Origin of the sequence: Azospirillum thiophilum (assembly GCF_001305595.1) — a bacterium.
Lineage (GTDB): Bacteria > Pseudomonadota > Alphaproteobacteria > Azospirillales > Azospirillaceae > Azospirillum > Azospirillum thiophilum.
This window is the reverse complement of the sequence record NZ_CP012404.1, coordinates 341329-569892: the sequence shown is the minus strand read 5'-3', so window position 1 is coordinate 569892 and position 228564 is coordinate 341329. Positions and strand designations below refer to the sequence as shown.

197 protein-coding genes, 3 tRNA genes, 5 pseudogenes, 1 riboswitch and 1 other annotated feature (2 of these 207 cut by a window edge) are annotated in these 228564 nt (G+C 68.6%); of the genes and pseudogenes, 103 read left to right on the top strand and 102 right to left on the bottom strand.

The features are described 5' to 3' along the window. The 3 genes in view from bluB to cobA are tightly spaced (at most 22 nt apart) and all read right to left on the bottom strand, a layout consistent with a single transcriptional unit that may run on beyond the window. Positions 1 to 296 carry the beginning of a 5,6-dimethylbenzimidazole synthase gene (gene bluB / locus AL072_RS25370; RefSeq protein ID WP_045583864.1) on the bottom strand. 373 nt of this gene lie to the left of the window's left edge, so 296 of the gene's 669 nt are visible here — the first part of the coding sequence; the start codon lies at positions 294 to 296; its stop codon lies beyond the left edge, outside the window. Beyond that, on the bottom strand, positions 293 to 1615 hold the full coding sequence (locus tag AL072_RS25365) for a cobyrinic acid a,c-diamide synthase CobB (protein WP_245636977.1): 1323 nt from the start codon (positions 1613 to 1615) through the stop codon (positions 293 to 295). The genes bluB and AL072_RS25365 overlap by 4 nt, the downstream gene beginning before the upstream one ends. A 22-nt stretch (positions 1616 to 1637) precedes the next feature. Then, positions 1638 to 2438, bottom strand: a complete 801-nt coding sequence (cobA, locus tag AL072_RS25360) for a uroporphyrinogen-III C-methyltransferase (RefSeq protein WP_045584035.1) — start codon at positions 2436 to 2438, stop codon at positions 1638 to 1640. On the opposite strand from cobA, the gene AL072_RS25355 reads away from it, so the two are divergent. Next, the gene (locus AL072_RS25355) at positions 2437 to 3621 is read left to right on the top strand and encodes a cobalt-precorrin-5B (C(1))-methyltransferase (protein WP_082109139.1); all 1185 of its coding nucleotides are present in this window, start codon (positions 2437 to 2439) and stop codon (positions 3619 to 3621) included. The genes cobA and AL072_RS25355 overlap by 2 nt on opposite strands. Here AL072_RS25355 and cobM read toward each other — a convergent pair. The 3 genes from cobM to AL072_RS25340 are packed head-to-tail and all read right to left on the bottom strand — an operon-like array spanning position 3600 to position 6027. Further along, positions 3600 to 4361 carry a precorrin-4 C(11)-methyltransferase gene (gene cobM / locus AL072_RS25350; protein WP_045583866.1) on the bottom strand — a complete coding sequence of 254 codons (762 nt, stop codon included), beginning with the start codon at positions 4359 to 4361 and terminating at the stop codon, positions 3600 to 3602. The two genes, AL072_RS25355 and cobM, sit on opposite strands and share 22 nt — an antisense overlap. Continuing rightward, positions 4358 to 4807: a cobalamin biosynthesis protein gene (locus tag AL072_RS25345; RefSeq protein WP_245636976.1), complete on the bottom strand. Its 450-nt coding sequence runs from the start codon at positions 4805 to 4807 to the stop codon at positions 4358 to 4360. The genes cobM and AL072_RS25345 overlap by 4 nt, the downstream gene beginning before the upstream one ends. Further along, positions 4804 to 6027, bottom strand: a complete 1224-nt coding sequence (locus AL072_RS25340; RefSeq protein WP_045583868.1) for a bifunctional cobalt-precorrin-7 (C(5))-methyltransferase/cobalt-precorrin-6B (C(15))-methyltransferase — start codon at positions 6025 to 6027, stop codon at positions 4804 to 4806. Before AL072_RS25340 ends, AL072_RS25345 begins: the two co-directional genes overlap by 4 nt. 43 nt (positions 6028 to 6070) lie before the next feature. Here AL072_RS25340 and AL072_RS25335 point away from each other — a divergent pair, with 43 nt between their 5' ends. Then, complete coding sequence (locus AL072_RS25335) at positions 6071 to 6811, top strand: cobalt-precorrin-6A reductase (protein ID WP_200909913.1); 741 nt, start codon at positions 6071 to 6073, stop codon at positions 6809 to 6811. Between the two features lie 188 nt (positions 6812 to 6999). On the opposite strand, the gene cobJ is transcribed toward AL072_RS25335, so the two are convergent. The 8 genes from cobJ to AL072_RS25295 form a co-directional block, all read right to left on the bottom strand. Next, complete coding sequence (cobJ, locus tag AL072_RS25330) at positions 7000 to 7773, bottom strand: precorrin-3B C(17)-methyltransferase (RefSeq protein WP_045583870.1); 774 nt, start codon at positions 7771 to 7773, stop codon at positions 7000 to 7002. Beyond that, positions 7770 to 8525, bottom strand: a complete 756-nt coding sequence (locus tag AL072_RS25325) for a precorrin-2 C(20)-methyltransferase (RefSeq protein ID WP_045583871.1) — start codon at positions 8523 to 8525, stop codon at positions 7770 to 7772. Before AL072_RS25325 ends, cobJ begins: the two co-directional genes overlap by 4 nt. Then, positions 8522 to 9160: a precorrin-8X methylmutase gene (locus AL072_RS25320; RefSeq protein ID WP_045583872.1), complete on the bottom strand. Its 639-nt coding sequence runs from the start codon at positions 9158 to 9160 to the stop codon at positions 8522 to 8524. Before AL072_RS25320 ends, AL072_RS25325 begins: the two co-directional genes overlap by 4 nt. After that, positions 9153 to 10499, bottom strand: a complete 1347-nt coding sequence (cobG, locus tag AL072_RS25315) for a precorrin-3B synthase (protein ID WP_045583873.1) — start codon at positions 10497 to 10499, stop codon at positions 9153 to 9155. Before cobG ends, AL072_RS25320 begins: the two co-directional genes overlap by 8 nt. Continuing rightward, positions 10496 to 13888 (bottom strand): cobaltochelatase subunit CobN, encoded by a 3393-nt coding sequence (gene cobN / locus AL072_RS25310; RefSeq protein WP_045583874.1) that lies wholly within the window; start codon positions 13886 to 13888, stop codon positions 10496 to 10498. The genes cobG and cobN overlap by 4 nt, the downstream gene beginning before the upstream one ends. A gap of 141 nt (positions 13889 to 14029) precedes the next feature. Then, complete coding sequence (cobW, locus tag AL072_RS25305) at positions 14030 to 15103, bottom strand: cobalamin biosynthesis protein CobW (RefSeq protein WP_045583875.1); 1074 nt, start codon at positions 15101 to 15103, stop codon at positions 14030 to 14032. 12 nt (positions 15104 to 15115) lie between these two features. Continuing rightward, positions 15116 to 15883 carry a CbtA family protein gene (locus AL072_RS25300; protein ID WP_045583876.1) on the bottom strand — a complete coding sequence of 256 codons (768 nt, stop codon included), beginning with the start codon at positions 15881 to 15883 and terminating at the stop codon, positions 15116 to 15118. Positions 15884 to 15892: 9 nt separating this feature from the next. Further along, positions 15893 to 16081, bottom strand: coding sequence for a CbtB domain-containing protein (locus AL072_RS25295; RefSeq protein ID WP_045583877.1), 189 nt, complete (start codon positions 16079 to 16081; stop codon positions 15893 to 15895). A gap of 43 nt (positions 16082 to 16124) precedes the next feature. Then, a riboswitch (cobalamin riboswitch) is annotated at positions 16125 to 16344 on the bottom strand. 339 nt (positions 16345 to 16683) lie between these two features. On the opposite strand from AL072_RS25295, the gene AL072_RS25290 reads away from it, so the two are divergent. The 8 genes from AL072_RS25290 (at position 16684) to AL072_RS25255 (ending at position 25290) form a co-directional block, all read left to right on the top strand. Then, on the top strand, positions 16684 to 17451 hold the full coding sequence (locus AL072_RS25290; protein ID WP_045583878.1) for an ABC transporter ATP-binding protein: 768 nt from the start codon (positions 16684 to 16686) through the stop codon (positions 17449 to 17451). Then, the gene (locus AL072_RS25285; RefSeq protein ID WP_045583879.1) at positions 17444 to 18181 is read left to right on the top strand and encodes an ABC transporter ATP-binding protein; all 738 of its coding nucleotides are present in this window, start codon (positions 17444 to 17446) and stop codon (positions 18179 to 18181) included. The genes AL072_RS25290 and AL072_RS25285 overlap by 8 nt, the downstream gene beginning before the upstream one ends. 181 nt (positions 18182 to 18362) lie before the next feature. After that, positions 18363 to 19583, top strand: coding sequence for an ABC transporter substrate-binding protein (locus AL072_RS25280; RefSeq protein WP_045583880.1), 1221 nt, complete (start codon positions 18363 to 18365; stop codon positions 19581 to 19583). Between the two features lie 150 nt (positions 19584 to 19733). Further along, the gene (locus tag AL072_RS25275; RefSeq protein WP_045583881.1) at positions 19734 to 20621 is read left to right on the top strand and encodes a branched-chain amino acid ABC transporter permease; all 888 of its coding nucleotides are present in this window, start codon (positions 19734 to 19736) and stop codon (positions 20619 to 20621) included. A 48-nt stretch (positions 20622 to 20669) separates the two neighbouring features. After that, positions 20670 to 21605 (top strand): branched-chain amino acid ABC transporter permease, encoded by a 936-nt coding sequence (locus tag AL072_RS25270; protein WP_045584037.1) that lies wholly within the window; start codon positions 20670 to 20672, stop codon positions 21603 to 21605. Positions 21606 to 21976: 371 nt separating this feature from the next. Beyond that, positions 21977 to 23389 (top strand): sigma-54 interaction domain-containing protein, encoded by a 1413-nt coding sequence (locus AL072_RS25265; RefSeq protein WP_045583882.1) that lies wholly within the window; start codon positions 21977 to 21979, stop codon positions 23387 to 23389. 102 nt (positions 23390 to 23491) lie between these two features. After that, positions 23492 to 24307: an IclR family transcriptional regulator gene (locus AL072_RS25260; RefSeq protein ID WP_045583883.1), complete on the top strand. Its 816-nt coding sequence runs from the start codon at positions 23492 to 23494 to the stop codon at positions 24305 to 24307. A gap of 320 nt (positions 24308 to 24627) precedes the next feature. After that, positions 24628 to 25290 carry a DedA family protein gene (locus AL072_RS25255; protein ID WP_045583884.1) on the top strand — a complete coding sequence of 221 codons (663 nt, stop codon included), beginning with the start codon at positions 24628 to 24630 and terminating at the stop codon, positions 25288 to 25290. A gap of 19 nt (positions 25291 to 25309) precedes the next feature. Here the strand turns inward: AL072_RS25255 and AL072_RS25250 are convergent, their stop codons facing one another. Then, positions 25310 to 25948 carry a LysE family translocator gene (locus AL072_RS25250; RefSeq protein ID WP_245636975.1) on the bottom strand — a complete coding sequence of 213 codons (639 nt, stop codon included), beginning with the start codon at positions 25946 to 25948 and terminating at the stop codon, positions 25310 to 25312. Positions 25949 to 26191: 243 nt separating this feature from the next. Here AL072_RS25250 and AL072_RS34535 point away from each other — a divergent pair, with 243 nt between their 5' ends. Together AL072_RS34535 and AL072_RS34530 are read left to right on the top strand one after the other, a co-directional pair. After that, complete coding sequence (locus AL072_RS34535; protein ID WP_045583886.1) at positions 26192 to 27169, top strand: BMP family lipoprotein; 978 nt, start codon at positions 26192 to 26194, stop codon at positions 27167 to 27169. Between the two features lie 12 nt (positions 27170 to 27181). Continuing rightward, positions 27182 to 28729: an ABC transporter ATP-binding protein gene (locus AL072_RS34530; protein ID WP_045583887.1), complete on the top strand. Its 1548-nt coding sequence runs from the start codon at positions 27182 to 27184 to the stop codon at positions 28727 to 28729. A 14-nt stretch (positions 28730 to 28743) separates the two neighbouring features. Here AL072_RS34530 and AL072_RS25235 read toward each other — a convergent pair whose 3' ends face one another. Continuing rightward, positions 28744 to 29475 (bottom strand): SDR family NAD(P)-dependent oxidoreductase, encoded by a 732-nt coding sequence (locus AL072_RS25235; protein ID WP_045583888.1) that lies wholly within the window; start codon positions 29473 to 29475, stop codon positions 28744 to 28746. A 134-nt stretch (positions 29476 to 29609) separates the two neighbouring features. Between AL072_RS25235 and AL072_RS25230 the strand changes: the two genes are divergently transcribed. Further along, on the top strand, positions 29610 to 30533 hold the full coding sequence (locus tag AL072_RS25230; RefSeq protein WP_045583889.1) for a LysR family transcriptional regulator: 924 nt from the start codon (positions 29610 to 29612) through the stop codon (positions 30531 to 30533). Positions 30534 to 30573: 40 nt separating this feature from the next. Here AL072_RS25230 and AL072_RS25225 read toward each other — a convergent pair whose 3' ends face one another. After that, positions 30574 to 31002 (bottom strand): VOC family protein, encoded by a 429-nt coding sequence (locus AL072_RS25225; RefSeq protein ID WP_045583890.1) that lies wholly within the window; start codon positions 31000 to 31002, stop codon positions 30574 to 30576. Between the two features lie 143 nt (positions 31003 to 31145). Between AL072_RS25225 and AL072_RS25220 the strand changes: the two genes are divergently transcribed. Then, entirely contained in the window at positions 31146 to 32030 is an 885-nt protein-coding gene (locus tag AL072_RS25220) for a LysR substrate-binding domain-containing protein (protein ID WP_045583891.1), read from the top strand. A gap of 13 nt (positions 32031 to 32043) precedes the next feature. On the opposite strand, the gene pcp is transcribed toward AL072_RS25220, so the two are convergent. The 4 genes from pcp to rpoH form a co-directional block, all read right to left on the bottom strand. Continuing rightward, on the bottom strand, positions 32044 to 32691 hold the full coding sequence (pcp, locus tag AL072_RS25215; RefSeq protein WP_045584038.1) for a pyroglutamyl-peptidase I: 648 nt from the start codon (positions 32689 to 32691) through the stop codon (positions 32044 to 32046). Positions 32692 to 32704: 13 nt separating this feature from the next. Beyond that, entirely contained in the window at positions 32705 to 34132 is a 1428-nt protein-coding gene (locus AL072_RS25210) for a tetratricopeptide repeat-containing glycosyltransferase family protein (protein WP_052710196.1), read from the bottom strand. An 11-nt stretch (positions 34133 to 34143) separates the two neighbouring features. After that, positions 34144 to 34362 carry a hypothetical protein gene (locus AL072_RS25205; RefSeq protein WP_045583892.1) on the bottom strand — a complete coding sequence of 73 codons (219 nt, stop codon included), beginning with the start codon at positions 34360 to 34362 and terminating at the stop codon, positions 34144 to 34146. Positions 34363 to 34494: 132 nt separating this feature from the next. Next, a complete protein-coding gene (gene rpoH / locus AL072_RS25200; RefSeq protein WP_045583893.1) occupies positions 34495 to 35373 on the bottom strand; it encodes an RNA polymerase sigma factor RpoH in 879 nt (292 codons plus the stop codon). A gap of 254 nt (positions 35374 to 35627) precedes the next feature. Here rpoH and AL072_RS25195 point away from each other — a divergent pair, with 254 nt between their 5' ends. After that, positions 35628 to 36041 carry a NifB/NifX family molybdenum-iron cluster-binding protein gene (locus AL072_RS25195; protein ID WP_045583894.1) on the top strand — a complete coding sequence of 138 codons (414 nt, stop codon included), beginning with the start codon at positions 35628 to 35630 and terminating at the stop codon, positions 36039 to 36041. Positions 36042 to 36148: 107 nt separating this feature from the next. Beyond that, positions 36149 to 36337: a hypothetical protein gene (locus AL072_RS25190; RefSeq protein WP_060721746.1), complete on the top strand. Its 189-nt coding sequence runs from the start codon at positions 36149 to 36151 to the stop codon at positions 36335 to 36337. A 6-nt stretch (positions 36338 to 36343) separates the two neighbouring features. Here the strand turns inward: AL072_RS25190 and AL072_RS25185 are convergent, their stop codons facing one another. Then, complete coding sequence (locus AL072_RS25185; RefSeq protein WP_045583895.1) at positions 36344 to 37048, bottom strand: sensor histidine kinase; 705 nt, start codon at positions 37046 to 37048, stop codon at positions 36344 to 36346. A gap of 261 nt (positions 37049 to 37309) precedes the next feature. Between AL072_RS25185 and AL072_RS25180 the strand changes: the two genes are divergently transcribed. Further along, positions 37310 to 38362 (top strand): esterase-like activity of phytase family protein, encoded by a 1053-nt coding sequence (locus AL072_RS25180; RefSeq protein ID WP_045583896.1) that lies wholly within the window; start codon positions 37310 to 37312, stop codon positions 38360 to 38362. A gap of 125 nt (positions 38363 to 38487) precedes the next feature. Then, a complete protein-coding gene (locus AL072_RS25175) occupies positions 38488 to 39417 on the top strand; it encodes a DMT family transporter (protein ID WP_045583897.1) in 930 nt (309 codons plus the stop codon). Positions 39418 to 39455: 38 nt separating this feature from the next. Here AL072_RS25175 and AL072_RS25170 read toward each other — a convergent pair whose 3' ends face one another. The 3 genes from AL072_RS25170 to AL072_RS25160 all read right to left on the bottom strand — a co-directional run bounded on the left by AL072_RS25170 (position 39456) and on the right by AL072_RS25160 (position 44537). Further along, positions 39456 to 41552, bottom strand: a complete 2097-nt coding sequence (locus AL072_RS25170; protein WP_045583898.1) for a putative bifunctional diguanylate cyclase/phosphodiesterase — start codon at positions 41550 to 41552, stop codon at positions 39456 to 39458. Between the two features lie 365 nt (positions 41553 to 41917). Further along, the gene (locus AL072_RS25165) at positions 41918 to 42553 is read right to left on the bottom strand and encodes a LysE family translocator (protein ID WP_045583899.1); all 636 of its coding nucleotides are present in this window, start codon (positions 42551 to 42553) and stop codon (positions 41918 to 41920) included. Between the two features lie 118 nt (positions 42554 to 42671). Continuing rightward, complete coding sequence (locus AL072_RS25160) at positions 42672 to 44537, bottom strand: hypothetical protein (RefSeq protein WP_245636974.1); 1866 nt, start codon at positions 44535 to 44537, stop codon at positions 42672 to 42674. Positions 44538 to 44927: 390 nt separating this feature from the next. Here AL072_RS25160 and AL072_RS25155 point away from each other — a divergent pair, with 390 nt between their 5' ends. Further along, the gene (locus AL072_RS25155; protein WP_045583900.1) at positions 44928 to 45683 is read left to right on the top strand and encodes a DUF1194 domain-containing protein; all 756 of its coding nucleotides are present in this window, start codon (positions 44928 to 44930) and stop codon (positions 45681 to 45683) included. Positions 45684 to 45745: 62 nt separating this feature from the next. Here AL072_RS25155 and AL072_RS25150 read toward each other — a convergent pair whose 3' ends face one another. Then, positions 45746 to 45934, bottom strand: a complete 189-nt coding sequence (locus tag AL072_RS25150) for a hypothetical protein (protein ID WP_052710197.1) — start codon at positions 45932 to 45934, stop codon at positions 45746 to 45748. On the opposite strand from AL072_RS25150, the gene AL072_RS25145 reads away from it, so the two are divergent. The 4 genes from AL072_RS25145 (at position 45933) to eat (ending at position 49872) form a co-directional block, all read left to right on the top strand. After that, the gene (locus AL072_RS25145) at positions 45933 to 46118 is read left to right on the top strand and encodes a hypothetical protein (protein ID WP_052710198.1); all 186 of its coding nucleotides are present in this window, start codon (positions 45933 to 45935) and stop codon (positions 46116 to 46118) included. The two genes, AL072_RS25150 and AL072_RS25145, sit on opposite strands and share 2 nt — an antisense overlap. Positions 46119 to 46217: 99 nt before the next feature. Further along, positions 46218 to 47612, top strand: coding sequence for an ethanolamine ammonia-lyase subunit EutB (locus tag AL072_RS25140; protein WP_045583902.1), 1395 nt, complete (start codon positions 46218 to 46220; stop codon positions 47610 to 47612). Beyond that, positions 47609 to 48409: an ethanolamine ammonia-lyase subunit EutC gene (gene eutC, locus AL072_RS25135; protein ID WP_045583903.1), complete on the top strand. Its 801-nt coding sequence runs from the start codon at positions 47609 to 47611 to the stop codon at positions 48407 to 48409. The genes AL072_RS25140 and eutC overlap by 4 nt, the downstream gene beginning before the upstream one ends. A 50-nt stretch (positions 48410 to 48459) precedes the next feature. Next, positions 48460 to 49872, top strand: a complete 1413-nt coding sequence (gene eat, locus AL072_RS25130; RefSeq protein ID WP_045583904.1) for an ethanolamine permease — start codon at positions 48460 to 48462, stop codon at positions 49870 to 49872. Between the two features lie 90 nt (positions 49873 to 49962). On the opposite strand, the gene AL072_RS25125 is transcribed toward eat, so the two are convergent. The 3 genes from AL072_RS25125 to AL072_RS25115 form a co-directional block, all read right to left on the bottom strand. Then, positions 49963 to 51189, bottom strand: a complete 1227-nt coding sequence (locus tag AL072_RS25125; RefSeq protein WP_045583905.1) for a polyhydroxyalkanoate depolymerase — start codon at positions 51187 to 51189, stop codon at positions 49963 to 49965. A 231-nt stretch (positions 51190 to 51420) separates the two neighbouring features. Continuing rightward, positions 51421 to 52230 (bottom strand): endonuclease/exonuclease/phosphatase family protein, encoded by an 810-nt coding sequence (locus AL072_RS25120; protein WP_052710199.1) that lies wholly within the window; start codon positions 52228 to 52230, stop codon positions 51421 to 51423. Further along, positions 52227 to 54539 (bottom strand): VTT domain-containing protein, encoded by a 2313-nt coding sequence (locus AL072_RS25115; RefSeq protein ID WP_045583906.1) that lies wholly within the window; start codon positions 54537 to 54539, stop codon positions 52227 to 52229. The genes AL072_RS25120 and AL072_RS25115 overlap by 4 nt, the downstream gene beginning before the upstream one ends. A 219-nt stretch (positions 54540 to 54758) precedes the next feature. Between AL072_RS25115 and AL072_RS25110 the strand changes: the two genes are divergently transcribed. Genes AL072_RS25110 through AL072_RS25100 form a run of 3 tightly spaced genes read left to right on the top strand, consistent with a single transcriptional unit; the run spans position 54759 to position 58078 of the window. Next, on the top strand, positions 54759 to 55523 hold the full coding sequence (locus tag AL072_RS25110) for an ABC transporter permease subunit (protein WP_045583907.1): 765 nt from the start codon (positions 54759 to 54761) through the stop codon (positions 55521 to 55523). Between the two features lie 36 nt (positions 55524 to 55559). Continuing rightward, positions 55560 to 56402: an ABC transporter permease subunit gene (locus AL072_RS25105; protein ID WP_045583908.1), complete on the top strand. Its 843-nt coding sequence runs from the start codon at positions 55560 to 55562 to the stop codon at positions 56400 to 56402. Continuing rightward, the gene (locus tag AL072_RS25100; protein ID WP_045583909.1) at positions 56399 to 58078 is read left to right on the top strand and encodes an oligopeptide/dipeptide ABC transporter ATP-binding protein; all 1680 of its coding nucleotides are present in this window, start codon (positions 56399 to 56401) and stop codon (positions 58076 to 58078) included. Before AL072_RS25105 ends, AL072_RS25100 begins: the two co-directional genes overlap by 4 nt. Before the next feature lie 124 nt (positions 58079 to 58202). On the opposite strand, the gene AL072_RS36045 is transcribed toward AL072_RS25100, so the two are convergent. Both AL072_RS36045 and AL072_RS25090 read right to left on the bottom strand, forming a co-directional pair. Beyond that, positions 58203 to 58826 carry a cold-shock protein gene (locus AL072_RS36045; RefSeq protein ID WP_082109142.1) on the bottom strand — a complete coding sequence of 208 codons (624 nt, stop codon included), beginning with the start codon at positions 58824 to 58826 and terminating at the stop codon, positions 58203 to 58205. A 239-nt stretch (positions 58827 to 59065) separates the two neighbouring features. After that, positions 59066 to 59572: a YchJ family protein gene (locus tag AL072_RS25090; RefSeq protein WP_045583910.1), complete on the bottom strand. Its 507-nt coding sequence runs from the start codon at positions 59570 to 59572 to the stop codon at positions 59066 to 59068. A gap of 235 nt (positions 59573 to 59807) precedes the next feature. Between AL072_RS25090 and AL072_RS25085 the strand changes: the two genes are divergently transcribed. The 4 genes from AL072_RS25085 (at position 59808) to lhpI (ending at position 63048) form a co-directional block, all read left to right on the top strand. Further along, the gene (locus tag AL072_RS25085; protein WP_045583911.1) at positions 59808 to 60461 is read left to right on the top strand and encodes a ribonuclease HII; all 654 of its coding nucleotides are present in this window, start codon (positions 59808 to 59810) and stop codon (positions 60459 to 60461) included. A gap of 89 nt (positions 60462 to 60550) precedes the next feature. Next, a complete protein-coding gene (locus AL072_RS25080; RefSeq protein WP_045583912.1) occupies positions 60551 to 61633 on the top strand; it encodes a site-specific DNA-methyltransferase in 1083 nt (360 codons plus the stop codon). A gap of 88 nt (positions 61634 to 61721) precedes the next feature. Next, positions 61722 to 62105 carry a dihydroneopterin aldolase gene (locus AL072_RS25075; RefSeq protein ID WP_045583913.1) on the top strand — a complete coding sequence of 128 codons (384 nt, stop codon included), beginning with the start codon at positions 61722 to 61724 and terminating at the stop codon, positions 62103 to 62105. A gap of 37 nt (positions 62106 to 62142) precedes the next feature. Further along, a complete protein-coding gene (lhpI, locus tag AL072_RS25070; RefSeq protein ID WP_045583914.1) occupies positions 62143 to 63048 on the top strand; it encodes a bifunctional Delta(1)-pyrroline-2-carboxylate/Delta(1)-piperideine-2-carboxylate reductase in 906 nt (301 codons plus the stop codon). Between the two features lie 160 nt (positions 63049 to 63208). Here the strand turns inward: lhpI and AL072_RS25065 are convergent, their stop codons facing one another. After that, on the bottom strand, positions 63209 to 63787 hold the full coding sequence (locus AL072_RS25065) for a hypothetical protein (RefSeq protein ID WP_245636973.1): 579 nt from the start codon (positions 63785 to 63787) through the stop codon (positions 63209 to 63211). 166 nt (positions 63788 to 63953) lie between these two features. Next, positions 63954 to 65135, bottom strand: a complete 1182-nt coding sequence (locus tag AL072_RS25060; RefSeq protein WP_082109143.1) for a hypothetical protein — start codon at positions 65133 to 65135, stop codon at positions 63954 to 63956. Positions 65136 to 65440: 305 nt separating this feature from the next. Here AL072_RS25060 and AL072_RS25055 point away from each other — a divergent pair. The 3 genes from AL072_RS25055 to AL072_RS25045 all read left to right on the top strand — a co-directional run bounded on the left by AL072_RS25055 (position 65441) and on the right by AL072_RS25045 (position 66519). Further along, positions 65441 to 65516, top strand: a tRNA-Asn gene (locus AL072_RS25055). Positions 65517 to 65520: 4 nt separating this feature from the next. After that, a tRNA-Asp gene (locus AL072_RS25050) sits at positions 65521 to 65597 on the top strand. Between the two features lie 175 nt (positions 65598 to 65772). Next, positions 65773 to 66519, top strand: a complete 747-nt coding sequence (locus AL072_RS25045; protein ID WP_045583916.1) for a glucose 1-dehydrogenase — start codon at positions 65773 to 65775, stop codon at positions 66517 to 66519. Between the two features lie 76 nt (positions 66520 to 66595). On the opposite strand, the gene AL072_RS25040 is transcribed toward AL072_RS25045, so the two are convergent. Together AL072_RS25040 and AL072_RS25035 are read right to left on the bottom strand one after the other, a co-directional pair. Next, entirely contained in the window at positions 66596 to 67243 is a 648-nt protein-coding gene (locus AL072_RS25040; RefSeq protein WP_052710200.1) for a DUF3306 domain-containing protein, read from the bottom strand. Then, on the bottom strand, positions 67236 to 67787 hold the full coding sequence (locus tag AL072_RS25035) for a DUF3305 domain-containing protein (protein ID WP_045583917.1): 552 nt from the start codon (positions 67785 to 67787) through the stop codon (positions 67236 to 67238). Before AL072_RS25035 ends, AL072_RS25040 begins: the two co-directional genes overlap by 8 nt. Positions 67788 to 67922: 135 nt before the next feature. Between AL072_RS25035 and AL072_RS25030 the strand changes: the two genes are divergently transcribed. Next, complete coding sequence (locus AL072_RS25030) at positions 67923 to 68387, top strand: hypothetical protein (protein ID WP_045583918.1); 465 nt, start codon at positions 67923 to 67925, stop codon at positions 68385 to 68387. A gap of 9 nt (positions 68388 to 68396) precedes the next feature. Here the strand turns inward: AL072_RS25030 and AL072_RS25025 are convergent, their stop codons facing one another. The 3 genes from AL072_RS25025 to AL072_RS25010 form a co-directional block, all read right to left on the bottom strand. Continuing rightward, on the bottom strand, positions 68397 to 69155 hold the full coding sequence (locus AL072_RS25025; RefSeq protein WP_052710201.1) for a phytochelatin synthase family protein: 759 nt from the start codon (positions 69153 to 69155) through the stop codon (positions 68397 to 68399). A gap of 272 nt (positions 69156 to 69427) precedes the next feature. Then, a complete protein-coding gene (locus AL072_RS25020) occupies positions 69428 to 72574 on the bottom strand; it encodes a carbohydrate-binding domain-containing protein (RefSeq protein ID WP_045583919.1) in 3147 nt (1048 codons plus the stop codon). A gap of 543 nt (positions 72575 to 73117) precedes the next feature. Then, complete coding sequence (locus AL072_RS25010) at positions 73118 to 74461, bottom strand: ISNCY family transposase (protein WP_045583921.1); 1344 nt, start codon at positions 74459 to 74461, stop codon at positions 73118 to 73120. A gap of 255 nt (positions 74462 to 74716) precedes the next feature. Between AL072_RS25010 and AL072_RS25005 the strand changes: the two genes are divergently transcribed. Next, positions 74717 to 78442: a tetratricopeptide repeat protein gene (locus AL072_RS25005; protein ID WP_045583922.1), complete on the top strand. Its 3726-nt coding sequence runs from the start codon at positions 74717 to 74719 to the stop codon at positions 78440 to 78442. An 89-nt stretch (positions 78443 to 78531) separates the two neighbouring features. Continuing rightward, positions 78532 to 79731 carry an IS256 family transposase gene (locus AL072_RS25000; protein WP_045580661.1) on the top strand — a complete coding sequence of 400 codons (1200 nt, stop codon included), beginning with the start codon at positions 78532 to 78534 and terminating at the stop codon, positions 79729 to 79731. 439 nt (positions 79732 to 80170) lie between these two features. Here AL072_RS25000 and AL072_RS24990 read toward each other — a convergent pair whose 3' ends face one another. After that, positions 80171 to 81370: an IS256 family transposase gene (locus AL072_RS24990; RefSeq protein WP_045582226.1), complete on the bottom strand. Its 1200-nt coding sequence runs from the start codon at positions 81368 to 81370 to the stop codon at positions 80171 to 80173. Positions 81371 to 81428: 58 nt separating this feature from the next. Here AL072_RS24990 and AL072_RS34525 point away from each other — a divergent pair, with 58 nt between their 5' ends. Next, a complete protein-coding gene (locus AL072_RS34525) occupies positions 81429 to 81623 on the top strand; it encodes a hypothetical protein (protein WP_144428373.1) in 195 nt (64 codons plus the stop codon). Between the two features lie 226 nt (positions 81624 to 81849). Further along, on the top strand, positions 81850 to 82026 hold the full coding sequence (locus AL072_RS24985; protein ID WP_045583924.1) for a CsbD family protein: 177 nt from the start codon (positions 81850 to 81852) through the stop codon (positions 82024 to 82026). Positions 82027 to 82100: 74 nt separating this feature from the next. Here the strand turns inward: AL072_RS24985 and AL072_RS24980 are convergent, their stop codons facing one another. Beyond that, a complete protein-coding gene (locus AL072_RS24980) occupies positions 82101 to 82361 on the bottom strand; it encodes a plasmid pRiA4b ORF-3 family protein (protein ID WP_063840372.1) in 261 nt (86 codons plus the stop codon). 86 nt (positions 82362 to 82447) lie between these two features. Here AL072_RS24980 and AL072_RS24975 point away from each other — a divergent pair. Then, a pseudogene (locus tag AL072_RS24975) lies at positions 82448 to 82585 on the top strand (IS5/IS1182 family transposase); the annotation flags it as partial. A 3-nt stretch (positions 82586 to 82588) separates the two neighbouring features. On the opposite strand, the gene AL072_RS24970 reads toward AL072_RS24975, so the two are convergent. Both AL072_RS24970 and AL072_RS24965 read right to left on the bottom strand, forming a co-directional pair. Beyond that, positions 82589 to 84481, bottom strand: coding sequence for a sensor histidine kinase (locus AL072_RS24970; RefSeq protein ID WP_045583925.1), 1893 nt, complete (start codon positions 84479 to 84481; stop codon positions 82589 to 82591). Positions 84482 to 84485: 4 nt separating this feature from the next. Further along, positions 84486 to 85175, bottom strand: coding sequence for a response regulator (locus tag AL072_RS24965; RefSeq protein ID WP_045584046.1), 690 nt, complete (start codon positions 85173 to 85175; stop codon positions 84486 to 84488). Between the two features lie 507 nt (positions 85176 to 85682). Here AL072_RS24965 and AL072_RS24960 point away from each other — a divergent pair. Both AL072_RS24960 and AL072_RS24955 read left to right on the top strand, forming a co-directional pair. Next, positions 85683 to 93722, top strand: coding sequence for a beta strand repeat-containing protein (locus tag AL072_RS24960; RefSeq protein ID WP_060721745.1), 8040 nt, complete (start codon positions 85683 to 85685; stop codon positions 93720 to 93722). A gap of 21 nt (positions 93723 to 93743) precedes the next feature. After that, positions 93744 to 95651, top strand: coding sequence for a ShlB/FhaC/HecB family hemolysin secretion/activation protein (locus tag AL072_RS24955; protein WP_052710150.1), 1908 nt, complete (start codon positions 93744 to 93746; stop codon positions 95649 to 95651). 54 nt (positions 95652 to 95705) lie between these two features. Here AL072_RS24955 and AL072_RS33770 read toward each other — a convergent pair. Both AL072_RS33770 and AL072_RS24950 read right to left on the bottom strand, forming a co-directional pair. Then, positions 95706 to 95948, bottom strand: a pseudogene (locus AL072_RS33770) (ISKra4-like element ISAzba1 family transposase); the annotation flags it as partial. Between the two features lie 105 nt (positions 95949 to 96053). Next, positions 96054 to 96797 (bottom strand): recombinase family protein, encoded by a 744-nt coding sequence (locus tag AL072_RS24950; protein ID WP_245636972.1) that lies wholly within the window; start codon positions 96795 to 96797, stop codon positions 96054 to 96056. A 33-nt stretch (positions 96798 to 96830) separates the two neighbouring features. Between AL072_RS24950 and AL072_RS24945 the strand changes: the two genes are divergently transcribed. Beyond that, complete coding sequence (locus AL072_RS24945) at positions 96831 to 99773, top strand: Tn3 family transposase (RefSeq protein WP_045583455.1); 2943 nt, start codon at positions 96831 to 96833, stop codon at positions 99771 to 99773. Here AL072_RS24945 and AL072_RS24940 read toward each other — a convergent pair. After that, a complete protein-coding gene (locus AL072_RS24940; RefSeq protein WP_045583456.1) occupies positions 99670 to 100143 on the bottom strand; it encodes a DUF2254 family protein in 474 nt (157 codons plus the stop codon). The two genes, AL072_RS24945 and AL072_RS24940, sit on opposite strands and share 104 nt — an antisense overlap. A 139-nt stretch (positions 100144 to 100282) precedes the next feature. Between AL072_RS24940 and AL072_RS24935 the strand changes: the two genes are divergently transcribed. Continuing rightward, entirely contained in the window at positions 100283 to 100924 is a 642-nt protein-coding gene (locus AL072_RS24935) for an AI-2E family transporter (protein ID WP_052710151.1), read from the top strand. A gap of 762 nt (positions 100925 to 101686) precedes the next feature. Here the strand turns inward: AL072_RS24935 and AL072_RS24925 are convergent. Beyond that, positions 101687 to 102917 (bottom strand): annotated as a pseudogene (locus AL072_RS24925) (IS3 family transposase). Next, positions 102517 to 102633, bottom strand: a sequence feature (AL1L pseudoknot). It overlaps the preceding pseudogene by 117 nt. Positions 102918 to 103264: 347 nt before the next feature. On the opposite strand from AL072_RS24925, the gene AL072_RS24915 reads away from it, so the two are divergent. Next, on the top strand, positions 103265 to 103951 hold the full coding sequence (locus AL072_RS24915; protein WP_045583459.1) for an alpha/beta fold hydrolase: 687 nt from the start codon (positions 103265 to 103267) through the stop codon (positions 103949 to 103951). Here AL072_RS24915 and AL072_RS24910 read toward each other — a convergent pair. Continuing rightward, positions 103948 to 104703, bottom strand: a complete 756-nt coding sequence (locus tag AL072_RS24910; RefSeq protein ID WP_045583460.1) for a helix-turn-helix domain-containing protein — start codon at positions 104701 to 104703, stop codon at positions 103948 to 103950. The two genes, AL072_RS24915 and AL072_RS24910, sit on opposite strands and share 4 nt — an antisense overlap. Positions 104704 to 104903: 200 nt before the next feature. Here AL072_RS24910 and yddG point away from each other — a divergent pair, with 200 nt between their 5' ends. Continuing rightward, positions 104904 to 105821 carry an aromatic amino acid exporter YddG gene (gene yddG / locus AL072_RS24905; protein ID WP_045583461.1) on the top strand — a complete coding sequence of 306 codons (918 nt, stop codon included), beginning with the start codon at positions 104904 to 104906 and terminating at the stop codon, positions 105819 to 105821. A gap of 1 nt (position 105822) precedes the next feature. Here yddG and AL072_RS24900 read toward each other — a convergent pair whose 3' ends face one another. Next, positions 105823 to 107199: a nucleobase:cation symporter-2 family protein gene (locus tag AL072_RS24900; RefSeq protein WP_045583930.1), complete on the bottom strand. Its 1377-nt coding sequence runs from the start codon at positions 107197 to 107199 to the stop codon at positions 105823 to 105825. A 279-nt stretch (positions 107200 to 107478) separates the two neighbouring features. Here AL072_RS24900 and AL072_RS24895 point away from each other — a divergent pair, with 279 nt between their 5' ends. Continuing rightward, the gene (locus AL072_RS24895; protein ID WP_045583462.1) at positions 107479 to 107817 is read left to right on the top strand and encodes a hypothetical protein; all 339 of its coding nucleotides are present in this window, start codon (positions 107479 to 107481) and stop codon (positions 107815 to 107817) included. 1 nt (position 107818) lies between these two features. Then, the gene (locus AL072_RS24890; RefSeq protein ID WP_045583463.1) at positions 107819 to 109165 is read left to right on the top strand and encodes a GH1 family beta-glucosidase; all 1347 of its coding nucleotides are present in this window, start codon (positions 107819 to 107821) and stop codon (positions 109163 to 109165) included. Positions 109166 to 109179: 14 nt separating this feature from the next. Here AL072_RS24890 and AL072_RS24885 read toward each other — a convergent pair whose 3' ends face one another. The 4 genes from AL072_RS24885 to AL072_RS24870 are packed head-to-tail and all read right to left on the bottom strand — an operon-like array spanning position 109180 to position 116185. Beyond that, positions 109180 to 109722 (bottom strand): cyclic nucleotide-binding domain-containing protein, encoded by a 543-nt coding sequence (locus AL072_RS24885; protein ID WP_045583464.1) that lies wholly within the window; start codon positions 109720 to 109722, stop codon positions 109180 to 109182. A gap of 19 nt (positions 109723 to 109741) precedes the next feature. Beyond that, positions 109742 to 112678: an NHLP bacteriocin export ABC transporter permease/ATPase subunit gene (locus tag AL072_RS24880; protein WP_045583465.1), complete on the bottom strand. Its 2937-nt coding sequence runs from the start codon at positions 112676 to 112678 to the stop codon at positions 109742 to 109744. Between the two features lie 4 nt (positions 112679 to 112682). Then, positions 112683 to 114893 carry an NHLP family bacteriocin export ABC transporter peptidase/permease/ATPase subunit gene (locus tag AL072_RS24875; protein ID WP_045583466.1) on the bottom strand — a complete coding sequence of 737 codons (2211 nt, stop codon included), beginning with the start codon at positions 114891 to 114893 and terminating at the stop codon, positions 112683 to 112685. An 11-nt stretch (positions 114894 to 114904) separates the two neighbouring features. Next, positions 114905 to 116185, bottom strand: a complete 1281-nt coding sequence (locus AL072_RS24870) for an NHLP bacteriocin system secretion protein (protein ID WP_045583467.1) — start codon at positions 116183 to 116185, stop codon at positions 114905 to 114907. 295 nt (positions 116186 to 116480) lie between these two features. Here AL072_RS24870 and AL072_RS24865 point away from each other — a divergent pair, with 295 nt between their 5' ends. Then, entirely contained in the window at positions 116481 to 117233 is a 753-nt protein-coding gene (locus AL072_RS24865; protein ID WP_045583931.1) for a GntR family transcriptional regulator, read from the top strand. A gap of 31 nt (positions 117234 to 117264) precedes the next feature. Here the strand turns inward: AL072_RS24865 and AL072_RS24860 are convergent, their stop codons facing one another. Further along, entirely contained in the window at positions 117265 to 117711 is a 447-nt protein-coding gene (locus AL072_RS24860) for a methylglyoxal synthase (protein ID WP_045583468.1), read from the bottom strand. A 302-nt stretch (positions 117712 to 118013) separates the two neighbouring features. Here AL072_RS24860 and kduI point away from each other — a divergent pair, with 302 nt between their 5' ends. The 3 genes from kduI (at position 118014) to AL072_RS24845 (ending at position 120126) form a co-directional block, all read left to right on the top strand. After that, positions 118014 to 118850 (top strand): 5-dehydro-4-deoxy-D-glucuronate isomerase, encoded by an 837-nt coding sequence (kduI, locus tag AL072_RS24855; protein ID WP_045583469.1) that lies wholly within the window; start codon positions 118014 to 118016, stop codon positions 118848 to 118850. Positions 118851 to 118909: 59 nt separating this feature from the next. Next, positions 118910 to 119668, top strand: coding sequence for a 2-dehydro-3-deoxy-D-gluconate 5-dehydrogenase KduD (gene kduD / locus AL072_RS24850; RefSeq protein WP_045583470.1), 759 nt, complete (start codon positions 118910 to 118912; stop codon positions 119666 to 119668). Positions 119669 to 119739: 71 nt separating this feature from the next. Next, positions 119740 to 120126, top strand: a complete 387-nt coding sequence (locus AL072_RS24845) for a cupin domain-containing protein (RefSeq protein WP_045583471.1) — start codon at positions 119740 to 119742, stop codon at positions 120124 to 120126. On the opposite strand, the gene AL072_RS24840 is transcribed toward AL072_RS24845, so the two are convergent. Next, the gene (locus tag AL072_RS24840) at positions 120096 to 120878 is read right to left on the bottom strand and encodes a GntR family transcriptional regulator (RefSeq protein ID WP_045583472.1); all 783 of its coding nucleotides are present in this window, start codon (positions 120876 to 120878) and stop codon (positions 120096 to 120098) included. The two genes, AL072_RS24845 and AL072_RS24840, sit on opposite strands and share 31 nt — an antisense overlap. 299 nt (positions 120879 to 121177) lie before the next feature. Between AL072_RS24840 and uxaC the strand changes: the two genes are divergently transcribed. From uxaC to AL072_RS24820, 4 genes are all read left to right on the top strand, one after another. Next, positions 121178 to 122578 carry a glucuronate isomerase gene (uxaC, locus tag AL072_RS24835; protein ID WP_045583473.1) on the top strand — a complete coding sequence of 467 codons (1401 nt, stop codon included), beginning with the start codon at positions 121178 to 121180 and terminating at the stop codon, positions 122576 to 122578. Between the two features lie 193 nt (positions 122579 to 122771). Then, a complete protein-coding gene (locus AL072_RS24830) occupies positions 122772 to 124295 on the top strand; it encodes a UxaA family hydrolase (RefSeq protein WP_045583474.1) in 1524 nt (507 codons plus the stop codon). A gap of 44 nt (positions 124296 to 124339) precedes the next feature. Continuing rightward, entirely contained in the window at positions 124340 to 125326 is a 987-nt protein-coding gene (locus tag AL072_RS24825) for a DMT family transporter (RefSeq protein WP_052710152.1), read from the top strand. Between the two features lie 41 nt (positions 125327 to 125367). Continuing rightward, complete coding sequence (locus tag AL072_RS24820; protein ID WP_045583475.1) at positions 125368 to 126288, top strand: sugar kinase; 921 nt, start codon at positions 125368 to 125370, stop codon at positions 126286 to 126288. A gap of 21 nt (positions 126289 to 126309) precedes the next feature. Here AL072_RS24820 and AL072_RS24815 read toward each other — a convergent pair whose 3' ends face one another. After that, on the bottom strand, positions 126310 to 126861 hold the full coding sequence (locus AL072_RS24815) for a TetR/AcrR family transcriptional regulator (protein WP_045583476.1): 552 nt from the start codon (positions 126859 to 126861) through the stop codon (positions 126310 to 126312). 125 nt (positions 126862 to 126986) lie between these two features. Between AL072_RS24815 and bdcA the strand changes: the two genes are divergently transcribed. Beyond that, positions 126987 to 127700 carry an SDR family oxidoreductase gene (gene bdcA, locus AL072_RS24810; RefSeq protein ID WP_045583477.1) on the top strand — a complete coding sequence of 238 codons (714 nt, stop codon included), beginning with the start codon at positions 126987 to 126989 and terminating at the stop codon, positions 127698 to 127700. A gap of 15 nt (positions 127701 to 127715) precedes the next feature. Here bdcA and ogt read toward each other — a convergent pair whose 3' ends face one another. Beyond that, on the bottom strand, positions 127716 to 128264 hold the full coding sequence (gene ogt / locus AL072_RS24805) for a methylated-DNA--[protein]-cysteine S-methyltransferase (protein ID WP_045583478.1): 549 nt from the start codon (positions 128262 to 128264) through the stop codon (positions 127716 to 127718). 344 nt (positions 128265 to 128608) lie between these two features. Between ogt and AL072_RS24800 the strand changes: the two genes are divergently transcribed. From AL072_RS24800 to hydA, 5 genes are read left to right on the top strand one after another with little or no spacing between them, the layout of a single operon-like run. Then, positions 128609 to 129931 carry an NAD(P)-dependent oxidoreductase gene (locus AL072_RS24800; RefSeq protein ID WP_045583479.1) on the top strand — a complete coding sequence of 441 codons (1323 nt, stop codon included), beginning with the start codon at positions 128609 to 128611 and terminating at the stop codon, positions 129929 to 129931. 17 nt (positions 129932 to 129948) lie between these two features. Beyond that, positions 129949 to 131247, top strand: a complete 1299-nt coding sequence (preA, locus tag AL072_RS24795) for an NAD-dependent dihydropyrimidine dehydrogenase subunit PreA (RefSeq protein WP_045583480.1) — start codon at positions 129949 to 129951, stop codon at positions 131245 to 131247. A 22-nt stretch (positions 131248 to 131269) separates the two neighbouring features. Further along, the gene (locus AL072_RS24790) at positions 131270 to 132550 is read left to right on the top strand and encodes a Zn-dependent hydrolase (RefSeq protein WP_045583481.1); all 1281 of its coding nucleotides are present in this window, start codon (positions 131270 to 131272) and stop codon (positions 132548 to 132550) included. A 19-nt stretch (positions 132551 to 132569) separates the two neighbouring features. After that, positions 132570 to 133313 (top strand): TetR/AcrR family transcriptional regulator, encoded by a 744-nt coding sequence (locus AL072_RS24785; RefSeq protein WP_045583482.1) that lies wholly within the window; start codon positions 132570 to 132572, stop codon positions 133311 to 133313. 14 nt (positions 133314 to 133327) lie between these two features. Further along, a complete protein-coding gene (hydA, locus tag AL072_RS24780; RefSeq protein ID WP_045583483.1) occupies positions 133328 to 134770 on the top strand; it encodes a dihydropyrimidinase in 1443 nt (480 codons plus the stop codon). Positions 134771 to 134820: 50 nt separating this feature from the next. On the opposite strand, the gene AL072_RS24775 is transcribed toward hydA, so the two are convergent. From AL072_RS24775 to AL072_RS24740, 8 genes are all read right to left on the bottom strand, one after another. Beyond that, entirely contained in the window at positions 134821 to 136965 is a 2145-nt protein-coding gene (locus AL072_RS24775; protein WP_045583484.1) for a DUF4347 domain-containing protein, read from the bottom strand. Between the two features lie 380 nt (positions 136966 to 137345). Beyond that, on the bottom strand, positions 137346 to 138629 hold the full coding sequence (locus AL072_RS24770) for a TRAP transporter large permease (protein WP_045583485.1): 1284 nt from the start codon (positions 138627 to 138629) through the stop codon (positions 137346 to 137348). Beyond that, complete coding sequence (locus AL072_RS24765) at positions 138620 to 139159, bottom strand: TRAP transporter small permease (protein ID WP_045583486.1); 540 nt, start codon at positions 139157 to 139159, stop codon at positions 138620 to 138622. Before AL072_RS24765 ends, AL072_RS24770 begins: the two co-directional genes overlap by 10 nt. Positions 139160 to 139223: 64 nt before the next feature. Further along, positions 139224 to 140228 (bottom strand): TRAP transporter substrate-binding protein, encoded by a 1005-nt coding sequence (locus tag AL072_RS24760; protein WP_052710154.1) that lies wholly within the window; start codon positions 140226 to 140228, stop codon positions 139224 to 139226. Positions 140229 to 140712: 484 nt separating this feature from the next. Next, complete coding sequence (locus AL072_RS24755) at positions 140713 to 141351, bottom strand: TerC family protein (RefSeq protein ID WP_045583487.1); 639 nt, start codon at positions 141349 to 141351, stop codon at positions 140713 to 140715. Positions 141352 to 141669: 318 nt separating this feature from the next. Further along, a complete protein-coding gene (locus tag AL072_RS24750; protein ID WP_045583488.1) occupies positions 141670 to 142725 on the bottom strand; it encodes a Gfo/Idh/MocA family protein in 1056 nt (351 codons plus the stop codon). Further along, positions 142725 to 143528: a GntR family transcriptional regulator gene (locus AL072_RS24745; RefSeq protein WP_045583489.1), complete on the bottom strand. Its 804-nt coding sequence runs from the start codon at positions 143526 to 143528 to the stop codon at positions 142725 to 142727. The genes AL072_RS24750 and AL072_RS24745 overlap by 1 nt, the downstream gene beginning before the upstream one ends. Before the next feature lie 146 nt (positions 143529 to 143674). Then, positions 143675 to 145720, bottom strand: a complete 2046-nt coding sequence (locus tag AL072_RS24740; protein ID WP_045583490.1) for an NADPH-dependent 2,4-dienoyl-CoA reductase — start codon at positions 145718 to 145720, stop codon at positions 143675 to 143677. Between the two features lie 304 nt (positions 145721 to 146024). Here AL072_RS24740 and hyi point away from each other — a divergent pair, with 304 nt between their 5' ends. The 5 genes from hyi (at position 146025) to AL072_RS24715 (ending at position 150933) form a co-directional block, all read left to right on the top strand. Then, entirely contained in the window at positions 146025 to 146819 is a 795-nt protein-coding gene (hyi, locus tag AL072_RS24735) for a hydroxypyruvate isomerase (protein WP_045583491.1), read from the top strand. Positions 146820 to 146855: 36 nt separating this feature from the next. Continuing rightward, positions 146856 to 147740: a 2-hydroxy-3-oxopropionate reductase gene (locus tag AL072_RS24730; RefSeq protein ID WP_045583492.1), complete on the top strand. Its 885-nt coding sequence runs from the start codon at positions 146856 to 146858 to the stop codon at positions 147738 to 147740. Between the two features lie 232 nt (positions 147741 to 147972). After that, complete coding sequence (locus AL072_RS24725; RefSeq protein ID WP_052710155.1) at positions 147973 to 149247, top strand: glycerate kinase type-2 family protein; 1275 nt, start codon at positions 147973 to 147975, stop codon at positions 149245 to 149247. Positions 149248 to 149335: 88 nt separating this feature from the next. After that, complete coding sequence (locus AL072_RS24720) at positions 149336 to 150334, top strand: aldo/keto reductase (RefSeq protein ID WP_045583493.1); 999 nt, start codon at positions 149336 to 149338, stop codon at positions 150332 to 150334. Positions 150335 to 150345: 11 nt separating this feature from the next. After that, entirely contained in the window at positions 150346 to 150933 is a 588-nt protein-coding gene (locus tag AL072_RS24715) for a TetR/AcrR family transcriptional regulator (protein WP_045583494.1), read from the top strand. Here the strand turns inward: AL072_RS24715 and AL072_RS24710 are convergent. Beyond that, positions 150905 to 151705: a cyclic nucleotide-binding domain-containing protein gene (locus AL072_RS24710; protein WP_045583495.1), complete on the bottom strand. Its 801-nt coding sequence runs from the start codon at positions 151703 to 151705 to the stop codon at positions 150905 to 150907. The genes AL072_RS24715 and AL072_RS24710 overlap by 29 nt on opposite strands. Positions 151706 to 151784: 79 nt before the next feature. Beyond that, a complete protein-coding gene (locus AL072_RS24705) occupies positions 151785 to 152414 on the bottom strand; it encodes a TlpA family protein disulfide reductase (RefSeq protein WP_245636971.1) in 630 nt (209 codons plus the stop codon). 89 nt (positions 152415 to 152503) lie between these two features. Here AL072_RS24705 and argH point away from each other — a divergent pair, with 89 nt between their 5' ends. From argH to AL072_RS24685, 4 genes are all read left to right on the top strand, one after another. Then, entirely contained in the window at positions 152504 to 153934 is a 1431-nt protein-coding gene (gene argH / locus AL072_RS24700) for an argininosuccinate lyase (RefSeq protein ID WP_045583497.1), read from the top strand. Next, the gene (locus AL072_RS24695) at positions 153931 to 154128 is read left to right on the top strand and encodes a hypothetical protein (RefSeq protein ID WP_045583498.1); all 198 of its coding nucleotides are present in this window, start codon (positions 153931 to 153933) and stop codon (positions 154126 to 154128) included. The genes argH and AL072_RS24695 overlap by 4 nt, the downstream gene beginning before the upstream one ends. Positions 154129 to 154175: 47 nt before the next feature. Beyond that, complete coding sequence (lysA, locus tag AL072_RS24690) at positions 154176 to 155435, top strand: diaminopimelate decarboxylase (protein WP_045583935.1); 1260 nt, start codon at positions 154176 to 154178, stop codon at positions 155433 to 155435. Between the two features lie 234 nt (positions 155436 to 155669). Further along, entirely contained in the window at positions 155670 to 157451 is a 1782-nt protein-coding gene (locus AL072_RS24685) for an ATP-binding protein (protein WP_200909912.1), read from the top strand. A gap of 135 nt (positions 157452 to 157586) precedes the next feature. Here AL072_RS24685 and AL072_RS24680 read toward each other — a convergent pair whose 3' ends face one another. Further along, positions 157587 to 158012 carry a tellurite resistance TerB family protein gene (locus tag AL072_RS24680; RefSeq protein ID WP_045583500.1) on the bottom strand — a complete coding sequence of 142 codons (426 nt, stop codon included), beginning with the start codon at positions 158010 to 158012 and terminating at the stop codon, positions 157587 to 157589. Between the two features lie 267 nt (positions 158013 to 158279). Here AL072_RS24680 and AL072_RS24675 point away from each other — a divergent pair, with 267 nt between their 5' ends. After that, positions 158280 to 160970 (top strand): response regulator, encoded by a 2691-nt coding sequence (locus tag AL072_RS24675; RefSeq protein ID WP_245636970.1) that lies wholly within the window; start codon positions 158280 to 158282, stop codon positions 160968 to 160970. Positions 160971 to 161039: 69 nt separating this feature from the next. On the opposite strand, the gene AL072_RS24670 is transcribed toward AL072_RS24675, so the two are convergent. From AL072_RS24670 to AL072_RS24660, 3 genes are all read right to left on the bottom strand, one after another. Further along, positions 161040 to 161354 carry a hypothetical protein gene (locus AL072_RS24670; protein WP_045583501.1) on the bottom strand — a complete coding sequence of 105 codons (315 nt, stop codon included), beginning with the start codon at positions 161352 to 161354 and terminating at the stop codon, positions 161040 to 161042. Positions 161355 to 161543: 189 nt separating this feature from the next. After that, positions 161544 to 162557 carry an inorganic phosphate transporter gene (locus AL072_RS24665; protein WP_045583502.1) on the bottom strand — a complete coding sequence of 338 codons (1014 nt, stop codon included), beginning with the start codon at positions 162555 to 162557 and terminating at the stop codon, positions 161544 to 161546. Between the two features lie 10 nt (positions 162558 to 162567). After that, complete coding sequence (locus tag AL072_RS24660; RefSeq protein WP_052710157.1) at positions 162568 to 163212, bottom strand: DUF47 domain-containing protein; 645 nt, start codon at positions 163210 to 163212, stop codon at positions 162568 to 162570. A gap of 305 nt (positions 163213 to 163517) precedes the next feature. On the opposite strand from AL072_RS24660, the gene AL072_RS24655 reads away from it, so the two are divergent. The 3 genes from AL072_RS24655 to AL072_RS24645 all read left to right on the top strand — a co-directional run bounded on the left by AL072_RS24655 (position 163518) and on the right by AL072_RS24645 (position 165004). Beyond that, complete coding sequence (locus AL072_RS24655; RefSeq protein ID WP_245636969.1) at positions 163518 to 164021, top strand: hypothetical protein; 504 nt, start codon at positions 163518 to 163520, stop codon at positions 164019 to 164021. 349 nt (positions 164022 to 164370) lie between these two features. Next, entirely contained in the window at positions 164371 to 164619 is a 249-nt protein-coding gene (locus AL072_RS24650) for a hypothetical protein (protein ID WP_045583504.1), read from the top strand. 94 nt (positions 164620 to 164713) lie between these two features. After that, positions 164714 to 165004: a hypothetical protein gene (locus tag AL072_RS24645; protein ID WP_045583505.1), complete on the top strand. Its 291-nt coding sequence runs from the start codon at positions 164714 to 164716 to the stop codon at positions 165002 to 165004. Positions 165005 to 165143: 139 nt separating this feature from the next. Here the strand turns inward: AL072_RS24645 and AL072_RS24640 are convergent, their stop codons facing one another. Then, positions 165144 to 165392 (bottom strand): hypothetical protein, encoded by a 249-nt coding sequence (locus tag AL072_RS24640; protein WP_045583506.1) that lies wholly within the window; start codon positions 165390 to 165392, stop codon positions 165144 to 165146. Between the two features lie 535 nt (positions 165393 to 165927). Here AL072_RS24640 and AL072_RS24635 point away from each other — a divergent pair. Beyond that, positions 165928 to 169575 carry a hybrid sensor histidine kinase/response regulator gene (locus tag AL072_RS24635; RefSeq protein ID WP_045583507.1) on the top strand — a complete coding sequence of 1216 codons (3648 nt, stop codon included), beginning with the start codon at positions 165928 to 165930 and terminating at the stop codon, positions 169573 to 169575. Positions 169576 to 169627: 52 nt separating this feature from the next. Continuing rightward, on the top strand, positions 169628 to 170308 hold the full coding sequence (locus AL072_RS24630; RefSeq protein ID WP_045583508.1) for a LuxR C-terminal-related transcriptional regulator: 681 nt from the start codon (positions 169628 to 169630) through the stop codon (positions 170306 to 170308). A gap of 164 nt (positions 170309 to 170472) precedes the next feature. On the opposite strand, the gene AL072_RS24625 is transcribed toward AL072_RS24630, so the two are convergent. Then, positions 170473 to 171141: a LysE family translocator gene (locus AL072_RS24625; RefSeq protein ID WP_045583509.1), complete on the bottom strand. Its 669-nt coding sequence runs from the start codon at positions 171139 to 171141 to the stop codon at positions 170473 to 170475. A 136-nt stretch (positions 171142 to 171277) separates the two neighbouring features. On the opposite strand from AL072_RS24625, the gene AL072_RS24620 reads away from it, so the two are divergent. Both AL072_RS24620 and AL072_RS24615 read left to right on the top strand, forming a co-directional pair. Continuing rightward, positions 171278 to 171775, top strand: a complete 498-nt coding sequence (locus AL072_RS24620; protein ID WP_045583510.1) for an Lrp/AsnC family transcriptional regulator — start codon at positions 171278 to 171280, stop codon at positions 171773 to 171775. Positions 171776 to 171892: 117 nt separating this feature from the next. Next, complete coding sequence (locus tag AL072_RS24615; RefSeq protein ID WP_045583511.1) at positions 171893 to 173080, top strand: DNA polymerase IV; 1188 nt, start codon at positions 171893 to 171895, stop codon at positions 173078 to 173080. A gap of 7 nt (positions 173081 to 173087) precedes the next feature. Here the strand turns inward: AL072_RS24615 and AL072_RS24610 are convergent, their stop codons facing one another. Next, positions 173088 to 173567, bottom strand: coding sequence for an Lrp/AsnC family transcriptional regulator (locus AL072_RS24610; RefSeq protein WP_045583512.1), 480 nt, complete (start codon positions 173565 to 173567; stop codon positions 173088 to 173090). Positions 173568 to 173771: 204 nt separating this feature from the next. Between AL072_RS24610 and ald the strand changes: the two genes are divergently transcribed. From ald to AL072_RS36350, 11 genes are all read left to right on the top strand, one after another. Further along, entirely contained in the window at positions 173772 to 174896 is a 1125-nt protein-coding gene (gene ald / locus AL072_RS24605; RefSeq protein ID WP_045583513.1) for an alanine dehydrogenase, read from the top strand. 736 nt (positions 174897 to 175632) lie between these two features. Then, the gene (locus AL072_RS24600) at positions 175633 to 176538 is read left to right on the top strand and encodes a branched-chain amino acid ABC transporter permease (protein ID WP_045583514.1); all 906 of its coding nucleotides are present in this window, start codon (positions 175633 to 175635) and stop codon (positions 176536 to 176538) included. A gap of 255 nt (positions 176539 to 176793) precedes the next feature. Continuing rightward, on the top strand, positions 176794 to 178035 hold the full coding sequence (gene livM / locus AL072_RS24595) for a high-affinity branched-chain amino acid ABC transporter permease LivM (protein WP_281178695.1): 1242 nt from the start codon (positions 176794 to 176796) through the stop codon (positions 178033 to 178035). Then, the gene (locus AL072_RS24590) at positions 178032 to 178955 is read left to right on the top strand and encodes an ABC transporter ATP-binding protein (RefSeq protein WP_045583516.1); all 924 of its coding nucleotides are present in this window, start codon (positions 178032 to 178034) and stop codon (positions 178953 to 178955) included. Before livM ends, AL072_RS24590 begins: the two co-directional genes overlap by 4 nt. 3 nt (positions 178956 to 178958) lie before the next feature. Continuing rightward, positions 178959 to 179669 (top strand): ABC transporter ATP-binding protein, encoded by a 711-nt coding sequence (locus AL072_RS24585; RefSeq protein WP_045583517.1) that lies wholly within the window; start codon positions 178959 to 178961, stop codon positions 179667 to 179669. Between the two features lies 1 nt (position 179670). Beyond that, positions 179671 to 180024 carry a DUF6867 family protein gene (locus tag AL072_RS24580; RefSeq protein ID WP_045583518.1) on the top strand — a complete coding sequence of 118 codons (354 nt, stop codon included), beginning with the start codon at positions 179671 to 179673 and terminating at the stop codon, positions 180022 to 180024. 360 nt (positions 180025 to 180384) lie between these two features. Then, positions 180385 to 182058 carry a methyl-accepting chemotaxis protein gene (locus tag AL072_RS24575; protein WP_045583519.1) on the top strand — a complete coding sequence of 558 codons (1674 nt, stop codon included), beginning with the start codon at positions 180385 to 180387 and terminating at the stop codon, positions 182056 to 182058. Positions 182059 to 182601: 543 nt separating this feature from the next. Next, positions 182602 to 183600, top strand: a complete 999-nt coding sequence (locus AL072_RS24570; protein WP_144428371.1) for a hypothetical protein — start codon at positions 182602 to 182604, stop codon at positions 183598 to 183600. A gap of 17 nt (positions 183601 to 183617) precedes the next feature. Beyond that, positions 183618 to 184724: a hypothetical protein gene (locus AL072_RS24565; protein WP_045583521.1), complete on the top strand. Its 1107-nt coding sequence runs from the start codon at positions 183618 to 183620 to the stop codon at positions 184722 to 184724. Continuing rightward, complete coding sequence (locus AL072_RS24560) at positions 184721 to 187168, top strand: hypothetical protein (protein WP_144428370.1); 2448 nt, start codon at positions 184721 to 184723, stop codon at positions 187166 to 187168. Before AL072_RS24565 ends, AL072_RS24560 begins: the two co-directional genes overlap by 4 nt. Before the next feature lie 148 nt (positions 187169 to 187316). Next, on the top strand, positions 187317 to 187745 hold the full coding sequence (locus AL072_RS36350) for a GNAT family N-acetyltransferase (RefSeq protein WP_158511098.1): 429 nt from the start codon (positions 187317 to 187319) through the stop codon (positions 187743 to 187745). Here AL072_RS36350 and AL072_RS24555 read toward each other — a convergent pair. From AL072_RS24555 to AL072_RS24515, 10 genes are all read right to left on the bottom strand, one after another. Beyond that, positions 187677 to 188228, bottom strand: a complete 552-nt coding sequence (locus tag AL072_RS24555) for a histidine phosphatase family protein (protein ID WP_052710158.1) — start codon at positions 188226 to 188228, stop codon at positions 187677 to 187679. The two genes, AL072_RS36350 and AL072_RS24555, sit on opposite strands and share 69 nt — an antisense overlap. Then, complete coding sequence (gene gph / locus AL072_RS24550; RefSeq protein WP_245636968.1) at positions 188222 to 188914, bottom strand: phosphoglycolate phosphatase; 693 nt, start codon at positions 188912 to 188914, stop codon at positions 188222 to 188224. Before gph ends, AL072_RS24555 begins: the two co-directional genes overlap by 7 nt. Positions 188915 to 188926: 12 nt before the next feature. Beyond that, complete coding sequence (locus AL072_RS24545) at positions 188927 to 190045, bottom strand: ABC transporter ATP-binding protein (protein ID WP_045583940.1); 1119 nt, start codon at positions 190043 to 190045, stop codon at positions 188927 to 188929. A 26-nt stretch (positions 190046 to 190071) separates the two neighbouring features. Then, on the bottom strand, positions 190072 to 191784 hold the full coding sequence (locus tag AL072_RS24540; protein WP_045583524.1) for an ABC transporter permease: 1713 nt from the start codon (positions 191782 to 191784) through the stop codon (positions 190072 to 190074). A gap of 75 nt (positions 191785 to 191859) precedes the next feature. Then, entirely contained in the window at positions 191860 to 193227 is a 1368-nt protein-coding gene (locus AL072_RS24535) for an ABC transporter substrate-binding protein (RefSeq protein WP_045583525.1), read from the bottom strand. A gap of 334 nt (positions 193228 to 193561) precedes the next feature. Further along, positions 193562 to 194902 (bottom strand): sigma-54-dependent transcriptional regulator, encoded by a 1341-nt coding sequence (locus AL072_RS24530; protein ID WP_045583526.1) that lies wholly within the window; start codon positions 194900 to 194902, stop codon positions 193562 to 193564. A gap of 11 nt (positions 194903 to 194913) precedes the next feature. Further along, positions 194914 to 197424 carry an ATP-binding protein gene (locus tag AL072_RS24525; protein WP_060721744.1) on the bottom strand — a complete coding sequence of 837 codons (2511 nt, stop codon included), beginning with the start codon at positions 197422 to 197424 and terminating at the stop codon, positions 194914 to 194916. Further along, positions 197421 to 198800 (bottom strand): ABC transporter substrate-binding protein, encoded by a 1380-nt coding sequence (locus AL072_RS24520; protein ID WP_045583527.1) that lies wholly within the window; start codon positions 198798 to 198800, stop codon positions 197421 to 197423. Before AL072_RS24520 ends, AL072_RS24525 begins: the two co-directional genes overlap by 4 nt. 215 nt (positions 198801 to 199015) lie before the next feature. After that, positions 199016 to 199138: a hypothetical protein gene (locus AL072_RS36040; protein WP_281178693.1), complete on the bottom strand. Its 123-nt coding sequence runs from the start codon at positions 199136 to 199138 to the stop codon at positions 199016 to 199018. A 119-nt stretch (positions 199139 to 199257) separates the two neighbouring features. Further along, a complete protein-coding gene (locus tag AL072_RS24515) occupies positions 199258 to 199437 on the bottom strand; it encodes a DUF3553 domain-containing protein (RefSeq protein WP_045583528.1) in 180 nt (59 codons plus the stop codon). Positions 199438 to 199561: 124 nt separating this feature from the next. Here AL072_RS24515 and AL072_RS24510 point away from each other — a divergent pair, with 124 nt between their 5' ends. Continuing rightward, positions 199562 to 200254 carry a histidine phosphotransferase family protein gene (locus AL072_RS24510; protein WP_045583529.1) on the top strand — a complete coding sequence of 231 codons (693 nt, stop codon included), beginning with the start codon at positions 199562 to 199564 and terminating at the stop codon, positions 200252 to 200254. Between the two features lie 21 nt (positions 200255 to 200275). Here AL072_RS24510 and AL072_RS35255 read toward each other — a convergent pair whose 3' ends face one another. Then, on the bottom strand, positions 200276 to 200449 hold the full coding sequence (locus tag AL072_RS35255; protein ID WP_167543404.1) for a hypothetical protein: 174 nt from the start codon (positions 200447 to 200449) through the stop codon (positions 200276 to 200278). Between the two features lie 203 nt (positions 200450 to 200652). Here AL072_RS35255 and AL072_RS24505 point away from each other — a divergent pair, with 203 nt between their 5' ends. The 5 genes from AL072_RS24505 (at position 200653) to AL072_RS24485 (ending at position 206495) form a co-directional block, all read left to right on the top strand. Beyond that, entirely contained in the window at positions 200653 to 203451 is a 2799-nt protein-coding gene (locus tag AL072_RS24505) for a hybrid sensor histidine kinase/response regulator (RefSeq protein ID WP_045583530.1), read from the top strand. Beyond that, positions 203448 to 203948, top strand: coding sequence for a chemotaxis protein CheW (locus tag AL072_RS24500; protein WP_045583531.1), 501 nt, complete (start codon positions 203448 to 203450; stop codon positions 203946 to 203948). Before AL072_RS24505 ends, AL072_RS24500 begins: the two co-directional genes overlap by 4 nt. A 76-nt stretch (positions 203949 to 204024) precedes the next feature. Next, positions 204025 to 204390 carry a response regulator gene (locus AL072_RS24495; RefSeq protein ID WP_045583532.1) on the top strand — a complete coding sequence of 122 codons (366 nt, stop codon included), beginning with the start codon at positions 204025 to 204027 and terminating at the stop codon, positions 204388 to 204390. Between the two features lie 105 nt (positions 204391 to 204495). Further along, positions 204496 to 205659, top strand: coding sequence for a protein-glutamate methylesterase/protein-glutamine glutaminase (locus AL072_RS24490; protein ID WP_045583533.1), 1164 nt, complete (start codon positions 204496 to 204498; stop codon positions 205657 to 205659). Further along, positions 205656 to 206495 carry a CheR family methyltransferase gene (locus tag AL072_RS24485; RefSeq protein ID WP_045583534.1) on the top strand — a complete coding sequence of 280 codons (840 nt, stop codon included), beginning with the start codon at positions 205656 to 205658 and terminating at the stop codon, positions 206493 to 206495. The genes AL072_RS24490 and AL072_RS24485 overlap by 4 nt, the downstream gene beginning before the upstream one ends. Positions 206496 to 206641: 146 nt before the next feature. On the opposite strand, the gene AL072_RS24480 is transcribed toward AL072_RS24485, so the two are convergent. From AL072_RS24480 to ctrA, 4 genes are all read right to left on the bottom strand, one after another. Next, positions 206642 to 206866, bottom strand: a complete 225-nt coding sequence (locus AL072_RS24480) for a hypothetical protein (protein ID WP_045583535.1) — start codon at positions 206864 to 206866, stop codon at positions 206642 to 206644. 35 nt (positions 206867 to 206901) lie between these two features. Further along, positions 206902 to 207093, bottom strand: a complete 192-nt coding sequence (locus tag AL072_RS24475; RefSeq protein ID WP_045583536.1) for a hypothetical protein — start codon at positions 207091 to 207093, stop codon at positions 206902 to 206904. 130 nt (positions 207094 to 207223) lie between these two features. Next, positions 207224 to 207433 carry a cold-shock protein gene (locus AL072_RS24470; protein ID WP_045583537.1) on the bottom strand — a complete coding sequence of 70 codons (210 nt, stop codon included), beginning with the start codon at positions 207431 to 207433 and terminating at the stop codon, positions 207224 to 207226. Between the two features lie 221 nt (positions 207434 to 207654). After that, complete coding sequence (ctrA, locus tag AL072_RS24465) at positions 207655 to 208392, bottom strand: response regulator transcription factor CtrA (protein ID WP_045583538.1); 738 nt, start codon at positions 208390 to 208392, stop codon at positions 207655 to 207657. A 251-nt stretch (positions 208393 to 208643) separates the two neighbouring features. Between ctrA and fliI the strand changes: the two genes are divergently transcribed. Next, a complete protein-coding gene (gene fliI / locus AL072_RS24460) occupies positions 208644 to 209981 on the top strand; it encodes a flagellar protein export ATPase FliI (protein ID WP_045583539.1) in 1338 nt (445 codons plus the stop codon). Continuing rightward, positions 209978 to 210412, top strand: coding sequence for a flagellar export protein FliJ (locus AL072_RS24455; protein WP_045583540.1), 435 nt, complete (start codon positions 209978 to 209980; stop codon positions 210410 to 210412). The genes fliI and AL072_RS24455 overlap by 4 nt, the downstream gene beginning before the upstream one ends. A gap of 40 nt (positions 210413 to 210452) precedes the next feature. Here AL072_RS24455 and AL072_RS24450 read toward each other — a convergent pair whose 3' ends face one another. The 3 genes from AL072_RS24450 to AL072_RS24440 form a co-directional block, all read right to left on the bottom strand. After that, a complete protein-coding gene (locus tag AL072_RS24450; protein WP_045583541.1) occupies positions 210453 to 211031 on the bottom strand; it encodes a hypothetical protein in 579 nt (192 codons plus the stop codon). Between the two features lie 75 nt (positions 211032 to 211106). Next, on the bottom strand, positions 211107 to 211331 hold the full coding sequence (locus AL072_RS24445) for a hypothetical protein (RefSeq protein ID WP_045583542.1): 225 nt from the start codon (positions 211329 to 211331) through the stop codon (positions 211107 to 211109). A 209-nt stretch (positions 211332 to 211540) separates the two neighbouring features. Then, positions 211541 to 212521: a LysR substrate-binding domain-containing protein gene (locus AL072_RS24440; RefSeq protein ID WP_045583543.1), complete on the bottom strand. Its 981-nt coding sequence runs from the start codon at positions 212519 to 212521 to the stop codon at positions 211541 to 211543. A gap of 168 nt (positions 212522 to 212689) precedes the next feature. Between AL072_RS24440 and AL072_RS24435 the strand changes: the two genes are divergently transcribed. The 3 genes from AL072_RS24435 to AL072_RS24430 all read left to right on the top strand — a co-directional run bounded on the left by AL072_RS24435 (position 212690) and on the right by AL072_RS24430 (position 214458). Next, positions 212690 to 213862 carry a mandelate racemase/muconate lactonizing enzyme family protein gene (locus tag AL072_RS24435; RefSeq protein ID WP_045583544.1) on the top strand — a complete coding sequence of 391 codons (1173 nt, stop codon included), beginning with the start codon at positions 212690 to 212692 and terminating at the stop codon, positions 213860 to 213862. Positions 213863 to 214192: 330 nt separating this feature from the next. After that, complete coding sequence (locus AL072_RS35000; RefSeq protein ID WP_158511097.1) at positions 214193 to 214399, top strand: hypothetical protein; 207 nt, start codon at positions 214193 to 214195, stop codon at positions 214397 to 214399. Continuing rightward, positions 214385 to 214458 (top strand) — tRNA-Gln (locus tag AL072_RS24430). The genes AL072_RS35000 and AL072_RS24430 overlap by 15 nt, the downstream gene beginning before the upstream one ends. 64 nt (positions 214459 to 214522) lie before the next feature. On the opposite strand, the pseudogene AL072_RS33745 reads toward AL072_RS24430, so the two are convergent. Continuing rightward, positions 214523 to 215280, bottom strand: a pseudogene (locus AL072_RS33745) (IS5 family transposase). 85 nt (positions 215281 to 215365) lie between these two features. On the opposite strand from AL072_RS33745, the pseudogene AL072_RS33740 reads away from it, so the two are divergent. After that, positions 215366 to 215497 (top strand): annotated as a pseudogene (locus AL072_RS33740) (transposase domain-containing protein); the annotation flags it as partial. A gap of 26 nt (positions 215498 to 215523) precedes the next feature. Here AL072_RS33740 and AL072_RS34515 read toward each other — a convergent pair. The 5 genes from AL072_RS34515 to AL072_RS24400 all read right to left on the bottom strand — a co-directional run bounded on the left by AL072_RS34515 (position 215524) and on the right by AL072_RS24400 (position 220195). Beyond that, entirely contained in the window at positions 215524 to 216237 is a 714-nt protein-coding gene (locus tag AL072_RS34515) for a hypothetical protein (RefSeq protein ID WP_144428369.1), read from the bottom strand. Positions 216238 to 216300: 63 nt separating this feature from the next. Next, positions 216301 to 217359 carry a hypothetical protein gene (locus tag AL072_RS24415; protein ID WP_144428368.1) on the bottom strand — a complete coding sequence of 353 codons (1059 nt, stop codon included), beginning with the start codon at positions 217357 to 217359 and terminating at the stop codon, positions 216301 to 216303. After that, on the bottom strand, positions 217331 to 218083 hold the full coding sequence (locus AL072_RS24410) for an ABC transporter ATP-binding protein (protein WP_052710160.1): 753 nt from the start codon (positions 218081 to 218083) through the stop codon (positions 217331 to 217333). Before AL072_RS24410 ends, AL072_RS24415 begins: the two co-directional genes overlap by 29 nt. Next, positions 218064 to 219449: an ABC transporter permease family protein gene (locus tag AL072_RS24405; protein WP_045583546.1), complete on the bottom strand. Its 1386-nt coding sequence runs from the start codon at positions 219447 to 219449 to the stop codon at positions 218064 to 218066. The genes AL072_RS24410 and AL072_RS24405 overlap by 20 nt, the downstream gene beginning before the upstream one ends. Further along, complete coding sequence (locus tag AL072_RS24400) at positions 219446 to 220195, bottom strand: SUMF1/EgtB/PvdO family nonheme iron enzyme (RefSeq protein ID WP_082109093.1); 750 nt, start codon at positions 220193 to 220195, stop codon at positions 219446 to 219448. Before AL072_RS24400 ends, AL072_RS24405 begins: the two co-directional genes overlap by 4 nt. A gap of 169 nt (positions 220196 to 220364) precedes the next feature. Here AL072_RS24400 and AL072_RS34510 point away from each other — a divergent pair, with 169 nt between their 5' ends. Continuing rightward, positions 220365 to 221213 carry a hypothetical protein gene (locus AL072_RS34510; RefSeq protein ID WP_152646961.1) on the top strand — a complete coding sequence of 283 codons (849 nt, stop codon included), beginning with the start codon at positions 220365 to 220367 and terminating at the stop codon, positions 221211 to 221213. Between the two features lie 40 nt (positions 221214 to 221253). Here the strand turns inward: AL072_RS34510 and AL072_RS34505 are convergent, their stop codons facing one another. The 5 genes from AL072_RS34505 to AL072_RS34995 form a co-directional block, all read right to left on the bottom strand. After that, a complete protein-coding gene (locus AL072_RS34505; RefSeq protein WP_144428366.1) occupies positions 221254 to 221637 on the bottom strand; it encodes a murein hydrolase activator EnvC family protein in 384 nt (127 codons plus the stop codon). A gap of 503 nt (positions 221638 to 222140) precedes the next feature. Further along, positions 222141 to 224678: a hypothetical protein gene (locus AL072_RS34500; protein WP_045583550.1), complete on the bottom strand. Its 2538-nt coding sequence runs from the start codon at positions 224676 to 224678 to the stop codon at positions 222141 to 222143. Continuing rightward, positions 224675 to 227377, bottom strand: a complete 2703-nt coding sequence (locus tag AL072_RS24380; RefSeq protein WP_045583551.1) for a penicillin-binding protein 2 — start codon at positions 227375 to 227377, stop codon at positions 224675 to 224677. The genes AL072_RS34500 and AL072_RS24380 overlap by 4 nt, the downstream gene beginning before the upstream one ends. A gap of 57 nt (positions 227378 to 227434) precedes the next feature. Continuing rightward, the gene (locus AL072_RS24375; RefSeq protein ID WP_060721742.1) at positions 227435 to 228085 is read right to left on the bottom strand and encodes a lytic transglycosylase domain-containing protein; all 651 of its coding nucleotides are present in this window, start codon (positions 228083 to 228085) and stop codon (positions 227435 to 227437) included. A gap of 33 nt (positions 228086 to 228118) precedes the next feature. Continuing rightward, complete coding sequence (locus AL072_RS34995; protein ID WP_158511096.1) at positions 228119 to 228517, bottom strand: hypothetical protein; 399 nt, start codon at positions 228515 to 228517, stop codon at positions 228119 to 228121. 9 nt (positions 228518 to 228526) lie between these two features. On the opposite strand from AL072_RS34995, the gene AL072_RS24365 reads away from it, so the two are divergent. Beyond that, a protein-coding gene (locus AL072_RS24365; protein WP_158511095.1) for a protein kinase domain-containing protein crosses the window boundary here: on the top strand, positions 228527 to 228564 show its start. Its footprint extends 2014 nt past the window's final position; the window shows 38 of its 2052 coding nt (coding positions 1-38); its start codon is at positions 228527 to 228529; its stop codon lies off the right edge, out of view.

Here is a 228564-nt window from a genome sequence, read left to right as displayed (position 1 = left end):
CGGCTGTAGAGGCTGCGCCGCTCGCCCTCGAACATCGCCGCCGCTTCCTCGCTGGCCCGGGTGAAATCGGCATGGATGCGGGCCTTCACGGCGGGATCGGTGACGACGATGAAGTTCCAGGGCTGCATGAAGCCGACCGACGGCGCATGGTGGGCGGCCAGCAGGATGCGGTCAAGCACGTCACCGGGCACCGGGTCGGGCCGGAACTGCCCGCGGACGTCGCGGCGGGAGAAGATCGCCTTGTAGAGCGCCTCGCGCTCGGGAGCGGTGAAGGCGTCGTCCTTACCTTCACTCATGATTTCACCCCTCTCGCGATCAGGTGGACGAAGGATCCCAGCGCCAGCCCGCGCCGGCCGCCCAGCCCGCCCAACTCGCTGCCGTCGGCGGTCTTCGCCGTCAGCAGCGGCGCGTCGCCGCCGCGCGCGAGCGTCGAGGCGTAATGGAACTCGTGCCCCATCAGCGGCGTGCCGGCCGGTCCCAGCGGCCCGTCGGCCGTCAGCTCGGCGCGGCGATAGCCCAGATGCAGCCGCCGCCTGGCGAAGGAGGTGCGCACGCCCAGCAGGCCGGTCATCGGGTGGGTGACGCCGTCGGCATCCTCCAGCGTCTCGCCCATCACCATGTAGCCGCCGCATTCGCCATAGACCGGCATCCGCTCCGCCGCGGCGCGCAAGGCTTCGCGGAAGCGCCCGTTGGCGGCGAGGCGGCCGGCATGCAGTTCCGGATAGCCGCCGGGCAGATAGACGGCGTCCGAGTCCTCCGGGGGCGGCTCGTCCGCCAGCGGCGAGAAGAAGCGCAGCTCCGCCCCGGCGGCGCGCCAGCCCTCCATCAGGTGCGGATAGACGAAGGTGAAGGCGGCATCGCGGGCGATGGCGACCCGCTGGCCGAGCGGCGCCAGCGCCGGGGCGTCGCTGCCGGGTCCGGCCTGCGACGGGCGGGCGAGCGCGGCGACGCGGTCGAGGTCGACATGCTCGGCGACGAAGCGGCCCAGCGCGGCCAGCCGGCCGGCCAGCCCCTCGGTCTCGTCGGCCTGGACGAGGCCGAGATGGCGTTCGGGCAGGGTCAGGTCCGGCGCGCGGGGCAGGGCGCCCAGCAGCGGGATGCCCAGCGCCTCGATGGCGGAGCCGGCCAGCGCGGTGTGGCGCGGGCTGCCGACATTGTTCAGCACGACGCCGCCGATGGTCACGTCGTCGCGGTAGGTGGCGAAGCCCTTCACCAATGCCGCCGCCGACTGCGACTGGCCCTTGGCGTTCACCACCAGCAGGACCGGCCAGCCGGTGCGCGCCGCGATCTCCGCCGTCGAGCCGGTGCCGGTGGCGCCGATGCCGGCGACCCCGTCGAACAGCCCCATCAGCGCCTCGCACACCAGCAGATCGGCGCCCTCGGAGGCGCGGGCGGCCAGCCCGTCCAGCAAATCGGGGCCCATCGCCCAGGTGTCGAGATTGACGCTCGGCCGGCCGGTGGCAGCGCGGTGGAAGGCCGGGTCGATGTAGTCCGGCCCCGATTTCACCGCGCCGACGGCGACGCCGCGGGCGCGCAGGGCCGCCAGCAGCCCGAGCGTCAGCGTCGTCTTGCCGGTGCCCGACGCCGGGGCGGCGACGATCAGGCCTCTGGCCATCGCTCCTTCAGCCATGGGCCCATCAGCCATGAACGAGCGCCGCCTGTGCCGGCAGCCAGTCCAGCGCCGGGCGCAGCCGCACCATCTCGCCGATCACGATGATGGCGGGCGGCTCCAGCCCGCTCGCCGCCAGATCGGCGACGCAGGTGCCGAGGCTGGTGACAAGGCTCTTCTGGTTGGGGGTCGTCGCCTCGGTCACCACCCCGACGGGGGTGTCGGCGGCAAGCCCGCCGGCCATCAGCTCCGCGGCGATGGTCGGCAGCGCCTTCCATCCCATATAGAGGATCAGCGGCACCCTGGTGGCGGCCAGAGTCCGCCAATCCGGCCCGCCGCCCAGCGAATGGCCGGTCGCCAGGATCACCGCCTGGTTGGTGTCGCGATGGGTCGCCGGAATGCCGGCATAGGCCGGGCCGGCGAGGCCCGAGGTGATGCCAGGGACGATGCGGAAGGGGATGCCGTGGGCGGCCAGCGCCTGGGCCTCCTCGCCGCCGCGGCCGAAGACGAAGGGGTCGCCGCCCTTCAGCCGCAGCACCCGGTGGCCCTCCTGCGCCAGCTCGATCAGGCGGCTGGTGATGTCGTCCTGGTGGGCGGAGGGACGGCCGCCGCGCTTGCCGGCGAATTCCAGCCTTGCCGCCGGGTTGGCGAGCGCCATGATCCGTGGGCCGACCAGCGCGTCATGGACGATGACGTCGGCTTGCCTTAGACCTTGCAGCGCCAGCAGGGTCAGCAGGCCGGGATCGCCGGGACCGGCGCCGGCCAGCCAGACGCTGCCGGGGGCGAAGGGGACCTGGACGCTTTCGGGAATGGACGACTCAAACGACATGAACGCGGACTCGGGGCTGGAAAGCGGGAAGGCGGACGGCGGCGACGGCACGCCGGAGCATGCTACACCCTTGCGCCGCGGCTGGACGACGGGAACCTGTGCGACCGCCGCGGCACGCGCGGCGGCGGAAGCCCTGTTCGGCGGGGAGTTTCCCGATCCGGTCGCCGTCACCCTGCCCGGCGGCCAGACCCCGGCCTTCGCACTGGCGGTGACGGAGCGGGGGGAGGGGGCGGACGGCCCCTGGGCTGCGGCCGGCGTGGTCAAGGATGCCGGCGACGATCCCGACGTGACCCATGGCGCGCTGGTGCGGGCGCGGGTCTGGCACGGCCCGCCCGGCAGCGGCGTCACCTTCCGCGCCGGTCCCGGCGTCGGCACCGTGACCCTGCCCGGCCTGCCGCTGCCGGTGGGCGAGCCCGCCATCAACCCGGTGCCGCGCACCATGATCGCCGAGGCGGTGGGGGAGGCGGCGGCCAGGGCCGGCCGGCCGGCCGACCTGGTGGTCGAGGTCGGGGTGGAGAATGGCGAGCTGCTGGCCCGGCGCACCATGAACGGCCGGCTCGGCATCCTCGGCGGCCTGTCGATCCTGGGGACGACCGGAATCGTCGTGCCCTATTCCTGCGCGGCCTGGATCGCGTCGATCCAGCGCGGCATCGACGTGGCGCGGGCCGCCGGCCTGACCCATGTCGCGGCCTGCACCGGCGATCTGTCGGAAAAGGCGGTGACGGCGCGCTACGGCTTTGCCGAACAGGCGCTGATCGACATGGGCGATTTCGCCGGCGGCACGCTGAAATACCTGCGCCGCCAGCCGATCCCGCGCCTGACCCTGTGCGGCGGCTTCGCCAAGTTCGGCAAGCTGGCGCGCGGGCTGATGGATCTGCATTCCAAACGCAACAGCGTCGATCTCGACTGGCTGGCCGACCGGCTGGCCGAACTGGGCGCCGGGCCGGAGCTGGCCGGGCAGGCGCGCGGCGCCAACACCGCGGCTCAGGTTCTGGGCATGGCCGAGGCTGCCGGCCTGCCGCTTGCCGACCATGTGGCGGCGCTGGCGCAACGTGCGGCGCTGGAGATGCTGGAGGGCGCGCCGGTGGATGTCGAGGTTCTGATCACCGACCGCCAGGGACGGATCGTGGGGAACGCGCCTTTCTCCGTTCCGAATGCCCCTCACTCCCCCAGCCCCCGGTAGCGGCGGACATGGCTGCCGTCATAGAGGGCGCTGCAGCGGAAATCCTCATGCTCCAGCGCCGGGCCGACCAGGATCAGCGCGGTGCGTTCCATCGGCGCCGCCGCCACCTGCGCCGCGATGTCGGCCAGCGTGCCGCGCACCACCCGCTCGTCCGGCCAGCTGGCGCGGTAGACCACCGCCGCCGGGCAGCCGGCGCCGTAGAGCGGGGTCAGCCGTTCGACCACCCGGTCGAGGACATGGATCGACAGGTGGATCGCCAGCGTCGCGCCGGACGCCCCCAGCACCTCCAGCGTCTCGTTCGCCGGCATCGCCGAGGCGCGGCCTTCGGTGCGGGTCAGGATCAGCGTCTGGCTAACCTCCGGCAGGGTCAGCTCGCGCCCGAGCGCGGCCGACGCCGCGGCGAAGGCCGGCACGCCGGGGGTGATGGTGTAGGGGATGCCGAGTTCGCGCAGGGCGCGGGTCTGCTCCCCCAGCGCGCTGTAGACCGACAGGTCGCCGGAATGCAGCCGCGCCACCTCCTGGCCGGCGGCATGGGCGACCCGGAACTCGGCGACGATCTCTTCCAGCGTCAGCGGCGCGGTGTCGACGATGCGGGCGCCGGGCGGGGCATGGGCGATGATCTCCCGCGGCACCAGCGAGCCGGCATAGAGGCAGACCGGACAGCGCGCGATCAGGTCGCGGCCGCGCAGGGTCAGCAGGTCGGGGGCTCCCGGTCCGGCGCCGATGAAATGGACGGTCATGAACGGGTCTCCGGCACAGCGACGCCGGGCAGGGCGACGGCGGGCAAGGCGAGCGCCACGGTGGCGCGGGGGGTGGAGCGGCGCGGCAGCAGCAGGCGCGATCCCGGCCCGGCGGCGGCCAGCGCCGCGGCTTCGGCGACCGAGGCCAGACCGACGGCGGCCAGCACGGTGGCCGACCGGGTATGGACGCGGTCCTGGGCGGCCAGCATCGCGTCCTCCTCGATGAAGCGCTGCGGCAGGCCGAGCGCGCGGGCCGCCTCGGCCAGGCCGGGCTCGTCGGACTTCATCGCCGGGGCGGCGAGCGCGGCCAGCCGGCGCGCCGCATCGGGCAGGGCGGCTTCGTCGAAGGCGCCGGCGACCAGGGCGGCGATCTCCTCCCACCCGCAGCCGCGGCGGCAGCCCAGCCCGACGAAGACCGGGCCGAACAGGATCCGGTCTGAACTCATGCCGTCCATGGTTTTTCCACCCGCCACAGCGTGACCGGCATCGAGGGGCGCCAGCCGCGGAAACCGCCGACATTCGAGGCGCGCGACACCGCGACCTGCGCCAGCTCGCCGCCGAACCGTTTGTGCGCCGCGATCAGCACCGCTTCGCTTTCCAGCGTCACCGCATTGGCGGCGAGCCGCCCGCCGGGGGGCAGGGCGGTCCAGCAGGCATCCAGCACGCCGTCGGCGGTCAGTCCGCCGCCGATGAAGATGGCGTCGGGTGGCTCCAGCCCGTCCAGCGCCGCCGGAGCCTTGCCGCGGGCCAGCGTCAGGCCGGGCACCCCCAGCGCCGCGGCGTTGGCGAGGATGCGGGCGAAGCGCTCGTCATGATGCTCGACGGCAATGGCGCGGTTGGCCGGGTCGCGCAGCATCCATTCGATGCCGATCGACCCCGACCCGGCGCCGACGTCCCACAGCAGGTCGCCGCGGCGTGGCGCCAGGAAGGACAGGGTGACGGCACGGACCTCGCGCTTGGTGATCTGGCCGTCATGCTCGAACCAGTCGTCGGGCAGGCCGGGCGCCAGCGGCAGGATGCGGGCACCGGGGGCGGCGACGCACTCAAGCGCGATGGTGTTGAGGTCGGCGACGCGCTCTTCGCTCCAGGCATCGGCGGTGGCGTCGATTCGCCTCTCGCGCGGGCCGCCCATCGCCTCCAGCACGGTGAGGTGCGATGCTCCGAAGCCGCGGGCGCGAGCCAAGGCCGCCAGCTTTGCCGGACTTGTTCCGTCCCAGGAAAGAAGCAGCAGTTTCGCATTCGGTTGCAGATGCGGAATGACAAGCTCCAGCGGGCGGCCATGGATGGTCAGGCAGCGACAGTCCTGCACCGGCCAGCCCAGCCGCGCGGCGGCGAGGCTGAAGGCGGACGCAGCTGGTATCACCGTCGTTTCCGCAGCCGGAACGAACCGGGCGAGGGTTGCGCCCACCCCGTACCAGGAGGGGTCGCCGCTCGCCAGCACACAGACCCGCTGCCCGCGCCGGGCGAGCAGGCCGGGGATTGCGTCGGCCAGCGGCGACGGCCATGCCGATCGTTCCTGTCCGGCAACGACCGCAACCAGTCCGAGATGGCGGACACCGCCAAGCAGGATGGACGCGCCTTCCACCGCGGCGCGGGCAGCGGGAGACAAACCGTCCCAGCCGTCTTCGCCGATGCCGACGATGGTGAGCCAGCGGCCCGTTCCCATGCTATCCATGGCGGAGATCCTGACGAACGGGGAGGGGAAGCCGGTGCCGAGGCTGCTGATTCTGGGGGGCACGACCGAAGCGACGGCGCTTGCCAAGCGACTGGCCGGCCATCCGCGCATCGACGGCCGGGTGTCGCTGGCCGGGCGCACCAGGAACCCGGTCCTGCCGCCGCTGCCGACCCGCATCGGCGGCTTCGGCGGGGTGGAGGGGCTCGCCGCCTATCTGCGCGACGAGGGCATCGGCGCGGCGATCGACGCGACCCATCCCTTCGCGGCGCGGATTTCCGCCAATGCCGCCGCGGCCTGCACACAAGCGGGCGTTCCGCTGCGACGGCTGACCCGTCCGGCCTGGGTGGCCGGGCCGCGCGACCGCTGGATCGGCGTGCCCGACATGGAAGCGGCGGCGGCCGCCCTGTCCGATCTGGGCGACGCCGTGTTCCTGACCATCGGCCGGCAGGAGGTCGCCGCCTTCGAGGCGATGCCGGGCAAACGCTACCTGATCCGCGCTGTCGACCCGCCGGAGCCGATGCCGGCCTTGCCGCGCATGAGCCTGATCCTCGACCGCGGACCGTTCACGGTGGAGGGCGAACTGGCGCTGATGCGCGGGCATGGGGTGGAGGTGCTGGTCAGCAAGAACAGCGGCGGCCGTGCCACCGACGCGAAGCTGGAAGCCGCGCGGGAGCTGGGGCTGCCGGTGGTGATGGTGCAGCGGCCGGCGGGCAACGGCGTGGCGGAGCTGCCCGACGTCGAGGCGGCGCTGGAGTGGCTGGAGGGGATGGGCTGACTTTCCTTCCCACTGATTCCCCCTCTCCCCCCCGGGGAGAGGGTTGGGGTGAGGGGGAAACCCGGCAGAATCCTTGCTAAAGTCCTGCACCGCGCCCCCCTCACCCAGCCCTCTCCCCGGGGGGGAGAGGGTTACTCGCGGCAGGTTGGTCACGGGCATCTCCGCCAGCACTGCCATCGCACCCATCCTCACCCCCGGTAATGCCGGGGCGTGTAGACCCAGCGTCCGCCGTCCGCGCGCGGAACAAGTCGGGTGTGGGACGCGCCGATGATGACGAGGGTGCGCATGTCCGCCTGCTCCGCCCGCACCTCACCCAGCGTGGTGACGGTCAGCGCCTCGTCGGGCCGGCCGACAGCGCGGCCCAGCACGATGGGGGTTCCGGCGCTCCGGATTTCGCGCAGGGCGTCGAACGCCGCGCCGAGCTGCCAGGGCCGGGCGCGGGAGATCGGGTTGTAGAGCGCGATGACGAAATCCGCTTCCGCCGCCAGACGCAGGCGCTTCAGCACCACCTCCCACGGCTTGAGATTGTCGGACAGCGAGATGGCGCAGAAATCATGCCCCAGCGGCGCCCCGGCCCGCGCGGCGGCGGCCTGCATCGCCGACACGCCGGGATCGACCGACAGGGGCACGGCGCGCCAGGCGTCCGGCGCGGCCGGATCGTCCAGCGCCTCGAAGATCGCGGCGGCCATGGCGAAGATGCCGGGGTCGCCGCCCGACACCACCGCGACCCGCCGGCCCTGCGCCGCCAGATCGAGAGCGAAGCGGGCGCGGTCCAGCTCGACCCGGTTGTCGGAGGCGTGGCGAACCTGGGGCCCCGGCGGCACCCGCTCGACATAGGGGAAATAGCCGACGAGGTCGGTCGCCTCGGCCAGATCGTGCCGCGCCTGCGGCGTCAGCCACTCTTCCGGGCCGGGGCCGAGCCCGACCACCTTCAGCCAGCCAGTCGTCTGCGCGTCGCTCATCCGCGCTTGCCCTCGCCCGGAATGACGATCTGGGAGAAGTAGGGGGCGCTGTCCGGCGCCTCCAGGAACGGCATGAAGCGCTGCTCGTCCATGCTGGCGCGCTCGACATACCAGGCGCGTTCGGCCAGCCCGGCGGCGGCGATGGCCCGGCGGACCTTCGGCAGGTTCTGGCCCAGCTTCATCACGACGCTGGCATCCGCAGCGGTCAGGGCGCGGACCAGCGCCGCCTCGTCCAGCGTGCCGGGGATCACCGACAGCACGTCGTCGCGCAGCATCAGCGGGCGCGGCAGCAGCGCGGCGCTGCAGACCATGCTGGTGACGCCGGGAACGACCTCGGTCGGGAAGCGGGTCGACAGGCGCAGGAACAGATGCATGAAGGAGCCGTAGAAGAACGGATCCCCCTCGTTCAGCGCGGCGACCGAGCGGCCGGCGGCGAGATGCCCGGCGATCCGCTCGGCGGATTCGTCGAAGAAGGCCTCGATCTGCCGGCCATAGTCGGGATGGTCGGGCGGCAGCTCGACCGTCACCGGATAGACCATCGGCAGTTCGATATGGTCGGGTGTGATGGCGCCGTCGGCGATGCGCCGCGCGTGGCCCCTGGTGCCGCGCTTGCAGAAATAGGCCACGACCGGACAGGAGCCGATGGTGCGCACCGCCTTCAGCGTCATCAGCTCGGGATCGCCGGGGCCGACGCCGACGCCGAACAGGCGGCCGGGAGGAATGGTGCCGGGCGGAAGATTGTCGCCGCTCATTCGACGTCGCTCGCCAGCGCGTTGACGGCGGCGGCGGCCATGGCGCTGCCGCCGCGCCGGCCGCGGATCGCCAGATAGGGCACGCCGAAGGGGTTCTCGGCCAGCGCGTCCTTGCTCTCCATCGCGCCGACGAAGCCGACGGGAAAGCCCAGGATCGCCGCCGGTTTCGGGGCGCCCGCCGCCAGCATCTCCAGCAGGTGGAACAGCGCCGTCGGCGCATTGCCGATGGCGACGACCGAACCGCCCAGCCGGTCGCCCCACAGATCGAGCGCAGCGGCCGAGCGGGTGTTGCCGATGCTTATTGCCAGTTCCGGCACCGCGGCGTCGCGCAGCGTGCAGACCACCGGATTGCCGGCCGGCAGCCGGGCCCGGGTCACGCCATGCGCCACCATCTCGCTGTCGCACAGGATCGCGGCGCCGGCCCGCAGGGCGGCACGGGCGGCGGTGCCGACGCCGGCGGAAAACAGCAGATCCTGCGCCGCATCGACCATGCCGCAGGCGTGGATCACGCGAACCGCCACCGGCTTGAGGTCGTCGGGGATGGCGGACAGATCCGCCTCCGCCCGGATGGTGGCGAAGGACTGGCGGTAGATGGCCGCTCCGTCGCGGATATAGTCGTAGAGCGGCTCAGGCACCGGAAGACTCCTCGGTCAACAGATCCGCGACGCAGGCCACCGCGTCGGCGGGAGACAGGCCGGTGTGCGAGGAATCGTCACCGGGTTTGGCATTCAGGGCGACGTCATACCGCCCGTCGCGGGCGGTCAGGGTGACGTCGGCGATGGCGGGATGGGCGCAGCCCTTGGCGCAGCCCGACACATGCACCATTCGCACCTCGTCCAGCAAGGGGCCTGCGCGGTCGGCGATGGCGAGCGCCGTCGCATGGGTGTCGGTGGTGCCGACATCGCAGCCGCCCGCCCCGCTGCAGGCGGTCAGCTTCAGCCGGCGGTCGGCGTGGGACAGGATGGCGCCATGGGCGCGGGCGACGGCCTCGGCGTCGGCGGACGGGGCGACGAGGATCAGGGCGCGCCACGGCGTGATGCGGATCTCGGCGCAGGCCGAGGCGAGGGCGGCGAGGGTGCCGGCGGTCAGGCGGCCGAAGGGGAAGGCGACGACCTTTCCGGTTATCAGTCCCTTCTCCCCTCCGGGGAGAAGGTCAGGATGAGGGGGTTCGGCAGAGCCGAAGACATCCATGAGGTGCGACGCTTGCCCCCACCCTGACCCTCCCCCGCTGGGCGGGGGAGGGAATAGCAGCGGGGAGAGGCGCGTGCCGATCTCCTCAATCCCAATCGCCGCGACCAGACCCGCCATGCGGCGCGGCGGCTCCGGCAAGGTCGAGCGAAGCTCCAGGAAGGCGCGGCCGAGCGCAGAGGCGATGTCCGCCACATCCCCGGCCCCGCACAGCCCGAGCGGCACCGCCGTCGCCAGCGTCCCCCCCAGCGACAGCCGGAAGCGTACGTCATCCACGGCGTCGAAGCGTACGTCCGTGCTGCTGTCCGCCAGATGGCCTATCCCGCCGCCGCAGACCAGCCAGCCGAATTTGGGCGGCAGGCGGTGCAGGCCCTTATCCTCCGCCAGCCGCGCATCGAGCGTACGTGCCACCCCCCGTACGTCCATCAGCGCCGTGGAGTCCAGCCCGGCGGTCGGGGAGCACAGCACGTTGCGCACCGCCTCGCTCGTGGCATCGGCCGACACATAGCCCATGGCGCGCAGGGCATCGGTCGCAGCGGTCAGGGCGTCGGCGGCGATGCCGCGAAGCTGCAGGTTGCCGCGATGGCTGAGGTCGATCAGGCCGTTCCCGTAACGGTCGCCCAGCACGGCGATGCGGCGGGCATGGCCGGCGGGCAGGATGCCGGCCGGGACGCGGACGCGCAGCAACAGCCCGTCGCCGACCTCCATGGGGGCGAGCACGCCGGGGCAGGTGCCGCGGCGTCTCGGCCAAGTGGCGGGAGGCCGGGTGGCAGGTGGCGACGTCATGCGGCGATCTCCCGGAGGCGGCGCAGATCCTCCGCGGCGGAATTGCGGCGGGGATGCCACAGGCCACGGTCGAGCGCCTCGCCCATGCGGGCCACAATGTGCCGGGCCGCCGCCGGATTGGCATGCGACAGGAAGTCCCAGACCTCCCCGTCCTCGACATAGGCGTCGAACAGCAGGTCGAAATGGTCCGGACGCACGGCGTCGGTGGTGGCGGCGAAGGCGAACAGCGTGTCGACGCCGGCCGCCAGCTCGGCGGCACCGCGATAGCCGTGGCGCATCATGCCCCGGATCCAGCGCGGGTTGGCTGCGCGGCCGCGCAGGGTGCGGGCGATCTCCTCCGCCAGCGTGCGCACCACCGGGTTTTCCGGATCGGCGCTGTCGAGATGGTAGAGCGCCGGCTCGGACTCCTCCAGCGCTGCTGCGGCGGCGAAACCGCCCTCGTACTGCATGAAGCCGTCGGTGGACAGCAGATCATGCTCGCGCTGATCCTGGTGGTGGACCAGCGCGTCGGCGCCGCCAACGCGGCGGCGGAACAGGGCGGGCAGCGCTACGCCCTCCAGCCCGGCGCCATAGGCGTGGCAGCCGCCCTCCAGATAGGCGGCACCGAAATCGGCACGGGAGGTCCAGTCGCCCCGCGCGACCATGCCCGGCAGCGCGGTGCCGTAGATGCCTGGGGCAGCGCCGAAGATGCGGGCGGTGGCCCAGCGGCGGGCGTCCTCCGCGCCGGTGCCGGCCTCGGCGAGCCGCGCTTCCTCGGCGCGGGCGGTCGCGGCCAGCGGGTTGACGTCGTCCGGCTCGTCCAGCCCGGCGACGGCGCGCACCGCCTGGTCGAACAGGGCGATCTGCTGCGGGAAGACGTCGCGGAACAGGCCGGAGATGCGCAGCGTCACGTCGACCCGCGGCCGGCCGAGCACGCCCGCCGGCATGATCTCGTAGCCGGTGACCCGGCCGGACCCGTTCTCCCAGATCGGGCGGACGCCGAGCAGGGCCAGCGCCTGCGCCAGCTCGTCGCCGCCGGTGCGCATGGCGGGCGTGCCCCAGCAATCCACCACCAGCCGCCGCGGCCAGTCGCCATGATCCTGGAGATAGCGGGTGATCAGCGCGTCGGCCGTCTGCCAGCCGAGCGTCCAGGCGGTCGGCGTCGGCACCCCGCGGGGGTCGAGCGCATAGAGGTTGCGGCCGGTCGGCAGCGTGTCGGCCCGGCCGCGCGCCGGGGAGCCGCCGGGGCCGGGGCGGACGAAGCGGCCGTCCAGCCCGTCGAGCAGCGCCCGCATCTCCGCCTCGCCGCAGGCATCGACGGCGGTGGAGACGGCTGCCGGATCGGCGGTTCGGGCAACGGCAGCCGTCAGGCGGTCGCGGCGCTCGCCGTCGGGACTGAGGCCGAAGACATGCAGGCCGTCGCGGATCTGCATCTCCTTGATGTCGCAGAGATGGGCGTCCAGCCGCGACAGGATGGCGTTGGGATCGTCGTCGGGCCGCAGGTTGCAATCGGCGGCGACGCCGGTCTTCCAGGCAAGGTCGAGGATGGTCTCGCGCAGCATGCCGAGCCGCCGGGGATCGAGCCCGGTCGCCTGCGAATATTCGTCGATGGCGGATTCCAGCCCGGCGAGGTCGCCATACAGACCGGCCTCCACCGGCGGCGGGGTCAGGTGGCCGATCAGCACCGCGCCGAGGCGGCGGCGGGCCTGCACCCCCTCGCCGGGGTTGTTGACGATGAAGGGGTAGAGCACCGGCAGGGCGCCGCCGACGATCTCCGGCCAGCAATCCGCCGACAGCGCCACCGCCTTGCCCGGCAGCCATTCCAGGGTGCCGTGGGCGCCGATCTGCACCAGGGCGTGGATCCCCGCCACATGGCGGAGCCAGAGGTGGAAGGCGAGATAGCCGTGGCTGGGCGGCGTGTCGGGGTCGTGATGCTGGGCGGTGGTGAGAGGACCGTGGCCGCGGCTGGGCTGCACCGCCACCACCGCATTGCCGCAGGACAGGGCGCGGAAGGCGAAGGCGCCGTTCCGCAAGGCCGGGTCGGCGGACGGCCCGCCCCAGGTCGCGGCGATGCGGGCGCGGATGTCCGCGGGGGCGAGCCGCTCATACTCGGCCAGGGTCAGGGTCGGGACGGGTACAGCGGTCAGCGCCGCCATCAGGTCGGCGCTGGTGTCCGGAGTCCCGGACAGCGCGTAGCCCTCGGCGGACAGGCGGCGCAGCATCGCGACGGTGCTCGCCGGGCTGTCCAACCCGACCGCATGGCCGATGCCGCCGCCTGGGCCGGGATAGTCGGACAGCACCAGGGCCAGGCGCCGTTCCGCCCGCGGGGTGCGGGCCAGCCGGACCCAGCCGGCGGCGAGGTCGGCGGTGAAGGCGATCCGGTCGGGGATCGGGCGCAGGGCCGGGGCGGCGAATTGCAGGTCGGGATCGGGCTCCCCCGCCGCCTTGAAGGCGACGGCGCGGGCGACGATGCGGCCGTCCATCTCCGGCAGCACGACATTCATCGCCAGGTCGGACGGTCCCAGCCCGCGCGACGAGGCACGCCAGCCGGCTTCCGGCGTCGTCGACAGGATGGCCTGCAGAACGGGCCTGCCATTGGCCTCCAGCGGGGAGCCATCCTCGCGCGACGCCGAGAATGCGGTGGTGTTGACGACGATGGCGGCATCCTGCGCGATCAGGCTGGCGCGCATCCAGGCGGCGCAGTCCGGCTCCTTCAGGCTGGCGACGAACAGGGGGCGCGGGCCGAGGCCGCGTTCGGCCAGCGCATCGCACAGCGCATGGACCGGCGCCAGATCGCCGGCCAGCAGGTGGGAGCGGTAGAACACCACCGCGGCGACCGGGGCGTCGGCGGCAATGGTCCCGCTCCAGCCCTCATAGGCGCCGAATCGGGGGACCGGGGCCGGGTCCTCATGGGGCAGGGGGGTGCCGGCCAGCGTGGCGGCGGCGGCCAGCAGATTGGCCATGTTGGCCGGTCCGCCCTCGGTGAAATAGCGCCACAGCCGGATGGCGGCCTCGGGCGCGACGGTGCCGTAGGCGGTGAGGTTGGGGTCGGGCTGCGCCTCCCCCGGCAGAACGGCCAGCGGGATGTTGCGCTCCCGGCAGAGGCTGGACAGCCGGTCGAGGCCGTAGCGCCAATAGCCGTTGCCGCCCAGCAGGCGCAGCACCACCAGTTTCGCCCTGGCAACGATGCTGTCGGCATAGAGATCGACCGACAGCGGATGTCCCAGCCGGTTCAGGTTGGCGAGGCGAAGGCTGGGCAGGTGTTCGCGGCCGGTCCGCCATGCGGCGGCGAGCGCGGTCAGGTCGCTGTCGGAAAAGGACAGCATGACGAGGTCGGCCGGCGTCTGCCCCAGATCTTCGGCCTGGGGGCCGGCGTCGAGTTCGTCCTGGCGGGCGGCGAGCAGATGCATGAGTCGATGTTCCAGGGGCGGCGGCGCCCCCTCCCTCCCCCTCTTCGAGGGAGAGGGTAGATTTGCGATGCGGCGGCAATCCCCTCTCCCGCAAAGCGGGGGAGGGTTAGGGAGGGGGCAAACGCCGCAACAGCTTAATTCTTACCCAACAACCGCCGCCGTCACCGCCTCGCGGTCAAGCCCGGTTTCGCCGATCACCACCAGCCGGCTGCGGCGCTCCTCGCCGGGTTTCCACAGGCGGTCGTAATGGCTCTGCACGCGGATGCCGACCCCCTGCACCAGCAGGCGCATCGGCTTGCCGGGCACGTCGATGAAGCCCTTCAGGCGCAGCACGCCATGCAGGGCGGCCACATCCTCCAAGGTTTTCACCAGGGCGGCGGGATCGGGCTGGGACGGCAGTTCCACGACGAAGCTGGTGAAGTCGTCGTGGTCGTGGCCTTCCTCATCGTCATGATGGCTGGGGCGGTTGGCTAGGTCGTCCTCCACCGCCGCTCCGACGCCGAGCAGAACCAGCGGATCGACGGACCCCTGGGAAGCGCGGACCAGCTTGGCGCCGCTGCCGATGGCGCGTCCGGCGGCGTGGCCGAGGGCCTCGCGGATCAGATCCTCGACGCGGGCGAGGTCGGCGGCGTCGACCAGATCGGTCTTGTTGACGACGATCAGGTCGGCACAGAGCAGCTGGTCCTCGAACACCTCCTCGACCGGCGTCTCGTGGTCGACCGTGCCGGCGGCGTCGCGCTGGGCCGCCAGGGCCGCCGGATCGGGGGCGAAACGACCCTCCGCCGCAGCGGCGGCGTCGACCACGGCGATGACGCCGTCCACGGTGACGCGCGACTTGATCGCCGGCCAGTGGAAGGCCTGGACCAGCGGCTTGGGCAAGGCCAGGCCGCTCGTTTCGATCACAATATGCTCGGGCGGCTGCGGCCGGGCCAGCAGCTTTTCGATGGCCGGGACGAAATCGTCGGCGACGGTGCAGCACAGGCAGCCGTTCGCCAGCTCGATCACGTCGTCTTCGGTGCAGGTCGGGCTGCCGCAGGCGCGCAGGATGTCGCCGTCGATGCCGACATCGCCGAACTCGTTGATGATCAGGGCCAGCCGGCGGCCTTCGGCCTTTTCCAGCAGGCCGCGGATCAGCGTGGTCTTGCCAGCGCCGAGGAAGCCGGTGATGACGGTCGCCGGAACTTTCCCGGCAACCGTTTTTGCAGGTGCGGACATGGGTTCGGCTCCTTAACGCGTGCCGGTCTGCAACCGGGCGGCGGGGCTGGGTTCGGCGGCCAGCCCGCTCATCAGCCAGCCGCAGACGGAGCCCAGGATCGCCCAGAACAGGGCGGCGGTGCCGAGCGAGGCGGCGACGAACCGGGCCGCCAACTCCGGCGGGACAGCGCCTTCGGCGCTTTCCGGATGGGGGGCGCCGACCAGATGGGGCAGTGCCGCGATCAGCACGGCGACGGCGATGACCAACCGGTTGCGGGCGAAGGCGAGCGCCGCCATGCCGATGCCGGCCCCGACCGATGCGGCGAGCCACCAGAGCTGACGGGCTTCCAACTCGGCCCCGGCCATGCCCGGCAGTTCCGGAGCCAGGCCGAAGGAGGGGGCCAGCGAGACGGCGAAGAAGCCGCCGACACCCCAGACCAACCCGCGGCGGGCATCGACGGGCCGGCCGGCCAGCAGCATGGCGGCGCCGAGCAGCAGCGCATAGGCCACGCCGGTCAACAGGTTGGCGACGATGGTCAGGCCGATGCGCTGCATCGCCTCGTCCGGCGTGGTCGGCACGCCCTCGCCAACCTCGCGCACGGGGCCGTGCTGGTGGGAGTCGGCGGCACCGCCGGCAGGGGCAGGGGCAGTGAGGGAGGCGACGGGCGGGGTCACCACCTCGTATTTCTCGGCCTCGAGGATCAGCGGGACGGTCGTCGCCTGCTGAACGACGGAAGCGGCCGTGCCGGAGAGCACGCCCGCGACCAAAGCGGCTGTGAACAGCCGCCGGATCAGATCCATGACTTGGGCTTAGTGGCAGGGAAACGCGAAGGAATGGCGGGTGTCATGCGCCGCATCGTGGATCTGCTGCGGCTGGGCGAAGCCGACGCCATACAGCAGGAAGCTGCCAAGCAGGATCGCGGCGAAGGCGGCGACCGAGGTCCGGGCGGCGCTACGGGTCGCGGAACCGGCGGTGGCGTGGAGCGGATGGGTGGTCATCAGGCTGGTCCTTGCTCTCCCGCCACACCCGGCGGGGTTGGGTAAATCCATCGGTCCGCCGGCAGGTTTCCTGGCTCACGGGTCACAGCATCGCGGCCCGCCTTCCCGACCCTGCGGTCAGTGGCATGATGGACCGGACGCTCGCCGCACACAGTTGCGGGGGCAGCCGCGGCTTGGGGCCTTTCCGGAAGGCCCGTACCGCATTCCCTATTATCCCCGCCGTCCGTAGGGGCGATCAGGGCACCGTCGGGCGGTCAACATCGCAGTGCGCACACAGTTTGGCAAGTGCGCAATCACGCCCCGGCCGCACGGACGATCTTGCACACAAACCTTTTGACTGCTGTCATGTTTGCTGGACAGAGTGTCCGGGATTCCGACACTTTTCAGTGCAACGGTGGGAGCGGAGGAGGCAGCGCACAGGAGCAAACCACCGGAGACACAAAGGGTCCATGCGCCGGACCGAAGGGATATCCGCTGTGGCACGAATAGTGCGTACAACAATCGGTGAAACGTCCCACCGCATGGCGGCCGAGCCGGGAACTTCCGGCCCCCGGACCACCGGGAACCCAAAGCAAGGACGAAGGGAGGAGAATTCGCGACCGATGAACGCCGCACCGAACGACGACATCATTCTGGAAGCGCGCAACCTGACGAAGGAGTTCAAGGGCTTCGTCGCGGTCAAGGAGGTGAACCTGCAGGTGAAGCGGGGCACCATCCATGCGCTGATCGGCCCGAACGGCGCCGGCAAGAGCACGGTGTTCAACCTGCTCACCAAGTTCCTGACGCCCACCCGCGGCCAGATCCTCTACAAGGGCCGCGACATCACCCGCACCAAGCCGGCCGACATCGCGCTGATGGGCTTGGTGCGGTCCTTCCAGATCTCGGCCGTCTTCCCGCATCTCAGCGTGCTGGAGAATGTCCGCGTCGCGCTCCAGCGCCCGCTCGGCACCAGCTTCCATTTCTGGAAGTCGGAGTCGTCGCTCTACGACCTGCACGATCGCGCGCTGGAGCTGATCGAGGCGGTCAACCTCTCCCCCTGGGCCGGGCACACCGCTGCCGAGCTGCCCTATGGCCGCAAGCGGGCTCTCGAGATCGCCACCACCCTGGCGCTCGACCCCGAGGTGATGCTGCTCGACGAGCCGCTGGCCGGCATGGGCCATGAGGACATCGAGGGCACCGCGGCCCTGATCAAGCGCGTCGCCGCCGACCGCACCGTGCTGATGGTCGAGCACAACCTGTCTGTCGTCGCCCATCTCTCCGACACCATCACCGTGCTCCGCCGCGGCGAGATCCTCGCCGAGGGGCCCTACGAGGTGGTGTCGAAGAACCCGCAGGTGATGGAAGCGTATATGGGGACCGGACATGCCTGAGGGGATGAACACCAAGACCGCCCGAGTGGGAACGGCCATGCTGGAGATTTCCGACCTGCACGGCTTCTACGGCGAGAGCCATGTGCTGCACGGCGTCAGCCTGGAGGTGCGGCAGGGCGAGGTGGTGACGCTGCTTGGCCGCAACGGCGCCGGCAAGACCTCGACCATGCGCGCCGTCATGGGCATCATGGCCAAGCGCACCGGCTCGATCCGCTTCCAGGGCCAGGAGCTGATCGGCATGGCCCAGCACAAAATCCCGCGGCTCGGCATCAGCTACGTGCCGGAGGAGCGCGGCATCTTCTCCTCGCTCAGCGTCGACGAGAACCTGACGCTGCCGCCGGTGGTGAAGGAGGGCGGCATGACCGTCGCCCAGATTTACGAGCTGTTCCCCAACCTGAAGGGGCGCGGTTCGACCCAGGGCACGCGGCTGTCGGGCGGCGAGCAGCAGATGCTGGCGATCGCCCGCATCCTGCGCACCGGTGCCAGCCTGATCCTGCTGGACGAGCCGACCGAAGGGCTGGCTCCCGTCATCATCGAGCAGATCGGCGTGGCGGTGCGGGCGCTCAAGGCCCGCGGCTTCACCATCGTCCTGGTCGAACAGAATTTCCGCTTCGCCGCCACCATCGCCGACCGCCATTACGTCATGGAGGAAGGGCATGTGGTGGACATGATCCCCAACGACCAGCTCCACGCCAACATGGACAAGCTCCACACCTATCTCGGCGTGTGAAGCGGTCCGATCACCGGACAGTCCCGGCGCGAATGCCGCTCCACCCCGATCCGGGAACGGGGCGGCGGTCGGCCGGGCTTGTGCAGGCTGACTTGTGCCTGACGACGTCCCCACGATCATGGCCCGACGTCCCGCCGCCGGGATGGGCCGGACAATAAAGCCAACAGGGAGAGCCCCTTTCATGCGCACCCTTCTTCTCGCCGGCACCGCCCTGCTGACGCTCGCCGGGACCGCGATGTCCGTCGCCGCCCCGGCTGCCGCGCAGGTGTCTGACAACGTCATCCGCATCGGCGTGCTGAACGACCGCTCCGGCATCTACGCCGATCTGGCGGGCGAGGGCTCCGCCATCGCCGCGCGGATGGCGGCGGAGGAGTTCGGCAACAAGGTTGCCGGCGCGGCCGTGGAAATCGTCGTGGCCGACCACCAGAACAAGGCCGACATCGCCGCGTCGAAGGCGCGCGAATGGGTCGACACCGGCGGCGTCGACGTCATCGCCGATGTGCCGAACTCGGCCGCGGCCCTGGCGGTGCAGGGCATCACACGGGACAAGAAGCGCATCTTCCTGATGTCGGGCCCCGGCGCCACGGCGCTGAGCGGCGCCCAGTGCAGCCCCTACGGCTTCCACTGGACCTATGACAACTACGCCATGGCCGCCGGCACCGGCCGCGCGCTCTACGAGCAGGGCAAGAAGAAGTGGTTCTTCGTGACCGCCGACTACGCCTTCGGCCAGTCGCTGGAGGAGGAGACCACCAAGATGGTCAAGTCGCTGGGCGGTACCATCGCCGGCACCGTCAAGCACCCGCTGGGCACCGCCGACTTCTCGTCCTTCCTGCTGCAGGCCCAGGGGTCCGGCGCGGACGTGATCGGGTTGGCGAACGCCGGCGGCGACACCACCAACGCGGTCAAGCAGGCCGCCGAGTTCGGCATCACCCAGTCGGGCCAGAGCCTGGCCGGCCTGCTGCTGTTCATCTCCGACGTCAATGCGCTGGGGCTCCAGGCGGCACAGGGTCTGATGCTGACCACCGGCTTCTACTGGGACATCGACGACCAGACCCGCGACTGGTCGAAAAAGTTCGAAGCCAAGTCCGGCAAGAAGCCGACCATGGTGCAGGCCGGCGTCTATTCGGCGGTGAAGCATTATCTGAAGGCGGTCGAGGCGGCCAAGACCGATGACGCCGACAAGGTCTCTGCCAAGATGCGCGAGATGCCGGTCGAGGACATGTTCGCCAAGAAGGGCAAGATCGCCGCCAACGGCCGCATGTTCCACGACATGTATCTGGTCCAGGTGAAGACTCCGGCCGAATCGAAGGGCGCCTGGGACTATTACAAGGTCATGAAGACCATCCCGGCCGACACGGCGTTCCTCGATCCCAAGCAGAGCGGCTGTCCGCTGGTGAAGTGAGGGGGGAGGGAGCGCGTTCCGCTCCCTTCCTGAGCTTCTCCCATCTTCGGCGGACCGCAGGTTCGTCCGAAGATGGGAGAAGCTTCATCACCTCAAGCATTGAAACCAAGAAACAACAACCTGTCACAACTAACCGGGAGAGACGCGGACATGTTCAGCCTGCTGGGAGTTCCGCCCCAAGTGCTGTTCGGGCAGCTTCTGCTCGGCCTGATCAATGGTTCCTTTTATGCGCTGCTCAGCCTGGGGCTGGCGGTGATCTTCGGCATGTTGAACGTCATCAACTTCGCCCATGGCGCACTCTATATGGTCGGCGCCTTCGTGGCGTGGCTGCTGCTGACCTATGCCGGGCTCGGCTATTGGTGGGCGCTGTTCCTCGCTCCGATGGTGGTCGGGCTGCTCGGCATCGCGCTTGAGAAATCGCTGCTGTCGCGGCTCTACAAGCTCGACCACCTCTACGGCCTGCTGCTGACCTTCGGGCTGGCGCTGATCCTGGAGGGGGCGTTCCGCCACCAATATGGCGTGTCGGGCCAGCCTTATCCGATCCCGGATGCCCTGAAGGGCGGCCAAAATCTCGGCTTCATGTTCCTGCCCAACTATCGTGCCTGGGTGGTCGTCGCCTCGCTGACCATCTGCTTCGGCACCTGGTTCGCCATCGAACGGACCAAGCTGGGCGCCTATCTGCGCGCGGCGACGGAGAATCCGACGCTGGTCCAGGCCTTCGGCATCAACGTGCCGGTGATGGTGTCGCTGACCTACGGCTTCGGCGTGGCGTTGGCCGGGCTGGCCGGGGTGCTGGCGGCGCCGATCTATCAGGTCTCGCCGCTGATGGGGACAAACCTGATCATCATCGTCTTCGCGGTGGTGGTGATCGGCGGCATGGGCTCGATCCTGGGCGCCATCCTCACCGGTCTGGGTCTGGGGTTGCTGGAGGGATTGACCAAGGTCTTCTATCCGGAGGCCTCCAACATCGTCGTGTTCGTGATCATGGCGATCGTTCTTCTCATCAAGCCCGCGGGCCTCTTCGGACGGGAGCGCTGACCCATGAGCATCGCCGGCAACACCACTGCCAATTCCACCGGGGCAGCCATGCGCGGCCCCACCATGGGCACGGCCCTGCTGACCGCGGGCCTGCTGCTGGTCGCCGTCGCGGCACCCTTCGTGCTGTATCCCGTCTTCCTGATGAAGGTGCTGTGCTTCGCGCTGTTCGCCTGCGCCTTCAACCTGCTGATCGGCTTCGCCGGCCTCTTGAGCTTCGGCCATGCCGCCTTCTTCGGATCGGCGGCCTACATCGCCGCCCACACGGTGAAGGAATGGGGCTGGTCGCCGGAGGCGGGCCTGCTCGCCGCCACCGCCGTCGCCGCCCTGCTCGGGCTGGTCTTCGGGCTGATCGCGATCCGGCGGCAGGGCATCTACTTCGCCATGATCACGCTGGCCTTGAGCCAGATGGTGTTCTTCCTGGCGCTGCAGCTTCCCTTCACCCATGGCGAGGACGGCATCCAGGGCGTTCCGCGCGGCACGCTGTTCGGGCTGTTCGACCTGACCCAGCCGCTGACCATGTATTATGTCGTGCTGGCGATCTTCCTCGGCGGCTTCGCGCTGGTGTGGCGCACGGTGCATTCGCCGTTCGGTCAGGTGCTGAAGGCGATCCGCGAGAACGAGCCGCGGGCGGTGTCGCTGGGCTACCGCACCGACCGCTACAAGCTGGTGGCCTTCGTGCTGTCGGCAAGCTTGGCGGGGCTGGCCGGCGGGACCAAGGCGCTGGTGTTCCAACTGGCCTCGCTGACCGACGTGACGTGGCAGATGTCGGGCGAGGTGGTGCTGATGACGCTGCTGGGCGGCATGGGCACGCTGCTTGGCCCGGTGGTGGGGGCGGCGCTGGTCGTGACGCTGGAAAGCTACCTCGCCTCCACCAGCCTGCCGGTGCCAGTGGTCATCGGCTGCATCTTCGTCGTCTGCGTCCTGTTGTTCCGCCGCGGCATCGTCGGCGAGTTGCTCGCCCGCCTACCGAAGCGCGGGCACTGAGCCCAGCGGTTCCATCCGCGAATTCCAATGACCGCAACTCCCCAGGGGGGACCGGAAGGTCCCCCTCTTTTTCCCCTGCCGATACCCGCATGGGTTGCGTAAGTGGAAGTGGGTCGGGTTACTCCGAAAGATGTACAGAACTGGCTTGGCTTGCCCTTTTTAAAAAAGCGGTTTTCCACGCCGGCCCCAAGACCAGATGTGCGACGGGCATGCGGGTTCGCCTCCGCGTGCCTGCGTGATCCTGCGCGCCTTCCCTTTAATCCGATGGATGGGCTACTATGTTGACCTCTGATATTGTTGGCAAATTGCGCTGCAATGCAGCAGGCCTCAACACCGGGACGACAAAAGTCGGTCCTGTTTGGGAGGGTGACGTGGGCGACACCGTCGATTTCGAAGCGTTGCGCCAGCGCGCGGTACACTCCCTGTTCGAGCATCTGGAATCCATGTGCGTCGGTGCCGTCACCGTCGACCACAATGCCCGCATCGCCTGGATGGACGACAAGTACAAGGCGCTGCTGGGCGTCCCCGGCGATCCGCGCGGCCAGCCGGTCGAGGACGTCATCCCCAACAGCCAGCTGCGCCGGGTGATCGACAGCGGCCAGCCCCAGCCGCTCGACATCATGGAATTCGGCGACCGCTCCTTCGTGGTGACGCGGATGCCGCTGTTCGGACCGGACGGCGCCATCATCGGCGCCATCGGCTTCGTGCTGTTCGACCGTGCCGAATATCTGCGCCCGCTGGTGCGCAAATACGAGAAGATGCAGGAGGAGCTAGCCCGCACCCAGCAGGAGCTGGCGCACGAGCGCCGGGCGAAATACTCCTTCTCCCAGTTCCTGGGCGCCAGCGAATCGATCCGCGAGATCAAACGGCTGGGCCGCCGCGCCGCGCAGATGGACAGCACCGTCCTGCTGCTGGGCGAGACCGGCACCGGCAAGGAACTGCTGGCCCAGGCCATCCATTCCGCCAGCCCGCGGGCTGCCAAGCCCTTCGTCGGTGTCAATGTCGCCGCCATCCCGGAAACCCTGCTGGAGGCCGAATTCTTCGGCGTCGCCCCCGGCGCCTTCACCGGGGCAGACCGTCGCCACCGCGAGGGCAAGTTCCAGCTCGCCAACGGCGGCACCCTGTTCCTGGACGAGATCGGCGACATGCCGCTGCCGCTGCAGGCCAAGCTGCTGCGCGTCCTGCAGGAGCGGGAGATCGAGCCGCTCGGCTCCAACAAGGTGGTGCGGGTCGATGTCCGCATCATCGCCGCCACCAGCCGCGACCTGCATGCGCTGGTGCGGGACAAGCAGTTCCGCGCCGACCTCTATTACCGGTTGAACGTGGTGCCGATCACCCTGCCGCCGCTGCGCGACCGGCCGGAAGACGTCGAGAGCATCGCCGACCGCATCCTGGAACAGCTGGCGATCCAGCAGGGCACCCCGCCGCGCGAGCTGCTGGAATCGGCGGTGCAGGTGCTGCGCGACTATGACTGGCCGGGCAATGTGCGCGAACTCTACAACACGCTGGAGCGGGTGGTGGCGCTGACCGATGCGCCGATCCTGACCGCGCCGCACATCCGCAGCGTCCTGCCCGGCCAGCATCCGGCCGGCGCTTCGGCCCTGCCGCTGGCGGCCGGGGCGAGGCCGTTGCAGGAGGTGTTGCACGCCGCCGAACGCCACGCCATCGCCGCCGCGCTGGAGGAGGCCAACGGCGTCAAGGCGCGCGCCGCCAAGCTGCTGGGCATTTCGCGGGCGTCGCTGTACGAGCGGATGCTGACGCTTGGGCTGGGAGCGGCCCAATAGCGGTGCCCGCCGCTAATTCCGTATCGCGGAATATGCCCGGTTGACCTGCGGCCCGGACCGCTGGCAGGATCACCCCGACGCGGTTTGCGGGAGAGGCAGGTCATGCGCAGGCGGGAAGATTCCCTGGTCGCCGACGACCCGATGGCGGATGACGAGAAGGATCCGCGCTTCGTCACGGCGCTCGCCCGCGGGCTGGAGCTGCTGCGCGCCTTCCGTCGCAACGAATCGCTGCTCGGCAACCTGGAGCTGGCGCAACGCACCGGCTTGCCCAAGCCGACGGTGTCGCGGCTGACCTACACGCTGGCCAAGCTGGGCTACCTTGTCTACGACCAGACCACCGGCAAATACCGGCTCGGCACCTCGGTGCTGGCGCTGGGCTATGCCAGCCTGTCGGGCATGGGCATCCGGCAGGTGGCGCGGCCGCTGATGCAGGATCTGGCCGACCGGACCGGACTGGCCGTGGCGCTCGGCGGGCGCGACCGGCTGAGCATGATCTATCTGGAATGCTGCAAGGCGAACAGCCCGATCACCCTGTCGCTCGACGTCGGCTCCCACATCAAGCTGTCGACAACCAGCATGGGCCGCGCCTATCTGGCGGCATTGCCGGAGGCCGAGCGTGCACCGCTGATGGCCAAGCTGGAGGAGCATGAGGGCGAGCGCTGGCCCGAGATCCGCGACGGCATCGAGCGGGCGGTCGAGGACTACCGGACGCTGGGCTACTGCCGCTCCATCGGAGCCTGGAAGTCGGAGGTGCATGCCATCGGCATTCCCTTCGTGCCGCGCGACGGCTCCCCGATCCTGGCCTTCAACTGCGGCGGGCCGGGCTTCCTGGTCGATTCGAAGACGCTTGAGGAGGAGCATGCGCCGCGGCTGGTCACCATGGTCCGGCGGATCGACGCGGCACTGTTCAGCGGGTAGGGATCGCCGCGGCGATCGATACATCCTATCGACGAGCTCCAAAATAACTATTGGACGGATCAACTCGTTAGCCCCACACTTTGAATCGTTCCAGACAAGCTCCTCCATTCCGGAAGGGCTTGTCCCTGCCGGCTTCCCATCCGGTGCCAGGGATGGCCGGCCAACCCACCCGGAAGGCGGGGACGTCGGGGATGTGCGGGCACGTTCAATCCAACGCCCCGTGCCCCCGCCCTCCGGGACCGTAGCCCTGCGGGAACCGCCCGCCCTCGCATGCCGTTTTCCCTGATCGGGTCGGTGTGACCGGTGGGGAGCGGATCGGAATGGATGGTGGATTGACGGACTGGCTGGTGGAGGTGATGCACAACCTCCATTATGTCGGAATCTTCCTGCTGGTGGCGCTGGCGCGGGTCTTTCCGCCGTTGCCGGCCGAATCGGTGATCCCGCTGGCCGGGATCGGCGCGGCGACGGGTGAATTCACCCTGGCCGGGGTCGCCATCGCCGGCGGCCTCGGCTCGCTCGCCGGGCAGATGGTGTGGTTCCTGCCCAGCCGGCTGATGAGCCGCGAGCGGCTGGAAGCCATCCTGAAGACATACGGCCCCTGGCTGACCATCAACCCGAAGAAGGTCCGGCAGAGCACGGACTGGTTCGGCAAACGCGGCGGTATCGCCGTGCTGCTGTCGCAGCCGGTGCCGGGGGTGCGCACCCTGATCTCGATCCCGGCCGGGGCGTGCAGGATGCCGATCCTCAGCTACATGCTGGCGTCGGGCGTCGGATCGGTGCTGTGGACGCTGCTGCTGGCCTGGACCGGCTACATGCTGTCGACCTGGCCCTTCGCCCACCGGCTGGTCGGCTACGTCACGGTCGGGCTGCTGGTGGTCCTGGTGGGCCTCTATCTGTGGCGGCTGGCCGGGCACCTGCACCTGCTGCGCAAGGGAAGCGCGACGCCGGATGCGCCCACCGCCACACCGTCCGCAGGCTGTTGACCGGTTTTGCCGAGCGGATTCAGCTTCCCGCCATCGCGGCGATGCCGGTGGCGGCCATGCCCAACGCCCACAGGCCGAAGGCGCCCAGCGCCACCCCGGTACAATGGTTCAGCAGGCTCAGCCCGCGGTCGGAGATGCGGTGGCGCACCGCCGCCACCCCCATCGACAGCGTCATCCACCACAGCGACGAGCCGATGAAGACGCCCAGCACCAGGGTCGACGCCTCCAGCCGGTCCAGCGTGCCTCCCAACCCGAATCCGGCGAAGATGGCGATGAAGGCCATGATGGTCGCCGGGTTGGTCAGGGTCAGCGACAGCCCGGTCATGAAGCCGGTGAACCAGGATTTGCTGTCGGGGGCGGATGCTGCCTCGCGCTCCTCCGCGTCGGGCTGCTGGCGGAAGGTGCGGACCGCCACCACCAGCAGGAAGATGCCGCCGACCAGCTGGAAGGTGATCTCATGCCCGCGCAGGAAGCTGAGCGCTGCCGACACGCCGAAGGCGGCGATGGCCCCGTAGAAGGTATCGGCCACGGCGGCGCCGAATCCGGTGAAGAAGCCCATCAACGGGCCGTGCTGCAAGGTACGGCGGATGCACAACAGACCGATCGGCCCAACGGGTGCGGCGATGGCGAATCCCAGAACGATTCCCTGCAAGAGCACCCAGACTTCGTCCACCGAGCGTCGCCCCCGTTTTTGTGTGGCCGATCCTGTGGCCGATCAGGCGTGGCCGCCGCGACCGGTTGGACGCGAAGACTATCGGCGGGGGTGATAAACGCCCCCGCCCCCGTCGTCAACCGGGGGAGCCCCGATTTGCTGCGCCGCTTCGCCCGCTTTCCCTGTTGTGCCGGATGATGGCGCGGTTATCCTTTGGGTCAAGTTTCGGCTTTCCGGAGTGGGTGGGACATGAAGACGCGTATTCTTGCCGCCATGCTGGCGATGACGGCGTTCTGCACCCAGGCGCGGGCGGAGGAGTTCTCGCCGGCCGTGGTGTTCGACCAGGGCGGCAAGTTCGACAAATCCTTCAACGAAGCGGCCTACAACGGGGCCGAGCGGTTCAAGAAGGAGACCGGAGTCGCCTACCGCGAGTTCGAGATCACCAACGAGGGCCAGCGCGAACAGGCCATGCGCACGCTGGTGCGGCGCGGCGCCTCGGTGATCGTCGCCGTCGGCTTCTCGCAGACCGCCGCGGTGGAGAAGGTGGCGAAGGACTCGCCCAAGACCAAATTCTGCCTGATCGACGACAAGCTGGACGCCCCCAACGTCCAGTCCGTGACCTTCAAGGAGGAGGAGGGCTCCTTCCTGGTCGGCATGGCGGCGGCACTGGCGGCGAAGAGCGGCAAGGTCGGCTTCATCGGCGGCATGGACATCCCGCTGATCCGCAACTTCCTGACCGGCTACGAGCAGGGCGTGAAGCATGTTTCGGCGAGCGACGAGCTGTTCGTCAACATGACCGGCACCACGCCCGCCGCCTGGAACGATCCCGGCCGCGGTGCCGAGCTGGCCAAGAGCCAGTTCGCGCGCGGTGCCGACGTGGTCTTCGCCGCGGCCGGCGCCACCGGGCTCGGCGTGCTGCAGGCCGCGGCCGATGCCGGCAAGCTGGCCATCGGCGTCGACAGCAACCAGAACCACGTCCATCCCGGCAAGGTGCTGACCTCGATGGTCAAGCGGGTCGACGTCGTCGTCTACGACTGCATGAGGACGGCGAAGGACGGCAGCTGGCAGGCCGGCCACCGCGTCGTCGGGCTGAAGGAGGACGGCGTCGGCTACGCGCTCGACGAGAACAACCGCAAGCTGGTCACGCCGGAGATGGAGGCGAAGCTGGAAGAGGCCAGGAAGCAGATCATCGCGGGCTCGCTGGCGGTCAAGCCGTACCAGCCGTAAGCGGATCCTTCCATGACGCAGGCAAACGCGCCGGCCGCCCGTTCCGGAATCGCCCTGGAAACGGTGGCGATCAACAAATGGTTCGGCGCCAACCATGCGAACCGCGACGTGTCGCTGTCGGTGCCCGCCGGGACGATCCATGGGGTGATCGGCGAGAACGGCGCCGGCAAATCGACGATCATGAGCATCGTCTACGGCTATCTGCGTGCCGACGGCGGCGAGATCCGGGTGAACGGCAATCCTGCCGCCATCCGGACGCCGCGCGACGCGCTGGCCGCCGGCATCGGCATGGTCCACCAGCACTTCATGCTGGTCGATCCCTTCAGCGTGCTGGAGAACGTGCTGCTGGGAGCGGAGGGCGGCGTCACCCTGTCGGCCGGGATGGCCCGGGCGCGTGCCGAACTGACCCGGCTGGCCCGCGACTATGGGCTGGAGGTCGATCTCGACCGGCCGGTCGGCGAGCTGCCGGTCGGGGCACAGCAGCGGGTGGAGATCCTGAAGGCGCTCTACCGCGGCGCCGACATCCTGATCCTGGACGAGCCGACCGGGGTGCTGACCCCGCAGGAGGCCGACCATCTGTTCCGCATCCTGCGGGCGCTGCGCCAGCAGGGCAAGACCGTCGTCATCATCACCCACAAGCTTCGCGAGATCATGGAGCTGACCGACAACGTCACGGTGATGCGGCGCGGGCAGGTGGTGGCCGACGTCGCCACCCGCGACACCAGCCGGGAGCGGCTGGCCGAGCTGATGGTCGGCCGCAAGGTGCTGCTGCGCGTCGACAAGACGCCGGCCCGGCTGGGGGCGGAGGTGCTGCGGGTCGAAGGACTCCGGGTCCGCGACCCGTCCGGCGTGGAGCGGGTGAAGGGGGTGGACCTGTCGGTGCGGGCCGGCGAGATCGTCGGCATCGCCGGCGTGTCGGGCAACGGCCAGTCGGAGCTGCTGGAGGCGTTGGCCGGCATGCGCCCCATCGCCGGCGGCTCGGTCCGGCTGCGGGGAGAGAATCTCGCCGGCCATCCCGACCGCTTCAACGCCCGGGCGCTGCGCCGGCTGGGGGTGGGGCATGTGCCGGAAGACCGGCAGAAGGTCGGCCTCGTCACCAGCTTCTCGGCGGAGGACTGCGCGATCCTGGGATTCCAGGACGATCCGGCCTGGAACGGGCGCATGCTGCTCGACCGGGACGCCATCGCAGCCGCCTGCGCCCGGCAGATGGAGGATTACGACACGCGGCCCAGGGACGGCACGCTGGCGGCGGCCAACTTCTCCGGCGGCAACCAGCAGAAGATCGTGCTTGCACGCGAGATCGAGCGCAATCCCGATCTTCTGCTGGTCGGCCAGCCCACCCGCGGCGTCGACATCGGCGCCATCGAGTTCATCCACCGCCGCCTCGTGGCTCTGCGCGACCAGGGCAAGGCGATCCTGCTGGTGTCGGTGGAGCTGGACGAGATCCGCGCCCTGTCCGACCGCATCGTCGTGATGTTCGACGGCCATATCGTCGGCGAGCTGCTGCCGGACCGGGCCGACGAGAAGACGCTCGGGCTGATGATGGCGGGTTGCGGCTAAGGATCGGCCCCCCCTCACCAGGGGACGGTGCGGCCCAGATAGTCGAGATAGTCCAGCCCCGGCCTGTCCTGCTTGGCGAGCAGGACGGCCACCAGGCTGGGGATGCTGTCTTCGATGGCGAGCGGCGCATCGGCGCCGCCGAGCGCTGTCCTGACCCAGCCCGGAGCCATCACCGCCATCGCCCGGCGGGTCCCGGCCTGACGGGCCGCGAAGCTGCGCATGAACATGTTCAGCGCCGCCTTGCTGCCGCGATAGAGCTCCCGTTGGCCGGACAGGTTGTTGGCGATGCTGCCCTGCCCGGACGACATCACCCCGATCAGGCCGGTGGCGGAGACAGTGCCCTCCAGGCTTTCGATGACACGCATCGGGCTCAGGGCATTGGTGATCATCAGCTGGACGAAATCCTCGGTCGAGACCTCGCCGATCGTCTGGGCCGGATCGCGGTTGGCTGTTCCGGCATTGACGAACAGCATGTCGAAGAGTCTGCCGGACAGGCGGTCGCGCAGCGCGGCCAGTTGATCGGGGACGCAGATGTCCAGGGTCTCGATCTCGACCCTGCCGGCATGCTCGTCCGCCAGATCATGCAGCAGCGTCCGCGCGGTGCCGCGCACCGTGCCGACGACGTTCCAGTCCTTCTTCAGGAATTCGGCCGCCATGGCATGGCCGAGACCACGTGACGCGCCGATGAGCAGGAGGGTGCGGCGGGGATGATCGGTGGAGGAAGGGGGCGGGGGAGGGATCGGCATGGGATCGGAGCTTTCGTTGAGGACATCCGCTCCCGATATGACCGACCGGGCTCCTGTGCACCAGACGCACAGGATGAAATGATCGATTGCGTCCGGCGCTGGGCATCGGCGGGCCGCCGGGCTAATCTGTGGCGATGCACGGCGTCGACCTGAACCTTCTCCTGTCGCTGGACGCGCTGCTCACCGAGCGCAGCGTGACGGGGGCTGCCCGCCGGCTTGGCGTAAGCCCCTCCGCGATGAGCCGGACGCTGGCACGGCTGCGCCGGGTGACGGGCGACCCATTGCTGGTCCAGGCCGGCCGCGCCCTGGTCCCCACGCCCTATGCCGAGGAGTTGAGCGGGCGCGTCCATGCGCTCAGCCGCGACACGCAGGAAGTCCTGCGGCCGGCGGCAAACCGCTTGGACCTCGCGTCGCTTCATCGCACCTTCACCATTCGTGCCGGCGGGAGATTCGTCGAGCTGCTCGCGGTTCCCCTGCTGGCCGCCATCGCCGGAACCGCTCCGCATGTCCGCCTCCGGTTCGTGCCGAAGCCGGACAAGGACGCCGAGCCGCTCCGCGACGGGCGGATCGATCTGGAGGTCGGCGTGCTCGGAACCTCGGCGCCGGAACTGTTGACCCAGCTGCTGTTCCGGGACAGGCTGGTGGGAGTCGCCCGGACCGGGCATCCGCTGTTCGAGACCGGCGCGGTCACGCCGGAACGCTATGCCGCCTGCGCCCATGTCGTGGCGTCGCGCCGGGGCAATTTCCATGGACCGGTCGACGACGCCCTGGCCGATCTGGGCCTGAGCCGCACCGTGTCCCTGGTCGTTCCGGGGTATGCCGATGCGATGTGCGTCGCGCGCGGCTCGGATCTGGTCGCGGCGGTGCCACGCTCGTGCCTCGGCAACGGTGTGGTGGCCGACCATGCGGCCGGGCTGGGGCTGGCCGGCTTCGACCTGCCGGTCCGGACGCCGGAATTCGCCATATCCGCCATCTGGCATCCGCGCCTGCAGGCGGACCCGGCCCATCGCTGGCTGCGCGAGACCATCGCGGCGGTGTGCCGGGGGGCCTGTCCGTAAGAACGGCCGGCACCCCCGCGCGTCTTCCCCGCCTGACCGCCTACTTCGCGAACAGCTGCGACATGTCGGCGAAAGCCTTGAACTCCAGCGCGTTGCCGGCCGGGTCGAGGAAGAACATGGTCGACTGCTCGCCGACCTGGCCCTTGAAGCGGGTGTAGGGCTCGATCACGAACCTGATGCCGGCGGCCTTCAGCTTCTCAGCCAGCGCGTCCCAGTCGGCCGGCTGAAGCACGACGCCGAAATGCGGGACCGGCACGTCGTGGCCGTCCACCGGGTTGCGGTGGGCCGGGCCGGCAGCGGGATCGCGCGGCTTCAGATGGGCGACGATCTGATGGCCGAACAGGTCGAAATCGATCCACTCGTCGCTGCTGCGCCCTTCCGGGCAGCCGAGGACGGTGCCGTAGAAATGGCGGGCGGCGGCCAGATCGTCGACCGGGAAGGCGATGTGGAAGGGCGTCAGACTCGTCATCGGGGGCATGGCCTTTCGGGACCGTGTGGCGGGTGGCTGGCGGCAGGACCGTCCGTGCCCCCAGCAGACCCGATCCGCCCGGACTTGACAAACGAGTTCTCCGGCAGAGATTTATGAGTTCAACTCATGATTCGGCGCGCCCCATGCCAGACCGTGTCCTGCCGTCGCTCAACGCCGTCCGCAGCTTCGTCGCGGTGGCCCGCCATCTCAGCTTCACCAGGGCGGCCGACGAGCTGGCGGTGACGCAAGGGGCGGTCAGCCGCATGATGCAGACCTTGCAGGCCGATCTGGGGGTCGAGCTGATCCGCCGCGTCGGCCGCGGGATCGAACTGACGCCGACCGGGGCGGCCTTTTACGGCGAGGCGTCGGCGGCGCTCGACCGCATCGCCGCGGCGGCGCGGGCTGCCCGCGCACAGGAGGGCGGGGTGCTGCGGGTCAGCGCGCTGCCCACCCTGGCCCAGCGCTGGCTGATCCCGCGGCTGAAGCGCTTCCAGGCGGAGAATCCCGAGATCCAGGTCGAGGTGGTGATCGGCGAGCACCCTGTCGATTTCGCCAAGGAGCGGATCGACGTCGCCATCCGCTTCGGCGTCGAGGGCTGGCCGGGGGCCGAGATGGCAACGCTGATGCCGGAAACCATGGGCGTCTTCTGCGCGCCGTCGCTGCTGGACCAGGGGCCGCCGCTGCGCCACCCGGCCGATCTGGGGCAGCACCGGCTGTTGCAGCACACCACGCGGCCCGAGTCCTGGCGCGGCTATCTCGCCGCCTTCGGTCTGCCCCTGCCCGAGGCGGCGCTGTCGCTGGCCTTTGAGCATTTCTTCATGATCATCGAGGCGGCGTCGGCCGGCATGGGGGTCGCCCTGCTGCCGGTTTTCCTGGTCGGGGAGGACATCGCATCGGGCCGGCTGGTCCAGCCCTTCCCCGAGACGCTGCGCCCGCGCGGCCGCTACCTGATCGCCCATGCGCCGGGGGCCGAGCGGGCACGCCGCGTGCGCCGCTTCAAGGAGTGGCTGCTGACCGAGGCAGGGTAGATATTCCCCGGCGTTACTCGAGGGTTCCGGCCGCCTCGTGGCAGTCCTCGCCGGTCGCCAGGATGGTCTCGACCGCGATGCGCAGGCCGGCCGTCACCTGCCCGACCGCCATCGACGGGGCGCCCGGGTGGCGCACCGCCTGTTCGGGTGCCAGCGGGATATGCAGGAAGCCGACACGGAGATCCGGCCGCCGCACCGCCCGCAGATGGCAGGCCCCGTAGAACAGGTGGTTGCAGACGAAGCTGCCGGCGCTGTGCGACAGCCCGGCGGGGATGCCGGCGCTGCGCAGGGCTGTGGCAATGGCCTTGATCGGCAGGCTGGCGAAATAGGCCGTCGGCCCCCCTGCCACCACCGGGACATCGACCGGACGGTTGCCGGCATTGTCGGGGATGCGGGCATCGTCGAGATTCACGGCAACCCGCTCCAGGGACAGCTCGGCACGGCTCTGCGCCTGCCCGACCGCCAGCAGGGCGACCGGGTCGGTTTCCGCCACCGCCCGCTCCAGCGTGTCGAGCGCCGCGCCGAAGACGCAGGGCATCAGCCGCGCGGCGACGCGGTGGCCGCGGCATTCCCAGCCGTCGAGCCGCCGCACCGCCTCCCAGGACGGGTTGACGGTTTCGCCGCCGAAGGGCTCGAAACCGGTGAGGAGGATGGTCGGCATCGGGCTCCCGTCGTCAGTCCGCAGCGCGATCATGGCGATGGGCGGCGACCTTGCGCAACAGCTCTTCGCGCACCCGCTCCACCACCGGCGCCCAGTCGCCCGGCCGCTGCTGGCGGAACAGGCGCAGCGTCGGGTACCAGGGGCTGTCGTCGCGGTCGAGCAGCCAGCGCCAGCAGCCGCTGAACCGCGACAGCACCCACACCGGCACGCCCAGCGCCCCGGCGAGATGCACGACCGAGGTGTCCACCCCGATCACGAGATCGAGTTGCCGGACGATGGCGGCGGTGTCGGCGAAATCCGTGACCCCGCCCATCGGGTCGAGGATCGCCGTGCCGGCCGGCAGTTCCTCCTTCGCCTGGACGGCAACCGGCCCCTTCTGGAGGCTGACCCACGACACCCCCTCCACCGTCAGCAGCGGGGTGAGTTGGGCAAGCCGCAGGCTGCGGCGCGCATCGGTGCGGGTGGCGGCGGCGTGGCCGAGCCGCGGGTCGCCGGCCCACACCAGCCCGACCCGCAGGCCACCGCAGCCGCGGAGTACTGCGGCCCAGCGCCCGGCCGCGTCGGCCGGAGGGGCCAGATAGGGCACGGCGGCCGGGATGCGGTCGACCGTCACCCCCAGCAGCCGCATCAGCGACATCAGCGGAACGCAGAAATCATAGCTGTCGCGGCCGGAGAGGTCCGTGACCACCGCATCGACGCCCTCGACGCCCGACAGCAGCCGGACCAGCGGCTGCCGGCACTGAACGATCACCCGTGCGCCGCGCGCCTTCACCAGCGGGATCAGGCGGATGAACTGCAGGCTGTCGCCGAAGCCCTGCTCCTCATGGACCAGCAGGATCTTGCCGGTGAGATCCTCGCCGGTCCAGTCCGGACCGGCGGGGGAGGGGCGCTTCAGCGCCAGTTCACCGGCCTGCCAGCGCGCTTCGTAGGCACGCCAGCCAGCCTCGAAATCGCCATGCAGCAGCAGCGCCTCGGCCAGATTGTAGCGCACGCTCGCCAGAGCCGGAGCGAGGTCGGCCGCCCGCCGCAGCAGGGCCAGGGCCTCGCCATGGTCGCCGCGGTCCTGCCGGGCATGCGCCATCGCCAGATAGGGGGCATGGAGGCCGGGCGCCAGCGCGACGGCCTTGCGGCAGGCGTCGAGCGCGGCCAGCGGATGGTCGCTTTCCTGAAGGATCGCGCCGATGTTGGCATAGGCCTCGGCCAGATCGGGCCGGCGGGCGACCGCCTCGATGCAGGAGGCGACCGCCTCGCCGGGTCGGCCGAGCCGGCGCAGCGCCGCCCCGCGGTTGGCATAGGCGCTTGCGGCCAGCGGACCGTCCAGCAGCCTGTCGTAGACCGCCACCGCCTGCACCCAGCGGCCCGCGCGGTGCAGGCCGAGGGCCGTGGCGAACGTGGCCTGCGTGGCCGACGTCTCCATGGCCGTCCCTGTGGCCGTCTTCATGCCCGGCGCGGTCATTTCCGCAAGGTGCCGTGGTGTCCGCCCAGGATATGGGGCGGGATCGTGCCGCGGTCGGCGATGATGTTGGCGTCATCGGCCGACAGGCCGAGATGGACGAGCCGGTTGATGACCTGCCAGCGGCTGATCCGGTTGCCCTCATAGAGGGTCAAGGCATCCTTGATGACCTCGATATTCACCATCGGAAGACCGGTGCCCGCACGCACCTTCGACATGTCCGCCTCCACGAATGCCGGCGAAGAGAGCGGGGCCGCCGGCGTTTATGGAGGGGTTACACGGAGCGGTCCGGGATTCCTGGCGCGGTTTCCGATAGGGGGGCTCGCTGGAAGTGCCGGAAGCTTCGACGGTCAGGCCGCCGCGGCAGCCAGGACGCGGGTCTGGCGGGCGACCTTCTCGAAGGCGCGCTCCTCGATCTGGCGGATGCGCTCGCGGCTGACGCCATAGCGGACCGACAGGTCCTCCAGGGTTAGCGGGCTGTCCGACAGGCGGCGGCAGGTCAGGATGTCGCGCTCGCGGTCGTTCAGCACGCCCATCGCCTCGTGCAGCAGGGCGCTGCGCTGGCGGGCCTCGCCGCGCTCGACCAGCGTCTCCTCGACCGACGGCCGTTCGTCCGTCAGCAGATCCTGCCATTCGGCCGAATCGCCGTCCGCGCTCATCGGCGCGTTCAGCGATGCCATCGGCGCCGACAGGCGGCGGTTCATCGCGACCACGTCGTCTTCCGGCACCGACAGGTCGGTGGCGATGCTGGTGACGCTGTCGGGCTGCAGGTCGCCGCTGCCATACTCGCCCAGCTTCCGCTTCAGGCGGCCCAGGCTGAAGAACAGCTTCTTCTGCGCGGCGGTGGTGCCGATCTTCACGAGGCTCCACGACCGCAGGATGTAGTCCTGGATCGACGCCTTGATCCACCACATCGCGTAGGTGGACAGGCGGAAGCCGCGTTCCGGTTCGAATTTCTTGACGGCGGTCATCAGGCCGAGATTGCCCTCGGCGATCAGGTCGGACAGCGGCAGGCCGTAGCCGCGATAGCCGCCGGCGATCTTGACGACGAGACGGAGATGGCTGGTGACCAGCTTGTGCGCCGCATCGACGTCGCCATGCTCGCTCCAGGCCTTGGCGAGCATATACTCATCCTCGGGCGCCAGGACCGGGTAGCGGTGCGTGTCGTTGATGTAGCGGGACAGCGATTCGCCGGAATCGGTCGAACGAAGGGCAATGGCGGAACTCATGTCACATCCTCTTGCAAAGCGATATGACGCTGCAGGGTCCCCAGGCGGCGAACCCAGGCCTCTCCGGCGGAGCAGGCAGGCATATAGTACAAATTCGGTGCTGAAAGTCAAGCTTGAGGGTCGGATATCGCCCGGCGCCCGCGGAGGGAGGCGGGCGGCAGGTGGGGGCGGATTGACCTCCCTCAGTGCGCCGGCGTCGGGGGCGTGGCAGGAAAGGCGGGTCGCCGGGCACCATCGCGAGGGATCCGCTCATCATGAGAATCGCCGTCGGGACCAAGGATTTCCAGACCATCGCCACCCATGGCGGCCGCACCCGCCGCTTCCTGGTCTATGAGGCGGAGGCAGGATTCGACCCGGTCGAGACCGTCCGGATCGAACTGGGGGAGGAGGAGGTGCTGCATCTCTGCGGCGACGGCCGCCCCCACCCGATCGACGCGGTGCGGGTCGTCGTCACCGGCTCGTCGGGGGCGGGGTTCGTCGCCCATATGAGGCGCCGCGGCATCGAACCGGTGACGACGCTGGAAACCGACCCGGTCCGGGCGATCCGCGGCTGGTTCGCCGGCACGCTGGCGCCGGCGCCCGAGCCGGAGCACCCGCATGACCACCATGACGGTGCCGATCATCAGGACGGGCATCATCGGGACGGGGAGCGGCCGGCCGGCATATAACGCGCCTATATTCCGCAGGCATCCGCGCCGCATCGATTTTATACGCCGAACGGCCTTTTCCTCATGGGACCGCCGGCCACCGGCCGGCATTTGGCTGCGAGGCGTCCATGCTGGGAAAATCGGCCCGAACGCTGGCGCGCAGGCGGGTGGCGACGGAAACGCATCTTGCGGAGACGGCGGCCGGCACCGTCCCCAGCGCAGGCGCGCTCTTGGGCGAAGCCGCCGCCATCCTGGCCGTCTGCCTGTCGGTCGCGCTGGTGCTGGCCCTGCTGGGCAACCATCTGGCGGGCGGCTGAAAGCGGTCAGACCGGAAAGCTGACGCTGGCGGTGGTGCCGGCGGCATCGCTGTCGGTGGACAGCGTGTCGCCGAGCTGGCCGGCCAGCGCTTCGGCCAGCATCAGTCCGTCCTCGGCCGTGGTGTCGAAGCCGGCGGGCAGGGCGCGGCCGTTGTCCTCCACCGTCAGGCGGGCCCGGCCGCTGTCGCCCTGCTGGCGCACGGTGATGCGGATCCAGCCGTCGTCGGGAAAGGCATGGTGCAGGCAGCTCGTCACCAGCTCCGCGATGATCAGGCCGAGCGGCATCGCCTCGTACAGGCCGATCTGGATCGCATCGGAGGTGACCGTCACCGGCACGCGCGAAAGCGCCCCCGGCGTGCCTTCGCGCACCGCCTCGCACAGGGCGCCGACATAGCGGCCGAGGTCGACATGGGTGCCGGCGCCGCTTTCGTGCAGTTGCCGATAGAGGATCGCCAGCGCCTCGATGCGGACCATGGTCTGTTCGTATGCTGCGCGGGCGTCGGGGTCGCGGATGCGGCCGGCCTGCAGTTTCAGCAGGCTGATCACCAGTTGCAGACTGTTCTTGGCGCGATGCTGGAGTTCCCGCAGCTCGGCTTCCAGCTCCTGGATGCGTGCCGTCAGCCGGTCGGCAGGGGACGTGCCGGACGCGACTGCGTCGCCCGACTGGTCCGGAGGAGAATAGGCGGGCTGGGACCGCGGAAGCATCGGCATGGGAACGGACTCTGCTCGGTCGTCGCGGAAGAAGCATGGTCGAAAACACTTGCCAATCTAAGCGCTTGTCCGGGCGGCCCCACCGGTTCTGTGGGAGTAACCCGCCGCGCCTAGCCGGTATGTGAGGGGGGCCGGAACGGCCAAGCCTACGCCCGGCCAAGCCTACGCCCGGACGACCGGCGCTCCGCTTTCCGCGCTTCCGGTCGACGTCCGCCGAAAGATAAGGTTGTGCGTCTCGGTTGCACTGGCAAGAGTGGGCGGATGACGATGCGAAAGACGCTTGCCTGGATTTCGATGCTGGTCGCCCTCTCCGGCGGCTGTGCCGCTGTGGTCGGGACCGGGGGCACCCTCGCGGACGGCGCCCCTGGTCCCGAATTTGTCACGGCATCCGCGGTGCCGCTGGACAGCGACCGGCCGGCAAGGGTGGCTCTCGGCCCTCTGCGCTTCCTCGGTGCGCTCGACATCGCCGGGGGCGACCGGGTCGGCGGATTGTCCGGTCTGTGGGTCTCCCCGGACGGCGGGCGTTTCGTCGCGGTCGGCGATACCGGGCTGGTGGCGGATGGCCGGATCGCCGGCGATCCCGATGGACGGCTCACCGGAATGGCGGAGCTTCGCGTCCGTCCCCTGCCGGTGGAGGAGGGCATCTCCCGCCGCAAGCGCCGCACCGACGCGGAGGATCTGACCCGCCTGCCGGACGGCGGCTGGCTGGTGTCGCTGGAGCGCGACCACCGCATCCTGCGCTATCCCGCCGGCGACCATGGGCCGCAGGGCACGCCGACGCCGATCCCGCTGCCGCCCGGCGTGGCGGAGGGGGCGCCGGACAATGGCGGGCTGGAGGCGCTGACCCGACTTTCGGACGGCCGGCTGCTGACCATGGAGGAGGGCGGCGACGACGGCCGGCCGGACCGCCGCGCCTGGATCACGCAGCCGGGACTTTCCGAGGGAGGCCTGCCGCGTAGCGCCGCAGACTGGCAGCCCTTCACCTACCGTGCCGCGCCCCGCTACCGCCCGACCTCGGCCGCACCGCTGCCGGATGGCGGCGTTCTGGTGCTGGAGCGCTATGTGTCGCTGCTGGGCGGCTGGTCGTCCCGTCTCGTCCGGGTGTCGCCGCAACAGCTGCGGGCCGGCGGCATCGTCGAAGGGGAGGAACTGGGCCGTCTGGAAGCGCCGCTGCTGAACGACAATTTCGAAGGCGTCGCCGCCCGCCCGGGACCGGCGGGCGAGACGCTGGTCTATCTGATCTCCGACAATAATTTCAGCTCGCTCCAGCGCACCTACCTGCTGATGTTCGCACTGTCCGGCCCGGCCTCCTGATCTCCACCTCATCTCCTTTGAGCCGACTTCTTCGACCAAAGTCGCACGGTGCCGGCGTGGGTGCGTGTTTGACAGCGCCGCGCCCCTGCGGCTAGCTATCGGAACTGTTCGACAGGGAAACGATCATGGCGACGCCCGACAGTTTGGCCCCGGCGGCGTTCGGGACGGGACGGGCGGCTCTGCTGACCCTGCTGGCGATGCTGGCCTTCGCCGCCAACTCCATCCTGTGCCGGCTGGCCCTGACCCAGACCGCCATCGACCCGGCCAGCTTCACGCTGGTGCGCATCGCCTCCGGCGCGGCCAGCCTGTGGCTGATCGCCCGCGCCACCGGGCATGGGCCGACCGGTGAGGGGAAGCGGGGCAGGGGACGCTGGGGCGGCGGAAGCTGGATCGGGGCGGTGGCGCTGCTGGCCTATGCCGCCGCCTTCTCCTTCGCCTACCTGAGCATGACGGCGGGCACCGGGGCGTTGCTGCTGTTCGGCGCGGTGCAGGCCACCATGATTGTGGCCGGGCTGTACCGCGGCGAACGGCTGTCGCCGCTGCAATGGGGCGGGCTGGGACTGGCGCTTGGCGGGCTGGGGCTGCTGCTGGCGCCCGGCCTGTCGCCGCCCGACCCGCTGGGGGCGCTGCTGATGCTGGCGGCCGGCGTCGCCTGGGGCGTCTATTCGCTGCTGGGCCGCAGCAGCCGTGATCCCATCGCCACCACCGCCGGCAACTTCCTGCGCGCCGCGCCGATGGCTGCGGCCGTGGCGCTGCTGTCGTCCGCCATCGGCGCCGTGTCGGGAGGCGGCGCGCGTTGGGATACCGGAGGGCTGGTCTATGGCTTGCTGTCGGGAGCGCTTGCGTCGGGCGTCGGCTATGCGATCTGGTACGCCGCTCTGCCCGCCCTGACCGCCGCCCGCGCCGCCTCCGTCCAGTTGAGCGTCCCGGTCATCACCGCCATCGCCGCGGTGCTGGCGCTGGGCGAACGGATCACGCCGCCGCTCGCCATCGCCTCGGCCGCCGTGCTGGGCGGTATCGCCCTGGTCATCGCGGGCAAGCGCCGCCCGGCCTGACGTTCCCAGTTCCCTTCCGCCTCCCATGCCGGCCCCCCTCACGCCGACAGCGGCAGCGCCTCGTCGCAGGCGAAGGCCGTCATGATCATCGCCTCCGCCGCGTCGGCCGACAGCGGGCGGGAGATCAGGTAGCCCTGCAGGCAGTCGCAGCCGGCCTCGGCCAGCCAGTGGCGCTGCTCGGCGGTCTCCACCCCCTCCGCCACGGTGGACAGCAGCAGCCGCTGAGCCAGCGCGATGACGGTCGAGGCGATGTCGGGGGCGTGCGGCAGATCGTTGACGAAGCTGCGGTCGATCTTCAGCACATCGACCGGCAATTGCCGCAGATAGGCCAGCGAGGAATAGCCGGTGCCGAAATCGTCGATGGCGATGCGCACGCCCAGCGCCCGCAGGCGGTTCAGCGTCGGCAGGTGGTGGCGCACATCCTTCATGATGACGGTCTCGGTGATCTCCAGCTCCAGCAGGTCGGGCGGGGTGCCGTGGCGTTGCAGCACCTGTTCGACCTGCCGGGCGAAGCCGGGGTCGGCAAGCTGGCGGGCGGAGACGTTGACCGCCACCGGCACCGGACCATGGTCGAGCGCCCAGCGCGTCGCCGTGCGGCAGGCCTCCTCCAGCACCCAGCGGCCGATCTCGATGATCAGGCCGGTGTCCTCGGCCACCGGGATGAAGTCGCCGGGGGAGATCGGAACCCCCTCGTGGCGCCAGCGGATCAGCGCCTCGAACCCGGTCAGCCGGCCGCCCGACGCCTCGACCTTCGGCTGGTAGACCAGCTCGAAGGACCGCGCCGCCACCGCCTCGCGCAGGCCGGACTCCAGCCGCAGCCGCGCCTCCGCCCGGTCGGTCATGTCGCGGGTGTAGAAGACGAACCGGTTGCCGCCCGCATTCTTGGCGGCCTGCATGGCGGAGTCGGCCATCCGCATCAACCCGGCACTGTCGGTCTGGCCTCCTTGTGCCTGGCCTGCTTGCGCCTGGTGGAGGGCGACGCCGACGCTGGCGGTGATATGGACGCGGTGCTCCGCCACCTCCGTCACCATCGACAGGGTGTCCAGCAGCCTCTGCGCCACCATCGCCGCCTCTTCGCCGTCGGCGACACGCTCCAGCACCACCAGGAACTCGTCGCCGCCGAGCCGGCCGACGGTATCGCAGCGCCGGACGCTGGCGTTCAGCCGCTCCGCCACCCGGCAGAGCAGCGCGTCGCCCACCCCGTGTCCAAGGCTGTCGTTGACCCGCTTGAAGCGGTCGAGATCGACATACAGCACGGCCAGCCGGCCAGCTCCGGCCGCCCTGGCGCGCTCCGCCAGCTCGATGGCGTGGTCGAGCCGGTCGAGCAGCAGCGCCCGGTTCGCCAGCCCGGTCAGCGGACAGCGGGTCGCCAGCCGGCGCAGCTCGTCATGCTCGCGCTCCAGCAGGCCCAGGGTGTGGTTGAAGCGGGCGATGACGAATCCCAGCTCGTCGTCGGCATGGCCGCGCGGCACGGCCAACGGCTGGCCATAGGGCTTTTCCGGGTCGATGCGGGCCACCGCGCGCCCGATCTGCAGCAGCGGACGGGTCAGCAGCCGGTGGAAGACCGCGGCCATCGCCAGCCCGACCAGCAGGTTGCGCAGCGTTCCCGCCACCAGCGCCGCCGATGCATAGGCGAGGAAGCCGGAAGCCGCCCGGCCGGTGTCGATGCCGACGATCAGGCGCCCGACCCTGCCGGCGGCACCGTCCGGTGGGCTGCGGTCTCCGGCAGGGTGGCCGGCGGACGGGGGGAAGAGGTCATGGACCACCACCGGCGGATCGCGGAACAGCAGCGCCGTCGCCGCGCGTTCCAGCGGGGTGGCCGGCGGAGAGGCCCGTTCGCGGCGGGCAAGCAGCGTGCCGTCGATCAGGCGGATCTCGGCCCAGGCGGCGTCGGTGCGGATCATGCCGTCCAGCACCTGCCCGGCCAGCACTCCGTCGATCTGCCAGGCGGCGCCGGCCGCCGGCCCCTCCACCAGGGCGACGGCATCCTCCAGCCGCGCCAGCGCCGTCGCCCGTTCGCGCGAGGCGGTCCAGGCGAACTCCACCGCGGTGATGGCGAACCCGATGACAAAGGCGGCGAGGACCGCGTGAATCGCCTGCTTCAGCGTCAGGCTGCGCAGGACTGGGATCGCCATCGTACCGTTCCTCGGCCGGATGTTTCGCATCGCCACCCCCGCCCATGGCGCACCCCCGGCGGGTTGCGCCTTCAGGCGGACCTGGCGAACCGAAGCATTAATAGGACCGGCGATGACCGGGGCGCGGCGATTCTATGAAATTTTTGTAACCGGCTGCCGGTGCATATTGCTGACAATGCATATTGCTGCATGGGGCCATTCCGCTGGCGCATGGCTACCATTCAGCATTGGTAATACCAGTTGGTGTGCGGCGCAGCATATCCTGCCCTTGCCCATTCTCGGGGCGTTTCCTCCCTAAACTATAGGGCCGCGCATTGCGCGGCCCTTTTCTTTTTCAGCGATGCGGAAGGCCCGAAGGCGGGGGCTCACACCCGCCGCGCCAGCGCCAGCAGGCCGCCGGCACCGATCATCAGCCCGCCGGTCAGGCGGTTCAGCGACCTCGCCGCCGACACCGTGGTCAGCTTCGCCGCCAGCCGGTCGCCGCCGGTGGCGTAGGCCATGATCCAGCCGAACTCGATCACCACCATGGTCGCGACCAGCGCCACCAGCTGCGGCGCCAGCGGTGCCGCAGCATCGATGAATTGCGGGAACAGGGCGCCCATGAAGACCAGCGCCTTGGGATTGCTGAAGGCCACCAGCGCGCCGCGCAGGAACAGCCGCAAGGCGGACCCCTCGCCAGACGCCGCTGCGGCGGTGTCACGCTCCCCGGCCGGTTCCACCGGCGCCCGCCAGGCGGCGATGCCGAGCCAGGTCAGATAGGCCACGCCGGCCCAGCGCACGATCTCGAAGGCCAGGACCGAGGTGGAGAGCAGGGCGCCCAGCCCGAAGGCCGACAGCGCCGCCATCACCGCCAGCGCCGCGCACATGCCGGCCCCGCCCCAGGCGGCGCGGCGCGCGCCGAACCGCAGGCCCAGGCTCATCGCCAGCAGCATGTTCGGCCCCGGCGTCATCGAGATCACGAAGGCGGTGGCGAAGAAGAAGGCGAGCGTCTGCCACGTCATGGTCGTCGGGCCCCGGATGGATAAGGGAGATGTGCGTCGGTCGGTCGCACCACAGCATCATGCGCCGCACGCCGCCGCAAGCGGCCCCGGCGAAGTGCAGCCATGCTCTCCCGGGTGCTTACTCGGACGCCTGCAGCGCCCGCCATGCCCGCAGGGCGAGATTGGCCGAATCCTGGTCCGGCCGCCTGTAGGCGGCGAAGCGGCGGTCGCGGATCCGGCTGCGGGCATCGGTCCACACGGCGTTCCAGTCGATCGTCCCGTCGGTCAGCAGCCGCTCCTCGATGATGGACAGCAGCGCCTCGTTCACCGCCGACACCCCGATGTTCTGCGTCGCCAGCACCAGCGCGTCGGGCGCCCGGTCCAGCGTGGCGCGCAGGCGGGTGTGGCCGCCGCAGGAGCCCCAGAAGACCAGGGCGGTGGCGGGCACGATCTCCGGCATCGTCCCGTCCTCGTGATAGCTGTGGCCGCGGTGGATGACGATGGAGGGCGACAGGCCCTCGCGCGCCAGCCATGCCCAGGCGGCGGCACGGCCGGCATCGCCCGCCCCGGGCACGTCGGCGACGATGACGATCCGGCGTCCCCGCCGTTCCGGGCTGACGGCGACGACAAAGCCCGGATTGGTCTGCAGCGCCCAGCCCTGCGCGCGATGCAGCCGCAGGAAGCCGCGGAAGGACGCCCGCCCGTCGGGATCGTCGTAGAAGGTCATCCGCTGCACGTTGAGGCCGTTGCGGAACAGCCGCTGCCCGGTCAGGACCGGCAAGGCCGCCAGGGAATGACGCTCGGCGAAGCGCTCCGCCTGGAAGGCCGCGGTCGCCGGGCGTCCGGACAGGCGCATCGCATGCAGGCTGCCGGCAAGCCCGGCCATGGCCTTGACCGATGGATCGCCGGCGCCGCGATACCAGGCGGCCAGCTCGTCCTCCAGCGCCGCACGGACCGGGCGGGAGCCGGTGTCCATGGCATCGGCAAGCGCGCCGATGATCGCCGCCGGATCCAATGCCCCGTTCGGCACACGGCCCGGCGCCTTCAAGACGGCCGGCATCAGGGCCTGGATGCTCTCCCGCATCAGCTCGCGCGCCGCCGCCGGGTCGGTGCCGAACAGGCTGCCCGCCCGCCCGCCGCCGACCGTCGCGACAAAGAACTCCGCCCACAGCCGCCGGGTCCGCGGTGCGCGTGCAAGGTCGAGGACGCTGCGCCGCTCCTGCTTCAGCTGGATCAGGAGGATGTTGACCAGACCGTCGAGCGACGAGGTGTAGAGCTGCGGCCCGATGCGCGCGACCAGTTCCATCAGAGCCTCCGACGACAGCGCCAGCGTGATGCGGAAGCGGTCGGCCGGCGGGTCGTCGACCATGTCGTCGATCAGCGCCCCGATCCCGGGGGCCAGCAGGGCCGGATCCCGCGCGAAGGACGCCGCCAGCAGCTTCGCCGCCTGGAGCTCCAGCATCCGCAGGTCCGGCTTGGCAAGGTGTTTGCGCAGCTCGTGCCGGGTCTCGTAGAAGGGCATCCCGCTGTCGAGCGAGCGCATCAGCAGCCCGATGTCCAGCGCCCGGGCGATGATCTCCGCGCCGCCGGACCGGACTGACAGCTGGTCGGCGGCCCCGAGCACGTCGAAAGGGGCGGCAACCGCCGCATCGCGCAGCACCGCCGACGCCGCCTCGCCCGGAAACAGGCCGGAGCAGCGGAAGGCCTCCGCCGGCGACCGGCGCGCCAGGCCGGCGAAGGCCTCGTCACCGCCGAACAGCGCGTCGAGGACGGGTTGGCCGGCCGGTTCGCCGTCGGCACAGGCCGTCGGGGCGTCGGCACCATGCGGGATCGGGGCCAGGGGGACCGGCTGCCTCGGCGGCTCCGGCGCCAGCAGCTCGGCGGAATGAAGGGGTTGGAGGGCTGCGGTGTCAGTGACAGCCGTCTGGGCGGAGGCGGCGACCGGCCAGCAGCCCGCCAGGACGGCACAGGCGGCCCATAGCAGTCGATGCCGCCATATCGACAACCACGATGCCGCAGGGCGACCGGGGACCGGACGACCAGGAACCGAACGATCTGGGACCACGGCGATGGCTGCTTCGGACAAGGAACGGGATGGGAGCCCCACCCTTACGGCGTACTCCCTATGGATGATGCTATGCAGGCAACCGACGCTTTGTCACCCGTCTACCGGCCCGGCGCCTGCGCATTGCCCTGCCGCCCGTACCCCCTGCGGCATCCGCCTCGGCCGCGAGGTACTCCGCCTTGGCCCGATGAGGGCGTCGGAATACCCCGGCAGGGCATGGACAGCGGATGGCGGCGCACCAATCCTCAGTCCTTCGCCCGGTGTTCGGCGCCCGGTGTTCGGCGGCCGGCGTTCGGGGCCGGGCTCCCGGTGGCGAGAAGGAGGATGCGGATGCGTGCATACCGTCTCTTGGCCTGTTTTCTGATCGTCACCGCGTTATGCCCGCCGTTGTCCGCGGTTCCGGCCGCCGCCCAGACGCCGGTCGACCTGGAACTGGTGCTGGCCGTCGACGTGTCCGGCAGCGTCGACCCGGACGAGGCGAAGCTGCAGCGCAACGGCTATGTCCAGGCCCTGCTGAATCCGAGGGTGCAGGCGGCGATCCGCGGCGGGCCGTTCGGCCGCGTCGCCGCCACCTACATGGAATGGGCGGGGGAGGGGCACCAGCATGTCGTCGTCCCCTGGACCGAGCTGAGCGATCCGGCCAGCATCGAACGCTTCGCCGCCGTCGTGGCCGAGGCGCCGATGATGACCGAGCAATGGACCTCGATCAGCGCCGCCATCGACCGCGCCGTCCCGCTGTTCGATACCAACGGCTTCGAGGGCACGCGGCGGGTCATCGACCTGTCGGGCGACGGCGAGAACAACCGCGGCCGCCCGGTGGAGGAGGCGCGCGACGCCGCGGTCGCCCGCGGCATCACCATCAACGGCCTGCCGATCCTGAACGACCGGCCCAACCCCTGGGGCGGGGCGGCGCCGAACGACCTGGAAGGCTATTACCGCGACCATGTCATCGGCGGCCCCGGCGCCTTCCTGGTTCCGGCGCGCAATTTCGACGCCTTCGCCGACGCCATTCTCAGCAAACTGCTGCTGGAAGTGTCCGGCGTGATGCCGGACGGACGGACGGCCCGGGATCTCGTCGCCCGCTGACAGCACCCGCCGGCTACCCCGCCGACTGCCACCCAACAGTTCACGCCAACCGGACAGGCCGGTCAGTCGACCGTGCGGTCGATGGCGCGGCCGGCCTTTTCCGCCGGACCCGGCGGGTCGATGGCGTCCTTGACGCTCTGGCCGGCCTTGTCGATGGACTCGCCGGCCCGCTCGGCCGGGCCTTCATTGTTGCAGGCGGCGACGGCGACCAGCGGCAGGACCAGGACGGCGGTGCGCAACAGCGTCAGCATGACGATCTCCTTCTTGCGTGGCGCGCGGCGTCCCGGTTGGGGCAAGACTGCCTTCGGGCGGCGCGCTGCGATGCGGGAGGAACGCCACGGCCGGGCTTCCGGTTCGCGCGGCTACCCGGTTGCTCCGCCGCAGGTCACGCTTGCGCCGGAACGCGCGCAAAACGGCTATTCCTTTCCGGCGTGAGGGAGGCGGCGCTTCCGAATTTTGTGCTCTACGGTCAACTGCCCGCCGCCGGGACCGTGCCACTCTGCCCTTCGAGGATGAGACGGGCGGGAGGCTGGCATGGCTGGTTACCATTGCGATCTGGGGCGGCATCGCCATCGCTTCGACGATCTGAAGACCCTGATGGCCTGCGCCTCGCCGCGGCGGTCGGGGGACGAGCTTGCGGGCATCGCCGCCGACAGCGACGAGCGGCGGGTCGCCGCCCGCATGGTGCTGGCCGACCTGCCGCTGACGGTGTTCCTGAGCGAGGCGCTGGTCCCCTACGAGACCGACGAGGTGACGCGCCTCATCATCGACAGCCACGACGCCGACGCCTTCCGCCCGGTGGCGCACATGACGGTCGGGCAGTTCCGCGACTGGCTGCTGTCCTACGAGGCCGACGGCGCGGCACTGGCGGCGCTCGCCCCCGGCCTGACGCCGGAGATGGCGGCGGCGGTGTCCAAGCTGATGCGCAACCATGATCTGGTCTGCGCCGCCGCCAAATGCTCGGTCGTCACCCGCTTCCGCACCACGGTCGGGCTGCCGGGCCGGCTGTCGAGCCGGCTGCAGCCCAACCACCCGACCGACGACCCGACCGGCATCGCCGCCTCGACGCTGGACGGGCTGCTCTACGGCATCGGCGACGCGGTGATCGGCATCAACCCGGCGACCGACAACGTCCCGGCCTGCATCGCGCTGTTGGAAATGCTGGACGCGGTGCGCACCCGCTTCGACATCCCGGTCCAGTCCTGCGTCCTGTCCCATGTCACCACCACCCTGCAGGCGATCGAGCGCGGGGCGCCGGTCGATCTCGTCTTCCAGTCGATCGCCGGCACCGAGAAGGCCAATGCCGGTTTCGGCGTCACCCTGTCGCTGCTGGCCGAGGCGCAGGAGGCGGCCAAGTCGCTGAAACGCGGCACCATCGGCGACAACGTGATGTATTTCGAGACCGGGCAGGGCTCGGCCCTGTCGGCCGACGCCCATTTCGGCGTCGACCAGCAGACGGTGGAAACCCGCGCCTATGCGGTGGCCCGCGCCTTCGACCCGCTGCTGGTCAACACGGTGGTCGGCTTCATCGGCCCCGAATATCTCTATGACGCCAAGCAGATCACCCGTGCCGGGCTGGAGGACCATTTCTGCGCCAAGCTGCTCGGCGTGCCGATGGGCTGCGACGCCTGCTACACCAACCATGCCGAGGCCGACCAGGACGACATGGACGTCCTGATGACGATGCTGGCGACCGCGGGCGTCAATTTCCTGATCGCGGTGCCCGGCGCCGACGACGTCATGCTGAACTACCAGAGCCTGTCCTACCACGACGTGCTCGGCCTGCGGCACCTGCTGAAGCGCCCGCCGGCCCCGGAGTTCGAGGCGTGGCTCGACAAGGCGGGCTGGCTCGACGGGCAACGCCGGCTGCCGCCCTGGCCCGACCAGAGTCTTGTCGTCTCCGCCCTGCTGGGGAGCGCCGGCCGATGAGCGACACCCCCAAGGACCAACCCAAGGATCAGCCGAAGGATCCGTGGGCACGCTTCCGCACCGCCACCCGCGCCCGCATCGCGCTGGGCCGCAGCGGCGACGCCCTGCCGACCAAGGCTCTGCTGGAGTTCCAGCTCGCCCATGCCCGCGCCCGCGATGCCGTGCACAGCGCGGTCGATTTCGCCCGGCTGGCCGCCGATCTGGCCCCGCTGGAGACCGTCCGCGTCCACAGTGCCGCCCCCGACCGGCCGACCTATCTGCGCCGGCCGGATCTGGGCCGCCGGCTCGACCCGGCGAGCGCCGCGGCGCTGCCGCTTGGCGACTGGGACCTGCTGTTCGTCCTCGCCGACGGGCTGTCGGCCGCGGCGGTGCAGGTCAATGCCGCGCCGCTGGTCCATGCCTGCATGACGCGGCTGCCGGGCCTGCGGGTCGGCCCGGTGGTGCTGGCCGAACAGGCCCGCGTCGCGCTGGGCGACGAGGTGGCCGCGGCCATGGGGGCACGGCTGGCGGTGCTGCTGGTGGGTGAGCGGCCCGGCCTGTCGGCCGCCGAATCGCTGGGCGCCTACCTGACCTGGGCCCCGAGGCCCGGCCGCGCCGATTCAGAGCGCAACTGCATCTCCAACATCCATTCCGACGGCCTGTCCATCCAGGCGGCCGCCGACAAGCTGTGCTGGCTCGCCACCGAGGCGGCGCGGCTGAAACTGACCGGGGTCGCCCTGAAGGAGGACGCCCCGTCGCTGCCCGGTCCGGAAAATCAGAACAATCAACGGATCGGCCAGGAGAGCGGGCAGGGCTGAGAGAGCGCTGCCATCGACACCAACGCCTTTGAACAGGGGCAGGAGGCATCATGTCTGGGAACACGAAACCTGAATTGAGCAAGAGCCTGAGCGGGCTCCATCTGTGGGGGATCGCCGTGGGGCTGGTGATCTCCGGCGAGTATTTCGGCTGGAGCTACGGCTGGGCGGCGGCGGGGACGCTGGGCTTCCTCGTCACCACGATCCTGATCGCGGCGATGTACACCACCTTCATCTTCAGCTTCACCGAGCTGACGACCGCGATTCCCCATGCCGGCGGACCCTTCGCCTACAGCTACCGCGCCTTCGGACCCAAGGGGGGCTTCGTCGCCGGCTTCGCCACGCTGATCGAGTTCGTCTTCGCGCCGCCGGCCATCGCACTGGCCATCGGGGCCTATCTCAACGTGCAGTTCCCCGGGCTGGATCCCAAGCTGGCCGCGGTCGGCGCCTATGTCATCTTCATGGGGCTGAACATCGCCGGCGTGTCGATCGCCGCCACCTTCGAGCTGTTCGTCACCCTGCTGGCGATCTTCGAGCTGGTGGTGTTCATGGGCGTGGTGTTCCCCGGCTTCTCCTGGGCCAACTTCACCGCCAACGGCTGGTCCGGGTCGAACAGCTTCACCATGGACAGCTTCGGCGGCATCTTCGCGGCGATCCCCTTCGCCATCTGGTTCTTCCTGGCGATCGAAGGGGCGGCGATGGCGGCGGAGGAGACCAAGGATCCCAGGCGCACCGTGCCGCGCGCCTATATCGGCGGCATCCTGACGCTGGTGGTCCTGGCCTTCGGCACCATGATCTTCGCCGGCGGCGTCGGCGACTGGAACGCGCTGTCCAACATCAACGATCCTCTGCCGCAGGCAATGAAGGCGGTGGTCGGCGAATCCAGCGGCTGGCTGCACATGCTGGTGTGGATCGGCCTGTTCGGCCTGATCGCGTCCTTCCACGGCATCATCATGGGCTATTCGCGCCAGATCTTCGCGCTGTCGCGCGCTGGATTCCTGCCGCCGGTGCTGGCCCGGCTGCACCCGACCCGCAAGACCCCGCATTGGGCCATCCTGGCCGGCGGCGTGGTCGGCATCGCCGCCATCTACTCCGACTCCTTCATCGAGATCGGCGGCCTGCCGCTGACCGCCAACATCGTCACCATGTCGGTGTTCGGCGCCATCGTCATGTACATCATGAGCATGGCGGCGCTGTTCCGCCTGCGCGCCGCCGAACCGGCGCTGGAGCGGCCCTACCGTGCGCCCTTCTATCCGGTCTTCCCGGCGATCTCGCTGGTGCTGGCGGTGCTGGCCCTGGTGACGATGGTCTATTACAACACCCTGGTCTTCGGCCTGTTCGTGGCGCTGTTCGCGCTCGGCTATATCTTCCACCTGGCGACCGCCGGCATGCGGGTCAAGGCCGGGGCGACCGGCGGGCTCGGGCACATGGACGCCTTCACCGAAGCGCGGTCGATGGTGGATTGAGGCTTGGCGGGGGGCTCCCCCCACCCTAACCCTCCCCCGCTGGGCGGGGGAGGGTTAGGGTGGGGGCAAGCAACGCGAGCAGTGGCCCCCTCACTTCCCGTCGTGGCTCAGGATGAAGCTGCGGATTTCCGGGAGGATGCTTTCGCGCCAGCGGCGGCCGTTGAAGATGCCGTAATGGCCGACGCCCTTCTGGAAATGCACCTTGCGCATCTCGTCCGGCAGGGACGAGCACAGCCGCTGCGCCGCGATGGTCTGGCCGGGGGCGGAGATGTCGTCCAGCTCGCCCTCCACCGTCATCACCGCGGTCTTCCGCACCGCCGCCGGTTCCACCTTGCGGCCGCGCGAGACCATGGTGCCCTCGGGCAGGGCGTGCTTCTGGAACACCGTCTCGATGGTCTGCAGGTAGAATTCCGCCGACAGATCCATCACCGACAGATATTCGTCGTAGAAGCGGCGGTGCTGCTCGGCCGAATCGCCGTCGCCACGGACGAGGTGGCGGAACAGTCCGACATGCTCGTTGATGTGGCGGTCGAGATTCATCGACATGAAGCCCGACAGCTGGATGAAGCCGGGATAGACGCGGCGGAAGGCGCCCGGATAATAGACCGGGACCGTGGTGATGACGCTGCGCTCGAACCATTTCAGCGGGCGTTCCATCGCCAGCTTGACCGGCGTCGTCGGGTTGGCCATCGGGTCGATCGGGCCGCCCATCAGCGTCATGGTCCGCGCCTGCACCGGCTCGTCCGCCGCCGCCATCAGCGACACCGCGGCCATCACCGGAACCGCCGGCTGGCACACCGCGATGACGTGGGTGTCCGGGCCCAGGAAGCGGATCAGCTCCGCCACCGTGTCGATGTAGTCGTCCAGGTCGAAGCGGCCGGCCGACATCGGGACCAGCCTTGCATCGATCCAATCCGTGATGAACACGTCATGGTCGCGCAGCAGCGCCTCCACCGTGCCGCGCAGCAGCGTGGCGTGGTGGCCCGACATCGGGGCGACCAGCAGTACCCGCGGCTGGCGCGGCGTGCCTTCCGGCTTGGCGAAGTTCAGCAGCTTGCAGAAGGGCGACTGCCAGACGAACCGCTCGGTGACCGGAACGGTCCGCCCGTCGACCAGCGTTTCCGCCAGCCCGAAGGCAGGCTTGCCGAAGCGGCGGGTCGTCCGCTCCACCAGTTCGGCCCCGGCGGCGACCGCCCGGCCCAGCTTGGTGTAGGACAACGGCATCAGCGGGCTCTGGAAGGTGTGCTGGGCCGCTTCGGCCCAGAAGCGCATCGGCCGCATGGCGGCATGTTGCATGTCGTACAGGTGGTACAGCAAATCAGATCCTCACGTCACGGCTGCCCCCGGTCGGCCAGGGTCGTTATCCCTTCGATCGGCGCATTGATCGTATGACCAACCATATCCTTGGTCGGGGGTCGCGTATAGGTCAAGAGCGTCTTCGCATTTGCAAAGCTCTGTTGTCCAAAGAACATTGCACTGCACAAAAAATTATCAATTGCAACAAACCCGCTATGACCTTCGCAAGAAGCCGGACCGGGCGCACGCCCGTCAGGGCACGGCCAGCGTCGCGCGTACCGGCAGATGGTCGGACGCCCGGCGGGTCAGCACGCTGCGGATCACCTCGTAAGCGGGGATTTGCAGGCCTCCCGTCACATAGATGCGGTCGAGCCGCAGGGTCGGCATGCGGGCGTGGAAGCTGCGCGGGTTGGCGACGTCGGCGAAGGACTCGGCCAGCCGGCGCAGCCGGGGCGAGCTGGGCGTCCATTCGTTCAGGTCGCCCATGAACAGGGTCGGCAGTTCCGGCCGCTCCGCCACCCGCGACACTATGTCGCCCACCTGTTTGGCCCGTTCCCAGGGGTCGAGGCCGAGATGGGCGATGATCACGCGCACCTCGCGGCCCTGCACCCCGACCACCGCGTCGATGGCGCCGCGCGGTTCGCGCTTGCCGACCGACAGGTCGATGGTTTCCATCGCATGCACCGGCAGGCGGGTCAGCAGGGCATTGCCGTAATGGGCGCGCTCGCTGTGCTTGGTCGGGCCGGCATAGGCCTTCAGCCCGGTGTGGCGCTCCAGGAAGGCGAACTGGTCCATGCCGGATTCGCCCCGATGGTGCCAGCCGACCTCCTGCAGGCCGATCAGGTCGACGTCGAGGTCGCGGATCACCTGCGCCACCCGGTCGGGTGCGAATCGGGCGTCCAGCCCGACGCAGCTGTGGATGTTCCAGGTGGCGACCGCCAGCGCGGCCATGCCGTCGGGAACGGGTAAACTGCGGTTGTCGACACGGCGGGGACGGCGGGCGCGGGCCGCGCGCAACGCGGAGGCGATGCGCTGGACACGCTCACGGCTGAAACGGATCACGGTTCGTCAGTCCTTTCATCTTGCCGACCCTCTCCATCGCTTCCCTGGCCGCTTCCCCGGCCGCTTTCCCCGCCGGCTGCCCGGCGCCCGAGCAGCCGGCTGGTCAGCCAGCCGAGCCCGACCGCCGCCGCCGCGATGCCGGCCAGCAGCGCGATGTCGCCGGCGCCGGGGTCGCCGATGGTGCGTTCAAGCTGGTGGCCCAGCAGGTTGAAGGCAAGGATTCCCGGTGCAAGACCGACCATCGTGCCGATCACATAGTCGCCGAACCGCAACTTCGACACGCCCGCGGCGAGGTTGACCACCGTGTAGGGCGCCACCGGCACCGCGCGCACCCCGGCGACGGCGGCGATGCCGCTGTCCGACAGCCTCTCGTTGAGTCGGGCGATCAGCGGCCCGCCATGCCGCTCCAGCAGGTCGCGCCCGGCCAGCCGCCCGGTCCAGAACATGGCGACGGCCGAGGCGACGGCGCCCGCCATCGCAGTGGGAAAGCCCCACCACGGCCCCATGACGATGGCGGTGGCGGCGATCAGCAAGGTCAGCGGGAACATGACGTAGCCGCCCACGACATAGGCCAGCATCACCCACAGCGGCGCCAGCGGGCTGTCACCCAGGCCGTGGAAGGCGGCCATCACGGCGTCGAGCGTCGCCCAGTCCCGCAAGGCGGTGTAGCGCCACATCCCCCACAGCCCGGCCAGCGCCAGCACCCCCAGCAGCATCAGCCAGTGGCGGGTCCGCGGGATGCGCGACGGCAGCACCCGGCGCACGATGTCGACCGCATCGACCGGGTGCTCGGGATCGAAGACGCGGGCGTCGGCGACCGCGGCGGCCAGCCCGTCGGGTTCGGGGTCGTGCAGCGGCTCAAGCGTGCGCCCGGCCGGCCGGCACAGCGACTCGATCGCCGCCACCAGCGATCCCTGCCGCCGCACCGCCGCCGCCACCTCGTCGGGGGTCGTTCCCAGATGCTCGGCGATCAGGTCGTCGCGGGTGCGGCGGATGGCATGGCGGGTGGCGGCGTCCTCCGGTCCCGGCCCTGCCTCCAGCGCCAGGTCGCATTCGGTGTCGAGCCCCATCGAGCGGTTGTTCAGGTTGGCCGAGCCGATGCGCAGCAGCCGGTCGTCCACCACCATCACCTTGGCATGGACGGTGATGCAGGCACCGCCGTCGGTCAGCGCGGCGAAGAGGCGGAAGCGGCCGTGCCGGTCGGCCTCGCGCAGTTCGCGGGTCAGCCGGGCCCGGGCGCCCAGCATCACGGTGTTCTCCAGCCAGCTGGTGGTGCGCACCGGGTTGACGACGATCACCTCCGGCCCGTCCTCCTCCGCCAGCCGGGCCTTCAGCGCCTCGGCCACCGCGGTGGAGGCGAAATACTGGCTTTCCAGATAGATGACCTCGCGCGCGGCGGCGATGGCCGCCAGATACAGCGCCTCGACCTCGCGCACTTCCGTGCGGCCGTTGCAGGCCGGATCGGTGCGGGCGATGCCGACCCGGACGTCGCGCAGCATCGGCTCGAAGCCCGGCGGCCAGGGGTCGGCGGCCAGCGGGTGGCGCCGCGGCGGGCGCCCCGGCCCACGCGCGGGCGGCGGCAGGGTCTCGCCGGTCGCCCGCGCCCAGCGGTCGCGGAACATCTCGCCCAGCGCGCGGGCGGCGTCGCCGTCGACCGCCATCATCACGTCGTGGAAGGGCTCGTAGGGCTTGCCGTCGGGCTGGCGCCGCCTGGGATCGTGGGCATGGTGGGCACGGGTGTCCCAGCGGTTGGCGGTGATGTCCAGCCCGCCGCAGAAGGCGACCCGGTCATCGATCACCAGCATCTTCTGATGGTGGCAGGCGCCGGTCGGGTGGTCGCCGTCGAGCCGGTATTGCAGCCGGCGGTGGGTCAGCCAGTTGCGCAGCATGAAGGGGTGCGACCAGCGGGCGAGATCGAACAGCTCGGCATAGTCCCATTTCAGCACATGGATGTGCAGGTCGGGCCGCGTCGTCGCCAGCCAGTTCAGCAGCGTGCCCAGCCGGTCGGGCCGGCGCGGGCGCCGCGTCTGCGGCATCAGGCGGATGCGCGCGTCGAAATCCCAGGCGGTCATGTAGATGCTGCGCCGCGCCCGCCGCATCGCGGCCTTGGCCAGCGCGAAATAATCCTCGGCATCGACGACCACGCCCAGCCGGCTGGTGTCCTCGACCCGCCAGCAGGTCCGTCCCGGCTCCAGGATGGGCCGCGACGCGCCGGCGAAGCCGGCGGCCGCGATCCCGCGGGACTCGGGTCCGTGGGATTCGGGACTCGGGTCGGTTGGAGGAAGCGGATGGGGCGAATGGACGTACATGGGGGCCGGTCGGGTGTGGATCCTGGGTCACAACATCTGGGAAGGACTTTCCCTCCCCGCCCTCAGCCATTTGGTGAAAGCCGGTGGGAATTGCAGCCATCCGGCGTCCGGAACGGCCGCAAAATCGGTCCGACCGGCCGAAAGCGCTAATTCAGTTGCCCGGCGGGGGCATGGACGCTTACGGTCGCACCTCATATCCATCCTGTCATTTTACCGCCGATGCCGCGTCCGCTGATCCGCCATCTCATCGATGCCGTGCCGACCGCCGTCCTGCCGATGGCGGCGGGGGTGGGGCTGGCCGCCCTGTCGGCGCCGCAGCCGGACGCCGCCATGGCGCTGCTGCGCGGGCTGGCGGTGACGCTGCTGCTGACCCTGCCGTCGCTCGCCGTCGGCACCGCGCTGGGCACGTTGGCGGGTGCCTGGGCCGCGGTGGCGCCACGGTCGCCGGGCGGACTGTTCGGGCGGCTGCTGGCCGGGGCCGGGCCGCTGCTGCCGGGGTTCCTGCTGGCCGCGCTCGCCACGCTTGCCGTGCGGGTGGGCGCCTCGCCGACGCCGCTGGGCTGGACGGCGCTCGCCATTCCCGCCGCCTGCCAGGCCGCCCGGCTGGCGCGCCCGGCGATGGACCGCGCGCTGGGACCGGGCCCGGAGGGCGGTGCCGTGCGCATGGCCCGCGGACTTGGGCTGGACGAGCGTGCCGTGCTGCGCCACCACGCCCTGCCGCAGGCGGTCGCACCGGTGATGCGGGGCCTGCGCGCCGCGGTGCTGGCCGCGATGGTCGGGGCGGTGGCGCTGGAAAGCCTGCTCGACCTGCCGGGTGCCGGCGCATTGATGATCGACGCCGCCCGCGCCGGAACGGCGTCCGGAGCGGTGCCGGCCCTGGTGGCGCTGGGCGGGCTGACCGCCCTGCTCGCCGCGCTCGGCCTTGCCGTCCGCGACTGGATCGACCCGGCCAACCACAGCTCCACGCCCTATGAAGGGGCGTGAGCGACGACAGCGACCAGCGATCAACGAAAGGATCCGATGGCCGAGTTCGACCAACCGCCGCTTTCCCATCCTGCCGATCCGGCGCCGCGTGCCGGCTTCGCCCGCGGGCTGTCGGGTGCTGCCGTGCTGGCGGCCCTGGCGCTCGCCTCCGCCGCGGCCCCGCTGATGGCAGACGGCAGCGCGATCCACCGGCTGGACGCCGATCCGGTGGCCGCCGCGCTGCTCGATGGGCGGGGCAGCCTGTCCTTCGCTCTGCTGGCCGGGGTGCTGGGCGGGGCGCTGGGCATCGGCTGGGCGCTGCTGGCCGGGCTGCTCGGCAATCTGATGAGCGAGCGGGCAGGACGGCGGACGATCGGCGCCGCCAACCGGCTCACCGGCCTGCCGCTCGCCCTGCTGGTGCCGCTGGCCGGCGGCCTCCTGGGCGATGTGTGGCCGCTGGCCCTGGTCACCGCGCTGACCGCCGCCCCGGCGGTCGCCGCGCTCGCCCATGCCGAGCTGTCGGCGCTGATGCGGGCGGAGTTCCTGACCGCAGCCCGCGCCGCCGGCCTGCCGGAGCATGAGGTGCTGCGCCGCCATCTGCTCCCCAACGCGCTGCGGCCCCTGCTGGCCGCCGGGATGCTGGCCCTGCCGCGCGTGCTGGCGGCCGAGAGCTTCGCCAGCCTGCTCGGCCTCGGCCTGCCGCCGGCGCTGGGCAGTTGGGGCGCCTCGATCGGGCTGGCGGCGCGGCTGGGCGACCCGCTGGCCTTCGCCCCGCCGGCCCTGCTGCTGGCGCTCGCGCTGTGGGCAGCCTGCGCCATCTCCGACTCCGCGGTGGCGGGAAACCGCAAGCCCGGCCCTCACAGTCCCGGCCCTCACAGTCCCGGTCGGCACAATTCATGACCCACATCGAACCGAAGACCGCCCCGGTGGAGACCGAGGCGCTGACCCTGATGCTGGGCGACCGCGTCCTGCTCGACCGCGCCTTCCTGCAGGTGGAGCGGGGGGAGGTGGTGGCGGTCACCGGCGGTGCCGGCAGCGGCAAGACCGCCCTGCTCGGCACGCTCGCCGGCTGCCGGCCGGCCGGGGTCGACGCGGCGGGAAACCTGCGTGTCGACGGCAGCCGCCTGCTGATCGCCCAGGGCGGCAGGCTGGCGCCGCGCCGGCCGCTGGCCCTGCAGGTGGCGGAGGTGGTCGGCCACCATCTCGGGCTCGACCTGCGCGGGGCGCTGCGCCGCATGGCCGACGGGCTGGACCGCATGGGCGTGCCGCCCGCCGCCCGCCGTTTCGACCTGCCCCCCGAACAGCTGCCGGAGTCGCTGCGCTGGGCCTGCCTGTTCGCCATGGCGGTGGCGGTGGGACCGGCGGTGCTGCTGGCCGATGCGCCGGGGGCCGGGCTGGACCCGACGGTCCGGCTGCGGCTGCTCCACCGGCTGGCCGACTGGGCGCGGGCCGATGGGGTCGCCCTGCTGCTCGCCGGCCGACCGGAGGATGGGGTGGCCGGCCCCGCCGACCGGGTCCTGAGCCTGCGCCGTGGCCGACTCCTGCCGCCGGAGCCGCCGCGGACGGCGCCCGCCACGCCGCTGGAGCCGCCGGGCACCGCCCGCCTGCACGCCCGCGGCGTCGGCGTCGCCTATCCGCTCGCCCCCGGCCCGAAGGGAGAGGCGCGGGCGCTGACGGTCCTGCACGGCATCGACCTCGATCTGCGGACCGGCGAGACACTGGCCCTGCTGGGCGAGACCGGCAGCGCCAAGGCGACGTTGGCCCGCGCCCTGCTGTGCCTGCCGCCGCCGACCACCGGAATGGTCGCCTGGATGGGCCGCGATCTGGTGGCCGCCGCCGCCCCGCCGCCGACGGGGGAAAGCGACCCCGATCCCGGCGGCCTGCGCCGCGCCCGGCGCGACCTCCAGCCGCTGTTCCCTGATCCGGCAGCCTCCTTCGATCCCGCCATGACCGTCGGTGCGCAGTTCGCCCTGGCGCTGGAGAGCCTGCGACCGGACATCGCCGCGGATCGCCGCGACCGTCACATCGACGCCGCACTGGAGGATGCCGGCCAGCGCCCCGAGACGGCGCTTCGCTGGCCGGCCTCACTGACGGCGGCGGAAGCCGCCCATGCCGGGCTGGCCCGCGCCCTGCTGCCCGAGCCGCGGGTGCTGATCGCCGACGAGCCGGCCGCCAGCCTGTCGGCGGAGGAGCGCGAGGGGTTCCTCGACCGGCTGATGGCGGTGCGCGACCGGCGGCGCCTGTCGCTGATCCTGGCGACCGAGCGCTATGGCGAGGGGCTGCGCGACGCCCATCGCGGCATCGTGATGCTGGCCGGGCGGGTGGTCGAGAGCGCTGATGCCGACGCCTTGCGCAGCGCGCCGCTGCACCCCTACAGCCGGGCGATGCTGGCCGCCGCGAACGGCGGCCGCCCGGCGCTGGAGGGCGAAGCGCCGTCCGCCTTCAGCCCGCCGGGCGGCTGCCCGCTGCGCCGCCGCTGCCCGCTGGCCCGCGAGTTCTGCGCCCAGGCCGTCCCGCCGCTGGAGGAGGTGGCGCCCGGCCACCATGTCGCCTGCCATTATTGGGACACGCCATAGGGCGGTTCCGACCGGGCCTGTACCGGCCAGCATAAATCGGGCCGGCATAAATCGGACCCGGCATGAAAAAGGCCCCCGCTCCAATGGAGCGGGGGCCTTTCACTTCACGACGACCGATGAGGGATCAGGCCATCTCGACGCGCTGCGCCTCGGGGCCCTTGGCACCCTGGCGGATGGTCACGCGGACCTGCGCGCCGTCGTCCAGACCGGAGATGCCCGACCGCTCCAGCGCACGGATGTGCACGAAGATGTCCTTGCCGCCGGTGGACGGGGCGATGAAGCCGAAGCCCTTCGACACGTTGAACCACTTCACCGTGCCGTCGACGGTCTCGCCGCCGCCGCTGTCCGAGTCGTCGTAACCGCCGGCGCTGTAACCGCCGCGGCTGCTGCCGCCGCCGTAACCGCCGCCGCCACCGCCGTAGCCGCCGTCGTTGCCCCACGAATCACCACCGCGCGGGGCGCGCGGGCGGCTCGGGGCGGCGGTCGAGGTGTCGACCGCATGGATGGTGGCAACCTGCGGGCCCTTCGGGCCGCGCGACAGGTCGCAGGTGATGGTCGCGCCTTCGGGCAGGCTGTCGTGTCCGCAGAACTGCAGAACCGTGGAGTGGAGGAAGGCGTCGGGCGAACCGTCGTCGGGGGTGACGAAGCCGAAGCCCTTGGTGGCGTTGAACCACTTGACGGTGGCGCGGATGTCGCGCTGGGTGATCTCGGGAGCGCGGAAGGAAGAGCGCTGCGGACGGTCGAACATCAGTATCGTCTCATCTGTCGTGTTAAACCCCACCCCGGCAAGAACCAAAGAGGGAGACCCGGAACAGGGCAGACGGAGGATGATCGGTTCCGACCCATAATTCAATCAGGATCGCGAAGTTTCCCCATACGCGCACGACAAAAGCCCCGACGCCGCCCGTTGGACGGGCGGGGCAGGGCGATTTCGCCGAAATCTCGCAGGTGCAGCGCGAAAGAGCAGGCCCGACTCAAAGCGGACGGTCAGGCCGCGGCACCGTGGCACTTCTTGTATTTCTTGCCGCTGCCGCAGGGGCAGGGGTCGTTGCGGCCAACCTTGGGCCCGCTGCGCGGCCGCGCGCCCAGGATGCCGTCGACATAGTACCAGCGCCCGTCCTGGTGGCTGAAGCGGCTGGTCTCGTGGTGGGTCATCGGCTTGCCGTTCATGCTGAAGCGGGCGACGAACTCCACCGTTCCCTCGGCATCGCCGGGCTGGCCGGCCTCGGCCGAGCGGATCTCGACGCCGGTCCAGACGCTGTTCTTCGCCCAGGTCTCGATCTCCTCGCGATTGAAGTCCTCGCGGGTGCTGGGCAGCAGCGTGTCGTGCAGATAGTCGATGTTGCCGGTGGCGAACGCCGAGTAGCGCGAACGCATCAGCGCCTCCGCCGTCGGGGCGGGCAGGCCGGCCAGATAGGGACCGCAGCAGGCGTCCAGCGGCTTGCCGGAACGGCAGGGGCATTCGGCGGCGGTCTGGGTCGTGGTGTCGGTCATGGCCTGTCTCGGTGTTGGCGTAAGCCCGGCGTCGCGACGGCCGGCGTCGCAACCCCGGTGCCGGTCGGCTTGCGGGGCGCATCCATAGCGCAGCCATGCTCTTGTTCTCAAGAGGCAGGTTGGCACAGGAGGCAGGCCGGGATTGCGCGGCTGCGGCCTTGCGCCCCCCCTTGCATGCCGACTCCGCCGCCGCTATCAAGCCCGCGTTTCCCGATCCAGCCGCGAGTCGCCGCCGATGCCCCGCAAAGCCGCCATCCTCCGGGCGCGTCCCGACCTGTCGCTGGAGGCCGGATTCGGTCCCGGCCGCCGCGTCTGCGGCATCGACGAGGTCGGGCGCGGCCCGCTCTGCGGCCCGGTGGTCGCCGCCGCGGTGCTGCTGCCGCCGGGCGGGCTGCCGCCCGACATCGCGGCGCGGATCGACGACAGCAAGGCGGTCAACCGCCGCCTGCGCGAGGAGATCGAGCCGGCGATCCGGGCGCATGCGCTTTCCTTCGCCATCGCCGAGGCGTCGGCGGCGGAAATCGACGAACTCAACATCCACAAGGCGACGCTGCTGGCGATGAAGCGCGCCTTCGACGCGCTGCCGGGCATCGCGCCCGACGCGGCGCTGATCGACGGCCGCTTCACCCCCGAGCTCGGATGCGAGGCGGTGGCAATCGTCAAGGGCGACAGCCGCAGTCAGTCGATCGCCGCCGCCTCTATTCTCGCCAAAGTGGCGCGCGACAGCGAGATGTTGCGGTTGTCCGCCCTCTACCCCCACTATGGATGGGACCGAAACGCCGGCTATCCGACGCCCGAGCATCTGGACGCGCTGACCCGGCACGGTGTCACGCCGCATCACCGAGTCAGTTTTGCACCAGTGAAACGCCAAAAGGCACTGGCCGGCTGAGCCCCCGTCACTTGGCTAAGAAAGCTGTTGACGGCGACTCGGCCGAGACTCATTGTCCGGCCGAGTCCCAGTTCTTTGCCGGTCGTGAAATGCTCCCTGAAAACCGTATCCTGGTCGGCGATTGCATCGCTCTCATGAACGAGCTGCCGCCCGCTTCGGTCGATCTCGTCTTCGCCGATCCACCCTACAACCTTCAGTTGGGCGGCGAATTGCGGCGGCCGAACCATACCCGCGTCGCCGGGGTGGATGACGACTGGGACAAGTTCGACGATTTCGAGACCTACGACCGCTTCACCCGCGACTGGATGACGGCGGCCCGCCGCATCCTGAAGCCGGAAGGCTCGATGTGGGTGATCGGCAGCTACCACAACATCTTCCGCGTCGGCTCCACCCTGCAGGATCTGGGCTTCTGGATCCTGAACGACATCGTCTGGCGCAAGACCAACCCGATGCCGAACTTCCGCGGCACCCGCTTCGCCAACGCCCACGAGACGATGATCTGGGCCGCGCGCGACAAGGACGCGCGCTACCGCTTCAATTACGAGGCGATGAAGAACCTCAACGAGGATCTTCAGATGCGCAGCGACTGGCTGTTGCCGATCTGCACCGGCGGCGAGCGGCTGCGCGACGAGGACGGCAAGAAGACCCACCCGACGCAGAAGCCGGAATCGCTGTTGTACCGGGTGATTCTGTCATCGTCGCGGCCGGGCGACGTGGTGCTGGATCCCTTCTTCGGCACCGGCACCACCGGCGCGGTCGCCAAGCGGCTGGGCCGCCGCTGGATCGGGCTGGAACGTGACGACACCTATGTCAAGGCCGCCCAGGCCCGCATCGACGCGGTGGAGGAGGCGCCGGAGGCGGCGATCCTCGACACGCCGCCCAAGCGCAGCGCGCCGCGCATCCCCTTCGGCTGGGTGGTGGAACGCGGGCTGCTGCGCCCCGGCTCGACCCTGTTCGACCAGCGCCGCCGCGTCGCCGCCCGCGTGCGCGCCGACGGCACGCTGATCGGGTCGGGCCCGCGCGGCGACCATCGCGGTTCGATCCATCAGGTGGGCGCCGCCTTGGCCGGGCTGCCGGCCTGCAACGGCTGGACCTTCTGGCATTACGAGGAGGGCGAGATCCTGCACCCGATCGACGTGCTGCGCGAGCGCATCCGCTCGGAGATGCACTGAGTCCGCCCCAGCCCTGCCCCCCCGGCATGGGCATCGGGAGGGACGGCGGCTTGGCAGCGGTGGCGCCGCCGTGCTAGGGCTTTCGGCCATGAACAAGCTCTTCGCCACCGTCACCGCCCCGGTGCCGCGCTCGGCCCCGGCGACGCTGTCCACCCGTTGTTTCGTTCGCGATCTGGTGATGGACGCGCTGATCGGCGTCTACGCCCATGAGCGGCTGAAGCCACAGCGCATCCGTCTGAACCTCGACCTCGAGGTGATCGCCCCCGGCGTGACCGGCGAGGACGTGGCGACCATCGTCAAGGGCGTGGTCACCCAGGGCCATGTCACGCTGGTCGAGACGCTGGCCGAGCGCATCGCCGAACGCTGCCTCGCCGACGCGCGGGTGACGCTGGCCAAGGTGCGGGTGGAGAAGCTGGACGTCTTCCCCGACGCCGCCAGCGTCGGCGTGGAGATCGAGCGCGCCCGCGCCTGACCCTCCCTCTTCTCCGGCCATATGAGGAAGCAGCCCCGTGACGTCGCTCGCAGTCCTGACCGCCGAACAGACCGCCGCCCGTCTTCCCTTCCCGGCCCTGTGCGACGCGGTCGCCGCCGCGGCGCACGACTATGCCGCCGGGCGCATCGCCAGCCCGGAACGGCAGGTGCTGCCGCTGCCGGATGGCGGCGTGCTGCTGTCGATGCCGGCGACATCGACGGACATCGCCATCCACAAGCTGGTCAACGTCAATCCCGGCAACGGCGCCCGCGGGCTGCCGACCATCCATGGCGTGGTCAGCGCCTTCGACGCCGTCACCGGCGCGCCCCGCCTGATCCTGGACGGCCCGACCGTCACCGCGCGCCGCACCGCCGCGGTGTCGATGCTGGGTATCCGGACGCTGGCCCCGGCGGCACCGCGCCATGTCGCGCTGCTCGGAGCCGGTACGCAGTCGTCTGGCCATGTCGCCGCGCTCGCCGCGCTCTATCCCGGCATCCGCGTCGACATCCACAGTCGCAGCCTGGACGGTGCGGCGGCCTTCTGCGCCAGGCATGAGGGACAGGGCGTGGCGTTGCGGCCGATGAGCGGCCCGGTCGATCCCGCCGCCGAGGTGGTGATCGCGCTGACCACCAGCCTCGCCCCGATCTATGACGAGACGCCGCGCCCCGACCGGCTGCTGGTCGGCGTCGGCGCCTTCAAGCCGGAGATGGCGGAATTCGGTCCGACCGCCGTCCATGGCAGCGAGCTGTTCGTCGACGACCCCGCCGGTGCCCACCACGAGGCGGGCGACCTCATCCAGGCCGGGGTGGACTGGAGCGGCGTGAAGTCGCTGGTCGATGCGCTGGAGGGCCGGGCGACCGCCGGTCGGCCGCGCCTGTTCAAGAGCGTCGGCTGTGCGGCCTGGGACCTCGCTGCGGCGCGTTGCGCGCTGGGGCAGGGGTAAGGGCGGCCGGACTTTTTGCCCCCTCCCCGACCCTCCCCCGCGTTCCGCGGGAGAGGGGGCTGGTGCGACAGCGGCACAGTTCCCTTTCCCGCCCTCGGCGGACCGAAGGTCCGTCCGATAGCGGGGGGGGCCGGGGAGGGGCATCACACAGCCCCATCGCTCACCGGCGCAGCGGCACTGCCCGCTTGACCAGCCGGCGGTCCATGTCGGCGGTCGCCACCGTCGGCTCGCCCTGGCTGCGCATCACGAAGGCGAAGGTGTCCATCACCCGGTCCAGCACGATCTCCTGATCGTCGGCGCGGCGGCTGACCGACACCACGGCATAGCCGGCGGCGCGGGCGACCGCCGGGTCGCCGCGCAGGCCGCGCACGCCCCAGCCGGCCAGCGCGTCCTTGCAGCGGAACAGCTCGGCCGCGAAGCCGCCGGCCGACTGGGTGCGGCCGACCACATAGGCGGCGGCGACCGCCAGCGGCGCCAGCAGCCCGTCCCAGTCCAGGCAATCCTCGCGCCCGACCCACACCCCGCCGACCGAGCAGGCGGCGGCGCCGATCGCCTCGCCCAGGCCGGCGCGGAAGCTGCGCAACGACTCAACCGCGTCCGCCGCCGGCATCGGCTCCACCCGGCGTCCGTCGGGCATCAGCAGCAGGCGGCCCGCCCATTCCGACGACGGCGGCAGCTGTTCGGTCAGGCGTGCGAGCAGCGCCTCACGGGCGGCGGCGAAGGGGACGACCTCGGACATCGGGGCCTGCGGAAAATGGTGGGGAAGTGAGGGCGAGAAAAAGCCTGAAAAGCCCCGAATTGTCAAGGGTGAGCCCAATATCGGAAATGGCCGGCCGTCAACCGTCCGTCTGGCGCCCGGCATGCGGGATTGAACCGGCTTCACGCAAATCCATGGTGTGGAATCGTCAAACCTGGGTATCGTTTCGTACGCCTCTGGCGGTGGAAGTGCCTGATATGGCGCCCTCCTTCAGCGATTGGGTCAGCGCGCCAAGAACGGCGTTGTTGTCGGTGGTCGCGGCGGCGCCTCCCATAGCAGTCTGGGAGGTGGCCGGCAACGGCTGGAGGGCAGGATACCCCTGGCGACCGAAGGTGGCGTTCGCATTGGCCTTCAGCAGGGCGACCATCGGGTCGTTCTCCGCAGCGTTCTTGCCCTGCATCATCATGCCCACAGCCGTTTGCCAGGCCGCATCCATCTGGGCCTTGCCCTCCGAATAGCCGGGAGGCGGCGTTTCCGTGGAAACCTGTTTCTGCCGCGGCTCGGCTTTCGGTCGCTCCAGATCGGGGATGCCGTCGAGATCCGTTTCGTCGGCGAACGCCTTCGCGGCATTCCGATAGGCGGCGGGCCGGAACCCTGCATTGAACAGCTTTTCGACAGCCTGCGAATCGGCCTTGGAGAAAACTGCCGAATCCTCTTCACCGGAAAAAATATCCGAGTGTTTCAGGTTATTCGATAGCCGCCGCGCCATAAAATTACCGTCGATTTCCTCACCATCTTTCATGACTTTTTCGTCAAGGCTACCGTATGTTTCTATGAAATTTTTCTTGTGATCTTCCAATTTCGATGACATTTCCTTTGCAAGGCCAACTTTTTTTGAAATTGAAAAGCCATCTTCGTAATTTTCCGCCTCAACCTGCTCCATCTGTTTGGAGAATGAATTGCGTATATCCGTCTGCTCCGCGCTGAATTTCAATTTCCGCTCGCTGATGGAGCGCATCTTTTCGCCATACTCCATTTCCTCCTGCGTGCGTGGCGCTTCGCTGAGGTAACGGGCCTGAACCGCCTCCTTGGCGATGCCACGCAGGCCCTTGACCACATCGTCGGCGGTCAGGCTCCCCGTCTTGACGGCATCCTCCAGCATGCCGCGCGCCTTGCCATCCAGCTTCTCGAAGACCTTGGCGGCAACACCGGTCAGCGCCTTGCCCAACGGACTGACCTCGACGCTGTCCCCGGCTTCGGCGGAGGGCGCGGAAAACGCGGTGGCGACGAGGCTCTTGCTTTTGCCGGCCGCCGCCGTGCCCATCGGTTTCCATGATGCCGCCTGGGCCGTGGGCAGGGCCGAGAACAGGGTGTTGGCATGGTGGGGCAAGGGGACCTCCCAGCTTGGCGGCGGTCATGGAAAAATGCGAAGGCGACGATTGCCCTTATAAGGCGTATCGACTTTAGCAACTCTCATCATAATGGGCCATAATTTTATACATCCCATTCTCTTCAAGAGAAATACTTAGGATACTAATCACCTTGGGGATGCGGCAATCGGTGAGTCCGGGCGCTCCCGGCGGGACCGTCGTCAAGCGTCGCCGACGCGGTTCGGTCTTGGTCCGGAAAAAATGCGATGCTTTGCATTTTTCCGCTTGCCAGAGTCCGCCAGCGGTTTTATAAGGCGGCCTCCGTTCCCGGTTAGCTCAGTTGGTAGAGCAGCGGACTGTTAATCCGCTTGTCGCTGGTTCGAGTCCAGCACCGGGAGCCATAGCGCGGGTGTAGCTCAGTTGGTTAGAGCGCCGGCCTGTCACGCCGGAGGCCGCGGGTTCAAGTCCCGTCACTCGCGCCATTTTCCCCTTATCCTCCCTGTTCGGATGTTGCGGATGATGGCGGCTGCCCCACCGGGCGGCTTCGCGCTATCATGCGCGCTTCGCCGCGTTCACGATGCGGCCGATGGCGCCTGCTCCCTGTTGTACGGAGTCCGCAGGCCCGAATGGCCGCGCACAGCCGGGGAGGAAGCGTTCATGCGTCTGTCAGAAAAGGTCGCCGTCGTCACCGGCGGCGGGTCGGGCTTCGGCGAGGGCATCGCCCGCCGCTTCGCCGCCGAAGGTGCCCGCGTCATCGTCGCCGACCTGGACGAGGCGGCGGCCGGCCGGGTCGCCGACAGCCTGGGCGAGTGCGCGCTCGCCGTCCGCGCCGACGTCGCGGTCGGCGAGGATTACGAGGCCATCGTCTCGACCGCCATCGGCGAGTTCGGCCGGCTCGACATCCTGGTCAACAATGCCGGCTACACCCACCGCTACGGCTCGATGCTGGACGTCGACGAGGCCACCTTCGACCGCATCTACGCCGTCAACGTGAAGTCGATCTATCACGGCGCCATCCACGCCGTGCCGGTGTTCCGCGCCCAGGGGGGCGGCGTGATCCTGAACATCGCCTCGACCGCCGGCCTGCGGCCGCGGCCGAACCTGACCTGGTACAACGGCTCCAAGGGCGCGGTCATCACCCTGACCAAGTCGATGGCGGCGGAGCTGGCCACCGACCGCATCCGTGTCTGCGCCATCGCCCCGGTGGCGGGCGAGACCGGGATGCTCCACCGCTTCATGGGCACGGACACACCGGAACACCGCGAACAGTTCCGCAGCAGCATCCCGCTCGGCCGGCTGTCGACGCCGGAGGACATCGCCAACGCCGCGCTCTACCTGTGCTCGGACGAGGCCGCCTTCCTGACCGGGGTGTGCCTGGAGGTCGACGGCGGGCGCTGCGTCTGAGGGGACAGGGGGGGAGGGTTTTCGGGGGGAGGGCGCCGGCTGCCCCCACCCTAACCCTCCCCCGCTCTCGGCGGACCTACTGTCCGTCTGCCGCGTCAGCACAAAGCGGAGCTTTGAGAGCTGGGCGGGGGAGGGAACTCCGCCGGTCCTCCGCCGGGCCATCCGGCCCCTCATCTTCGATCGGGAGGGGAGGGACGGTTGGAGCGCCGGCGGTGTCGTCCGATGCGTCCTGAGCAGTCTCCTGGACCGTCCCCTCGGCCATCGCCGCGCCTTCCCCATCCTCTTCCTGCGGCCGGGTGGGCAGCACCGCTTCCAGCAGCCGGGCGATGTCGTCGGTCTGCCGCAGGGCGCCGTAGCCGGGGGCGTTGAAGTCCCAGTCATAGTCGGCGAAGCCGCGGAAACCGGCGATGACCGGATCGCTGGACCATGCCTTGCGCAGGGCCTGCCGGCGCACCTCCTCCGGCACCTCGCGGCGCAGGAAGCCGGTGTAGTCGCTGCCGGCATCCAGGCTGTCCAGCGCGGGCAGCTCCGGCACTGCGGGCGCATCCTCCTCCATCCGGCGCTCCGCCCGCTCCACCTCGCCCGATGGTTCGGGCGGAAGGGATTGCACGGGAAGGGGTTCGGCCGTGGATTCCTCCGCGGTCCGCGCCTCCTGCTTCCGCCGCGACCAGCGGCCGAGGAACCCCTCATCGCCGGCCTCGTCGCTCTCCGCGCGCTCAGCCATGCTGCGGCTGCCCGTTCGGGCGGCGCGGCGCCAGGGCGTCGGGATCGGCACGGTCGCGCTTGCGCTTGTGGAAGCTGCGCTCGACATGATGGCGGGCGACGAAGCCGTCCATCCACAGCAGCAGCGGGATGGGCAGCGGCAGCGGCTCGATCACGTCGTCGCCGGCCTCGGCGTGGGTGTCGATCTCGCCGGGGTCGACGGTGACGGCCAGCAGCCGCAGGCCCGGCGCCGGGCCGCCCGGCCGCAGGATGACGTAGGCGCAAGGAGCGCCGCCGTCGAGATTGTGCTTGTAGTTCTCCGCCTCGGTCGGGAACAGGGCGATCTCGGCGGTGCCGGCATAGTGGCGGGTCCAGTCCGGCCCCTCCGCCATCACGCTCCAATCGGCGCGCTCCGCATCGGGCGGGACCAGCAGCACCGGCTGCCAGCGCGCTTCGATCCAGGGGCTGTCGACGCGCCGCCGTTCCACCACCACCCCGACGCTGCGCCGCTCGGCGCGGTCGGGCTGCGGGATCGATGAGGAGGAGGTCGGGAACTCGGTGGGCATGATCGGTGTTCCTGATGGGCTGCCGGGGTTGGAGTCCGTCCCCGGTACAACGCGCCGGCGACCGATTGGTGCCGCCCTCCCGTGCCTTCCCCGACGGATGATCCCCAACGGGTTCCGACCAAGGAGCAACGCGTCATGCGCACCATCGCCGCCGCCCTGCTGCTGTCCGCGCTCCTCGGCCTGCCGGCCTTCGGCGTCGCCGCACAGCAGGCGAACCCCCAGGATCAAGGTTCGCAGCAGCCGGACTCCCGGCAACCGATCCAGGCGCCGGGCTCCGGCCAGGATCCGGTCCCCGGCGCGCTTCAGGACAGCGGGTCGAAGGACTCCACCGGTGATACGCTTGCCCGCGACCGGAAGGTGCAGGAAAGCCAGGACCCGATGCCCACCGACCAGGGCAACAAGTCACCCAACCAGTCCAGTTCCGCCTCCACCGGCAGCGACGAGCTGCAGCAGGCGCTCGCCGCCGTGCGCCGCGCGCCGCCCGACCTGAACGGCACTCCGGTGCCGCGCCCGAACCAGTGGGCGAGCGAACCCGACCAGCCGAACGAGCCGACGCGCTCGCAGAACCCCTCCGACCTGTCGAGCCAGGAGATCAAATAGGGCGGAGGCCTACCCCGAGACCCGGCGGGTCCGGACGCGGATCAGGCCGCTGCCCTCCGGGTCGGCACGGTCGGGCTTCAGCATGGCGTCCAGCAGCCGGGCGTCGCCGGTCCAGTAGGGCACGTACCAGGCGCGGTCGGGATCCATCACCAATGCCCGCTTCGTCACCGGGTCGTAGGCGCCCAGCGGCGCGATATGGCCGAGGCCGACGTCGCCGGTCAGCGTCCCCTGGTCGAAGGCCAGCAGGACGATGTCGTCGGCGCTGCGCTCGTTCTCGGACAGCAGGCGGCGCAGCTCGGCCAGCGTCGCGGCGGAGGCGTCGCGCGGGCGCCACACCTCGATCTCGGCCTCAATGCCATAAGCGGCCAGACTGCGGCGGACATAGGTCTCCAGCTCGCCGAAGGAGATGCCTTCGCCGTCCTCGGCGGTGGCGGCGCGCCAATGGTCGTCGTCCAGCCGGTCGAGCAGCTGCTTGCCGGTCACCAGCCGTTCCGACGCCAGCGCCGGCAGCCCGCGCAGCGCGTTCAGCATCATGGTCACGCTGGCCAGCGAGCAGGAGGCGCTGGTCGCCTGCGGCACATAGAAGGGGGCGAGCGCCCAGTAATCGGGCGCCGGGGCGTTGCGCACATAGTCGACGGCACGGGTGATCGGCACGGCGTCGGGGCCGAACTTCGGCTTCCTGTCATCCTGCTGGGCCATCGGTTGGCCCGGCATCGCCAGGCAGGCCGTCCACAGCAGGATTCCGGCCGCAATCTTCGCATGCTTCATCAGAAACGGTCTCTGTCCGTCCGGTCTCGGGTGCGCCGCCCCGATATGGTGCGTTGCAAGGCCACGGCCAAGCCTGACGGACAGCGGCTCCGGCCGGGCCGGCCGAAGGGGAGCCATGTGCAAACGCCTGGGAGCAGGTAAACGCATGGGGGCGGCGCCTCCGTCGCTCGATCGCAATCGAACAGAACAGGCGCCGCCCGCCAAGGGACCGGCACACCGGGGGCGTACCCCCGCTGTGCCGTTCTCCGATATGCCGCTTCCGGATCGCGTGGTCAGACGCCGTCCCAGAAATGCTCCAGCCCGGCCGCCGCGGTGCCCTCGACCCCCATCTTGGCCCAGGCGAGGTCATGGATGCCCATGGCGAAGGCCGGCGACGATGCCTGGAGCGAATAGTCGCCCCAATAGGCGTTGGTGAACATCGGCTTGCCGATCACGTCATGGTCGCCGTATTTCGGCACGTTGTAGACAAGGTTGTAATCGATGACGAAGTCGTTGGCGCTCAGCAGCTCGATATAGTCGTCGAGCGGCAGGGTTCCCATCACCACATTCTTGGTGATGGTGTTGTTGTGCGGGTCGCCGGGGGTGCCGTGGACCGGCTGCCATTCGATGCGGATGAAGTCTTCCTTGTTGCTGGCGATGACCGCGAAGTTGTTGGTCACCACGTTGTTGTCGCCGCCATGGATCTGCACCGACGCCCAGTCGGCGTCCTTGATGAAGTTGTCCTTGACGGTGATGCCGCCGGCCATGTCGTCCAGATAGATGCCGAAGCCCTTCTGGCCGTACACCCAGCCGTCGGCGTTGCTGGTGGCAAGACCGCTGGCATGCTCGATCCGGTTGCCCTGGATGATCATGTCGGTGTTCGCGCTGGAGCGGCCGAGGATCTCGATGGCGCCGCCGTCGGCGGTCTCCAGGCCGGTGTAGGAGATATTGTTGTACTGGATGACGTTGTTGTGGTTCACCGTGTTGGTGGTGCCGCCGTAATCCTTGAACGAGATGCCGTAGCGGGCGCTGTGGTCGATGTCGTTGTTGGAGATGACGTTGTTGTCGACACCGGTGCCGAAGATGCCCGACACCGCCTTGCGCACCTCGCCGATGTTGCTGATGCTGTTGGCATAGATGCTGTTGCCGTTGCTGCGGCCGTCCATCTCGATGCCGTTTTCCGCCAGATGGTTCAGCGTGTTGTGGGCGATGTCGTTGTTCGAGGATGCCGCCGTCAGCTTGATCGCCGTGCCGACGTTCAGGAAGCTGTTGTCGCTGATGTGGTTGCCGCTGGACTTCGTCAGCAGCAGGGCGTCGCCGCCGGTGGTGGTGTTCTTGAAGGTCAGCCCGTCGATGGTGATGTTGCTGGCGCCGTTCAGCTTGATCAGCGTATCGAGCCGCGGCACCTCCACGCCGGTCGACGCGAAGCCGGAGCTGGCGGCCTTGTACAGCAGCTTGCCGTCCGATGCGCGCCAGGCGAACTCGCCGGCCTGATCGACGTAGGAGGCGTTGTTCAGCAGCTTGTAGGTGGTGCCTTCCGCAAAGGGCAGGGAGGCGCCGTTCTTCAGCATGATGGTGCGGGTGGAGGCGTTGAAGCTGGAGATGCTGGTCAGGGTATCGCCCAGCCGCTCGGCGTCCATCACCTGGATCAGCGTGCCCGGTTGGATGTCGGCGGCGGTCACCTCGCTGCCGTGGGAACGGATGTACCAGCCGCTGGGCCCCCCCGAGGCCGCATCGGCGAAGCGCCAGCCGCTGGTGACGTCGGCGGCGTCATAGGCGTATTTCTCGGCCAGATGCTGGCGGACGTCGCCGACGATCAGGTCGAGGTTGCTGGCGGAGCCGAGCTTGGCCGAATAGAGGCCGTTGCCTTCGCTGGTGAAGCTCTTGACCACCTCGCCGCCGCTCAGCACCGGCGTCTCGCCGGGATAGTTCAGGAAGCTGTGGCCATTGTCGGCCGAGGTCAGCTCCAGCGTCTTGGTCAGGTGGTAGGTGCCCTCGCGGATGTAGGTCGTGTCGATCGAACCGGCCCGCATGGCGGCCTGCGCCTTCTCCAGGCTGGCGAAGGGGCCGTCGGTGCCGTCGGCGTTCGGCGCCGCCAGCTTGCCGGACCAGCTGTCCTTGCCGTTGGCGGCGACGTAGAAGGCCGGCTTGGTCGGGGCGGTCGGGTCCGGGTTCTGCGGGACGGGGGTGTCGCCGAACAGGTCGGCGCCGGCCTTGATGTTAAGGGCGCCGCCCCAATAGAGGCCCTCCTGGCCCTTGACCACGTCCTTGCCGTCGACGGCGCCCTTGTCATAGGTGACGATGCTGTCGGTGGCGGCGACGGTGTGGCCGTTGATGGAGACCGACTTGACGAACAGGTTGCGGTCGACGCCGTTCACCGTGCTGTCGTTGTCGTAGACCACCTGGACCGTGTGGGCCTTGGTCGGGTCGATGTCGGCCTTGAAGCTGTAGGCGGATGTGGTGGCGGAGGCCTTGGCGTCGCCGATCACCTGACCGTCGACCAGCAGCTTGAAATGGGCCGCCTGTCCGCCGGCCGACGTGCCGTAGGCGTTGACGACGATGTCGACGCCCTTGGTCGGGGGGGGAGGGGGCGGCGGGACATAGGCGCCGCCGAAATACTCCTCCGGAACGCCGAAGGTCAGGGCACCGCCCCAGAACAGCCCTTCCTGGCCGGCGACCACGTATTTGCCGTCCACCGGCCCCTTGTCGTAGGAGGCCATGTCGGAGGTGGAAGCGATGGTCTGACCGTCGATGTTGATCGACTTGACGTACAGGTTGCGATCGACACCGTTCACCGTGGCGTCGTTGTCGTACCAGATCTGGATCTTGTGGGCCTCGTTCGGGTCCACCTTGGCGGTGAAGGTGTAGTCGGTGGGCGAGGTGGCGCTGACCCAGGCGTCGCCGACGACCTGGTCGTCGATCACCAGCTTGAAATGCGGGGCCTGGCCGGCGGCGCTGACACCGTAGGCCTTGACCTTGATCGTCGTGGTCATGGTGTCGGTGTCGGTGCCGGTATCGACCGGCGTCGATGAGAACAGCGTGGCGGGCAGCGCGACGTTCAACGCGCCCGGCCAGTACATCTCGGTCTGCCCGGCGATGACGGCCTGCCCGTCGATCTTGCCGGTGTCGTATTTCACCGAGGGATCTATGGCGAGGATGGTCTTGCCGTTGACCTCGAATGACTTGACGAACAGGTTGCGGTCGACGCCGTTAACCGTGTCGTCATTGTCGTAGACCAGCTGGAGGGCATGCGCCTTGTCGGCCGGGACATTGGCGGTGAAGACGTAGCGCGACTGGGTGGCGGAAGCGACGGTGGCGTCGCCGATGACCTTGCCATCGACAAGCAGTTGGAAATGCGGCCATTTTCCGCCGGCTACGGCACCCCAGGCATTGACCGCGAAGGTGACCTGGATCGTACCGTCGGTGTTGGTGGTAGCCATTTTGGAACTCCGCTTTATGGGTATCGCCTTGTTCCGCAGGCTCGGTCGTTAGCCTTAATGGGGTACTAACACTTATGGTTAGGAAATTATGAATAGGGTGGTTTCCCGTGGCATGATTGAGACAAAAAGCGGGCGCTATTCTCTATGTGGCGCCGGGATGAAATGGAACCTCGAGCTGGGCCTAGTAAGGATCTCAACCGAACAGCATGAGCGTCACCACAAGCTTGAGCTTTGCCGTTTCAACTTCATGGAGCTGTTGCCAGCCAAGCGCCGACACCACGTCTTCGGACTTGCGGATTCGTGCGGGAAGCATGCGGGCGCACCGGGGCATCGCCGTCGGCCAATGGAACTTCTGCGCGCTGCGGAGCGGACGGAAGACTGACAGTTCTATGTTGCGCTGGACTGACATTCTAACTTTGCGCCTACACACGAATGTTGCAACCGAATTGAACTGTCAGTGTTCGGCGCAAAGTAGGACTGTCAGTGCTGGGTGTGGCCCGGGCCGCGGAGCCGGAGGCGGAGCGGCCCGGGCCACACCCAGCACTATTCGACGGCTTTCGCCTCGATATGTTTGTCCACGAAGCTTTTGCGCCCCCGCTTTCCCGCGCCGGTCTTGCGATAGCCGAGCTTCTCACTGTTGCTCTTCACCCGAGGCGGCGACTGACTGTCCTGGATCTCCTTGACCTGGGCCAATACCGCGCTCAGCCGCTTGTTCTCCACGATGTCGGCATGCAGGACCCGCTGGTCCTTGTCGAACGCCTGGTAGGACAGCGCCGCTCCCTTCCACCGCAGTTCAAGGCGGCCATCGGCAAAGGCATAGGTGTCGACATACTGGCCGACCAACCCCTCGGTCAGGTCCGTCACATCCAGCATGATCCGCTTGCGTTCGTACGACAGCGTCAGTTGCTGCCCGACATGGCGCTGCTCACGCCAGCACAGGATCTCGCGCAAGCGATCCGGCGTTACCGTCAGCGGCCGGTGCCCATCGTCCGGCCGGGCAGGGGGAACGGCAAAACGGGCGTTGAAGCGCTCGATGAAACCCGGCAGAAAAGCGTTGCCCGCTTCGATGCCGGTGATGCCGGCCAACCTCAACTCCTTCACCAGCCGGTCCTGCAGCGTCCGGTTCACCCGCTCGACTCGGCCCTTCGCTTGGCTGGAGTTGGCGCACAGGATCTCGATGGTCAGTTCCGCCAACGCCCGTCCGAACTGCGTCATGCCCTGACCGCCCTTGGCCTCGCTCTGCGACACCCGGAACACCGAATGCTTGTCCGAGTAGAAGGCCAGAGGGCGGCCATGCGCCGCCAGATAGCCCTCCAGCGCCGCGAAGTAGGAAAAGGCGCTCTCCGACGCGACAAAGCGCAACTGCATCAGCCGCCCCGTCGCATCGTCGATGAACACCAGCAGCGTGCAGGGATCGCCACGCTCCTCGAACCAACGGTGCTCGCTGCCGTCGATCTGCACCAACTCGCCAAGCCGCTCCCGGCGCAGACGGGGAGGGTGGAACTGCCGCCGCTGGCGGCGCGACAGCCACAGACCAGTCTCCGCCATCCATTGCCGCAGCGTCTCGCGCGACACCGTCAGCCCGTGCCGATCCGCCAGCATCTCCGCCGCCAAGGTCGGACCGAAATCCCGGTAATGGGTGCGGACAAGCTCCAACGCCCGTTCGCGGAGTTCGCTGTCCAAGCGGCGGTTCGAGGGACGCCCGCGGCCCCGATGAGCAAGCGCACCGCCGCCGCCCGATTTGTACCGGGCCAGCAGCCGCCAAACCTGCCGTTCGCTCAAGCCAAGACACGAGGACGCCGAGGCGACGCTGCGCTGACCGTTCACGATCTCGCCCAAAACCTCAACGCGCTGAAGCTCCCGCTCGCTCATCGAAACCCAGCCCATCGACAGCCTCCCAGGCGTTTGACATCCGACTGGGAACTGACATTTCTAGTTTGCCACAGACTGACATTCTAACTTTGCGCTTACACACGAAAAAACACATAAGATTTATTATGGAAATTTGGATGCTTTGCGGCGCATCGGACACCCACCTGCCTACCGCCTATATGGGACGCGCGTTCCAAGGGCCTGAATCATTGTCGCTTTCACCCTTGGCGGGTATCATCGTTAAAGTCATCGCCTGACCCGATAAACGCTGTGACCGGATTTTCCATCGTCTTCATCGCTACCGCCTGGGGACCGCGCCATGGCGGCATCAATGCCTTTAACGCCGATCTTTGCCGGGCGTTGGCAAAACGCCTCGATGGCTCGCGGGAGGTGGTCTGCGTTGTCAAGGCCCCGCTGGAACCGTCGGAAAGCGACGATGCCAAGCGCCACAAGGTCCGCCTGATTGCCACAAGCGGAGAAAACCTGGATTCCGGCGACGTCGTTTGCGCCTTGCGGGATCATGGAATCGTCGGCGTCGGGTGGTGGGTGGGACATGATGTCGTCACCGGCCACATCGCGCTTTCGGCGCGCGAGACGATGGACATGGGGCAGGTCGCCCTGATCCACCACATGGCCTATGGGCAGTATGCCGGCCACAAACACGGACGCGGAGCCACCGGGGTCAGCCGCCACGGCGAGCAGCGTGCCCTGTTCGCCCAAGCCGACCGCTGTTTTGCCGTCGGGCCGAAACTGCGCGACAACGCCGACGAGATGCTGACCGACGAAGGGCGCCCCGCCTCGGTCATGCTCATTCCCGGACTGGCCGAGGGAATCCAGGATCGCGACCCGGCAAAGACGAGCTTCCGCGCCATGGTCTTTGGCCGGATGGATGCCGAGGACGACCGGATCAAGCAGGGCAGCCTTGCCGTTGCCGCCATGGCCGAGGCTTGCCGGGAGTCGGCTGCCCAGGCCGGGGTGGCGCCGATCCTGCAAAAATCCCGCCCCGAGATTCAAATCGTGGGCATCGAAGAGCCGGGCAGCCAGACGGAAAGAGATCTCGTCGCCCTGGCCGAAGAGTTCGCCGCCGGACACCGCCTGCAGGTCACTGCCCGCCCGTTTCTGGAAAACCGCGAAGCCCTGTTCCGCGACCTGTCCAGCGCCTCTGTGGCGCTGATGCCCTCGTGGCATGAAGGGTTCGGCCTGACGGGGTGGGAGGCGGTGGCGGCGGGGGTGCCGCTGATCCTGTCGCAAGACAGTGGGCTGCACCAGCTTTTGCGGGAGGAAGCGCCGGGTGTCGGTCCCGGTGGCGTAAGCGGCATCCCGGTTGCGGGCCACACCCCAACGGGCCCCGATGACCCGAACCAACATCCGTTTCTGCCAGGTGACGTCCGTCAGGTGAAGGATGCGATCCTGAGCATTGCGGCCGACCCCGGCGAATACCGCAAGCACGCCAGGGAACTGCGCAGCCTTCTCCGGAATAAGGGCATGAGCTGGGAGGGGACGGCCAACGGCCTCCTGACCGGGCTGGGGCTGAACGACCTCCCCCCGGGCGGTGCCACCGACCGCCCGCCGCCTCGAACACCCGCACCGCCGGCGCCGGTCACGCCCGCGCCATCTCCCTCCTGGTTGGCGGACCCGCGCCAGACCCTGCCGGAAGAGCGGCTGGTTCTGGACAGCCTGCTGCTGCGCCCGGAATACCGCATCGTTCCATTTCAGGACATGCTCGCCTCCGTTGCCGACGATGTTCTGGCCTGGGCGCAGGATGAGGGGCGGGCGCGGTTGTCCGTGGCCTTGCGGCTCTATACCGCCGATGGCGGCAGCGGCAAGACCCGGCTGATGGTGGAGGTTTGCGGGCGCCTGCTGGATCGGGCCGGGCCGGGCTGGACCGCAGCCTTCGTGCCCGACAGCCGGCACACCCCGTCCGTCATCGCCGACATCGAGGCCCTGGTCAAAACGGCCCCCCGCGTGTTCCTGGTGGTGGACAACGCCGAAAGCCGCCGCTCCGATGTGGAGGCCATCATCAAGGCGGCCCTGTGCGCCCCTGCCGGGCACCGGGTGCGGCTGGTGCTGTTGGGACGGGGGAATGGCGAATGGTGGAGCCGCCTCTGCGAGGACACCACCGATGCCGTAGCCCGCGGCTTCCTGCGCAGCCCCGAGGCGGCGGAGGGGCCGCTGTCCCTGCCCGCTCCGGACACCGGCGACCGAACCGCCCGCCAGCGACTTTACCGGGAGGCGCAGGACGCTTTCCGCGCCCGCCTGTCCCCTCATCGGTCCCTGCCCGACACGCCGACACCGATGCCGGACCTGTCGGCCCCCCATTTCCGCCACACACTGCTTCTGCATCTGGCCGCCCTGATGGCCCTGCTTGGCCGGAACCTGGAGACGGGAAGCGACCTGCTGACCGTCGCCCTGGACCGGGAACAGGATTACTGGCGAAGCAGCCTCAGCAGCAGTGGCCTGGACCATGCCCTGTTGCCGGGGATGAAGCAGGCGCTGGCCCTGCTGACACTGACCGGGGGCACCACCACCGCCCGCGATGCCCGTGAAATCCTGCTGCTGGTCCCTGCCCTGCGGGACGCCGGCGATGCGGAGCGCCGGCAGGTGTTCGACCATCTGCGCACGCTCTACCCACGGGAAGGGGGGATCGATGCCCTGCGTCCGGACCTGCTGGGCGAGCGTCTGGTGGAACGGGTTTTGGCGGATGAGGATGAACTTCTCGATTGCGTCTTCGACACGGCGGATCGTCCAACCTGGATCACCTCTGCCTTGACCGTGTTGACCCGCATCGGTCAACGGGGATCGTCCCGCCTGTTGCAGCGCGCCCTGTTTCCAAGCCGCCTGTCCATCCCGCTGGTGGATCGTGCGATCGAGGTTGCCGTGGACATCGGCGACCCGCTGGGGCCGGCATTGGCCGAAGCTGTGCGGCAAGCAGACAAGAAACTGCAGCAGAAGATCATAAACCATGTCTGGCCGAAACGGCCGAAGCGATCCGTTGCTTTGGCGCCATTCATAAAAGAAATCACACATTTGATGGCGGCGAAGACAAAAGAAAATGGATGGGAATCAGTCAGAAGTTTTGTGAAATTCATCTGCAATGCCTCTGATATATCGGCGGCATATTATTCGGTATCTGAATTCAATCTTGCCCAAGAATGGCCGGAGGTGGCATTCTCCGCAATTGAGGGAACCAAGAAAGCTTATCAGAGCGCCGCAGATTCGGTTCTTCCCTATCTTTATACTTCTCATGCCAGCGCCCTTGCCGCCCAGGGAAAGATGCGGGAGGCGCTGAAGGCTGGCCAGCGCGCGGAGGCGCTCTGGCGTGACTTGGCGGCACAACGGCCCGACGCGCACCGGGCCGACTGGGCAGGCTCCCTCAACAATCTGGGCAACCGTCTAGCGGATGAAGGCCGGTACACCGAAGCGCTGGAGGCCACCCGGCACGCCGAAGAAATCTGGCGTGAAATGGCGGCGCGACGGCCCGACGCACACCGGGCTGACTGGGCAACTTCTCTCAACAATCTGGGCACCTGCCTTGCTAACGAAGGCCGCTACGCCGAAGCGCTGGAGGCCGCCCGGCACGCCGAAGAAATCTGGCGTGACTTGGCGGCACAGCGGCCCGATGCACACCGGGCAAACTGGGCAAGCTCCCTCAGCAATCTAGGCGCCTGTCTAGCGGATGAAGGCTGTCACGCCGAAGCGCTGAAGGCCGCCCGGCACAGCGAAGAAATCCGGCGTGAACTGGCGGCACAGCGGCCCGACGCGCACCGGGCTGACTGGGCGGGTTCCCTCGACAATCTGGGCATCCGTCTTGCGGATGAAGGCAGTTACGCCGAAGCGCTGGAGGCCGCCCGGCACGCCGAAGAAATCCGGCGTGAATTAGCAGTACAACGGCCCGACGCGCATCGGGCTGGCTGGGCCAGGAGGTCGTGCCCCACGGGGTGGTGTAGGAGCTGTGGGGAACCGGCCCGCCGTAGCGCCCTCCGATGGCTGGCGTAGGCGGGCCGGTTATCCATAGCGGGGCGGTCATCGCGGTTCTTCGATAGAGTCTGGTCACCACACCTCAACCCGACCGAAGGGTGACCACGATGACCGACGAGATGATGGCGCTTCGCGCGATGCTTGAGAAGGGCGCGGATGCCGATGTTCTGCGCGAGATGATCGGCTTTGCTGCCGAGCGGCTGATGGAGTTGGAGGTGCAGGGCCTGACCGGCGCCGGTCATGGCGAACGGTCGGCCGAGCGACTGGTTCAGCGCAACGGCTATCGCGATCGCGACTGGGAAACCCGAGCCGGCACCGTCGAGCTGCGCATTCCCAAACTGCGCAAGGGCTCCTACTTCCCCGGCTTTCTGGAGCCGCGGCGGATGGCTGAGAAGGCGCTGACGGCGGTGATCCAGGAGGCCTACATCCAGGGCATCTCGACGCGCTCGGTGGACGATCTGGTCCAGGCCATGGGAATGTCTGGCATCTCCAAGAGCCAGGTCAGTCGGTTGTGCGCCGAGATCGACGAGCGGGTTAAGACCTTTCTCGGCCGTCCCATCGAGGGCGACTGGCCCTACCTGTGGCTGGATGCCACCTACGTGAAGGTGCGCCAGAACGGACGCATCGTTTCGGTCGCCGTGACCATCGCGGTGGCGGTCAACACCGACGGCCGGCGCGAGGTGCTGGGCATGGACATCGGCCCGTCCGAGGCGGAAACCTTCTGGATCGAGTTCCTACGCAAGCTCAAGCGCCGTGGTCTGAGCGGCGTCAAGCTGGTGATCTCCGACGCCCATGGCGGCATCAAGGCCGCCGTCACCCGGGTCTTCCAGGCGACGTGGCAAAGGTGCCGGGTCCATTTCTCCAGGACAGCGCTCGCCCACGCCGGCAAGAGCGGACGCCGTGTCGTGGCGGCCTTCATCGCCACGGCCTTCGCCCAGGACGATGCGGCATCTGCTCGCACGCAGTGGCGGCAAGTGGCCGATCAGGTCCGGGCCAAGCTGCCGAAGCTGGCCACCCTGATGGACGAGGCGGAAGAAGACGTCCTGGCCTACATGACCTTTCCCAGGGAGCATCGGGCCAAGCTCCACTCGACAAACCCGATTGAACGTCTCAACGGCGAGATCAAGCGGCGCACCGAGGTTGTCGGCATATTTCCCAACGAGGAAGCGATTACGAGGCTCATCGGCGCCATCCTCTTGGAGCAAAACGATGAATGGGCCGTTCAGCGGGCACGCTACATGACGCTGGAAACCATCGCCCCGCTCGGCGATGATCCCATCGTCAGCCTGCCCGCTGTGGCCGCCTGACCATCCGGCCAGACCGGCCGGAGAACCTGATGAGCGACCCAGATCCTACACCACTCCTCGGGGCATGATCGGGCCAGGACGTCCGAAAATCGAGCGGAACTCATTCTGCAGTTGGGCCAATGTGCCGAAGCGGAGCCTTTGGCCCGGCAGGCGGCGGACCTGTTTGCAGTTACGTTGCCTGCCCAGCAGCGCCGTTATGCGCCTGAACAGGGATGGTGCCTGACCTTGCAGGCCGCTGCGCTGCTGGGCATGGAGGCGGAGGAGGAGGCTGCCACACTGGCTGAAAACGCCCTGCTGCTGTTCGATTCGGTGGGAAAGGTGCGGCCCAACGATATTGAGCCCTACCGCGCAATGGCTCTGGCGATCCGGGATCATGCCCCGAGGAGTGGTGTAGGATCTGGGTCGCTCATCAGGTTCTCCGGCCGGTCTGGCCGGATGGTCAGGCGGCCACAGCGGGCAGGCTGACGATGGGATCATCGCCGAGCGGGGCGATGGTTTCCAGCGTCATGTAGCGTGCCCGCTGAACGGCCCATTCATCGTTTTGCTCCAAGAGGATGGCGCCGATGAGCCTCGTAATCGCTTCCTCGTTGGGAAATATGCCGACAACCTCGGTGCGCCGCTTGATCTCGCCGTTGAGACGTTCAATCGGGTTTGTCGAGTGGAGCTTGGCCCGATGCTCCCTGGGAAAGGTCATGTAGGCCAGGACGTCTTCTTCCGCCTCGTCCATCAGGGTGGCCAGCTTCGGCAGCTTGGCCCGGACCTGATCGGCCACTTGCCGCCACTGCGTGCGAGCAGATGCCGCATCGTCCTGGGCGAAGGCCGTGGCGATGAAGGCCGCCACGACACGGCGTCCGCTCTTGCCGGCGTGGGTGAGCGCTGTCCTGGAGAAATGGACCCGGCACCTTTGCCACGTCGCCTGGAAGACCCGGGTGACGGCGGCCTTGATGCCGCCATGGGCGTCGGAGATCACCAGCTTGACGCCGCTCAGACCACGGCGCTTGAGCTTGCGTAGGAACTCGATCCAGAAGGTTTCCGCCTCGGACGGGCCGATGTCCATGCCCAGCACCTCGCGCCGGCCGTCGGTGTTGACCGCCACCGCGATGGTCACGGCGACCGAAACGATGCGTCCGTTCTGGCGCACCTTCACGTAGGTGGCATCCAGCCACAGGTAGGGCCAGTCGCCCTCGATGGGACGGCCGAGAAAGGTCTTAACCCGCTCGTCGATCTCGGCGCACAACCGACTGACCTGGCTCTTGGAGATGCCAGACATTCCCATGGCCTGGACCAGATCGTCCACCGAGCGCGTCGAGATGCCCTGGATGTAGGCCTCCTGGATCACCGCCGTCAGCGCCTTCTCAGCCATCCGCCGCGGCTCCAGAAAGCCGGGGAAGTAGGAGCCCTTGCGCAGTTTGGGAATGCGCAGCTCGACGGTGCCGGCTCGAGTTTCCCAGTCGCGATCGCGATAGCCGTTGCGCTGAACCAGTCGCTCGGCCGACCGTTCGCCATGACCGGCGCCGGTCAGGCCCTGCACCTCCAACTCCATCAGCCGCTCGGCAGCAAAGCCGATCATCTCGCGCAGAACATCGGCATCCGCGCCCTTCTCAAGCATCGCGCGAAGCGCCATCATCTCGTCGGTCATCGTGGTCACCCTTCGGTCGGGTTGAGGTGTGGTGACCAGACTCTATCGAAGAACCGCGATGACCGCCCCGCTATGGATAACCGGCCCGCCTACGCCAGCCATCGGAGGGCGCTACGGCGGGCCGGTTCCCCACAGCTCCTACACCACCCCGTGGGGCACGACCCACGCGATCCTGCGCGGCATCGTCGACGCCGCCATGAAAGACGACCGACAGGCCTGCCGGTTCGCCGGACATCGCGGGCGTGGCGGCTGACAGGGCCAGCATCAAGGCGGATATGGGCTTCGGCCGGCAGCACATGCTCATGGCCAGGCTCTCCTTATCGACGGTCGGCGTGGGCGAGGCGATAAGCCCTGTCCCGACAAGAAAACGCTGCGGCACACGCTTTGTCGTCGGGCGGCGGCGACAAGCGGGTGGCCGGGGAAGTTGCTTTCCATGAAGGCCGGGAGCCCCCGGCCATACCCCATATCAGGAGGATGTCATGGACAAGGATCGTGCCGAAGGCGCCATGGACAAAGCGAAGGGCAGCGTCAAGAAGGGCGTCGGCGAGGTCACCGGCGACGAGAAGATGAAGGCGGAAGGCACGGCCGACAAGGCGAAGGGCAAGGCCGAGAACGCCATCGGCGGCGCCAAGGACGCCCTGCGCGGCGACAGCTGAGGTCATCGGAGTCCCCCGCGGCATCCTCCGCTGCGGGGGCTCTTCTCTCTCCTTACCCGGCCTTCCCCCGGGCTTCAGTAGTCCGGCGGCTCGGGGTTTCCAGTGCACAGGTTGGGCGAGCCGTAGCGGCGGGCGCGGAGTTCGAAGACGTAGAGGTGAACGCCCTCCCAGCCCATGGCGACCTGGAGAACACCGTGCAGCTCGCGCAGGGTCATCACGGCCGGGATCAGCAGGCGCCGCCAGACCATCGGACTGACGTCCAGTAGGCGCACCTTCAGCTGCAGGATCGGCAGCTCGGGATCGGGATTCCACTTGCGGTGTGGTGGTCGCGCCATTGCACATCCATGACTCTGTCCCCCGTAGCCTACCGCCGCCCTAATCCGGCCGCCAGTCCGGCACCCCCAGGTTTATTATGCTCTCCTATTGCGAGCGCAATCTCGTCGAGCGCTTCTTCCTCAAGATCAAGCACTTCAGGCGCATCGCCACACGTTACGACCAGACACCAAGGGCGTTCCTGTCCATGCTCGGCATCGTCAGCGCATTCATCTGGACCAAATGAATGTCAACGCCCTCTAGCTGTCGGTCTGGGCAGATCCAGAATGATGCGGGTACCGTCCGGACCGGAGACGATGGCAAGCCGGGCACCGATGGCCAGGGCCCGTCGCCGCATATTGGCAAGGCCGTAGCCGCCGGGGCGGTCGGACGCGCCGCCGCGTCCCTCGTCGGCGACCATCACGCGCACCCCGTCGTCGGTCGGCCGGATCTCGATCGTCACCCGATCCGCTCCCGAATGCCTGGCGGCGTTCATCGTCGCCTCCTGAAGCAGGCGGAACAGCTCCAGCGCGGTCGAAGACGACCAGCCGGCCCCCTCCGGCAGGGCGTGCATCTGCCAATCCAGGGCGATGCCGAGCGTGCGGAGCTGTGGTTGGATGTGATCCCGGAAATTCGCCAGCATCATGCCGGGGTCGTCTCCGACCTCGGCCATCGAGGCGATGACCAGACGCAGATCGACCAGTGCCTTCCGCGCCGCAATGCCGAAGTCGCGCACCCCGGCATCCGTCCGGCGGCTGAGCGCCACCATCGACACCAGCTGGCCGGCGATGCCGTCATGGAGGTCGCGGGTCAGGCGCGACCGTTCGGCTTCGAGCGCGATCGCCCTTTCCTGGGCCTGCTCACGGGCCAGGCTGATGCGCAGCGCCGCCTCCGCATCGGCGATCTCCCGGCGCAGGTTGGCGTTGAACTGGTCCACAGCGTTCAGCGCCGCCGCGAAGCGCCACATCAGGACGGTGCTGATGATGCTGAGAAGCATGAAAATGGGGATGGAAAACGGGTTGATGAACAGTCGCTTGCCAACGGAGCCGTAGAGGATCGGCGCTTCATGGAAGATCATCAGCAAGGACAGCAGCGTGGCGCCCAGGACCATATGGGCGCTGTTGTTGCCTCGCCGGAGAGCCGCGTAGGAGAGCACGCCGATGGCCCAGCAGGTCAGGCCCCAGGCGACCGGCATCGCGACGTACCAGTTCAGAACATGAAAGATCTCGGGAGGCAGCAGCAAAAATGCCGTGGTGACTCCCACCGGAAATGCCGCGAACAGGACGCTGGCCCGCGGCGGCCGGCGGTTCACGAAGCTGAAGGCGAACGGCACCAGCATCGCCGTCACCCAGGAGAAGGTCAGGTTCGAAAGCTGCATGACCTGCGGAGAAACCAGCGGCTCCGGTACGATGACGACAAGATTGCTGATCGAGTTGAAGAACAGGATGCCGGCATACAGGATATAGGACCACTCGGAGCGGCGAACCGCCCAGACGATCAGCAGCATCACGCTGAAGGCGAACTGCCAGCCGAACAGCAGTTGCGGCAGCATGACCAGAAGGAAATGATGCTGCTGGTACACCGGGCGCAGCAGGCTGTCGGGTCCGGCATGTATGGCGCTGAGATAGCTCTTGCGGCCGAACAGCATCACCGCGCTGATCTCCACGGTGTTGGTGCCGGCCTTCAGCACCGGGGCCGGGATCGCGATGATGTCCGGCCAGATCAGGGTGACGATCCGCCCCGAATGCGTCCAATCGCTGTCGTACAGCAAGGCACCGTTGACCCGGACCAGAATGCGGCCGGAATAGTTTGGAATCAGCACGGACCATTGCTCCGGGCCGTTCGGGGAATGATCGAACTCCAGGCGGTAGAGCCCCCCGCCGAACCGGCCCCCGCCGGGCACCCTGAAGCTGTGGGGCAGGGATACGGCGGCCTCGGTAACATCGGCCGGCCGGTCGATGGCTTCCAGCGGCCGGAACATGGCGCGATCGAACTCGATGCCGCCCTCCGGGGGCGACAGGGTGAACAGCGGCGTGCCGATGCCAACCGCCAGAACGGTCAGGTAGAACAGGCCGATGAACGGACGGCGCAACAGGCGCAGCCATCCGCGGCCTTCGGGGGCCGCGACGAGGTGCGTGGCCACGGTTTCACTCTCCAAGCCGGATCAGCTTGCGCCCGATCGCCTCATAGACCGCCTCCGACCGCGAGTTCACCTCCAGCTTGCGGTAGATGTTCTTGATGTAGGACGGCACCGTCTGCCGCGACAGGCCCAGGCGGTCGGCGATGTCGTTGTAGGTGAAGCCCTTCGCGATCCCCCACAGGATGTCGGTCTCGCGCGGGGTCAGCAGCGGCGCCGGCTTGCGGTCCTTGAACGAGCCGTCCTGGACCCGCCTTATGATGTAGCGGGCGATGGAGGCGGAGATGGGCGAACGCCCTTCGATCAGGCCATGGACCGCCTCCACCATGTCCACCGGCTCGGAATCCTTGAGGATGTAGCCGGACGCTCCGGCACGGATCGCCGTCACCACGCTGTCCTCGTCGCCCAGCACCGAGATCACCATGATCTCGGTGGCCGGATACCGGTCGCGAACCTCGCGGATCAGGTCGGTGCCGTGGCCGTCCGGCAATTGCAGGTCGGTGATCAGAACGGTGGGGAGGAAGCGTTCGCAGGCGGCCCGCGCCACCTCCAGCGTGTCGGCCGTGGCCAGAAGCGCGATGCCGTCGCAGGCGGTCAGGGTTTCCGCCAGATGATCGCGCGTCGGCGGATCGTCCTCCACCAGAACGACCGTGAGTTGATGGGAACCGGAAAGCGGTCGGTCGTCCGGGCGCGATGACATGAATTCCCTGCTGTCCTCGAACGGCATGGCTCGGACCGGCTGCCGCCGCCCTCATGCACGGGATGAACATACCAATCGACGATAATCGGCGTTTTCCGGGCCAACAACCCCTTATCGGTGAGCGTCCCTCCCCTTCCCCCATATTCATGGGGATGCTCCGCCGCACCCATGAACATGGGGTGCCTCACCGTCGAGCCCCCCCGTATGGTCCGCAACATTGGGTGTTCCGCAGCGACGCGCTGCAACTCCTCCTGGTCGTTCCACATTGTCAGGACGATCCAGCCGGGAATGCAGCCGGTACGGCTGCGCCACCAAGCGGAACGACAGGGGTGCGTTGTGAGCGCGATGACGTGTCTTGCCAAGACTGCTCGTATTGCGAAGCCGGCGGCAGTCCACGGTGCCGCGCCTGGCCGGGGATCGTCCGGAACACCATGGCACCCGGCGCCTCGGTGTTCCGGACGATCCCTGGCCAGGCTGTCGCTGTGGCTGATCACCAGTGTCGCCCTGATGGAAAGCGCCATCGCACCGGCCACGGCCCAGACCCTGCCGGCCGGCCCGTCGGTCGCCGCAGGCGCGGTGTCCATCGCCACCCCGTCGGGCACCAGCGTCATCATCGACCAGACCTCCCGGAACGCCGTCATCAACTGGAACAGCTTCTCCATCGGGGCGGGGAACAGCGTCGCCATCAACAATGGCGGCGGCGCCACGCTGAACCGCGTCACCGGCAACATCCCTTCGCGCATCGACGGTTCGCTGACCGCGACCGGCTCGGTCTATCTGGTCAACCCGGCCGGGGTGGCGGTGGGGCCGGGCGGAAAGGTGCTCACCGGCGGATCCTTCACCGCCTCCACCCTCGACATTCCGGACGAGGCCTTCCTGAACGGCGGCGACAAGAGCTTCTCCGGCACGTCCAAGGCGACGGTGACCAACGCCGGGTCGATCGGTTCGCTGGGCGGCGACGTGGCGCTGATCGCGCGGGAAGTGACCAACACCGGCACCCTGACCGCCCCCAACGGCACGGTGGGCCTCGCCGCCGGCTACGAGGTGCTGGTGAAGGATAGCGCGGTCGAGGGCGGCAAGTTCCAGGTCAAGGTCGGCGGGAGCGACACCGCGGCCAAGACCTCCGGGCGGATCGCCGCGGCGACGGCGGAGATCCGCGCCAACGGCGGCAACGTCTATGCGCTGGCCGGGAACACCGGCGGCGTGATCGCCGCCACCGGCACCGCCAGCAGCGGGGGACGCATCTTCCTGACCGCCGGCGGCGGCGGCACGGTGGAGGCGGGCGGCACCCTCGCCGCGACCCGGACGACGGAAACCGGCGCGGTCGAGGGCGGCGACATCCGGGTCTCCGGCGGCAAGGCCACGGTCACCGGCACGCTGTCGGCCAGGGGGTCGGCGGAAAAAGGCAAGGGGGGAAAGAACACTGCGGGCAAGGGCGGCACGGTGGCGGTGGCCGGCTCGTCGGTGACCGTGACCGGCACGGCCACGGTGGACGTCTCCGGCAGCCGCGGCGGCGCCATTGCGGTGGGCGGCGACTATCAGGGCGGCAAGGACGCCGCCCGCAAGACGCTGAAGGAGACTGTGGCGAATGCCAGGACGACCACCGTCGCCGCCGGGGCGCGGCTGTCCGCCGACGGCGATGGCGGCGATGGCGGCAGCGTGGTGGTGTGGTCGGACGAGCATACCGACTTCGCCGGTGCGATCACGGCGCGGGGGGCCGGTGCGGACGGCAAGGGCGGTGATGCCGAGGTGTCGGGCAAGGCAACCCTGTCCTTCCGCGGCACCGCGGACCTGACCGCGGCGGCGGGCGCGTTCGGCACGCTGCTGCTCGACCCCTACAACGTGACGATCTCCGCGGCATCAGACAGCAATATCTCCGGCATGTACACCGCCAACGGCGACGACAGCGTGCTCAACGTTGCCACCCTGAACGACGCCCTGACATGGGCCAACGTCACGGTGTCCACCGGGTCGGGTGGCAGCCAGGACGGCACCATCACCGTGGCGGCACCCGTGACATGGTCCACCGCCGCCTCTTTGACGCTGGACGCGGCCGGCGACATCGTCATCAACGCCCCGATCACCGCGACGGGAGACGGTGCCGGGCTGAACCTGCAACATGGCGTGGGCCGGGGCTATACGATCGCAAGCAATGCGTCGGTCACGATGTCGGGCTCCAGCCCCACGTTGCGGATCGGCCCGGCGGGAACGTTCCAGTACTACCAGACGATCTCCAGCATGGCGGATCTGGCCTCCATCGACAGCACCGGGACGACGGGGCGTTACGCGCTGGTCAAGAACCTGGACGCGGCGGGAACCACCTACACCAACGCGTTGGTATCCCAAAGCTTCTCCGGCACCTTCGCCGGGCTGGGCAACACCATCTCCAACCTGACGGTCAGAGCCCCCGAGACGGACAATGTCGGTCTGTTCGCGACGATCGGCAGCGGCGGCATCGTCAGGGATCTCACCCTGACCGGCGCCACCCTGAGCGGCAAAGGCTCTGTCGGCGTTCTGGCCGGCAGCAACGCCGGCACCGTCACCCGAACCCACGTCACCGGGAGCGTGACCGGGAGCGTGACCGGGGCCGCCGGCAAAGTCGGCGGTCTGGTCGGCCACAACACCGGGACCATCGGCCAGTCCTATGCCACGGTGGCTGTGACGGGATCTGGTAGCAACATCGGCGGTCTGGTCGGCCACAACACCGGGACCATCAGCCAATCCTATGTCACGGGCAGCGTGACGGGCGGCAGCGGCTCGACCGGCGGTTTTGTCGGTGTCAACAATGTGTACGGCTCCATTACGGACTCCTACACCACGGCAAGCGTCACCCAAGGCTCGTCCGTCGGCGGTTTTGCCGGGTCGAACGGCGGCGCAGCCACGATTGAGCGATCCTACGCCACGGGATCGATATTGGGGCAGGGGAGATACTACACGGGTGGATTCGTCGGCAGTAAATCTGGCGGCACGATCTCCTCCTCCTATTGGGACAAGGGCACGACAGGCCAGGACGGCAGCAATGGCCCGAGCAGTGGCGTGGGCACTGGCTTGACCACAACGGACGCCTTTTCCTCCGCGTCCTATTCCGGCTTCGACTTCACCAACACCTGGTATATGGTCGATGGGTATACGCGGCCATTCCTGCGGTCCGAATACTCCACCATCATCGGCAACACCCATCAGCTTCAATTGATGGGGATGGACCCGTCCGCCGCCTACACGCTGGCCACCGACATCGACGCCCGGGACACCGGCGCCAGCAGCGCCGCCGGTATGTGGCGCATCAGCGGAAACCAGAGCGGTTTCGCACCGGTGGGGGATTCCCAGCAGCCCTTCACCGGCTCGCTCGACGGCGGCGGCCATGTCATCCGGGGGCTGACCTTCGCCTCCACGGATACGGGCGCGAAGCTGGGGCTGTTCGGTGTCGTCGGCACGGCGGGCAGCATCCGCGACATCGGCCTGACCGATGTCACTATCACCGGCACCGGGGCGCAGGCCGGCAGCCTTGTCAGCGAGAACAACGGCACCATCGTCAACGCCTATGCGACGGGAACCGTGACGGGAGGGGGCGGGGTCGGCGGTCTGGTTGGCAGCAACGCCGGTACCATCGGCCAGTCCTATGCCACGACGGCTGTGACGGGATCTGGTGGCAACGTCGGCGGTCTGGCTGGCACCAACACCGGGACCATCAGCCAATCCTATGTCACGGGCAGCGTGACGGGCGGCGGTGGCTCGACCGGCGGTTTTGTCGGTCTCAACAATTTGAGCGGCTCCATTACGGATTCCTACACCACGGCAAGCGTCACCCAAGGCACGTTCGTCGGCGGTTTTGTCGGGATGAACGACGGCAGTGCCACCATTGCGCGATCCTACGCCACGGGATCGATATTGGGGCGGGGGACTGCCTACACGGGTGGATTCCTCGGCGTTGCGGCCGGCGGCATCGTCTCCTCCTCCTATTGGGACAAGGGCACGACAGGCCAGGACAGCACCGAAGGCATGGTCACTGGCTTGGCCACAACGGACGCCTTTTCCTCCGCGTCCTATACCAGCTTCGACTTCAACAACACCTGGTATATGGTCGACGGGCAAACCCGGCCCTTCCTGCGCTCGGAACACGCGACATCCATCGTCAACGCCCATCAGCTTCAATTGATGGCGCTGGATCTGTCCGCCGCCTACACGCTGTCCGCCGACGTGGACGCCAGGGAGACCGGCGGCAGCAACGCGGCCGGCATGTGGAGCCTCAGCGGGATCAAGTACGGGTTCGTGCCGGTCGGAGGCAGCTCGACCCCGTTCACCGGCTCGCTCGACGGCCAGGGCCATGTCATCCAGGGGCTGACGATCAAGCCGGAAGATTACTCCGGGATGAACCAGGGGCTGTTCGGCGTCATCGGCACCGCCGGCGGCGTCAGGAAACTCGGCCTGACCGACGTCGCGATCAGCGGCGCCGGCTATACCGTCGGCGGCGTTGCCGGCGAAAACCGGGGTTCCATCACCAACGTCTACGTCACCGGCAGCGTCCAAGGATCTTACGTGGGCGGCCTCGTCGGCAAGAACACCGGCACCATCACCGGCTCCTACGCCACGGCGACGGTATCGCAGCCCGCGATCGGCGGCGACCAGGTCGGCGGTCTGGTCAACGAAAATACCGGCACCATTACCCAGTCCTATGCCACGGGTGACGTGACGGGGCGCAGCTCCGTCGGCGGCTTCGTCGCCGTTAACTCCGGCACCATCACCCAATCCTATGCGACCGGGGCGGTGACGGCTGCCAACGGCACAAATACCGGCGGTTTTGCCGGCTCGAACACGAACACCGGCAGCATTTCCCAATCCTATGCAATCGGCGGCGCCGTATCCGGCGATAATACGGTCGGTGGCTTCATCGGCCAGAACAATGGCGCCATCAGTCAATCCTATGCGGCAAAAGCCGTGTCGGGATCGTTGTCGGTCGGCGGATTCTTCGGCTTCCAGGGCGACGGTACCCCCATCACATCATCCTATTTCGACACCACCGTCGCGGGGACGACCGAGCACGCCGGCACCGCATCCACGGTGACGGGAATGACCGGCCTGACGACGGCGGAGTTCCAGGACACGGCGTCGTTCATGGCGGGGGCCTCCGGCTGGGATTTCGACAGCGTTTGGGCGCCGCCCAGCAGCGGCTATTATCCCGTTCTCTACACCATGGCGCCCGTGACCCGGGTCAAGGCCCTGTCGGCCGACACGGTCTATGGCAGCGGTTCGGGCACGGTGACCGCGATTGGCACGCAGAGCAGCCTCAGCAGCTACATCTTCGGCAAGGCCGGCGACAGCCTGACCCTGGTCGGAGCCACGATCGCCACCGACCCGACCGCCGCCGTTTCGGCAACGCCGACCACCGCCAGCCTGCCCGCCTCCAACGCGACGGTCACCAGCGCCAAGGGCACGGACTATCGCGTGTTCTATTACGGCAACGCCGCGCTGACCGTGACTCCGGCGGCGCTGACGGTCACCGCCGACGCCGCCACCAAGACCTACGGCGATACGGCGAGCCTGAGCGGCTATACGGTCACGGGCCTGAAGAACAGCGACAGCGTCACCGGGGTCTCCCTGTCCAGCACCGGAGCGGCGGCGACCGCCGGGGTCGGCAGCTACAGCATTGCGGCGTCGTCGGCCCAGGGCAGCGGGCTGTCCAACTACACGGTGAGCTACACCGGCGGCACGTTGACGGTGAACCCGGCGGCATTGACCGTCGCCGCCGACGACGTGACCAAGACCTACGGTGATACGGCTACTCTGAGCAGCTACACGGTCACGGGCCTGAAGAACAGCGACAGCGTGACCGGGGTCTCCCTGGCCGCCAGCGGTGGCACGGCGGCGACCGACGGGGTTGGCAGCTATGGCATCACGGCGTCGTCGGCCCAGGGCAGCGGGCTGTCCAACTACACGGTGAGCTACACCGGCGGCACGCTGACGGTGAATCCGGCAACGCTGACCGTCACCGCCGACGACGTGACCAAGACCTACGGCGATACGGCGAGCGTGAGCGGCTATGCGGTCACGGGCCTGAAGAACAGCGACAGCGTGACCGGGGTGACCTTGGCCGCCAGCGGTGGCACGGCGGCGACCGATGGGGTCGGCAGCTACGCCATCACCGCCTCGTCGGCCCTGGGCAGCGGCCTGTCGAACTACACCATCGCCTATGCCGACGGCACGCTGACGGTCGATCCCGCCGCGCTGACGGTCAGCGCCGACGCCGCGCGCAAGACCTACGGCGACAGCGCCACGCTGAGCGGTTACACGGCCACCGGCCTGAAGAACAGCGACAGCGTGACCGGGGTCTCCCTGGCCAGCACGGGCGCCGCGGCAACCGCCGGGGTCGGCAGCTACGCCATCACCGCCTCGTCGGCCCTGGGCAGCGGTCTGTCGAACTACACCATCACCTATGCCGACGGCACGCTGACGGTCGATCCCGCCGCGCTGACGGTCAGCGCCGACGCCGCGCGCAAGACCTACGGCGACACCGCCTCGCTGAGCGGTTACACGGCCACCGGCCTGAAGAACAGCGACAGCGTGACCGGGGTTTCCCTGGCCAGCACGGGCGCCGCGGCAACCGCCGGGGTCGGCAGCTACGCCATCACCGCCTCGTCGGCCCTGGGCAGCGGCCTGTCGAACTACACCATCACCTATGCCGATGGTACGCTGACGGTCGATCCCGCCGCGCTGACGGTCACCGCCGACGCCGCGCGTAAGACCTACGGCGACACCGCCTCGCTGAGCGGCTTCACCGCCACCGGGCTGAAGAACAGCGACAGCGTGACCGGGGTGACCCTGGCCGCCAGCGGAGGCACGGCGGCGACCGATGGGGTCGGCAGCTACGCCATCACCGCCTCGTCGGCCCTGGGCAGCGGCCTGTCGAACTACACCATCACCTATGCCGATGGTACGCTGACGATCGATCCCGCCGCGCTGACGGTCACCGCCGACGCCGCGCGCAAGACCTACGGCGACACCGCCTCGCTGAGCGGTTACACGGCCACGGGCCTGAAGAACAGCGACAGCGTGACCGGGGTTTCCCTGACCAGCACCGGCACGGCGGCCACCGCCGGGGTCGGCAGCTATGGCATCTCGGCCTCGTCGGCCCTGGGCAGCGGCCTGTCGAACTACACCATCACCTATGCCGACGGCACGCTGACGGTCGATCCCGCCGCGCTGACGGTCACCGCCGATGCGGCGCGCAAGACCTACGGCGACAGCGCCACGCTGAGCGGTTACACGGCCACCGGCCTGAAGAACAGCGACAGCGTGACCGGGGTTTCCCTGGCCAGCACGGGCGCCGCGGCAACCGCCGGGGTCGGCAGCTATGCCATCGCCGCCTCGTCGGCCCTGGGCAGCGGCCTCTCGAACTATACCATCACCTATGCCGACGGCACCCTGACGGTCGATCCCGCCGCGCTGACGGTCAGCGCCGACGCAGCGCGCAAGACCTACGGCGACGCCGCGACGCTGACCGGCTTCACTGCCACCGGGCTGAAGAACAGCGACAGCGTGACCGGGGTTTCCCTGACCAGCACCGGCACGGCGGCCACCGCCGGGGTCGGCAGCTATGGCATCTCGGCCTCGTCGGCCCAGGGCAGTGGCCTGTCGAACTACACCATCGCCTATGCGGACGGCACGCTGACGGTCGATCCCGCCGCGCTGACGGTCACCGCCGACGCCGCGCGCAAGACCTACGGCGACAGCGCTACGCTGAGCGGTTACACGGCCACCGGCCTGAAGAACAGCGACAGCGTGACCGGGGTCTCCCTGGCCAGCACGGGCGCCGCGGCAACCGCCGGGGTCGGCAGCTATGGCATCTCGGCCTCGTCGGCCCAAGGCAGCGGGCTGTCCAACTACACCATCACCTATGCCGACGGCACCCTGACGGTGACCTCCCGTCCGATCCTGGTGACGGCGGACAGCCTCAGCCGTCCCGCCGGGACGGGTAACCCGGCCTTGACCTACAGCGTCGGCGGACAGGGGCTGGTCAACGGCGACACGCTCAGCGGGGGCCTGAGCACAGCCGCCGGCACAGCCTCGCCGGCCGGTTCCTACACCATCGAGCGGGGCATGCTGGTGGCCTCTCCCAACTACAGCCTCACCTTCATGCCCGGGGTGCTGACGGTGACCGCCACCGGGGAAACGGTGACGCCGCAGCCCTCCACCCCGGACAGCCGCGACCCATCGGGGCCGGTGCAGGCGGAGGAGCTGACGCAGCTTCTCGCCACTGCGGCCCTGCCGCGAAATCTGGTGGTGGTAACGGCTTCGCAGACGACGCAGCCCTTCCGGGACGACGGTGCTCCGGTGTCCTTCCCGACCGCCGGTCCTCAGGCGGCATCCGGCGATGCGAGCGCCGCCGCCGACGGCACGTCCGGAGACTCCTCGGGCGGCTCCGGCCCCCAGGATGCCACCGGCGGTGCCGCGGCCTGCATCGGCGGTGCCGCGGCCAGCAGCGGCTGCACGTCGGCCCCCCATCCGGAGAACACACGGTTCGGCCGGTTCCTCCGCTTCTCCATGCCCTGACGAACGGAATGATTCCGGCCCATGATCGTCTCACGCTCCACCGCCACCCGCCCGATCTCCCGCCGCGCCGCAGCGGCGTTGGCCCGGCTGGCCGGACCCTCACGATGGCTCGCCGCTCCGGCAACCCTGCTCGTCCTGCTGCAAGCGCTGTCTCCTGACGCGGCGGTGGCGCAGGCGCCGGTACCGGTGGAGCGCAACCTGCCGCCGGCGGTCGCGGGCGCGGGCGGCGGCCTGCGCACTGGCGGCGACCCGGCAGCCGATGCCGACGACACCCCGCTCGGCGTCGACCTCAAGGGCATCCGGCTCATCGGGCTGACCGATCCGGTGATGCCCGATCCTCCGGCGGGCATCACGTCATCGGGGGTGGAGGGGCTGGACCGGCAGCGCATTGTCGACGCGCTCGGCCCGCTCCTCGGCCAGCCCCTCTCGCGCAGGCGGTTGGCGGAGGCCCAGGCGGCCCTGGCCAAAGCCTATCGCGAGACCGGGCGGCCCTTCGTCTCGATCACCGCCCCGCCCCAGGAGATCACCGCGGGCGTGCTGCAGCTCCGCGTCCTGCCCTTCCGGACAGGCAAAGTCCGCGTCCTGGAGGCGGACGGCACCGCGGCCGGCGACGGTCTTGCCGCCACCATCCGCGCGCCGGTCGGCGGGCTGATCGAGGCCGAGCGCATTTCCGAGGACCTCGACTGGCTGAACCGCTTCCCCTACCGCCAGCTCAACGGGGTGTTCGAGCCTGGATCCGATCCGGGCTCCAGCGACCTGACGCTGGAGATCACCCGCCGCCGGCCGTGGCAAGCCTTCGCCGGTGTGTCCAACACCGGCAGCTTGCGCAGCCGGAGCCTCGACCGCGTCTTCATCGGCTTCGCTGCGGGGATCGAGACACTCAACGACCTGACCCTGTCGTATCAATTGACCGGCAGCCGCGATACGGTATCCGCCCCCGGTCTCCTGGCCCTGTCGGGAAACAGCCGCCCGTCCTACGCCAGCCATGCCGGGCGCATCATCATCCCGACCTTTGCACGGCAGGCGCTGAGCCTGACCCCCAGCTTCGTCGGCACCTCCCAAGACAGCGACGACGGGCTTCTCACCATCCGCAACACCACCGTCGAACTGCCGGTCCTATACCGCTCGGCGATATCCAACATCGACGGGAACCTTGCCGGATGGGGTGACCTCTACGGCGGCGTGACGCCGAAGTGGCTGTCGCGCAAGGTGCTGAGCCAGGGATCCCGGCTTGCCAGCGGGTCCGCCGGGGTGTTCGACCTGACGGCCGGTTGGGGCGGCTCCTGGTCCCAGGCCGGCGGCGGGTCGACCGCCATCGACCTCCGCGCCGTGGTCAACCGGGCCGGTATGGTGCCCGGCAACAGCCGTGCGGCATGGAACAGTTTTTCCAACGGCCGCGTCGAGGACGCCGATTACGCCTATCTCTACGGGGTGTTCAGCCGGACGACCCCCTTGACCGGCGTGCCGTGGCTGGGTGATGTCTCTTGGAACACCGAGATCACGGGCCAGATGGTGGACAAGGCGCTGCCGGAAACCGAGCAGCTTGCCATCGGCGGACTGTACGCCACCCGCGGCTACACGCTGAACGACGGCAGCGTCGATACCGGTTTCGTGCTGCGCAACGAAGTGCGGGTGCCGCCGTTCTCCGCCCTGGGCCATCTCGGCGATACCGGGATCGGCCCGCTGGAGGACGCAGTTTCGCCCTTTGCGTTTCTCGATGTCGGCCATGGCCATAACTACAATGTCGGTACCCTTCGGAGCATCGGCGAACGGGCCGATACCACGCTGGTGGGGCTGGGGGCCGGCGTCGATTACACGCTCGGGCAGACCCTGCAGGCCGGCATGAATGTCGGCATGGCGCTGACCGATGGGCCGGAAACCAGCCGCGGCACCCTGACCGCTCAGGCCAGGATACTGGTTTCCTTTTGACGGACCCGTTCCGTCCCGCGTTTCCTCTGGAGACCGTCGCAAACCTGGGGGCCTTCACACCGCGGGGCGGAAGGGGCGGCGGGCGTATGGCTCGGCGGCGGCGTGATCCGCTGCGAACGTCCCGTTCATCACTGCGATGCGAACCTTCGGCATGCGGTGAGCGCCACGCGGCGACCAGCGCATCTGATGATTGGCGCCCATGCGCCGGTGCAGCAGTCGCTGGACCGTGCTTTCGGTCGTCGCCGTGGAGATGGGATCGCCCCGGCCTCGGGCGGCAGCATAGTCAATGATCAGGTTGGGCGACGGTAACGATTCCTTCCACGAATTCACACATCGGCCCGGCCGGACCGAAAATGCGCCTGCCAAGCCCATGGCGGTGGCGGTGGCGGTGGCGGCAAGCCTTTACGGCATTGGGCTTTCCAGCAGCCGGCACCCCGGTTCTTTGAGCGTGCCGTCGGCGTGGAGATAGTGGTAAAGCGTGCTGGTGGGAATGCCGCCCATTTCGCGGCAGATCTGGGGGATGCTGCGGGTTCGATCGGCCATGAGGTGCTGGGCGTAGCGCAGGCGCTCGACCGTCATGATGCGTGGTCGCCCGCCCTGGCGCCCACGGGCGCGAGCCGCGATCAAGCCTTCCTGGACCCGTTGCCGGATTAGGTTGCGTTCCATTTCCGCGAAGGCGGCCTGGATCTGCAGGAACGCACGGCCGGCCGGGCTGGTGGTGTCCATCGGCGTGTTCAGCGCTCGGAAAGCGATGCCCTTCTTCTCCAGGTCCTCAATCAGCCCGATCAGGTCGCGCGCCCGGCGGCCGAGCCGATCGAGGTCGAGCACAACCAGCACATCGCCGGGGCGCAGGTAGTCCAGGCAGGCGGCGAGGCCGGGACGCTCGGCATGGAAGCCGCTCATCCGATCCTCGAAAATCCGCGCGCAGGGGATCGCCTGCAGGGCATCGCGTTGGCGGTCCAGAACTTGACGATCCTCTCGCGTCGAAACCCGGGCATACCCAATTGCCGCCATGGCGCCCTCCATCTGCCGATCATAGCGTCTGGCACGGTACTGCCGCTCCTCCCGATAACCTTTGCCGAGGGCAGGGTTTTCGGCAATGGATTTCTCCGGCTTTTTCGTGAAGCGGAGGGGCGCGGTCGGCATCGAAAGAACTCTTTGTCGTGAGTCTCGTCCGCCATGCCTCTGGTCAGCGACACCGCCTACCCCCGTCTGGAACTCAATCCGCCGGCGATGGAGGTGGCGCGCTTCACACCGATGCCGGCGGAAATTGCCTTCGTTCGCCGCCGCGCCCGCCAGGACGGCGCACGGTTGGCCCTGCTCGTTTTGCTCAAGAGCTTTCAGCGGCTCGGGTACTTCGTCCCTTTCGAAGACATCCCTTTCGTTATCGTCGAGCATGTGGCGGACACGTTCCCTGGCCTGACCGGCGCTGCCGCCGTGCTCGCCGACTACCAGACCTCCACCTATCGCAGCCGGCTGACCAGCTTGGTCCGGGAGTACGCCGGGGTCGCCGCCTTCGGCCGCCTGGCGCGCACCGTGGCGCAGGCGGCGGCCGCCGAAGCCGCCCGGATGCGCGACGACGTCGCCGACATCATCAACGCCGTGATCGAGGAGTTGGTACGCCGGCGCTTCGAGTTGCCGGCTTTCGGCACTCTGGCGAAGATCGCCACCGCGGCCCGTGCTGCGGCAAACCGGGACTGCCACCGGCACATCGCCAATACCCTGCCGACCGAGGCACGCCGGCGCCTGAACGAGTTGCTGACGCTGCCGCCCGGTCAGGCGCGCACCGCCTGGGACCGGGTGAAGGCCGAACCGAAGCGGCCGAGGCCACATCACATGCGGGATTTCCTGCACCATCTCGACTGGCTGCGGGCGCAGGGCGCCGGCACCGCAGTGTTCGCCTCCCTCCCGGCCGCCAAAGTCCGCAGCTTTGCCGCCGAGGCGCGTACCCTGACCGCCAATGTCCTGGCCGAGATGGTTGAGGCCAAGCGGCTGACCCTGATGGCGGCGCTGCTGCAGAGCCAGATCGCCCGGACCCTCGACGATCTCGCCGACATGTTCGTTCGGCAGATGCAGCGGACCCACGCCCGCGCGAAGGACGCCCTGGCCGCCGAGCATTTGCAGCGGTTCGAGCACGCCGAGACCCTGATCGCGTTGCTGCGCGACACCGTGATGGCCTGCCGGAGCGAGGGACCTCCAGAGCAGCGGCTGGCCAACGTCGAGGCGCTGCCTCTGCCCGATGCCGACGGCATCCTGGAGCGGTGTGCGGCGCACGCCTCCACGACCGAGCATGGCCATCTGCCCTTCCTGGCCCGCTTCGCCCGCGGTCAGCGCCGCCTGTTCCTACGGTTCTTGGCAGCTGTGCCCCTGGCATCGACTTCGCAGGACCGCAGCCTGGAAGAGGCCATCGCCTTCGTGCTGAAGCATCACGACCAGCGCCAGCCCACGCTGCGCGTTGCCGGGATCGACCTGTCCTTCGTGCCGCCGTCGTGGTGGCCTCTGGTGGCCGGGCAAAAGGCCCGCGATCCGGCGCCGGCGACCGTGGACCGCCAGATCTTCGAGCTGTGCGTGTTCACCCGGGCGATGATCGAGCTCAAGTCCGGCGACCTGTGCATCCCCGGCAGCGACATCCACGGCGACTACCGCGACCAGCTGGTGCCGTGGGAAATCTGCCGGCGGGACATGGCCGCCTACACCGAGCAGGCGGGCCTGCCGGCCACCCCGGCCGCGATCGTCGCCGCGCTCCGAGACCAGCTGTCCGCCACGGCCAAGGCCGTCGATGCCAGCTTTCCCGCCAACGAGCATGTCGCGATCGTCAACAGCAAGCCGGTCCTCAAGCGCCTGCGCGCCCAACCCGAACTCGCCGGCGCGGCCGCGCTGGAGCGCCGCTTGAAGGAACGGCTGGCGCCGATCGATCTCATCGACGCCCTGGCCGACACCGAGCACTGGCTAAACTGGACCCGCCACTTCGGCCCGGCCTCCGGGTTCGATGCCAAGATCGACCGGCCCCGGGAGCGCTACCTCGCCACCGCTTTCTGCTACGGCTGCAAGCTGGGTCCGTCCCAGGCGGCGCGGGCCATGAAGACGCTGGACCGGCGGCAGATCTCCTTCCTCAACCAGCGCCACGTCACCGAGGAGGCCTTCGACGCGGCGATCACCACCGTCATCGATGCATACGCCGGATTCCGTCTGCCGCAGTACCACATCCGCTACGGCGGCTATGGCGGGATCGGCTACTATCTGGTCTCGGACACCTACATCGCGCTGTATTCACGCTTCATGGCCTGCGGAGCGTGGGAGGGCAACGCGATTCTGGACATCGTCAGCGACAACCGGTCGGCCATCCAGCCGGACACGCTCCATGCCGATACCCAGGGCCAGAGCGCCCCAATCTTCGGCTTGGCCTATCTACTCGGCATCCAGCTGATGCCGCGCATCCGCAACTGGCAGGACCTGCATTTCTACCGGCCCGACAAGGACCTCCACTACCCGCACATCGACAGCCTGTTCACCGCCACGGTGGACTGGACCCTGATCGAGGCGATGCTGCCGGACATGCTGCGCGTCGCCGTCTCGATCAAGGCCGGGCGGGTCCGGCCCTCGACGATCCTGAGCCGGCTCAGCACTTACAGCCGCAAGAACAAGCTGTATTTCGCCTTCCGGGAGCTGGGCCGGGTGGTCCGGACGATCTTCCTGCTGAAATTCCTGTCCTCGCTCGAACTGCGCCACCTGATTCAGGCGGCGACCAACAAGAGCGAGCTGTTCAACAAATACGTCCAGTGGGTCGCCTTCGGCGAAAGCGGGCTGATCACCGAGGGGGTGCGGGATGAGCAGCGCAAGCTCATCAAGTACAACCACTTGGTGGCCAACCTGCTGATCTTCCACACTCTTGTCTCGATGACCCGATCCCTCGACCAACTGGCGGCCGAGGGCGTTGCTGTCGAGGAGGAAGCCCTGGCCGGCCTGAGCCCATACCAGACCGAACACATCAACCGCTTCGGGAACTACACGCTCGACTTCACCCGCGTCCCGGCGCCCCTGCCCGCCGACGGACAGGCTGCGGCGCCGGGTTCGGGCCCGGCCCAAAAGCAGCTTCCCGGAGTGCTATCCGGCCATGTGTGAATTCGTGGAAGGAATCGTTACCATGGCTCAGAATGAGGCCGAGCACGAATTGCGTGACGCGGTCCTGGATGAAGGTGCGGATCAGGCGGGGGCCGATCTGGCCGGCGGCCAGCGTCAGCACCACCATCGTGATCGACACCACCAGCGCGGTCATCGAGATCATGCCGGTCAGCAGCGCCGACAGCAGCTCCCGTGCATTCTCCGTGTCGCCCGCGTAGAGCAGCCAATAGTCGCTGGCATCGTTGATGATGCCCCGTCCCCACGACAAAAGGACGATGGCCAGCCCGAAGGCGGCACAGCCCATCAGGACCGGGATCAGCCACAGGCTGGTGCGGACGATCTCCAGATAATGGCGGAGGCGGTCATTCATCGGCGCTTTCCTGCACTGCCCGTTCAATCCTTCCGCAACTCCAAACGGCCTAGCTCGCGGAACGGTCCAGATCAGGGAGCGGGAAACGGTCGATCGTTCCAGGCGTTGGAGAAGAAGAGCGAAATGAACCGGAGCGGGCATGAACACGGATATCGGTCGGTATGCAATCAGGCTGCTCGTGGCGGTTCTGATCATTGCCATGGCTTTCCTGGTCTGGCGGATCGTCGACGTGCTTCTTCTGGTCTTCGGTGCCGTCCTCCTTGCCGTCCTGCTGCGCAGCCTTTCCGACGTCATCAGCCGTTACCTGCGACTGCCGTCCGGCTGGTCGCTCGCCGCCGCCGTCCTCCTGCTCATACTGGGGCTGGCGGCTTGCGGCTGGCTTTTCGGACGGGAGCTGTCCGCCCAGGTCGACCAACTGACGGAGCTGGTGCCGCAGGCTTGGCACCAAATGAAGGGCTATCTGCAGCAGCATGCTTGGGGACGACTGCTGCTCGACCAGCTGAAGGACATCGATGCCGGCAGCTTGTCGGATGGCGTGGTCGGCAGCGCAGGGTCGGTTCTGATGACGACCATCGGGGCGGTGGGCAATGCACTGCTGGTGGCGGCCGGCGCCCTATATCTCGCGGCCCAGCCCCGCCTGTACCGAAACGGAATGGTCGCCCTGGTCCCCAGACGCGCCGAGGAGAGGACGAGCGAGGCACTGGATGCCGCCGGTCATGGTCTGAGGCAGTGGCTCAAGGGGCAACTGGTCTCCATGACCGCGATCGACTGGTCTCCATGACCGCGATCGGAGTGCTCACCACCCTCGGCCTTTGGGTCCTCGGCGTTCCCTCCGCCTTCGCGCTCGGACTCCTCGCCGGCTTGGCCGAGTTCATTCCCCTGGTCGGACCCATCCGGTATTCGGTAGCAAACACACCCAACCCAAAAACGCGACACATGCAAATATCTTTATATATGCATGTGTCGCGTTCGTGCTAGGGTTCTTCCATCAGCCGTTCATGGGCTGACTCTGTGCGCACAGGGGGGCATAGGCATGAGTGACAACGTGGACGACGTAATGCGTTTGGCGCGGGAAGAATGCACGGCGCTCTCTCGCGAGAACGCCGCGATGGCAGAAGAACTTCGCGCTACTCGCGCCGCTGTGCGCCTTAAAGAACGCCAAGGCGCTCATGAATTGCGCCGATCTGCTCTCGGATCTCAGCGAGCGCGGCGACAACCTCATGGTTAAGCGCGGTGATTTCGCGCAAAACTTCCTACTGGCTGAGAATGGTGTCGGTTTAGTCGCGAAGAACTTCGCGAATGTCATCCATAGCGGTTGCTCCATGGTTGGTGTGAACTACCCCATGGTAGCTGACGCCGGGTGTATCGTCACGGTACGCCCGGCAACCTCTTATGCAACCAGCACCCGCTGCCAGTACCCGGACCAATCCGCGGACGGAGGCAGCGCGGCGGCACGGAAGCCAACGGAGCGGAACTGTTCGCCGTTGCTGCTCCGGCGCTGGTCTGAACCGCACCGGGATTGTCGGAGGCCCTTTGGCTTGAGTTACGCCGCCATGGCGACGTCCTCAGTTTCAGCATAGTAGCGCGCTTCGGCCTCGGCGGGCGGAATGTTGCCGATGGCTCGAGCAGGCGCCGGTTGTTGAACCAGTCCACCCATTCCAGGGTGGCGAACTCGACAGCCTCCAGGGTGCGCCATGGCCCGCGGCGCCGAATCACCTCGGTCTTGTAGAGACCGTTGATGGTCTCGGCCAAGGCGTTGTCGTAGGAATCGCCAACACTACCCACGGAGGGCTCAACCCCAGCTTCGATGAGACGCTCGGTGTAGCGAATCGCAACGTATTGCGATCCCCTGTCGGAGTGATGGATGAGACCGCTGCCCTTGGCGGGCCTGCGGTCGTGAAGCGCCTGCTCCAGGGCATCCAAGACGAAGTCGGCGTGGGCGGTGGGCGACACCCGCCAGCCGACGATGCGGCGGGCGAATGCGTCGATGACGAAGGCTACGTAGACAAAGCCCTGCCATGTCGACACGTACGTGAAATCCGCCAACCACAAGGCCTTCGGGCGTGGCGCCAGGAACTGGCGGTTCACCCGGTCGGCGGGACAGGGAGCCGCCCGGTCGCTGATCGTGGTGCGGATCGTCTTGCCACGCGCCGCCCCCTTCAGACCCATGTGTTTCATCAGCCGGGCCACTGTGCAGCGTGCCACGTCGATACCGTCCCGCCGCAACTGCCGCCACACTTTACGTACCCCATAAACCTGGAAGTTCACGTCCCAGACCCGTCGGATAGCCAAACCCAGCTCCGCATCACTTCGCGAGCGGACCGGCGCCTTGGACGGATCGGCCGGCCGGGCGGCATGGGCGCGGTAAGTCGACGGGGCGATCGGCAGCACTCTGCAGATCGGCTCGACCCCGTGAACGGCGCGGTGTGCGTCGATGAAGGCGATCATTTCTTGAACGGGCGGTCGAGCTCCGCCTGGGCGAAATACGCCGATGCCTTGCGTAGGATCTCGTTCGCTTGACGCAACTCTCGGACCTCGCGTTCCAGCGCCTTGATCCGCTCCAGTTCGTCCGTTGTCGGACCGGGTCGCTTGCCCTGGTCACGCTCGGCCTGCCGGACCCAGTTCCGTAGCGTCTCGGGATTGCAGCCGATCTTCGCCGCGATCGAGCTGATCGCCGCCCACTGCGAGGCATGCTCGCCTTCGTGTTCGAACACCATCCGGACCGCGCGCTCGCGGACTTCAGGGGCGTATTTGGGTGATGCAGATTTCGTCATGATGACCCCACTCTCTCAAGAAACGGGGCCTCCGGGAATCCCGGTGCGGTTCAGCGTGACCCCGGAACGGCGATCTGGACCACCCTGCTGGCCGGCGCCGGCTATCTGCTGGAGGACCGCTACCAGCAGGTTTCCGGCTGGCTGAACCCGCTCTCCAACATCGTCGTCGCCGGCATCGCCCTCTGGTACGTCTACCGCGTCGCGACCTTCGGCCGGCGCACCGCCGAGCCGGCGGAATGAACCGGCGGCCGGTTTCCGCCAAGAGGAAAACTTCGCCGTCCCGGCTGGACGGATCGGCCGCCCGCATGCTCTGACCGGAGCGTCATGCCGCCAGCGGGAGCCGCTCCATGGGTACCAACGCCACCGTCATCCTCGTCCACGGTGCCTTCGCCGACGGCTCGTCCTGGAGCCGGGTGATCCCCCGCCTGCAGGCGGAAGGCTTGGCGGCGGTCGCGGTGCAGAATCCGCTGGTGTCGCTTGACGACGACGTCACCCATGTCCAGCGCGCCATCGACCGCAGCAAGGGGCCGCTGGTGCTGGTCGGCCATTCCTGGGGCGGGGCGGTCATCACCCAGATCGGCGATCAGGACCGGGTGACGGCGCTGGTCTATGTCGCCGCCTTCGCCCCCGACATCGGCCAGTCGCCGAACGACACGCTGAAACCCTTCCCGCCATCCGCCGGCCTGTCGGGCGTCTCGGTCGACAAGGGCCGTTTCCTGACCCTGACGCCCGAGGGGATGGCCCGCAACTTCGCCCAGGATCTGCCGGCAGAGGAGGCGGTGCTGCTGGCCGCCACCCAGGGGCCGGTCGCGGCCTCCTGCTTCGCGACGAAGGTGAGCGCCGCCGCCTGGAAGGCCAAGCCCAGCTGGTACGTCGTCGCCACCAAGGACCGCATGCTGCCGCCCGACTTCCTGCGCGCCACCGCCTCGCGCATCGGCGCCCGCAGCGTGGAGGTCGACAGCGGCCATGCCCCCCACCTGTCACGGCCCGAAGCCGTGGCGGCGGTGATCGTCGAGGCGGCGCGGACGGCCTAACCCCCGTTCCGGATCGCCCCCGGCGTCGTGCCGCGCTGTCGCCGCAGGCTGCGGGTCAGCGCGCTCTGGTCGGAGAAGCCCACCGCCAGCGCCACCTCGGCCAGCGGCAGGATGCCGGCGCGCAGCAGCGCCTCCGCCCGGTCCAGCCGCAGGTCGGCCAGCCGCCGCGCCGGGGTGGTGCCGGTGCGGATGCGGAAAAGCTCGTGGAAGCGGCTGGGCGCCAACCCGACCGCGGCGGCAAGCTCGGAGACGGTCGGTGCCTCCTCGCAGCGCTCGGCCATCAATGCCAGGGCGCGCTCGATCGGATCGTCCGGAACGGCCGCGGCCTGCAGGCCGGTTTCCCGATGGCGGGCTTCCAGCGCGCGCAGCAGCAGCCCGGCCGCATGATGGGCCAGCACCGGGTCGAGCGGTCGGTCGGCCGCCTCCGCCGCCAGATAGCGCACCAGCCCGTCCAGCGCATCGTCGATGGCGAAGAAGGCGCCCGTTCCCCGGATCGCCGCCTCGGGCAGCGGCCCGCCGGCCGGCAGGTCGAGCACGACGAAGCGGTTGGCCCCGCCGCTGCGGAAGCTGTGCGGCGCCCCGTCCGCCACCAGCACCCCGCAGCCGGCGCCCACCCGTCCGCAGGCCCCGCCGACCTCCATGTCGAGGCCCCCGGCGACGGGCAGGACGATCTGGTGATGCTCGTGCGCGTGCCGCCGTTCGTGCCCGTCATAACTGCGGGTACTGACGGTCGGCCGATGCGGGGACGCCACGCGGCGGACTCCTGGGTCAACGGTTGGGGATTCACGGATCGAGGGGCCATGCTACGACGGCCGACCGTCCGCGTACAGGGAATGGGAAAAGGCCACCCCTCCGGAGCCCCGGTCAATCCGCACCGGAGTCCCGGTCAAGACGGCGTCCCGCGCAGCCGCTATGGTCGCGCCCTCCGCGTCAACCGACCGATCCCCACACCATGACCGTCTCGTCCCCCGCTTGCCCCCGCCGCTCCGTCAACCGCGCGACCGCGGTCGGCTTCACCGCCATTCTCATGTGGGCGACGCTGGCCCCGCTGGCGACACTGGCCTCGATGGTGCCGCCGTTCCAGCTGGTGGCGACCTCCTTCCTGCTGGCCTTCCTGGTCGGCAGCGGCTGGACCGCCCTGCGCGGCGACAACCCGTTGCGCTATTTCCGCCAGCCGCCCGCTGCCTGGGCGCTCGGGGTCGGCGGGCTGTTCGGCTTCCACTTCCTCTATTTCATGGCGTTGCAGGCGGCCCCGCCGGTCGAGGCCAACCTGATCAACTATCTCTGGCCGCTGCTGATCGTGCTGTTCTCCGCCCTGCTGCCGGGGGAGCGGCTGCGGGCATGGCATGTCGGCGGCGCGCTTGCCGGGCTGGCCGGCACCGTCCTGCTGATCGCGCGGGGCGGCAGCGGCGGCCTGTCGGTGGATCCGGCGCATCTGCCGGGCTATGCCGCGGCGCTGGGCAGTGCGGTCACCTGGGCCGGCTATTCGGTGCTGCGCCGCCGGCTCGGCCAACTCGGCGAGGCGCCGACCGACGCGGTCAGCGCCTTCTGCCTCGTCACCGCCCTCCTGTCGCTGCTCTGCCATCTGGCGCTGGAGCGGACGGTGTGGCCTTCGACCGCCGGCGGCTGGGGGGCGATGCTGCTGCTCGGGCTGGGGCCGGTGGGGGCCGCCTTCTTCGTCTGGGACCATGGCGTCCGCCACGGCGACATCCGGGCGCTGGGGGCGCTGTCCTATCTGGCGCCGCTGCTGTCGACCCTGCTGCTGGTCCTGTTCGGGCTCGCCCCCAACCAGGGCATCATCTGGGTGGCTTGCGCCCTGATCGCCGGCGGGTCTCTGCTGGCGAGCAAGGATCTGCTGCGGCGGAAATGACCTATGCCTCGGCCCCATGCGCCGAGGCGGCGACGTCGCGGCGGGCGCGTTCGCCGCCCTGCAGGCCGTTGAAATACCAGTTCAGCGCCACCGCGGTCAGGGTGCCGAGCAGGATGCCGCTGTGCAGCAGCGGCGACAGGAAGGCCGGCATCTGCGAGAAGAACTTGTCCGACACCAGCGGGATCAGCCCGACGCCGATGCTGACCGCCACCACGATCAGGTTCTCGCGCCGGTTGGTGTAATCGACCTGCGACAGGATCCTCACCCCGGTCGCCGCCACCATGCCGAACATCACCAGCCCGGCCCCGCCCAGCACGAAGGCGGGGACCGAGGCCACCACATGGGCCAGCTTCGGCAGCAGCCCGAGCAGCAGCAGGATCAGCCCACCCGCGGCGCAGACCCAGCGGCTGCGCACGCCGGTCACCCCGACCAGCCCGACATTCTGCGAGAATGACGTATAGGGAAAGGTGTTGAAGACACCACCGATCAGCGTGCCGAGCCCGTCGGTGCGCAGGCCGCGCACCAGATCCTCCCGGCTCACCGGGCGGCCGACCATGTCGCCGACGGCCAGGAACATGCCGGTCGATTCGATCATCACCACGATCATCACCAGCGACATGGTCAGGATGGCGACCGGATCGAACACCGGCATGCCGAACTGGAAGGGCCGGACCAGCGCCACCCACGGCGCCTCGGCCAGCCCGGCGAAGCTGACCATGCCCAACGCCATCGCCAGCAGCATGCCGGCCACCAGCCCCAGCAGCACCGCGACGTTGCGGACGAAACCCCGCCCGTGCTTCATCAGCGCCAGGATCGCCAGCAGCACGAAGGCCGCCACCCCCAGGAAGGCCGGGTCGCCGAAACGCGGATTGCCCACCCCGCCGCCGGCCCAGCCCACCCCCACCCGCATCAGCGAGATGCCGATGATGGCGATCACGCTGCCGGTCACCACCGGCGGGAACAACGGCAGCAGTCGGCCGACCAGCGGGGCCGCCAGCATGGCGAAGATGCCCGACCCGATCACCGCGCCATAGATGCCCAGCAGCCCGAGCGACGGGTTGCCCGCCATCGCCACCATCGGCCCGACCGCGGCGAAGGTCACCCCCATCATGATCGGCAGCCGGATGCCGAAGCGCCAGACGCCCACCGCCTGGATCAGCGTGACCACGCCGCAGGCGAACAGGTCGGCGTTGATCAGCATGGCGATCTGGTCCTTGGGCAGCTTCAGCGCCCCGCCGACGATCAGCGGCACCGCGATGGCCCCGGCATACATCACCAGCACATGCTGCAACCCGAGCGCCAGCAGCCGCCAGGGCGGCAGCAGCTCGTCGACGGGATGGGACTCGGCTCCGGATGTGGCAGGTGTGGCGGATGTCATGGCGAAGGCCTCGCTGTCCAGTCTTGCGCCGCCGCGTTGCATGGCCCGTGCCGCGCTTGACTCCCCACCAACGGCACCGCCGGCCGGCCGGTCCTGCACAGGATTTGGGCAAGACCGGCCGGCCTTGCCCGTGGAGGTGGCAGCCCTTTGCAGAATTCCGCGCGGTTTTTTGCCGCGCCTGGGTGGAGACCATGAGCGGGGCTGCGTTATTCTTTAACGATCCGTCCGTACAGTCCCATTCGCCATACCCCTTTCGCGCAACCTGAACCGAGCGTCGCGATGAGCAAGTCGATCGAGGGTGTATCCAACTGGATGCACATGTTCCGCTGGATCGTTAAGCTGATCCGCGATGAATACGGGGTCGACGAGGCACTGTTGACCCGCAATGCGACGCTGGAGACCGATATCCAGCTGTCGATCGACCAGGTCGAGCAGGTGCTGGAATATATCTCCGAGAGCTTCGGCGTCCGCTTCCCCGAAGGGACGCTGGACGAGCTGGTGAAGCTGGAGGAGCTCTGCCTGCTGGCGAGCTGGATCAAGGGCTACTACAAGCGCCCGGAATTCATCTCCGACGCATTCGAGGCCCGCTGCCGAAGCATCAACCAGATCGCCGCGTGAGATGACCGTCCCGTCCTCCCCCTATCCGCCCGGCTTCACCTGGGGCGTCTCCACCTCCGCCTACCAAATCGAGGGGGCGGCGGCGGAGGACGGGCGCGGCCCCAGCATCTGGGACGTGCGCTGCCGCACCCTGGGCGGCGTGGTGAACGGCGACAGCGGTGACGTCGCCTGCGACCATTACCACCGGATGCCGGAAGACGTGGCGCTGATGCGGGGGCTGGGCGTCGACGCCTACCGCTTCTCCGTCTCCTGGCCGCGGGTGATGCCGCGGGGCAAGGGAGCGGTGAACCAGCCCGGCCTGGACTTCTACGACCGGCTGATCGACCGGTTGCTGGAGGCGGGGATCGAGCCCTGGCTGTGCCTCTACCATTGGGATCTGCCGCAGGCGCTCCAGGATCTGGGCGGCTGGGCGGGCCGCGACTGCGCCGGCTGGTACGCCGACTACGCCGCGCTCTGCGCCCGGCGCTACGGCGACCGGGTGAAGCGCTGGATCACCTTCAACGAATTCTCGGTCTTCACCCTGTTCGGCTACGCCATTCCCTGGGCCGCCCCCGGAATCGTCGACCGGCCGCAGCATCTGCGCGCCATCCACCATGTCAACCTCGCCCATGGCGCGGGCGTCGACGTGCTGCGCGATCTGGTGCCGGGAGCCTCCATCGGCGCGATCCACAACCGGCAGGTCGTGATCCCGGAGACCGACACGCCGGAGAACCGCGCCGCCGCGGCGCTGCTGGACGAGCATTGGAACCTCGTCTTCTGCGATCCCCAGATCCTCGGCTATTATCCGCCGCAGACCGCAGCCGCGATCGAGCCCTATGTCCAGGCCGGCGACATGGCGCGCATCGCGCGGCCGGTCGACTGGTTCGGGCTGAACCATTACGGCCCGATCTTCGCCAAGGCCGACCCGTCACGGGCCTGGGGCTATGGCTGGGGCGACGCGCCGCCCGATTCGCCGACGCACGGGGTCGGCTGGGCGATCTTCCCCGACGCCTTCCGCGACGAGCTGCTGACCATCCAGCACCGCTACCGCCTGCCCATCGTGGTGACGGAGAACGGTTGCGGCGGCAGCGACAGCGTCGGCCCCGACGGCGCCGTCCTTGACCCGCACCGCATCGCCTACCTGACCATCTACAACGCGGCGATGCGCGAGGCGATGGCCCGGGGGGCCGATGTGCGCGGTTATTTCGTCTGGTCGCTGCTGGACAATTTCGAATGGGGCAGCGGCTACGGCCAGCGCTTCGGCATCGTCCATGTCGATTTCCAGACGCTGGCCCGCACCCCCAAGGACTCAGCACGCTGGTACGCCGACCTGATCAGGGCGGCGAAGAGCGATGTCCCCGCCGCATGAGCGCCTGACGGTCCCTAACCCCGCGCGGACATCAGCGTGCGCAGCATCCGCTCGAACCGCGCGCCGGCCAGCGAGACCTGATCGAGCAGCCCCTCGTCCAGCTCGTCCTCCATGATCCGGCCGGCGTCCATCGCCTGGCCCTTGCCGAATTTCAGCCGGTCGACGGTGCCGCGCAGGCGGTCGGCGAGGAAGATCGCCAGCGCCTTGTAGAAGCGGCCGGCGAAGCCGCCGTCGCTGCGCAGCCGCGCCTCGATCTCCCGCTTGGCCAGCGCCAGCACGATGCAGCGGCCGTCGGCCGACACGGTGGCCGAGGGCGGGGCGCTGTCGACGAAGGACACCTCGCCGATCACCTCGCCGCTGCCGAGCCGGGCGACGGTGCCGACCCCGGCGACATCCACCGTGGCGTGGCCCTCCAGCACGATGTAGAGCGAGTCCGCCGGCTCCCCCTGGCGCACCAGCACCTGCCCGCCGGCCAGATCGAGCCGCCGGCCGGCGCGGGCCATCCATTCGACGTCCTCGTCGGTGAGATTGCCCAGGATGTACAGCACCTTGCGCATGGCTTTTCCCTTTGAATTCCTAAAGCAGCTGCCGGCTGGCGATGGTGCGGAACGGCCCGTCCACCGCCATCAGATCCTCGTAGCGGCCGGACTGCACCAGCCGCCCGCCCTCCAGCACCAGGATGCGGTCGACGTCGCGGATGGTGCTGAGCCGGTGGGCAATCACCACGCGGGTGACGCTGAGCTTGGCGAGCGATGCCGTCACCACCGCCTGGGTCCGGTTGTCGAGCGCGCTGGTCGCCTCGTCCAGCAACAGCACGCGCGGACGGTGGACCAGGGCGCGGGCGATCATCAGCCGCTGGCGCTGGCCGCCCGACAGGGTGCCGCCGCCGTCCATCAGCACGGTGTGCATGCCCATCGGCATCTGTTCGATGTCCTGGTCCAGCCCGACCAGCCGCGCCGCGTGCCAGGCGTCGTCCAGCCCGAGCGGCGCGGTGCCGACGATGTTCTGGAACAGGCTGCCCGAGGTGATGCGCCCGTTCTGGAGCACCACGCCGATCTGCCGGCGCACCGCGGCGAGGTCGAGCCGCTCGGCCGCCCGGCCGTCGAAGAACACCTCGCCCTGCTCCGGCCGCTCGAACCCGAGCAGCAGCCGCATCACCGTGGATTTGCCGCTGCCCGACGAGCCGACGATGGCGACGAACTCGCCCGGCTCGATCGACAGGCTGAGGTCGTGCAGCACCCGCGGCGCGTCGGGGGCATAGCGGAAGCCGACCCGGCTCAGCGCGATGCCGCCCTGCAACGGGCCCGGCGCGTCGCGGCCGGCCGGCACCTCGGGCGCGGTCTCCAGGATCGGGCGGGCGCGCTCCAGCAGCGGCAGCACGGTCAGGCTCTTGGTCAGGGCGTGCGCCATCTCGGTCAACGCGGCCAGCAGCTGGCCGAAGGCGGTGATGAAGGCCAGGAAGCTGCCGGTGGTGAAGGCCGCCGCCGCCTCGTCCCCCGGCGTGGCGGCCAGCGCCTGGAGCGCCTGCTGCTTGGCGTCATGCTCCATCAGCAGCGCCACCGCCAGGAACACCGCGATGGTCGCCAGCGTCGGGAAGGCGGCATGGAAGGTCTCCAGCGCGTTGCCGAAGCGCTGGGCGGCAACCGCGCGCGACTTCTGCCCGGCGAAGCCGCGCGCCCATTCTGCCATCGCCCGCGGCTCGGCCCCGGCGACCCGCAGCTTGCCGATGCCGACGATCAGTTGCAGGACCAGCCCGTCGAGCCGGCCCTGCCGCCGGATATGCTCGCGCTCGTGGCGCAGCTGACCCCAGGACAATGCCGCCGTCACCAGCGCCGACAGCAGCGCCAGCCCGGTGGCGACCAGCGCGAGGCGCCAGTCGTAGACGGCGAGCAGCCCCAGGCTGACCGACCCGAACAGGGCGCCCAGCAGGCCGGTCATCGTGCTGGCGGCCAGGATCTCGCGCACGGTCTGCAGCCCGAGCGCCCGGTCGGCGAGGTCGCCGGCGGTGTAGCGGCGGAAGAAGCCGACCGGCAATGCCAGCAGCCGGTCGATGAAGGCCGCCTGCATCACCCCGTCGATCCGGCTTTCCAGCCGCAGCACCGCCATCACCTTGACCAGATCGAACACCGCGCCGCCGATGGCGGCGGCGACCAGCCCGGCGACGATGAAGACCAACTGGCCGGTGTCGGCGCGCGGAATGGCGCTGTCGAACAGGAAGCCGGTGGCGACCGGCACCAGCAGCCCCAACACCGCCGCCGCCAGCCCGCACAGCCCAAGCCGCAGGCCGTCGCCGCCCAGGCCGCGCAGGGGAAAGCGGATCGCCTCCACCGCCGACAGCGCGCGGGCCGGCAGCGGGCGGTAGAGGTGCAGGCCATCGGCCGCCAGCCGGTCGGCCAGATCCTGCGTCACGCGGCGCCGGCCGGTCGCATCCAGCATGTCGAAGCCGGACGGCGTCGGCAGCAGCGCCACCGGCAGCCGCCCCTCCTCCAGCCAGCCGAGCATCGGCGCGCCCTCGCCGTGCCACCAGCCGTCGCGCAGGATCACCTTGCGTCCGCGCAGGCGGGCGGCGGACAGCAGCGTGTCGAGCATCTCCGGCGGCGCCTTGCCGGCGGCGTCGATGCGCGGCAGCGCCTCCTCCATCCCCATATGCGCCATCAGGGCGGCAAGGGCGGCCGACAGCGGATCGGCGGCGGCCGGCAAGGATGCTCCGGCGGCACGGCCCGCGGCGGAGCGGCGATCGACGAGATCGGACAGGCCGCCCAGCGCCAGGGCCAGCGCCGCCTCGGCCGATTGCCGGCTTCGTTCGGCGCGCTGCGCCTCGCCTTCCGCCTGCCGGGCGAAGCGGGCGCCGATGCGGTCGAGCGCCAGCGCATGGAAACGGTCGAAGGCCGGCCACAGCAGGCCGCCGTCGGGCCAGGCCTCCGTCACGCTCAACGCAACCGGCGCGTCACCGGCCGCCCCGATCCACGCCCGGTCGGCCAGCGGCAGCGGCGGTTCGCCCGCCGGTGTCGCCGGGCCGTCCAGCCATGCGGCCGCCCCCTCCTCCACCGTCAGCCACAGCGGGCGGCGCGGGTCGGCATGGAGCCGCTCGCCGGGGCCGAGCCGGCGCTCGCCCGGCTCCGCCACCCGGTCGGGCCACACCGCCTCGCCGCCGGTCGCCGCATCGGTCAGCCGCAGGATCCAGGCTTCGGCGCGCGGCAGGAAATCGGCCTCCCCGGCCAGCTCCTCCCGCTCCACCCCGCGCAGGCGCGAGCCGATGGAGCCGACCGCGACCAGCTCCGCACCGCCCGTCCGCTCCACTCCGAACAGCAGCGCCCCGGCCTCCGCCCGGAACAGGTGGCTGCGCCGGCCGCTGCCGGCCGCGAGGTGGAAGAGGTCGACATAGCCGTCCTCGACCCGCCAGCCCAGCCGCGGGTCGTCCAGCGTCAGCGGGCGATGGTTGCCGCCCTCCACCAGGAGGGGAGCCGGCAAAATCGGGGCCGGCACCGTCGCCGGGCTGTCGAGAAGGTCCATCGCCTCACCCCGCCGCGATCAGCGAGGCGTATTCGCCGCCGCGCGCCAGAAGCTCTTCATGGCTGCCGCGCTCCACCACCCGGCCGCGGTTCAGCACGATGATCTCGTCGCAGTCGCGGATCGTGCTCAGCCGGTGGGCGATGATGATGCAGGTGCAGCCGCGCCGCCGCAGATTGTCGTCGATCAGCTTCTCGGTCGCCACGTCCAGCGCCGCCGTCGCCTCGTCCAGCACCAGGATCGACGGGTTGCCGGACAGCGCGCGGGCGATCTCCAGCCGCTGGCGCTGGCCGCCGCTGAAATTCACCCCGCCCTCGGCAACCGGCGCGTCGAGCTGGCCGGCGCGGCCGGCGACCTCGCCCAGGATGGCGGCGTCCTCCAGCGCGCGGGTCAATGCCGCCTCGGGCACCGTGCGGTCCCACAGGGTCAGGTTGTCGCGCACCGATCCGTCGAACAGGAAGACATCCTGGTCGACATAGGCGATGGAGGCGGCGCGCAGGGACACCGGGATCTCGTCCGGCGGCCGCCCGTCGAACAGGATCCGCCCCGACCAGGGTTGGACGAGGCCGCAGATCAGCCGGCCGACGGTGGATTTCCCGCTGCCCGAGCCGCCGACCAGCGCCACCCGCATGCCGGGGGCCAGCGACAGCGACAGCCCGTCGATCAGCGGCGGGTCGAGCACGCTGTAGCCGAAGGAGATGTCGGCCAGCTCCACCGCCCCGCTCAGCCGCACCGGCTCCCCGGCTCCGAGAGCTGCCACCTCCCCCGCCGCGGAATCGGCGAGGCCCGATTGCGGGTCGGGCGCATGGTCCAGCGTGTCGTTCAGCCGTTGCAGGTCGGCCTTCACCCGTTGCAGCGTGCCGCCCATGCCGACCAGCTTGGCGACCGGGGCGGAAAAGCTGGATGCCAGGCTCTGGAACGCCACCAGGGCGCCGACGGACAGCGCCCCGTCCATCACCCGCACCGCGCCCAGCCCCAGGATCGCCGCGGTGCCGAGCGCGTTGAGGAAGGTCGGCGCCACCATCAGCAGCGCGGAATGCACCCCCAGGATCTGGCGCACCGTCAACAGCCGCGCCTGATATCCCGCCCAGCGCTCGAAGGCCTGCCCCTCCAGCCCGGCGGATTTCAGTGTCTCGATCGCCTGGATGCTGCCGACGGTGACGGCGCCCAGCTTGGCCTGTTCCGACAGCAGGCGGCGCCCGGCATCCTCCCGCCCGCGCGAGGCGCCGCGCAGGAACAGCATGTTGCCCAGCACCAGCAGGATGGTCACCGCCGCCAGCGCCGGATCGTAGGTCAGCATGACCAGCCCGAAGAAGACGACCGTCAGCAGGCTCATCGCCGCGGTCGCCATCTCGCCCGACAGCAGCCGCGCCACCCGGTCGTTGGCGGCGACCCGGCCGGCGATGTCGCCGGGATGGCGCTGGCCGAAGAAGGGCACCGGCAGTTGCAGCAACCGCCAGACATAGCGGCTGGCCATCACCATGGCGAATTTGGTCTCCAGCTTCAGCAGCGCCGATTGCTGGAGCGCGGTCAGCAGCCCGCGGACCAGCGCCGTGGCCGCCATCCCCAGCAGCAGCGGCACCAGCCAATTGCGTTGGCCGCCGATCAGCACCTCGTCGACGAAGGCCTTGGTGAAGGCCGGCAGCGCGATGCCCGGCAGCACCAGCGCCAGGCTGGCGGCCAGCGCGAAGCCGACCGCGGCGCGCGAGCGCTTCAGCTGACGCCCCAGCATGCCGGCAAGGCCGGGCGGCCTCGCGCCGGCAACGAACTCCGGCCCCGGCTCGAAGGCCAGCGCGACGCCGGTGAAGGCTTCGGAGAACTCGGCGCGGGTGACGCGGCGCGGGCCGGTGACCGGGTCGTTCAGATAGGCGTGGTCGCCCTTGAAGCCCTCGAAGACCAGATAATGGTTGAAGTTCCAATGGACGATCATCGGCCAGGGCATGGCGGCCAGCGCGTCCGGCTCCTTCTTGAAGCCCTTGGCGACGAGGCCGTAGCGGCGGGCGGCGCGCAGCAGGTTGCTGGCCTTGCTGCCGTCGCGCGACACGCCGCAGGCGGCCCGCAGTTCCTCCAGCGGCACCCAGCGGCCGAAATGGGCGAGGATGATGCCGAGCGAGGCGGCGCCGCACTCCACCGCCTCCATCTGGAGCAGGGTCGGCGTGCGGACGCGGGACTGCCGGCGCTTCTCAGGCGCCTTCGCGGTCGCGGTCTTTGCGCTCACCGGCGTTGCACTCACAGGCCGGTCGCCTTGCGCAGGGCCGGGATGACGAAGGCCAGCGGCGGCTGTTCGCGCACCGTCACCTCGCCTTCGGCCGGGGTGCCGCTGGTGACGGTCATCGCCGGCCCGCCGCCCGACGACCAGCGGTAGCCCGACGGGGTGCCGGCCTCCGGGATCAGGTCGACGCGCACGGCGAAGGGCGGACCCTTGGCCGAGAACTGCGTCACCAGCCGGTCGTTCTGCAACACCGCCTGCATGCCCTGGGGGGTGGAGGGGAAGTCCGACACCTCGGCGACGCGGCCGACCAGCGTGCCGTATTCCTCCTTGCGCACGGTGGACGGCGCGATGCGGACATCCATGCCCGGTTTCAGCTTCTTGCCATGCTCCGGCGGGACGTAGAGCACCAGCTGCAACCCGCGCGAGCCGCTTTCGATGCTGACCACCGGCGTTCCGGCGCCGACGCGGGCGCCGTCCGCCAGCTTCCATTCGGTGACCCGCCCGTCGGTCGGGCTCAGGATGCGGGTGTCCTGTTCGAGCTGCAACGTCAGCTCGTCGACCCGGCGGCGGGCGTCGGCGATGCGGTCGCGCGCGCCGGTCAGCGTCTGCTCGGCCCGGCTGGACATGTCCAGTTCCTCGGTGTCGATCTGGAGAAGCTGGCTCCTGGCGTCGCTCACCTTCTGGCGGGCGGCGGCCAGTTCCTGGCGCGTGTCCTCGACCCGCTGGCGGGTGGTGAAGCCACGGCTGGCGATGTCCTCCTGGCCGCGCAGCATGGTGTCGAGGAACTGCACCCGCGTCTCCGCCGCTGCGACCACCTGCCGCAGGGCTGCGCGGCGGGCGGTGAAGTTGGCGCGGCGGGCCTGCGCCTCGCGCTCCAGCTGGGCGGCCCGGCGGGCGAGGTCGTCCTCGCGCTCCCCCAGCACCGCCTTCGCATGGTCAAGGGTCTGTTCCAGCTCCGCCTTGTCGATGCGGGCCAGCAGCTGGCCGGCGGTCACCGTATCGCCCGGCTTCACCAGCGGGGCGACCAGCGTGCCGGACGCGGTGGCGACGGCGTCGAACACCCGGCCGCCGCTGCTGACCAGCAGGCCGGGGCCGGTCACCCGCGTCTGAATGGTGCCGATCACGCTCCAGGCCAGCGCCAGCGCCAGCAACCCCAGCACCGCCCCCAGCGCCAGCCAGCCGCGCGGCGTGGTGAGCACGACCAGCCGGTCCAACTCCTCCGGCGAGGACAGCCGGTCCAGCGCCGCCTTGCGGAACAGGCGCTCCGACGGTGATGAGGGGGTCTGCGCTGCAGTCATGAACGCAACATCGGTGACGGGGCCTCCGGTTCGGCTCTGTCCCGCGGTCCCCTGCCGGAGGCTCGCAATGGGCAGTGCATCGGGGGGTATACGAATGGGCAGGTTGCGCAGAGTGGTACAGGCAGCCGAGACAAGGCAACCCTCCAGTCCGTCCGGCAGCCACTTGACACGGGGCTGGGTTGAAATTCCGGCGGCGAAAGTCGTTCCGCTCATGGAGTTACAGCGATATATTAGTAAGCACGGCGTCACACAGGTGAAATGGCGCCGAATTGCCGATGACATGAACGGAACGACCATGGACTCCGACGCGGGCGAAACGAACATGGTGGCCGCACCGGTCCGCCGCCGCCGCCGGCGGCCCGCCAGCGCCACCGCAAGGCCCGCCCACCGCGGCGCCACCGTGTCGGGCACCATCTACCGCGACCTGCGCGACGACATCGTCTCGCTGCGCCGCAAGCCGGGCGACCCGATGATCGAGAAGGAGGTGGCGGACAGCTATGGCGTCAGCCGTACCCCCGTCCGCGAAGCCATGCTGAAGCTGGCCGACGAAGGGCTGGTGGAGGTGTTCCCGCAGTCCGGCACCTTCGTCGCCCGCATTCCCCTGAGCGCCCTGCCGGAAGCCATCGCCATCCGCCGCGCGCTGGAGGAGGCGACGGTGCGCTATGCCGCCGAACAGGCGACCGGCAGCCAGGTCGCCCGGCTGCGCGCCAACCTGGAGCTTCAGCGCGAGATGCAGGAGGCCGGCAACTTCGACGGCTTCCACGATGCCGACGAGGATTTCCACGCGCTGCTCGCCGAGATCTCAGGCTATCCCGGCTTCTGGACGGTGACGCAGCAGGTCAAGCGGCAGGTCGACCGCTACCGCCACCTGACGCTTCCGGTCGTCGGCCGGATGAACAAGGCCCTTGCCGAACATGGCGCCATCGTCGAGGCCGTCGCCGCGCGCGACCCCGACCGCGCGGTGGCCCAACTGCGCCACCACCTGACCGACCTGCAACTCGGCATCGCCGACGTCCAGCGCGCCAATCCGCATTACTTCACCAGTTGATGAGGACGGTGCCCGGGAAGGCAGCCGCTCCTCAGACCTTGCGCGTCTCGTAGCCGCTGAAATTCGCTGCGCGCGGGGTGTAGCCGCCGGCGAAATGGGGCGAGGACACGATCATGTCGGCGGTCGCCTCGTTGCAGGCCATCGGGATGTTGTAGAGCGTCGCCAGACGGGTCAGCGCCTTGACGTCGACATCGTGCGGCTGGGCGGTCATCGGGTCGACGAAGAAGACCAGCAGGTCGATCCGCCCCTCGGCGATCATCGCGCCGATCTGCTGGTCGCCGCCGAGCGGGCCGCTCTTCAGCGGCGTCACCTCCAGTCCGGGATGGGCGTCGCGCACCTTCTGGCCGGTGGTGCCGGTCGCCCAATAGGCATGGCCGTCGAGCGCGCCGATGTTCGCCCCGATCCAGGCGATGAGGTCGGCCTTGCGGGCGTCGTGGGCGACGAGGGCGATGCGCTTGCGCGGCGGCTGGCTGGTCATGGACGTGGTCTCCGAAGGATGTCCCCTCACTAATATATTACCACGGGGACCGGCGCAACGCGGGCGCCCCGTCTCCACGGTTTCCGGCCTCCGCCACGCGATTTTGCCGCGCATTCTCCGCCCGGTGAAATGTCCGGAACTCCATCATTAGAGCTTGCCCGTCGTACTAGTATATTAGTATGATGGTTGCGAACCGACCATCCGGCCGCTGCCGGGAGGATCGCCATCGTCTTATCCAGGCGCGACCCGCGGGACCGTTCCGCCGGATCGCCGGCCGCCCAGACGCCGAAGGATCTCCCACCATGAAAATCTCCGTCCGCCACGCTTCCCACCCCGACGCGGTGCGCAACTTCGATTCCGAGACGCTGCGCGACCATTTCCTGGTCCCCACCCTGTTCGAGGCGGACGAGACCGTCTTCACCTACAGCCATGTCGACCGTTTCGTCGTCGGCGGCGCCATGCCGGTGGCCGGCCCGGTCAAGCTGGAATCGGCCAAGGAGATCGGTTCGCCCAACTTCCTCGACCGCCGCGAGCTGGGCGTGGTCAATGTCGGCGGCCCGGGCCGCGTCACCGTCGACGGCGCGGTGTACGAGCTGGCGCCGCGCGACGCCCTCTATGTCGCGATGGGCAGCAAGGATGTCGTCTTCGAAAGCCTGGACCGCCGCGAGCCGGCCAAGTTCTACCTGAACAGCACTCCGGCCCACGCCCGGTTCGAGACGATGAAGATCTCGATCGGCCAGGCCAAGGCGGTGCATCTCGGCGACCCGTCCCAGTCGAACGAGCGCACCATCTACCAGATGATCCACCCGGACGTGGTGCGCACCGCGCAGCTGGTGCTGGGCATGACGGTGCTGAAGCCGAACAACATGTGGAACACGATGCCGTGCCACACCCATGACCGGCGCTGCGAGATCTATTTCTACTTCGATCTGCCGAGCGACGCCCGCGTCATCCACCTGATGGGCGAGCCGGAGCAGACCCGCCACATCGTGGTCGCCAACGAGCAGGCGGTGATCTCCCCGCCCTGGTCGATCCATTCCGGCGTCGGCACCCGCAACTACACCTTCATCTGGGCGATGGGCGGCGACAACCAGGACTTCACCGACATGGACTTCGTCGCCATGGACCGCCTGCGCTGACACCCGCCGGACAAGACGCCCGACAGACAAGAACCAACCGACAAGAACGGGATCCGACCATGAGCAATTCGTTCGACCTGAGCGGCAAGGTGGCGCTGGTCACCGGCGCCAACACCGGGATCGGCCAGGGCATCGCCGTGGCGCTGGCCAATGCCGGCGCCGACATCGCCGCCGTCGACGTCGTGTCGCTCGACGAGACCAAGGGGCTGGTCGAGGCGACGGGGCGCAAGTTCCACGCCATCCACGCCGACCTGACCAGCATCGCCCCGGTGGCGGGCCTCGTCGAGGAAACCGTGGGCACGCTCGGCCAACTCGACATCCTGGTCAACAATGCCGGGACCATCCGCCGTGCCGACGCCGTCGACTTCAGCGAAGCCGACTGGGATCTGGTGATGAACCTCAACCTCAAGACGGTGTTCTTCCTCTGCCAGGCCTTCGGCCGCTATGCCATCGGCCAGGGCCGCAAGGGCAAGATCGTCAACATCGCCTCGATGCTGTCCTTCCAGGGCGGCATCCGCGTGCCGTCATACACCGCGTCCAAGAGCGGCGTCGCCGGCATCACCAAGCTGCTGGCCTGCGAGTGGGCGTCGAAGGGCATCAACGTCAACGCCATCGCGCCCGGCTACGTCGCCACCAACAACACCGCGGCGCTGCGCGCCGACGAGAACCGCAGCGCCGAGATCCTCGGCCGCATCCCGGCCGGGCGCTGGAGCCTGCCGTCGGACATCGGCGGCCCGGCGGTGTTCCTGTCCTCCGACGCCGCCGACTACATCCACGGCACCATCCTGCCGGTCGACGGCGGCTGGCTGGCCCGCTGACTGACGCAGCCCCGTCCCGCCGCCGGAATGCCGTCGGCGGGACGGGGTATCCGATGGGAGGAAACCAGACGATGACGACCCAGACGAAGAACGACGTGTTCGTGACCGCGGGCGACATCCCGTGGCAGGATCTCGGCGACGGGGTGCGCCGCAAGATACTCGGCTACAACGACGCCATGATGATGGTGCGGGTCGAGTTCGAGGCCGGCGCCATCGGCGCCCAGCACCGCCACCCGCATGTGCAGTGCGCCGTGGTCGAGCAGGGATCCTTCGACGTCACCATCGACGGCCGCACGCAGCGCCTGAACACCGGCGACGGCTACATGGTGCCGTCCAACATCCTGCATGGCGTGGTGGCGCTGGAGCCGGGCGTGCTGCTCGACATCTTCACGCCGATCCGCGAGGATTTCCTGGGCGAGCCGGTGGCCTACGCGGCATCTCCGGGTGCGGTGAAGTAACGCGGGAAGTCCCGGCGGATATCGGCCACCGAGATCTGCAGGTCGTCCAGATGGTTGTCGAGCGCGCGGATGGCGGCCGCCGGATCGTTGGCCGCCACCGCATCGACGATGGCGCTGTGCTCGGCGATGACCTCGGCGACGCGACCCAGCACCGGCAGGGTCAGCAGCCGGTAGCGGTCGATCTGCACCTTGGTCTGCTGGATCAGCGTCCAGAATCCCGGATAGCCGGCGATGTCGGCGATCAGCGCGTGGAACGCCTCGTCGGCCTGATGGAACCCTTCGTAATTGGCGGTTTCCTGCATCTCCCGCTGCAGCTCCAGGTTGGCGCGCAGGGCCGCGATCTGGCTGCGGGTGGCGCGTGCAGCGGCATAGCGCACCGTCGCCTCCTCCAGCGCCTTGCGGATGGCGAAGGCCTCCGGCAGGACGTCGAGCGGGATGCGCGACACGAAGGTGCCGGATTGCGGAAAGATCTCGATCAGTCCCTCGTCGGCCAGCTTCAGCACCGCCTCGCGGACGGGCGTGCGGCTGACGCCATAGGTCTCGGCGATCTGCTTCTCGGCGATCGGGTCGCCCGGCTTGCGCTTCAGCGACACGATTTCGGACCGCAAATCGCGGTAGATGCGCGATGCCACCGTCGCGGCACGGCGGGGCGGGCGCACCGCCGCCACCGGGACCGCGGCACGGCGCGTCGCTGCGGAGGCCAGGCCGCCTTCATCGCCTGTCGTCGCGACCTTCTTCAACGCTGGCTCCATTCCGGCAGGCGTGACAGGGGGCGGCATTTGGCCACCCGCGGGCATTTCCTCATGACCTGCAATCTACCCGTCCCGCTTCGCCAAGGTCAAACCCATCTCCGGTCCCGATCCGGGCCCCGCGGGCCGATGGGGTGCGGCGACTGGGCGCATGCGATACGGGGACAACCCTGCGATTGGGCTTGCAATCCAATCTGATATATTAATATTATACGACCAGCCGGTAGGGACGGTCCCCCGCACGGACCCCGCCTTCTCCCCACCCTGCTTTTGTCCTTACTCTTGCAGCGTAGAGGCTTCCAATGCTTCACCCCGACCGTCTCTTCCCGAGCGACCCGACGCAGCGCGACATCGCGCGGCGCCTGTACGGCGAAGTCAGCGCCCTGCCGATCATCAGCCCGCACGGCCACACCGACCCGTCCTGGTTCGCCAAGGACGAGCCGTTTCCGGACCCGGCGAGCCTGTTCGTCAAGCCCGACCATTACGCCTTCCGCATGCTCTACAGCCAGGGAATTCCGCTGGAGCAGCTGGGCGTGCCGCGCAAGGACGGCGGGGAGACCTCGTCCGACAATCGCGCCATCTGGCGCCTGCTGGCCTCCAACTGGCAGCTGTTCCGCGGCACGCCCACCTCGATGTGGCTGACCCATGCCTTCGAGACGGTGTTCGGCGTCACCGAGCGCCTGAGCGCGGCCAGCGCCGACCGCATCTACGACCGGATCGAAGAGTGCCTGGGCAAGCCGGAGTTCCGCCCGCGCGCCCTGTTCGAACGCTTCAACCTCGAGCTGCTGGCGACCACCGAATCGCCGCTCGACCCGCTGGAGCACCACAAGGCGATCCGCGAGAGCGGCTGGAAGGGCCGGGTCATCACCGCCTTCCGTCCCGACCCGGTCGTCGATCCGGAGTTCGAAGGCTTCCACGGGAACCTCGCCGAGCTGGGCCGCATCACCGGCCAGGACACTGCGACCTGGGACGGCTATCTCGCCGCCCTGGCCGACCGCCGCCAGTATTTCAAGAGCTTCGGCGCCACCTCGACCGACCACGGCCACCCGACGGCGGCGACCGCCGACCTACCGCGCGCCGAGGCCGAGACGCTGTTCGACATCGTGCGCCGCGGCGGCGCCACGGCCGGGGAAGCCGAGCTGTTCCGCGCCCAGATGCTGACCGAGATGGCGCGCATGAGCCTGGAGGACGGTCTGGTCATGCAGATCCATCCCGGCTCCTTCCGCAACCACAACAATCTCCTGTTCGAGCGCTTCGGCCGCGACAAGGGCGCCGACATCCCGGTCGGCACCGAATATGTGCGGGCGCTGAAGCCGCTGCTCGACCGTTTCGGCAACGAGCGCGACCTGACCATCATCCTGTTCACGCTGGACGAGGACAGCTATTCCCGCGAGCTGGCGCCACTGGCCGGCCATTACCCGGCGCTGCGCGTCGGCCCGGCCTGGTGGTTCCATGACAGCCCCGAGGGCATGCGCCGCTACCGCGAGATGATCACGGAGACCGCCGGCTTCTACAACACGGTCGGCTTCAACGACGACACCCGCGCGTTCTGCTCGATCCCGGCCCGCCACGACGTGTCGCGCCGCGTCGATTGCAGCTTCCTCGCCCGGCTGGTGGCCGAACACCGGATGGACGAGGACGAGGCGGCGGATCTCGCGGTCGACCTCGCCTACCGCCTCGCCAAGAGCGCCTACAAGCTGTGATCGCCTGAGCCTCCCTCTCCCGCCCCGGGAGAGGGAAGGGGCCCATGCGGAGCATGGGAAGGGTGAGGGGTGATCCAAGGAACCATGCGCTTCGGGATTCTCGGCCGCCCCCTCACCCTCCCCGCCTTCGGCGGGTCCCCTCCCTCTCCCGGGACGGGAGAGGGAACATCACGTCTCTTCAAGGACATCCTCCATGGCATCGCTGACCATCCGCCTGCACCCCGCCGACAATGTCGTCGTCGCCGGCGCCGACCTGGAGCCCGGCATCCTTCTGCCCGGCACCGATGTCGCGACCACCGGGCCGGTGCCGGCCGGACACAAGGTCGCGGTGCGCGCCATCGCGCCCGGCGAGCCGGTGCGCAAGTACAACCAGGTCATCGGCTTCGCCTCCACGGCGATCCGGCCGGGCGAGCATGTCCACGTCCACAACATGGGCATGGGCAGCGAGTTCGAGCGCGATTACGCCTTCGGCGCCGACGTCCACCCGGTCGAGATGATTCCGGAGGCCGAGCGCGCCACCTTCCAGGGCATCCTGCGCCCCGACGGCCGCGTCGCCACCCGCAACTACATCGGCGTGCTGACCTCGGTGAACTGTTCCGCCACCGCGGCGCGGATGATCGCCGACCATTTCCGCGGGCCCGCCCTCGCCGCCTATCCCAACATCGACGGCGTCGTAGCACTCACCCACGGCTACGGCTGCGGCATGGCCGGCAGCGGCGAGGTGATGGAGACGCTGCAACGCACCATCGCCGGCTATGCCCGCCATCCGAACTTCGCCGCGGTGATCCTGCTCGGCCTCGGCTGCGAGGTGAACCAGATCGACAAGCTGATGGAGGCCACCGGCCTGGAAGCCGGTGCCCGCGTCATCCCCATCGGCATCCAGGACATGGGCGGCACCGCCGCGGCGGCCCGCGAGGGCATCCGCCGGATCGAGGCGCTGCTGCCCGAGATCGACGACGTCACCCGCCAGACCCTGCCGGCCAGCCATCTGACGCTTGCGCTGCAATGCGGCGGCTCGGACGGCTATTCGGGCATCACCGCCAACCCGGCTCTGGGCCATGCCGTCGACCTGCTGGTCCGCAACGGCGGCACCGCCGTGCTGAGCGAGACCCCGGAGGTCTATGGCGCCGAGCATCTGCTGACCCGCCGCGCCGTCCGCCGCGAGGTCGGCAAGGCGCTGGTCTCCCGCATCGGCTGGTGGGAGGAGTACACCAGCCGCACTGGCGGCGAGATGAACAACAACCCGTCGCCCGGCAACAAGAAGGGCGGCCTGACCACCATCCTGGAAAAGTCGCTGGGCGCGGTCGCCAAGGGCGGCACCACCCCGCTGACCGCGGTCTACCGCTATGCCGAGCCGATCACCGACAAGGGCTTCGTCTTCATGGACACCCCCGGCTACGACCCGGTGTCGGCTACGGGACAGGTGGCGGGCGGCGCCAACGTGCTGTGCTTCACCACCGGCCGCGGCTCGGTCTTCGGCTGCAAGCCGACGCCCAGCCTGAAGCTGGCGACCAACAGCGCGCTGTTCCGCAAGATGCCGGACGACATGGACATCGATTGCGGCGCCATCGCCAGCGGCGACGCCTCGATCGAGGAGGTCGGCCGCGCGATCTTCCAGCTCGTGCTCGACACCGCATCCGGCCGCAAGTCCAAGAGCGAGGAGCTCGGCGTCGGCGCCGATGAATTCGCTCCTTGGCAGATGGGAGCGGTTATGTAAGGGGTCCGCCCCCCTTTCCCCGTGACCGATGACGAGCCGGCGCCATGCCAGACAATTCCATCCCCCGCACCGGTGCCGAAACCGGTCCCGTGCCGGCGAACGCTCCCCAGATGCCGATCCAGCCGGCCCAGCCGGGCGGCCCGGCACCGAACGGGACGGAGCCGATGCGGGCGATCCTGCTGGTGGTGCTGGGGGTGGCCTTTCTGTCCTGTTCCGACGCCACGGCGAAATATCTCGCCCGGACCCTGCCGCCGGTCGAGATCGTCTGGCTGCGCTACCTCGTCTTCACCGCCCTGGTGATGCCGCTGGCCCTGCGCGGCGGCTCGCTGCGGGTGCTGAAGACGACGCGGCCGGGGCTGCAGGTGCTGCGCGGCCTGGGGATGCTGGGGTCGGCCCTGTTCTTCATCATGGCAATGCAACATCTGCCGCTGGCCGAAGCGGCGGCGATCAGCTTCGTCTCGCCCGCCTTCGTCACCGTGCTGTCGATCCTGCTGCTGGGCGAGACGGTCGGCATCCGCCGCTGGGCGGCGCTGCTGGTCGGGCTGGCCGGGGTGACGATCGTCATCCGGCCGGGGGCCGACGGCTTCCAGCCGGCCGTGCTGCTGCCGGTGCTGACCGCCTTCTGCTGGGCGCTCGGGCTGGTGGCGACGCGCAGGATGACGGTGCAGGAAAGCCCGCTGACCACCATGGTGTGGAGCGCGCTGACCGGACTGATCGTGCTGACCGCGCTGCTGCCGCTGCACGCGGCGTGGCCGACGCCGTGGGAGATGCTGCTGGGCGTCTTCATCGGGCTGGTCTACACGGCGGCGCAATGGCTGCTGATCCTGGCCTATCGCCAGGGCGAGGCGTCGGTGCTGGCGCCCTTCACCTATGTCCAGCTGATCTGGTCCACGGCCCTGGGTTTCCTCGTCTTCGGCGCGGTGCCCGACCATTGGACCTTCGTGGGCATGGGCGTGATCATCGCCAGCGGCGTCTACACCGCGCACCGCGAACGGCTGCGGGCGCGCGAACGCCGGCTCGCGGCAGCATGAGAGTTTCGCCGGGGAAGACTCCCGGCCAGTGGAGAGGAAACATGACCGACACGCCCAACCGCATCGCCGCGCTCGGCGAATGCATGATCGAGATGTTCCGGCGGCCGGACGGGTCGCTGACCATGGGCTTCGGCGGCGACACGCTGAACACCGCGGTCTATCTGGCGCGGCTGGGCACCCCGGTCGACTATGTCACGGCGCTCGGCGACGACAGCATCAGCCAGGACATGGTCGCCGCCTGGGAGGCCGAGGGCGTCGGCACCTCCCACGTCCTGCGCGTGCCGAACCGCCTGCCCGGCCTCTACCTGATCGAAACCGACGCCAGCGGCGAGCGCCGCTTCCTCTACTGGCGCGACAAGGCCCCGGCGCGCGAGCTGTTCGCCCTGCCCCAGACGCCGGAGCTGTGCGCCGCGCTGGAGGGCTACGGCGTCGTCTATCTGTCCGGCATCAGCATCGCCATCCTGGGCGAACAGGGCCGCGAGCGGCTGTTCGAATTGCTGGAGCGGGTGCGGGCCCGCGGCGGCAAGGTCGCCTTCGACACCAACTGGCGCCCCCGCCTGTGGCCGGACATCGAGACCGCACGGGCCGCCTTCGACCGCATGCTGCGCCTCACCGACATCGCGCTGCCCGGCGTGACCGACCTGCGCGACCTCTATGGCGACGCCGATGCCGACGCCGTGCTGGCCCGCGTCCGCAACGCCGGCGTGTCCGAGATCGTGCTGAAGCTGGAGCAGCCCGGCTGCGTGGTGATCGAGGACGGCAAGGCCGTCGATGTGCCGGCGCAGACGGTCGCCACGGTGGTCGACACCACGGCGGCCGGCGACAGCTTCAGCGCCGGCTATCTCGCCGCCCGCCTGCGCGGCGAGGGTCCGGCCGATGCCGCCCGCGCCGCCCACAAGCTGGCCGCCGCCGTCATCCAGCACCGCGGCGCCATCATCCCGCGCGAGGCCATGCCGGCCTGACCGCCGGCTCAGCTGCTCAAGTCAGCCTTCCGCCGCCAGTTCGCGGCGGAAGGCGCCACTCGCCATCGCCGCGAAGGTGGTGAGCATCGCCTCGTCGGCGCCGTCGCGCGCCGCCGCCGACATCCCCCGCATCGCGGTCATCACGAAGTCCGCCAGCGCGGCGGCCCGCTCCGGCCGCTCCGTGGCGATGAAGTCCCGCAGCGCCGCCAGACCGGCCCTTCTCAGCGCCGCGGTCAGCGTACACGCCTCCGGATCGGCGCTGTTGCGCGCCCCGTCCAGCACGAGGCAGCCCGCCACCCCGTCGCGTTCCGGATAGAGCCGCGCCGCCAGCATCAGCGTCCGCTCGATCACCTCGGCGACGCCGCCGCCGTCGGCCTGCGCGCGGGCGAAGATGTTCGCCTCCCCCGCCGCATAGCGCCGCAACGCCCGCTCGAACAGCCCGGCCTTGCTGCCGAAGGCCGCATAGAAGCTCGGCGGCTTGATCCCCAGCTCCGCGCCCAGTTCGGCGACGCCCACTGCGTCGTAGCCGCGCGCATGGAACAGCCTCATCGCGGTTTCGACCGCCTCGTCCATGTCGAAGGACCGCCGCCTGCCCCGCGGTCCGCATGATTCTGTAGCGACCACTATATTTTCTCCTTGCGGAAACTCCCCGCTGGGCTTTATATAGCGGTCACTACACTTTCATCAAGGAGCGCATCATGGTTGAGAGCACCGGCCGGAACATCCTGGTCCTCGGCGGCAGCCGCGGCATCGGCAAGGCCATCGTCCGCCGCCTCACCAAGGCCGGCGATGCCGTCGCCTTCACCTATGCCGGGTCGAAGGACGCCGCCGAAGCGTTGGCCGCCGAAAGCGGGGCGGAAGCCATCCGCGCCGACAGTGCCGACCGCGACGCCCTGATCGCGACGGTGGCGGACCGCGGCGCGCTGGATGTGCTGGTGGTCAATGCCGGTACGCTGGTGCTGGGCGATCCGCTCACGCTCGATCCCGACGCCGTCGACCGGATGATCGACATCAATGTCCGCGCGCCCTACCATGCCGCGGTCGAAGCGGCGCGGCGCATGAAGGACGGGGGCCGCATCATCGTCATCGGCTCGGTGAACGGCGACCGCATGCCCTTCGCCGGCGGGGCCGCCTACGCCCTGACCAAATCGGCGGTCCAGGGCATGGTGCGCGGCCTCGCCCGCGACTTCGGCGACCGCGGCATCACCGTGAACGCCATCCAGCCGGGCCCGACCGACAGCGACATGAATCCGGCCGACGGGCCGATGGCGCCGGTCATGCATGGCTTCATGGCGATCAAGCGCCACGTCCATGCCGACGAGGTCGCCGAACTGACCGCCTATATCGCCGGCCCGCATGCCGCGATGATCACCGGCTCGTTCCAGACCATCGACGGCGGCTTCGGCGCCTGAGAGCGGACTGCCGCATCAGCCCGGGAAGCGGTTTGGGGGGCGGCCCGGGCGAGGTGCCCCCTCATGGTCCAGCAGCCAGCGCTTGCGCTCGATTCCGCCGCCATAGCCGGTCAGCGTTCCGTCCGACCCGACCACCCGATGGCAGGGCACCACGACGCCGACCGGATTGGCGCCGTTGGCGTGCCCAGCCGCCCGCACCGCCGCCGGGCGCCCGGCCAGTGCCGCCAGTTCGCGATAGGTGATGGTCGTGCCGCAGGGAACACCGCGCAGTGCCGCCCACACCGCGCGTTGGAAATCCGTACCGCCGGTGCGCACCGGCAGCAGGTCGATCGCCGCAAGGTCGCCGGCGAAATAGGCGTCCATCGCCCGCGTCAGCCCACCCGGATCGACCGCCGGCCGCAGTTCGTAACCGCCTGGATGGTGCAGGCGCAGCAAGCGGTGCAGCCGGTGCTCATGGTCGCTCCAGTCGATGGCGTGCAAGGCGCCGTCATCATCCGCGACGACGATCAACTCGCCGATGGGAGTGGCCGCGCGGTCGATCAGCAGGCTGGACGGAGCGGACATGGCGACACCCCCTATCCCTGTTGCATAGGCGCGATGCCGAAATCGAAGGCAGCGGCCCTGCTCAGCAACTCTTTGATAGGGCGAAGTTTCCGGTTTCCATGCCCTCCACTTCAAGGGGGTTTCCTGCGTTCCGCCGCCAAAAGAGGCGCCAAAAGGCCGAGTTGCGTGCAATCCGCATGGCTGGCATGATCGGGCCATGTCTGTCCATCTCGTCAGTTTTTGACCGAACAGTCAGCTTTTTGGCCGTGTGCGCCCCTCATCGTTGCAGGTTGGATCGTTTGGCACACGGGTTGCTGACGCTTCGGTCGCCACGCCGCTCCGCGACCGAAGGGAAGCCATCCGCCATGACCCTGATCGCTACGCTCGCCACCACCCCGAAACCCGACGCGGACCGTCCGGCATCCCCTTATGCCGACCTGACGCCGCCGATGACACCGGTCCAGGCGCTCGCCGAATCGAACCGCTGCCTGTTCTGCTATGACGCGCCCTGCATCCGGGCCTGCCCGACCGGAATCGACATCCCGGCCTTCATCCGCTCGATCGCCACCGGCAACCTGAAGGGGGCCGCGACGACGATCCTGGCGGAGAACATCATGGGCGGCACCTGCGGCCGCGTCTGCCCGACCGAGACGCTGTGCGAGCAATCCTGCGTCCGCAACCGGGCGGAGGATCGCCCGGTCGCCATCGGCCGGTTGCAGCGCCACGCCACCGACCGCCTCATTGACGGCGAGCCGGCCCACCCCTTCGCCCGCGCCGCCGCCACCGGCAAGCGGGTCGCCGTGGTCGGGGCCGGACCGGCCGGCCTGTCCTGCGCCCATCGCCTCGCCACGCTCGGCCATGAGGTGACGGTGTTCGAGGCGAAGGCGAAGTCCGGCGGCCTCAACGAATACGGCCTCGCCCCCTACAAGATGGCCGACGATTTCGCCCAGCGCGAGGTCGCCTTCATCCTCGGCGTCGGCGGCATCGCGGTGGAACATGGCCGCAGGCTGGGCACCGGCCTGTCGCTGGAGGATCTGCGCGCCGACAATGACGCGGTGTTCCTGGGGCTCGGCCTCGGGGCCAACAACCGGCTCGGCATCCCCGGCGAGGAACGCGCGGGCGTCGAGGACGCCACCGCCTTCATCGAGCGGGTGCGGCAGGCGCCGCCGGACCGGCCGCCGGCCGTCGGCCGCAGCGTGGTGGTGATCGGCGGCGGCAACACCGCGGTGGACGCCGCCATCCAGGCGAAAAGGCTTGGCGCGGAGGATGTGACGCTGGTCTACCGCCGCGGCCGCGCCCAGATGGGCGCCACTCCCTGGGAACAGGAGCTGGCGCAGACCGAAGGCGTCGTCCTGAAGACCTTCGCCGCCCCCAAGGAGATCGGCAGCGCCTCCATCACCTTCGAGCGCACCCGGCTGGCCGACGGCAGGCTGGCCGGCACCGGCGAGACCTTCACCCTCCAGGCCGACATGGTGCTGAAGGCGGTTGGGCAGACACTGTCGGCCGACGCGCTGTCCGGCCTGGAGACCGCTGGCGGCAAGATCGCCGTCGACGCCGCCTACCGCACCACGCTGGCCAAGGTCTGGGCCGGCGGCGATTGCGTCGCCACGGGGGAGGATCTGACGGTCCAGTCGGTGCAGGACGGCAAGCTGGCCGCCCTGTCGATCCACAGCCACCTGACCGTTTGAGGAAAGGGAGCCACATCATGGCCGATCTCAGCAGCACCATCGCCGGCATCCGCTCCCCCAACCCCTTCTGGCTGGCCTCGGCCCCGCCGACCGACAAGGCGTACAACGTCGTGCGCGCCTTCAAGGCCGGCTGGGGCGGCGTGGTGTGGAAGACGCTGGGCGAGGATCCGCCGGTGGTCAACGTCTCCAGCCGCTACGGCGCCCACCTCGACACCGACCGCCGGATGATCGGCTTCAACAACATCGAGCTGATCTCCGACCGGCCGCTGGAGGTCAACCTGCACGAGATCGTGGAGGTCAAGCGCGACTGGCCCGACCGCGCCATGGTCGTCTCGCTGATGGCGACGATGTCCGAAGCTGCCTGGGCCGGGCTGGCCCGCCGCATCGCCACGACCGGGGCCGCCGACGGCCTCGAACTCAACCTCGGCTGCCCGCACGGCATGTGCGAGCGCGGCATGGGCTCCGCCATCGGGCAGGTGCCGGAGATGGTGGAGCAGGTGACGCGCTGGGTGAAGAACGCCGTCAACCTGCCGGTGATCGTCAAGCTGACCCCCAACATCACCAACATCCTGTGGTCGGCGGAAGCGGCGAAGCGCGGCGGCGCCGACGCGATCTCGCTGATCAACACGGTGAATTCCATCGTCGCGGTCGATCTCGACGCCATGGCCCCGACCCCGGTGGTCGACGGCAAGGGCAGCCACGGCGGCTATTGCGGCCCGGCGGTGAAGCCGATCGCGCTGAACATGGTGGCGGAGATCGCCCGCAACCCCGACACACGCGGCATGCCGGTCAGCGGCATCGGCGGCATAACCAACTGGCGCGACGCGGCGGAGTTCCTGGCGCTGGGGGCCACCAACGTCCAGGTCTGCACCGCCGCGATGACCTACGGCTTCAAGATCGTCGAGGACATGATCGGCGGCCTGTCCAACTGGATGGACGGGAAGGGATACCACAGCCTCGACCAGTTGACCGGCCGCGCGGTGCGCAACGTCGTCAACTGGAACGACCTGAACATGAACTTCTCGACCAAGGCGGTGATCGACCCGGCCTTGTGCATCGATTGCGGCCGCTGCCACATCGTCTGCGAGGACACCTCGCACCAGGCCATCCGCATCGATTGGGAGAAGGCGCCGGGCGAAGGCCGCCGCCTCTTCACCGTGGTCGAGGAGGAGTGCGTCGGCTGCAACCTGTGCAGCCATGTCTGCCCGGTGCCCGACTGCATCGCCATGGTGCCGGAGCAGAATGATCTGCCCTACGTCACCTGGCCCAACGACGCCCGCAACCCGATGCGCGTCCCCGAAGCGGCTGCCGAATAACGACGTTCAGGAGAGAGCAATCATGTCCACCCCGCAGAATGTCGCCGTGAACGGCTCGCGCCTGTGGCAGAGCCTGATGGACATGGCGCGGATCGGCGCCACGCCCAAGGGCGGCGTGTGCCGGCTGGCGCTGACCGACCTCGACCGGCAGAGCCGCGACCTGTTCGTGCGCTGGTGCGAGGAGGCCGGCTGCACAGTCTCGGTCGACCGGATGGGCAACATCTTCGCCCGCCGTCCCGGCCGCGACGACAGCCTGCCCCCGGTCGTCATGGGCAGCCATCTCGACAGCCAGCCGACCGGCGGCAAGTATGACGGCGTCTATGGCGTGCTGGCCGGGCTGGAGGTGGTGCGCAGCCTGAACGACATGAACTACGTCACCGAGGCGCCGGTCGAGGTCGCGGTCTGGACCAACGAGGAGGGCTCGCGCTTTGCCCCCGCCATGGTGGCGTCCGGCGTCTTCGCCGGGGTGTTCGACCTGGAATACGGCCTGTCGCGCGCCGACCTCGACGGCAGGACCATGGGCGAGGAGCTGGCCCGCATCGGCTATGCCGGCGACCGGGAGGTCGGTGGCCGCAAGGTCGGCGCCTATTTCGAGGCCCATATCGAGCAGGGGCCGATCCTGGAGGCCGAGGGCAAGACCATCGGCGTCGTCACCGACTGCCAGGGCCAGCGCTGGTACGAGATCACCTTCACCGGCCAGGAGGCCCATGCCGGCCCGACCCCGATGCTCCGCCGCAAGGACGCGCTGCTGGGGGCCGCTCGCGTGGTCGACGCGGTCAACCGCATCGGGTTGAAATACGGCCCGCTCGCCTGCGCCACGGTGGGGCTGATGCAGATCCACCCGAACTCCCGCAACGTCATCCCCGGCCGCGTCTTCTTCACCGTCGATTTCCGCCATCCCGACGACGGCATCCTCAAAGCCATGGACGGCGAGCTGCGCGCCGAGGTGGAGCGCATCGCCGGCGAGATCGGGCTGGAAAGCGACTTCACGCAGATCTGGTACTACGCCCCCATCGCCTTCGACGCGACTTGCGTCGCCGCCGTCCGCAAGGGGGTGGAGCGCACCGGCCACAGCTTCCGCGACATCGTGTCGGGCGCCGGGCACGACGCCTGCTACCTCTCCAAGGTGGCGCCGACGGCGATGGTCTTCATTCCCTGCATCGACGGCATCAGCCACAACGAGGTGGAGGAGACGACGCCGGAATGGTCGACCGCCGGCTGCGAGGTGCTGCTGCACGCCGTGCTCGACCGCGCGAACGCGATGGCCGAACTTAGCCCTCTCCCCGAGGAGGAGAGGGGATAGATCCCGGTCAAGAAGAGTGATGGCAAAAACGATGGCGCAAACGGCGGCCGACACGGCTGACACCACCCAGGCCCCGCCCCAGGGACGCATCCGGCGTGAAAACGTCGAGCGCATCCTGAAGGCGGCCGAGCGCGTCTTCGCCGAGGCGGGATTCGCCGGCGCCACCATGGCCGACATCGCCGAGCGGGCCGGCCTGCCCAAGGCCAACCTGCATTATTATTTCGGCACCAAGGACGATCTCTACCGGGCGGTGCTGGACAACATCCTGCGGCTGTGGCTGGCGCCGATCGCCTCCTTCACCCCCGACGCCGACCCGGCGGCGACGCTCACCGCCTATGTCACCGCCAAGATGGAGGCCTCGCGGTCGCGGCCCCACGCCTCCAAGGTCTTCGCCAACGAGATCCTGCATGGCGGAACCCAGGTCGAACGCTTCCTGGCCGAAGACCTGAAAGCGCTGGTCGACGCCAAGGCCGCGGTCATCGACGGCTGGGTCGCCGCCGGCCGCATGGCCCCGGTCGACGCCCGCCAGTTCCTGTTCATGATCTGGGCGGTGACCCAGCATTACGCCGATTTCGACGTGCAGATCCGCAAGGTGCTGGGCCGCCGCAGCCTGACCCGCCAGGACTTCGACGCCATGACGGCCGAAGTCCTGCGCATGGTCCTGCGCGCCGCCGGCCTGTCCGAAGTCCAAGCGGCCGAACCGCAGACACCAGCACCGCAAGCCCCCACACCGCTTCAGCCCGAATCCCCACCCATTCCCTGAGGGAGCGCCCGAGCATGTCCACCATCCTGATCCGCGGCGGCACCGTCGTCACCGCCGAGCGCACGCACCGCGCCGACGTCCTCTGCCGGGACGGCCTCATCGCGGCGGTCGGCGACACGCTGGACGCGCCGGCCGGCGCGGAGCTGGTGGATGCCGGCGGCTGCTACGTCATGCCGGGCGGCATCGATCCGCACACCCACATGGAGCTGCCCTTCATGGGCACGGTGACGACGGAGGATTTCTTCAGCGGCACCGCCGCGGGCTTCGCCGGGGGGACGACGACGATCATCGATTTCGTCATTCCCAACCCGAAGCAGAGCCTGATGGAAGCCTATCATACTTGGCGCGGCTGGGCGGAGAAGGCGGCCGGCGACTACAGCTTCCACGTCGCGGTGACATGGTGGGACGAGAGCGTCCACCGGGACATGGGCACGCTGGTCGCCGACCATGGCGTGAACAGCTTCAAGCATTTCATGGCCTACAAGAACGCCATCATGGCCGACGACGAGACGCTGGTGAACAGCTTCCAGCGCTGCCTGGAACTGGGCGCCATCCCCACCGTCCATGCCGAGAACGGCGAGCTGGTCTTCCAGCTCCAAAAGAAGCTGCTGGCCCAGGGCCTGACCGGGCCGGAGGCCCATCCCCTCTCCCGCCCGCCGGAGGTCGAGGGCGAAGCGGCCAACCGCGCCATCCAGGTCGCCAAGGTGTTCGGCGTCCCGGTCTACATCGTCCATGTCTCCGCACGGGAAGCGCTGGAAGCGATCAAACGCGGCCAGGACGGCGGCCAGCGCGTGTTCGGCGAGGTGCTGGCCGGCCATCTGCTGGTCGATGACGGTGTCTACCGCAACCCCGACTGGGACTTCGCCGCCGGCCATGTCATGAGCCCGCCCTTCCGCCCGAAGGAGCATCAGGAAGCACTGTGGCGCGGCCTGCAGGCGGGGCATCTGCACACCACCGCCACCGACCATTGCTGCTTCTGCGCCGAGCAGAAGGCGATGGGCCGCACCGACTTCACGAAGATCCCCAACGGCACCGCCGGCATCGAGGACCGCATGACCGCGCTGTGGACCCACGGCGTCAACACGGGCCGGCTGACGATGAACGAGTTCGTCGCCGTCACCTCCGCCAACGCGGCGAAGATCTTCAACCTCTATCCGCGCAAGGGCTCGGTCTCGGTCGGCGCCGACGCCGATCTGGTGGTGTGGGATCCGAAGGCGACGAAGACCATCTCGGCCAAAACCCAGATGCAGAAGGTCGGCCTGAACATCTTCGAGGGCATGACCGTCACCGGCACCCCGGCCTACACGCTGAGCCAGGGCCGCATCGTCCATGCGCTGGGCGAGAGCCGCGCGGTGCGCGGCGCCGGCCGCTACGTCGACCGCCCGGCCTTCCCGCCGGTCTACGAGGCGGTGGCGAAGCGCAACGCCCTGAACATCCCGGTGGCGGTGGAACGGTAGGAGGACAAAGCTCCCTCTCCCGTGACGGGAGAGGGAGTGGTCACCACCGATCACCCCACCGGACTGACGAACAGGAAATTGTCCGCCGTCAGGGTGTTGCGGTCGATGCCCATCAGCTTGATGGAATTGATGGCGCCGAGGTCGATGGACAGGTCGGCGCCGTCCTGGGTGGAATGGGTCAGCACGTCGTTCAGGCTGGCGAACCCGGCGATGCTGCGGATGTCGATCACGTCGCCACCGGTGCCGGCCTGGAAGTCGCCGATGCAGTCCCAGCCGTCATCGGCATGCTGGACGAAAATATCCTGCCCGGCGCCGCCGATCATGTAGTCGTTGCCGGCATTGCCGACGATGGTGTCGTTGCCGCTGCCGCCGGCCAGATAGTCGCGCATGTCGGTGCCGATCAATGTCTGGCCACCAGAATCACCTCCCGTGCCACCTCCCGTGCCGCCGCCCGTATCGCCGCCGGTCGAACCGCCGGAGCCGGCCTGGCCCAGCGAGATGGTGTTGCCCGACAGATGGATGTCGGACGCGGCGAAGCTGCCGGCGATGCGCAGGGTGGTGTCGGCACCCGCGCTCCCATCGAGTCCGACATGAACCAGGGTGACGCCGTTCACCGTCTCCGCCTGGACTTGGCCTGCCAGCAGCGTGCTGCCGGTGCCGCTGCCCACCGTGCCCGACAGCGCCGCCCCGGCGATGGCGAAGGCGTCGCCGGTGGCCGCCCCGGTGATGCCGGCGAAGCCGTCGGCCTGGGCGGCGGTCATCGTCACGCTGTGGCGCTGGCTGCCGGTCAGGGCCAGCGTCTCGACGCCCGTCAGCGTCATGCCGCTGATGTCGATCTTCGGCGAGGCGGCGTCGGTGTAATATTCCAGATCGTAGCCGTTGTAGCTGGTCAGGGTGTCCGACCGCAGTTCCAGCGTGTCGGTCCCGGCGCCGCCGTCGAAGCTGACGGTTCCCGCGTCATACTGGCTGACGACGATGTAACGGTCGTTGCCAGCCTCGCCATAGATCAGGTCGGACTGGGTCTGGGTATAGCTGCCGGCGGTGACGATGCCGGCCAGGATGGTGTCGTCGCCGTCACCGCCATGGATGGTGTCGCGCTCCCAGTCGCCCTTCAGCAGATCGTTGCCGGCATCGCCGTAGATCAGGTCGGCGCCGCCGCCGCCGGCCACCGTGTCGTTGCCGAGTTCGCCATGCAACTGGTCGTTGTCGGCACGGCCATAGATCAGGTCGGCACCGCTGCCGCCGAACACGCTGTCGTTGCCGTCGCCGGCCTCCAGCGTGTCGTTGTAGGCGCTGCCATGCTCGACGTCGTTGCCGCCATGGCCCCAGAACCACACCGCACCATCGCCCGCCGTCAGGCTGTCGTCATGCTCCGAGCCGATCCAGCGCTGGATGTTGACGAAGGTATCCCCGGCGGCCTCGCCGGTGTTGTTGGCGCCATTCGTCAGGTCCAGCGTGATACCGATGGTGGCGTTCTCGTAGGTGACGATGTTGAAACCGCTGTCGCCGACATAATGGTCGCCGCCCAGTCCGCCATTCATCGTATCGCCGGCCGACTGGCCGCCGTTGCCGCCACCGACCAGCGTGTCGTTACCTGCACCGCCGATCAGGCTGTCGTTGCCGGTGCCGCCGACGATGCTGTCGTTGCCAGCCAGCCCGTCGATGGTGTTGCCGCCATTGTCGCCGATCAGCGTGTCGTTGCCGGCGGTCGCCTTGCCGCTGTAGGCCAGCCGGTGCGGCCAGGCGCCGGCCCCGGCGAAGGCGCTCACCGCGGCGATCGGCCCGGTCACGATGTCGAGGTCCCACGAGCCGCCCCGGTCCGGATGGCCGACCGGGTGGCTCGCGGCGGCGACGCGGGCACCGGTGACGGCTGCCAGACGCTCGACGAAGCGGCGGCCCTCGGCCCCGGCGCCGACGTCGCAGGCATGGATCAGAATTTCGCTGCCGCCCGCGTTCGGCCAACGGCGGTCGAGCAGGGCATCGGTGTCGAGCGGCGTCGCTCCCAACCGAACCACCCCCGGTGCCCCGTGGGCGATCAGGTGGACCGCCGCCGGTCCGGTCTCCAGGGCGTCGGAAAGCAGCCCGATGGCGTCCTCGTCGTCGGCGACCCGGATCACCGTCACATCCGGCGCGTGCTGACCGATCAGCGTGTCGAGATCGGCCAGTGCGGCGTCGGCAAGAATGATCCCGTACATGAAAACCCCTTTCTGGGGAGTTGTTGGAAATCGTTTGCGCACACCGTCATGTACGGGGTCATGGCGATCCGGCAATGTCCAATAAGATCATCACTCCTTGGGAAGAACAGCTCCCGGACGGGCGACCTGTTTTCTCCACGGGAGCGAAATGAGTATGGATAAAACCGATCGCCTCTCCCTCCGGCTACCCCGTTTTCTTGAACTGGCTTGCTACTCTTTTTCATCGAAAGCACGGCACCGCGCCCTCTACCTCCTATTTGGTGGCGGCCGCTCGGCCCGTCCGATCCGCGGTCCCCCGCAAAGAAAATGGGCCATCGGGGATGTCCCGATGGCCCAGTCCAGGAGAGATGTCGTCGAGGGGAGCGGGCTCCCGGCGATGCTCAGTTCATCAGCAGGCGCGGCAGCCACAGCGAGAAGCCCGGGACATAGGTGACCAGCAGCAGCGCCACGAACAGGGCCCCGTAGAACGGCGCGATGGAGCGCATCACCTCGCCCACCGACACGCCGCCGATGGCACAGCCGATGAACTGGGTGGTGCCGACCGGCGGGGTGTTCAGGCCCAGCGCGCAGTTGATCAGCATGACGATGCCGAACTGCACCGGGTCCATGCCGTAGGTCATGGCGATGGGCAGGAAGATCGGCGTGCAGATCAGGATGGTGCTGGCCATGTCCATGAAGGTGCCCAGCAGGAACAGGATGATGTTGATCAGCAGGAAGATGACCAGCGGGTTGGTCGACACGCCGGCCAGCATCTCGCCGGTCATGTCCGCCACCTCGTAGAGACCCATGAGGTACTGGAACATCGTCGACACGCCGATCAGCAGCAGCACGACGCCGGTGGTCTTCACCGTCTTGCCCGCCGCCGCCAGGAAGCGGTCGAGCGTCATGGTCCGGTAGACGAAGATGGTCAGCAGCAGCGCGTAGATCACCGCGATGGAGGCGGATTCGGTGGCGGTGAACACGCCGGTGGTGATGCCGGCCAGGATGATGACGACGATCAGCAGGCCCGGCGCCGCGGCGGCGAAGGTGTGCCCCAGGATGCTCCAGCCGGGGAAGGTCCCCTTGGGATAGCCGCGCTTCACGGCGACGAAATAGGCCGCCGCCAGATTGCAGACCATCAGCAGCAGCGCCGGAGCCAGACCGGCGGCGATCAGCGAACCGATCGACGCCTTGCCGCCCGCGGCCAGCGCATAGATGATCATGTTGTGGCTGGTCGGCATCAGCGCGCCGACGAGCGCGGCGTGGGTGGTGACGTTGACCGCATAGTCGGCGTGATAGCCTTCCCGCTTCATCATCGGGATCATCACGGCGCCCATGGCCGACACGTCGGCGACCGGCGATCCGGCGACGCCGCCGAACAGGGTGCAGGCCACCACGTTGGACATGCCCAGCCCGCCGCGGATGTGGCCGACCATGCTCTTGGCTGCGGCGACGATCTTGTCGGCGACGCCGCCATGCAGCATCAGCTCGCCCGAGAAGACGAAGAACGGGATCGCCAGGAACGAGAAGACGTTCATGCCCGACATCATCTGCTGGAAGACCACCGCGACCGGCAGGCCCTCGTACAGGATGGTGCACAGCGCCGACAGGCCGATGGCGAAGGCGACCGGGATCCCCATGATGAGGAAGCCGAAGAACGTGACAGAGAGAATGGTCAGTTCCATGACGGCTTGACCTCCTCGCCGCGCAGGATGGCGACGATATGCTCGATGGAGAACAGGACGATCAGCACACCAGACAGCACCAGCGGCAGGTAACGGAATGCCTCGGAGATGTGCAGGTTGGGGATCAGGTAGGACGCGACCGAACTGCCGAGCAGCCAGCCATTGTAGGCCATGCAGCCGCCGAAGATCCCGACCAGCGCATAGATCACGATGTCCATCTTGCGGCGCGCATTGTCGGACAGCATCACCAGCAGGGATTCGAGCCCGATATGGCCGGCGTCGCGGACACCGACGGCGGCGCCGATCAGCGTGACGTACAACACCAGCAGGATGGCCAGGCTTTCCGCCCAGGTGGGCGAATCGTTCAGCACATAGCGGCCGAACACCTGGAAGAACACGACACAGACGATCGTCATCAATCCGACGATGGCGACATACATGCCGGTCCTGGCCAGCGTCGCATTCATCCGGGTCAGCCAGCCGCTTGCATGCGGTGGGCTGGCGTCCATTGCTTGCAGCTCGATATCCATGCTGCGGCTCCCCTTGCGAGGCGCGGACCGTCCCACCGGGGACGGCCCGCGCGTCACCCCTTGCTTACTTGGTTTCCTGGACGCGCTGCACGAGGCCCTGGAGCTTCGGCGTGTCGGCGAACTTGGCGTAGACCGGCTTCATCGCATCGATGAATTCCTGCTTGTTCGACACTTCGACGATCTGGGCGCCGGCCTTGGTGACGATGTCCTTGGACTTCATCTCGCGCTCGTCCCACAGCTTGCGCATGTAGGGCACCGAGTCCTTGGCGGCCTGGCGGACCATCGCCTGGTCGTCCTTCGACAGGCGGTCCCAGGCTACCTTCGAGAAGACCAGCACTTCCGGCGCCATCGCATGTTCGGTCAGCGTGAAGTACTTGGCCGCCTCGAAGTGGCGCGAGGACTCGTAGGACGGATAGTTGTTCTCGGCGGCGTCGACGATGCCGGTCTTCAGCGCGGTGTAGACCTCGCCGAAGGGCATCGGCGTGGCGTTGGCGCCCAGCGCCTGGATCATGGCGACGAACAGGTCGGACTGCTGGACGCGGATCTTGGCGCCCTTCAGGTCGGCCAGCGTCTTGTAGGGCTTGGCGGCCGAATACATGCTGCGCGAGCCGCTGTCGTAGAAGGCGAGGCCGATCATGCCCTGGGCTTCCATCGCGCCCAGGATCTCGTCGCCGATGGCGCCGTCCAGCACGCGGCGCATGTGGCCGGTGTCGCGGAAGATGAAGGGCAGCGCGGTAACCATCGTCTCGGGCACCACGTTGTTCAGCGGCGCCACGTTGATGCGCATCATCTCGAGCGCGCCGATCTTCAGCTGCTCGATGGTGTCCTTCTCGGTGCCGAGCGCGCCGTTCGGGAACACCTTGATGCCGAGGCGGCCGTTGGAGCGTTCCGCCAGCAGCTTGTTGACGTAGCGCACCGCCTCGACGGTCGGGTAGTCGGTCGGGTGGATGTCGGCGGACCGGAAGTCGCGCGCCGCCGCCGGGGTCGCCAGCATGGGGGCCGCCAGCATGCTGCAGACCGCACAGGCGGCCAACAGAGCGCTACGAACCGAGGTCAGAGCAAATTTCATGGGTTCTCCTCCTGAGCGCTGGGCCGGTGTCTGGTGCCGGCCCGCCTCTCTTGTTCTGGTGTTTTCCGGATTGTCCGGGTGACGAAGCGCCGCCCGCCTGGGGACGGGCGATGCAAGACCGGGTGATGGACCGCCGGTGACGGGTCCGGACAGCAGGCGATCCGCCCAAGGGCCCGGCCGCGCATCGCGCGGCCCGGATTGGCGCGTGCCCGGCACCGGATTGGCCCCTGCACTCATTCAGCCCCCGCTGACCGACGGCGCCGTCCCCTGCCGCCGCATCGTCGCTTTCACGGTTCTTAGGATATTAGTATATCAATCCGCGCGCAACCCTGAAAGTTCAAGGTGGCAACAACTGTGTAGAGTCTACCGGACTTTTGCGGACGGGAAATCGGGCTTGCAGCAAGCGTTTCAGCCGGTTGCGAGGGGCCGGGCGGGCTGCTGCGGCATTCCGCCCCAGCCCTGCCGCTCCCCCTCGCGACGGAGGTCAGGCGTGTCCGTTCACCAGCGGCCACACTTCCAGCGTGCCGCGGTAGATCATGTCGAGCGAGACGTAGAGGATGATGACCAGGCCGACATAGGCCAGCCAGCGATGCTTCTGCAGCACGCGGGCGATGACGCTGGCGGCGAGGCCCATCAGGGCGATGGACAGGGTCAGGCCGATGACCAGCACCCCCAGATGCTCGCGCGCGGCGCCGGCCACGGCCAGCACGTTGTCGAGCGACATCGACAGGTCGGCGATCACGATCTGCCCCACCGCCTGCCTCAGCGTCTTGCGCGGTCCGGAATCGGCTCCGCCGTCATCCTCCAGCGCCTCGACCGCCTCATCTTCCTCGTGGGCCATGCGCAACTCGCGCCACATCTTCCAGCACACCCACAGCAGCAGCACGCCGCCGGCCAGCAGAAGCCCGATGATCTGGAGCAGCTGGGTCGTCACGGCGGCGAAGGCGATGCGCAGGACCGTGGCGGCCAGGATGCCGATCAGGATGGCCTTGCCGCGCTGTTCCCGCGGCAGACCGGCGGCGGCGAGGCCGATGACGATCGCATTGTCGCCGGCCAGCACCAGGTCGATCATGATGACCTGGAGAAGCGCGAACAGCGCCTCGGTGGTGAAAAGCTCGGTCATTTGAGCGGGTGTCCTCGCATCACGATGAATGTGGGAGGAGAGGCCGCGCGGGTCTGTGCCGACCGCAACCGGCGGCGCCGGAGGCGCCGGCCCCCATGGCACCGGAGGCGCTGGGCCTGTCGGCGCTGGCGGGGGGCTGGGCGGGGGGCACGGGGCGGGCCGCTCCTTGTCGATCCCAGTCCGACATCGCAACCGGTTACGGTTGCCAGAGGGGCCCGGCCTGGTGCTGGCGCTTTACGCCAATGTGGTGGAAACCGCAAGATCGCGCGCTGCGCCGCACTGCCGCAGGCGGCAGGCGGGCGCGGCGGCAGAAGACCGTCAGTCGGTGCCGACCTCCACGCTGGTGCCACCGTCCGACGCGCGCAGGATCGCCTCGATCAGCCGGTGGACCTTCAGCGCCTCCCGCCCGTCGACCCGCGGCGGGCGTCCCTCGTCCAGCGCATCGAGGAAGTCGGACAGCACGGCGCGGTGATGCTGGTGGGAGAAGGCCATCGGATCGGCGCCGCCACCCAGCGTGGCACCGTCCTGGCCCACCTCGATGCGGTCGCCGCCGACCAGTTGCACCTCCAGCCGGTCGCCGGTCAGCACCGCCGAGCCGCCGGTGCCGGCGATCTCGATCCGCTCCGGATAGCCGGGATAGGCCGCGGTCGTGGCGTCGATGGTCGCCAGCATGCCGTCGCCGTAGCGCAGCGCCGCGGCGACCGTGTCCTCCGTATCGATCCGCCGCAGCGCGCTGGTGGCGGCGAAGCCGGCGACCCGGTCGGGCAGGCCGAGCAGGCCGACGAAGACGTCCAGCGTGTGGATCGCCTGGGTCAGCAGCACGCCGCCACCGTCGCGCGCCTTCATGCCGCGGCCGGGCTGGTCGTAATAGGCGGCGTCGCGCCACCAGCGCACCGCCACCGCGGCCGACAGCGGCCGGCCCAGCGTGCCGTCGCGCATCAGCCCGGCCAACCGCTCGACCGAGGCGCGGAAGCGGTGCTGCAGCATGACGCCCAGCGTCAGCCCGGCCCCCTCCATCGCCGCGACCACCGCCCGCGCGCCGGCCGGCGTGGCGTCCAGCGGCTTTTCCAGCAGCACATGCTTGCCGGCGGCGGCGCAGCGCGTCACCAGGTCGGCATGGGTGTCGGGCGGGGTCAGCAGCAGGATGGCCGACAGGCCCGGATCGTCCAGCAGCGCGTCCAGGCTGTCGACCACCGGCAGGCCGAAGCGGGCGGCGAAGCCGGCCCGGCGCTCCGCCGAAGGGCTGAAGCCACCCGCCACCTCCACCCGGTCCCGGAGGTCGATCAGGCTCTGCGCATGCGGGGCCGACGCCATGCCCAGCCCGATGACGCCGACGCGGCGGCGCCCGGGCGGATGTCCTGTGGTCGCGGTCATCAGCGCGGTCCCCCTGCAAGGGCGGCCGGATCATCGATCAGGCTGCCGGAGAAATAGAGCGGAGCGGCGTTGCGCACGTCGTCCACGGTGATCTGCAGATTGTCGAGGTGGCGGACCAGGCTGCGTTCCGCCGCGTCGGGGTCGTGGCCGGCGATGGCCTCGACGATCGCCTCATGCTCGGCGATCACCGTGCGCATGCGGCCGGGCACCGGCAGGGTCAGGCGGCGGCAACGGTCGAGCTGGACCTTGGCCTGCTGGATGATCGTCCAGAAGCCCGGATAGCCGGCCATCTCGGTGATCTGGGCATGGAAGGCCTCGTCGGCCTGGTGGAAGCCGTCGGCATCGCCGACCGCGTCGACCTCGCGCTGGTGCTCCAGCCCGGCGCGCAGCGCCGCGATCTGGCTGCGGGTGGCGCGTTCGGCGGCGAAGCGCACGGTCGCCCGCTCCAGCACCTTGCGGATGACGCCGGCCTCCGGCAGGGCACCCAGCGGGATGCGCGACACGAAGGTGCCGGATTGCGGGAAGATCTCGATCAGCCCCTCGTCGGCAAGCCGCAGCACCGCCTCGCGGACGGGCGTGCGGCTGACGCCATAGGCCTCGGCGATCTGCTTCTCGGCGATCGGGTCGCCCGGCTTGCGCTTCAGCGACACGATCTCCGCCCGCAGGTCGCGGTGGATGGCGTCGGCCGCCGTCGGCCCGCGCCGCACGTCGCGGCGGGCCGGCGGCCGGATCTGGAGCGGGGCGGCCTTCGGTGGAGAAGCCAAGGTTGAACCGGTTTTGGCCGGCGGGTTGCCCGATGGCATGGCGTCCAGCCTCCTCAGGAGCGAATGCCCAAGAATACTAATATATTAGCTGGAGGGGCAAGCAATTTCTGATCACCTCCCATGCGGGTTTGCATGGGAGGGGCGATTCTCCCGCCCGGGCTGTGGAGGGAGGGGCCGGCGATCCCCTACAGCGCCGCCGCCAGCCGGGTGCCCTGGTCGATGGCGCGCTTGGCGTCGAGCTCGGCGGCGACGTCGGCGCCGCCGATCAGGTGGACGGCGATGCCGGCCGCCTCCAGCGGGGCCAGCAGCTCGCGCAGCGGCTCCTGGCCGGTGCACAGGACGATGCTGTCGACCGCGAGCGTCTGCACCCGCTCGCGCGCCTCGCCGAAGCTGATGGTCAGCCCGTCGTCGTCGATGCGTTCGTAATTCACCCCGGCCAGCGCCTGGATGTTCTTCATCTTCAGCTGGGCCCGGTGGATCCAGCCGGTGCTCTTGCCCAAACCGGCGCCGGGCTTGGTCGGCTTGCGCTGGAGCAGCACAATCTCCCGCGCCGGTGGCGCCAGCCGCGGGCGGATGCCGGCAACGCCGCCGCGCGCGTCGGCCGGATCGGCGACCCCCCATTCGGCCCGCCACAGCGCCGGATCCAGGCTGGGCGACGGCCCCTCCTCCCCGTGGGCCAGGAACTCGGCGATGTCGAAGCCGATGCCGCCAGCCCCGACCACGGCGACGCGGCGGCCGACAGGCCTCGCTCCGCGCAGCACGTCGATGTAGGTCAGCACCTTCGGGTGATCCTGCCCGGGAATCTTCGGGTCGCGCGGCACCACGCCGGTCGCCAGCACCACCACATCGAAGCCGCCACCGGTCAGCTCCGCCGGCGACACCCGCCGGCCGAGATGCAGCGCCACGCCGGTCTCCGCCAGCCGGTGGCGGAAGTAGCGCAGCGTCTCGGCGAACTCCTCCTTTCCGGGGATCCGCTTGGCCAGGTTGAACTGGCCGCCGATCTCGTCCGCCGCCTCGAACAGGTGGACCTCGTGCCCGCGCTCCGCCGCGGTGGTGGCGCAGGCCAGCCCGGCCGGGCCGGCACCGACCACGGCGACGCGCCGGCGCGTGGCTGCCGGGACAATGGTCAGCTCGGTCTCGTGGCAGGCGCGCGGGTTGACCAGACAGCTCGCCGTCCTGCCGGAGAAGACGTGGTCGAGACAAGCTTGATTGCAGGCGATGCAGGTGTTGATCGCCTCGGCCCGGCCCGCCGCCGCCTTGGCGACGAAGTCGGGATCGGCCAGGAACGGGCGGGCCATCGACACCATGTCGGCCAGCCCGTCGCCGATCACCGCGTCCGCCACCTCGGGCGTGTTGATGCGGTTGGTGGTGCAGAGCGGGATCGACACCGCCTCCTTCAGCTTGCCGGTGACCCAGGCGAAGTTGGCGCGCGGCACGCTGGTGGCGATGGTCGGCACCCGCGCCTCGTGCCAGCCGATGCCGGTGTTGATGATGGTGGCGCCGGCCCGCTCGACGGCTTGGGCGAGCTGCACCACCTCCTCCCAGCTGCTGCCGTCGGGGATCAGGTCCAGCATCGACAGGCGGTAGATGATGATGAAGTCGCGCCCCACAGCCTCGCGCATGCGCGACAGGATCTCCACCGGGAAGCGCATGCGGTTCTCGTAGGTGCCGCCCCATTGGTCGGTGCGCCGGTTGGTGTGGGTGACCAGGAACTGGTTGATCAGGTAGCCTTCCGACCCCATCACCTCCACCCCGTCATAGCCGGCCTCGCGCGCCAGCTCGGCGCAGCGGACATAGGCGCGGATCTGCCGCTCGACGCCGCGGGCGGTCAGCGCGCGCGGGGTGAAGGGGGTGATCGGCGACTTGATGCGCGACGGCGCCACCGACAGCGGGCTGTGGGCGTAGCGGCCGGCATGCAGGATCTGCAGCACGATCCTGCCGCCTTCGGCATGGACGGCGTCGGTGACGATCCGGTGCGCCCGTGCCGTGCCGTGCCGCGCCAGGGTCGAGCCGAAGGGCGACAGCCAGCCCTCGACGTTCGGGGCGAAGCCGCCGGTCACCATCAGGCCGGCCCCGCCGCGCGCCCGCTCGGCGAAATAGGCGGCCAACCGTGGGAAATGGCGCCGCCGGTCCTCCAGCCCGGTGTGCATCGATCCCATCAGCACCCGGTTCTTCAGCACCGTGAAGCCGAGGTCGAGGGGGGCGAGCAGATGCGGGTAGGGCTGGGTCACGGGCTGCTTCCTCCGGCGGTCGGGGACCGCCGCGTCTGGTGGTGCTGGGGATACGGATGATCCGTGACGCGGAGCCTAGTTCACGTTGACGTAAGCGTCAACACGGTTCCGTCGGGGAGCGGGCCGCGACCTCGCCTATCGTTCGCACCCCCCGCTTTCCGCTTCGTGAAAAAGCCGTTCGGCGAACTGGCTCAAGGGCCTGCGCGGCGGTCAAGCTCCCGACCCAAGGGCCGCCCCTCCATCCGCGGCGGCCGATCACGCGACCCAAATCGCGCAATCCAACCGCGCAGCCGGGAGTTCGGCCATGGTGCAATTCGCCGCCAACCTGACGATGCTCTACAACGAGCATGCCTTTCTCGACCGATTCGCCGCGGCGGCCGATGCCGGCTTCCGTGGCGTGGAGTATCTGTTCCCCTACGACTTCCCCGCCGACGCGCTGGCCGAGAAACTGCGCCGACACGGGCTGACCCAGGTCCTGCACAATCTGCCGGCCGGCAACTGGGGCGGCGGCGAGCGCGGCATCGCCATCCTGCCCGACCGCGTGCAGGAGTTCCGCGACGGCGTCGCCCGCGCCATCGACTATGCCGGCACGCTGGGCTGCAAACAGGTCAACTGCCTCGTCGGCATCCTCCCGCAGGGAGCCGACGCCGCCGCCGCCGAAAGCACGCTGGTCGGCAACCTCGCCTATGCCGCCGACGCGCTGGCCGGAGCCGGCATCAAGCTGCTGGTCGAGCCGATCAACACCCGCGACATCCCGGGCTTCTACCTGACCCGGACGAAACAGGCGCTCGACCTGATCGACAAGGCGGGGTCCGGCAATCTGTACGTGCAGTATGACATCTACCACATGCAGATCATGGAAGGCGACCTGGCCCGGACCATCGAGGCCAACCTCGCCCGCATCGCCCATGTCCAGTTGGCCGACAATCCCGGCCGCAACGAGCCCGGCACCGGCGAGATCAACTATCCCTTCCTGTTCAAGCATCTGGACGCCATCGGCTACGACGGCTGGGTCGGCTGCGAATACAAGCCGAAGACGGCGACGGACGAGGGGCTCGGCTGGTTCGCCCCCTACAGGACGGAACCGGCGAACGCCTGAGGCACCCCTTACATCACGCGAGAAAGGACTATCGTCATGAAGGTCGGATTCATCGGTCTCGGCATCATGGGCACCCCGATGGCGGGGCATCTGCTGGACGCCGGTCACACCCTCTACGTCCACGACATCAAACCGGTCCCGGCCGACCTGACCGCCAAGGGCGCCATCCCCTGCCCGAGCGGCGCCGAGGTTGCCGCGGCGGCCGAGGTCGTCATCACCATGGTTCCCGACACCCCCCATGTCGGCGCCGCCCTGTTCGGCGAGAACGGCGTGGCCGCCGGCCTGTCGGCGGGCAAGATCGTGGTCGACATGTCCTCGATCTCCCCGATCGAGACCAAGGAATACGCCAAGCGCATCAACGATCTCGGCTGCTCCTACCTGGATGCGCCGGTGTCGGGCGGCGAGGTCGGGGCCAAGGCCGCCTCGCTGACCATCATGGTCGGCGGCCCGCAGGAAGCCTTCGACACGGTCAAGCCGCTGTTCGACAAGATGGGCAAGAACGTTACGCTGGTCGGCGGCAACGGCGACGGCCAGACCACCAAGGTCGCCAACCAGATCATCGTCGCGCTGACCATCGAGGCGGTGGCCGAGGCCCTGCTGTTCGCCTCCAAGGCCGGCGCCGATCCGGCCAAGGTCCGTCAGGCGCTGATGGGCGGCTTCGCCTCCTCGCGCATCCTGGAGGTCCATGGCGAGCGGATGATCAACCGCAACTTCACCCCGGGCTTCCGCATCGAGCTGCACCAGAAGGACCTGAACCTCGCATTGAGCGGGGCAAAGGCGCTCAGCCTGTCGCTGCCGCACACCGCGAGCTGCCAGCAGCTGTTCAACGCCTGCGTGGCGCAGGGCGGCGCCGCCTGGGACCATTCCGGCATGCTGCGTGCACTGGAACTGCTGGCCGGGCACGAGGTCGGGGCGAAGTGAGGAGATGGGGGCGTCGTCGGCTGCCGATGCCCCCACCTGACCTCCCCCGCTGGGCGGGGGAGGGACTGCCGCCGCCGTTCAGAACAAGCGCTTGCCCCCTCCCCCGCCCAGCGGGGGAGGGTTGGGGTGGGGGCAACAGGCGCTACCCAGACACCACCCCACCCAAACCATTGGCCCACCCCTCATTTGTGTGCATTCTACCCGTCTCGCCATCCACCAAGCCCGAGCGACCATGACCACCGCCACGAATGCCGACGCCCTGCTCCACGACCTGTTCCTGGCGGCCCTGACCGCGGTGACCGCCGAGACCCGGCTGCCGGCGGCCCTGCCGCAGCCGCCCAAGGGCCGCACGGTCGTGATCGGCGCCGGCAAGGCGGCGGCAGCCATGGCGAAGACGGTGGAGGACCATTGGCCGGGACCGCTCACCGGCCTTGTCGTCACCCGCTACGACCATGACCTGCCCACCGGGCGGATCGAGGTGGTGCAGGCCTCGCATCCGGTGCCCGACGCCGCCGGCCAGGATGCCGCCCGCCGCATCGTCGATCTGGTGCAGGGGCTGACCGCCGACGACCTCGTGCTCTGCCTGATCTCCGGCGGCGGCTCCGCCCTGCTGGCCCTGCCGGCTCCCGGCATCACGCTGGAGGACAAGCGGACCGTCGCCAAGGCCCTGCTGAAGAGCGGCGCCGACATCGGCGAGATGAACTGCGTGCGCAAGCACCTGTCGGCGGTCAAGGGCGGGCGGCTCGCCGCCATGGCCCATCCGGCCCGCGTGGTCTCGCTGCTGGTCTCCGACGTGCCGGGCGACGATCCGTCGGTGATCGCCAGCGGCCCGACCGTGCCCGACCCGACCAGCTTCGCCGATGCCCGCGCCATCCTGGCGAAATACGGCATCACCCCGCCGCCGGCCGTGGCCGCCTTCCTGGAGGCCGCCGCCGACGAGACGCCGAAGCCCGGCGATCCGCGGCTGGCCGGCGCCGTCACCACCACCATCGCCACCCCGCAGGACGCGCTGGAGGCCGCGGCGGCGCTCGCCCGCGACCGCGGCTACACCCCGGTCATCCTGGGCGACGCCATCGAGGGCGAAGCGCGCGAGGTCGCCAAGGTCCATGCCGGCATCGCCCGGCAGGTCGCCCGCCACGGCCAGCCGGCGCCGGTCCCGGCGGTGATCCTCTCCGGCGGCGAAACCACGGTGACGGTACGCGGCCAGGGCCGCGGCGGCCGCAACGTCGAGTTCCTGCTGGCGCTGGCGGTGGCGCTGGACGGCCATCCCGGCATCCGGGCCGCCGCCTTCGACACCGACGGCATCGACGGGACGGAGGACAATGCCGGCGCCGTCCTGCGCCCCGACACCCTGAAACGGGCCGAGGCGCTGGGGCTGGATGCCAAGGCCTTCCTCGCGAACAACGACGGCTACAGCTTCTTCAAGGCGCTTGGCGATCTGGTGGTCACCGGGCCGACGCGGACCAACGTCAATGACTTCCGGGTGATCGTGATCGATCCCGCCTGAAGCGCCCCTACGAATATCGACTGACAGATATTGACATCTGTCAGTCGATATTCGATAACCCTTCCATCACGCATCGATGGAGGGACACATGGACACGCGCATTCTCGGAACCACCGGCCCGGCCGTCTCCGCGCTCGGCCTCGGTTGCATGGGCATGTCGGGCATGTACGGCCCGGCCGACCGGGCGGAAGGCATCGCCACCATCCATGCGGCGCTCGACGCCGGGGTGACGCTGCTCGACACCGGAGACTTCTACGGCATGGGCCACAACGAGATGCTGATCGGCGAGGCGCTGCGCGGAATCGCGCGCGACCGCTTCCAGGTCAGCGTCAAGTTCGGCGCGCTGCGGGCGCCGGACGGCGCTTGGCTCGGCTACGACGCCCGGCCGGCGGCGGTGAAGAATTTCCTGGCCCACACGCTGACCCGGCTCGGGCTGGACCACATCGACGTCTACCGCCCGTCGCGCCTCGACCCGAATGTCCCGATCGAGGACACCATCGGCGCCGTCGCCGACATGGTGAAGGCCGGCTATGTCCGCCACATCGGCCTGTCGGAGATGGGGGCCGACACCATCCGCCGGGCCGCCGCCACCCACCCGATCAGCGACCTGCAGATCGAATATTCGCTGATCTCCCGCGGGATCGAGGATGCGATCCTGCCGGCCTGCCGCGATCTGGGCATCGGCATCACCGCCTACGGCGTGCTGTCGCGCGGCCTGATCAGCGGTCATTGGACGAAGGACAGCACCGGCGGCGGCGGCGACTTCCGCGCCCACAGCCCGCGCTTCCAGGGCGGCAACCTGGACCGCAATCTGGCCCTGGTCGAGGAGTTGCGCCGGGTCGCCGGGGCCAAGGGGGTCAGCGTCGCGCAGATCGCGATTGCCTGGGTGCTGTCGCGCGGTTCGGATATTGTGCCGCTGGTCGGCGCGCGGCGGCGCGACCGGCTGACCGAAGCGCTGGGAGCCCTGGACGTTGACCTCACCCCCGATGACCTCGCTGCGATCGAACGGGCGGTGCCGCCCGGCGCCGCGGCCGGCGACCGCTACGACCCCAAACAGATGGCGATGCTCGACAGCGAGCGGCGCTGAAGGATGGCGTCATGGCTGAGGCGGTGCTGACCCCGGACCGTATCCTGGAAGCGGCGGAGGAGGTGCTCCGCCGCTACGGTCCCGCCAAGGCCACGGTGGTGGACGTCGCCCGCGCGCTGGGCGTCAGCCACGGCAGCGTCTACCGCCATTTCCCCAGCAAGGCCGCCCTGCGCGACGCGGTGACGGAACGCTGGCTCGCCCGCGTCTCTGACCCGCTCGCGGCCATCGCCGAGGAGGACGGCCCGGCGCCGGCCCGCCTGCGCCGCTGGTTCGACGCGCTGATCCGGGCCAAGCACAGCAAGGCCGGCGACGATCCGGAGCTGTTCGCGACCTACATGGCGCTCGCAGCCGAAGCGCGCGAGGTGGTGGCTGAGCATGTGGCGCATCTGAGCGGCCAGCTCGCCCGCATCGTCGCCGACGGCATGGCCGACGGCAGCTTTGCCCCCGGCGACGCCGCGTCGGCCGCCCGCGCCCTGTTCGACGCGACGGCCCGCTTCCACAATCCGGCCCACGCCGCCGAATGGGCCTCCCCCGACACCGCCCCGGCCTTCGAGGCGGTGTGGACACTGGTCATGCGCGGGCTGGAGACTCGGGGGTGACGGTTCCCTCCCCCTGCCCCGTTTTCGCCTTGGTCAGCTGCGCGATGTAGATCCGCGTCAGCGACTTCAGGATCGGCGGCATCGCCATCACCGCATCGTCGAAGCTGCGGCGGTCGATCACCTCGCAGATGCCGCCGGTGACGGCGATGGCGGTGACGTCGGGCAGCCGGCCGGTCAGCAGATAGATCTCGCCGAACAGGCTGCCCGGCCCGAAGCTGGCGATGTCCTCGCCCAGCGTGCCGCGTCCGGGACGCAGCACGACGCGGCCGGACTGGATCAGGTAGGCGGCGTTCACCGGCTCGTTGGGGCCGAAGAAGACATGCCCCTCGCGGATCATGCGGCGGTCGACCACCTTCTGGAACGAGGTGGTGGAACGGAAATCGACGGCATTGCCGACCCGCTCGGTCGGCGGCAGGCCATAGCCGCGGCGGATGGCGGAAATCAGGCTCTGCAACAGGTAGGATGCCAGCGGCGGGCTGCGCTTCAGCAGCCCGCGGAAGGCCTCCCGCGTCACCTCGACGCAAGCGACCTCGGTCAGCGAGCGCACGGTGGCGCTACGCTCGCCATCGTCGATCAGCGCCATCTCGCCGACCACCGCGCCCTTGCCGACCACCCCCAGCCGGCGGGTGCCGCCGTCGGGCGCCGTCAACAGCACCTCCAGCTCCCCCGATTCGATCAGCCAGGCGCGGTCGGCATGCTCGCCCTGCCGCATCATCACGGTGCCGGGACCGATGGCGTAGCGTTTGGGACCGGATGCGGCGGGCAGTGTCATGGGAATGGCGGCTCGGGGACAGGCGGAACAGGACGGGCGATACGGCGATGCTCCAGTCTACCGTATCGCCGCAACAGCGTCAGCCTCCCGTCTTCATCACCCCGCGGTCGCGCGCCGGACCGCCGCCGCGGCCCCCGCCATGGCCGAGGAACTGGCGCAGGAAGGCGACGACCTCCGGCGAATCCCATTCGACCGCCCCCTCGACCCGGCCCAGTTCCCGCCCCTCCGGATCGACCAGGACAGTGGTCGGCAGGCCACGCAGCGACAGCGTCTTCATCGACTCCGATGCCGGATCGAGGAACAGGGCCAGATGCTCCACCCCCGTCTTCCTGTAGAACGGCTCCACCGCCGTCCGCCCGCCGCGGTCGAGCGAGAGCGCGACCACCTGGAAGGCGTCGCCGCCCAACTGCGCCTGGAGCCGGTCGAGCGACGGCATCTCCTTGACGCAAGGGCCGCACCAGGTCGCCCACAGGTTCAGCAGGACGACGCGGTCCTTGAAGTCGGCGAGATCGACCCGCCGACCGTCGGCATCGACGAAGGACAGCGGCGGCATCGGCTTCGGCTCCGCCCCCTTGAACTTCTCCAGCTTGTCGGCGCCGGTGGAGGCCGCAGGTGTAACCGCGGCAGGCGCGTCCGGTGCGCCGAGCCGCACCACCTCCGGCGCCGCCGGGGCCGCACCGGCGCTCCACCACAGGCCGGCTCCGGCCATGCACACACAAACCGTTGCGACGGCCGCCAAAGTCCGCATACTCACGCTTCCTCGCTTCCCTTCACCCGCATGCCCCGGTTACCGCCCCCATGAGCGCCGATCAGACCCCGCAGACCAGCCCCGCTGCCGCCACCGCACCCGCCGCCAGCCAGATGTGGGGCGGCCGCTTCGCGCGCGGTCCCGCCGCCATCATGGAGAAGATCAACGCCTCCATCGGCTTCGACAAGCGGCTGGCCGACCAGGACATCGCCGGGTCGAAGGCCCATGCCGCGATGCTGGCCAAGCAGGGCATCATAACCCAGGCCGACGCCGACGCCATCATCGGCGGCCTCGACCGCGTGAAGGCAGAGATTGATGCCGGGAGCTTCACCTTCAAGGTGGAGCTGGAGGACATCCACATGAATGTGGAGGCCCGGCTGGCAGACCTGATCGGCGAGCCGGCCAAGCGGCTGCACACCGGCCGCTCGCGCAACGACCAGGTGGCGACCGACTTCAAGCTGTGGGTGCGCGACGCCATCGACCGGACCATCGGCGGGCTGACCGCGCTGCAGGCCGCGCTGATCGACCTCGCCGAACAGCACAGCGGCACGGTGATGCCTGGCTTCACCCATCTCCAGGCGGCGCAGCCGATCAGCTTCGCCCATCACCTGCTGGCCTATGTCGAGATGTTCGGGCGCGACCGCAGCCGCTTCCGCGACGCGCGGTGCCGGCTGAACGAATGCCCGCTGGGCTCGGCGGCGCTGGCCGGCACTCCCTACCCGATCGACCGCTTCATGACGGCCGAGGCGCTGGGCTTCAACCGGCCGACCGCCAACTCGCTGGACGCGGTGTCCGACCGCGACTTCGCGCTGGAATACCTGTCGGCGGCGTCGATCTGCGCCATGCACCTGTCGCGCTTCGCCGAGGAGATCGTGATCTGGTGCTCGGCCCAGTTCCGCTTCATCAAGCTGTCTGACGCCTTCACCACCGGCTCGTCGATCATGCCGCAGAAGAAGAACCCCGACGCGGCGGAGCTGGTGCGCGCCAAGGCCGGCCGGGTGATCGGCTCGCTCAACAGCCTGCTGATCGCGATGAAGGGGCTTCCGCTGGCCTATTCCAAGGACATGCAGGAGGACAAGGAGCCGGTGTTCGAGGCCGACGACACGCTGGCGCTCTGCATCGCCGCCATGGAGGGCATGGTGCGCGACATGCAGCCCAACGTCCCGGCGATGCGCGAGGCGGCCGACCGCGGCTTCCTCAACGCCACCGACCTCGCCGACTGGCTGGTGCGGGAGCTGGACATGCCCTTCCGCGAGGCGCACCACGTCACCGGCCGCGCCGTGAAGGCGGCGGAGGACCGGCGCGTCGGCCTGACCGACCTGACGCTGGAGGAACTCCAGGCGATCGAGCCGCGCATCACCGCGGCCGTCTATCCGGCGCTCAGCATCGAGGCGTCGCTGAACAGCCGGACCAGCTTCGGCGGCCCGGCCCCGGTCCGCGTCAAAGAGGCGGTGAAGGCCGCCCGGGAGCGTTTCCTGTGACCAGCCGTACCGTCACCCTGACGATCCTCGCCCTGGCCGGCGCGTTGGCGCTGGCCGGCTGCGGCAAGAAGCCGAGCTTCGTCGACAGCCCGCGCCCGGAAGGCCAGCCCGACCCGTTCCCGCGCAGCTATCCCAACCCAGACCTCGATCCGAAGCCCGGCAAGCCGGCCGGGTCCGGAGTGCAGTTCCCATGACCGCCCGCACCGGTTCGCCCAATGGTTCGCCCCCCAACGGCTCGGCGATGAGCGTCTTCGCCTATCGCGACGGCGTGCTGCATGCCGAATCGGTGTCGCTGGCGGATGTGGCGCGCGAGGTGGGAACGCCCTTCTACCTCTATTCCACCGCGGCGCTCGAATCCCACTACAACGCCTATGCCGGCGCCTTCGCCGGCCAGGATGCCGGCGTCTGCTATGCGCTGAAGGCCAACTCCAACCTCGCCGTCATCCGCACGCTGGCCCGGCTCGGGGCCGGCGGCGACGTGGTGTCGGTCGGCGAGATGACGCGGGCGCTGGCCGGCGGCATTCCGCCCGAGCGCATCGTCTTCTCCGGCGTCGGCAAGACCCGCGACGACCTGCGCGCCGCGCTGGAGGCCGGCATCCACCAGATCAACGTCGAATCGGTGCCGGAGCTGGAGGCGCTGAGCGAGGTGGCCTCGTCCCTGGGCGTGGAGGCTCCCATCGCCTTCCGTGTCAACCCGGACGTCGACGCCAAGACCCATGCCAAGATCGCCACCGGCAAGAAGGAGAACAAGTTCGGCATCGATTACGACCACGCGCGCGAGATCTACCGCCGCGCGGCGGCGCTGCCGGGCATCAAGCCGGTCGCCATCGCGGTCCATATCGGCTCGCAGCTGACCGACCTCGCCCCCTTCCGCGCCGCCTACGAGCGGGTCGCGGCCCTGCTCCACCAGCTGCGCGAGGACGGTCACGACATCCAGCGCCTCGACCTCGGCGGCGGGCTCGGCATCACCTACAGGAACGAGGCGCCGCCCGACCTGGCCGACTATGCCGCGATGGTGCGCTCCATCACCGGCAATCTCGGCTGCCGCATCACGCTGGAGCCGGGCCGCTCGCTGGTCGGCAACGCCGGCATCCTGGTCAGCCGCGTCATCTATGTGAAGCAGGGGCTGCACCGCCGCTTCGCCATCATCGACGCGGCGATGAACGACCTGATCCGCCCGTCGCTCTACGACGCCTACCACGGCATCGTCCCGGTCGCCGAGCCGGCCCCTGATGCCGGGCAGGAGCCCTACGACGTGGTCGGCCCGGTGTGCGAGAGCGGCGACACCTTCGCCGTGCAGCGCCCGCTGCCGCCGTTGGCCGACGACGATCTGGTCGCCCTGCTGTCGGCCGGCGCCTATGGCGCGGTGATGGCCTCGACCTACAACACCCGGCCGCTGGTGCCGGAGGTGCTGGTCAACGGCGACCGCTTCTCGGTCATCCGCCCCCGCCCGACGGTGGAGGAGATGCTGGCGGCGGAACGGATTCCCGACTGGCTGTAATACCTGCGGTCATCGATGATGACCGCAGGTATCCGCGCCGACTGGCGCGGCGGCGGCCCATGCCGCCGAAGCTCTCGATCCTGACAGTTCAGGATCGAGAGCCCGTGGTATACGGCCCGGATCGAGGGAATGAAACGCCGCGTCGTCTGTTGCTGCCCCATCGGCCGCTGTGCGAGACTGCCGATCGGGACTGCCGATCGGGACTCCCGATGGGGCCAAAGACGGAATGGCGAATTGAGTCTCCCGATACCGCAAGAGCAGGAAGCCGCCTTCTGGCAGGGCGGCGGCGGAATGGGCGAGCGGGTGCGCGCCCATGACTGGAGCGCCACGCCGCTGGGCGATCCCGGCCACTGGCCCCCGGCTCTGCGCACCACGGTCAGCATCGTCCTGAATTCGCACTTTCCCAAGGCCCTGGTCTGGGGTCCGGGTCTGGTCACCATCTACAACGACGCCTTCCGCCCGATCCTCGGAGCCAAGCCGGAGGCGCTCGGCCGCTCCTTCCGCGACGTCTGGGCGGAGGCCTGGGGCAGCATCGGCCCGCTCGCCGACCGCGCCTTCGCCGGAGAGGCGACCTTCATCGAGGATTTCCCCCTCGTCGTCGACCGCAACGGCGAGCCCGAGCAGGTCTGGTTCACCTTCTGCTACAGCCCGGTGCGGGACGAAAGCGGTGCGGTGGTCGGCATGATCGACACCGTGATCGAGACGACCCGGACCGTGTTGGCCCACCGGACGGCAGCCGAGTTGAATCAACGGCTGGAAGCCGAGGTCGAGCATCGGACGCGCGAACTGATGACGACGCAGAACGCGTTGCGCCAGAGCCAGAAGATGGAGGCGATCGGCCAGCTGGCCGGCGGCATCGCCCATGATTTCAACAACATGCTGGCCGTGGTCATCAGTGGCCTGAATCTGCTGCAGCGCCGCCTGGACCGCGGCGACACAAATGTCGGTGCCTATATCGACGGGGCGATGGACGGCGCGATGCGGGCGGCGGTCCTGACCCAGCGGCTGCTCGCCTTCTCCCGCCAACAGCCGCTTGCACCGGAGGTGCTCGACGCCAACGGTCTGGTGCGCGGCATGGAAGAGCTGCTGACCCGGACCTTGGGCGAAACCATCGGTATGGAGTTCGTCACCTCGGCCGGGCTGTGGGCCATCCACGCCGACCTCAACCAGCTGGAGAATGTCCTGCTGAACATGGCGGTCAATGCCCGCGACGCCATGCCGGACGGCGGCCGCCTGACCATCGAGACCGCCAACGTCCATGTCGACGACGCCTATGCGGCCGAAGCGGCGATCGAGCCCGGCCAGTATGTGCTGATCGCGGTCAGCGACACCGGGGCCGGCATGACGCCGGAGGTGCTGGCGAAGGCGTTCGACCCCTTCTTCACCACCAAGGAGGTCGGCAAGGGCACCGGCCTCGGGCTGAGCCAGGCCTTCGGCTTCGCCCGCCAGTCCGGCGGCCATGTCCGCGCCTATTCGGAGGTCGGCATCGGCACGACGTTCAAGCTCTATCTGCCGCGGTTCTTCGGCGACGCGCGGAAGGCTGCGCCCACGCCCCTGTCCCGGACGATCGTCAGCCCCACCGGCTCCCCGCGCGAGATCGTGCTGGTGGTGGAGGATGAGGAGCGGGTGCGCAACTTCACGGTCGAGACGCTGCGCGAGCTCGGCTATACCGTGCTGCACGCCTTCGACGGGCCGTCGGCGCTGGAGCTGATCGGAGGAGCGGCTGCGGATGGTTGGGGAGGCGATCCGGCGGGTGCCCCTGGCGGGAACGCGCCCCGCCAGGACGTGACCCTGCTGCTGACCGACATCGTCATGCCCGGCATGACCGGGCGCCAGCTGGCCGACGCGGCAAGGGCGATATTGCCGGATCTGAAGGTTCTCTACACCACCGGGTACAGCCGCAACGCCGTGATCCACAACGGGGTGCTGGATCCCGGCACGAACTTCCTGTCCAAACCCTTCGCCATCGACCAGCTGGCGGCCAAGGTGCGCAGCGTGCTGGACGCGCCGGACTGACGCCGGTCGCGTGAAGTCAGGCGGCGTGAAGTCAGGCGGCGGGGAGGGGCGGCGCGTCCGGCATGCTGGCGGAACCAGCCACGCGCTTCACGATGCCACTCCTGCCGCCGTCCGAACCCGCCCGGCCCTCCCCGGTCAGACGTCCAGGACCTGCCGGCTGTTCTTGACCACCAGCGCCTGGAAATAGGGACCGAGCTTGGCGTCGTCGAAACCGAAGGCCTGCTGGAACCGGCCGATCAGGTCGCGCTCGCCCTGCTCGGCCTCGCCGTCGGCCATGGCGCTGTCGATCATGTTCAGCAGAATGCACAGCCGCTGCTGCTCGTTCAGCCTGGGCGCGGCCTCGGCCAGGAAATTGTCAGGCGGGGTGCTGCGCGCAAATTTGAAGCAGCGGTCCAACTCCTCCCGCGTCGCATTGCGGCCGAGCACCGAGACCAGATGGCCGACCTCCTCCGGATCGATCTCGCCGTCCGATCCCATGCAGTAGATCAGCGATACGACCAGCGCACGCCGCGGAGTCACATCGAACGGCGCATTGCCCTTGAACACGTCGAACAAACCCATAGCAACCTCCCCAAAAGTTCGGATGTTCGCGCATTTGGGCCCATGGGATCAGGCATGCAAGATGGGGGACGGGCCGATTTTCGGCAGCGGCCCGGACAGCGAAGCGGATTGCGGAGCGGGCATCGGTACAAACCCTGAGCCACGCGCCATCGAATCGCACCACCGGCGGTGCCTGAACCATGATAATTTGAGTCTGAAGCATCAAGCCGCATCGCGCGCATCGTTCTCAATGGGGGATTTGTGGGACGCTTCGTCCGGGGCGCTCTGGTGGCCGCCGTCGTCGTCGCCGCCTTGGCAGGCAACGCGGCCAACAGGATCCATCACGACTACCAGGACACCCAGCAGCGCCGCTTCGCCATGGTCCGCGACATGGCGCGGCTGGTGGACGACCATGTCCACCGGACCGTGCGGACAGCCGACGTGGCGCTCGACCAGACTGCCGCGATGGTGGCGGAAGCCGGTGGACCGGCACGGGTGCGCGACCTGAAGCATTGGACGCGGCTGCGCGAATATGCCGCCCACATCGAGGGCGCCGATTCGGTCTGGATCTATGACGCCGACGGGCGCGCGGTGCTGGAATCGACCAGCTTTCCCAACCGTGCGGCGGCGTTCGCCGACCAGCAGGCCCTGCAGGCCCTGCGCAGCGGGGCGCGGATGCATATCGGATCGGCGTTGGCCGGCCGGATGGGAAGCCAGCCGCTGGCCTTCCCGGTGGCCCGGCCGCTGCACGACGACGAGGGGCGCTTCGTCGGCGTTGCGGTCGCGTCGATCCGGGTCGACCATCTGACCGACTTCTACACCATGCTGGGGTTCGAGTTCGACCCGCTGATCGGCGTCTACCAGCCCGATGGCGAAATCGTCGCCCGCCGGCCGGCGACCGAGACGTCGGTCGGCCGCTCGGTCGCCGGCGGCCAGCTGTTCCAGACCAAGCTGCGCGAGGCGCCGGAGGGGCAGTTCCTGCTGCCCTCGATGCTGGACGGCGTGACGCGCGTCGTCGCCTACCGCACGGTCCGCGACTATGGGCTGGTGGTGCTGACCGGCATCGGCCGGGACGAGGCGATGGCGGAATGGCGCGGCCGCAGCGTCCAGACCCTGGCGGAGGCCGTTATCGGCCTGCTGGCCATCCTGGCCGCCCTGGCCTGGGGATTGCGCTATCTCGATCGCGAACGCAAGGCCCAGGTGGCGCTGGCCGAGGCGCGCAGCGCCGTCGAACGGACCAGCGCCGAGCGCGACGAGAGCGCCCGGCTGGCCGCTGCCCTCAACCATGCCCGCGACATGGCGGAAACCGCGCGCAAGGCCGCCGAGGCGGCCAACCGTGCCAAGGGCGAATTCCTGGCCGGGTTGAGCCATGAACTGCGCACGCCGCTGAACGCCGTGATCGGCTTCGCCGACCTGATCGCCCGCGAGGCGGAGGGGCCGGTGGGCGCGCCGGTCTACCGCCAATATGCCGCCAATGTCCGCGATTCCGGCCAGCATGTGCTGGAGCTGATCAACGAGATCCTCGACCATGCGCGGGCGGAATCCGGCGCGCTGCGCATCGAGGAGGAGCGCTGCGACCTGGAGACCGCGGCGGATTTCGCAGTCCGCATGCTGACGCCGCGGGCCGAGCGGGCCGGGGTGCTGCTGTCGGCAGCCGTCGCCCCGGCGGCGCGCTACCTGCGCGGCGACGACCGGCGGCTGCGCCAGATCCTGCTGAACCTGATCGCCAACGGGGTGAAATACACGCCGTCCGGCGGGTCGGTGACCCTGGCGGCGATGCTGGAGGACGGCGTGCCGGCGATCCGCGTCATCGACACCGGCCTCGGCATCCCGGCGGAGGATCTGGACCGCGTGCTCGAGCCCTTCGCCCGGGTCGAGAGCGCCAGCCACCGCAAGATGGAGGGCGCCGGGCTGGGGTTGCCGCTGACCAAGCGGCTGGTGGAACTGCATGGCGGCACGCTGGCCCTGCGCAGCACGCTGGGCGTCGGCACCACGGTGACGGTGCGCCTGCCCGCAAGCCGGCTGCTGCCGCCGGGAGCCGGCGCCGCACGGACGGAGGGCGGCACGGCAGCGGTCCAGTCCGGCGCCCTCTCCCAGTCCACCATCGCCGCCACCTCCGGCTTGGCCCCGGTGCCGCTCTCCATCCTGCTGGTCGACGATGACCCGACGGTGCGCGACATCGTTGCCGGGCTGCTGCGCGGCTGGGGGCATCGGGTAATCGTGGCCGCCAACGCCAACGAGGCGCTGGTGGTGCTGGACGGGCCCGAGGCGCTGGACCTGATGCTGAGCGACGTCGTCATGCCGCCGGGCATGGACGGCACCGAACTGGCGCGGCAGGCCGCGCGCATGCGCCCCGGCCTGCCGGTTCTGCTGGCGTCGGGCTTCGCCGCCCACGCCGTCGGCAACCCGGCCGCCCTCGGCCCCGACGTGGGGATGATCGCCAAGCCCTTCGCCATCGAGGAACTGCGCCTGCAGCTGTCCCGCATCGCCGGCCAGCGCCCCGCCCCCAAGACCGCCAATCCAGCGGCCAATCCAGTCGCCGGCCCTGCCTCCATTCCGGCCCCTTCCGCGCCGCGACCGGCCCGGGCGGCGCGCCTGCTGATCGCCGAGGATCTGGCGATCAATCGCGAGTTGCTCGCCGCCCTGTTCCGCGACAGCGGCTATGACGTCGACCTGGTTGCCGACGGTGCGGCGGCGGTGGAGGCGGTGCGGACCGGCGACTACGACATGGTGCTGATGGACGTGATGATGCCGGGCGTCGACGGGCTGGAGGCCAGCCGGACGATCCGCGCGCTGCCGCCGCCGCGCGGCGACCTGCCGATCCTGGCGCTGACCGCCGGCTCGTCCGACGAGGAGCAGCGCCAATGCCGCGAAGCCGGCATGGACGGGCACATCGGCAAGCCCTATGACCGGGAAATCCTGTTGAGCCAGATCGCCCGCCGGCTGGCCGCCAACCGGAACCGGACCGGCACGGCCTGAGAGAGACCGCCGCCTTGGAGTACTTCCCGCCCCCGCCTCGGGGAAGGCGGAAAGCCGGCGGGAAAGCCGTCAGGGCTGTTCGAACACCTGCGGGAAATGGGCGAGCCGCCGGCCGAACAGGCCGTGCAGGCCGTCGGTCATGGCCGGCGTCGACCCGACTGGAGCCGATGCCGGCGCGGTCGCCGGTTCCATCGCCGGGACGGCGGTCAGCCCGCGCGCCGCAGCCGCACGGGCGCGGCGTTCGGCCTTCTCGGGCGGCGCATAGAAATGCAGGGTCAGTTGGCCGTCGGCTTCCGCCGCATAGGGCAAGCCGGGAACCGTCCGGCGTTCGGTGCCGGGAAGCACATACTGCTCACCTTGGTCGGTGCGTTCTATATGCGGCATGACCGGTATCCTGTCTCCACAAGATCGATCCTGCCGTTCCCGCCCTTGCGGGTCAAGGCCGCGATGACATCCGGCGGGTCGGGGACGGCGGGTTTTCCGTTCGCCCCGTGTTCGCACCGTGTTCCCCCGGGCCCTTCCCTTGCCCGCCCCCGATTCGCTTCCCGATTCGCCGCCCCGGCAGGCGACCGCTTACGGACGCAGGATGCCAGACACCAGGAAATAGGAGAGCCAGGCGACGATGCCGGAGGCGGGAATCGTCAGCACCCAGGCCCAGACGATTCGGCCGGCCAGCCCCCAGCGCACCGCCGAGGTGCGGCGGGCGGAGCCGACGCCGACGATGGCGCCGGTGATGGTGTGGGTGGTCGACACCGGAATGCCGAGCCAGGTCGCCCCGAACAGGGTGATGGCGCCGGCGGTCTCGGCGCAGAAGCCCTGATAGGGCTTCAGGTCGGTGATGCGCGAGCCCATGGTGCGGACGATGCGCCAGCCGCCCATCATGGTGCCCAGCCCCATTGCCGCCTGGCAGGCGATGATGACCCAGAAGGGAACGTGGAAGCTGTCGCCCAGCATGCCCTGGCTGAACAGCAGAACGGCGATGATGCCCATCGTCTTCTGCGCGTCGTTGCCGCCGTGGCCCAGGCTGTAGAGCGCCGCCGAGACCAGCTGGAGATGGCGGAACTGCCGGTCGACCGCGAAGGGCGGGGCGCGGCGCAGCAGCCAGGACACCACCAGCATCAGCAGCAGGGCCAGCAGCAGGCCGATGCCGGGCGACAGCACGATGGCCACCGCGGTCTTGGTGAAGCCGCTGGCGATGATGGCGCCGACCCCCGCCTTGGCGATGCCGGCCCCGGCGATGCCGCCGACCAGCGCATGGGACGAGGAGGAGGGCAGCCCCAGCCACCAGGTGATCAGGTTCCAGCCGATGGCGCCGATCAGCGCCGCCAGGATCACCGCCGGGTCCATCACCAGCGGATCGACCAGCCCGGTGCCGACCGTGGTGGCGACATGCAGGCCGAAGAACAGGAAGGCGATGAAATTGAAGAAGGCCGCCCACAGGACGGCCAGCTTGGGGGACAGCACGCGGGTCGACACCACGGTGGCGATGGAGTTCGCCGCGTCGTGCAGTCCGTTGATGAAGTCGAAGGCGAGCGCCACGAAGACGATGACGATGATCGCCGGCAGACCGAGTTGCAGGGCCTCCATTACCGCCGCCTCACACCTGGTCGAGCGTGATGCCCGCGACCAGGTCGCCGACGTCGTCGCACCGGTCGGTCACCGCCTCCAGCATCTCGTACAGCTCGCGCCGGCCGAGGAAGGCGATCATGTCCGGCTTCTCCGCGATCAGCGCCTTCAGCGCGTCGCGCAGCACGTCGTCGGCCTCGTCCTCCAGGTCGGACAGCCGGCCGCAGAGATGGTCGATCCGCTCCGCATTGCGGGCGATGGCACCCAGGAGCGGCATCAACTCCACCAGAACGTCCGCCTGCTGGCGGATCAGCGCGACGAAACGCCGCATCGGCTCGTCGAAGGCTTCGACGCCATAGAGGCCGGCATGGCGCGGCACCTCGTCCATCAGGTCGATGGCATCGTCCAGCGCGTTGATCAGCGACAGGATGTCCGAGCGGTCGAATGGGGTGATGAAGGCGCGGTGCAGGTCGCGCCCGGCATCCTTGGCGATGCGGTCGGCATCCTTCTCCACCCGTTTCAGCGCCGCGACCTTCTGCGGACGCTCGTCCGGCGCGGACTCCATCACCGCTTCCAATGCGATGGCGGCTGCGGCGATGTGGCGGGCCTGCTCGACGAACTGGTCGACGAAGCGTTCCTCCTTCGGCATCAGCGAACGGAATGCGCGCAGCAGCATGGGACGGTGTCTCGCGTGGACTGTACGAAATTTCGGCTGCTCTTAGCACGCTTCGCCGGGCAGTGCAGCGGCGGCATGTCATGTAAATGCCATGAAACAGTCATCTGGTAACAAAATCGCCACAGGTCGTTGCCTGATGCCGCGTTTCCCGCCGCCGGCGGGGCGGGTCCGCCCCTGGGCGCTCCGCCATGGAAAGGAAGGCCGCGCCACCCCAGATCCCAGGCAGATATCCGCCTATCGGCCCCACCCGACCGCAGGTTCCCCCCGCAATGACGTGCCCGCCCCTTCCGCTACGCCGCCTTGTCTTGCCGGCTCTGCTGCCGGCCCTCTTGCTGGCCCCCCTGCTGGCAGCGGCGCCGCTGCACGCCCAGCCGGCCGGCGATGCCGCCGCCGGACGCTGCAGCCCCACCGTCTCGGCCGCGCTCGGCACCTGGGACGCCGGTCTGGCGACCGCGGAGCTGTTCGGCGACAGGGCGGTAGCGCTCGCCCGCGAGAAGGGCCGGGAGTATCTGCTGCCGCTGCTGGGCATCGACCCCAAGACGGCACAGCCCGATGCCAACGGCAGCGGCACCACCGACGACGTCGGCCGCGCGCTGGAGGAAAGCCGCGACGACCCCGAACGCCGCGCCGCACTCTGCGCCGCCATCACCCGCGCCGCCGACGAGGCGAAGACCACCGCCGGCGCCGGCCTCGACGCGCTGAGGCGCGCGCTGGACAACTGGCAGCTGACCCCGGCGCCGGCCACGCCCCCCGCCGCACCGGCTCCGGCTCCGGCTCCGTCGAAGCAGGACGGGCTGATCCGGATCTGAGCCGGCCCTGCCCAACCCCCTCGCGATGTGCAAAACCGCATCCGGCGCAAGAGGGGATTGCCGCGTGAGCCGGCAGGAATTTGCCGCGTCTGCCCCGCGAAACGGTCACAGGCGGAATAAACCGGTCCACCCTATGTTTACGCCCGCAGAGGCCACCCGCGTCACGCCCCTTCTCCAGGGGCGCCGCGGGTCGAAGGGCCACCATGCGGCGGAACTGCCGGAACGCCCGTCTTGACACGAATGCCCATTTGTCACAGACGAACGTCATAGGCACCGTTGTAGCGGCCGGTCCGAAGGTCTAATCTGTCAGTGTCCCCAACCAATTCCCGAACATGGGAAGGTGCCATCCATGAATCTGCACAGTCTGGCCAGCGACATGGTGAATACCGCTCTGGCCTGTGAAAAGGCGCTCCCCGGTCGGGCGAACGCCGACGAACACGATCTCGCCCGGCACATCCTGGTCGAACCCGACCATGCCTGGCACGTTTGCGAGACCTATGCCCGCGCCGTGCGCATCCCGGTCGAACAGCTCCCGGTCAGCCAGCTGCGTGGTCTCATCAGCGACATCGTCCTGTCGAAGCTTCCCCGTTACGACTGAGTTTCTCGATCCCAGGGCCGGCCCCGTATCCGGCCGATGGCCGGAACGATCCGGGTTCTTCAAATCCCGCCAATCCCTGTTCCGTGGTGCCACCATGGCGATCGAGCTTCATTCCTTTACCGTAACGCTGGCCGTCGCGGATGCGACCGGATGCGCCAGTGCAGCCGAACACCGTGCCCGCGTCTGGAAGGCCGTGTCCGACCTGTCCGCCGCCGTCCGCAATGCGGGCATGGCGACCGAGGCCCGCTTCCGCGGCCAGGACCGCCAGGGCCATGTCCTGTTCGAGGCGACCGACACCGGTGCCGCCTTCCTGCGCGCCCTGCCCGCCATCGCCCGCGTCGACGACGCCCGCATGAATGGCGGACGCGTGCAGCTCCGTCACTGACGGAAACTCCGCCGGTTTCATGAGAAAAGCCCGTCGCTCCGATCCGGGGCGGCGGGCTTTTCGTCGTCCGATTCCCTTTTTACCTCGGCCGGTCGTCCCGGCTGCTCGCGTCCGGTGTCCCGCGGCCGCTGTCCAGCCTTCAGCGCGCCCGGTGGCGCAGGGGGCGGACGTTGCTTTCGGTCTCGACCTCGTCGGTCGGGCGCACCTTCTTGAGCTGCACGATGAAACGCTCGGCACCGTTCTCCATGACGGCGATGCCGGTCAGCCCATGCGCCCAGTCGCAGGGAACGACGTGGATTTCCTTGATGGTGGCGGTGCCGGCCGCAAGCTCCGCACGGTCCAGGACCACGTCCCCGACCCGGAACCCCAAATAGGCGTCGATCAGCATTCTCTTGGGCGTCCGTCTTCCGTTTCTGGCCACGCACCGGGTCCGGCATCGCGGCCGGACTTCCCATACGATGGACCATCTTGCCACAGATTGGGCCGCAAGCGACGCTTTCCCAGCGGCATCGACGCAGTAAACCGATGGGGCCCCGTTTTGTCGCGGGGGGAGCGGTGCGGAAGCGGCCGTCCCCGTCCGAGGGAGGAGACGGAAACGACCGCTTCGGCGCGTCCCCTTGCAGGCCGGAACCCGCTTCGGGAGCCGGGAACGCCGGCCGCCGCAGCAGCGGCGACCGCGACGGCGGCGTCCGGCACCGACAAGTTAGTTCAACAAACGAATGATCCGCTCCCCCTACCTTCGTTCAGAGCTGCATAGTTTTTGGGCAACAGCGGGGCGGGGCATTGTTGGCGGCGGCGGCATTGGGCTAGGGTCGGGGAACCGTCCCGTCCCGCCGCCCAGTCGGCGCCGTTTGCCGGCGCCGTTTGCCGGCGCCCCTTGCCGGGCGGGCGAGGGGTGCAGTTCCGCGAGAGGTCCGTCCGTCGTGCAGAGTTGGCTGGTGCTGGCCGTGTCGGCGGCCTATCTGGGGGTGCTGTTCGCCATCGCCTGGTGGGGCGACCGGCGGACGGCGGGCGGCACGCTGGTCGCGGCGTCCTCGCGCTCGGCCGGCCTCCTCTACGCCCTGACTCTGTGCATCTACAACACCAGCTGGAGCTTCTACGGCTCGGTCGGGCGGGCGTCGGCCAGCGGGTTCGATTTTCTGCCGATCTATCTGGCGCCGATGATCCTGCTGCTGGTCGCCCGGCCGGTGCTGACCAAGACCATCGCCATCACCAAGGCGCAGAACGTCACCTCGATCGCCGACTTCATCGGCGCCCGCTACGGCAAGAGCCAGGCGGTGGCGGCGCTGGTGACGCTGACCGCACTGGTCGGGGTGCTGCCCTACATCGCCTTGCAGCTGAAGGCGGTGGCGGCCAGCTTCGACGTGCTGACGGCGCCGGCCCTGTCCGGTCCGGGGCCGCAGCCGCCGATCTGGGGCGATACCGCCTTCGCGGTCGCGCTGTCGATGGCGCTCTTCACCATCCTGTTCGGCGTCCGCCACATCAACGCCAGCGAGCATCACCGCGGCCTGATGCTGGCCATCGCCTTCGAGAGCCTGGTAAAGCTGACCGTCTTCCTGGCGGTGGCGGCCTTCATCGTCTGGGGCATGTTCGACGGCTACACCGACCTGATCGCGAGGCCGCAGGCCGAACCGCTGCTGTCACCCGACTTCACCGATCCGACCTGGTGGTCGAACACGGCGATCTCGATCATCGCCTTCCTCTGCCTGCCGCAGATGTACCATGTCATGACGGTGGAGAACGACAACCCCCGCCACCTGCGCGCCGCCGCCTGGATGTATCCCACATATCTGGTGGCGCTCAGCGCGCTGATGATTCCCATCGCCGTCGCCGGCCTGGTGACGTTCGGAGAGGGAGGGATCAACCCCGACACCTACATGATCACCCTGCCGATCGCCGCCGGGGCCGGCGGCTTCAGCCTGCTGTCCTTCATCGGCGGCCTGTCGGCGGCCACCGGCATGGTCATCGTCGCCGCGGTGTCGCTCAGCACCATGCTGTGCAACGACGTGGCGATGCCGCTGCTGCTCAGCCGCCCGCGCTTCGCCGCCCGCGTCGGCCGGCGCGACATGGTGGGCACGCTGCTGCTGGTGCGGCGACTGTCGGTGCTGGGCATCCTGCTGCTCGCCTATGTCATGCACCGGCTGGTCGACCGCGACTATCCGCTGACCGTCATCGGCCTGTTGTCCTTCGTCGCGGTGGCGCAGTTCGGCCCGGCCTTCTTCGGCGGGCTCTACTGGCCGCGGGCCAACCGGGTGGGGGCGCTGGCCGGTCTGGGCGCCGGCTTCCTGCTGTGGGTCTACACGCTGCTGGTGCCGTCGATGGCACGCATCGTGCCGGTGCCGGACGCCTTCCTCGACCACGGACCCTGGGGCATCGGCTGGCTGCGGCCGCAGGCGCTGTTCGGGATCGAGGGGCTGGACCCGATCTCCCATGCCAGCCTGTGGAGCCTGCTCGCCAACACGATCGCCTTCGTCGCCGGATCCCTGCTCGCCCGGCCCAGCGCGGTGGAGCGCAGCCAGGCCGTCGCCTACACCACCGCCACCCCGGACGAGGAGGACGAGGACGCCCCCAACGCCCCGGCGGGACTGGCGGATCTGCGGGCGCTGGCCATCCGCTTCGTCGGGGCGGAGCGCGGCAACGCCGCCTTCGACGCCTACACCGCCCCCTATCCCGGCCGGAGCGGCCTGCCCCCTGCCGCCGGCGGCAAGCGGCAAACCGGCCCGGCCGACCTCGACGCCGTACGCTTCACCGAGACGCTGATCGCCGGCGCCATCGGGGCGGCGTCGGCGCGGGTGGTGATGGCGGCCTCGCTCCAGGGACGCTCGCCCAACGGCCGCTCGCTGTCGCGCGGCGACGCCATGGCGATGCTGGACGAAGCGTCGGAGGCGCTGCGCTTCAACCGAAAGCTGTTGCAGGCAACCCTGGAGAATATCGGCCAGGGCATCTGCGTGATCGACGCCGACCACCGCATCGCCGCCTGGAACCATCGCTATCTGGAACTGCTCGACCTGCCGGCCGACATGGTGCGGGTGGGCGTGCCCTTCGCCGAGCTGATCCGCTTCAACACCGGGCGCGGCGAATACAGCGCCCACGACATGAAGGCGCTGCTGATCAACCGCGACACCGCGACCATGCAATGGCCCTACCGCTACGAACGCCGCAGGCCCGACGGCACGGTGCTGGAGATCGTCGCCAACCCGCTGCCGGAGGGCGGCTACGTCTCCACCTACACCGACGTGACCGAGCGCTACCGCGCCGCCGAGGCGCTGCGCGAGGCGAACGAAAGCCTGGAGCATCGGGTGCGGGAGCGCACCGACGACCTCCAGCAGGCGAAGGCCGAGGCCGAGGCGGCGAACGCCAGCAAGACCCGCTTCCTCGCCGCAGCCAGCCACGACCTGTTGCAGCCGCTGAACGCCGCCCGCCTGTTCGTCTCGGCGCTGGAGGAGAGCATGCGGGAGCCGCTGCCGACGGCGGGCCAGCGCACGGCCGAATGCGGCATGATCGACAACGCCGCCGCCTCGCTGCGCTCGACCGAGATGCTGCTGGGCGGGCTGCTCGACATCTCCTCGCTCGACGCCGGCAATGTCCGGGTGCAGCTGCGCAGCTTCGCCATCGACGAGCTGCTGGGCGGGCTGGGGGTGGAGTTCTCCGCCCTGGCGCAGGAACGCGGGCTGACGCTGAAGGTGGTCGGCTGCGGCGCGGTGGTGCGGTCCGACCCGCAACTGCTGCGCCGGGTCCTGCAGAACTTCCTGTCCAATGCCATCCGCTACACGCCGAGCGGCCGGGTGCTGCTGGGCTGCCGGCGCCGAACCTCCGCCCATGGCAATCCCCTGCAGGGGGACCGGCTGCGCATCGAGGTGTGGGACACCGGCCCCGGCATCCCCGAAGCCAAGCGCCGCGAGGTGTTCGAGGAGTTCCGCCGGCTGGGCGGCGAGAACGGTGCCGGCACCCCGCCGGGACGATTCGAGGACAAGGGGCTCGGCCTCGGCCTTGCCATCGTCGACCGCATCGCCCGACTGCTCCGCCATCCGGTGACGCTGCGCTCAACCGTCGGGCGCGGCACCGGCTTCTCGGTCGAGGTACCGATGGAGCGGGCGCGGGCCGCCCCGGTCGACCGGCCGGCCGCCAGCCCGGCCGCCGCCCTGTCGGCCGGGCTGCTGGTGCTGTGCATCGACAACGAGGAGCCGATCCTGCAGGGGCTGCGCGCCCTGCTCGGCCAATGGGGCTGCCGGGTGGCGACCGCGTCCGACGTCGCCGGGGCGCTGGCGGCGCTCGCCCCCTTCGACGGCGTGCTTCCCGACGTGGTCTGCGTGGATTATCACATCGGCGTCGGAGGCGGCGGCGAGCAGACGGGGCTTGCGGTTCTGGAACGGTTGCGGGAATTGTGGGACCGTCCGGTCAAGGGGCTGCTGCTGACCGCCGACCGCTCCGAAGCGGTGCGGGCCGAGGCGGAGCGTTGCGGCTGCGGCGTGCTCTACAAGCCGGTGAAGCCGGCATCGCTGCGCCGCTTCCTCAATGGGGCGGCGCTGCAAACGTCGGCATTGCAAACGTCGGCTGTGACCGAACGATAAGGCCGGAACCGGGCAAAAAGCCGGGCGGCCGCACAAGGGGGGAGCGGAAGCCATGGCTGGGGAAACCGCCGCAGGAGCCGCGTCGGACGATGCGACCATCGTCATCGGCGACGATCATCCGCTGGTCCAGGCGGCGCTGCGCGACGCGCTGGGCCGGGCGATGCCGGGGGTGCGGGTGATCGAATGCCCGGACCTCGACTCGGTGATGACCGCGGTGGGGGAGCGGCCGGACGAGATCGACCTCGTGCTGCTCGACCTCAACATGCCGGGCACCCACGGCTTCGCCGGGCTGTTCCTGATGCTTGCCCACCATCCGACCGTGCCGGTCGCCATCCTGTCGGCGCTGCAGGATTCCGACACCATCCGCCGGGCGCTGGCCTACGGCGCGTCCGGCTACATCCCGAAATCGCTGTCGATGCAGGCGATGGCCGACGCCATCCGGGCGATCCTGTCCGGCGAGACCTGGGCGCCGCCCCTGTCCGCCGCCTCATCGGAAGCCGACGAGGCCGAGGCCGCGCGCCGCTTCGCCTCCCTCTCGCCGCAGCAGCTGCGCATCCTGACCATGATCGTCGACGGCAAGCTGAACAAGCAGATCGCCGGCGACCTGAACGTGTCGGAACAGACGGTCAAGGTCCATGTCTCCAGCATCCTGCGCAAACTGAACGTGGTCAGCCGCACCCAGGCCGCCGTCGTCGCCGGCCGGCTGGCGGTGGGCGGCGACGTGCTGCGGTAGGGTTAGCAGGGTGCGGAAAAACCATTTTGCTGCTGCGGTCGGGTTCTTTCCGGCAATCTCGCGTCAAGACCTTGCAAGATACCACCAGTATCTTGCTTCGGCCTTTCCTAATCTTGCCGAAAATCCCCCTCCCTCGCGACGCAAAAGCCTTTTTCCGCACCCTGTTAGAGCCGCGACGCCAACGCGAGCTGCGCACCGAAGCCGATCAGCACACTGCCGAAGCTCCAGCGCTGAATGCGGTCGACCATGCGGTGCCGGGCGCTCAGCTCCGCCAGCGCGGCGCCGGCCAGTGCGTACAGCGTGTCGAATGCCAGCCCGATGGCGACCAGGAGACTGCCGAGCCACAGGAATTGTCCGCCGATACCGCCCGTTCCGGCATGGACGAACTGCGGCAGCAGGACCGAACAGAACAGCAGCGCCTTCGGATTCAGCAAATTCGTCAGCAGCCCGCGCAGGACGGCACTGCGGCAGGGCATCGCTTCAGTCCTTCCTCCTCCCCCTAGCACTCTCCCTCCCCCTCCCATTGCCGCCGGGTGGCCGGGACCAGCCGTGAGACTCGGCATGCGCAGGATGCCCACGCCGAGCCACACCAGATAGGCGGCCCCTGCGAGGCGGATCAGGTCGAACGCCCAGGGAGCGGCGCGCAGCACCGCCGCCAGTCCGAGGGCGGCCAGCGCCACATGGGCCGAGCGCGCCAGGCCCAACCCCAGCGCGACCGCCATCGCCGGGCGGCGCCCCGCCCGCGCGCCGGTCTGAATCACCAGCAGCATGTCCGCTCCCGGCACCAGATAGGCGACGGCCAGCGCGCCGACGAAGATCGAAAGCTCCTGCATGTCCGCCTCCGGGATCGGGATCGAGGGTCGGACCTGACTCTAGCGAGGATCGTGCCGGCAAGTCCTTGCGAGTTGCGCTTTCAAACGGCGGCTTTGTGGCTGATCATGCCATCGAAGCTTTCTGACGGAGCGATTCATGCCAAATGTGAAGTTCGACGGTATCGACCGGCGCATTCTTGCCGCCTTGCAGCGGGAGGCCCGGCTGACCAACGTGGAGCTTGCCGACGAGGTCGGGCTGTCGCCCTCGCCCTGCCTGCGCCGGGTTCGCATCCTGGAGGAGGCCGGCGTCATTTCCGGCTACCACGCGGCGCTCGACCGCAAGGCGCTCGGGCTTGGCCTGACGGTGTTCGTCGGGATCAAGGTCGAACGCCACCACGACGTTCAGGCGACCGCCTTCCGCGAAGCGGTCAAGACCCTGCCGGAAGTCGTGTCCTGCCATCTGGTATCGGGGGAATCCGACTTCCTGCTTCAGGTGGTGGTGCCCGATCTCGCCGGCTACGAGCGCTTCCTGCTGGGTACGCTGCTGAAGCTGCCGGGTGTGGCGGATATCCGCAGCAACTTCGCGATCCAGACGGTCAAGGCCGGCGGCGCCCTGCCGCTCGATCATCTGCCACCCTCCTCCACATCCTCATGACCGGTGGGCACCGGCACGGATTGTCGGTATCGTTCACCATACGTACTCGAATTCTGGCCTGTACCCCCCAGGATTTGCTAATCTCGTCCCTTGTCCGGAACGAGAGCCCCAGCCCCGATGACCGTTTCCCTGGACAGCGTCTGCCGCGATTGCGCCGCCGCCCTGCCGGGCCCGATATCGGGTGAGGTGACGCGCTGCCCGAAATGCGGCAGCCGGCGGCTGTTCCGCCATGCCGAGCTGCACAGCCTGTCCATCGGCCACATCGACTGCGACAGCTTCTATGCCACGGTGGAGAAGCGCGACCGGCCGGAGCTGGCGAGCCGGCCGGTGATCGTCGGCGGCGACGACCATCGCGGGGTGGTGGCGGCCTGCTGCTATGTGGCGCGGATATCCGGGGTGCGCTCCGCCATGACGATCCGCGAGGCGCTGGACCGCTGTCCCGACGCCACCATCATCCGGCCGGACATCGCCAAATACCGGGCGGTCGGCCATCAGGCCCGCGCGATCATGGAGGCCTTCACCCCGCTGGTCGAGCCGATCAGCATCGACGAGGCCTATCTCGACCTGACCGGCGTCGAGGAGCGCCTCAGCATCAGCCCGGCGCAGGCGCTGGTGGAGATCGTCCGGCGGTTCGAGGGCGAGCTGCGCATCACCGCGTCCATCGGCCTCAGCCACAACAAGCTGCTGGCGAAGATCGCGTCCGACCTCGACAAGCCGCGCGGCTTCTCGGTGCTGGGCCGGGCGGAAGCGGCGGCCTTCCTGGCGCCCAGGCGGGTCACCATCCTGTGGGGCGTCGGCCCGGCGCTGGAGCGCAGGCTGTTCGCCGACGGCATCACCCGGGTCGGCGACCTGCAGGACAAGGACGAGCATTGGCTGGTCAAGCGCTACGGCGCCATGGGCCGGGTGCTGTTCACCTATGCCCGCGGCGAGGATTCCCGCCGGGTGAGCCCCGAATCGGTCAGCAAGAGCATCTCGTCGGAGGAAACCTTCGACTGGGACGTCACCGCCCTGCCCGCCCTGGCGCAGGAGCTGCGCCCGCTGGCCGAGAAGGTCGCCCGCCGGCTGGAGCGCGAGGGGCTGCTCGGCCGCAGCGTGGTGCTGAAGCTGAAGACCAGGGATTTCCAGCAGCTCACCCGCTCCCGCCGGGTCGAGCCCACCTGTGCCGCCGACGTCATCCTGGCCGCCGGCATGGCCCTGCTGGAGCGCGAGGTGGACGGCCGCGCCTTCCGGCTGATCGGCATCGGCTGCACCGACCTGACCCACCCTGAAACCGCGCCCGACCCGGAACTGGATCTGTTCGGCTGAGGAGGGGTCAGTCGGCCGACTGTTCCAGCTCCGGCAGGCTGCCCGGCCTGACCACGCTGCGGATGGCGAAGCTCGACTGGATGCGCACCACGCCGGGCAGGCGCGACAGGGAATCCTTGTAGATGCGGTCGTAATCGGCCGGATCGCGCGCCACCACCCGCAACAGGTAATCCGAACTGCCCGACAGCAGGTAGCATTCCCGCACCTCCGGGCAGCGGCGGACGGCGGCATCGAAGCGGCGCAGATACTCGTCGGTCTGCCGCTCCAAGGTGATGTGGACGATGACGGTGACCGTCCGCTCCTCGTCCGCCGTCTCGATGATCGCGGTATAGCCGCGGATCACGCCGGAATGTTCCAGCATGTGCAGGCGGCGCAGGCAGGCCGAGGGCGACAGCCCGACCTCCGCCGCCAGCTTGGCGTTGCTCATCCGGCCGTCCTTGCGGAGCAGGCGCAGGATCTTGTGGTCCAGGGCGTCCAGGGCGTGCATGCAACTTTATTCGAAGATGTGGAGGATCATGCGGAAGCTGCACCATATTATGGGGGATTCATGCAAGGCTTTGCAGAGATTCGCCTGGTTCGTCGGCCGTATAGTGATTTTATTGAGACAATCAGCAAAACAGAATGTTTCGTCCGATACCAGTCCGGTTCGGACGGCAACTTCACTTGGCGGTTCGGATCGGGGAGATCTGGCATGGTCACGCGCATCGGCGTTCCCAAGGAAATCAAGAACCACGAGTACCGTGTCGGCCTGACGCCGGCCTCGGTCCGCGAACTGGCGGCTGACGGCCATGCCCTGCTGGTGCAGAGCGGCGCCGGGGCCGAGATCGGCTTTTCCGACGAGGCCTACCGCGCCGCGGGGGCCAGGATCGCCGGCAGCGCCGAAGAGCTGTTCGCGGAGGCCGACCTTATCGTGAAAGTGAAGGAGCCGCAGCCGGCGGAATGTCGCAGGCTTCGGCCGGATCAGGTGCTGTTCACCTATCTGCATCTCGCCCCCGATCCCGAACAGACGCGGCTGCTGATGGACAGCGGCTGCACCGCCATCGCCTACGAGACGGTAACCGACCAGACCGGCCGCCTGCCGCTGCTGGCGCCGATGTCGGAGATCGCCGGCCGCATGGCCATCCAGGTCGGCGCCGTGGCATTGCAGAAGAGCAACGGCGGCTCCGGCATCCTGCTGGGCGGGGTGCCCGGGGTGCTGCCGGGCAAGGTGCTGGTCATCGGCGGCGGCGTGGTCGGCGCCAACGCCGCCCGCATGGCGATGGGGCTGGGGGCCGATGTGACCATCGCCGACCGGTCGGTGCCGCGGCTGTCCCAACTCGACGACCTGTTCGGGCCGCTGCTGAAGACCGCCTACGCCTCCGCCGACGCGCTCGACCGGCTGGTCGCCGATGCCGATCTGGTGGTCGGCGCCGTGCTGGTGCCGGGCGCCGCCGCGCCCAAGCTGGTGCGCCGCGACCAGCTGTCCGGCATGCGCCGCGGCTCGGTGCTGGTGGATGTCGCCATCGACCAGGGCGGCTGTTTCGAGACCAGCCACGCCACCACCCATTCCGACCCAACCTATGTGGTGGACGGCATCGTCCATTATTGCGTCGCCAACATGCCGGGCGCCGTCGCCCGCAGCTCGACCGAGGCGCTGAACCACTCCACCCTGCCCTTCGTCCAGGCACTGGCCGGCAAGGGCTGGAGGCGGGCGCTGGCCGAGGATCCGCATCTGCTCGCCGGGCTGAACGTTCAGGCCGGCCGACTGACATATCGTGCGGTGGCGGACGCGCTAGACCTGCCTTTCACCGACCCGCGGACGGCGGTCGCCGGATGATGTGAACAGCTGTTGACAAGGAACTGAACGAAATTTCATCAAATGCCAGTTCGAGGAAATTTTGGTCGGAAACCCCATCACGGACCGGAACGTTTGTTGTTTTTTTCGCCCGCCGGAAAGAGAGTGTTGCGCACACGGATCAAGTTGCTTTACCTGTCTGTCACAAGAAAAAAGGTAGCATCTGCAACCGGTGCTTAAGTGCCGGGGCCAAAGATCAAGAACAGTTTTGAACAGGGTAAGGCTCGGCGCCTTGCGCCGACTGTTGCGCCGATTGGGCTGGGCTGGACGGTCGTTCCGTCCGCCCCGGCCGATTCACAACGACATGCCCGGCAGCGATGCCGGTGGGGACGCCACGGCCGCAAGCCGTGCCGCGCAAGGGGGAGCTGTTTTGCATGATCGATCGCCGGAAATCCGTTCGGGTGCGGGACCGCGCCCCGGTGACGTCATCGCATATGCGCTCCATGCCGGATCGGAAGCCGCCGTATCCCCTGCATAGCGTTTGACCGCAACTCCACCGGATCCGGGCAGGACCCGGCATCCGGTGGAGTTGCGGCATGGAACCGGGTGCGGCGGCGGGATTCCAAGCGTCCCCTGCCTCGGTCCTGGATGTTCTCCCCCGTTCATCCGGATCGGAACTCCGCCGCCGCACACGGCTTTAATCCTGTCCGCAAAGTTCGAGACATGTTCTGAGCGACTGCTTATTCGGTGTACTGGGAGACTGGGAGAAGCCTGCCTGATGGATTATTTCATACAGCAATTGATCAACGGCCTGTCGCTCGGGGCGATCTACGGCCTGATCGCGATCGGCTATACGATGGTGTACGGCATCATCGGGATGATCAACTTCGCCCATGGCGAGATCTACATGATCGGTGCCTTCGTGGCGCTGATCACCTTCCTGGCGATCGGGGCGCTCGGCATCACCTGGGTGCCGCTGGCGCTGCTGATCATGCTGGTGGCCTCGATGCTGTTCACCAGCGTCTATGGCTGGACGGTCGAGCGCATCGCCTACCGGCCGCTGCGCTCCTCGCCCCGGCTGGCGCCGCTGATCTCGGCGATCGGCATGTCGATCTTCCTGCAGAATTACATCCAGATCCTCCAGGGCGCCCGCTCCAAGCCGCTGCAGCCCATCCTGCCCGGCAACCTCACCCTGATGGACGGTGCCGTCTCGGTCAGCTACGTCCGGCTCGCAACCATCGTCATCACCCTCGTCCTGATGGTCGGCTTCACCATCCTGATCAACCGCACCTCGCTGGGCCGCGCCCAGCGCGCCTGCGAACAGGACAAGAAGATGGCGGGGCTGCTCGGCGTCAATGTCGACCGCGTCATCTCGCTGACCTTCGTCATGGGCGCCGCGCTCGCCGCCGTCGCCGGCATGATGGTGCTGCTGATCTACGGCGTCATCGACTTCTACATCGGCTTCCTCGCCGGCGTGAAGAGCTTCACCGCAGCCGTGCTCGGCGGGGTCGGCTCGCTGCCCGGCGCCATGCTCGGCGGCGTGGTCATCGGCCTGATCGAAGCCTTCTGGTCCGGTTACGTCGGCTCCGAATGGAAGGACGTCGCCACCTTCTCCATCCTCGTCCTCGTCCTGATCTTCCGCCCGACCGGCCTGCTCGGCCGGCCCGAGATCGAGAAGGTGTAAGCCCATGACCTCCCCCTCCAACACCCTCTCGCCGTCCAAGGCCGGGGCGCCGGCCCGCGGCGTCGACTGGGCCGCCACCATCAAGGACGCCGCGCTCGCCGCCTTCGTCGCACTTCTGCTCACCGTGCCGCTGGTGGGCTGCGCACCGTCGACCGCCCCACCGGGCTGGGCATCGAGGCCCGGCCGGAGGAGGTCGTCGCCTCGCTGCTCCTGGTCTTCCTCGGCCGGCTCGGGCTCGGGCTGATCCGCCAGGGCATGGCGCTGCCGGTGCTGGTCCTGGCGGTCCTTTGCGCCGGCATCGGGCTGGTGTTGCCGATGCCGACCCAGGTGCTGCGGCTGGTGCTGGTGCTGGGCGGCGGCGTGATCGCGCTGCGTGCCGCCATGACGGTGGCCACCGGCCGATCCAAGCTGTCCCAGGCCGACCGCGACCGCCGCATGGACCGCGTCGCCGCCCGCGTCCAGCATGCCAGCCGCTACATCGGCCCGGTCGCCGTCGCCATCGCCGTCGTGCTGCCGATGACGCCGCTGGCCGACCGCATGCTGCTGGACATCGGCATCCTGCTGCTGACCTACATCATGCTGGGCTGGGGCCTGAACATCGTGGTGGGCCTGGCCGGCCTGCTCGACCTCGGCTATGTCGCCTTCTACGCCGTCGGCGCCTATTCCTACGCCCTGCTCGCCCATTATTTCGGGCTGAGCTTCTGGCTCTGCCTGCCGCTGGCGGGGGTGCTCGCGGCCTGCTCGGGCGTGCTGCTGGGCTTCCCCGTCCTGCGGCTGCGCGGCGATTACTTCGCCATCGTCACGCTGGGCTTCGGCGAGATCATCCGCATCATCCTGGTCAACTGGTACCAGTTCACCGGCGGCCCCAACGGCATCTCCGGCATCCCGCGGCCGAGCTTCTTCGGCATCGCCGAGTTCTCGCGCACGCCCGCCGACGGCATGGCCGCCTTCCACGAGATGTTCGGGCTGGAATTCTCGCCGCTGCACCGCATCGTCTTCCTCTATTACCTGATCCTGGCCCTGGCGCTGGTGGTCAACGTCTTCACGCTGCGGGTGCGCAAGCTGCCGCTGGGCCGGGCGTGGGAGGCGCTGCGCGAGGACGACATCGCCTGCGCGTCGCTCGGCATCAACCGCACCAACATGAAGCTGGCGGCCTTCGCCATCGCCGCGATGTTCGGCGGCTTCGCCGGCTCCTTCTTCGCCACCCGCCAGGGCTTCATCAGCCCGGAGAGCTTCACCTTCATCGAGTCGGCGATCATCCTGGCCATCGTCGTGCTGGGCGGCATGGGCAGCCAGATCGGCGTCGTGGTGGCGACGCTGCTGGTGATCGGTTTGCCCGAGGCGTTCCGCGAGCTGGCCGACTACCGCATGCTGGCGTTCGGCGCCGGCATGGTGGTGATCATGCTGTGGCGTCCGCGCGGCCTGCTGGCCCACCGCGACCCGACCATCCTCCTGCATGGCGGCAAGACGCCCGCCGCGACGGGAGCCGCGAAATGAGCGCCGCGATGACTGAAAAGCCCCTGTTGACGGCCCCCCTGCTGACGGTCGAGCACCTGACCATGCGCTTCGGCGGCCTGGTGGCGAACAACGACGTGTCGTTCGAGGCGCGGGCGGGCGAGATCACCGCGCTGATCGGCCCGAACGGCGCCGGCAAGACGACGCTGTTCAACTGCGTCACCGGCTTCTACACGCCGACCGTGGGGCGGCTGTGCCTGCGCCACCCGGAAGGCAGGGAGTTCCTGCTGGAGCGGATGCCGGGCTACCGCATCGCCCAACTGGCGGGGGTGGCGCGCACCTTCCAGAACATCCGGCTGTTCGGCGGGATGAGCGTGCTGGAGAACCTGATCGTCGCCCAGCACAACAAGCTGATGCGGGCGTCGAGCTTCGCCATCGGCGGGCTGCTCGGGCTGCCGTCCTACCGCCGGGCCGAGCATGAGGCGGTGGAGCTGGCGAAATACTGGCTGGAGCGGGTGCGGCTGACCGAGTTCGCCGACTGGGAGGCCGGCAACCTGCCCTATGGCGCCCAGCGGCGTCTGGAGATCGCGCGCGCCATGTGCACCGAGCCGGTGCTCTTGTGCCTGGACGAGCCGGCGGCCGGGCTGAACCCGCGCGAGTCGGGGGAGCTGGCCGAGATCCTGACCTTCATCCGCGACGTCCGCACGCCGCAGGGGCACCGGACCGGCGTTCTGCTGATCGAGCATGACATGAGCGTGGTGATGCGGATTTCCGACCATGTTGTGGTTCTGGATTATGGCCGGAAGATTTCCGACGGCGATCCGGAGCATGTGAAGAACGACCCTGCGGTGATCCGCGCCTATCTGGGCGAGGACGAGGACGAGGCGTTGCCGCCGGAGGTGGCGGCCGACCTGCACCTGCCGCCCACCGCGGGCCAGACCAGCGCGCAGAAGGGAGCCTGAGCCATGCTGAAGGTATCGGGCGTGCACACCTTCTACGGCGCGATCGAGGCGCTGAAGGGGATCGACATCGAGATCGGCGCCGGCGAGATCGTGTCGCTGATCGGGGCCAACGGGGCCGGCAAGTCGACGCTGCTGATGACGATCTGCGGCAGCCCGCGGGCACGCCAGGGCCGGGTGTTCTTCGAGGGCGAGGACATCACCGACCTGCCCACCCACGAGATCGTGCGGCGCGGCATCGCGCAAAGCCCGGAGGGGCGGCGCATCTTCCCGCGGATGACGGTGCTGGAGAATCTGCAGATGGGCTCGATCGTGGCCCAGCCCGGCAGTTTCGAGCGCGAGCTTGAGCGGGTTCTGACGCTGTTCCCGCGTCTGAAGGAGCGGATCAACCAGCGGGCCGGCACGATGTCGGGCGGCGAGCAGCAGATGCTGGCGATCGGGCGGGCGCTGATGAGCCAGCCGCGGCTTCTGCTGCTGGACGAGCCGAGCCTGGGTCTGGCGCCGCTGATCGTGAAGCAGATCTTCCAGGTGATCAAGGAGATCAACCGGGAGCAGAAGATGACGGTGTTCATGGTGGAGCAGAACGCGTTCCACGCGCTGAAGCTGGCGCACCGGGCCTATGTGATGGTGACGGGGAAGATCACGATGACGGGGACGGGGGCGCAGCTTCTGGCCGACCCGGAGGTGCGCGCCGCCTATCTGGAAGGGGGGCATTGAGATGGAGACGATCCTGGGGTCATCGGTTCCGGTGTTCGTGTTCCTGACGGTGCTGGTGTTCGGCGGCTGCGGGGTGCTGACCGGCCAGACGCTGGCGGAGGGCTGGAAGCCGGTGTCGAGCGTGCTTGCCTATTCGCTGCTGCTGGGGGCGGGCGACCGTTTCCTGGCCTGGGGCCTGTTCGGCGAGCAGCTGCTGGCACCATGGGGCTTCATCGTCCATACGCTGGTGATCGGGCTGATCACGCTGACCGCACACCGCATCGCCATCGCCCGGCGCATGGTCAACCAGTATCCATGGTTGTATGAGCCCGCCGGGCCCTTCGCCTGGAGGGAGCGCCAGCCCGCCCGCGGCTGAGGCATTGCCGGCAGGCTGCGGCCATTCAGGCACAGCCTGCCGACATCTCGGAAAGTCGAAGAGCGGATATTTTGGCGTCCGCACATTTATTGGTTAAGAAAACCTCTCCATTCTACACTTGCTAAGTGCTGCACAAGACTTTGGACCGAGGCACATCGCTTTCCCCCATTCCAAAAGTCAGAGACGAGCGGCGTGGCGGCCTGAGCCGTCCCCTGTTACGATAAGAAAAATACAACCGATTCTTTACGAAAAACAGAATGAACGCCGGTCCTGCCGGCGGCGCAGCGCCATGCCGCGACATCGCGGCCGAGCGGCGGTGCGGGCTATCCGCAGGGGCATCCGCAAGGGAAGGGCAACAGCATGGCAGCGGACAAGACGGCCGTCTCCCGGCCGCGTCGGTTCTGGAGCGTCGGGCGCAAGGTGACGGCCGCCTTCGTCGCGGCCATCGTCGGCGGTTTCATCGTCATCATGGGGCTTCAGGCCAAGATGCAGTATGACGATGCGGTGCGGCTCGCCACGCACGACGCCCGCGTCAAGACCGACATGCTGGCCAACGCCACCAAGACCAGCTTCGTCGCCGGCGACGGCGCCTCCATCGAGACGGAGTTCATGCCGCTGGCCGCCAGCAACGAGGTACAGTTGGTGTCGCTGCGCGCCGCCACCGCCTCGGACAGGCTCGCCGACTTCACCAACCCGCGCTTCGCCCAGTACGACCTGAAGGCCGACCAGGATCTGGTCGAGGCGGTCCTGGCCGGCAAGGGCGCGCAGACCCGCTCGGCCAAGGGGCACATCGTGGTGACGGTGCCGGTGCTCAACGGCAGGAGCAACCGCCTGGTCGGCGCGCTCCAGATCGCCTGGAGCCTGGACCAGCAGGTCGAGGCCATCGCCACCCAGATGCGCAACCAGATCGCCATCTGCCTGATCGCGCTGGTGGTGCAGATCGCGCTGCTGAACCTGCTGCTCGGCCGCATCGTCATCCGCCCGCTGCGCGCCATGTCGGTGGCGATGGCAGGGCTGGCGGGCGGCGACACCGCGGTCGAGGTGCCCGGCACCGGCCGTTCCGACGAGATCGGCGCCATGGCCGGCTCGGTCACCGTCTTCCGCGACAATGCCCGCGCCATCGAGCGCATGCACGCCGCCCAGGCGGAGGCCGATGCCAAGGCCGAACAGGCCAAGCGGGCGGCCCTGCTCGACCTCGCCGACCGCTTCCAGGGCACGGTCAAGCGGCTGGTGGAGGGCATCGCCGACAGCGCAGCCGGCATGGCCGACAGTTCCGACCGCATGGCCGCCGTGGTTGGCGAGGCGTCGAGCCAGACCCGCAACGTCGCCCGCGAATCCGACGACATCCAGGCCAACGTCCGCTCCGCCGCGGCGGCGGCCACCGAACTGGCCAGTTCCATCGGCGGCATCTCCGATCAGGTCGGCCATTCCGCCCGCATCGCCGGAGAGGCGGTGTCCCACGCCGACCGCACCAACGCCACCGTCCAGGGGCTGATCGCCAACGCCGAGCGTATCGGACAGGTGGTCGGGCTGATCCACGCCATCGCCAAGCAGACCAACCTGCTGGCGCTGAACGCCACCATCGAGGCGGCGCGCGCCGGCGAGGCCGGCAAGGGCTTCGCCGTGGTGGCGACCGAGGTGAAGGGGCTGGCCGACCAGACCGCCAAGGCCACCGACGAGATCGCCACCCAGGTCAACGCCATGCAGTCGGTCACCCGCGAGGCGGCAAGCGCCATCGGCGCCATCGGTGCGACCATCACCGAGATCGACGGGATTTCCGGCGCCATCACCCAGTCGGTCCAGGAGCAGAACGCCGCCACGCAGGAGATCGCGCGGGCGGTGGAGATGGCGGCGCGCGGAACCCAGGACGTGTCGGCGACCATCGCGACGCTGGCCAACACGGCGGAGAGCGCCGGTGGCACGGCGCTCGGTGTCCAGGAGGCCGCCCGCGGCCTGTCCGGCCAGACCCGTGCGCTGGCCGCCGAGGTCGACCGCTTCCTGACCGAGGTGCGGCAGCAGGCGACGGGAGGCTGAAAGCCGACGTGGATGCATAAATTGGTTGGGAGTTGGCGGCATCGGGGGGCCGGGTAGAGACAGCTCCGCTGTCGGCGAGACCCCGATGCCGTACAAGGCCAACGATCCCCGCCGCCCCAGGATCCCCAAGGCGCGCCACCGCGGTGGTGAGCGACACCGGCGCGACCGCCACCCGCCCAGAAGCCCGAAGCCCGAAGCCCGAAGCCCGAACCGCCTGCACCCTCATCGACCGGATGACCAGCCTCGGCATGCCAGCTTCCCGGAATCTCGTCTGACGACCAGGGTCGCAGGCCGTGGGCCTGGCCGCCTCCAGAATTGTGCACCGACATCAGGCTCCATGCTCGATGCCGTCAAAGAATGAATCGTGCGAGAAACCTCTGGTGCTCATGCCTCTCGGTCGGAGACGCCGTCGGCGATACGGCAGCCGGCACCGACACACTCTTTCAGAGAGCGGAATGGCCGGATTTATGTCTTGAAGGTTATGTCGTTATCATGACAAGATCCCCATAGCGTGCATTCTACTGGAAATGGAGACCCGTTCCCATGGAATTCATCCTGGAAAGTCTCGCGAAGATACCCGGTGGCGTGGCGCGTCTTTCAAACTTAGCTTCCGGACTCAGGCTCGACCATATTCCTCCCTCGGCGTTGCGCAAACTCCTGGCGGAAACCGCCAAGGCCGGTGCTGGCCCCGGAGCGATGTCATGTCACTTGGTTTATGGCCGTTTACGCGACTGCATCGTTCGCTTGGAACAGGAGTTGTCTTTCCAGCGGCCGACCCCGCCGGTGTGCGAATCCGGCTGCGCGATCGTCCTGCCTCTCGGCATTTTCAACGGCGAAGCACGCTTCCAGCTTTTCAAGCGCGACTATCTCGACCGGGCCCGCGACCTCGGCCTTTTGCCGAGAACACTGGAATCCCCCTACGATCTCGATATGCTTTTAAGTTATCTCAGGCAGGGTTTCCAAGATGGCATGCCCGAGAATGGCGGGTTGGGCAACCCTGCATTGGGGATCGTCACGTTTCTGACACCGCTTGACGATACGTGGGCAGAGTTGACGAAGCACCGCATCACCACGCTCTCGCCTCTCGATTCGATGCCGGCCGGATGCGATGTCGGGAAGATATTGGATGAATTGGGCCTTCCTTATCAGGATACCAACGGCTGGTTGATAGAATTGCGGACGTCGTTGCCACTGAATGAGATAGTGAACCATTCCGGGAAACGGGGACGATGCGCTGCACCGACTGTAATCGAGTCCATCGAACACGATTACTTCCGGCATTGGCCGAATCGTACCGACGATGACCGGTATGGGCGAACCCTGCATTTCCAGACACTGCGCGGCGGTTTGCCCGATGGCGCGGGGCGCCCGGAGATCATCGTCGATCATATTCCCGGCTCCGTCCTCGCCAGCGGTTTCGAAGTTTCGATCCTGGGACGAATTCCCGGACGCCAAATTCCTCCTCCCTCCACCGTGGCGACGCATCTGGTCGGCCGCCAGGACCCATATGATCTGATCAAGGAAATCTGCGCGAGATTGTAGGCCGCTTTGGGGGAACCATGAGCAGAGAGCTTGCGAAAGGCAGCGGCAACGCCCCGGATGAACTGGATGCCTCTCCGCCTTATGGCGTCGCCGGATACGAGACATGGCTGCGCCGCGGCCTGGACGCGTATTGCCACCCCAGCAGCACGATCGGAACGCGCGACGTCGCCTTCGCGCCCCTGATCGTCAACAGCAACTCCTTTGAAGGTCTGGCCCCGCAACTCATCCGCTACGCAAGCGGCTTTCCCGCCGGTAACGAGTATTTGCGGGAGGCCGCCGGCTTTGCGCTGGGAGCCTGGAACGGTGAAACCGAGCATGCCCCGCTTGTGCTGGCGGAACTCCTCAAGCTGCTGCGCCGCCTTCCCCACCACAGCCATGTTCCCTACCTGCGCCGCCTGCTGTGTTCATCCGCATTGATGGCACGCTGTCAGGGGACATCGCTGCCCAGGGAAGCGTTCGATGCGGTTGCTGGCCTGTTGCAGTTTCCGGCCGGAGAACGGCTTTTTCGCGATCTGCGGATGCAGGCAAATTTCTGGAACGTCCACTATGTTCCGCGCTGGCTGGAGGAGATGGTTCGGGCCAATCACCTGACTTGGCTGGAGGGGCTGCTCCTTGTCGGTGAGGAGTTGGAGCGCGCCTATCCGGACGGCACTGCACTGAGGCCGTTGATCGGCCGGCTGGCAGCCAACGCCGGTCCGCTCGATCGCGTGCTGAGCGATCTCGCCAGAGCCGGCCATCTCGGCGAGTGGCTGAAGGCTCAGCTTTTCGGCAGGAGCGGCGCGCCTTTCAGACTGATCGAACTGCCGGATCCTGTGACGGGCCGGGGCACGGTGCTGGCCCTGATCCGCGGTGCGGAGCGTCTGGTGTTCGATGAAAGTGCCGAGGGGCCGGAAGCCTATGAACACCTCTTCCAGCTGTGTGGATGGATACAGTGCTTCCCATCGGAGTCCTACCCGCGCCCGGGCCGGCAGACCGCGCACGGCGACAGTCAGGATATACGGGATAAATTCAATGATTCCATAACGAATTGGCAATCTCGCAAGCTCTCAATGGGAGCGCCTGCATCGTCCGGCACCATACCCGTTCCGGGGCGGGCGGCATCAATCAAAGGGTACTTGCAATGAACCGGGATCATTCCTCCGCCCATTCACGCAGCAATACCCACTCTCTTCTGAGCCGCTATTGCGAGGCGGTCGTCAAGCTGCGTCAGGCTGCGGCCTGGAACAGCTTCGACGAGGAGCGTCGCCGCGGTGGAACCCGCATCGTGCCGATGGTGGACGCCGACGTGGTTCGGCTTTTCATGGCTCCCGGAGCAGAACTCCGTTACATCGACCCTTTCAATCAGGCCGACATGCAGGATGCCGAAGTATCGGATGCGCAGGGTGGCGGCGTCGTCCGCAACCGGCACGGCGCTTGGCCGGAGGAGACCTGGAACGGTCCGCTTACCCTGTTCGCCACCATCACAGCCGAATATCTGTTTCTCAATCGCGAAATCATCGTCGGTGGCAAAAGCGTTTCCAACTGGAGGGAACCGCTGCGCATCGCTCCTTCGCATTTTGAGGATGTACAGACGATGCTGCATCAGGTCCAGTTGAAGATACAGAATACTCCTGATCTGGTCTTGAAGGAGTTGGACGACTTCGCACTGGAAAAGATCGACGACGCCCATCGCCAGGCACTCGAGCGGCATGAGGATCCCATCCGTTCAGTGGTCGATGCCCTGCCCGGCGCCTTGCGTCAACTGTTCCTGGGACCAGTGCGCGAAGCCATGCGCTGGCTGCGGCTGGTAGAAAACAATCAGCTTCTGTCCATGGAAGGACTGAACGAAGGCACGCGAACGGTTATTGAGCCCGATTCCACTTCAGTAAGCTCCTGGCGATCGCGGTTGCGCAGGGAGTTGAACACCTCTTTGCCGGCCTGGCTCGACGCGAGCAGCAAGATCAGAAGAAAAGAACGGCTGGAGGAACGCGCCTCTCGCGACGCCAAGGCCCTGGTTGGAGTGATGGCGCTGAACGAAGCGGGTCTGTCGCCATCCGCGGACGACCCGCCGTGGAGAGTGATTCTGGTCACCGGCGACGATCACCTGCATCGTGTCTACGCACGCTGGTTTTGGAGCGGTGAGAATTCAAATAAGGATCTCGACCATTATGTGTTGCGCCGTCCTTTGCAATTCTCACCGGTGTTGAATTTGCGCAGCATGAGCGACGATCCGGAAGCGGGCGGGATTTTCGACAATCTCGTCAAGGCGCTGGACGTGACCATCGACCTTATCTTTGGGCGTGAAACGTCCGATACCGCCATTTTCAGACTTGAAAACAAATGGGATCGTGCGCAGCAGGAGGCAGGGCGGCAGCAAACGGCCAACGACACCACCATGAAAACGCAGATCGATCGCTGTTCTCACCATTGGCTGGAAGCGATCAATCTGATCAATGCGAGAAATCATGCCTATTTCTCGCAGGAATTCACGGATATTCTGAGGAAGCTCCATAGTATTCTCGATGAGGCAGATGCAAAGACGTCGATTCTGGAATGGACGTCCCGGTGCGTCGATGCTCTGGACAGCGAACATCTGCGCATGTCGCTGTGGGAAACGATCTCGCGGATCGAGAAGCTGGACAGGCCGCAGCGCATGCCGGTCCAAATTTGCTGTGATTTCAGCAATCTTTTGGGAAAGGACTATACCCTTGTCCAGCTTCTGACCGGTTCGGCTGCGATCAACGCGGACCGCCGCGAGATTCTCGAAAAGATCGGCCGCCGGGTTAGCGAAGAGTTGACTCCTGAGGGAATTTTCCTGATGGCTGTTCTCAGCGCCGGTGGCGGGGCCTTCGGATTGGCCCGCCATCACATACGGATGGCGCAAAGGCGAGCGAAAAAGCCACCTTCTGTATCCAAATCTCTGGAGATGGAACTGACCTATTTCGACGCGCTGATCGACCGCTTTACCTTGGACAAAGGAGCGGAAGAACAGATGCGGCGTGCAAGAAAATCACTGGCGGATCTATATCTGCGAGCCAAGCAGGCTCCTATATCCGCAAGGGCATTCCTGCAAGCGCGGGCATTGTCCGAACAAGCCGCCCTGGTTATCGATTGGTATATCTTCGCGCCCGCCCTCCGCTGCGAATATCTGACGGAGGCCAGAAAACGGCTGAAGGAAGCGGAACAACACTTGTCGTTTCTGATGCGGTCCGATGCCCGGCCGGAAGAGCGCGAGCTTGCGACACAGATCGTCGTGAACACCATGTGCGTGCAGGTGCTCGGCAAAATCTGCGGTGAACCGGTGGACAGCATCTCTCTGGCGCGAGCGCGCGACTCTTTCGGGATGATCCATGGCGTGATGCATGGGGAACTGGATTATATTTCCGAATTGTGGAAGCTGGCGGCAGATTGGCTGCTTCAAGGTGGCGATGACAAATGCCGACTGGTTTTCACGCATTGCGAGAAAGTGCTCAATGGCAACATCGACCCGCCTCTCATCGACAGTGATCGGGTTTGTCTTGAACTGGTGCAGCAGTTCGCTGAAGGCGGCGGAACCCTCACGGTCGCCGACTGCCGGACGGGCCAGTGATCGCCATTTCTTGAATGAGGCTTGTTTATAGAAGTTATGTGCTGAATGCCTGCGAGGCAGGCCGAACCGCCGGCGGTCTCCTCATCTTCCGCGGGCATCGCGGGGATCTGGTGAAGATCATCTGGCATGACGACCAGGGCGCGAGTTGGTGGAGACCTGCTATCTGCCGACCGCCGAGCTTCTGGTCGCCGTGGACGGGCGGGATGTCCCGCATGGCTTCCTGGGGGCTTCCGGCGGCCACATCGACACGCTCTTCGTCCATGCCGGCAGCAGCGGCGGCGGACTTGGCCGCAGGCTCGTCGACCATGTCCGCCAGGGCCGGGACGAGGTCACGGTGGACGTGAACGAGCGGAACGAGGCCGGCCGGGGCTTCTACGAATGCCTCCGCTTCGCGGTGTACGGCCGTTCGGAAACCGACGGCGATGGCAGGCCCTACCCGCTGCTCCGCTTGCGATGGAGACGCGCCGACCCCGCAGGTGCTGTTCCGTTCGGGCCACGCGCGGGATTCTCACCCGCTGGCCGCCACCTCCCGCGTCAGGACGACCGGCGAGGCGTTGGGCGGCCACAGCAGCGCTGAGTCGACGCCCATCCACCGGCAAAGCACCGGCCAGGTTCCGGCATGCGCGACGATCATCGGCGGGCCGCCGTCCGTGGGCGCCGGCAGCCCGTCGAGCGCCGCCGTGACGCGGGCGCGGAAGCCGGTCAGGCTTTCGCCGTTCGGCACCTCCTCCCGCAGCAGGTCGGCCGGGATGGCGCCGCCTTCGAGATCGCCCCAGCGCCGTTCCTCCAGACCCGCCACCGGCACGACCGGAACGCCGAGCGCCCCGGCCAGGATGCCCGCCGTCTCCAGCGCCCGGCGCTGCGGGCTGCTGTAGATCACCGGAACCGCCCACCCCGCCTGCCGTCCCGCCTGCCGCCCCTCTGCGACCAGCGTCGCGGCGGCCTCCCGCGCCTGCACCCGGCCCCGTGCGGTCAGCGACACGTCGCGCGATCCGGCGAGCCAGCCGCCGAGGTTGCTCTCCGTCTCGCCATGGCGGCAGAAGATGACGGCGCTCAGCATGACAGCCGCCCCGGCAGGTCGGCGAAGCCGCCGAGGATGCCGTCATGCGGCAGGCCGTCGAGCGGAACGCGGGCGTAGCCGTAGGGCACCATCAGCACCAGCGCCACCCCGGCGGCGCGGGATGCCGCCACGTCATGCTCGTTGTCGCCGACGAAGGCGGCCTCGCCGGGCGGAACCCCCAGCCGTTCCAGCAATCCCAGCACCGGTTCCGGCGAGGGCTTGCGGGTCGGGTAGCTGTCGCCGCCGACCACGGCGGCGAAGCGGCCGGCGATGCCGAGATCGTCCAGCAGCCGCGTCGTCGCCGCCATCGGCTTGTTGGTGCAGACGCCGAGCCGCAGCCCGGCCTCCGCCAGTCTGCCCAGCGTTTCGGCGACGCCGGGATAGAGCGCGCTGTGGGCGCTGGGATCGGCCTCGTAGATCGCCAGGAAGCGCCGGAGGCAGCGGGCCTCCTCCTCCGGGGCCGGAACTCCGCCGCTGGCGGCCAGCACGCGCTCCACCAGCTTGGGCGCGCCGTCGCCGATGAAGGAGCGCACAGCCGGCAGATCGACCGGCGGCCGCCCCAGCTCGGCGAGCAGGGCGTTGGAGGCGTGCATCAGGTCGGCGGCGCTGTCCACCAGCGTGCCGTCGAGGTCGAAGGCGACGGCGCGGATCGGGCGGCGGTTCACGGCGGTCACGGGATCGGTCACGGTGGCGGCACCTTACTGGCGGAGGAAGCGGGCCTTGTCGGCCGCGAGGTCGAGGACGATCGGGGCGTCGGGGGCGAGCGGAGCATCGCCCGCCTGATGCGGCGCGTCCACCTGCACCAGTTGCCCGCCGACATCCACCGCGTAGCGGATGGAGGCGCCGAGGAACTCCCGGTGCCGGATGGTCCCCGTGAGCCGGGCATGGCTGGGGGCCGGCGGCCCGCCGTCCGGGCGGATGATCAGGTTCTGCGGGCGGAACATCAGCTTGCCGGCGGCGCCCGGCTCGACCGCCGGCGGCAGCGCCACCGGGCTGGCCCCGTCGCCGACGAAGACGCTGCCCCCGCCGCCATCGCCCCGCACGGTACCGTCGAGCACGTTGGCGGTGCCGAGGAAGCCGGCCACGAACAGGTTGGCCGGGTGGTCGTAGAGATCCTGCGGGGTGCCGACCTGCTGCACCTTGCCGTCCTCCATCACCGCGATGCGGTCGCAGATGGTGTTGGCCTCCTCCTGGTCGTGGGTGACGAAGATGGTGGTCAGGCCGAGCTTGCGCTGGAGGCTCAGCAGCTCCTGGCGCATCTGCACGCGCAGCTTGGCGTCGAGGTTCGACAGCGGCTCGTCGAGCAGCAGCACCTTCGGCTCGATCACGATGGTGCGGGCCAGCGCGACGCGCTGCTGCTGGCCGCCCGACAGTTGCGACGGCCGGCGGTCGGCCAGATGCTTCAGCCCGACCAGATCGAGCGCGGCGTCCACCCGGCGCTCGGTCTCGGCGCGGGGAACGCGTCGCTCCTCCAGCCCGAAGGCGACGTTGCGGCGCACGGTCATGTGCGGCCACAGCGCATAGCTCTGGAACACCATGCCGACGTCGCGCCGGTGCGGCGGCAGGGTGGAGATGTCGCGCCCGCCGATCCGGACCTCGCCGCGCTGGGCGGTGTTGAAGCCGGCGATCAGCCGCAGGAGCGTGGTCTTGCCGCAGCCCGACGGCCCGAGGAAGGCGAAGAATTCTCCGGGCCGGATGGCGAGGTTCACGTCCTTGAGCACATGGTTGCTGCCGTAGGACAGGTCGACACCCTCGATGTCGACGCCGACGCTCTGGAGTTGGGCGGCGAGCGCGGCCGGGGAAAACTGGTGGTTCATGATGGGAATCCCCTCAGCGGACATTTTCAGTGCTCTTGGCCGCGGTCGCGTCGGCCGCGCTCGATGACGACGTGCGACAGGTAGGTGCCCAGCCCGACGATGATGACGGCGAAGATGCCCAGCGCCGCGCCCGGCCCGCGCCCGGCCGCCGACTGCATGTAGACGTAGAGGCCGTAGGCCAGCGGCGCGTCGCTCTGCGAATGCACCAGCATGATGGTCGCCGACAGCTCGACCGCCGCGGTGGCGAAGCTGGTGACGAAGCCGGCCAGGATGCCGCCCGACATCAGCGGCACGACGATGCGCCCGACCGTCCGCAGCTTGGTGGCGCCCAGGTTCTCGGCCGCCTCCTCCAGCGAGGAGCTGACCTGCTGCAGGGCCGCGGTGCAGGCGCGCAGCGCGTAGGGCAGCCGGCGGATCGCCAGCGCGAAGACCAGGATCAGCCAGAAGTTCGACAAAGGCTGGCCGGTGAAGGGCATCGGCACGCCGTAGAAGCTGCGCAGGTAGCCGATGCCCAGCACGACGCCCGGCACCGCCAGCGCCGCCATCGCGATGTAGTCCAGCCATTGCCGGCCCGGCAGCTTGGTGCGCAGCACCAGATAGGCGATGGCCGTGCCGATCACCACGTCGAGCAGCGCCGCCAGCGAGGCGTAGAGCAGGGTGTTGGTGATGTACTGCCCGCTCTCGGTGAAGACGGTGTGGTAGTGCTTCAGCGTGACGGCGTCGGGAAGCGGGCTGAACGACCAGATGGTGGCGAAGGACAGCAGACCCAGCCCGACATGCGGCGCCAGCACCAGCAGCAGGATCAGCAGCACCACCCCGTAGGCCGCCACCATCTCCAGCGGCTTCAGGCGCCGCTTGGCCAGGCCGCCGCCGCCGCGCTGCACCGTCGCATAGTCCTTGCCGCGCATCGCCAGCGCCGAGACCCACAGCGCCAGCAGCGAGCAGGCGATCAGCACCACCGAGATGACGTAGCCCATCGGGTCGGCGATGCCGATCGAGGAAATGCGCAGGTAGGCCTGGGGCGCCAGCATGTCGTTGACGTTCAGCAGCAGCGGCGTGCCGAGGTCGTCGAACACCTTGATGAAGACCAGCGAGGCGCCGGCGACGTAGCCCGGCATCGCCAGCGGGAAGACGATGCGGCGGAACAGCCGGAAGCCGTGGCAACCGAGATTCTGCGCCGATTCCTCCATCGCCCGGTCGATGTTCTTCAGGCTGGCCGACAGGTTGATCAGGATGAAGGGGAAGTAATGGATGCTCTGGACGAAGATGACGCCGTTCAGCCCCTCCATGAAGGGGATCGAAAAGCCGAAATGGTCGCGCAGCAGCAGGTTGACCGAGCCGTTGCGCCCGAACAGCAGCTGCATCGCAACCGCGCCGATGAAGGGCGGCATGATCAGCGGGATGATGCCCAGGCTCTGGATCAGCACCGCGCCGCGGAACTCGAAGCGCATGGTCAGGTAGGCGAGCGGCAGGGCCAGCAGGCTCGCCACCACCACCGACATCGCCGAGACGTAGACCGAATTGGCGAAGGACCGCATGAACAGGTCGTTGCGGAAGAAGTCGGCGAAGTTCACCAGGGTGAAGGCACCGGTCGTCTTGTCCTGGAAGGCGACGAAGATGACCTGGACCACCGGAACGACCAGGAACAGCAACAGGAAGGCGGCGATCAGCAGCGCGGCCAGCGCCGGCCCCGGCCGCACGCGCGCGATGCGGTCGCGCGTGAGCGCAAGTGACGTCATGGAAAGGCCCGTGGACTGGGGGAGATATGGAGGGGACGCCCGCAGGACGCCCCCCGAAATCCGGAGCAACCGGCGTCAGCGCGCCAGGGCCAGCGCCTCGTCGGCCTTCCTGCGGGCGGCGGCGTAGTTCTCCTTGGCGAAGGCGGCCCATTTCTGCTCGACCTGCGCCTGGCGCTCCGGCACCGTGTCCTTGGCCGACTTGCGCTCCACCGTGAAGGCGCCGGCCAGCTGCGGGTCGGCGGCCTGCTCCGCCGTGACCGGCATGGCGGCGACAAGGTCGCGCGCCTCGGCCAGCAGGGCCTTGGCCTTGTCGTTCGGCGTCTTGGCCAGCGCCGCGTCGGCCTTGTGGATGGCCTGGGTCGCTGCCTTCAACTCGTCGAGCTGGAAGGTGATGAGCTGGTCGAACAGCGCGTCCACCACATTGTAGCGGGCCTGCGAGACGTTCACGTCGAAGTTCACCTGGGCGCCCAGCGAGCTGTCCTTGAACGGGTTGGGGTAGCCGGCGGGCGCCTTCTCGTAGGTGACCGGGTTGACCGGCAGGCGGCGGATCGCCGGATCCAGCAGGACCTCCTGCCCCTTGGGCGACAGCAGGAAATCGACGAAGCCCTCGGCGGCGGCCTTGTTGGGGGCGTTCTTCACCACGCCGACGTTGGCCGGCACGATGGTGGTGATGGTGGGATAGGCGAACTCCACCGGGAAGCCCGACGCCTGCGACGACAGGGCGAAGAAGTCGATGACGATGCCGATGCCGAAGGCGCCCGAGTTCACCCCGTCCGGAACGCCGAAGCTGCGCTCGGTGATGGTGCGGTAATTGCCGGCCATCTCCTTGTTGGTGCGCCAGCCCTTCTCCCAGCCCTCGCCCTGGAGGATCGTCTCGATGGTCAGATGCGTCGTGCCGGAGCGCGACGGGGCCGAGATCGCGACGTGGTCGTGATAGACCGGCTTGGTCAGGTCGGCCCATTCCTTGGGAACCGGCAGGTCGTTGGCCTTCATGTAGCGGGTGTTCCACATGATGCCGTAACCCGAGGCGGCGAAGCCGGAATAGAAGCCGCCCGGATCGTTGACCGGATAGGCGCCGACGATGTCCGGGATGCCCTTGACCTGCGGCTTGTAGGGCTGGAGGAGCCCGGCGCCCTTCAGCACCTCGAAGGCGTCGGGGGCCGAGGCCCAGAACAGGTCGGTTCCGTTGTTCGACGCGGTTTCCTGGAGATACTTCACGCCCGCGTTGGTGTTGCGGTTCAGGATCTCGACCGTGACCTTGGGGTTGGCCTTCTGGAAGGCCTGCTGGAAGGCGGTCGTCATGTCCTTGGGAAAGGAGGTGACGATGACCAGCTTGCCGCTGACGTCCTGGGCGAAGGCGGCGGTGCCGGACAGCAGCAGGACGGCCAGGGCGGCCGCGGCGTTGCGCAGGGTGCTCGTGGCGGTGCGCGTGGTGCGAAGCATGGGTGTTGTCCTCCCCTGATGTTTTATGCTCGCTCCTTCAGCAATCTGTGTGCCAGATGATCAGCCCTTGTGCGGCCGGGCTTCGCGCGGCGTCGATGGGTCAGGACGGGAACATCGGCGGGGACGGCCGGGTAACGCGGGGAACACACCAGCGTTCGACGCCTTCCCACAACCAGAAGCTTTCAGCTTCCAGATACCCCCTCTTTGCCAGGCTAGCCCCCCACCTAACCTCCCCCGCTCCCGCGGGGGAGGGACTGCCGCCGCTCTTGCGAGTCAGCACTTGCTCCCTCCCCCGCCCAGCGGGGGAGGGTTGGGGTGGGGGCAACCGCTGGGGTCACTCGTCCGTGAAATCGTCCCGGCTCAGGCCGTGGTGGCGCATCTTCAGGTACAGGGTCTTGCGGGTGATCCCCAGCCGCTCCGCCGTCTCGCCGACCCGGCCGCCGCAGCGGGCGAGTGCGTCCTCGATCAGCTGCTTCTCGATGCGGTCGATCTGGCCGGCCAGCGGCTCGATCTCCGCGGTCGCCGTGACCATGCAGGCCGCGGGGGCGAGACCGTCGCCCAGCCCAAGCGCCACCCGCTCGGCGACGTTGCGCAGTTCGCGCACGTTGCCGGGCCAGCCATGGGCGGCGAGGCGGGCCAGCGTGCCGGCGTCGGGTGGCGGGACCGTCCGGCGCGACCGGGCGGCGGCGGCGTCCAGGAAATGGCGGAACAGCAGGGCCACGTCCTCGCGCCGCTCCCGCAAGGGGGGAAGGGGGACGGTGACGACGTTGAGGCGGTAATAGAGATCCTCGCGGAACCTCCCCTCCGCCGCCAGCCGCAGCAGATCCACCTTGGTCGCCGCCACCACCCGCAAATCCAGCGGGATCGTCCGGTTGGCGCCGATGCGCTCGATCGCCCGCTCCTGCAGCACGCGCAGCAGCTTGACCTGGAGATGCATCGGCATGCTCTCGATCTCGTCGAGGAACAGGGTGCCGCCGGCCGCATATTCCAGCTTGCCGATGCGCCGTCCCTGCGCGCCGGTGAAGGCGCCCGGCTCGTGGCCGAACAGCTCGCTCTCGATGATGGTGTCGGGCATGGCGCCGCAGTTCAGCGCCACGAAGTTGCCGGCACGCCGCCGCCCGCCCTCGTGCAGGCTGCGCGCGACCAGCTCCTTCCCGGTGCCGGTCTCGCCGAACAGCAGGATGTCGACCTCGGCATCGGCGAGGGTCGCCACGCTGGCGCGCAGGCGCTCCACCGCCGGGGACCGCCCGATGATCCTCCCCTCCGCCCCGCCTTCCGCCAACTGCGCCCGCAGACGCCGGTTCTCCAGCACCAGCCCGCGATGGGCGAGCGCGCGCCGCACCACCTCGACCAGATGGTCGGGTTCTGCCGGCTTCTCGATGAAGTCGTAGGCGCCCTCGCGGACCGCGCGCATCGCCATGGCGATGTCGCCGTGCCCGGTGACCAGCACCACCGGCACCTCCGCGTCCACGGCGCGCACCCGCTCCAACAGGGCGAAGCCGTCCATCCCCGGCATGCGCACGTCGGTCACCACCACGCCGGGCCAAGTGGGCCCGAGCCGGGCCAGCCCAGCCTCCGGATCCGTCACCGCCCGGACCGCGAAGCCCTCCAGCTCCAGCGTCTGGCGGCTGGAATCGAGCACTTCCGCATCGTCGTCGATCAGCAGGACGGTCATGGGCGGGACTTTCAGGCGCGGGTCAGGGTGAGGACGAAGGCGGTTCCGCCGGGGCCGCTCTCGGCCACCGACAGCACGCCGCCGAAGTCGCGGACGATGTTGTACGAGATCGACAGGCCGAGCCCCAGCCCCGTCCCCACCGGCTTTGTCGTGAAGAAGGGATCGAAGACCTGCCCGACCGGTTCGGCCGCGATGCCGGGACCGCTGTCGCGCACCTCGATGCGGACGGCGCCGGCCTCCTCCCCCTCCACCGCCCCCTGCCCTGTCTCCACGACCCCGACACGGATCAGGATGCGGCGGACCGGCGCCCCGGCCACGGCATCCAGCGCATTGCTCAACAGGTTGACCAGCACCTGCTCCAACCGCACCTCCTCGGCGCGGACCCGCAGGGGGCCGCCGGAATCGGGATCGGAATCGCGCAGCGCCAGCTCGACCGCGACCGCCTCCTCGCGCAGGCGGTTGCCGAACAGGGAGAGCGCCCCCTGGATCACCGGGCCCAGCTCCACCGCGCCCAGCCGGCTGTCGGGGCGCCGCGCGAAGCGCTTCAGGTGGTTGGTGATGTTGGCCATGCGGGCCGTCAGGTCGGCGATCTTGCCCAGATTGCCGTCCGCCTCCTCCACCCGGCCCAGCCCGATCAGCTTGCGGCCGTTGTGGGCATAGGAGCGGATGGCGGCGAGCGGCTGGTTCAGCTCGTGCCCGACACCGGCGGCGAGCTGGCCGAGCGCCGCCAGCTTGCCGGCCTGCACCAGTTCGGCCTGCGCCTCGCGCAGCTCGCGTTCGGTGCGCTGGTGCTCGGCGATGGCCCGCTCCAGCCGGTCGTTGGTGGTCCGGAGGTCGGTGGTGCGCTCCCGAACCGTGCGTTCCAGGATGTGCTCGGCTTCCAGGCGCTCGGTCATATCGGTCAGCGTGACGATGAAGCGCTGCTGCTGCCGGTGCCAGAAGGGGCGGACGCCGACCTGCACCGGCACCGCCCCGCCGTCCGGGCGCCGCCCGCTGGCCAGGATGGACAGGGCGGGCGTGGCGCCTTCGGAGCCGGCGGACATCTGGATGGGCGCCTGGACGGCGAAGAAGGCCGCGACGCGGGCCGCACCCTCCGCGTCCAGCCGGTCGGCGAGGCGGGCGGCAAGACGGGCCGCGCCGCCCTCCCCCCCGGCCCGGCCGGCGGGCGGCGGCGCGATCAGGGCGGCGGCGAGCGGGTTGACGAACTCGATCACGCCTTCGCCGTCGGTGATCGCCAGCCCGGCCTGTGCGTTGTCGATGATCGCCTGGGCGTTCGCCTCCTCCACCGCGATAGCGGTGTCGCGGAAGACCAGCAACGCCGCCGCCATCTCCGACAGCTCGTCGCGCCCGCCCAGCGGAATGTCGGCCTTGAGATCCCCGGCGGCGATGGCGCGGGCCGCGTCGCCCAGCCGGGTCAGGCGGGAGATCAGGTTGCGGTTGACGTAGAGCCACGCCACCAGCACCGCCACCAGCAGGCTGACCGCCGCGCTCGCCAGCAATGCCGAGCGGCCGAAGGCGATGGCCTGGGCGGAGCGCGCCGCGGCAGCGCGGGAATCGCTCTCCACCGCCTGGACCTGCCGGACGATCAGCCCGTTCAGCCGCGCCACGATGTCGCGGTTCTCGGCCAGCAGGGCCTGCCCGCGGGCGGCGGTGTCCAGCTCCTCGCGGCGCAGCGCCGGCACGCTGCCGTCGGCCCCGCGCGCGAGGTCGAGAAGCCGGGTCACCAACTGCCCCAGCGACACGCCGTCCGCCCAGTCGGCCAGCGCCGCGAGGTCGCGTTGCAGCCGGTCGGCGGTCTCGTCGAGGAATCCGGCGTTGTCGTCCAGCAGCTCGGGGGTGGCGAGCGTCGCCGCCCGCGCGATCAGCCCGACCGCGAGGTTGCCGTTGGCGCCGATCTGCAGCACCGCCTCGCTGCGCCGGTTCTCCTCGCGCAGGGTGCGGACGGCGCCGACGGACGGCTTCCCGCCCTCGACCGACGCCAGCGCGCTCTGGATGTTGAAACGCGCGTCGGCCACCAGCGGGTCGATCTCGTCGAGGAAGTCGGCGTGCAGCCAACGCAGCCGCTCGATGGCCTCCTGGTTGCGGCGGGCGAGCGCCAGCCGGTGGCGCACCGTGCCGTCCAGCTCCGACAGGTTACGGCCGAGCGCGTCCACCACCGGGCGCAGGCCGGGAGCGCCGCCCTCGATCGCGTCCGTCAGCGCCCGCAGCGCGGTCAGGCGGCGGCTGAGCGCGTCGCGGATCGCATCCATCTCGGCCTCGGTCCGGCTGCCGGCCAGGATTGGGGCGGTGGCGATGATCGCGCCACCCTCCTCCGCCAGCCGGGCGGCGAGCCCGAGCGCCGGCAGGTGGCTTTCCGCGAACTCGTCCAGTGTGCCGCCCAGCCGGTCGTAGGACAGCCAGCCGAGCGCGCAGGCCACCACCGACAGCACCGCCACCGCGACGAAGGCGAGGAACAGGCGGACCCGGATGCCGAAGCGCACCGCTCCACCCTCCGGCACGGCCGGCGCCACCGGAGCGCTCATGGCCAGACCCCCTCGCCGGCCGCCACGCGCAGGATCACCAGCGCGCGTTCGGCCGCCGACAGCGCCGCGTCCAGCCGGGCCTTGGAGAAGGCTCGCCATTCGGCCTCCAGCTCCTCCTGTCGGGCCGAGACCGGCATGCCGCGCGCCGGCCGCCGCAGCGCCGCGGAGAAGGCCGGGTCGACGGCCTGGGCGGCGCCGACCGGAACCGCGGTGGCGGACGCGCGGGCGGCATGCAGCAGGTCGCGCGCCACCGGGTCGGGAATGGCGGCCAGCCGGTTCTCCCCTTCGTGGATCAACTGCCAGACGCGGTTGAGGGTCTTCACCCGGAAGGTGATCAACTCGTCGAACAGCAGGTTGACCAGCTCGTAGCGGCGGCTGGACAGGGCGCGGTCGAAGAGGAAGCGGTCGTCGCCGGTTTCCCGCCGGTAGGGGTTGGGGTAGCCGGCGGGGGCAGCGGCGTAGGCGTCGGGCCTCACCGGCAGGCGTCCGATGTCGGGACGCAGCATCAGCGCCTGCCCGGCCGGCGACAGCAGATAATCGACGAAGACCTCGGCCCCCGCCGGGTCGGGGGCGTCGCGCAGGATCGCCACGCTGGCCGGCAGGAACACGCTGTCGGCCGGATAGGCGAAGCGCAGGCCGCCGGCATCCGGCGGCTTTCCGCCCGGTGCCGTGCCCTCGCCCGCCCCTTGCCCCGCCCCTTGCCCCAGGAAGTCGATGGCCAGCCCGATGCCGAAGCGGCCCTTGGCGACCCCCTCCACCACGCCATAGCTGCGCGCCGTCACCGTGGCGAGGTTGCCGGCGATTTCCAGCCACGTCGCCCAGCCGCGCTCCCAGCCATGGAGCTGCAACACCGTCTCCACCATCAGATGCATGGTGCCGGACCGCGACGGCGCCGTGATGCCCAGGTGGCGGGCATAGCCGGGCCGGCGCAGATCCCCCCAGCCGCGCGGGGCGGCCAGCCCATGGCGGTCGAGATAGGGCTGATCCCAGACCAGCCCGTAGCCGGACAGCGCGAAGCCGAGATAGGTGCCGTCCGGATCGTCGACCGGCTGGTTGCCGACAGTCGCCGGAGCGCCGGTCGGCCGCGATGCGACGGGCGCCAGCAGCCCCGCCGCCTTCAGCACCTCGAAGGCATCCGGAGCGGACGCCCAGAAGACGTCGACATCCTCCCCCGTACGGTCCTGCAGCCGGGTGATGGCTGCTGTGGTCTTGGTGTTGACGACGCGGAGGCGCCGGCCGGGATGCGCCTGTTCGAACGCCTCCCGCACCGGCTCAAAGAAGCTGGCCGGAAAGGAGGTGAGGACGGTGACGGCCGCGGGCGTTTCCTGGTCGGCGGATGCCGGCACGGACGGCAGCAGCACCGCCGCAACAACCATCACCCCAAGCAGCCATCCGCAGCTAGGCCGGATGCTCGACCCCAAGCCCGCAACAGCGCTCCCTCGCCCGCCCCATCGCCCGCCCCATCGCCCGCCCATGCCATCCCGCCGACAGCGATTCCCGAGCGGACAAACTCCCCACACTTGGCGCCGGCTGTCCAGAGACTATGGACAGACTGCTGTCGAAGCCTGCTTCGGACCCGCGGACTCCCTGCTCAGAGACGCACGGCGGGGCTGGAGAACCGCTCGGCGGTCGAATGGCCGACGGCGTTCAGCGCCACGGCTGTGCCGAGCGCGATCACCGCCGCGGCGGCGAAGCCCAGAATCATGGCCTTCATCCTGTCCCTCCCGAACCTTATCCGACCGAAATCCCGGTCGGCATGCCAATCGATGGCCCATAAGAGCAAAGCGGCGGCGCCGGCGCAATCCGCGCTTTCCCGCAGCCGGCGCGACCCCTTCAGATCGCGTCCGGGTCGACCACCGTCAGCGAGATCACGTCGGAATCGATCAGCACCTTGCCCGCATGCTCGAAATTCACGGTGATGCGGTTGCGGATCGCCGACTGCACCTGACCCAGGCCCCAGTCGGGCCGGGTCGGGTGGCGCACCCAGGCGCCCGGCACCAGCGAATCGTCCATGCGGCAGCCCCACCCTTCATGCCGTTTTACATAGGAAACGCGACCGCCTGTGCGGCGCCGCCCGGACAGTATAGAATCGTCGGCACCGCGCCGTCGCCGTTCCTTTTTCCCCGGAGACCGTCTCGTGACCGATACGCCCGCCCATCCCGTCAGCGTCGACATCCGCGTCCTGGAACTGCTGGCGTCCAAGCTCTGCCACGATCTGGTCAGCCCGGTCGGCGCCATCCGCAACGGCCTGGAACTGATCGAGGAGATGCAGGAGGACGAGGACGGCGATGGCGGTGCCGCGGCCATCGGCGGCTTCCTGGGCGAGGCGGTGAAGCTGATCGACCATTCCTCCGGCCAGGCCGACCGCCGGCTGCGGGTGTTCCGGCTGGCCTACGGCCTTGGCGGACGCGACCAGAAGGGGTTCGGCGACGCCCGCGCCGCCGCCACCGGCTATGTCGAGGGCAGCCGTACCCGGCTCGACTGGCCGGAGCGCGTGCCGCACGACATGACCGCCCAGCGCCGCGGCGTGGTGAAGCTGCTGCTGAACCTGATCCTGCTGGCCGACGAGGCGCTGACCCATGGCGGCCTCGTCTCCGTCGCCGCCGAGGGCGGGGAGGAGCAGGGCCGCGTGACGGTGACCGCCGCCGGCCGCCCCGGTACGCTGAACCCGGAGGCCGCGGCGGCGCTGGCCGGCACGGCCGGCCCCGAGGCGCTGGGCCCCCGCACCATCCACGCCTATCTCACCGGCCGGCTGGCCGAAAGCGACGGCTTCCGCATCGCCGTCGCCACCGAGAGCAGCGAGCGGCTGGTCCTCACCGCGGAATGGTGAGCCGGTCTTGCGGCTGCTTCCTTACAGCTGCTTGTAGATCCGCGTCTCCACCACGACCTGCTCCACCCCGCCGGTGGTCTGGTGGGCGGTCGTGCGCAGGGTCACCGCCAGATTCCGCCTTGCGGCCTCCGCCAGCACGGTGTTGAGGCGCTCCACCGCGTCGCGCACGGTCCGGGCGAGTTCGTCGTCGGTCATCGGTCCTCCTGTGACAATGGGTCTTTCCACCTTCCGGCGGCCTGTCCGCGCATTATCCCTATCGGAAGAGGTAAGGTTCTCTTAATCAGTGTTTGACAGGCTCCCGCCCTACCTGGACTGGAGCGCAACCGGCGGCCTTCGAAGCCGCCCGTTCGAGCCGCAGGCCGGTGCGGACCATAAACATTGGGCCTGGGGAATGCGACATGGATGATCTGCTGTCCGAATTTCTGACGGAGACCAACGAAAACCTCTCGGTGCTCGACGTCGAGTTGGTGCGGTTGGAGCAGAATCCCAACAATCCGGAGCTGCTGTCGAACATCTTCCGGCTCGTCCACACCATCAAGGGAACCTGCGGCTTCCTCGGCCTGCCCCGCCTGGAAAAGGTGGCGCACGCGTCGGAGAACGTGCTGGGCAAGTTCCGCGACGGTGAGCTGACGATCAATCCGGAAGCGGTGTCGCTGATCCTGCAGGCTCTGGACACCATCAAGAGCCTGCTGGCGGTGCTGGAAGCGACCGAGGCGGAACCGCCGGGCGACGATATTCCGCTGATCGAGCGGCTGAACCTGTGCGCCGAAGGCAAGTTGGGCGCCCCCGCTCCGCCCGCCGCGGCCCCGCCGCCGCCGCCTACCGCTCCCGCGGTCGCCGCCGCGTCGGACTCCCGTCCGGTGACCCTGGACGAGCTGGAAGCGCTGTGGAACTCCACGCCCGGCCCGAACGACGCCCCGGCCGCGACTCCGGCGTCCGGCACGGCCGTCGCCACCCGCGCGCCCGAGCCGGCGGACGAGCCGGCCCCGTCGCCCGCTCCGTCGCAGGATCTCGTCGTGCCCGACGCCGAACCGGTCGCCGCCAAGATGCCGGCCCCGGTCGCCCCGATGGCGGGCGGTCAGGCCGGCGGCAATGCCGGCGGCGCCGATGCCGGGGCCGAGGCCGCGACCAAGGAATCGGCGGTCGCCGCCCAGACCATCCGCGTCAACGTCGACCTGCTCGAAAACCTGATGACCATGGTGTCGGAGCTGGTGCTGACCCGCAACCAGCTGCTGCAGATCCTGCGGTCGCAGAAGGAGAGCGAGTTCGCGGCGCCGCTGCAACGCCTCAACCATGTGACGTCGGAGCTGCAGGAAGGCGTCATGAAGACGCGCATGCAGCCGATCGGCAACGCCTGGGCCAAGCTGCCGCGCCTGGTGCGCGATCTGGCGCACGAGCTGAACAAGAAGATCGATCTCCAGATGCTCGGCGCCGACACCGAGCTGGACCGCCAGGTGCTGGAGCTGATCAAGGATCCGCTGACCCACATGGTGCGCAACAGCGCCGACCATGGGCTGGAGATCCCGGCGGAGCGCCTGAAGGCCGGCAAGTCGGAAACCGGCCGCGTCACCCTGAACGCCTATCACGAAGGCGGTCACATCATCATCGAGATCCAGGACGACGGCAAAGGCCTGGCTATCGACCGGATCAAGCAGAAGGCGATCCAGAACGGGATGGCGTCGGAGATCGAGCTGGCCTCGATGACCGACCAGCAGATCATCCAGTTCATCATGAAGCCGGGCTTCTCGACCGCCGCCAAGGTCACCAACGTGTCGGGCCGCGGCGTCGGCATGGACGTGGTGAAGACCAACATCGAGAAGATCGGCGGCACGATCGAGATCAAGTCGGTCCAGGGCAAGGGGTCGACCTTCGTCATCAAGATCCCGCTGACGCTGGCCATCGTCTCCGCCCTGATCGTCGAATGCGCCGGCGAACGCTTCGCCATCCCGCAGATCAGCGTGGTCGAGCTGGTGCGCGCCGCCGCCGACAGCGAGCACACCATCGAGCGGCTGAAGGGCACCCCGGTGCTGCGCCTGCGCAACCGCCTGCTGCCGCTGGTGTCGCTGCAGGAGCTGCTGCGGCTGGACGACAGCGAGGGTGCCAAGAAGACCGAGGACGAGACCTTCATCGTCGTCACCCAGGTCGGCACCTACACCTTCGGCATCATGGTCGACCGCGTGTTCGACACCGAGGAAATCGTGGTGAAGCCGGTGGCGCCGATCCTGCGCCACATCGAGATGTTCTCGGGCAACACCATCCTGGGCGACGGCTCGGTCATCATGATCCTCGACCCCAACGGCATCGCGTCGGCCACCGGCGAGATGGCGATGGGCGAGGCCGCCGGCAAGGAGGCCACCGCGGTCCAGACCCAGCGCCAGGAGGACAAGATGGCGCTGCTGCTGTTCCGCGCCGGCGAGGGGGCGCCCAAGGCGGTCCCGCTGTCGCTGGTCGCCCGCCTGGAGGACGTCGACCTGGCGACGGTCGAGCTGTCCAACGGCCTGCCGGTGGTCCAGTACCGCGGCAAGCTGATGCCGTTGGTTCCCATCGACCCGAACTTCATGCTGGGCCGCGAAGGCCGCCAGCCGGTGCTGGTGTTCGCCGACGGCGACCGCTCGATGGGCCTGATCGTCGACGAGATCGTCGACATCGTGGAGGAGAAGCTGAACGTCCAGCTGGCGGCGGAGCGTCCCGGCCTGATGGGCTCGGCCATCATCGCCGGCAAGGCGACCGAGGTCATCGACGCCGGCTTCTTCCTGACCCAGGCCTATAAGGACTGGTTCGGCTCCTCCACCCAGGACGGGTTCGAGGAGGAGAAGCTGCAGCGCGTGCTGCTGGTCGACGACAGCCCCTTCTTCCGCAACCTGCTGACGCCGCTGCTGTCGGTCGCCGGCTACGACGTGACGGCGGTGGAGAATGCCGGCGACGCGCTGGCGCTCTGCGAGGCAGGCGAGGACTTCGACGTCATCGTCTCCGACATCGAGATGCCGGGCATGAGCGGCTTCGACTTCGCCGAGGCGGTGCGCCACGGCAGCCGCTGGCAGCGCGTGCCGATGGTGGCGCTGTCCAGCCACGCCAGCGCCCGCGACCTCGACCGCGGCCGCATCGCCGGCTTCAACGACTATGTCGCCAAGTTCGACCGTGACGCGCTGCTCTTCGCGCTGCAGCAGACGCTGACCGAACAGAAAGGTGCCGCATGAGCAACGCCAAGCTGCCGTCCACCGTCCGCAAGTCGAAGGGCGACGACCTCGCCGTCTCCGGCAACCAGGACTTTGTGACCATGACGATCGCCGACCAGATGTTCGGCATCCCGGTCCTTCAGGTGCAGGACGTGCTGGGCCATCAGCGGATCACCCGCATCCCGCTGGCCCCGCCCGAGGTCGCCGGATCGCTGAACCTGCGCGGCCGCATCGTCACCGCCATCGACGTCCGCCTGCGGCTCGGCCTGACCGGCCGGCCCAAGGACAAGCCGGGCATGTCGATCGTCGTCGACCTGCGCGGTGAGCTGTACAGCCTGATGGTCGATTCCGTCGGCGAGGTGCTGAGCCTCACCAAGGAGGACTTCGAGCGGAACCCGGCGACGCTGGATCCGCGCTGGCGCGAGGTCTCCACCGGAATTTACCGGCTGAACGGCCAGTTGATGGTTGTGCTGGACGTGCCGCGTCTGCTCAACTTCACGACCATCGAGACGGCCTGACGGCTCGCGGCGCCTTCGGGCGCCCCGTGCCCCGGCCGGCTTCGCCGACGAATTGATGACCTGAGGCCCTGCCGCAATGAAATCCTGTCTGGTGGTCGACGACAGCCGCGTGGTCCGCAAGGTCGCGCGCAAGATCCTGGAAGAGCTGAACTTCGCCTGCAGCGAGGCGGAGGACGGCAAACAGGCGATGGAAGCCTGCGCGGCGCAGATGCCCGACGCGATCCTGCTGGACTGGAACATGCCGGTGATGACGGGGATCGAGTTCCTGCGCCGACTGCGCAAGATGAGCGGGGGCGAACAGCCCAAGGTCGTCTTCTGCACGACCGAGAACGACCTCGCCCATATTCAGGAAGCGCTGTCCGCCGGGGCGAACGAATACATCATGAAGCCCTTCGACAGCGACATCATCCAGACCAAGTTCGCGCAGGTCGGCCTGCTGTGAAGATGGTGCGGCCGCAAGGCCGGGGACCGGCCCGGGAAACGCAGCCCGGCCGGGACGATGGAGAAACAGCGTTGAACTTGTCGCGTTGAAAGGCAAACAGCCGTTATGTCGGACAGTCTTGGCAGAGGACCCCTCACCCCCGCACGGCCGGCCAATCCGGATCCCGTCCGGGTCATGGTGGTGGACGACTCCGCCGTCATCCGCGGCCTTCTGACCCGTGCGCTGGAAGGTGACCCGGATATCCGCGTCGTCACCTCCGTCGGCGACGGCCAGATGGCGGTCAATTCTCTGCAGCGCAACTCGATCGATGTCATCGTGCTGGACATCGAGATGCCGGTGATGGACGGCCTGACCGCCATCCCGAAGCTGCTGGCGGTGGCGCCGCAGGTGAAGATCATCATGGCGTCGACCCTGACGCTGCGTGGTGCCGATGTCTCCATCCGCTGCCTGTCCGCCGGGGCCGCCGACTATATCCCCAAGCCGACCTCGACCCGCGAGATCGGCGGGGCGGAGGATTTCAAGCGCGAGCTGGTCGCCAAGGTCAAGGCGCTGGGCGCCGCCGCCAAGCGCGCCGGGTCGCGCTCGCGCGGCGAAATCCGCCCGCTGACCCCGGCCCTCCCGCTGGGGTTGAAGCGCGATGTCGGGCCGATCGTCACCCGCCCGACCCCGGCCGGCGCCCTGGCGGCAAAGCCGGACGTCATCGCCATAGGCAGCTCCACCGGCGGCCCGCAGGCCCTGTTCGAGGTGCTGTCGCACCTGAAGGCCGGCGTCAGCCAGCCGATCCTGATCACCCAGCACATGCCGGCGACCTTCACCACCATCCTGGCCGAGCACATCTCCCGCCAATGCGGGATCGATGCCCGCGAGGCCAAGGACGGCGAGCCGATCGTCCAGAACCGCTGCTACATCGCGCCCGGCGACTTCCACATGCTGGTGGTGCAGCGCGGCGGGGCGAACGTCATCACCCTCAGCAAGGATCCGCCGGAGAATTTCTGCCGCCCGGCGGTCGATCCGATGATGCGCTCCATCCTCAAGGCGTTCGGCGGCCGCAAGATTCTGGCCTGCATCCTGACCGGCATGGGCCAGGACGGGCTAAAGGGCTGCACCGACGTCGTGAATGGCGGCGGCACGCTGATCGCCCAGGACGAGGCGTCCAGCGTCGTCTGGGGCATGCCGGGCGCGGTGGCCCAGGCCGGCATCTGCAATGCCATTCTGCCGCTCAAGGAAATCGGTCCCCACATCCGCAAGCTAGCGTCGAGGGCAGCATGAGAGTCGAAGATTTCGACATGTTCTCCACGCTGCTCAAGCAGCGTTCCGGCCTGGTCCTGACCCGGGACAAGGCGTACCTGCTCGAATCCCGGCTGATGCCGGTGGCGCGCAAGTGGAACATGAAAGGGCTGGAGGAGCTGGCGACCACCGTCCGCACCCGCAAGGACGAGGCGCTGCTGCGCGACATCACGGAAGCGATGACGACCAACGAGTCATCCTTCTTCCGCGACCAGAAGCCCTTCGACCAGTTCAAGCAGCTGGTCCTGCCGCGCCTGATGGAAGCGCGGGCGGCCAAGCGCTCCCTGCGCATCTGGTCGGCCGCCTGCTCGTCCGGACAGGAGGCCTATTCGCTGTCGATGATCCTGAACGACGAGGCGGCGAAGCTGGCCGGCTGGCGCATCGAGATCGTCGGCACCGACATCTCGGCCGAAATGGTGGAGCGGGCGAAGTCCGGCATCTACACCCAGTTCGAGGTGCAGCGCGGCCTGCCGATCACCCATCTGGTGAAGCATTTCAAGCAGAACGGCGACAAGTGGCAAATCAGCCAGCAGCTGCGCCAGATGGCGTCGTTCCGCGAATGGAACCTGCTGGGCGACCTGTCGGCACTTGGACAGTTCGACATCGTCTTCTGCCGCAACGTGCTGATCTATTTCGACCAGCCGACCAAGGCCAAGGTGCTGGAATCCATCTCCCGCCAGATGCCGCAGGACGGCGTGCTCTATCTGGGCGGCGCCGAGACGGTGCTGGGCATCACCGACAAGTTCAAGCCGGTGGAGGGCCAGCGCGGCCTCTACAGCCTGGGAGGCTTTTCCGCCGCTGGCGCCAAGGTGGCGTAACGAGCCGGACGAGCCCGGGCCGGGCGACCGGGCTGGACGACCGATCGGGGCCGGGAACGGCACCCCGTGTGGGGGTACAGGCTGGACATCGACGGGGGCGGTCCGGCCGCCCCCCTTCGTACAGGATAGAGCTTACGAAAAGGCGCTTAGGCCGACGGCGTGATCGACTTGATCGGTCCACGCGGATTGCCGGACATCTCGGCGATCTTGCGGTCCTGCGCCTCGAGGAAGGTGCGGATCGAAGTCTCACGGTCGAACTGGTCGATGTCCGAGGTCGGCACCTTGCGGTTGGACGTGCGGGCACCATCCTGGTAGAGAACGTCGAACAGCAGGAAGCCATTATCGACAGGTTGTTTCTTCTGACGGGCCATGGCCTGTCCTCCGTTGGTTCGCGGTCAGCCCGCGATCATCCATTGTCGGTTTCTGTACTGGTGGGATGGGCGTCATCCTGCGCATCCACCGTCTCCGCATCGGTCTGATCGTCGACACGGCGGGCGGCGACCCCCTCCTCGCGGCGCTGCAGTTTTTCCTGCTTCCGCTGTTCCTTGGCCCGGTTACGCTCGGCCCGCTGCTGATTGTAGTTCGGCTTGAAAGCCATGGCGGTTCTCCTTGGGGCAGGTTCCGGCAGAGCGCGGGCCCGTCGTTCGGGGCCCCGTCATTGAGCAACACGGAAAAAGGGCACCGGTTTCCCGATGCCCCTTTTCGCCGCATTTCGGCGGATAGACGGCTCAGACCGCCTTCAGATTTTCCGCAGAGGTCTTGCCGCGCTTGGGATCGCGCTGCTCCTCATAGGAAATCTTCTGGCCATCGACCAAGCTGCGCAAGCCGGCGCGCTCGACAGCGGAGATGTGAACGAACACATCCGGGCCGCCGTTGTCCGGCTGAATGAAACCAAAGCCCTTGGTGCTGTTGAACCATTTGACGGTGCCGACGGGCATCTCTGTCTCCCATAACGCGAAGGGCGCCACACCACCGGTGTAGCGCATCAGACTGGATGTGGGATTCGCCGCCTCCGGGTGCGCACAAGGCGAAAGAGGAGGGCATTGCAAGGGGGCGTTGGGGGCCCCGCAGTCCGAAGCAGAATGACCAGTCTTACATGGGAACGCCCGGCCCCGCTTTCAAGGCGAAAGTGGCCGGGCGTCGAAGACGGTCGAAAATATCAGCCGGCCGCCTGCTGCTGCAGGCGCGGCGGCGGCGGCGGAGCGCTCTCGGCGATCTCCTCCTGCGGGTCGCGCAGGACATAGCCGCGGCCCCACACCGTCTCGATGTAGTTGTCGCCCTGGGTGGCGGCGGCGAGCTTCTTGCGCAGCTTGCAGACGAAGACGTCGATGATCTTCAGTTCCGGCTCGTCCATCCCGCCATAGAGATGGTTCAGGAACATCTCCTTGGTCAGCGTCGTGCCCTTGCGCAGGCTCAACAGCTCCAGGATGCCGTATTCCTTGCCGGTCAGGTGCAGCGGCGACTGGTCGACCTCCACCGTGCGGGTGTCGAGGTTGACGGTCAGGCGTCCGGTGCGGATGATGCTGTCGGAATGGCCCTTGGACCGGCGGACGATCGCCTGGATGCGGGCGATCAGCTCGCGCTTGTCGAACGGCTTGGTCAGGTAATCGTCAGCGCCGAACCCCAGCCCCTTGATCTTGTTGTCCATCTCGGTCAGGCCGGACAGGATCAGGATCGGCGTGGTCACGCGCGCGGCGCGCAGGCGGCGAAGGACCTCGTATCCGTCGATGTCGGGCAACATCAGGTCCAGGATGATGATGTCGTAATCATAGAGCTTGCCGATCTCGAGCCCGTCCTCACCAAGGTCGGTAGAGTCGACGATGAATCCTTCCGTGTTCAGCATCAGCTCGATGCTTTTGGCAACGGAGGAATCGTCTTCAACCAGCAGAACCCTCATGGCGATATCCCGACGTTTGATGGCGCGCTTTCGCTACCCGACCCCGGAATGGCCCCCGATCTTTTGACCGATTTCAACCATCCCGTTTACACAAGTTAACAGACGATTCAGCTTAACGCCAGCGCCAAGCGCTTACACAACGTTAATCCTTCCATCGCAAAATGAGATCATGGTGGTTAACGGCGCCCCCGTCCACTGGACTACCACTCAATAGGAGCGCGTTCCGTCTTGGGAACGCCGACACCCGATCCATGCCGTTCGATATCGATCAGCTGATCCGCGACATCGACCAGATCCCCGATCGCAGCCGCTACGGCCGCGTCACCGCCGTGTCCGGCCTGATGGTCGAAGTCGGCGGGATCGAGAAGGAGCTGTCGGTTGGCGGCCGCTGCATCGTGGAGACACGCGACCGCCGCGCCGTCCCCTGCGAGGTCGTGGGATTCCGCCAGGGTCGGGCGCTCGCCATGCCCTTCGGTGCGCTGGATGGGGTCGGGCTGGGCTGCCGCGCCCTGGTGGCGGGGGACCAGCCCTCGATCTTCCCGACCGACGCCTGGCTCGGCCGCGTCGTCAACGCGCTGGGCGAACCGGTGGACGGCAAGGGGCCGCTGCCCAAGGGGCCGCGTGGCACGCCGATCCGCAACACGCCGCCCAATGCCCACGCCCGCGCCCGGGTCGGGCAGAAGCTGGACCTCGGCATCCGCGCCATCAACGCCTTCCTGACCTGCTGCCTGGGGCAGCGCATGGGCATCTTCGCCGGCTCCGGCGTCGGCAAATCCTCGGTCATGTCGATGCTGGCCCGCTTTTCCGGCGCCGAGATCGCAGTGATCGGGCTGATCGGCGAGCGCGGCCGCGAACTGCAGGAGTTCATCACCGAGGATCTGGGCGAACAAGGCCTCGCCCGCAGCATCGTCGTCTGCGCCACCTCCGACGAGGCGCCGCTGATGCGCCGGCAGGCCGCCTACCTGACGCTGGCGGTGGCCGAGCATTTCCGCGACGAGGGCCGCAACGTCCTGTGCATGATGGACAGCGTCACCCGTTTCGCCATGGCCCAGCGCGAGATCGGCCTGTCGGCCGGCGAACCGCCGACGACCAAGGGCTATCCGCCCACCGTCTTCGCCGAGCTGCCCCGCCTGCTGGAGCGTGCCGGGCCGGGGCTGGTCGGTTCGGGATCGATCACCGGGCTGTTCACCGTGCTGGTCGACGGCGACGACCACAACGAGCCCATCGCCGACGCGGTGCGCGGCATCCTGGACGGCCATATCGTGCTGGAGCGCCAGATCGGCGAGCGCGGGCGCTACCCGGCGATCAACATCCTGCGCAGCGTGTCGCGCACCATGCCCGGCTGCAATTCCGCCAATGAGAACGAGCTGGTCGGCCATGCCCGGCGCCTGCTGTCGTCCTACGACAACATGGCCGAGATGATCCGGCTGGGCGCCTACCGCCGCGGCTCCGACCCGCAGGTGGACGAGGCGATCCATTACCAGCCGGCGCTGGAAGCCTTCCTGAAGCAGGGCAAGCGCGAATCCACCGATCTGGAGACCAGCTACGCCATGCTGGCTGAAATCTTTGGGGTGCAGTGGCCGCAATGAGCCTGAAGACGATCATCCGCCTGCAGAAGCTGCAACTGGACGAGAAGCGTCGCGTCCTGGCAGAGCTCCACACGCTGGCCGACCGGCTGCGGGCGGAGATCGAGAGGGTCAAGCAGGAGATCGTGCACGAGCAGGAAACGGCGCGCGACGACTTCTCCGTCTCCTTCACCTATTCGAACTTCGCCCAGGCGGCGATGGAGCGCGGCCGCAAGCTGGGCGAATCTCTGGGGCAGGTGGAGATGCAGATCAACATCGCCACCGACGAGATGGCCGAGGCCTTCCAGGAGCTGAAGCGCTTCGAGCTGGCCGAGGAGGAGCGGCTGAAGCGCGAGCGCGACAAGCAGAAGCGCAAGGAGGCCGCCATGCTGGACGAAACCGCCCTGGTCGGCTTCCGGCGGCGTCAGGCGGAAGAGGAAGCGGCCGGGAACTGAGGAGACCGCGGGACTGCCAGCCGGAGTGCCAGCCCGGCGCTCAGACCGTCACAGACACCAGGCCGCCCGGCGATCCGCCGAAACTGCCGCCGGCCGCTGCGGGCGGAACGCCGCCGCCGACCGACGGCATGCCAGCCGATGACGTACCGCCTGCGATGCCGCCGGTACCGCTGCTGCCGATGGAACCGGCAAAGGACAGGCCCGTGGAGCCGAAGCCGCTGGCCGCAGAGGCCGCAGCCGTGCCGGCACCGCCCGCCCCCACGGCGGATCCGTTCGCCGCGGCGGCGGTGCCCGTCTGCGGAGCGGATGCGGTCTTACGCTCATCCTCCTGCGACGGGCGGCCGGCGGCACGGCGATATTCCTCGACCACACGGCGGGAGGGAATTTGGTCCTGGGTCTCGCCGGTGTCGAAATCGCGGTAATAAAGCACCGCGACCCGCGCGCCCTGGTCATAGCGCAGGAAGGGGCTGATATAGCCGGCCCCGGCCGCCTTTCCCGGGGCGTCCGCGGAGGCGCTGTCTTCGGCCGAGGGCGATGCCGAACCGGCCGTGCCGGCCTCCGTCGGCTGAAGGGCCGTCGGGCGGACTGCCGTCGTGCTGGAAACGCCACGGATCTCCATCGGTGCCTCCCGCCTCTGTTGCCTGCGCGTCAGCCCTCCCCGCCCATCCTGCCGATCCAGCGCATTCCGCCCGGATCAGACCGTGATGTTCAGGTTCTGCCCGCGGGTCGGGGTGGTGTTGCCGCCCGAACCGGACTGCGTGCTCTGCGCCTCCTGCTGGCGGCGGGTCCGCTCGGTCTCGTCCTCCTGAGCGGACTCGACGGGCGAGGTGGAGCGCTGTGCGGCTGCCGGACCGCTGCTGAGCGGGGTGACGTAGGGCTGCTGATAGCCGCCGACTCCGCCGATGCTGCTGACGCCCATGGTGGTTCCTCCGGTCGCTGGTGCGACGCTTCTTCGACAAGCCGGGGGAACGATCCATCCTGCGGTCTTCCGACCGTATCGCCGGGGTCCGGCTCATCCCCCGACTAGGCAAATTTTGCCTGATCGAAGGGGGTAGCGCCAGTGAAATCGACGCCCCGGAACGCGCTTTGCGCAAATGTCAACGATCAAAGCGGCTTACGGGACAATGCTCACACCTCTTTTTCCATGGATGGCTCCGCTTCGGCAACCGTGGCGACGGACTCCGGCGCCGACTCCGCGTTGCGCCACAGCGCGGCCTCCACCGCCAGCGTCCAGAAATTCTCGGCGGCCTTGCTCTGACGCGTGCGCGGACGGACCAGCCGGATTTGGACCGGCACGGCCCAGCGTCCGTCGCCGGCGGGGACCAGGACACCGCGCGCCAGATCCTCGGCGACCAGGCTTTCCGGCAGCCAGGCGATGCCGCGGCCGTCGCGCGCCAGCGTGCGCAGCACCGCGGCGAGATGCGAGGTAAAGACGGTGTCGAGCGCCAGCGGCGCCGGCTGTGCCGCCCGCACCGCCTCCAGGATGCGGCCCATGCCGGATTCGCGGCTGTAGGACAAGTGCGGCAGCGGCCGGCCTTCGGCATCCGACAGGGCATGGCGCGGCCGCCCGGCCGCATCCGGCGCGACGACCGCCAGCAGCCGGTCGCCGCCGACCACGATGGACCGGAAGGAGTCCGCATCCAGCCGGCCGGCGGCGGCGGGGTGGGCATGGCACAGCAGGAACTGCGCCTGCCCGGACAGCATCAGCCGCTCGCACGCCTCCATACTGTCGGACGACAGGGTGATGGCGCCCAGCCGCGCCCGCGATTCCAGCGCCCGCAGCCAGGACGGGAAGAATGTCAGCGACAGCGCATGGGTGGCGGCGAACCGCAGGGTCGCGGCCTCCGACTGGGCGGCCAGCCGCGCCTCCTCCCGCCCCTGCAGCAGGCGGCGCACGGTTTCGTCGGCGAAGGGACGGAAGCGGCGCCCGGCCTCGGTCAGGGTCACCGGCTGGCCGCTGCGGTCGAACAGCGGCGTGCCGGCCCAGTCCTCCAGCGCGCGGATGCGGCGGCTGAAGGCGGGCTGGGTCAGGTGGCGGACGTCGGCGGCACGGGAGAAGTTGCCGCAATCGACCAGCGCCAGGAAATCGTCGAGCCAGGAAAGTTCCATCACCCGATCTTACACCGTCAGGCAGGCCCGCCCATGCGTCAATCGCCATGCCCCAATCCCCATGCCGAACCCGCATGATGCGTTCCGACCTTGGCATTGGCCCGGCGGCCCGAACCATCCCTACAGTGCGGCCACGAAACGCGCCACCACGCAGCAAGGGGTTCCGCCATGCGCATCGTCGAAATCCGCGAGCAGACCGCCGGCATCAAGTCGGACATCGCCAACGCCTTCATCGATTTCAGCCAGATGACCTGCAGCGTCGTCGCAGTCGTCACCGACGTGGTGCGCGACGGCAAGCCGGTGATCGGCTACGGCTTCAACTCGAACGGCCGCTATGCCGCCGGCGGGCTGCTGCGCGAACGCTTCATTCCCCGGCTGATGTCCGCGGCCCCCGACAGCCTGCTGGACGACACGGGCGACAATCTGGACCCGTTCCGCATCTGGACCCGGCTGATGACCAACGAGAAGCCGGGCGGCCACGGCGAACGGTCGGTTGCCGTCGGCACCATCGACATGGCGGTGTGGGACGCGGTGGCGAAGATCGCCGGCGTGCCGCTCTACCGGCTGCTGGCCGACCGCTTCCGCGGCGGCGTCGCCGACGACAGCGTGTGGGTCTATGCCGCGGGCGGCTATTACTATCCGGGCAAGGATCTGAAGGCCCTGCAGGACGAGATGCGCAGCTACCGCGACCGCGGCTACCGGGTCGTGAAGATGAAGATCGGCGGCGCACCGCTGGAGGAGGATCTGCGCCGCATCGACGCGGTGCTGGAAATCGTGGGCTCGGCCGGGAACCTGTGCGTCGACGCCAACGGCCGTTTCGACCTCGACACCGCCATCGCCTATGCCGAGGCGCTGAAGCCCTACGGCCTGTTCTGGTACGAGGAGGCCGGCGACCCGCTCGACTATGCGCTGCAGGCGGAGCTCGCCAGGCATTACGACCGCCCGATGGCGACCGGCGAGAACCTGTTCTCCCACCAGGATGCCCGCAACCTGGTCCGTCATGGCGGCATGCGCCCCGACCGCGACTGGCTGCAGTTCGATTGCGCGCTGAGCTACGGCCTCGTCGAATATATGCGGACGCTTGACATGCTGAGGGAGAATGGCTGGTCGAGCCGCCGGGTGGTGCCGCATGGCGGGCACCAGATGTCGCTGAACATCGCGGCCGGCCTGCATCTGGGCGGCAACGAGTCCTATCCGGACGTCTTCAAGCCTTTCTGCGGTTTCGCCGACGGCATCGCGGTGGAGGATGGCCGGGTGCGCCTCCCCACCCTGCCCGGCGTCGGCTTCGAGGCGAAGTCGGAGTTGTTCACGACCATGACCACCCTGCTGGAAACCTTATAGGCTCCATCGGATTTCGCGGCCGGACCTGTTCCTTTGGGAGACCGTGTCGCCAGCCATTGACCCAGCGCGGCACTGTGGCATTCTGGAAAAGGTCGCAACGTTTCAGAAAGGAGGTGATCCAATGTCTCATGGAGCCAGTCCGGTCGTCGCCGCGGTGTTCGGTCTCGCCGTTCTCCTGACGGCGGGGATCGCCAACGCGGAGTGTTCGTCGAGCCACAGCGCGAGCGCATCGCCGCCTCCGGCCTCCGGCACCGTCGGATCGCTTGGAACTCCGGTCCCCGGCAGCACGCGCGGCGGGTGAGGCCTGAACGCTGACGACTGGAAACGCCCATGCCTTCGGAGCGGGCCGCCCTTCCCTGGGGCGGCCCGTTTCGTTATGCCGGCATGGAAAAAGTCCGGCCGGCGAGCCTTCCGGAAAAAAAAGCGCTCTCGGTGAAAAAAGTGCTTCACAGCCCGGCATGGCATCGCTATAAACCCGCCCACACCACGGGGCACGGCAAACAGCCCGCCCCGGTGACGGTCTGGGGGATCGTCTAGCGGTAGGACAGCGGACTCTGACTCCGCCAGCCTAGGTTCGAATCCTAGTCCCCCAACCAGCCTCTCCTAGAAATCCTTGCACATCAGGCACTTAGGACAAAGCCAAGAGGCTAGGTTCCGGACTCATAACCAGTAGGCGACGGTTGCCACGATGTGGACGGCGGCCATGAAGTTGGTGGCGGACCTGTCGTAACGGGTGGCGATGCGCCGAAAATCCTTGAGGCGCCCGAACATGCGCTCGATGACGTTACGGTTCCGGTAGAGGTAGGGAGAGAAGCAGTTTTTCCAGCGCTTGTTGGCGCGTGGCGGGATGTTGGGCGCGGCTCCCGCCTCTTCGATCTTCCGGCGAACAGCGGCACTGTCGTAGCCCTTGTCGCCGTGCAGGAGATCGGTGGCGGGCATCCGGTCGAGCAGAGGGTCGGCGGCGGTGCAGTCGGCAACCTGACCGCCGGTCAACAGGAAGGCGAGCGGCCGACCGCGTGGATCGCTCAGGGCGTGGATTTTGGTGGTTCGTCCGCCACGGGACCGTCCGATGGCCTGGGCGCGCTCCCCCCTTTCCCGCCACTCGCCGAACGATGGGCGCGCACCGCCGTGGAGTCGATCATCACCTGGGCCGGTGGGCCTCCCGCTGAGGCCAAGGCGTGGAAGACGTCTTCCCAGACGCCCTTGGCCGCCCAGCGGACGAAGCGGTTCTAGAGCGTCTTGCGCGGACCGTAGACCGGCGGAGCATCCGCCCAGCGCCCGCCAGATTTCAGCACATGAACGATCCCGCTGATCACACGGTGATCATCCACGCGCGGCTTGCCACGGGTATCGCGCGGAAGGTGCGGTTCAAGGCGCCCAAACTGCTCCACCATCAACCAAAACTGACCGTCGCTCATCACAATACCTCTTTCCAGGAACGTTGAATCACAACGGTTCCTTCTAGAAAAGGCCTTTTATGGGTCCGGACCCTAGGCACTCTAAACCTGCAAGCTCGATGGCATTGAGCCGTTCGCCTACCTGCGCGACGTCCTGGAGCGCATGGTGAACGGCTATCCCGCCAGCCGCCTAGCCGAACTTCTCCCCTGGAACTGGAAGCCCGCGGTCAACGCTTGATCCGGTGCGATCACGCCCCGCTTACCTTACCTTTGCTGGACCTCATCGAACAATCTTTCCATCCCCTGAGCGATCTGACCGGCAGTCACCTGCACGACCTTGTCGACCAAATCCTGCTGCCTGAGGTTGGAGATTTCATTGCCCCTGATCGATGCCTTCAGGTCCTTGCCGAGAGAGGTGATCGACGTTCCGACATTAATCAACGAAACCTTGACGGAAACCGATGCTCCGCCATCCGAAGGCAGGATTATTTCGGTTCCAGCGGCAAAATAAGCCGGGCTATCACCGCACTCACCTGCAATAACCTGGTAGTCTTTTTCCGCCCACATCCTAATGCACTGCCTATAATCAGCATTTACATTTATCACATTTTCGTTGCTATTTTTTCCACATACATTAGGAGGATCTGATCTCATACCCATAACCACATAGTATCTTCTTTCCTCTTCTTCAATTTCTTTTGCAGACAAATTTGAAACTCTGGGTAGCTTCTTCAGTTCATGCCGTATTTTCTTGACAAGCTCACTGGGAAATTCCGCATTCTCGAAAGGTCTACGATCACTTGAATAGCTGTAGGCGGCCACTCTCGGCGGCATAACGATCATGCAGATCGATTTATGAGACTCTGTATCCAAACCTGCCCATTCGAGGAACCTGTCCACCAGACCGCTACATCCTGAAAGTGCCGTGCACGAAATTACAACAGCCGAAAGTCGAAAAAAACTTTTGAATGCTCTCATGATAAATTTCCTCTCGGTCACCGGGTATGGCTCGGCAACTACAAGCAATTCCGGGCGGCTTTGCTATTGGCCAAGAAACGGACGGAAGGTCTCGTAGAGGGATACCAGTCCCTGCATGAAGGGCAGATCGACGTCGTTGATCGTCCGCTCCCGATCGCCTTTGACCTGAATAACGATCGGCTTCGCCCCCTGTTTGGCGCGCACCTCCAACCGGAAGGGAGAGTAGGCATCGCCCTCCCCCCGCGGCAATTCCTGCACCGAGAGGGAGAGAGGTACGACCCGTCCTTGGATGAATATCAGGGGAGTGAGTTCCGGTTCCGTGGCAAGCGGAATTTTGATCGTCTTGGCCAGAAGGGCGAGACCGCCGATATCGATGGCCGAGGCGTATGCATCAGATGTTGACAGACGCTTGAACGATGCTCCGCTGGGGGGGATGAGAAACTGCTTGCTGTAAGACAAAGGCTCCAGATCCTCGGACGTCTTACTCATTGTTTCGCTGACCGCCAGAGCAAGATCGGGATAGCGGTTCAAGCGACCGACTCCATGGTCTGCATCGGGACGCGACGATAGACCCATCAAGACAAAGTTGCGATGCTGCAACATATTTCCGCTGGAGGAATCGACGCGCGTATAGTCTCTGGCAACCGTATTAGAAACGACGAAGGACCACATCTTATTGTCGGCCGGACCGGTAAGACAGTATCTGCTGAGCGACTCATAGGGATTCGCATTCTTGGCTTTGCCGACCCAGACGCCCGACAGCGTCGTCGACACATAGAGCGATTTCGATTGATCGTCGCAGAAATCCTTTGACGTCAGCTTGTTCCGTGCAAGCAGCTCGGTGAGCTTCTTCTCATCAGACTGATCGGATCGCCGCACAATCCTAACCTGGAGAGTGATGAGATCACCGGCGGTTTTCCGGACTGTCTCGTACAACTTGGAAGTTTTTCGCAGCGTTTCATAGTCCAACGGTGGCGCCACCTCGGCAACGGCCGATCCGGCCAGCGATGCGATAAAAGCCGCCAATGCAACAGCCGGCAGACTCCGGCGCGCCAGATTCGTGAACGGTGACAGGTGGAGCGATTGGACGGCGTCACCGCGTCCGTTCGAGACTTGTCTCATGGATTTGGTACTCCTGCTGACAGTGATTCCAGGCAGCTTCCAGGTCATGGGTGACGAGAACGCCGGTAATCGCCCGTTCTCCAAGCACCCGGAAGAAATGTTCCATGACATCATTGGCGGTATGCGGGTCGAGACTGCCGAAGGGCTCGTCAGCGAATACGACCGTCGGCTGCGCAGCCAGCGCCCGGGCAATGCCGACGCGCTGCCGCTCGCCACCGGACAACTGGGCGACCGGCCGGCCATCCATCGGTCGGATGAAGTGCATACAGTCCCACAATTCCCGGACCGTCTCATCGATGACCGGCTGCGGCACCCCCCGGCTGAGCAATGGCAAGGAGATGTTGGATCTGGCATCCCAATGATTGACCAATTCCACCCGCTGGAAGACATAGGCAAAATCCGAGCGGATCAAGTGGTTCCTCTGCCCCTGCCGAAGGGTCGCGAGAGGAAGCGGGGAGGAATCCGGTGCGGCAATATAATCGAACCTGCCCGACGCCAGCGGCCGGGCCAGCAGGCCGAGCGTTTGCAGAAGCGTGCTCTTGCCCCCACCGGTGACGCCAACGATCGCAGTCATCTGGCCGCGTGGAACGGCGATGGACACATCCTTTAGAATGACGGTCTTCCCATAGCCGACGGACAGCCCTTCCGCTATCAGCACGGGGTCGGGATGGACTATCTTGGTCTTGGCAACAGCCGGCGCGTCGTCAAGCGTTGATATTGACATCTTGGAACTCCGTCGCGATGTCGCGGGCAAAGCGGCGCTTCATGACAATCAGTGAACCGATCAGCGAAGCCGCCCCAATGGCCAGCAGGATCTGCCAGAAGGTGCCGGCCGCGACCAAATAGGTCATCTTCTTGAAAAGGTAGCGGACCACCAGCTCGCAGAGCACAGTACCCACACCAAAACCGAGCAGCGCGATGACCAAGAAAATGCCGGTCATTACCAGACAAATCGTCAGAAAAATCGCACTGTCCGTGAAACCGCTGATGCGCGCCACGGAGAACAGCCGCCGCTCGCTCTGAACATAGAGATTGGCCGCCTGCACGGACACGGCGAGAACCATGATCATCGTGGCCGTACGCAGCAGCCACAACAGATCCTTCAGGTTCCGCTCCGCTTCCCAGATGGCGTCCTCGAGAATCGAAGAGGTCATGCTGACTCCGCTCAGAGTCCGGAAATGCTCGTCCACAGCCTTCATGATCCTGCGAAGCGTGGCGAGATCGGGAGCATGGAGCGCACGCACGATGACCATGTCCCGAACATTGGTGGCGTCGTCCAGCGCATGTTCGGGAACGAATATGACGTTGCGCGGCTGCGGCAGAACCATCGGGACGATCCCGGCGATGATGTGGTCGCCAGGATCGTCCGCGACCGTGTCGGCCAAATAGCGGCGCAGATCGTTGAAGACGAGGCCTCCCGGAAAAATCGTCACCGCCTGGCCGGGAGCTAGATCGGCATCTTCGGCGAATGTTCTGGAGACCAGCGCCATCGGCAAGGAGCGTCCGGTGCGGTCGCAGCCCGACACCGTTATCGCCCCATCAAGCAGATCGGCGGCGCCGGCCTTACCGGACAATCCGGCAAGGCTGCAATTCTTGTCCAGGTCGGAGCGCCGCAGGCTGGTGCGGAACTCCGCCAAGCCCGGCAGGACCGGAAAAAGGCGGGGGGTGAAGGCGACCGCCTGCGCGCCGGTGATTCCCGGAGGAGACGGCTTGTACCGGATCAGCGACAATTGCGCGGTCTTGACACAGGCGGACGCCACGGCGGACAGGCCGGCGTTTCGCATATGCTTGTCCAGAGCATCGGATGAGAATCCTTCGCAGTCTTCAGCGCTATAGAAGGCGTGCGGCACACGGTCGAGCAGGGGCGCCGCCATCCGCCTTTCATCGGCGCCGATGAAATTGATCACCACCGTAAAGAACGATACGATGATGAACAGCGCGGCAAGGCTGAGGACATTGCTCCGCGGCAACCGATTGCGGACAATCAGGCGGAGCAGCCGGCTGGTCTGAAATATCGCGCCCAGTACGCCACGCCGGTCATCGCGCAGCCGGACAGCCGCCTGCAAGGGCGGCGGACCCAGCCGGCTCATGGCCGCTCCTCCCCAACTTCAACCAGGCGGAAGCCGACCTGCTCGTTGCGTTCGTCCTCCGTCAGCGCGATGAAGCCGCGGCTGACGTCGCGTTCGTAATAGGGCGACAAGGCAACACGCCGCCGCCGTCCGGCCTGGTCGTCGAATTCGGCGTCGAAGAACTCGTAAACCGATGCGCCGAGCTTTTCCGAAAAGGCGCGGGCAAGCTGAACGTGACTCGGCAATGCGAAACGTCGACCCGAAGCCCCGCTCAACCACTCCGCATATCCTCTAGCGTCGGCAAAGCGCATGCCCAAAGCCGGCGCTTTGTCGGGAAGTTTGGAGCGAAACTGGCAAGGCTGGAGAATGGCCTGCCGGCAGTAGGTCCGGAATTCAGCCGTCGTGACCGGTCTGGTTGCGATTCGGAAGCTGGCCATGTCCCGTTTCTCGAGGTCGCTGCCCAGATCGGGAGTCGCGGAATATGTGAAGACGATCACATCCACCTCGCCGCTGGACATCGCCATCATCGGAATAGAATGAGGGAGAGCGGGAGGGCGGCGAATAATCTCTTCAGACCCTCTTTGAGGAGAATCTCCAGGCAGGTCGTCTTTTTTTTTCACAGGCTGAGGCACATCCTCGCCTTTGCATGGCATTACAAAGCCATGAAACAATTCATTGCATCCCGCCGCCTCGGCCGGTAGCGGAATACTCGTTCCTACCATAAGAAAACTTCCTAAAATAACACTCAGGTCGGTCAATGCGCGCATATGCGAAGCTCCATCGCCTGCGGAGACAATTGGACATTAACATGAGTTTTAGGCAAACATGCCATAACGAATGTGAAACCCCATTCCCACAAGCCAGCGATGTGCCTGGACGCCTGTCCTGTGGATCGAGGAGACGACTGATATGAGGTCACGGTCTTTCGTCCGTTTCGTGACGGCTGCCGCGATTGCCAGCCTTCTGTCGATGGTCGGTGGATGCCAGGAGGGCCATAGGCCGAACGAGGTCATCGACAAACTCCTGGCCCAGAACGACTCCGATCTGGCAGCCAGGCGGTTCGAGGAGGTGGAAACGACCTCCCTCAAGATCCTGGCCATCGATCTGCACGAGCCGCAGGCGCTTTTCCAGTTGGGCCTTTCCCGGCTGTGCACAGGCAACGACAACGGTGCGCTCGACGTATGGAGCAGCATCGACGAGCCGCCACCGGAAGCGACCGTTTCCGACTCGGCCCGGCTTGCGGTAAAGGAAGCTCGGCAGCTTGTAGCGGCGCTCGACGCCGGAAAATCCGTCAACCGGGCCGAACTGTGCCACATGCCGAAACCTGAGATCGCCGCCGCCAACCCGCTGCCAGTGGCGATGCCCGTGCTGCCGCCAGCGCCAGCGCCGAAAAATGCCAAGCCTCCTGAAGCCGAAGCCCCTGTTCCTCCCAAGACCGGAAGCGGAACCGGCGTGGATGCCCCCCTCTACCGCATCCGTATCGGAACCTTCAAAGACGAAGTCAACTTCAGAAAGGCCAGGAGCAAAAGTTATTTCAATCAAGAAGAAGAAATTCGCGATTTTATGGAGAAAAACTCCATAAAATCCAGGGACAATTATGTGCTTTCTTCCGCTCGGGTTAAGAATGGATACCCAAATTCCGGCAACTATGTCATAATAACTTCTGCGGAATTTCCTATAGATAAGTGTACATACTTTGTATCTGTTAATAATTACTGCATTCAAGAGGCGTGTAGCTGCATTTCCCAAAGCGAAATCGGATCGGAAGCACCGTACCGCAACTGAGCGGCGTAATCGGCGGAATGACCGGGCCATCGACCGAACCTCAGAAGTATGGGAGCGGATCGACTGGATCGCGGCCCTTGCGCACCTCCAGGTAAAGGCGAGGCGTCGAGATGCCACCGGTCATCCCGACCGTGCCAACGAGCCCGCCCGCCTTTACCGCCGCCCCGGTGACCACGGCAATCGCATCGAGATGGCAGTAAACGGTGAAGATGCCGCCGTCATGGCGGATCACCACGGTATTTCCCCGCTTTCCCACCAATCCGGCGAAAGCCACCGTTCCTGCTGCTGCGGCACCGATTCGCGTGCCGTGCGGGGCGGCGATGACAAGTCCGACCTCCTCGCGCTGCCGTGCCCCCGGCGCTTGCATCACTGCCACCGGCAGGGGCGGCGACAGACGACGCACCGGCGCGGCCAAAGCCGGCATGGCCGACACCACCGGCCGGGGCACTGCGGGATGAGCGACAGCCGGCGGGGACGCATGGACAGCGGCCGGAACCGGCCGGCGGGCTGGCGGCGCTGGGGCGGGGGCGGGAGCCGCCGCCAGCCGCGGATCCGCACTCCCGGAAATGGCGGAGCCGGATTTCGCAAGCCGGTCAGAGGGCTTGGAGGGGGAGGCGGGGCGATGCGCACGCGGTGCGGCCCGCGATGGCCGGATCGTGACGCCGGTGGCAATTCCCTTGGACGACGGAGCCACCGCCGGTTGGGGCGCCGGTTGGGCGATCGTCACTTGAACCGCGTCGGGCATCGTACCGGCGCATCCGCTCAGCAACAGAAGGCCACAGAACAACGGGCAGCAGACGCCTCGGCGGACGAGCCGGGAAATCTTACGCATGGGCATGATCCTTTCGGTCGGCGCACGGAGCCGCAGCCCGCGCGTTGCGATGCCTGTCATTTCGGGACAGATGCAGCTTGGCCCGATGTCCCGAACTACCGCTGGCCGGCCGACAGACTCGCGGCGCCCAGATAGCGGTCGAGCCATGCCGTGATGAGGAGCAGAAGCAGAACCGGCATGGCAAAGCCCAGGATATGGCTGTTGGCGAGCGCGATCAGCGACATGGGTTGCCCGACCGCGGGAAGCAGTGAGACCACGTTGGCCCATGGCAGAAAGAACTGGGCACCTTGGGCACCCAGTATCCCGGCCATCGTCGTCGCCGCGAAAAGCCCCAGTTGACGCTGCCCAGGTCGCCCGCCGCCCCACGAAGCGGCCCGAACGGCCAGAGCGAGAACCAGCGCCAGATAGACGAGCTGGACCATCGCGAGACCGGCCGCGGCGACGACTCCCAACCGGCCGATGACAGCGGCGGCGACGAAATCGGTGGAGACCAGCGGAACGGTCCAGACCGGCGCATCCGCCGCCGGCTGCAGGGCGGGCCAGATCGGTGCGTGCGCCACGACCCGCAACGATGCCAGAACCTGCCAGCCGCTGTTGGGATGGGCGAGCGGCTCCTCGAACAGTCGCAGGCGAACCAGCGCCGTCGCCCATGGCCCATCCATCGCAAGCCCGGCGCGGGCGGTCTGGAACCACAGGGCGAAGCCGATCAGGGAGGCGATGGCAAGCAGCGCGATCCCCGGAGACAGCAGTGCCCAGGCCGCCGCGGCTCCCATCCGCGGCCGCAGCCCCAGGGCGATGACGGCCGTCGCAAAGACCGTGGCGAGGATCGCCGCGCCGAAGATCGCGACCGGCGAGAGATCGCCGACCACAATCAGGCCGGCCACGACTGGCGTCAGCAGCAAAAGACAGGTAGCGACAAGCCGGCCGGTCAAGCGCCACCAGCGAGTGACCAGGGACGACCAGTAAATGTGATGAAGATAATCCATGGCCGCGACCGCCATGACGAGGATCAGAAAGATCTTTGCCACCTCGACCGGCTGGACGCCCCCCACGCCCACCTCGGATCCGACTGCGACCTCGGCGGCAATGCTCAACGGCACGGCCAGGGCGGTCGCGACGCGCAGAACACCGGCGTGACGCCCCAGCAGCAGACCGCGGGCCAACGCGAAAAGCGCGATCTCAGAAAACAGCCCTACGACCGTCGCGGCGATGGCGACGACGGTCAGACTGACGGCATGCTTCCAGACCCCTCCGACACCGCTTTCGTTCGGCAGGTCGACGGCAAGGGTGAGCTGGGTAAGAAGCCCATAGCCAACCATCGTCAACATGCACAACCAGACGGCTCCGGCCAATCCGGCAAGCCGCCCCGCCATCGCCAACGTCACCGTGCCGACCGCGAAGGCAAGTGCCGGCAGCAGCAGCGCAACGCCGAGATCGCTGCCATGGGGACCATGGATCGAGAGGCAGACCGTCAGGACGGTGACCAGGGCCGGCGTTGGGATCCCATAGAGCGCCGCCGCCCACACGCCGCCGCCGCCAGCCGAAGCCATCAACCGGCTTCGGCGGCGGCCGGCGGCAATGGCCGCCGCCAGGGCCGCCACGCTCACGCCCCCCAAGATCAGGAACGGAGCGTCGCGATCGAACACGTCGCCCAATCCCGGCCCCGACCCGACCCAGGCCAGCCGGCTGCCTTCGACCCGCACCCGGTCGGGGACGGCGGGAAGGTCCGGCCGGAGATCCCGGCCGCCGACACGCGCGCCGAACACCAGGGTGCCGTCATTGACCGACAGGTCGAAGCGGGTCCGCCGCCAAGCAAGCCCGTCGATCGGATCGCCGACCGACAGCCCGCCGGCGCCCAGTTCCTCCGGCGCTGCGCCCTCACGTCGCACCGCGACCTGACCGGCGAAACCGCGTCGGACCGCCAGCCAGAAGCGCCCGGCCTCGCGCAGGACGGTCAGCGTCTCCGGCTCCAGCCCGGGAAGCGGCGCCCATCGATCCGGAAGCCCAACGCCTCCGCCGACGGTGAAGAGAACCCCGTCCGGATCGAGCAGCCGGCGGCTCTCCCGGCGCACCGCCTCCACCATTGCTGCGAACAAACCGGAAGAGGCCTGGCGGCACACAAGGCACCCGTCCGCTTCCGGCACATCGAGCACCCCATCCCGCCAGCGGGCGTGCCGACCGTCGGCCGTCGCCAGGACAAGTTCGGCACCGTCGGCCACCTCCACCGTCAGTGTGCCGGCCGGCATGTCGATCCGGTCACCCTTCCGCAGTTCCCACGAGTCGAGCCGGAGCGGACGCCCCACCGCCGTCCGGCCTGAAAGCGGGACCGCAGGCTGTTGATTGGCAAGGCGCCAGCCAGCCGCCGCATCGGCAGTCACGCGCATCTGCAGGCCCGCGCTCCAGGGTTCCGGCGGATGGGCACCGAGATCGGTCTGGCGCAGGATCACCGGACCGGGGCCGGGCGCGACTGTCACGCGGTCGGTCACCCAGCCCCCCGGCGCGGCGTCGATGACCGCCCGGCCGGCCCAGACGAAGCCGGCGACGATGGCAAGCCCCACAAACATCGGCATCATGTTGGCGAAGACTGTGCGGATGCGGGAACCTGACGGAACCTCCGGTCGATGGCCGATCATTGCGCCCCTCCCTCGGCCACGAGCGTCATCAGTTCATCGATGCTTTCCGGTCCCTGATCCTCCGCCGCCAGATGCAGCATGAGGCGAGCGATCACCCGAGCGCACACCATACCGCCGGTTCTCAGCGGGCCGGTCAGATCGCTCACCACGCAGGCGACCGCGATCCGGCCGCGAAAGGCCGGCTTGCCGTCGGAAGCGAGCGCGTCGAATGCCTCGGGCATCACCCACCCTGCCGTCCAGGCCGAGTTGACGGTGTCGCCAGCGGGGTCATCCGGATCGCTGGAGGACGCCGTTGCCGTTCCGGTCTTCAGGCCCATTGCACAGCTTGCCTTACGAAGGCCGGGCGAGACGGACTCGCCGAACTGGCTCGCGGCGGTTCCAACTTGCGGGACCCCTGCGAGACCGAGGCGGACAAGCGTCAGGTCGCCGGCGAGGCGCCGACCCGGCGGCGGATCGACCGGCTGGCCGTCGAGCGCCCGAATCAGATGGGGAGTCGGCAGGATCCCCGTCGCGATCCCGGCCATCATGCGGGCCGCCTGGATCGGCAATGCCCGCACGCGGTGCCCGATCGCTGCCTGGGAAAGAGCCGCCGCGGCGCCGGAGGTCCGGCTGCGGCGGCGCTCCGGACGCATCAGGTCAGCAAGCTCGTCCTCCGCCGGCATCACCCACAGGCTGCCCGCCGGCTCCCCGGCCTTCGGCTCCAGGAGTTTGCGGGCTTCTCCCGCAAGATCGACCGTATCGAAGAAGCCGAGCCGCCCGGCCGCGGCGACCAGCCAGGACGAGCGCATTTCCGTCAGCAGATCGCGAAGCCGCATCTCGCGTTCCTGCGGATCGAGCTGCTCGGCGCCCTTCAGAATACGGTGGCCGGCCTGCTCGTCATAGGCTTTGGCGGAATCACCATCCAAAACCTGTGCAAGCCGAACCTGATACACGTTAAGGCTGTCGCGAAGCGCCTCGATGATGCCGATCCCATCCGACGGCTGGCCGTCGCCACCGCATTGCCGGGCGCGGCGCGGCTTGGTCAGCGATCGATCCAGCGGGATGTGCCGGTAATTCTCAATCCACTTTCCCGACCCCGGAAGCAGATAGCGGCTCGCCCTGGCGTCAAGGCCAAGGCAAGGCAACGAATACCGGCGGTCCGGTGCGCATCCCCGCAGCATGGCATCGACCTCCGGATGCTCCGGCGCCGCCAGCACCGCCGCATAGGCGTTGGACACCTTCAGAATCGAACCCAGCGTATGTCCAACCGTGATCGTCTGGCCCCGGCGCAACGGATCGTCGGCCGGCGCACCCGCCCGCGCCGCCTGCAAGTCCCATACATGCACGCCGGCCGGAAGAGTCGGGAACTGATGCTGCGCCAGAATGGCCCCGCTATCGAGATCGAGCACGCTCAGCGCCCCCCACCTCCGATCCCGGAACGGGTCGTCGGGATTGATGACCCGCAACGCCGATTGAATGTCGTCGAGCGCCGCGATGGTGGCGCGCTGAACATGCGGATCGACGGTCAATGTCACCGACCCCGATCCGGATGCCGTCCCGCCGCCCGGCGTGGCGGCGCCGGTTCCCGCCGTCAGCCCGACGAGCAGGCCGAACGGATCCTCGCGACCGTAACCGAGCAGGGGCAGCAGTTGGTGATCCTCCGCCGCGACGGTCGGCAATCCGGTGTCGGCATCGATGACGACCTGCCCGTCCGCCATGGTCACGGCACGATGCGGCTGCGCGTGCGGCGGCTTCGGGAAGATCGGACGATCCCGCCAGACCGGAAGCCGCGCGCCCGGGGCGGGAACCAGGGCGAGGTCGGAAGCAGCCGGCACGGCGGTCGGCAAAGGCTCGACGGCGAGCAGGATCTCGTGGGTTCCGGCAGACAGCGGAAGCCGGATCTCGCTGCCGATTTCGACCGGGGCCACGATGCCGCCCGCAGTCGAGGCGGCGGGAATCGCGCAATGGGCGGGACGGCAACGCCGCGTCACGACCGCACCCGCCGGCAGCCGGCTGCGCTCCGCATTGAGCCGTCCAACGAGATGAACGGTCACGATGCGTGCGGTTTCGATCTTCAGGCTGGACCGCAAGGTCAGCCCACCCGGCACGCCGAGCCAGCTCCGCCAGTCCCCGAACCCGCCGCGGATCGGGGCGGCGATGCGGCGAAGGCGCTCGGGAACGGCGATATTGGCTGGAGCCTGCTCATGCCGGAAGCGATCGACGGCGCTCCAGCGATTGGGGCGCTCGCCCGGACGGGCGACAGCGCGCGGAAGCTGGGCGGCGGCCTCGCCGTCGAGGGACCAGTCGTCGCGCACCGCAACCGTGCCCAGAAGCATCCGGTTGTACAGATGGGCCTGCGTCAGAACGACCCATCCCTCGCTCTTGAAATGGAGCGTGCGGACCAGCCGGCTGCGTAACCGGAACCCGGCATCGTCCACGGGGTCGGGAAAGCCGTTCCGCCGTGCTTCTTCCCGGCGCACAAGCGCCCAATCCGATGGCGGCAGCAAAAGCGTCCCGTCGGCCTGGGCCGTGATGAGGCCTTCGGCGGCCAGAGCATCGAAAAGTCGCGCGGAATCGGTGCGGCGGGTCTCGGTCACCGGCTCCGAGCCGGCAGTGATCAACGTCCGAATCGTCTCGATGCGTGCCGGCAGCCCGACCGCGATGCAGGCGACGCCGGCCGCAACCATCATGGTCCAGGACATGGTTCGGAAACGGCTCATTGCAATCTCCTTAGATAATGCAGCGGCGTCCTCGTCGGAGAGGACGGGCGGAACGGTTCAGTCGGCGCGACCGCCCGGACATCGCCGCGTGGGCACCGTCCCGGACACGCAGCCGGGATCCGCCCGTTCGGCCAGAAGCATGCGCGGCGCCGGAGCTTTCGCCTTCGCTTGGGCAGTTTTCACGCCGCTCCGGCTGAGCGGCACGACAACCGGCCCCAAAGCCTGGAGATAGGCTCGCGTCTCGCGCGGGAGCCGGCGGCGCCCGGCCCGGAAGGCGGCGTAGCAGCCGGGTCCGCAGTTGTAGGCGGCGAGGAAACCCGGCGCTCCGTAAAGGTCATGGAGTTCACGCAGATACGCCGTGCCCGCCAGGATGTTGTCCCGCGGAACCGATGGATCGCGACCGAGAAACGGATAGCGTCCACGCAGTTCGGCATAGGTTCCCGGCATGATCTGCATCAGCCCGACCGCGCCGGCCGAACTGACGACAGGCCGGCCGGCGATGAAGGCACGCCCGCCGCTTTCCTGCATCATGACGGCACGGATCCATGATTCGGGAACGGCGAAGCGTACCGACGCTTCGCGAATGTGATCGTCGAAGGACAGGGATTCGGCGGAAAGGAACGTCGGGGCCGCCGACCGATCCACGGCAGCGCAGCCGGCGAGCGTCAGGGCCGAACCGACAAGCACGGCACGGGCGAGGCCGTACATCCGACGGCGGAGAAGTTGGATGGCCATGGTCGATCAAGCCCCGTTCCGCCACAGGTCCACTTCGCGGCGACCGGCGGCAACCAACGCATCGAGGCGGGCGAGAAAGGTCGGTTCGGCAAAGCGCAGCAACGGCCGCACCTTCCCGACCGCGCAGAGGATCGCTTCGACCAGACAGCTGGTCGCGGAGCGCCTGATGATGTCCCGAACAACTGCGGACGACGTGTCGGCGAGGCAATGATCGAGCGTGTCGATCAAGGTTTGCAACACGGCCACGGCGCCGTCGGGACCGCCGCCCGCCGATTGCCGGGACAGCGCGTCGCGCAGAGCCAGAGTGGCGTCCCCTGCCGCCGAATTGCGCCCGGCATAGAGCCAGGCCTGATGGATCTGGCAAAGCGCCTCCCGGCAGTTGCGCGGTGCGGGCAGCGCCAGCATGGACAAGTCATGCCGTCGCGGCGGCTCCTGCCCGACCTCGTCCACCC

Bases quoted from the DNA above. Each gene is read 5' to 3' on its own strand.
- AL072_RS25025 (WP_052710201.1), bottom strand. From the start codon at position 69,155: ATGAAGCATGCGAAGATTGCGGCCGGAATCCTGCTGTGGACGGCCTGC.
- AL072_RS25295 (WP_045583877.1), bottom strand. From the start codon at position 16,081: ATGACCACCCATCCGCTCCACGCCACCGCCGGTTCCGCGACCCGTAGC.
- AL072_RS25195 (WP_045583894.1), top strand. From the start codon at position 35,628: ATGAGAATCGCCGTCGGGACCAAGGATTTCCAGACCATCGCCACCCAT.
- AL072_RS25000 (WP_045580661.1), top strand. From the start codon at position 78,532: ATGACCGACGAGATGATGGCGCTTCGCGCGATGCTTGAGAAGGGCGCG.
- fliI (WP_045583539.1), top strand. From the start codon at position 208,644: ATGCCGTTCGATATCGATCAGCTGATCCGCGACATCGACCAGATCCCC.
- pcp (WP_045584038.1), bottom strand. From the start codon at position 32,691: ATGCCGACCATCCTCCTCACCGGTTTCGAGCCCTTCGGCGGCGAAACC.
- AL072_RS24450 (WP_045583541.1), bottom strand. From the start codon at position 211,031: ATGGAGATCCGTGGCGTTTCCAGCACGACGGCAGTCCGCCCGACGGCC.
- AL072_RS24650 (WP_045583504.1), top strand. From the start codon at position 164,371: ATGAATCTGCACAGTCTGGCCAGCGACATGGTGAATACCGCTCTGGCC.
- AL072_RS24660 (WP_052710157.1), bottom strand. From the start codon at position 163,212: ATGCTGCTGCGCGCATTCCGTTCGCTGATGCCGAAGGAGGAACGCTTC.
- AL072_RS24445 (WP_045583542.1), bottom strand. From the start codon at position 211,331: ATGGGCGTCAGCAGCATCGGCGGAGTCGGCGGCTATCAGCAGCCCTAC.
- AL072_RS36040 (WP_281178693.1), bottom strand. From the start codon at position 199,138: ATGAAGGCCATGATTCTGGGCTTCGCCGCCGCGGCGGTGATCGCGCTC.
- AL072_RS24895 (WP_045583462.1), top strand. From the start codon at position 107,479: ATGAGCAAGTCGATCGAGGGTGTATCCAACTGGATGCACATGTTCCGC.
- AL072_RS24525 (WP_060721744.1), bottom strand. From the start codon at position 197,424: ATGAGCGCTCCGGTGGCGCCGGCCGTGCCGGAGGGTGGAGCGGTGCGC.
- AL072_RS25290 (WP_045583878.1), top strand. From the start codon at position 16,684: ATGAACGCCGCACCGAACGACGACATCATTCTGGAAGCGCGCAACCTG.
- AL072_RS25140 (WP_045583902.1), top strand. From the start codon at position 46,218: ATGGCTGGTTACCATTGCGATCTGGGGCGGCATCGCCATCGCTTCGAC.
- AL072_RS24475 (WP_045583536.1), bottom strand. From the start codon at position 207,093: ATGGCTTTCAAGCCGAACTACAATCAGCAGCGGGCCGAGCGTAACCGG.
- AL072_RS24500 (WP_045583531.1), top strand. From the start codon at position 203,448: ATGAGCAACGCCAAGCTGCCGTCCACCGTCCGCAAGTCGAAGGGCGAC.
- rpoH (WP_045583893.1), bottom strand. From the start codon at position 35,373: ATGAGTTCCGCCATTGCCCTTCGTTCGACCGATTCCGGCGAATCGCTG.
- yddG (WP_045583461.1), top strand. From the start codon at position 104,904: ATGACCGTCTCGTCCCCCGCTTGCCCCCGCCGCTCCGTCAACCGCGCG.
- AL072_RS24545 (WP_045583940.1), bottom strand. From the start codon at position 190,045: ATGAACCACCAGTTTTCCCCGGCCGCGCTCGCCGCCCAACTCCAGAGC.
- AL072_RS25175 (WP_045583897.1), top strand. From the start codon at position 38,488: ATGGCGACGCCCGACAGTTTGGCCCCGGCGGCGTTCGGGACGGGACGG.
- AL072_RS24870 (WP_045583467.1), bottom strand. From the start codon at position 116,185: ATGACTGCAGCGCAGACCCCCTCATCACCGTCGGAGCGCCTGTTCCGC.
- AL072_RS24980 (WP_063840372.1), bottom strand. From the start codon at position 82,361: ATGGCGCGACCACCACACCGCAAGTGGAATCCCGATCCCGAGCTGCCG.
- AL072_RS34505 (WP_144428366.1), bottom strand. From the start codon at position 221,637: ATGCCGGCTTTGGCCGCGCCGGTGCGTCGTCTGTCGCCGCCCCTGCCG.
- livM (WP_281178695.1), top strand. From the start codon at position 176,794: ATGGCGCTGCCGGTGCTGGTCCTGGCGGTCCTTTGCGCCGGCATCGGG.
- AL072_RS24440 (WP_045583543.1), bottom strand. From the start codon at position 212,521: ATGGAACTTTCCTGGCTCGACGATTTCCTGGCGCTGGTCGATTGCGGC.
- ogt (WP_045583478.1), bottom strand. From the start codon at position 128,264: ATGTCCGCTCCGTCCAGCCTGCTGATCGACCGCGCGGCCACTCCCATC.
- AL072_RS24845 (WP_045583471.1), top strand. From the start codon at position 119,740: ATGACGACCCAGACGAAGAACGACGTGTTCGTGACCGCGGGCGACATC.
- AL072_RS24515 (WP_045583528.1), bottom strand. From the start codon at position 199,437: ATGGACGATTCGCTGGTGCCGGGCGCCTGGGTGCGCCACCCGACCCGG.
- ald (WP_045583513.1), top strand. From the start codon at position 173,772: ATGGTCACGCGCATCGGCGTTCCCAAGGAAATCAAGAACCACGAGTAC.
- AL072_RS25080 (WP_045583912.1), top strand. From the start codon at position 60,551: ATGCTCCCTGAAAACCGTATCCTGGTCGGCGATTGCATCGCTCTCATG.
- AL072_RS25190 (WP_060721746.1), top strand. From the start codon at position 36,149: ATGCTGGGAAAATCGGCCCGAACGCTGGCGCGCAGGCGGGTGGCGACG.
- AL072_RS24840 (WP_045583472.1), bottom strand. From the start codon at position 120,878: ATGGAGCCAGCGTTGAAGAAGGTCGCGACGACAGGCGATGAAGGCGGC.
- AL072_RS25235 (WP_045583888.1), bottom strand. From the start codon at position 29,475: ATGCCGATCCCTCCCCCGCCCCCTTCCTCCACCGATCATCCCCGCCGC.
- AL072_RS24600 (WP_045583514.1), top strand. From the start codon at position 175,633: ATGGATTATTTCATACAGCAATTGATCAACGGCCTGTCGCTCGGGGCG.
- AL072_RS24540 (WP_045583524.1), bottom strand. From the start codon at position 191,784: ATGACGTCACTTGCGCTCACGCGCGACCGCATCGCGCGCGTGCGGCCG.
- AL072_RS24380 (WP_045583551.1), bottom strand. From the start codon at position 227,377: ATGAGCCGTTTCCGAACCATGTCCTGGACCATGATGGTTGCGGCCGGC.
- AL072_RS25145 (WP_052710198.1), top strand. From the start codon at position 45,933: ATGACGATCTCCTTCTTGCGTGGCGCGCGGCGTCCCGGTTGGGGCAAG.
- AL072_RS25255 (WP_045583884.1), top strand. From the start codon at position 24,628: ATGGATGGTGGATTGACGGACTGGCTGGTGGAGGTGATGCACAACCTC.
- hyi (WP_045583491.1), top strand. From the start codon at position 146,025: ATGGTGCAATTCGCCGCCAACCTGACGATGCTCTACAACGAGCATGCC.
- cobG (WP_045583873.1), bottom strand. From the start codon at position 10,499: ATGACGTCGCCACCTGCCACCCGGCCTCCCGCCACTTGGCCGAGACGC.
- AL072_RS24610 (WP_045583512.1), bottom strand. From the start codon at position 173,567: ATGCACGCCCTGGACGCCCTGGACCACAAGATCCTGCGCCTGCTCCGC.
- AL072_RS25035 (WP_045583917.1), bottom strand. From the start codon at position 67,787: ATGCCCACCGAGTTCCCGACCTCCTCCTCATCGATCCCGCAGCCCGAC.
- AL072_RS24560 (WP_144428370.1), top strand. From the start codon at position 184,721: ATGAACCGGGATCATTCCTCCGCCCATTCACGCAGCAATACCCACTCT.
- AL072_RS25040 (WP_052710200.1), bottom strand. From the start codon at position 67,243: ATGGCTGAGCGCGCGGAGAGCGACGAGGCCGGCGATGAGGGGTTCCTC.
- AL072_RS24625 (WP_045583509.1), bottom strand. From the start codon at position 171,141: ATGCAGGAGCTTTCGATCTTCGTCGGCGCGCTGGCCGTCGCCTATCTG.
- AL072_RS24535 (WP_045583525.1), bottom strand. From the start codon at position 193,227: ATGCTTCGCACCACGCGCACCGCCACGAGCACCCTGCGCAACGCCGCG.
- AL072_RS24815 (WP_045583476.1), bottom strand. From the start codon at position 126,861: ATGGACGAGGCGGTCGAAACCGCGATGAGGCTGTTCCATGCGCGCGGC.
- preA (WP_045583480.1), top strand. From the start codon at position 129,949: ATGGCCGATCTCAGCAGCACCATCGCCGGCATCCGCTCCCCCAACCCC.
- AL072_RS24945 (WP_045583455.1), top strand. From the start codon at position 96,831: ATGCCTCTGGTCAGCGACACCGCCTACCCCCGTCTGGAACTCAATCCG.
- AL072_RS24965 (WP_045584046.1), bottom strand. From the start codon at position 85,175: ATGTCATCGCGCCCGGACGACCGACCGCTTTCCGGTTCCCATCAACTC.
- ctrA (WP_045583538.1), bottom strand. From the start codon at position 208,392: ATGAGGGTTCTGCTGGTTGAAGACGATTCCTCCGTTGCCAAAAGCATC.
- AL072_RS25185 (WP_045583895.1), bottom strand. From the start codon at position 37,048: ATGCCGATGCTTCCGCGGTCCCAGCCCGCCTATTCTCCTCCGGACCAG.
- AL072_RS25205 (WP_045583892.1), bottom strand. From the start codon at position 34,362: ATGTCGAAGGTGCGTGCGGGCACCGGTCTTCCGATGGTGAATATCGAG.
- AL072_RS24800 (WP_045583479.1), top strand. From the start codon at position 128,609: ATGACCCTGATCGCTACGCTCGCCACCACCCCGAAACCCGACGCGGAC.
- AL072_RS24400 (WP_082109093.1), bottom strand. From the start codon at position 220,195: ATGCGCGCATTGACCGACCTGAGTGTTATTTTAGGAAGTTTTCTTATG.
- AL072_RS24860 (WP_045583468.1), bottom strand. From the start codon at position 117,711: ATGACCAGCCAGCCGCCGCGCAAGCGCATCGCCCTCGTCGCCCACGAC.
- AL072_RS24565 (WP_045583521.1), top strand. From the start codon at position 183,618: ATGAGCAGAGAGCTTGCGAAAGGCAGCGGCAACGCCCCGGATGAACTG.
- AL072_RS35255 (WP_167543404.1), bottom strand. From the start codon at position 200,449: ATGACCGACGACGAACTCGCCCGGACCGTGCGCGACGCGGTGGAGCGC.
- AL072_RS25170 (WP_045583898.1), bottom strand. From the start codon at position 41,552: ATGGCGATCCCAGTCCTGCGCAGCCTGACGCTGAAGCAGGCGATTCAC.
- AL072_RS24495 (WP_045583532.1), top strand. From the start codon at position 204,025: ATGAAATCCTGTCTGGTGGTCGACGACAGCCGCGTGGTCCGCAAGGTC.
- AL072_RS24490 (WP_045583533.1), top strand. From the start codon at position 204,496: ATGTCGGACAGTCTTGGCAGAGGACCCCTCACCCCCGCACGGCCGGCC.
- kduI (WP_045583469.1), top strand. From the start codon at position 118,014: ATGAAAATCTCCGTCCGCCACGCTTCCCACCCCGACGCGGTGCGCAAC.
- cobJ (WP_045583870.1), bottom strand. From the start codon at position 7,773: ATGAGCGACGCGCAGACGACTGGCTGGCTGAAGGTGGTCGGGCTCGGC.
- argH (WP_045583497.1), top strand. From the start codon at position 152,504: ATGAGCGCCGATCAGACCCCGCAGACCAGCCCCGCTGCCGCCACCGCA.
- kduD (WP_045583470.1), top strand. From the start codon at position 118,910: ATGAGCAATTCGTTCGACCTGAGCGGCAAGGTGGCGCTGGTCACCGGC.
- AL072_RS24710 (WP_045583495.1), bottom strand. From the start codon at position 151,705: ATGACACTGCCCGCCGCATCCGGTCCCAAACGCTACGCCATCGGTCCC.
- AL072_RS25355 (WP_082109139.1), top strand. From the start codon at position 2,437: ATGAACGCGGACTCGGGGCTGGAAAGCGGGAAGGCGGACGGCGGCGAC.
- AL072_RS25100 (WP_045583909.1), top strand. From the start codon at position 56,399: ATGACCCACATCGAACCGAAGACCGCCCCGGTGGAGACCGAGGCGCTG.
- AL072_RS25340 (WP_045583868.1), bottom strand. From the start codon at position 6,027: ATGGGAACGGGCCGCTGGCTCACCATCGTCGGCATCGGCGAAGACGGC.
- AL072_RS24680 (WP_045583500.1), bottom strand. From the start codon at position 158,012: ATGGGTTTGTTCGACGTGTTCAAGGGCAATGCGCCGTTCGATGTGACT.
- AL072_RS24720 (WP_045583493.1), top strand. From the start codon at position 149,336: ATGGACACGCGCATTCTCGGAACCACCGGCCCGGCCGTCTCCGCGCTC.
- AL072_RS25260 (WP_045583883.1), top strand. From the start codon at position 23,492: ATGCGCAGGCGGGAAGATTCCCTGGTCGCCGACGACCCGATGGCGGAT.
- AL072_RS24585 (WP_045583517.1), top strand. From the start codon at position 178,959: ATGCTGAAGGTATCGGGCGTGCACACCTTCTACGGCGCGATCGAGGCG.
- eutC (WP_045583903.1), top strand. From the start codon at position 47,609: ATGAGCGACACCCCCAAGGACCAACCCAAGGATCAGCCGAAGGATCCG.
- AL072_RS24505 (WP_045583530.1), top strand. From the start codon at position 200,653: ATGGATGATCTGCTGTCCGAATTTCTGACGGAGACCAACGAAAACCTC.
- AL072_RS24640 (WP_045583506.1), bottom strand. From the start codon at position 165,392: ATGCTGATCGACGCCTATTTGGGGTTCCGGGTCGGGGACGTGGTCCTG.
- AL072_RS24645 (WP_045583505.1), top strand. From the start codon at position 164,714: ATGGCGATCGAGCTTCATTCCTTTACCGTAACGCTGGCCGTCGCGGAT.
- AL072_RS25150 (WP_052710197.1), bottom strand. From the start codon at position 45,934: ATGCTGACGCTGTTGCGCACCGCCGTCCTGGTCCTGCCGCTGGTCGCC.
- AL072_RS24940 (WP_045583456.1), bottom strand. From the start codon at position 100,143: ATGAATGACCGCCTCCGCCATTATCTGGAGATCGTCCGCACCAGCCTG.
- AL072_RS24770 (WP_045583485.1), bottom strand. From the start codon at position 138,629: ATGGAACTGACCATTCTCTCTGTCACGTTCTTCGGCTTCCTCATCATG.
- AL072_RS24520 (WP_045583527.1), bottom strand. From the start codon at position 198,800: ATGGTTGTTGCGGCGGTGCTGCTGCCGTCCGTGCCGGCATCCGCCGAC.
- AL072_RS25065 (WP_245636973.1), bottom strand. From the start codon at position 63,787: ATGTCCGAGGTCGTCCCCTTCGCCGCCGCCCGTGAGGCGCTGCTCGCA.
- AL072_RS24730 (WP_045583492.1), top strand. From the start codon at position 146,856: ATGAAGGTCGGATTCATCGGTCTCGGCATCATGGGCACCCCGATGGCG.
- AL072_RS24900 (WP_045583930.1), bottom strand. From the start codon at position 107,199: ATGACATCCGCCACACCTGCCACATCCGGAGCCGAGTCCCATCCCGTC.
- AL072_RS25300 (WP_045583876.1), bottom strand. From the start codon at position 15,883: ATGGATCTGATCCGGCGGCTGTTCACAGCCGCTTTGGTCGCGGGCGTG.
- AL072_RS25020 (WP_045583919.1), bottom strand. From the start codon at position 72,574: ATGGCTACCACCAACACCGACGGTACGATCCAGGTCACCTTCGCGGTC.
- AL072_RS24825 (WP_052710152.1), top strand. From the start codon at position 124,340: ATGCCAGACAATTCCATCCCCCGCACCGGTGCCGAAACCGGTCCCGTG.
- AL072_RS24785 (WP_045583482.1), top strand. From the start codon at position 132,570: ATGGCAAAAACGATGGCGCAAACGGCGGCCGACACGGCTGACACCACC.
- AL072_RS25230 (WP_045583889.1), top strand. From the start codon at position 29,610: ATGCACGGCGTCGACCTGAACCTTCTCCTGTCGCTGGACGCGCTGCTC.
- AL072_RS24455 (WP_045583540.1), top strand. From the start codon at position 209,978: ATGAGCCTGAAGACGATCATCCGCCTGCAGAAGCTGCAACTGGACGAG.
- AL072_RS25085 (WP_045583911.1), top strand. From the start codon at position 59,808: ATGCCCCGCAAAGCCGCCATCCTCCGGGCGCGTCCCGACCTGTCGCTG.
- AL072_RS24590 (WP_045583516.1), top strand. From the start codon at position 178,032: ATGAGCGCCGCGATGACTGAAAAGCCCCTGTTGACGGCCCCCCTGCTG.
- AL072_RS24915 (WP_045583459.1), top strand. From the start codon at position 103,265: ATGGGTACCAACGCCACCGTCATCCTCGTCCACGGTGCCTTCGCCGAC.
- AL072_RS34525 (WP_144428373.1), top strand. From the start codon at position 81,429: ATGACCGCCCCGCTATGGATAACCGGCCCGCCTACGCCAGCCATCGGA.
- AL072_RS24705 (WP_245636971.1), bottom strand. From the start codon at position 152,414: ATGGCCGGAGCCGGCCTGTGGTGGAGCGCCGGTGCGGCCCCGGCGGCG.
- AL072_RS24665 (WP_045583502.1), bottom strand. From the start codon at position 162,557: ATGGAGGCCCTGCAACTCGGTCTGCCGGCGATCATCGTCATCGTCTTC.
- AL072_RS34535 (WP_045583886.1), top strand. From the start codon at position 26,192: ATGAAGACGCGTATTCTTGCCGCCATGCTGGCGATGACGGCGTTCTGC.
- eat (WP_045583904.1), top strand. From the start codon at position 48,460: ATGTCTGGGAACACGAAACCTGAATTGAGCAAGAGCCTGAGCGGGCTC.
- AL072_RS25045 (WP_045583916.1), top strand. From the start codon at position 65,773: ATGCGTCTGTCAGAAAAGGTCGCCGTCGTCACCGGCGGCGGGTCGGGC.
- AL072_RS25155 (WP_045583900.1), top strand. From the start codon at position 44,928: ATGCGTGCATACCGTCTCTTGGCCTGTTTTCTGATCGTCACCGCGTTA.
- AL072_RS36045 (WP_082109142.1), bottom strand. From the start codon at position 58,826: ATGTTCGACCGTCCGCAGCGCTCTTCCTTCCGCGCTCCCGAGATCACC.
- AL072_RS25110 (WP_045583907.1), top strand. From the start codon at position 54,759: ATGCCGCGTCCGCTGATCCGCCATCTCATCGATGCCGTGCCGACCGCC.
- cobA (WP_045584035.1), bottom strand. From the start codon at position 2,438: ATGTCGTTTGAGTCGTCCATTCCCGAAAGCGTCCAGGTCCCCTTCGCC.
- AL072_RS24615 (WP_045583511.1), top strand. From the start codon at position 171,893: ATGACCGTTTCCCTGGACAGCGTCTGCCGCGATTGCGCCGCCGCCCTG.
- AL072_RS25345 (WP_245636976.1), bottom strand. From the start codon at position 4,807: ATGAGTTCAGACCGGATCCTGTTCGGCCCGGTCTTCGTCGGGCTGGGC.
- AL072_RS24765 (WP_045583486.1), bottom strand. From the start codon at position 139,159: ATGGATATCGAGCTGCAAGCAATGGACGCCAGCCCACCGCATGCAAGC.
- AL072_RS24630 (WP_045583508.1), top strand. From the start codon at position 169,628: ATGGCTGGGGAAACCGCCGCAGGAGCCGCGTCGGACGATGCGACCATC.
- AL072_RS24790 (WP_045583481.1), top strand. From the start codon at position 131,270: ATGTCCACCCCGCAGAATGTCGCCGTGAACGGCTCGCGCCTGTGGCAG.
- AL072_RS34500 (WP_045583550.1), bottom strand. From the start codon at position 224,678: ATGATCGGCCATCGACCGGAGGTTCCGTCAGGTTCCCGCATCCGCACA.
- AL072_RS24985 (WP_045583924.1), top strand. From the start codon at position 81,850: ATGGACAAGGATCGTGCCGAAGGCGCCATGGACAAAGCGAAGGGCAGC.
- lysA (WP_045583935.1), top strand. From the start codon at position 154,176: ATGAGCGTCTTCGCCTATCGCGACGGCGTGCTGCATGCCGAATCGGTG.
- AL072_RS25210 (WP_052710196.1), bottom strand. From the start codon at position 34,132: ATGAAGACGGCCACAGGGACGGCCATGGAGACGTCGGCCACGCAGGCC.
- AL072_RS24865 (WP_045583931.1), top strand. From the start codon at position 116,481: ATGGACTCCGACGCGGGCGAAACGAACATGGTGGCCGCACCGGTCCGC.
- AL072_RS24580 (WP_045583518.1), top strand. From the start codon at position 179,671: ATGGAGACGATCCTGGGGTCATCGGTTCCGGTGTTCGTGTTCCTGACG.
- AL072_RS24955 (WP_052710150.1), top strand. From the start codon at position 93,744: ATGATCGTCTCACGCTCCACCGCCACCCGCCCGATCTCCCGCCGCGCC.
- AL072_RS24750 (WP_045583488.1), bottom strand. From the start codon at position 142,725: ATGACCGCGACCACAGGACATCCGCCCGGGCGCCGCCGCGTCGGCGTC.
- AL072_RS24820 (WP_045583475.1), top strand. From the start codon at position 125,368: ATGACCGACACGCCCAACCGCATCGCCGCGCTCGGCGAATGCATGATC.
- AL072_RS25090 (WP_045583910.1), bottom strand. From the start codon at position 59,572: ATGACCGACACCACGACCCAGACCGCCGCCGAATGCCCCTGCCGTTCC.
- hydA (WP_045583483.1), top strand. From the start codon at position 133,328: ATGTCCACCATCCTGATCCGCGGCGGCACCGTCGTCACCGCCGAGCGC.
- AL072_RS25220 (WP_045583891.1), top strand. From the start codon at position 31,146: ATGCCAGACCGTGTCCTGCCGTCGCTCAACGCCGTCCGCAGCTTCGTC.
- AL072_RS24885 (WP_045583464.1), bottom strand. From the start codon at position 109,722: ATGCGCAAGGTGCTGTACATCCTGGGCAATCTCACCGACGAGGACGTC.
- AL072_RS24760 (WP_052710154.1), bottom strand. From the start codon at position 140,228: ATGAAATTTGCTCTGACCTCGGTTCGTAGCGCTCTGTTGGCCGCCTGT.
- AL072_RS24755 (WP_045583487.1), bottom strand. From the start codon at position 141,351: ATGACCGAGCTTTTCACCACCGAGGCGCTGTTCGCGCTTCTCCAGGTC.
- AL072_RS24935 (WP_052710151.1), top strand. From the start codon at position 100,283: ATGAACACGGATATCGGTCGGTATGCAATCAGGCTGCTCGTGGCGGTT.
- AL072_RS24880 (WP_045583465.1), bottom strand. From the start codon at position 112,678: ATGGACCTTCTCGACAGCCCGGCGACGGTGCCGGCCCCGATTTTGCCG.
- AL072_RS24950 (WP_245636972.1), bottom strand. From the start codon at position 96,797: ATGCCGACCGCGCCCCTCCGCTTCACGAAAAAGCCGGAGAAATCCATT.
- AL072_RS34515 (WP_144428369.1), bottom strand. From the start codon at position 216,237: ATGAGAGCATTCAAAAGTTTTTTTCGACTTTCGGCTGTTGTAATTTCG.
- AL072_RS24990 (WP_045582226.1), bottom strand. From the start codon at position 81,370: ATGACCGACGAGATGATGGCGCTTCGCGCGATGCTTGAGAAGGGCGCG.
- AL072_RS25270 (WP_045584037.1), top strand. From the start codon at position 20,670: ATGCGCGGCCCCACCATGGGCACGGCCCTGCTGACCGCGGGCCTGCTG.
- AL072_RS24670 (WP_045583501.1), bottom strand. From the start codon at position 161,354: ATGCCGCATATAGAACGCACCGACCAAGGTGAGCAGTATGTGCTTCCC.
- AL072_RS25115 (WP_045583906.1), bottom strand. From the start codon at position 54,539: ATGTACGTCCATTCGCCCCATCCGCTTCCTCCAACCGACCCGAGTCCC.
- AL072_RS25365 (WP_245636977.1), bottom strand. From the start codon at position 1,615: ATGGCCAGAGGCCTGATCGTCGCCGCCCCGGCGTCGGGCACCGGCAAG.
- AL072_RS25030 (WP_045583918.1), top strand. From the start codon at position 67,923: ATGCGCACCATCGCCGCCGCCCTGCTGCTGTCCGCGCTCCTCGGCCTG.
- AL072_RS24410 (WP_052710160.1), bottom strand. From the start codon at position 218,083: ATGTCAATATCAACGCTTGACGACGCGCCGGCTGTTGCCAAGACCAAG.
- AL072_RS34530 (WP_045583887.1), top strand. From the start codon at position 27,182: ATGACGCAGGCAAACGCGCCGGCCGCCCGTTCCGGAATCGCCCTGGAA.
- AL072_RS35000 (WP_158511097.1), top strand. From the start codon at position 214,193: ATGCCTTCGGAGCGGGCCGCCCTTCCCTGGGGCGGCCCGTTTCGTTAT.
- AL072_RS24555 (WP_052710158.1), bottom strand. From the start codon at position 188,228: ATGCTGAGCGCCGTCATCTTCTGCCGCCATGGCGAGACGGAGAGCAAC.
- AL072_RS24470 (WP_045583537.1), bottom strand. From the start codon at position 207,433: ATGCCCGTCGGCACCGTCAAATGGTTCAACAGCACCAAGGGCTTTGGT.
- AL072_RS25325 (WP_045583871.1), bottom strand. From the start codon at position 8,525: ATGAGCGGCGACAATCTTCCGCCCGGCACCATTCCTCCCGGCCGCCTG.
- AL072_RS24715 (WP_045583494.1), top strand. From the start codon at position 150,346: ATGGCTGAGGCGGTGCTGACCCCGGACCGTATCCTGGAAGCGGCGGAG.
- AL072_RS24415 (WP_144428368.1), bottom strand. From the start codon at position 217,359: ATGAGACAAGTCTCGAACGGACGCGGTGACGCCGTCCAATCGCTCCAC.
- AL072_RS24745 (WP_045583489.1), bottom strand. From the start codon at position 143,528: ATGCCATCGGGCAACCCGCCGGCCAAAACCGGTTCAACCTTGGCTTCT.
- cobW (WP_045583875.1), bottom strand. From the start codon at position 15,103: ATGTCCGCACCTGCAAAAACGGTTGCCGGGAAAGTTCCGGCGACCGTC.
- AL072_RS24530 (WP_045583526.1), bottom strand. From the start codon at position 194,902: ATGACCGTCCTGCTGATCGACGACGATGCGGAAGTGCTCGATTCCAGC.
- AL072_RS25105 (WP_045583908.1), top strand. From the start codon at position 55,560: ATGGCCGAGTTCGACCAACCGCCGCTTTCCCATCCTGCCGATCCGGCG.
- AL072_RS24570 (WP_144428371.1), top strand. From the start codon at position 182,602: ATGGAATTCATCCTGGAAAGTCTCGCGAAGATACCCGGTGGCGTGGCG.
- AL072_RS25075 (WP_045583913.1), top strand. From the start codon at position 61,722: ATGAACAAGCTCTTCGCCACCGTCACCGCCCCGGTGCCGCGCTCGGCC.
- AL072_RS24485 (WP_045583534.1), top strand. From the start codon at position 205,656: ATGAGAGTCGAAGATTTCGACATGTTCTCCACGCTGCTCAAGCAGCGT.
- AL072_RS24830 (WP_045583474.1), top strand. From the start codon at position 122,772: ATGGCATCGCTGACCATCCGCCTGCACCCCGCCGACAATGTCGTCGTC.
- AL072_RS24480 (WP_045583535.1), bottom strand. From the start codon at position 206,866: ATGGCCCGTCAGAAGAAACAACCTGTCGATAATGGCTTCCTGCTGTTC.
- AL072_RS24575 (WP_045583519.1), top strand. From the start codon at position 180,385: ATGGCAGCGGACAAGACGGCCGTCTCCCGGCCGCGTCGGTTCTGGAGC.
- AL072_RS25285 (WP_045583879.1), top strand. From the start codon at position 17,444: ATGCCTGAGGGGATGAACACCAAGACCGCCCGAGTGGGAACGGCCATG.
- AL072_RS24890 (WP_045583463.1), top strand. From the start codon at position 107,819: ATGACCGTCCCGTCCTCCCCCTATCCGCCCGGCTTCACCTGGGGCGTC.
- AL072_RS25010 (WP_045583921.1), bottom strand. From the start codon at position 74,461: ATGGGCTGGGTTTCGATGAGCGAGCGGGAGCTTCAGCGCGTTGAGGTT.
- AL072_RS24725 (WP_052710155.1), top strand. From the start codon at position 147,973: ATGACCACCGCCACGAATGCCGACGCCCTGCTCCACGACCTGTTCCTG.
- cobN (WP_045583874.1), bottom strand. From the start codon at position 13,888: ATGCATCTGCTCGCCGCCCGCCAGGACGAACTCGACGCCGGCCCCCAG.
- AL072_RS24775 (WP_045583484.1), bottom strand. From the start codon at position 136,965: ATGTACGGGATCATTCTTGCCGACGCCGCACTGGCCGATCTCGACACG.
- AL072_RS25180 (WP_045583896.1), top strand. From the start codon at position 37,310: ATGACGATGCGAAAGACGCTTGCCTGGATTTCGATGCTGGTCGCCCTC.
- AL072_RS24405 (WP_045583546.1), bottom strand. From the start codon at position 219,449: ATGAGCCGGCTGGGTCCGCCGCCCTTGCAGGCGGCTGTCCGGCTGCGC.
- cobM (WP_045583866.1), bottom strand. From the start codon at position 4,361: ATGACCGTCCATTTCATCGGCGCCGGACCGGGAGCCCCCGACCTGCTG.
- AL072_RS24435 (WP_045583544.1), top strand. From the start codon at position 212,690: ATGCGCATCGTCGAAATCCGCGAGCAGACCGCCGGCATCAAGTCGGAC.
- AL072_RS25280 (WP_045583880.1), top strand. From the start codon at position 18,363: ATGCGCACCCTTCTTCTCGCCGGCACCGCCCTGCTGACGCTCGCCGGG.
- uxaC (WP_045583473.1), top strand. From the start codon at position 121,178: ATGCTTCACCCCGACCGTCTCTTCCCGAGCGACCCGACGCAGCGCGAC.
- AL072_RS25225 (WP_045583890.1), bottom strand. From the start codon at position 31,002: ATGACGAGTCTGACGCCCTTCCACATCGCCTTCCCGGTCGACGATCTG.
- AL072_RS24375 (WP_060721742.1), bottom strand. From the start codon at position 228,085: ATGTACGGCCTCGCCCGTGCCGTGCTTGTCGGTTCGGCCCTGACGCTC.
- AL072_RS25165 (WP_045583899.1), bottom strand. From the start codon at position 42,553: ATGACGTGGCAGACGCTCGCCTTCTTCTTCGCCACCGCCTTCGTGATC.
- bdcA (WP_045583477.1), top strand. From the start codon at position 126,987: ATGGTTGAGAGCACCGGCCGGAACATCCTGGTCCTCGGCGGCAGCCGC.
- AL072_RS24620 (WP_045583510.1), top strand. From the start codon at position 171,278: ATGCCAAATGTGAAGTTCGACGGTATCGACCGGCGCATTCTTGCCGCC.
- AL072_RS25275 (WP_045583881.1), top strand. From the start codon at position 19,734: ATGTTCAGCCTGCTGGGAGTTCCGCCCCAAGTGCTGTTCGGGCAGCTT.
- AL072_RS34995 (WP_158511096.1), bottom strand. From the start codon at position 228,517: ATGCTGGCGCTGCCCGCACCGCGCAACTGCCGGGAGGCGCTTTGCCAG.
- AL072_RS24960 (WP_060721745.1), top strand. From the start codon at position 85,683: ATGGAAAGCGCCATCGCACCGGCCACGGCCCAGACCCTGCCGGCCGGC.